We start from the raw sequence: 230686 nt of genomic DNA on the forward strand, positions 1-230686 counted from the left end.
GGTGCGGGAACGCATCACACATGCCCTGATTCCCCCCGCGCTGCTCGCTTCCCTTCCGTCCGAGGACATGCCGGAATTCACCCTCATCGTCGCCGGTGACACCTGTTCCGGCGAGACGGTGTCGGAATGGTCGCCGGGCCGCCGCATGATCAACGCCTACGGGCCCAGTGAGTACACGGTCTGCGTCACGATGAGTGAGCCGCTCTCCGGTTCCTCGAAGCCGCCCATCGGACGTCCGATCACAGAGACCCGCGTCCTCGTCCTGGACGAACTGCTCTGCCGGGTGCCGGTGGGAGTGGCGGGTGAACTGTACGTCGCGGGTGTGGGTCTGGCGCGGGGCTATCTGGGGCGGGCCGGGCACACCGCGGAGCGGTTCGTCGCGGATCCGTTCGGGCCGGCGGGCTCGCGGATGTACCGGACCGGCGATCTGGTGAAGTGGCGTGAGGACGGGAACCTGGAGTTCCTGGGCCGGGCCGACGACCAGGTCAAGGTCCGTGGTTTCCGGATCGAACCGGGAGAGATCGAGACGGTGCTCTCGGCGCACGCCTCGGTGTCCCACTGCGCGGTGACAGTCCGCCAGGACCGTCCCGGGGACAAGCGTCTGGTCGCCTACCTGGTCGCGGAGGACGGGCACGAGGTCCCGGTCGAGGAACTGTGGGAGAGCGCCCGGCGCGCGCTGCCGGACTACATGGTGCCCGCGGCGTTCGTGGTTCTGGAGGCGCTGCCGCTGACCCCGAACGGGAAACTGGACCGCGGGGCCCTGCCCGCCCCCCAGTACGCTTCGCCGCGGGACACCGGGCGCCCCCCTCGCACCGGGCGGGAGCGGATCCTGTGCGACCTGTTCGCCGAAGTCCTCGGTCTCGACCAGGTAGGTGTGGACGACCGCTTCTTCGAACTGGGCGGCGACTCGATCACCTCGATCCAGCTGGTCAGCCGGGCCCGCAAGGCCGGACTCGTCATCAGACCCCGTGAGGTCTTCCAGCACCAGTCGGTGGCCGAACTGGCCCTCGTCGCCACCACCGGCGCCGCCGCGGTCACCCAGCCGCGGACCAGCCCGGTCGGTACCACACCGCCCACCCCGATCATGGAATGGCTGCGCCGCCTGGGCGGAAACATCGACCACTTCCATCAGAGTGTCCTGGTCCAGACCCCCGCCGGCGCCACCCGGCACCATCTGACCACCGTCCTGAGGACCGTCCTCGACCACCACGACGTCCTCCGCGCCCGTCTCGTCGAAGCCTCCGACGGCACCTGGAACCTCCACATCCGCCCTGCCGGCACTCTCGACGCCGGGGCCCTCCTCACCTGCGTCCCCGCCCCCGTCAGCGGCCACCGCGTCCCCGACGAACTGATCACCCAGCACGCCGGGGAAGCCATCGAGCGCCTCGACCCGAGGGCCGGCAGCATGCTCCAGGCGGTCTGGTTCGACGCCGGTCCCGCCCAGCCGGGCCGCCTCCTGCTGACAGCCCACCATCTCGTCGTCGACGCCGTCTCCTGGCGTATCGTGCTGCCGGATCTCGCCGACGCATACCGAAACCTCCTCCAGGGGGAACAGCAGCCACGGCTGGACCCTGTGCCCACCTCCTGGCGCCAGTGGGCCCATCACCTCGCCCACCACGCCACCCTGCCGGCCAGTCAGGCGGAGACCGACCTGTGGACCGCCGTTCTCGCGCCGCCCGACCCCCTGCTCACCTCCCGTGAGCTCAGGCCCACGCAGGACACCGTCACCGGCCGCCACACCACCACCATCGCCCCCGACGTCACCCGGCCCCTCCTGACCTCGGTCCCCGCCGCCTACAACGTCGGAACCACCGACATCCTCGTGACCGCCCACGCCCTCGCCCTGACCGAGTGGCGGCGCCGCCGCGGACACGACCACACGCACGGCGCGCTCATCGACCTCGAAACCCACGGACGTCACGAAACCGGCACCGACGCCGATCTCACCCGCACCGTCGGCTGGTTCACCTCCTGCCACCCCGTCCGCGTCACCACGCAGAACCTGCCCTGGCACCGTCTCCACACCGACCCGGCCGCCATGGCCGCCACCGTCAGGGCGGTCAAGGAACACCTCCGAACCCTCCCCGACCACGGCATCGGCTACGGGCTCCTTCGGTATCTGACCCCGGATCACCCCCTCAGCCACCAGAAGACCCCACAGACCAGCTTCAACTACCTGGGACGCTCCCCGGCCGGAGACAACCCCGCGAGCACCGGCGCGGACACCGAGGGCCTCTTCACCCCGGCACCCGAGAAGCCCGCCCTCCCCACCGTCGACAACGCCATGCCCACGCCCCACACCATCGCAGTGGACGCGGTGGCCCACGACCACACCGACGGCCCCCGCCTCACCACGCACTTCACCTGGCCCGAGAGCCTTCTGGGCCCTTCGGACATCCACGAACTGGCGGACCTGTACGCCGAAGCCCTTCAGGCGATCACCGCCCACGCCAAGGACCTGAAGGCCGGCCACACCCCCTCCGACCTCTCCCTCGTCACCCTCACCCAGCAGGAGATCGACCAACTGGAGGACAGCGCGGGCGGCTTGGAGGACGTCCTCCCACTGTCCCCGCTCCAGGAAGGGCTCCTGTTCCACGCCCTGTACGACCACGACGGTCCCGACGTCTATACCGTGCAGACGGAACTCGGCCTTGAGGGCGTGCTCGATCCCGACCGGCTGCGCGAGGCCGTCCAGGCGCTGCTGCGGCGTTACCCCAACCTGCGCGCGTCCTTCCACCTGCGCACGGCCGACGATCCCGTGCAGGTCGTCCCCCGTCACGTCGAGGTGCCGATCAGCACACACGACCTCACCGGACTCGCCCCGGACGCACAGCGTGCCGCGCTGGACCGGATCGTCTCCGAGGACCGCACCCGACGGTTCGCCCCGGCCGAACCCCCGCTGCTCCGGTTGACCCTGATCCGTCTCGCCGAGCGCCGGCACCATCTGGTGCTGGCCAACCACCACATCCTCGTCGACGGCTGGTCCATGCCACTGGTGATCCGGGACCTGCTCGCGCTCTACGCCTCGGCAGGCGACGAGACCGGCCTGCCGCGTCCCACGCCCTACCGGACCTACCTCGCCTGGCTCAGCCGGCGCGACACCGACGTGGCCCTCACCGCCTGGCGCGACCATCTCGGCGGACTCGCCCAGCCGACCCTGATGGCTCCCGGCCCGCACAAGGACCCCGCGCCGCGGACCGAATCCCGCTACACCACGCTCCCCGCCGACGTCACCGGCATCCTGCGGAACCAGCTGCGGGAGAACGGACTGACGCTCAGCACCGCGGTCCAGGCCGCCTGGAGCGTGCTGCTCACGCGGTACACCGGTCAGGACGACGTCGTCTTCGGTGCCACCGTCTCCGGCCGGCCGGCCGAGATCCCCGGCATCGAGAGCATGGTGGGACTGTTCATCAACACGGTGCCCGTCCGGACCGGCATCGAGCCCGCCGACACCTTCCTCGCGCTCATGCGACGGCTGCGGGAACGACAGGCGGACCTTCTCGACCACCACTACCTCGGGCTCAGCGCCATTCAGGCGCTGACCCCCCACGCGGAACTCTTCGACACGACCGTCGTGTTCGAGAACTACCCCGTCCAGCAAGAACCCGGTGACCACGCGACCACCGACGAGTCCGGCCTCACGGTCGTCACCAGCGACGGCCACGACGACGCCCACTACCCCCTCAACCTGGTGGCGGCCCACAATCCCGCCACCGGCGCCCTCCACCTCCGGCTCGCCTACAACCCGCGCGCCTTCGACGCGGCGACCGCGCAACGGATCAGCGGTCATGTCGTCGCCATCCTGACGGCCATCGCCCGCGACCCCGGCAGCCTGGTCGACCGCACCGCCATCCTGACGCCCGAGGAACGCCACACCCTCACCGATGCCTGGAACGAGGCCGAGGAGACGGACGCAGGGGCGAGTGCCGGCGACCGCGCGGGTGCCGGACCGACGATTCACCAGCGCTTCGCCGAGATCGCCGCGCGCCGTCCCGACGAGCCGGCGTATCTGTCGGCGCACGGCGAGCTGACCTACGGCGAGATCGACAGGCGGGCGAACCGGCTCGCCCATCACCTCCGGAAGCTCGGAGCACGGCCGGAGGTGCCCGTGGCGCTCCTGTTCGAGCGCTCGGCGGATCTCCTCGTCGCCATGCTGGCCACCCTGAAGGCGGGATCCACGTACCTACCGCTGGACAAACGGTCACCGGGACAGCGGCTCACCGAACTGCTCTCCGAGAGCGGCGCCACGCTTCTCCTCACCGGTCCCCTCACCCATGACATCGGCTGGCCGGGCCCCGATCTCGGCCCGGCGGTCCGGCGGGTGGCGGTGGCCGATGTCGCGCTGGACGAGGAGCCCATGTCACCACCGGTCACCGCGGTGCACCCCGATCAGCTGGCCTGCGTGATGTACACCTCCGGATCCACCGGCGCCCCCAAGGGAGCGGCTCTGACCCACCGCAACGTCGTGCGCATGGTCGACGCGGATCCGTACGCACCGCGGGACGACGGCCGCCGCGAGCGCGTCCTGTTCCACTCGCCGCACGCGTGGGACGCGGTCACCTGGGAGCTGTGGCTGACGCTGCTGCGCGAGCGGCAGGTGGTGGAGGCGGCCCCCGGGGATCTCGGCGTGGACGAGCTCGTCGGCTACCTCTCCTCCTGGGGCATCACCAGGATGTGGCTCACGGCGGGCCTGTTCCGCCTGATGGCGGAGGAGCGGCCGCACGCCTTCTCGGCGCTCAAGGAGATCTGCACGGGCGGAGACGTCGTCCCGGCCTCGGCCGTGCGGCGGGTGCTCAAGGCCTGTCCCGGCCTCGTGGTTGTCAACGGCTACGGTCCCACCGAGGCAACGGTCTTCACCACCCAGTACCGGATGCGCGCCACGGACCGGATCCCGGACAACGTACCCATCGGCGGCCCGATGGACGGCATGCGGGCCCATGTGCTGGATTCCCGCCTGCTCCCGGTCCCGGTGGGTCTCGTCGGTGAGCTGTACATCGCCTCCGAACAGCTCGCACGCGGCTACATCCATCAGCCCTCCCGTACGGCGGAACGGTTCGTCGCCGCCCCGTTCGGAGCGCCGGGCTCCCGCATGTACCGCACCGGAGACCTGGTCCGCCGTCGTTCCGACGGAACCCTGGAGTTCGTGGGCCGGACGGACGAGCAGGTGAAGCTGAGGGGTTTCCGCATCGAGCCCGCCGAGATCGAGGCCGCCCTCGGCCATCATGCCGCGGTCGGCCAGTGCGCCGTGGTGGCCCGTGAGGACCGCCCGGGCGACGTCCGCCTGACGGCGTACGTCGTGGCCGTCGACGGCGCGGAAGGCTCCCCCGAAGGCCGGGTGGAGGAGTTGCGGAGCCACCTTCGGGAGAGGCTGCCCGACTACATGATCCCGTCGGCCTTCGTGACCCTCGACACGTTGCCCCTGACCCCGAACGGAAAGCTCGACCGGAACGCGCTGCCGGCTCCCGAGCAGCCCGACGAGACCGGCTTCACCGACGCGCGGAGCAGGCAGGAGGAGACGCTCTGCGCTCTCTTCGCCCAGGTCCTCGGCGTGGAGAAGGTCGGCGTCGACGACAACTTCTTCGAACTCGGAGGGCACTCGCTGCTCGCCGCCCGGCTGGTCAGCCAGGTCCAGAGCACGTTCGGTGTGAAGCTGGCGATCCGAACGCTCTACGCCGCTCCGACCGTCGCCGCCCTCGCCAGGGCACTGGGGGAGGGCGCCGTCGCCCGGCAGTACGCCTTCGAAACCGTGCTGCCACTGCGGGAGACAGGCTCCCGGAACCCGGTCTTCTGTGTGCATGCGGCAGGGGGACTGAGCTGGCGGTACGCCGAGTTCCTGCGCCACCTCCCCACCGACTGCCCGCTCTACGGAATCCAGTCGTCGGGTTTCCTGGAGACCGGTCTGCCGGAGTCCCTCCAGGAGATGGCGGCCGCCTACGTGGACGCGATACGCGAGATACAGCCCGAGGGGCCCTACCGGCTGATCGGCTGGTCCTTCGGCGGACTGGTGGTTCACGAGATGGCCGTCCTCCTGACGGAGCAGGGGCAACAGGTGGACCTGCTGGCCGTTCTCGACTCGTACCCGGCCGTCGACGAACCGGGAGCCGGCACCGGCGTACCGGACCGCACCGATGTGGTGAACGGACTGTTCGAGGTCCTGGGAACGACTCCCCCGGAACTGCCGGACGAGCCGGAGAACACGGAATCGCTCTCCCGGGTGCGCGACGCGCTGTCCGACGACGGCAGTTCGTACGGCCGCGTTCTCGGTGACAAACTGGAGAACTTCATCGCGGTCACACAGAACAACGTCTTGCTCCGGAGGGAGTTCCGTCCCCGGAACTACTCCGGGTCGATGCTCCTGTTCGTCGCCGAACACGACGGAAAACCGGTCGATGAACTCGTCCGTACATGGCATCCCTTCTGCCGTGGTCCGATCCACGTGGAGCAAGTCCCCTGCGAGCACGCGGAAATGATGGATCCCGGCCCCGTCGCGAAGATCGCCGCACGGATCGCCGACGCCTTGGAAATGCGGGACTCGATGAACGCCGAATCCGAAGGCGCACGATGACAAGAAGTCCCCGGGAGGCCGGGAAGCCTCGTCGTCCAGGCGTGCCGGTGAGAAGGCCACATCCTCCTTCAGTCTCGCAACCGGGACGTGACTGAGGGCGCCGCCCCGTCGCCCTCCGCCCGCACTTCACCGGCGCCCGGTCGCCACGGGAATTCCCGGCGCCATTTCCGGACAGTCGGCCATGGCCGGCCGATCGCCCACTCGTCGCGCGGGATTCACCTCGGTTCCGCGACGACGGGCGCGATGGTCTGTCGCCACAAAGAATTGACCAATTTCGTAGCAGAGTGGAAGGTGCCGCAGGCATGAAGCTGGGACTGCAAGACGTCTGGCCGTTGTCGCCGCTGCAAGAAGGACTGCTCTTCCATGCCCTTTACGACCCGCAGAGCCTTGACGTCTACACCGCGCAGGTGAGCGTCAGCCTCCAGGGGAGGCTGGATCCCGAGGTACTGCGGTCGGCCGGGCAGGCTCTGCTCCGTCGGCACCCGAATCTCCGGGCCGCGTTCCGGCACAGCGCGCAGGGACAGCCGGTCCAGCTCATCCCCCGGGAGGTGGTGCTTCCCTGGCGACAGTGCGATCTCTCCGGGATGAGCCCCGCCGAACGTGAGGCGGAAGCCGACCGACTGACGGCAGGGGAACGGGAAGAGCGCTTCGACCCCACTCGGCCGCCGTTGATCCGCTTCACCCTGCTGATCCTGGGGGACCAGGAATTCCGGCTGGTGATCACCCATCACCACATCCTGCTGGACGGCTGGTCCGTCCCCATCCTGCTCCGGGACCTGTTCTCCCTCTACCAGACACCGGGGGACGACTCCGGCCTGCCGCGCGTCACACCGTTCAACACCTACCTGGCCTGGCTCGCGCGCCAGGACCGATCGGTCTCCGAGTCCGCCTGGCGCAAGGACATGGCAGGCCTCACGCAGTCCTGCCATCTGGCGCCGGCACACCGGGCCCGCGCACCGATCGCACCGGCCCAGACCGAGCGCTTCCTGCCCACCGAACTCACCGGCGCGCTACAGCGATACGCCCGCGACGCCGGCGTGACGATGAGCACCGTGGTGCAGGCGGCATGGGCCCTCCTGCTCGGCCGCCTGACCGGACAGGACGACGTGGTCTTCGGGACCACTGTGGCCGGCCGCCCGGCAGATATTCCGGGCATCGAGGGCATGCTCGGACTGTTCATCAACACGGTGCCCGTGCGGATCCGGTTGGCGGCCGGGGAGTCCCTGGCCCACCTCCTGAAACGGGCCCAGGACCGGCACACCCAGATGCTCGACCACATGCACGTCGGGCTCACCGACATTCAGGAGTGGGTGGGCGCCGGCGAACTGTTCGACACACTGGTCGTGTTCGAGAACTACCCGGTGGACCGGGAGAGCATCGTCTCCCCCGCTCCAGGTCTCCGCATCTCCGGGCTCAAGGGCTACGACGGAATCCACTACCCACTGAACCTCGTCGCCGCTCTCACCGGACAGCGTGTCCTGCTGCGACTGAGCTACCGCCCTGATCTGTTCGACGAGGTGTCCGTCGAGCGGATGGCGGGGGGTTTGGTGCGTCTGCTGGAGGCGCTGGTGGAGGATCCCGACCGTCCCGTGGGGCAGATCGACATCCTCTCCCCGGCGGACCGTCACCTGCTACTGACCGAATGGAACGACACCCGCACGGAACCTCCCGCCGGGTTGCTCCCCGACCTGTTCGAGCGGCAGGTGGTGCGGGCTCCGGAGGCCACGGCGGTGGTGTTCGGGGATGTGGAGGTGTCGTACGGAGAGCTGAACGCGCGGGCGAACCGGCTGGCGCGGCTGCTGATGTCGCGTGGGGTGGGGCCGGAGCGGGTGGTGGCGTTGATGCTGCCGCGCTCGGTGGAGATGGTGGTGGGTCTGCTGGCGGTGCTGAAGGCCGGTGGCGCCTATCTGCCGGTGGATCCGGATCTGCCGGCCGACCGGGTGGCGTTCATGCTGGGGGACGCGAAGCCCGCGGTGGTGGTGACCGTCGAGGAGGTCGTGTCCCGGTTGCCGGAGGGGACGGACGCGCTGCTGGTGGACGAGGCCGGTGTGCTGGAGGAACTGGCCGGTCTGTCCGGTGACGACATGGACGACGAGGAGCGGGCCTGCCCGCTGCTGGCGGACCATCCCGCCTACACGATCTACACCTCCGGCTCCACCGGCCGCCCCAAGGGCGTCACTGTCACGTTGGCCAATGTGGGGAATCTGCTGGCCGCCATGCGGAAGCGGGTGTCCTTCACCCAGGAGGACCGGCTCCTCGCGGTCACCACGGTCGGGTTCGACATCGCGGCACTGGAGATCTTCGGTCCGCTGCTCAGCGGCGCCGCTGTCGTTCTCGCCTCGCACCAGGACGTCCGCGGCGGTGGACCCCTGCTGGGCATCATGGAGAAGTGGGGCGTCACCATCATGCAGGCGACGCCCTCCCTCTGGCAGATGCTGATGGGATTCGACACGGAACCGATCCGGGGACTACGTGTTCTGGTCGGTGGCGAACCCCTGCCGGGCAGTCTGTGCGGCGATCTTCAGGATCTCGGGTGCCGGGTGCTGAATGTGTACGGCCCGACGGAGACGACCGTCTGGTCCACCGCGGCGACGATCGAGGGCGAGGTCGTGCGCGGTCCGTCCATCGGTCGTCCGCTGGACAACACGTCGGTGTATGTGCTGGATGGGGCGTTGAGTCTGGTTCCGGTGGGTGTGGCGGGTGAGTTGTATGTGGCGGGTGCGGGTTTGGCGCGTGGTTATCTGAACCGTCGGGGGTTGACCTCGGAGCGGTTCGTGGCGGATCCGTTCGGGGCGTCGGGCACTCGGATGTACCGCACTGGTGATGTGGTGCGGTGGCGGACCGATGGATGTCTGGAATTCGTGGGCCGGGCCGACGACCAGGTGAAGATCCGCGGATTCCGGATCGAGCTCGGTGAGGTGGAAGCCGCAGTCGCCGGGCACCCCTCGGTATCGGCAGTGGTGGTGACGGCCCGCGAAGACCTGCCCGGCGACCGACGCCTCGTGGCGTACGTGGTGACGGCGGACGAGTCCGGTGTCGAGGTGTCGGCGCTGCGTGATCACGTTGCGCGGGTGGTGCCGGACTACATGGTGCCGTCCGTGTTCGTGGTGCTGGAGACGCTGCCACTGACACCGAACGGAAAGATCGACCGCAACGCGCTGCCGGCTCCCCAGATGGATACCGCGGTATCGGGACGGGCAGCACGGACGCCACAGGAGGAGATTCTCTGTGGCCTGTTCGCCGAGGTCACCGGTGTCAGCTCGGTGGGGATCGACGACAACTTCTTCGATCTCGGCGGACATTCACTGTCCGCGACGCGATTGGTGAGCCGTATCCGCCGCGTGCTGGGCGCGGAACTGAGCATACGAGACCTGTTCGAGGCACCGAACGTAGCGGACCTGGGACGCCGGTTGACGGGGGCGGGCGACGCACGGCCGGCGCTGGGTGTGATGGAACGCCCCGAGCGGATTCCGTTGTCGTTCGCGCAGCTCCGGCTCTGGTTCCTCAACCGTTTCGAGGATGCCGCCGCGAGTGCGGCCTACAACATTCCCTTCGTACTGCGGTTGCGCGGGGCCGTCGACGGAGAAGCGTTGCGGGCGGCTTGGAGGGACGTGGTCGGGCGCCATGAGGTGCTGCGGACGGTATTCCCCGAGGACGCCGAAGGCGATCCCTATCAGCGGATCCTGGGCGTGGACGAGGTGTCGGCGGGCGCTTTGAGAGTGGTGGAGGTCGGTCCCGGGGAGCTGGATGAGCGTCTGGCGGCGGAGGCCGCGCGTCCGTTCGATCTGGTGTCGGAACTGCCCTTCCGGGCGTGGCTGTTCACGCTCGGTCCGCAGGAATGTGTGCTGATGCTGGTGATGCACCACATCGCCGCCGACGGATGGTCATCTGTTCCGTTGGCCCGAGATCTGGAGTCCGCGTATACCGCACGCGCGGAAGGCCGGACCCCACGGTGGGACGCGCTGCCGGTGCAGTACGCGGACTACACGCTGTGGCAGCGACAGCTGCTGGGCAACGAGGACGACCAGGACAGCATCTTCTCCCGACAGTTGTCGTTCTGGCGGAAATCGCTGACCGGGATTCCCACACAGTTGGAATTGCCGACAGACCGTCCACGCCCGACAAGCGCCTCTCACCGCGGCGACCAGGTGACATTCAGCCTGCGGGCGGACGTTCACCAAGGCGTGGTCGACCTCGCCCGCAACAGTGGCGCGAGTGTGTTCATGGTCATGCAAGCCGCCGTCGCGGCACTGCTGACCCGACTGGGAGCAGGCGCCGATATCCCCATCGGTACACCGATCGCCGGACGAACAGACGACGGACTGGACAACCTGATCGGATTCTTCGTCAACACACTCGTCCTGCGAACCGACACCTCAGGCGACCCGACCTTCCGGGAACTGGTAACACGCGTCCGGGAAACCGACCTTGAAGCATACGCACACCAGGACCTGCCATTCGAGAGCCTCGTCGAGGCACTCAACCCGGCACGATCAACGGCATCTCATCCCTTGTTCCAAGTCATGCTGGCCTTCCACAACACCACGGGCGGCGGCATACGACTCCCCGGCATCGAGGTGTCTTCACAGTCGGCACTGCCCGGTGTCGCCAAATTCGACCTGGCCTTCAACCTGGCGGAGAAACGCAGCCGGGACAACGGCACTCCCGAAGGCATCGACGGAATAATCGAATACGCCACCGATCTGTTCGACGAAGTGTCCGTCGAACGGATGGCAGGGTATTTGGTGCGTCTACTGGAAGCACTGGCAGCAGACCCCGACCGCCCCGTGGGACAGGTCGACATCCTCTCCCCGGCGGACCGCCACCGAATACTGACCGAATGGAACAACACCGAGACGGAACCTTCCGCCGGGTTGCTCCCCGACCTGTTCGAGCGGCAGGCCGCCCGTACACCCGATGCGGCAGCCCTGACCCACGAGGGAACCACCCTTACCTACGCCGAGCTCAACGCTCGCGCGAACCAGCTCGCCCACCACCTCATCGCACAGGGCGCGGGTCCCGAGAAAACCGTCGCCCTGGCCTTCCCGCGCTCCCTCGACATGGTCGTCGCGGTCCTGGCCACCCTCAAGGCGGGCGCGGCCTACCTCCCTCTGGACCTTGAGCAGCCCGCCGAGCGCACCACGTACCTGAGGGAGGACGCTCACCCCTTCCTCGTACTCGCCCATATCCCCGATGACCTGCTGAGCACCCGGCCCACCAGCAACCCGACGGACGCCGACCGCGTCGCCCCGCTGCTGCCGGACCATCCCGCCTACACGATCTACACCAGCGGCTCCACCGGCCGCCCCAAGGGCGTCGTCGTCACCCACCGCAATGTGTGCCGACTGCTCTCGTCCACGCTCGGCCTCTTCACCTTCGGGCCGGACGACGTGTGGACCCTCTTCCACTCCTATGCCTTCGACTTCTCCGTATGGGAGATCTGGGGAGCACTTCTGCACGGTGGCAGGCTGGTCGTCGTCCCGTACCTGGTCAGTCGCTCGCCCCAGGACTTTCTTGGGCTGCTGGCCCGAGAAGGTGTCACCGTGCTCAACCAGACACCCTCCGCCTTCCACCAGTTGACCGAGGCGATCCGGGAGAACGGCGGGCCGGCGGCCGATCTGTCCCTGCGCACAGTGATCTTCGGCGGCGAGAAGCTCGACCTGCCGAAGCTGAGGGACTGGTACGAGGAGCGGTGGGACCGAGTCCCTGCCTTCGTCAACATGTACGGGATCACCGAGACGACGGTCCACGTCAGCCACATCGCGCTGACCGAGAAGATGGTGACCCCGGACGCCGCCAGCCTCGTCGGAGGGCCGATCCCCGACCTCCGCGCCTATGTGCTGGATGGGTCGTTGAGTCTGGTTCCGGTGGGTGTGGCGGGTGAGTTGTATGTGGCGGGTGCGGGTCTGGCGCGTGGTTATCTGAACCGTCGGGGGTTGACCTCGGAGCGGTTCGTGGCGGATCCGTTCGGCGCGTCGGGCACTCGGATGTACCGCACGGGCGATGTGGTGCGATGGCGGACCGACGGATGTCTGGAATTCGTGGGCCGGGCCGACGACCAGGTGAAGATCCGTGGATTCCGGATCGAGCTCGGCGAAGTGGAAGCCGCAGTCGCCGGGCACCCCTCGGTATCGGCAGTGGTAGTGACAGCCCGCGAGGACCAGCCCGGCGACCGACGCCTCGTGGCCTACGTCGTGCCCGCGGACGGATCCGCCGCCGAGACCTGGGCACTGCGTGATCACGTGACACGAGTGGTGCCGGACTACATGGTGCCCTCGGCATTCGTGGTGCTGGAAGCGCTGCCACTGACACCGAACGGAAAAGTCGACCGCAACGCGCTGCCGGCCCCCCAGATGGAAACCGCGGTATCGGGACGGGCAGCACGGACGCCACAGGAGGAAATCCTCTGCGGCCTGTTCGCCGAGGTCACCGGTGTCAGCTCGGTAGGAATCGACGACAACTTCTTCGACCTCGGCGGACATTCACTCTCCGCGACGCGATTGGTGAGCCGCATCCGCCGCGTGCTGGGCGCGGAGCTGAGCATTCGGGACCTGTTCGAAGCACCGAACGTAGCGGACCTGGGACGCCGGTTGGCGGGGGCGGGCGACGCACGACCGGCGCTGGGTGTGATGGAACGCCCCGAGCGGATTCCGTTGTCGTTCGCGCAGCTCCGGCTCTGGTTCCTCAACCGTTTCGAGGATGCCGCCGCGAGTGCGGCCTACAACGTTCCCTTCGTTCTGCGGTTGCGCGGGGCTGTCGACGCAGAAGCGCTGCGGGCAGCCTGGGGAGACGTGGTCGGGCGCCATGAGGTGCTGCGGACCGTATTCCCCGAGGACGCCGAAGGCGATCCCTATCAGCGGATCCTGAGCGTGGACGGGGTGCCTGCGGGCGCTTTGAGAGTGGTGGAGGTCGGTCCCGGGGAGCTGGATGAGCGCCTGGCGGCGGAAGCTGCGCGTCCGTTCGATCTGGGGTCCGAACTGCCCTTCCGGGCATGGCTGTTCACGCTCGGCCCGCAGGAATGTGTGCTGATGCTGGTGATGCACCACATCGCCGCCGACGGATGGTCATCTGTGCCACTGGCCCGGGATCTGGAGTCCGCGTATACGGCACGGGCGCAGGGGCGCACTCCACGGTGGGACGCGCTGCCGGTGCAGTACGCGGACTACACGCTGTGGCAGCGACAGCTGCTGGGCAACGAGGACGACCAGGACAGCATCTTCTCCCGACAGTTGTCGTTCTGGCGGAAATCGCTGACCGGGATTCCCACACAGTTGGAACTCCCGACAGACCGCCCGCGCCCGACAAGCGCCTCTCACCATGGTGACCAGGTGACATTCAGCCTGCGGGCGGACGTTCACCAAGGCGTGGTCGACCTCGCCCGCAACAGTGGCGCGAGTGTGTTCATGGTCATGCAAGCCGCCGTCGCGGCACTGCTGACCCGACTGGGAGCAGGCGCCGATATCCCCATCGGTACACCGATCGCCGGACGAACAGACGACGGACTGGACAACCTGATCGGATTCTTCGTCAACACACTCGTCCTGCGAACCGACACCTCAGGCGACCCGACCTTCCGGGAACTGGTAACACGCGTCCGCGAAACCGACCTTGAAGCATACGCACACCAGGACCTGCCATTCGAGAGCCTCGTCGAGGCACTCAACCCGGCACGATCAACGGCATCTCATCCCTTGTTCCAAGTCATGCTGGCCTTCCACAACACCACGGGCGACGGCATACGACTCCCCGGCATCGAAGTGTCACCACAGTCCGCGCTGCCCGGTGTCGCCAAATTCGACCTGGCCTTCAACCTGGCGGAGAAACGAAGCCGGGACAAAGGCACTCCCGAAGGCATCGAAGGAACCATCGAATACGCCACCGATCTGTTCGACGAAGCGTCCGTCGAACGGATGGCAGGATGCCTGGTGCGTCTGTTGGAAGCACTCGCACAGGACCCCGACCGCCCCGTGGGACAGATCGACATCCTCTCCCCCACGGACCGCCACCGAATACTGACCGAATGGAACAACACCCACACAGAACCCCCCACCGGGTTGCTCCCCGACCTGATCGCCGCGTCGACGGCCGCGGTCCCGGACGCCGTCGCCGTGGTGGCGGGCGGCGAGCGGCTGTCCTTCGCCGAACTGGATGAGCGGGCGGGCCGGCTGGCGGCCCTGCTCGCCGCGGCCGGTGCGGGTCCGGACGCGGTGGTGGCGCTGGCCGTGCCCCGGTCCGTGGACACGGTGGTCGCACTGCTGGCCGTACTGAAGGCGGGCGCGGTCTACCTGCCGCTCGACCTGGACCTCCCGGTGGAGCGGCTCGCGTACATGCTGGAGGACGCGGCGCCGGTGTGCGTGGTGACCACGCGGGCCGCGGCCGACCGGGTGGTGGGCGTACCGGCGCTGGTGCTGGACGACCCGGAGACCCAGGAGCGGTGGGCACTGGCACAGCCGCTGCCGCAGGTGCCGGTGCATCCGGAGCACGCCGCCTACGTCATCTACACCTCGGGGTCCACGGGCGCGCCGAAGGGCGTGGTCCTGCGGCACGCGGGCCTGACCCGGCTCTTCCAGGACCACGAGCGGGACTTGTACGGGCCGGTCGCGGCGCGGCTTGGCCGGCGGGTGCGCGCGCTGCACACCGCGTCGTTCTCCTTCGACTCCTCCTGGGAGCAGTTGCTGTGGCTGGTGGCCGGGCACGAGCTGCATGTGCTCGACGAATACGGGCGCCGGGATGCCGAGGCCGTCGTCTCCTACGTCCGTGAACACCGGATCGACGCCCTGGACGTCACGCCTTCGTACGGACGGCAGTTGACGGACGCCGGCCTGCTGGCCGGGGCGTGGCGCCCGGCGCTGTTCCTGCTCGGCGGGGAAGCGGTGCCGCCGGGCCTGTGGGCGGAACTGCGGGAGGTACCCGGGGTCGAGGTGGTCAACTACTACGGGCCGACCGAGTTCACGGTGGACGCGCTGGTGGCGCGGGTGGACGACTGTCCGTCCCCGGTGGTGGGCCGGCCGCTGGACAACACGCGGGCGTACGTCCTGGACGCGGGGCTGCGGCCGGTGCCGCCGGGCGTGCCGGGCGAGCTGTACCTGGCCGGTGAGCAGAACGCGCGCGGCTACCTGGGCCGGTTCGCCCTGACCTCGGAGCGGTTCGTGGCGGATCCGTTCGGGGCGTCGGGCACTCGGATGTACCGCACTGGTGATGTGGTGCGGTGGCGGGCGGATGGATGTCTGGAGTTCGTGGGCCGGGCCGACGACCAGGTGAAGATCCGTGGATTCCGGATCGAGCTGGGCGAGGTGGAAGCCGCAGTAGCCGGGCACCCCTCGGTATCGGCAGTGGTGGTGACGGCCCGCGAGGACCAGCCCGGCGATCGACGCCTCGTGGCCTATGTGGTGACGGACGGATCCGCCGCCGAGACCTGGGCACTGCGTGATCACGTTGCACGGGTAGTGCCGGACTACATGGTGCCCTCGGCATTCGTGGTGCTGGAAGCGCTGCCACTGACACCGAACGGAAAAGTCGACCGCAACGCACTGCCGGCCCCCCAGATGGAAACCGCGGTATCGGGACGGGCAGCACGGACGCCACAGGAGGAAATCCTCTGCGGCCTGTTCGCCGAAGTCATCGGAGTCAGCTCGGTAGGAATCGACGACAACTTCTTCGACCTCGGCGGACATTCACTCTCCGCGACGCGGCTGGTGAGCCGCATCCGCCGGGTACTGGGCGCGGAACTGAGCATACGAGACCTGTTCGAAGCACCGAACGTAGCCGACCTGGGACGCCGATTGGCGGGGGCGGGCGACGCACGGCGTCCCCTGCTGCGACGCAGGTCGCGAGGCGAAGACAAGTAGCCGCTCCGTAACTCCGTCAAGAAGCAGAGCGACAACCGTCGACCTCGGATCGCTCGGCCTCACCGGCGACGTCGCGGCGGAGGGCCTGGAAGCCGTCGGCATCCCGTGCAACACGAAGTCCACGCCACAAGGCGAGGGCGAGACGACTTGGAAGTGGAGTGGTGTTGAGATGTCCTTTTCATTGGTGTGCCTCCCCTTCGCGGGGAGCGGCGCGGGGCTGTACCGTCCGTGGGCCCGCCTGGGTGTCCCCGGGGTGCACGTCTTGGCCCCGCAGCTCCCCGGGCGCGAGGAACTGTTCACCGAGACCCCGTACACCGACGTGCGGGAAGCGGCGCGCTATGTGGCGGCGGAGACGGTCCGGCTGACCGCGGAGGACACCCGTCCGGTCGCGCTCTTCGGGCACAGCCTCGGCGCCGTCCTGGCGTACGAGACCGCTCGGGAACTGCTGGCCGGGGGCTTCGACCGGCTGCGGCACGTCTTCGTCAGCGGGGCGGCGGGACCGTGGGAACAGCGGCCGCCGTCCAGCGGACTCGACGACGACGCGCTGGCCGCTCACGTCGAGGAGATCACCGGATTCCGTCCCCCGGCGTTCGACAACCCTGACCTGCGGGCGTTGCTGCTGCCGGTGCTCCGCGCCGACACCGTCATGCACGAGAGCTACCGGCCCGCTCGGGACGAGCCACCGCTGCCGATACCGGTGACCGCACTCCGCGGCGCGGACGACACGCTTGTGGCGCGCGGACAGCTGGACCAATGGCGGGCATCGACCGCGCGGGAGTTCCGTACGGTCGAAATACCCGGCGGGCACATGTATCTGACCGAGCAGGCACTCCCCTTGCTGGAGGCGATCGCCGCGCGGATGGCCGGCGACGGGGACGGAGTGGACGACCGGCCCGTCCATGGCACCGCGGACACGGCGGAGCGGTTGCCGGTGGACGCGGACCGGATGCCGGTGGCCACGGAGCGGTTGCCGATGGACGCGGACCGGTTGCCGGTGGCCGACGACCGGAACGGCACGGTGCGGCCGAACGCCTCGGGAACGCTGCTGGACGCGTTCGACACGTGGGTGAAGCAGTCGCCCGCCACCACCGCGGTGCGCCGCGGTCCGGACATGCTGTCGTACGCGGAGCTGGACGAACGTGCGAACCGGCTGGCCCGGTACCTGACGGGCCTGGGCGTCGGCCGGGAGACCCGAGTCGGCCTGCACCTGCCGCGGGGAACCGACATGATGGTGTCCATCCTCGCGACCTGGAAGGCGGGCGGCGCGTATGTACCGCTCGATCCGGAGTACCCCGAGGACCGACTCGCCTACATGATCGGCGACAGCGGTGCCGTGGTGGTGCTGGGCACGGGCGGAGCGGTACCGCGGACTCCCACGGGTCCGGGGCGTGTCGTCCTGCTGGACCAGGAGGCGGAGGCGATCGCCGCCGAGTCCGCCGAACCGCTGGGAACCCTCCTGGACCCGGGACAACTCGCTTACGTCATCTACACGTCGGGGTCGACGGGGCGGCCGAAGGGCGTGGCCGTCCCGCACCGAGGTGTGGCGAACCTGGCCGAGGTGATGCGCCCGGTGCTGGGCGTCTCGGAAGGCGTCGTCGCACTGCAATTCGCGTCGTTCAGCTTCGACGGGGCGGTGCTGGACTTCGCGGTCACCCTGGCGTCCGGTGGCACGTTGGCGATCGCGTCCAGCGAGGAGCGCGCCGATCCCGCGGTGCTCGCCGGGATGATCCGCTCGACCGGGGTGAGTGTGGCCAGTGTCGTTCCGTCGCTGCTGGGTGTGCTGGACCCGCGCGCGGTCCCCGGTGTCGGCAACTGGGTGCTGGGCGCGGAGCGCCTCAACGCGGCCCTGGCCGGCCGATGGAGCGCGGATGCCCAGGTGTGGAACACCTACGGTCCGACCGAGGCGACCGTGATCACCACCGCCGGGCCGGTCGACCGGGCGATCACGCCGGAGGACCAGCCGCCCTCGATCGGCCGCCCGATCGGCAACACACAGGTGTTCGTGCTGGACGAGCAACTACGGCCCGTCCCGGTCGGTGTCACCGGGGAGATCTACATCGCCGGCCCCGGACTGGCCCGTGGCTACGTCGGTCGTCCCGGACTGACTGCCGAGCGGTTCGTGGCCTGCCCCTCCGGCACGGGCGCCCGAATGTACCGCTCGGGTGACCTCGCCCGCTGGACGACGGACGGCCAACTGCTGTTCGCCGGCCGCGTGGACGAGCAGTTCAAGATCCGCGGGATGCGTGTGGAGCCGGGTGAGGTCGAGGCGGTGATCGCCGCCCACGAGAGCGTGGGCCAGACAGCGGTCGTGGTGCGCGAGGACCGGCCGGGTGACCGGCGACTGGTCGCCTACGTGGTGCCCGGCACCCATCGGACGGTGGACGTCTCGGCCCTGTCCGCGTTCGCCGAAACGCGTCTGCCGAACTACATGGTGCCGACGGTCGTGGTCCTGGAGGCTCTGCCGCTCACCATGAACGGCAAGCTCGACAGGACCGCACTGCCCGCCCCGCGTCCGCGGGTCGCCGAGGGCCGCACCCCGAGCACGCCCGCGGAGGAGACGCTGTGCGCCCTGTTCGCCGAGGTGCTCGGCGTCGAGAGGGTCGGCGCCGACCACTCGTTCTTCCTGCTCGGAGGGGACTCGATCATGGTGATGCGTCTGGTGTCCCGGGCCCAGCAGGCCGGCCTCGTCGTCACCGCCCGCCAGGTTTTCGAGCGACAGAGCCCCGCGGGCCTGGCCGCCGTGGCCGTCCCCTTCCCCGAGGTCACCCGACGTGCCTGCCACCGGTGACGCACGCGTACATTCGTTCAGATGTCTGGAGAGTAGATGTGACGTCCCCCGGAATTATTGGCGTGGGCACTTCGGTTCCGAAAACTTCATACACTCAGCAGGCGCTGTTGGATGAATTCAATATCACCGATCCGCGCGTGCGCTCGGTGTTCCTGAACAGCGCGATCGAACGTCGCGGGCTTACGCTTCCACCGCTGTTGCCGGACGGCACGAGGGGCACCGAGACCCAGGGAGACCTGCTGCGTAAACAGCGTTCCCAGGGTCTGTCCATGGGTCGCGAGGCGATCGAAGCCTGCTTGAAGAACACGAACGCGGAACTGGCCGATGTGCGTTACCTGTGTGTCGTGACGTCCACCGGCCTGCTCACGCCGGGGTTTTCCGCGCTGCTCATCGAGGAATTGGGGATCGACCGGCACTGCTCACGCCTGGACGTGGTGGGAATGGGCTGCAACGCCGGTCTGAACGCGCTGACGGCGGTGGCCCATTGGGCGGCCGCACACCCCGGCGAGCTGGCGGTCATGGTGTGTGTCGAAGTCTGCTCGGCTGCGTATGTGTTCGACGGAACGATGCGGACGTCGGTGGTCAACAGTCTTTTCGGTGACGGATCGGCCGCTGTCGCGGTGCGCGCGCCCGAGCACGCGGATGAGGAGGACCCGGCTACCGGGCCGGCGTTGCTGCGGTTCTCCAGTTGCATCGTCCCAGAAGCGATTGAGGCCATGCGTTACGAGTGGGACGATTCACATGGAAAATACAGCTTCTATCTCGATCCCGAAGTCCCCTATGTGGTGGGATCGCATGCCGAGGTCGCCTTCGAGCGACTCGTCGAGGGAACCGGACTGCGGCGTTCCGACATATCCCACTGGGTAGTGCATGCCGGCGGGAAGAAAGTGGTCGACTCGGTTCGCGTGAACCTTGGTCTGACGCGCAACGATGTGCGTCACACGACAGGTGTGCTCCGAGACCACGGAAACCTGTCGAGCGGTTCTTTCCTTTTCTCGTACGAACGGTTGACCTCTGAAGGTCGCGTCGCTCCGGGTGAGTTCGGCGTATTCATGACCATGGGTCCCGGATCCACCATCGAAATGGCCTTGGCGGGCTGGTAATGAAAGGCAGACCTACTGACATGCATTCCGAATCGGACTTCACTGAAACCCCTGACGGGCTCGGCCTGATGGTGAAGGTCGACGCGGCGCGACCTCTGGGGGAGCTGACGGTCCTGGTGAACTCGGCCTGCGACCGGGCCGAGGGCAACCCGGAGAAGGGCGCGGTGATCCTCGAACTCGGCGCCACGCCGGTGGACCACCGTGAATGGCCGGGCGAGGTGAACATCCGGGCGGTGACCCGATGGGAGCGGGCGGTGCGCCGGCTGGAACGCCTGGACACGCTGAACATCGCCGTGGCGCACGGCAACTGCGGTGGTCCTGCCCTGGAGTTGCTGCTTGCCGCCGACTTCCGCGTCGGAGCTCCCGATCTCCAGCTGACACCGCCGGTCAACGACGGTCACGTCTGGCCCGGCATGCTGCTCTACCGGCTGGTGCAGCACCTCGGACTCGCCCGGGCGCGGCAGGTCTGCATGCGTGGCACCGGAATACCTCTCCGCCAGGCCTGCGAACTGGGCCTCGTCGACGAGGTGTGCGGCGATGTCCCGGCGGCCGTACGCGCGGGGACGGCCCTCCTGGAACGTGTGTCCGGCCGGGAGACCGCGGTCCGTCGTCTGTTGCTGCTGGAAGCCGCGACCACCGAGTACGACGAAGCGCTGGGCGCGCACCTCGCGGCCTGCGACAGGGAATTGCGGAGGCTGTCCCTCGGCCGGGCGGCCCTGGCGTCCGAGCTGACGGGGAAGGCGACAGGATGACCTCCACACACGCACCTGACACGGCGTCGGCTTGGCCGACCCACTCACCGGATTTCCTGGGCGATCTCGGGGGCGACGCGGCCGCTCCGGCCGAGCACGCGGCCACCTGCGAGGCGCTGCTGAGCCGGCTACCGCCCAAGCCGGACCGCGACGCCGCCCGGCAGAGCCCGGCGGACGCGGTCTTCGGGAAGTCTCAACTGCGGCTCTCGTGCGGCTACCTTGAACCTGAGCAGATCGAGGGAGGGGTGCGGCGTCCGGCTGCCCTCCTGACGGAAGGCTGTTCATCATGAGCAATTCAATTACGGGGCGCTGGTTTGTGAATCAGCCATCGGTACCGGACGCGGTCACCCAATTGGTCTGCCTGCCCCACGCCGGCTCGGGTGCGGCGACGTATCGGGACTGGCAGTCGAGGCTCGGCCCCTCGGTCGAGGTGCTCACCCCCCAACTCCCCGGACGGGAGGGGCGGTTCACGGAACCGCCCGCCGCCTCGGCCGAGGAGGTGGTCGAGGCCCTCGTGGAGCCGCTGCTCGCGCGCCTCGACACCCCGGGCGGGTCGCAGGGGCGGGGGCCGGCCGGAAGCCGCTCGCCCAGGCCGTTCGCACTCTTCGGGCACAGCATGGGCGCACTGCTGTCCTACGAGCTCGCCCATGAGCTGGTGCGCAGGGGCCGGCCTCCCGCGCACCTCTTCGTCTCCGGGTACTCGGCCCCCCACTTCCCACGCAGGCCCGGACGCCCCGTGACGCACGAACTTCCCGACACGGAACTGGTCGCGCACATCACCGCCCTGCAAGGCACGAACGGAGCGGTGCTGGAAGACCCGGAGCTGATGGAGCTTCTGCTCCCCGTGATCAGGGCGGACTACAAAATCTGCGAGACCTATCGGTATCGGGAACGCTCTCCGCTTCCCTTCCCGATCACCGCACTCGGCGGCGACAGCGACCCCGAGGTCCCGGAGAACGGTCTGCGAGCCTGGGGCCACCTGACGTCCGAGGAGCTCGTGGTGAAGGTGTTCCCGGGCGGTCACTTCTATCTGCACGCGCGGTTCGACGAGGTCATGGACGCCCTGCGGACCAGATTCACGCGCACGGGCAGGCTGACGGGGAGTACGGGTACGCGCACATGAACGAGGTCGGTGTGACGTCGCCGAGCGTCAGGGAAGACCGGGTACGCCGGTACTACGAGCTTGTGGACGCGGGCGATGTGTCCGGCCTGGTGAAGCTGTTCGACAGGGATGCCGTCTACCACCGGCCCGGGTACCAGCCGCTGGTCGGCCATGCGGGGTTGGAGCGGTTCTACCGGGAGGGACGCGTCATCGAGGAAGGACGGCACAGCGTGTCCCTGCTCGTTCAGCAGGGCGATCACATCGCCGTCCAGGGCAGTTTCGCCGGGCGCCTGCGCGACGGGCGTGCGGTGGAACTGCGGTTCGCGGACTTCTTCGCCTTCTCCGAGGCGAACACCTTCCGCCGCAGGGACACCTTCTTCTTCACCCCGATGGTCTGACGGAGCCCGCGTCCACGGCACCGCCCGGGGCTTCCCGAGGCGGCACCCGTGCCGAACCAAGCCTCAAAAGCAAGAGATCCCGTCCAACTCTGTGAGCTGGACGGGATCTCTTGATCCGTTGACGAGCTGGCTCGTGAACGGCTTGTTGTGGACCTGAGGGGATTTGAACCCCTGACCCCCTCGATGCGAACGAGGTGCGCTACCAGTCTGCGCCACAGGCCCTTGCAACGAGTGAAACCTTAGCACTCCCGCCGCCGTGCTCGGAAATCCGTTGGCGGCTGGTCACCGGGTCACCGGGCCGGGTGGTGGCCGCGGGGAGCGGGGACGGGGTGGGGGGCGGTGGGTCACTCGTTGGCCGCGCGGGGGCGGTCGTCCTCGTCGTACTGGTCGAACAGCGGGGTCCTGCCGCGGTCGCGCGTGCGGTGGTGCGCCGGGGCGCGGGGCGGTGGTGGGGGCTCCGCGGTGGGTTCGGCCGTGGAGGAGCGGGCCGCGCTCCACGTTTCCGGGTCGCCGACCTCGACCCCGCCGGTGGCGCGGGGAGCGACCGGGGCGGTGACGTAAGTGGGGAGCGGGACCGGTACGGGGTCCCAGCTGTCGCCGCTCGCCGGGCCGCGTTCGCGCTGCTGGTCCACCCACTCCGCGTGGTCGGTCTGCTCGACCAGGGCGCGGCGGCCCGCCTCCTGGGGCGAGACGGTGGGGGCGGGGGCGGGCTCGGGGCCGGGCTCGGGCTCCTCGTCCGGCTCGCCCGTGGCGGCCGTCGACGGCTGGTGGCGGCGCGGGCGGTTCTCGCGGAGCCGCTGCGCGGCGGCCTCGGCCCTGCGGCGGTCCATGGTGAACGCGAAGCGGCGTCGCTCCTGACCGCGCAGATGCACGATGTACACGCTCAGCAGTACGGCCGGGAGGGCGGGCGCCCAGAGGAAGCCGAGACCGCCGACCGCCGCGACGATCGTGCCCACTGTGAAGGCGAGGAAGAGAACCACGGTGGTACGGCGCCTGCGGGCGAGGACCTGGAGGCGCCGGGCGCGCCGGGCGCGTTCCGCCGCGGCGCCCGAGGGCCGTGCGCGCCGCTCGGGGGCGCGCCCCTCGGGAGCGGGGGCGGGGGCCGAACGGCCGGACGCGGGGCGCGCGGCGGCCGGGCGGACCGCCGGGGCGGGACGGGGCGCCGGGCGCGCGGCCCCTGACCTGGCCGGTGCGGGGAGGTCCGGGCGGATTTCCAGCCGGGCTTCGGTGCGGGCCGGGGGCGCGGAGAAGGCCCGGACGTCGACGGAGCTGATCGACTCCGTACGGCTGTCCGGTTCACCGTCGGGCCCCGCCTCCTCGGCGGTGCGCACCTGAAGCTCCTTGGCGTAACGGCGCTCCATGGCCGCCCGTCCGGACAGCAGCCGGATGGCGGTGCTGAAGCGTTCCGTCGGGCGTGCCTCATTGAGCTCGTCCTGCCTGCGGAGCCACATCGGCACCAAGTAGGCGGCCCAGGCCCCGACGATGACTGCGTAGATGAGGCCGCTGCTGCTCACGGTTCACACCGTAGAGGGGTTCGCACGAGGGCATCCGCCAATTGAGCCGGTGTGTCGCACGATCTAGCTGATAGCACTGACTTTTTTTGTGATGGTCCACATCGGTTTATGGCTATATGTCAACCAATATCGAACACTTATTTCATTTTATGATCGTTGCCGGTCGCACCTCGTCCGGCCCTGCGCCAGCGCCGGAGCAGCCCGTCGGGCACCTCCTCGGCCGTGAGCACATAGACGAGATGGTCCCGCCATGCCCCGTCGATATGCAGATAGCGCGGCCGCAGCCCTTCCTCGCGAAATCCGAGCTTGTCGACGACCCGGCGGCTGGGGCCGTTCTCCGGCCGGATACAGATCTCGACACGGTGCAATCCGACCATGCGGAAGCAGTGGTCCACCGCGAGGGCGACCGCGGTCGGCATGACCCCGCGCCCCGCGACCTCGCGGTCCACCCAGTAGCCGATATGGCCCGAGCACATCGAGCCCCAGGTGATGCCCGCGACGGTCAGCTGGCCGACGAGCCTGCCCTGATACTCGATGACGAAGGGCAGCATCCGCCCGGCGTTGGCCTCACCGCGCAGATGGCGGACCATCTGACGGTAGGTGGGGCGCTGGGCGATCGGACCGCCCGGGGGCGGCGGCGGGATCGTCGCCTCCCAGGGCCGCAGCCAGTCGCGGTTGCGGCGGTTCACCTCACGCCAGGCGCGCTGGTCGCGCAGCCTTATGGGGCGGAGGGTGATCTCGCCGTCCACCAGCGTCACGGGCCAGGCCGGGTTCATCCGGAGGTACGGGGGTGATCGCCGCCGTGGATCTGGTCCACGGCGTGGACGAGCAGCCGGCCGAGTACGGCGAGACCGTCCCGTACCCCGCCCGTCGAGCCCGGCAGGTTCACGATCAGGGTCCCCCCCGCCACACCCGCCGCACCACGGGAGAGAGCGGCCGCGGGGGCCTTCGCGGCGCCCTCGGCGCGGATCGCCTCCGGGATGCCCGGGATCTCGTAGTCGAGCAGGCGCCGGGTGACGTCCGGGGTGCGGTCCGTCGGGGAGATGCCCGTACCGCCGGTGGTCAGGATGACGTCGTACGCGGCTGCGATGCCCTCGCGCAGGGCCTGGCCGACCGGATCTCCGTCGGGGACGACCTTCGGTCCGTCGACCGCGAAGCCCAGCGCGGTCAGGCCGTCGGCGAGGATCGGGCCGCCCGTGTCGGCGTAGACCCCGGCGGCGGCGCGGTTGGACGCCGTGACGACCAGGGCGCGGTACGTGGATGTGGCGGGGGAAGGCGACAACGGGGGCGGGGACGACGGGGACGGGGAGGCGGATCGCCGCTCGGGCCCGGGGCCGCCGCTTCTCGCGGGCGTACTCACTCCGCACCTCCGTCCGCCTCGGAGACCGCCGCCTCCGGCGGCACCTCCGTGCCCGGGCGGGTCCAGTGGCCCGACTTACCGCCCGTCTTCTCCTCGACCCGTACGTCCGTGATGACCGCGCCCTTGTCGACCGCCTTCACCATGTCGACCACGGTCAGCGCGGCCACCGAGACAGCGGTCAGGGCCTCCATCTCGACGCCCGTGCGATCGGTGGTCTTCACCGTCGCGAGGATCTCGACGGCGTCATCCGCGACCGAGAGATCGAGCGTGACCCCCGAGACGGCGAGCGGATGGCAGAGCGGAATCAGGTCGGGGGTCCGCTTGGCGCCCATGATGCCCGCGATACGGGCGGTGGCGAGGGCGTCCCCCTTGGGCACTCCCCCGCCCCTGAGCAGTTCGACGACGCGCGGCGAGACCAGCACCCGGCCGCTGGCGCGGGCGACGCGCGCCGTGACCTCCTTCGCCGAGACATCGACCATACGAGCCGCGCCCGACTCGTCGATATGCGTCAAGCCGCCTTGCTGAGGGGGTCCGGGGGTCTCCCCCCGGGAAAACACGGTCATTCGCTGTGGCGCTCCCGGTCCGGGCCCGACGGGGCCTGTGTGGGCAGACACGGTACCGCCACCGCGTGGCGATCAGCCGATCAGGACGACGTCGACGTCCGTGCCGGGCTCCACCGAGACAGACTCCTCCGGGATCACGATCAGCGCGTCGGCATGGGCGAGAGCGGCGATGAGATGGGAACCGGCCCCGCCCACGGGGGTGATCGTGCCCTCCTCCGCGTCATACGTACCGCGCAGGAACTGTCGGCGGCCCGCCGGGGACGACAGCGTCTTGCCGGCCGCGAGAGTCGCCCGGACAACGGGGCGGTGCACATCCTCGCGGCCCATCAGAGCACGGATCGCGGGGCGGACGAACAGCTCGAAGGAGACATACGAGGAGACCGGATTGCCCGGGAGGGCGAGCAGCGGCGTGTGTTCCGGGCCGATCGAGCCGAAGCCCTGCGGCTTGCCGGGCTGCATGGCGAGCTTGCGGAAGTCGACACCGCCGCCCGGCTCGTCCTCGTCGCCGACGGTGGAAAGCGCCTCCTTGACGACGTCGTACGCCCCGACGCTGACACCGCCCGTGGTGACGACCATGTCGGCGCGGATCAGCTGGTCCTCGATGGTGGCGCGGAGCGTGTCGGCGTCATCGGTGACGGCGCCGACACGGTACGCGATGGCGCCCGCGTCCCGGGCGGCGGCGGTGAGCGCGAAGCTGTTCGAGTCGTAGATCTGGCCCTCGCCCAGCTCCTCGCCGGGCTGGATCAGCTCGCTGCCGGTGGAGAGCACGACCACGCGCGGGCGGGGCCTGACCCGTACCGAACCGCGGCCGATGGCGGCCAGCAGACCGATCTGCGGCGGCCCCAGGACCGTGCCCGCCTCCAGGGCCAGGTCCCCGGCGTGCACATCGCTGCCGCGCGAGCGGACATGGGCGCGCGCCTCGGCCGAGCGGAACACCCGCACCTCACCGCTCGCGCCCTCACCACCGGCGCCGGCGGGGCGCATCGCGGTGGCCGCGGCGCCGCCCGCGCCGCCATCGGTCCACTCCACCGGGACGACGGCCTCGGCGCCGGGCGGCAGCGGGGCGCCGGTCATGATCCGGGCGGCCTGCCCGGGGCCGACCTCGGGCAACGCGCCGCTGCCCGCCGCGACATCACCGATGACGGTCAGCACGGCCGGGAACTCGTCGGTGGCCCCCGCGACATCGGCCGTACGGACCGCGTATCCGTCCATGGAACTGTTGTCGAACGGCGGCAGAGCCACCGGTACCGTGACGTCCTCCACCAGCACACAGCCCTGGGCGTCGGGCAGTTGCAGCTCGATGGGGTCGAGCGGGTGGACCGCGGCGAGGATGTCCGCGAGATGGTCGTCCACCGACCAGAGCCGCTCGTGGCCGGCGGCCGGTACCGATTCTGCCGTGCTGCTCAAGTGCTACATCTCCTCGCTGACATAACTGCGGAGCCAGGCACGGAAGTCCGGGCCCAGGTCTTCACGTTCGCACGCGAGTCTGACAATGGCACGCAGATAGTCGCCGCGGTCACCTGTGTCATAACGACGGCCCTTGAAAACCACGCCATGGACCGGTCCGCCCACCTTCTCGTCCGCGGACAGTTGCTGGAGCGCGTCGGTGAGCTGGATCTCACCCCCGCGGCCCGGCTCGGTCTGGCGCAGTATCCCGAAGACGGCGGGGTCGAGGACATAACGGCCGATGATCGCGTAATTGCTGGGGGCGTCGGCGGCGTCGGGCTTCTCGACCAGATCGTGCACCTTGACCACATCGGAGTCGCCGGTGGGCTCCACGGCGGCGCAGCCGTAGAGGTGGATCTGCTGAGGGTCGACCTCCATCAGCGCGATGACGCTGCCGCCCTCCCGCTCCTGGATCTCGACCATGCGGGACAGCAGCGGGTCGCGCGGGTCGATCAGATCGTCACCGAGCAGCACCGCGAAGGGCTGGTCACCGACGTGCGGGGCGGCACAGAGCACGGCGTGGCCGAGGCCCTTGGGGTTGCCCTGACGCACGTAGTGCATGGTGGCGAGGTCACTGGACTCCTGGACCTTCGCGAGACGGTCGGCGTCCCCCTTCCGGGTAAGCGCCTCCTCCAGCTCGTAATTCCGGTCGAAGTGGTCCTCCAGCGGACGCTTGTTGCGGCCGGTCACCATGAGGACGTCGGCGAGCCCGGCGGCCACCGCCTCCTCGACCACGTACTGGATCGCGGGTTTGTCCACGACCGGCAGCATCTCTTTGGGAGTGGCCTTCGTGGCGGGGAGGAACCGAGTGCCGAGGCCCGCGGCGGGAATGACAGCCTTGGTGATCCGGGAGGACGAGTGAGTCATGCGCAGTACCCTATCCACGCCGTATGGGCGGAAGATGATACTTCGGTTAACTTTCGTCTCATAAAAGAGCAGACGCGAGGTTTGTGATGTCCGGTGCGTAATGACGAGCGATGACATGACCGAAAAGGCTGCGCTGCGGCGTGAACTCCTTGCCGCGAGAGCGCTTCTGTCCACTGAGGACGTCCGGGAAACCGGGGCGGTTCTCGCGCTGCGTGCGCTCGATCTGCCGGAACTCGCCCGCGCCCGCACCGTGGCCGCCTATGTCTCGGTGGGGCGCGAGCCGGACACGCGCGCGCTGCTCGACGCACTGCGCGCGCGGGGCGTACGGGTCCTGCTGCCGGTGCTGCTGGCGGACAACGACCTCGACTGGGCGCAGTACGAGGGCGGGGACCGTCTGGCGCCCGCGGGGCGGGGGCTGCTGGAGCCGGACGGTACCCGGCTCGGCGTGGACGCGGTGCTGGACGCGGAGGTCGTCCTGCTGCCCGGCCTCGCGGTGGACGGGCGCGGGATGCGGCTGGGGCGGGGCGGCGGCTCGTACGACCGGGTCCTCGGGCGGCTGGCCCGCGCCGGAGCGGAACCCGCGCTGACCGTCCTGCTGTACGAGAACGAGGTGGTCGCGCGGGTCCCTGAGGAACCGCACGACCACCCCGTACGGGCCGTGGTGACGCCGGGGGGCGTCAGGCGCTTCGACGACCGGCGGCGTTAGGGCTACTCGCCGACCGGCGGCGTTAACGCGACTCGGCGACCGGCGGTGTCAGGACGCTACGACGAACGGCAGCGCCAGGGCGCTACGACGAACGGCGGCGCCGGGGCGCTTCTTCGAAGTCCCGTCCATTGGCCCCCGATGCCCGGCTCAGCGCCCCGGCTCACGATGTCGCTCACGATCTGGACGGCTCAAGTGTGAGCCTGTCGCTCGTCGCGCGCTCCACCGAGTTGACCGTGAAGGACCAGTCGAGCAGCTCGCCCTTGGCCCACTTGTCCGTCTGGTCGGTGTAGTGCGGGCTGTACGCGTGCCCCGAGGCACCCGTCAGATTGATCCAGCGGGACTTGTCCCAGTCGCCGACGTTGACGACCATCCGCATCGAAGGCACCCACACGACCTCGTACCCGCCCGCCGCGTTCCAGCCCGTCGCGTTGACCGCGGCCTCGCCACCGCCGAGGTTCCACGGCCCCCGGTTGAGCATCTGCCGCAGAATGCTGGGGCCGCTGGTCCCGAGGGTCTGGTTGTCCAGCTGGAGCTGGTGCAGCCGGCCCCAGCTCCAGCTGGAGACGTCCTTGCCGAGCTTGGCTGTCAGCTCCCAGCGAGCGTCCTCCATGGCGCGCTCAAGCAGCTTGTCGCGGGTCTTGGTGGCGTCGTCCCTGCGGCTGCCCGGTGAGCTCCACCAGGCGTTGTCCTCGTCCTTGATGATGCCGCGCACGACCTCGTACCAGCGGTCGCCGCCGTCCGGCTGGGCGGCGTCGGGCGCGCGCTGGCCGCACTCCCGCACCAACGGGACGTCGTCGTCCGCCGGGCCGGTGCTGTCGGCGGGACGGACGTTCAGGCACTCGCCCTTGACCCGCACCTCCTTGGGAAGCTTGTTCCCGAAGGCGAGCTTGAGGACATTGCGCCAGACCGCGTTGAAGTAGGCGGCGGCGCCCGAGTCGGGCTCCTGGGTGTAGTCCCAGCCTTCGAGGAGCTTCTGCGCCTCGCGTACGGACGGCTCCGCGACATCGATCTTGAGCAGGTAGGGCATCAGCAGCTTCGCGATCTCGCTGGTGTTGTCCATCTGCATGGTCTGCATGTCGTCGGTCGAGATCTTCCCGCCGTCCTTGATCTTCGACTCGATCAGGTCGTTTATCCGCTGGCTGCGGGCGCCGTAGCCCCAGTCCTGGGTCAACGGGTACGGGTACTTCTTCGAGTCGACGACGGCCTGGTTGGCGGTGACGATGTAGCCGCGCGCCGGGTTGTACTCGTACGGCAGTTCATCGAAGGGGATGTACCCCTTCCACTGGTACTTCGGGTCCCAGCCGGGAGCGGGCGTCCGGCCGTCGAACCCGTTCGAACGGATCGGGATGCTGCCCGGCGCCTGATAGCCGATGTTGCCCTTGGTGTCGGCGTAGATGAGGTTCTGCGAGGGCACCTCGAAGTGCTCGGCGGCCTTGCGGAACTGACCGAAGTCCTTGGCCCTGTTGAGCTCGAAGACCGCGTCCATGGACTTGCCGGGCTGGAGCGCGGTCCACTGGAGCGACACGGCGTAGCCGGAGCCGCGGTCCGGGGCGACGTCGCCGACCGGGGCCTTCTCGCCGACCTTCACCAACTCGCTGTCCCGGTCCGAGACCACCGGACCGCGGTCGGTGGAGCGGACAGTGATCGTCTTGCTCTGGCCTCCCGCGACCTTGATCGTCTCCTCGCGGGTCTTGAACCGCTTCTCCTTGTCGCCGTACTGGTAGGAGTCGCCGTTGACCTTCTCCAGGAAGAGATCGGTCACATCGGCGCCGAGGTTGGTGAAGCCCCAGGCGATGTCCTGATTGTGACCGATTATGACGCCGGGCATTCCGGCGAACGTGTAGCCCGCCACGTCGTACTGGCAGGTCTCCGAGACGCTGCGGCAGTGCAGACCCATCTGGTACCAGAGGGAGGGCAGCTGGGGCGCGAGATGCGGGTCGTTGGCGAGGAGCGGCTTGTCCGTTGTCGTGTACTGGCCGGAGACGACCCAGGAGTTGGAGCCGATGCCACTGCCGCTCGGGCCGAGCAGCTCGGGGATCTCGTCGAGCGTGCCGGAGAGCGCTTCGAGCTGGGAGCTGAAGCCGGAGGTGGCGTCGGAGGCGCTGCCCGTGCCGCTGGTGCCGACGTCTGTGCCGGTGCCCGTGCCGGTGCCTGTACCCGTGCCCGTGCCCGTGCCTGTACCCGTACCCGTGCCTGTGCCCGTACCGGGATCTGAGCCCGTGCCTGTACCGCTTCCCGTGGCCTCGCTGGGCTCGGCCTCGGGGTCGTACTTGCCGGTGATCGAGTCGATCCCGCCCTCGCTCACGATCGGCTTGTTCCGGTCGTACGGATACGACGGGTACAGGTCATCGATCTGCTGGTCGCTCAGCCGGCTCGTCAGCAGCGAGCGGTCGATCTCGTCCTGCATATTGCTGCGCAGGTCCCAGGCCATCGCCTTGAGCCAGGCCACCGAGTCGACGGGCGTCCACTTCTCGGGCTTGTAGTCATTGGTGAAGCTCAGCGCGGCGTACTCGACGGAGATGTCCTCGCTGTCACGGCCCTCCAGATACGCGTTGACGCCGGCCGCGTACGCCTGGAGGTTCTTCTTGGTCTCCGCCGAGAGCTTGGTGTCGTACTCGCGCTGTGCCACCCCGTGCCAGTCGAGGGTGCGCAGGAAGGTGTCGGTCTTGAGCTGGCTCTTGCCGAACATCTCAGAGAGCCGGCCGGAGGTCATATGGCGCCGGACGTCCATCTCCCAGAAGCGGTCCTGCGCCTGGACGAAGCCCTGGGCGCGGAACAGGTCCTCGTCGGTGTCCGCGTAGATCTGCGGGATGCCGTAGCTGTCGCGTCTGACGTCCACGCGACCGGAGAGACCTTCGAGTTCGAGGGTCCCCGTCGTCTGGGGGAAGGAGGCACGGACCGTGCTGACGCCCCAGTACGTGCCGTAGCCGACACCGCCGACGAGCGCCAGCACCAGGACGATCACGATCAGACGGGCGCGTCGCCCCTTCTTTTTGGCGGAAGGGGGGGCTGTGTTGGCGGGCATCGCTGTCCTTCGAGGGGCAGGGTGGTCCTGGAATGCTGGAGCAACCATAGGCGCAGCCGTTCATCGTCCCGGACGCGGTGTCATGTAGTGCGACTCGTCGGACGATCGCACAAGTGATCACGCCATGGTTCCCGCCGTACAGCGGCCGAAAGGGAGGCACAGATCACATCGGCTCGTACTGGCGATCGAAAGCGTCAAGAAAACGTTAAAGATTAGGTAAGGTAACGAAGTACCGGCTGCCGGAGGAACGATCCGGCATGCGCGAGGGGAAGGATCGGCCGCTGTCTGTCCACCATCTCAACGAACTCCTGCTGATCGGCTCTCTCGTGCTGCTGATCGCGGTCGCGGCCGTCCGGATCTCCTCCCGGAGCGGGCTCCCCAGCCTGCTGCTGTATCTCGGGATCGGGGTCGTCATAGGGCAGGACGGCCTCTTTCACGTCAAGTTCGACAACGCCGAACTGACACAGGTGATCGGATATGCCGCCCTTGTGGTGATCCTGGCCGAGGGCGGTCTGGGCACCAAGTGGAAAGAAGTCAAACCCGCGTTGCCCGCCGCCGCCATGCTCTCCACCGTGGGGGTCGCGGTGAGCGTCTGGGTGACCGCCTCGGCCGCGCACTATCTGATCGGCCTGGAGTGGCGGCAGGCGCTGATCGTCGGCGCGGTCGTCTCCTCGACGGATGCCGCGGCGGTCTTCTCCGTGCTGCGCAAGGTGCCGTTGCCGTCCCGGGTGACCGGGGCTCTGGAGGCCGAGTCGGGCTTCAATGACGCCCCTGTCGTGATCATGGTGGTCGCGCTCTCGGCGGCGGGCCCGGCCGAGCACTGGTACGTGCTGGTCGCCGAGATCACGCTGGAACTGGCGATCGGCGCGTGCGTCGGACTCGCCGTGGGCTGGGCGGGCGCCTTCGGGCTGCGGCATGTGGCCCTGCCCGCCTCCGGGCTGTACCCGATCGCCGTGATGGCCATCGCCGTCTCGGCGTACGCGATCGGCGCCACGGCACACGGCAGCGGCTTCCTCGCCGTCTATCTCGCCTCGATGATCCTGGGGAACTCCAAGCTGCCGCACGCCCCGGCCAATCGCGGGTTCGCGGAGGGGCTCGGCTGGATCGCGCAGATCGGCATGTTCGTCCTGCTCGGGCTGCTGGTGACCCCGCACGAACTGGGAGACGACTTCCTGCCCGCGGTCGTCGTCGGTCTCGTACTGACTGTGGTGGCCCGGCCCCTGTCCGTGCTGATCAGCCTGCTGCCGTTCCGCATCCCCTGGCAGGAACAGGCGCTGATGTCCTGGGCCGGGCTGCGCGGCGCGGTGCCGATCATCCTGGCGACCATCCCGATGGTGTCGAACATCGAGGGCAGCCTCCGGATCTTCAACATCGTCTTCATCCTGGTCGTCGTCTACACACTGATCCAGGGGCCGACGCTGCCCTGGCTGGCCAAGGCCCTGCGGCTCGGCGACCCGGCCGAGGCCGCCGACCTGGGCATCGAGTCGGCGCCGCTGGAGCGGCTGCGCGGCCATCTCCTCTCCGTGGCGATCCCCGCGCACTCGAAGATGCACGGCGTGGAGATCGGAGAACTGCGCCTGCCGGCCGGCTCCGCGGTGACCCTGGTCGTACGGGACGGCAAGAGCTTCGTACCGCAGCCGGCGACCGTACTGCGCCGCGGCGACGAGCTCCTGGTGGTCGCGACCGATCCGGTACGGGACGCCGCCGAGCGACGGCTTCGGGCGGTCGGACAGGGCGGAAAGCTGGCCGACTGGCTGGGGACGGGCGCGGGGGCGGGGGCCGGAACGAGTGTCTGACCCGGCGCCCGAAACGGTGTCTGGCCCGGCGCCCGAACCGGTGTCTAAACCGGGACCCGGACCGGCGCTGGGGCCCGGACCGGGGCCGAGGTCGGGACCGGGGCCGAGGTCGGGACCGGGGCCGAGGTCGGGACCGGGGCCGAGGTCGGGACCGGGGCCGAGGTCGGGACCGGGGCCGGGGTCGGGGCCGGGGGCACCCTCCGTCCGTAATCGCAGGCGTGCGTTCATGATGTTCGCTCCTTTCCCAGGTGGCGTGGTGTTCGTGCCTGTACGATGAAGGCATATTTGATCGACCAACTCTGCCTGACGCAGTGCTGGCGCGACCGTATGGCGGCCGTGGCGTTCCCCGATGTGGGCCCTGGTATCTACCGCAGTTCCGCGCAAGAGGACAGCGCTCGGCCGCGCCCGTCCATCCGGGAGCGCGCTACCAGGCGGCAGAAAGGCAAGGACCGTGTCCCACAACACGGTCGACACCACCGAGGACGCCGCCCCGGCCGCGACGCCCCGCCCCGGGTACGGGCGGCTGCTGCGCACGCCCGGCGCCTGGACGTTCCTGCTGCCGGGTTTCGCCGCCCGGCAGCCCTTCGCGATGTTGACGATCGGCATCGTGCTCCTGGTCCAGCACACCACCGGCTCGTACGGCAGTGCGGGCGCCGTCGCCGCCATAACCGGTGTCTCCATGGCGTTCTTCGCGCCGCAGGGCGGGAAGCTCGCCGACCGGTTCGGGCAGCGCGCGGTGCTCGTCCCGGGCGTGCTGCTGCATACGGCGTCCGTCACGGCGCTGATCGTGCTCGCGCTCTCCGAAGCCCCGCTGTGGGCGCTGTTCCTCGCCGCTGTCCCGACAGGTGCCTCCGTCCCCCAGATCGGCCCCATGGTCCGGTCACGCTGGGCCGCCGTGCTGGGAGGCAGCCCCTCCGGAAGCCCCTCCGGGAGCCGCTCTGCCTCCAGGGGCCCCTCTCACAGCCCCTCCGATTCAAGCCCTGGATCGGGTTCAGGCTCTGGATCGAGCGCCGGTTCGAGCCCCGGCTCCCGCTCCGGCGGCGCCTCGTCGCTGCTCCCGACGGCCGCCGCGTTCGAGTCCGTGACGGACGAGTTCACCTTTGTCATCGGCCCGGTGCTGGCGACCGCGCTGTGCACCGGTGTCCACCCGGCCGCCGGACTGATCGCCGAGGCCGTGCTGACTCTGGTGGGCGGGCTGCTCTTCGCTGCTCAGCGGCGTACCCAGCCCAAGGTGGTCCGGCGCGGGGAAGGCGGCCCGGCCAGGCCTCGTATCTCTGCGTTCTCCGTGCCTGGGGTGCGGGTTCTCGCCATCTCCTTCCTGGGGATCGGTTCGGTCTTCGGGGGGATGCAGGTCTCGCTGACCGCGTTCACCGAGGAGATCGGCAACCCCGGCGTGAACGGTCTGCTGTACGGCGTCTTCGCGGCGGGCAACATGCTCGCCGGTATCGTCTGCGGCGCTGTGGCCTGGAAGATCGGGCCAGGACCCAGGCTGGTGGTCGGATACGCGGGGCTGACGCTGGCCGCGTCGGCGCTGTGGACGGTGCACTCCGTGCCGTTGCTCGCCGGACTGGGACTGCTGGTCGGTCTCTGCATCGCGCCCGCGCTGATCTCGGGCTACACACTGGTCGAGTCGCTGGTGCCCGCTTCGGCCCGTACCGAGGCGTTCACCTGGCTGACCGGCGCGGTCGCGCTCGGCCAGGCCGCGGCGGTCACCGTCGCCGGACAGCTCGCGGACGCCCATGGCGCGAGCGCCGGTTTCCTGGTGCCGCTGGTGGGCACCGCGCTGGCGCTGGTCACGCTGGTCACGCTGCGTTCGAGGCTGACCCCGACGGCCTCCGGTCGAGTCTCCACGCGTGCGATGAGTCACCGCGTGCCGATGGCAGTGGACTGATCGCGCGGAATACGTCAGTATGGAGCGTCGTTAGCACTCATTGAGTGAGAGTGCCAGGAGGAGCAAGTGCCGACCTATCAGTACCAGTGCACCGAGTGTGGCGAGGGCCTTGAAGCGGTGCAGAAGTTCACCGATGACGCCCTCACCGTGTGCCCGAATTGCCAAGGACGCCTGAAGAAGGTCTTCTCCGCGGTCGGCATCGTCTTCAAGGGCTCCGGGTTCTACCGGAACGACAGTCGTGGCTCGTCGTCGAGCAGCGCGCCTGCTTCGGCGGGCTCCTCGGGCTCTGGTTCGGGTTCCGCGGACACGAAGTCGTCCTCGTCGTCGGAGTCCAAGGCCCCGGCGTCGGCCTCGTCCTCCTCCGGCTCGGGCGGCTCCGGGTCCGGTTCGGGCTCCAGCTCCACCTCGTCGAGCAGCTCCAGCGGCTCCTCTGCCGCCTGACTCCTCCCTTCTCTCTTTTCTTCTTCGTTCTTGGCTTCTGTTTCGTGGGGACCCCGCCGTTTTGAACGGCCGGGGTCTTTCGCGTATGCGTGGGCGAGTACCGCTACTGTGATCGGATGGCGAACGCAGAGATCGGCGTGATCGGTGGCTCGGGTTTCTACTCCTTTCTGGAGGATGTGACCGAGGTCGAGGTGGAGACTCCCTACGGTCCCCCAAGTGACTCCCTCTTCCTCGGCGAGATCGCCGGCCGGCAGGTCGCGTTCCTGCCCCGGCACGGACGCTCCCACGGCCTCGCGCCGCACCGCATCAACTACCGCGCCAATCTGTGGGCACTGCGTTCCGTCGGTGTGAAGCAGGTTCTGGGACCGTGTGCCGTGGGCGGGCTGCGGCCGGAGTTCGGGCCGGGCACGCTGCTCGTGCCCGATCAGTTGGTGGACCGTACGAAGGCGCGCACGCAGACCTACTACGACGGGCTGCCGCTTCCGGACGGAAGCACCTCGAAGGTCGTGCACATCTCACTCGCCGACCCGTACTGCCCTGAGGGACGCAGGACAACACTGGCGGCGGCGCGTGGGCGCGACTGGGAGCCGGTGGACGGCGGGACGCTGGTGGTCATCGAGGGCCCGCGTTTCTCGACGCGGGCGGAATCGCGGTGGCATGCGGCCATGGGCTGGTCGGTGGTCGGGATGACCGGGCACCCCGAGGCCGTACTCGCTCGTGAACTGGGGCTCTGCTACACCTCCATGACTCTGGTGACGGATCTGGACGCGGGCGCGGAGACCGGCGAGGGGGTCTCCCACGAGGAGGTCCTCAAGGTCTTCGCCTCGAATGTCGACCGGCTGCGCACGGTGTTGTTCGACGCGGTGGGCGGATTGCAGGCGAGCGAGACGCGCGACTGTCTGTGCTCACATGCTCTGGACGGGATCGACACCGGGATCGAGCTGCCCTGATCACGATGTGCCCGGCCGCCTCGCGAACCATGCGCGAGAAACCGGGAATTGCGGCGACGCCCGCCTGAACCACTCGCGCGGGTGGGGAAGTTGTCCACAATCGACGACTGATTCACAGCCCGCAGCAGGATCGTGACGGACCGTGCATCGTGAGGAGCGACCGCAGAACTCCTCACGGCAGGTGGTTGCCATGTCCCGTTCCTTCTCGCACGATCCGTCGCTTCCTCGCCTTCCAGTCTCTTCGCCCGCGCCCTCCCCGCTCTCCTCACTCTTTCCTTCTCCTCTCCCCTCACCCTCCGCGCCCGAGCCGTGCGGAGTGCCACCCTTCGATCCGCTGCGGGTGCGCGGCTCGGGCCGACGGCTGCGCAGAGCCCTGTTCAGGCGGCGGCGTGCGACGGCGGCCGGTCTGGCCATGACGGCTGCCGCGCTGGCCACCGCGGGAGCGGGAGGATCCGTCGGTGCGGCGGCGGACGCCGACTCCCGCGCGGAGTCCGGGGCACCCGGCGCCGTGGCAGCGGCGAAACCGTCTCAGGCGTCTCGCGCTCAGCGGGCCGCGAAGATGAAGATGGTGTCCGCGCCGGTCCGTATCGCGGACGGGGCGACGGTCCGGCTGCTGCGCCGAGGAGACCGCGTGGATGTGATCGCGGCGGCGGAGGGAGCGCCGGAGGCGAGGGTGGTGGCCTCGGGCGCCCGGGTGATCGAGGTTCCGAGGGCACGGGAGACCGTCGTGGACACCGGGGACGGCGGGGCGCTCATTGTCCTCTCCGTTCCACGCGCGACCGCCACGGAGCTGGCCGCCGCGGGCGCCACATCCCGGCTGGCGGTGACGCTGTGCTGAGCCGACTCGTGCGGGGTCGGCTCGCCCGGCCTCGGTTGGTGCGAGGTCGGTTGGCGGGCCGGTTGTCGCTGGGCCGACGGGTCCGCACTCGCACTGGCGAGCTGTGGGGTCGCCTGATCGCGTCTGCGGATTGGACAGTGTGGGCACGCGCTGCCGTAGGTTGCGAAGCTGATTGTCACCTCTACCGCACATGCGAAGAAAGGCTCACTCGTGAGCAAGGAGAAGGAAAGCGTGTTGGAAGGCTTCAAGGCCTTCCTGATGCGCGGCAACGTGATCGACCTCGCGGTCGCGGTGGTCATCGGCGCGGCGTTCACGAATGTGGTGAACTCCGTCGTCAAGGGTCTGATCAACCCGGTGGTCGGCGCGTTCGGCACCCAGGATCTGAACAAGTACAGCTCATGCCTGAAGTCGCCGTGCGAGACGAACGGCGCGGGCGAGGTCGTGAGCGGCATTCCGATCATGTGGGGGACGGTGCTGAGCGCGGTCCTCACATTCCTGATCACGGCGGCCGTGGTGTACTTCCTGATGGTCCTGCCGATGTCCAAGTACCTCGCCAGGCGGGCCAGGCAGCAGGCCGCCGAGGAAGAGGTTCAGGAAACCGCGGACGTCAGCGAGCTGGAGGTGCTGAAGGAGATCAGGGACGCTCTGATCGCGCAGCGCGGGCCAGGCACGGCCGTCCCTGGACAGACCACCGCCGGTCAGACCGCCAGCGGCCAGGCCATCCCGGGGACGAACAATCCAGGGCAGGCACATTCGTAGCGGCTGATCGCCGCGCGGCGACGAATTGCCGCACGGCCGGTCAGAGGTGGTGGGGCGGCTTCTCGTCCAGGAAGCGGGCGAGATCGGCCGCGCTGTCACCACCCCCGCCGGGTCGGTCTCCCCAGCCACGGTCCGTGTCGTCCGTCGACTGCTGGTCCAGCGGATCATCGAAGATCAACGCCGGATTGGGGCGGGGCGGCCGGGACGGCTGGGCCGACGGGGACTGCTCCGCTGCCGGAGGCTCGGGGGTGGGGGCGGTGCTCATGGCTCCAGGGTACGGGCGCGCGATCCTCACCGTAACGGCGGCGGACGCGAGCCTCACCGTAACGGCGGCGGACGCGAGGAAGAGCTCGGGCGGTTCTCGCGTCCGGGCTGGGAGCGGCGACCGTGGCGGTGGGGGTGACACTTGCCGGGAGCGCGGACCACCGTGGTACGGATGAGGGTTCATGACAGCCAATGACGCACTGACCGACGTGGCGGGCCTGCGGGTGGGGCATGCCCGAGTGACCGGGGACCGGGCGCTGACCGGCACCACCGTCGTGCTCGCCCCGGAGGGTGGGGTGGTGGCCGCGGTGGACGTACGCGGCGGTGGGCCGGCCACCCGGGAGACCGACGCCCTCGATCCACGCAATATCGTCGAGCGCGTCGAGGCCATCGTGCTGACGGGCGGCAGCGCGTACGGGCTCGACTCGGCGTCCGGGGTGATGGCGTGGCTGGAGGAGCGCGGGCGCGGCATCCGGGTCGGTCCCGACCCGTCCCAGGTGGTGCCGGTCGTGCCGGCGGCCGGGGTCTTCGATCTGGGGCGCGGGGGCGACTGGCGGGTCCGGCCGGACGCGGCGACGGGCCGTGCGGCGGTGGAGGCGGCGGCCGGTACGGCGAGCGGGGCACCGGTCGCGGAGGGCGGTGTGGGCGCCGGGACGGGCGCTCTCGTCGGCCCGGTCAAGGGCGGGATCGGTACGGCGAGCCTGGTCCTGGACTCCGGGATCACCGTGGCCGCCCTGGTCGTGGCCAACGCGGCGGGTTCCGCGATCGATCCGCTGACGGGCGTGCTGTACGGGCGCTACCTCAACGGCCGTGCGGCGTACCCTGCGCCCGAGGTCCACGAGGCGGCCCAGCGGCGGCTGGCCGAGCTGCGCGAGCGGAACGGACCGCCACCGCTCAACACCACGCTCGCCGTCGTCGCGACCGACGCCGAACTGTCCCGGGCACAGGCGCACAAGCTCGCGGGCACGGCGCACGACGGCATCGCGCGCGCCGTCCGTCCCGTGCATCTGCTCAATGACGGGGACACGGTTTTTGCCCTGGCGACGGGTCAACTTCCCCTCGCCGAGCGCGATCCGCTCGCGCTCAATGCGGTACTGGCGGCCGGAGCGGACGTCGTGACCAGGGCAATCGTGTCCGCCGTCGTGGCGGCTGAGAGCGTGGCGGGGCCCGGCGGGACATTCCCGTCGTACCGCGAGCTGTACCGTCTCGACTCACCGGCGTAGTCACCGAGTTGGCGGGGGGCGCGCGGGAACTTCACGTACGCCCCCTTCGTTTTCTCAAACTTAGGACGCGATGTCAGCCCTAGGCACTACGTTATGCAATCACCAAGTGACATGTGGCGACGGCCTGGAGACCCATCTTGAACGATCCCTACGAGACAACCGAGACGCACCTCGAGCGACTCCTGGGTCGGGCACTCAACTCCTTCGACCTGCCGGACGCATTGGTCGAGCAACTGAGCCATGCGCTGGCGCACGCCAGCTCGCTGTGCTCCGCGCACCACAGTGCGGGGCTGCACCGCGAGACGTACCGACACACGTATCTGCTCATCGACGGCAGCGCGCTCAGTCTCTGGGAGCTGGTGCACAACACCGGCCGGGACGAAGCGCGGTCGCACGAGCTGTACGCGGAGGAGTCCGAGGCGCAGCTGGCAGCGGCGCGTCTTTGCCGCCCCGGCAGCCCCGAGGCGCCACGGCTCTCCGACGACGGGGCGGCGGGCCCGGAGGCCGTGCGCGATCCGGACGGGCCGCCCATGGATGATGTCGCGGCGGGTCTGCTCGCGGAGCTGGAGTCCGAGCGCACGGCCGAGATCGACGCACATCTCGCCCTGCTCCGCGGTCTGCGGGCCATGCCGTCGACCCCGGTTCCGCGGCACCGGATGTACTCGCCTGACAACTCCCCGGACCATGCCCGACGGGTGCTGCGCCGGGCGGAGAACGCCGACCGGCCGGGAGAGGAGACCGCGCGGCTGCTGCGGACGGCGTTCGCGCACCACATCACGCAGGTCTTCGGCAGACAGTGCCAGGTCGAGGGCAAGGACGCCGGGTTCATGCTCTACGAGCACGCGTTCCTGCTGATCGACGGCAGCGAGACGAGCCTGTGGGAGGTGGAGCACACGGCGACTCCGGACGGCCGTCATATGTGCGAGGTCTACGAGACGGAACACCTCGCGCGCGAAGCCATGGAGCTCCGCGCGCAGGTGAGATGACATGAGGTGAGGCCGGGGACGGGACCGGGTGGGTCGTACGCCGCCAGGGGTGGGCGACGTACGACCACGAGGAGCCGGCTCAGGCGGCAAGCGGCACCTTGGCGTCCGCTCCGGGGCCCCCGTCACCGGTGATGCCGTCGGCGGCGCTCCCGGCGTCCGCCGTCCGGTCCGGGCGGCCCGTCCCGCGGGCTTGCTTGAGCAGGATGACCAGCCCGGCGCTCACCGCCGTACCCGCCGCGATCGCGACCAGGTAGAGGAACGGATTGCCGATCAGCGGGATCACGAAGATGCCGCCGTGCGGGGCCCGGAGCGTGCACTCGAAGAGCATCGACAGCGCGCCGGTGACCGCACCGCCCGCCATCGCGGACGGGATCACCCGCAGCGGGTCGGCGGCCGCGAAGGGGATCGCGCCCTCGGTGATGAAGGAGGCACCGAGCACCCAGGCGGCCTTGCCGTTCTCCCGTTCGGTACGGGTGAACAGCCTGCCGCGTACGGTCGTGGCCAGCGCCATGGCGAGCGGCGGGACCATGCCGGCGGCCATCACGGCTGCCATGACCTTGAGGCTGCCCTCATTGGGGTTGGCGAGGCCGCCGACCGCGAAGGCGTACGCGACCTTGTTCAGCGGGCCGCCCAGGTCGAAGCACATCATCAGGCCGAGAACGACACCGAGGATGATCGCGTTGGCGCCGGAGAGACCGGACAGCCAGTCGGTCAGCGCCTTTTGGAGCGAGGCGATGGGTTTTCCGACCACCAGGAACATCAGGAAGCCGACGATCGCCGAGGAGATCAGCGGGATCACGACGACCGGCATGATGCCGCGCAGCGGGGCGGGGACCCTCAGCTTCTGGATGGCCATCACCGTGCCACCGGCGATCAGACCGGCGGCCAGGCCGCCCAGGAAGCCCGCGTTGATGGTGAGGGCGATGGAGCCGCCGACGAAGCCGGGCACCAGACCGGGGCGGTCGGCCATCCCGTACGCGATATAGCCCGCGAGGACCGGTACCAGGAAGCTGAACGCCAGGCCGCCGATCTGGAACAGCAGGGCGGCCCAGCTGGTGTGGTCCGTCCAGATGAAGTGCTCGGCGACGGAAGGAGCCTTGTTGATGGTGTAGCCGCCGATAGCGAAGCCGAGGGCGATCAGAAGCCCGCCCGCGGCCACGAAGGGAACCATGTAACTCACGCCGGACATCAGCCACTTACGCAGCTTGGTGCCGTAGCCCTCGCCCGGTTCGCCCGCGTTGTCCACGGGCGAGGCGTGGTCGCTCGCCGTACCGGTGACCTCGCCGCGCTCCGCCTTGCCGCGTACCTCGGCTATCAGTTCGGCGGGCCGGTTGATACCGGCCTTCACGCCGACGTCGACGGTGGGTTTCCCGGCGAACCGCTCCTTCTCCCGTACCGGCACATCGTGCGCGAAGATCACGGCGTCGGCGGCGGCGATGACGGCGGGGTCGAGCCGGTTGAATCCGGCGGACCCCTGCGGCTCGACGGTCATCTCGACACCCGCCTGCTGCCCGGCCTGTTCCAGCGCCTCGGCGGCCATATAGGTGTGGGCGATCCCGGTGGGACAGGAGGTGACGGCGACGATCCGGAAGACGCGGGCGGGGGACTTCTCGGGCTCCTCAGCCGTCGAAGGCTTCCCTGTAACCGAAGGCTTCCCTGCTGCCGAAGGATCGTCCGCTGCCGAAGGGCCGTCCGCTGCCGGGGGCGTGGCCGGGGGCTCCTCCGACGGCGTTGCCGGGGCGGCGGATCCGGCAGGTGTCGCGGGCTCCGGCTCGGGCTCGGGTCGCGGCTCGGACGCGGGTCGCGCGGCGTCCTCGCCACGTATCAGCGATGCCGCCGCGGTCGCGTCCGTCGCCGTACGCAGGGCCGTGGTGAAGTCCTCGTTCATCAGGCGCCGCGCCAGGGCGGAGAGGATCGTCAGATGGGCGTCATCGGCACCGGCCGGGGCCGCGATCAGGAAGATCAGATCAGCGGGACCGTCCGGGGCTCCGAAGTCGATGCCCCGTGCCGAGCGGCCGAAGGCCAGGGTGGGTTCGCTGACATGGGCACTTCGGCAGTGCGGGATACCGATACCGCCGTCGAGGCCGGTCGGCATCTGCGCCTCGCGCGCGGCCACATCGGCAAGGAAGCCGTCCAGGTCGGTGACCCGGCCCAGGGCCACCATCCGTTCGGCCAGCGAGCGGGCCGCGGCTTCCTTCGTCTCGGCGGCCAGGTCGAGGTCGACCAGGTCCGCGGTGATCATGTCGCTCATCGCGGGCTCCTTCGCTTGCTTGTCGCGCGGGTCAGGTGAGTGGCAGAAGAGGTAGGGGGGTGAGAGGTAGGGGGGTACCGGGTGGTGGATGGGGGCGCGGGCGGGGACGGGGACGGGGACGGGATCATGAAGCGGGCTCCGTGAGAGGACGGTCCAGCGGGACGTCCGCGGTCACCGTGACCGCCGACGGGTCCAGGTCCGCGGGCGACGGCATCACGCTGCCCGGCAGCTGCACCGCCGCCGCACCGTGCGCGACGGCGGACGCGAGAGCGTCGGGGCCTTCGCCGCCCGCAGCCAGGAACCCGGCCAGCGAGGCGTCGCCCGCACCGACGTTACTGCGTACCGCGGCGACGGCGGCGGAGCCGAAGTACGTACCCGCCTCCGAGACCAGCAGTTGCCCGTCCGCGCCGAGGCTGGCGAGCACGGATCCGGCGCCGTAGGTTCGCAGCTCCTCCGCGGCCTTGACCGCGTCGCCCACCGTCGCCAAGGGGCGGCCGACGGCCTGGGCCAGCTCTTCGGCGTTCGGCTTGACGACGTCCGGCCGTTCCCGGAGGGCGGCGAGCAGCGAGGGGCCCGAGGTGTCCAGCGCGATCCTGGCTCCGGCGCGATGCGCTCGGGCGACCAACTCGGCGTACCACTCCGGTGCGAGACCGCGCGGCAGACTGCCGCAGCAGGCGATCCAGGCGGCCGCTCCCGCGTGCGTACGGATCGTGGAGAGCAGCGACTCGGACTCGACGGCCGTCAGTTCCGGACCCGGCGCGTTGATCTTCGTCAGCGTGCCGTCCGGCTCGGCGAGCGCGATGTTGGAACGGGTCGCGCCGGCGACCGGCACCGGCGTGACCTCGATGCCCTGCTCCGCGAGCAGTTCGGCGACGAGCGCGCCCGGCGCGCCGCCGAGCGGCAGTACGGCGACCGTACGCCGGCCCGCCGCGGCGACGGCCCGCGAGACATTGACCCCCTTGCCGCCGGGGTCCATGCGCTCGGCCGTGGCGCGCAGCACTTCGCCTCGGCCGAGGGCCGGGACCTCGTACGTACGGTCCAGGCTCGGGTTCGGGGTGACGGTGAGAATCATGCGGCGCTCTCCTGGTCGCACGGCTACTGGTCGCACAGCTACTGGTCGCACGGCTCCTGCTCGCACGGCTAGACGCACAGCACTTCGGTGCCCGCGGCCTCTACCGCCGCGACCTCCGAAGGGCTGAGCCCGCTGTCGGTGATGAGCAGGTCGACATCGGCGAGAGCGCCGAAGCGCGCGAAGTGCTCCTGGCCGTGCTTGGCGGAGTCGGCGAGCAGCACCACCCGACGGGCGGCGCCGACGAGCGCGCGCTTGACCGCGGCTTCCGCGAGGTCCGGGGTGGTGAGACCGCCCTCCGGCGAGAACCCGTTCGTGCCGAGAAAGACGACATCGGCGCGGATCTCGCCGTACGCGCGCAGGGCCCAGGCGTCGACGGCGGCGCGCGTGCGGTGCCGCACCCTGCCCCCGACGAGATGGAGATCGATGCCCGGGTGGTCGGCCAGGCGGGCGGCGACGGGCAGCGCGTGGGTGACGACGGTGAGACCGCACTCCAGTGGCAGCGCCGCCGCGAGCCGCGCCACGGTCGAACCGGCGTCCAGGATCACGCTGCCGTCCTCCGGCAGCTCGGCGAGCGCCGCGTGCGCGATACGGTCCTTCTCGTCGGCGGCGGTGGACTCGCGCTCCGCGAGATCGGGTTCGAAGTCGAGCCGCCCGGCCGGTATGGCCCCACCATGCACACGCCGCACGAGCCCGGCCCGGTCCAGGGCCTTGAGATCACGCCGTACGGTCTCGGCGGTGACCTGGAACTCCTCGGCCAGCGACAGCACATCGACGCGGCCGCCCTCGCGGGCGAGGCGCAGGATCTCCTGCTGTCGCTCCGGTGCGTACATGTGGTTTTACGTCCATTCCGTGCCCGAACCTGTGGTTTCGGCGACACGCTACGCCCAGATTTCCAGAAAGTAAACAGACCCGGGCACGGTACGGACAGAGTCGGGCGTCAGCCGTTCTCGGCGATCGCGCTCTCGCCGTAGTTGACGGCTCCCTCGCCGTCGTCGTTGCCGGCGGCACCGTCGTCGTTGCCGGCGGCACCGTCGTCGTTGCCGACGGCACCGCCGTCGTTCCCAACGGCACCGCCGTCGTTCCCAACGGCACCGCCGTCGTTCCCAACGGCACCACTGTCGTTGCCGACGGCACCCTCGTCGGACCCGTCGCCGACAGACCCGTCCCCAACGGAACCGTCGCCAACAGGCCCGTCGCCGATCTGAGCGCCGACCGCCGCCAGCGCGGTGGTCACGGGCTGGAAGAACGTCTCGCCGCCGACGGTGCAGTCGCCGCTGCCACCTGAGGTCAGACCGATGGCGCTGCCGTCCGCGGTGAAGAGGGGGCCGCCGCTGTCACCGGGCTCCGCGCAGACATCGGTCTGGATCAAGCCGGTGACCGTACCCTCCGCGTAGTTGACGGTGGCGTCGAGGCCGGTGACCGAGCCGTCGCTCAGCCCGGTGGTGCTGCCCATCCGGATCACCGCCTGGCCCACCGTGGCCTCGGCGGCCCCGGTGATCTCCACAAGCTGTCCGTCGCCCGTGTCGACCGCGCTCGGAGCCTGAGTGGTGGCGTCGTCGTAACCGACGAGCGCGAAGTCGCCCTCGCCAGGGAAGATCGCCTGCTGGACGGTGCCCACCGGCGCCCCGCCCGCGGCGTCCGACCACTCGGCGGCGGCGACTCCGCAGTGGCCGGCGGTGAGGAAGCCGGGCGCGCCGTTGCCGTCGATGACGTTGAAGCCGAGCGAGCAGCGCGCGCCGCCGCCGAAGATGGCGTCACCGCCCGCGGCGACGGTCTTGAACTCGCCCGCGGACTTCTTGATACGAGCCGTGTCCGCGCCCAACGACTCGACCGTGGACTCGATCCGGTCCCAGTCGTCGCCGGTGACGGTACGGTCCGCCGTGACCTGGATCCGGTTCGTCCTCGGATCGACGGCCCACGCGGTGCCCGGAATGGTGGCCTGCTGCCGCAATGTCGTCGCGGCGGACTTCAGTTGGGCCGTGCTGTTCTTGACGCTTCGCACCACGGCTCCCGCCCTGGCGACTTCGGCACGCGTATCGCTGTCGTCGCCGACGACATTGACGGTGATCTGCTGCCTGTCCTTGTCGTAGTAGGCACCGGCGAAGGCCGGACCCAGCCGCGCGGCGATCCGCGCGGCCAAGTCCCCCGCGGATAAGGCGCTCAGAGTCCTGGGCGACGGGGCCGGGGCCTGAGTGGGGGCGGATCCGGTCTGCGAGGCATTGGCCTGGGGCAGCAGAATCGCGGCGGCCACCACGGCGGCGGCACCTCCCCCAGCGAAGACGATCTTCCGCTTGGGTATGCGTGTGTGGCTCAACTCGTGACCTCCTGTGGGGAACGGAGTCCGCTCGTCGGCAGCAGACGAAACGCGCTGGGCGCTATGGGCCTTGATACGGAGGGGACCTGAGTTGTGTTCAGCTCGGCAGTACGCGCTTGACGGGCACCCCGGAGACCCGCACCTGACGCCTGTCTGGTGCGGGTCTCCGGATGCGAATGGCCACTACGCCCGAGCACCCTCCACGGCCGACTTCTCCCCAGCCAACTGCTCCGCCCGCGACGACCCCGCGTCCGACGTCTCCCCAGCCAACTGCTCCGCCTTCGACGACTCCGCGTCCGGCTCCTCCTCCTGCCGCTTCGGCCGCGCCGGCAGCGCGAACATCACCACGAAGATCGCCGCGAGCACCGCGACCACCCACCACAGCGCGTGCTGGAATCCGTCCACGAAGGCCGTGCCGACCGCCAAAGGGCCGTCGGCCGGGGCGCCACCGACCCGGTCGTCGATCACGCCGAAGAACACCACCGACACCAGCCCGAGCCCCAGCGCGCTGCCCATCTGCTGCGTGGTGTTGATCAGACCGGACGCCGAACCCGCGTGCTCGCGCGGCACCCCGGACAGCACCGCGTCCGTCAGCGGCGCGACGATCAGACCCATGCCGAGCCCCATCACCGTCAACGGCAGCGCCATCTGCCAGGCGTGGATCTCCGTTCCGTACCGGCCGGCCTCCCAGATGTAGAGCAGCAGCCCCACGGCCATCGTGAGCGCGCCCGCCTGGAGCACCTTCCGGCCGAAGCGCGGCACCAGCTTCTGTACGGACAGCCCCGCCGCCACCGAGACCGCGATCGAGAACGGCACTCCCGTGAGCCCCGCCCGCAGCGGGCTCCAGCCGAGACCTACCTGCATATAGAGCGTCCAGACCAGGAAGAAGATGCCCAGAGCGACCCCGAAGGTCAGCTGCACGGCGATACCCGCGGCGAAACTCTTCACCTTGAACAGCGACAGCTCGACGAGCGGCGAACCATCCTTGCGCGTCTTCCTCTTCTCGTACGCCACGAAGCCCGCGAACACCAGCACGCTGCCCGCCATGCACAGATGGCCCCAGAGCGGCCAGCCCAGCTCGCGCCCGCGTGTGAGCGGGTAGATCAGCATCAGCAGCGCGACGACCACCAGCACCACGCCGACCAGATCGAGCCGGAGGGCCTTGGGTGCCTTGGACTCGATGATGAACTTCCGGCCGAGGAGTACGCCCGCGATCCCGACCGGCAGATTGATCAGGAAGATGGGCCGCCACTCCAGCCCGGCGATGTTCCACTGCGTCAGCAGCGCGCCGAGCAGCGGTCCCGAAACGGCGCCGAGGCCGACGATCGCGCCGAACATCCCGAAGACCTTGCCGCGTTCGTGCGCGGGGAAGGTGACATGGATGATCGCGAGGACCTGCGGGACCATCATCGCCGCCATCGCGCCCTGGAGCAGCCGTGAGCCGGCCAGCATCTCCGGGTTCGCGGCGAAGCCGCAGAGCGCGGAGGCGATCGTGAAGCCGGTGATTCCGATCAGGAAGAGCCGCTTGCGGCCGTATATGTCACCGAGCCGACCGCCGGTGATCAGTCCCGCGGCGAAGGCGAGTGCGTATCCGGCGGTGATCCACTGGATGGCACCGAAGGAGGCGCCCAGGTCCCGTTCGATGCTCGGGATGGCGATATTGACGATGGTGACGTCGACCAGGTCCATGAACGCGGCGGTCATGACGACGGCGAGGGCCAGCCAGCGACGACGGTCGCCGGGCGCGGAGACCGTTCCGCCGACGGCCGAGCCACTGCCAGAAACCCCGGGACCGGACTCGGCATCCGCATCCGCACCGGCACCGGCACCGGCACCGGAAGTGGAAGCCTTGTCCAGAACAGCCACAGACGTTGGGGGAGCGGAAGAAGACGGAGAAGACGGAGAAGAGGCATGAGAAGAGGCGTGCGAAGAGGCGTGCGAAGAACTCATGCCGAGGAAGCTAGAGACCATCTAGGCCAGAACATGTCCTAGAGGGCGCGCACCATGGATCCCATGACCGACACCCCGGCGCGGCTCCTCACGCTCCTCTCCCTCCTCCAGACTCCGCGCGAGTGGCCGGGCAGTGAGCTGGCCGAGCGGCTCAGCGTCAGCCCGCGCACCATCCGCCGCGACATCGACCGGCTGCGCGCCCTCGGCTACCCCGTCGAAGCCACCATGGGCGCGGTGGGCGGCTACCGGCTGGTCGCGGGCGCCGCCATGCCGCCACTGCTCCTGGACGACGAGGAGGCCGTCGCCATCGCCGTCGGGCTGCGCGCCGGGGCGGGCCATGCCATCGAGGGCGTGGAGGAGGCATCCGTAAGAGCACTCGCGAAGCTGGAGCAGGTGCTGCCCTCCCGGCTGCGCCACCGCGTCTCCACGCTTCAAGCCGCGACGATTCCCCTCACCCGGGGCGACGGCGCCACCATCGATCCGCGCACTCTGACGGTGATGGCCTCGGCGGTCACCGCCACCGAGCGGCTGCGGTTCGGCTACCGCTCGGGCGACGGTACGGAGACGAAGCGGCAGGTCGAGCCGTACCGTCTCGTCTCCACCGGCCGACGCTGGTATCTGGTGGCGTACGACCTCGGGCGCGAGGACTGGCGTACGTTCCGGGTCGACCGGGTCAGCGACCCCTTCGCCACCGGCGCGCGGTTCCGCCCGCGTGAGCTGCCCACCGGGGACGCGGCGAAGTTCCTGAGCCGGTCGATGTCCCGGATGCAGCCGCGGATGGAGGTGGACGTGAGCTTCCGGGCGCCCGCGCCGTTCGTGGCGGCGAGGCTCCCGGCCCATCTCGGCGCGCCCGAACCCACCGGCCAGGACTCCTGTCGGCTGCGCACCTCGGTGAAAGACTCGCTGGAGTGGCTGGCGCTGCGACTGGCCCTGGTGGACTGCGAGTTCACGGCGCACCAACCGGAAGAACTGACGGACTACCTGCGGGATCTGGGAGCGAGACTCACACGGGCGGCCGCCCCGGAACCGGAAGCGGCGTCGTAGGAGCCGCTTCCCTCTCCCCGGGATCCTTCACCTTCGCTCCCGTGGCCCCCTTCACCTTCACCCCCGGGGCCCTCTCCACCTTCACCCCCGGGGCCCTCTCCGCCTTCACCAGTGCCCCCAGCACCCCTCGCGGTGCCAGGGCGCACACACCCCGGACAGAGGTGAGCCCCGGCACCTGGGGGGGGTTGGTGCCGGGGCTCGTTCTCGGGGGCCGACGGATCGGCCCGTGCGTACCGCTCGGAGAGCCCGGAAAGCCCGAAGAGCTCGGAGAGACAGTACGAGCAAGGGCGACACTACGGCTACAGCACGCCGACGTCACGCCGCCGCGTCGAATCCAGTGTCACGAGCCATCTTTTTCAACTCCATCAGCGCGTGCTTCTCGATCTGCCGTATCCGCTCGCGAGTCAGACCATGCTGCTTGCCGACCTCGGTGAGCGTCCGCTCGCGGCCGTCCTCGATGCCGTACCGCATCTTGATGATCGAGGCCGTGCGCTGGTCGAGCTTGCCGATCAGATCCTCCAGCTCCTCACTGCGCAGCAGCGTCAGCACGGACTGCTCGGGCGATACCGCGGAGGTGTCCTCCAGCAGATCACCGAACTGCGTGTCTCCCTCATCGTCCACCGACATGTTCAGACTGACCGGGTCACGCGCCCAGTCCAGTACGTCATTGATCCGCGCCGGGTTCGACCCCAGCTCCGCGGCGACCTCCTCGGGCTCCGGATCCCGTCCGTTCTCGCGGTTGAACTCCCGCTGAACGCGCCGGATCCTGCCCAGCTCCTCCACCAGATGGACCGGCAGCCGGATCGTCCGTGACTGGTCCGCTATGGAACGCGTGATGGCCTGCCGGATCCACCACGTCGCATACGTCGAGAACTTGAAGCCCTTGGCGTAGTCGAATTTCTCCACGGCACGCACCAGGCCGGCATTGCCCTCCTGGATCAGGTCCAGCAGGGGCAGACCGCTGCGCGGGTAGCGCCGCGCCACGGCGACCACCAGGCGGAGGTTCGAACGGATGAAGATGTCCTTCGCACGCTCGCCCGCGGCGACCAGCGCCTCAAGCTCTTCGTGCGAAGCGCCACCCGCTTCGCTCTTCACCTCTCCGTCGAGGATCTGCCGGGCGTAGACTCCGGCCTCGATGGTCTGGGACAGCTCGACTTCCTTTGCGGCGTCGAGCAGCGGCGTACGCGCGATCTCGTCGAGGTACATGCCGACCAGGTCGCGGTCGGCGATCTCCCCGCCTACAGCGCGAACACCGCTTGCCGCTTTCGTCCCGCCAGAGGCGGTACGACGGGCGACGGCACGGGTTGCCATGCGAGCTCCCTTACTGAACTGAGTAGGTCGCGACACCCTCCCGGGTGCCCTGCATCCGAAGGAAACAACGACTGGAATCCGGACAGAATTCCCATGCCGTACATGGATTTTGTGATCATGCAGTACCCTGTGCCGCCGCGACGGGTCGGCCGGTGTCGCGGAGAGGTTCAGAAGCGCAGGTCAGGGCGGGGATCGGAGCAAGGTTCGGAGCAAGGTTCGGAGCGAGGTTCGGAGCGAGGTCACGGGCCGGGACCCGGTGGTTCCGTATCCCTGTAACCCCACATTCCTGAAGACGGCGCGGGCCCGTCTTTGGTTGCTCGACCGGTCGCCAGGGGTGCGCTCACCAGGCGTCCGCTCGCCGGGCGAATCGCAGGGGGCGACCCTCAGCCGAACTGCACCGATCTCTTCGCCAACCCCATCCAGAAGCCGTCGATCACGCTCCGGCAGCTCTCCAGCTCACCCTCCGAGGCGCCCAGCGTCACGAAAAGGGGAGCGAAGTGCTCCGTACGGGGGTGGGCGAGGCGGCCGGCCGGGGCCTTGTGCTCGAAATCGAGCAGGGCGTCGACATCCCGCGCCCGCAGCGCCCTCGTACCCCAGTCGTCGAACTCCGCCGACCAGCCGGGCACCCCGCCGTCCGTCTGCCGCAGCGCGGCCAGGTTGTGGGTGAAGAAGCCGCTGCCGACGATCAGTACGCCTTCGTCCCTCAGCGGCGCCAGCTTGCGGCCGATCTCCAGCAGCTTCCGCGGGTCGAGCGTGGGCATGGAGACCTGAAGCACCGGAATGTCGGCCTCCGGGAACATCTCCACCAGCGGCACATACGCTCCATGATCGAGCCCGCGGTCCGGCACGTCCTGCACCGGCGTTCCGGGGGCGCGCAGCAGCTTCCGTACGGAATCGGCCAGCGCGGGCGCCCCCGGCGCCGCGTACCCCACCGTGTAGTAGCGCTCCGGGAACCCCCAGAAGTCGTACACCAGTGGCACGGTCTCGGTCGCGCCGAGCGCGAGCGGGGCCTCTTCCCAGTGCGCGGAGACCATCAGGATCGCCTTGGGGCGGGGCAGCGTCGCGGACCAGGCGGCCAGTTCACCGGGCCAGACCGGATCGTCGGCCAGCGGCGGGGCCCCATGGGAGAGATAGAGGGCGGGCATGCGCTCCGCGATGGCGTTCATTGCTGCTCCCGTGTCTGTCGATCGGCTTGCGCTGTCAATCGATCTACTTGAACCCTCAAGCATTCACTTTCTGGAACCCTAACCGGATCTAGTTTAACTTTCAAGAATGGGTAGAGTGGAATATATGACCACGGCATCCACCGGCAGCGGCGCCGGTACGGGCGGGGAGCCTCGCTGGCTCAGCGACGAGGAGCAGCGCGTCTGGCAGGCGTATCTCCAGGCCACCACGTTGCTGGAGGACCATCTCGACCGCCAGCTCCAGCGCGACGCCGGGATGCCGCACATCTACTACGCCCTGCTCGTGCATCTCGCCCGCGCCCCCCGGCGTCGGATGCGAATGACCCAGCTGGCCAAGGACGCCAAAATCACCAGGTCACGGCTGTCGCACGCGATCGCGCGGCTGGAGCGGCACGGCTGGGTGCGGCGTGAGGACTGTCCCTCCGACAAGCGCGGGCAGAACGCGTTCCTGACGGACCAGGGAAACGATGTCCTGGAGAAGTCGGCGCCGGGCCATGTGGCCGCCGTACGCCAGGCGATCTTCGACCGGCTCAGCCCCGAGCAGGTCGGTCAGCTCGGCGAGATCATGCGCGTGATGGCGGAAGGGCTCCAGCCGGAGGGTACGGGCGCGGATCTGCCCTGGCGCCGCTGACGTACGACGTCTGGCGTACGACGCTCCCGCCTACCACGTCCAACGCACGACGCTCCGGCGTAGGCGTTCTGGAGGGCGCGTTCTAGTGGACGCGTTCTGTTCTGGCGGCGCCCGACGGTCTACGGACACCGAGCTGCCCCGGTGCCACCGCTGGATCGCGGCGGCACCGGGGCAGTTCCAGGCCATTTCCAGGCCATTTCCATCCCTTGGGGCAGCGGCCTTGCCAGCACGCTGCCCCAAGGACAGCCGTCAGTGCATCGCCACCGGCATCTTGATCTCGTCCTCCGCGCCCTCGGCACCCGAGGCGACCGGCGAAGTGCCGGGACGGCCCGTGTTGATGAGGGTCACGGCGATGGTCGCGGAGACCAGCAGGATGCCGACCGCCCACCAGATCGCGCTGGAGAAGCCGGCCACCAGGGCCTGGAGCTCAAGCAGCTGCGCGTTGGTGGCCGTCGCCGCGTGGGAGGCGACGTACGCGGTCGTGGCCGAGGCCGCGATCGTGTTCAGCAGCGCCGTACCGATCGCGCCGCCCACCTGCTGCGAGGTGTTCACCATCGCCGAGGCGACACCCGCGTCACGCGGCTCGATGCCGTGCGTGGCGAGCGCCATGGCCGGCATGAACGCCGTACCCATACCGAGGCCGAGCAGCAGCTCCGCCGGCAGGATCAGACCGGCGTACGAGGAGCCGATCTCCAGCTGGGTCAGCAGCAGCATGCCGACGGACGCGACCAGGAAGCCGGGACCCATCAGGTACCGCGGCGGCACCCGGGTCATCAGCCGGGCGCCGATCTGTGTCGAGCCCGTGATCATGCCCACGATCATCGGCATGAACGCGAAGCCCGTCTTGACCGGCGAGTACCCCTCGACGACCTGGAGGTAGTAGGTCAGGAAGAGGAACAGACCGAACATGCCGATGATGGCAAGGCCCAGCGAGAGGTAGACACCCGCGCGGTTGCGGTTGGTCACCACGCGCAGCGGCAGCAGCGGAGCCTTGACCCTCGACTCGACGGCCACGAACGCCGCCAGCAGGACCGCGGCGGCGACGAAGAGCGAGATCGTCGTCGCGTCGCTCCAGCCGTCGGACTCGGCGCGGGTGAAGCCGTACACCAGCGAGACCAGGCCCAGCGTGGAGAGCACGACACCAGGAATGTCCAGCGCGGAGCGGTTGCGGCCGTCGGCGGGCTCGCGGATCACGAAGTACGCGCCCAGCGCGGCCACGATCGCGAACGGGATGTTGACGAAGAACGTCCAGCGCCAGTCCAGGTACTCGGTGAGGAATCCACCGAGGATCAGACCCACGGCGCCACCGCCACCGGCGATCGCTCCGAAGATGCCGAAGGCCTTGGCCCGCTCCTTGGCATCGGTGAAGGTCACGGCGAGCAGCGACAGAGCGGCGGGAGCGAGCAGCGCGCCGAAGACACCCTGGAGTGCGCGGGCGCCGAGGAGCAGCCCCTCGCTGTTGGCAGCGCCGCCGATGGCGGACGCGGCGGCGAAGCCGATGAGGCCGGTGACGAACGTGCGCTTACGGCCCCACAGGTCGGCGATGCGCCCGCCGAAGAGCAGCAGACCGCCGAAGGCGAGGGCGTAGGCCGTGATGACCCACTGCTTGTTGCCGTCCGATATCCCCAGATCCTGCTGGGCGGAGGGCAGCGCGATATTCACGATCGTCGCGTCGAGCACGACCATGAGCTGCGCGAGGGCGATGAACACCAGCGCTTTCCAGCGGCTGGGGTCGACGGCCGTGGCACCCGGTTCGGGGCGCCGTGTTTCGGCTGTTTTTGACATGGAGCGATCCACCTAAGGGTGCGTAAAGGCGAAAACGTACGTAAGCGCACGCGACGTTGCGTGACTTACGAAGTCATGGGGTCGAAGTCATGTGGTCATGCGAGTCATGCGGTCATGCGAGTCATGCGGTCGACGGAGCCTCTGGTGCGACCGCTGGTGCGCGAGCCACCGGCCGGGGCCTTCGGGCATGGGCCGGCCGACCTCTGAGCTGAGCGGGCCACTGGAGCTGCCGGTACCCCGGGAGCTACTGCCTGATGGAGCGACTGAAGTCGCCGGAGCCGCCTGTGGGCCACGCGGTGGGCTGGTGGGACTGGAATGGACTACTGGGACTGTGGGGGCCTGGCCGCCGGGGTTCGCGGTCCTGGCCGGTGCGTTGGTTCAAGGGCGCGTCACGGAGCGGCGCGGCGCAGATCCTCCAGAGTCACGGCCGAGCCGGCCAGTTCGGACCTGGCGGGTGCTTCCAGGCCATCGAGGAACAGCTGGAGATGCCGGTGGATGAACCGGTCCATACCCAGGCAGCCGGTGCCGGGAAGTGGGCGGGTGAGCTGGGACAGCGCCACCATCAGATCGCCGACGGCGACATCCGTACGCAGCCTCCCAGCCCGACGTGCCCGCTCCATGAGCCCTTCGACAACCGTCTCCAGACGCGCGCGCTGGGCGTCCAGATCGGGACGTTCCCTGTCGAACGTTGCGGACAGCATCGGACAGAGCGCCCCGACTCGTTCGTCCGCCGCGGCATGCACGAAGCGGCGCAGCGCGATGAACGGGTCGGACTCCTCCGCGGCGATACGGTCCGCCTGGTCGGCGACACTCTCCATGACGGAGCGCACAACGGCGTGAACAAGGGCATACCGGTCGGCGAAATGCCGGTAGAGCGTGGCATTGCCGATGCCGGCACGGCGGGCGATCTCGTCGAGCGGGGCGTCGGGCCCGAACTCCACGAACATCTCACGGGCCGCCGCCACGATCCGCTCCCGATTGCGCAGGGCGTCCGCACGCGGACGGGGCGCCCGGCGCACAGGAGTTTCGGCTGCGGTGGCGGTCACGTCGAACCCTTCCCTCGATCGTCGCAAGCGGGGATCGCTTCCCCGCTTTCCAGAGACACCGGTGCAAACGGGGAAGCCATCCCCGGTTATTTCGCTCAAACATGTGAGCCGGGTCACTCTGCTCCATTCGGTGGCGGCAACCCACGATCGGCGCACCCAGCGAGCGCCGACACGCCGACCGACGCAGGGTGATCGAACAGCGCAGTCAGTACGGCCGACTGCCGCGGACGTAAAGGGCGACCGCATGCAGCAGAGGCGTCAGATACGCGGATCCGGCGGCAAGGCCGGAGCCAGAGGTGCCACGGGAGCCACAAACGGCTCGGAAGACACCGCGGACACCGCGGACACGGCGGACACGGCGGACACGGCTGACTCGAACGGGGCCGGACACGGGGCCGGAGCCGAGAACGGCCACGGACCCGAAGCCGAGAACGGGGCCGGGAGCGGAGCCGGAACCGGAGCCGGGAACGGGGCCGGAAACACCGACGGCACGGCCCGCACGCGTACCCGCACCGGCACCCGCACCCGCATCCCCCGCGTTCGTGGCATCGTCGCCCGCGCCAAGGGCCCCCGCCGGGTCACCGCCATCGCCGGACTCACCGCGCTCACCCTCGCCGCCCTGACCGGAGCGAGTTCGCCCCTCCACGCCACCCTCGCCGCATCCGGTGGCCCTGGACTGGCCATGAACTCCCCCCTCGGCCCGTGCCGCATCGCCTCGAACAACGCCGTACAGATGTCGGAGGGCCTGCCCACCCCGCCCGGTTACTCCCGCTCCACGGGCAAGGTCCGCGCTCTCAATCTCATGATCGATTTCTCGGACGCACCGGGCCCGGGGAAGGCGCTCGACCGGCTCTCCGAGTTCTTCCCGAAGACGTCGCAGTGGTACAGAACCAGTTCGTACGGGCGGCTCGACTACCGTCCCGAGGCCCCGCTGCCGGACTGGGTACGGATGCCGCTGCCCTTCGCGGATTACGGGATCGCGCGCGGGTCACCGTACGAGCCGGGCTACCGCAAGCTGGTCGACGACATCGTGGCCGTCACCGACGCGCGGGTGGACTTCAGCGCGTACGACCTGGTCAACATATTGGTCACGCCCAACGCCGGCCCCTCGGCGCTGGACACCGTCCTGTCCGTCACCTTCTCCGGCAACGCGGACGCCCCCCAGGCGGACGGCGCCCCGCTCGCCAACACGTCCTTCGTCTACAGCCGTCAGGACGACGGCTCGGGATCGTACGCGGAGACCGGCTACCGAGTGCTCCCGCACGAGAACGGCCATGTCTTCGGTCTGCCCGATCTCTACACGATGGACGGCGGCGGCTCGGTCGGGCACTGGGACATCATGTCCGAGGACTGGGGCGCCAACAACGATCTGCTGGGCTGGCACAAGTGGAAGCTCGGCTGGCTCGACGACGAACAGATACGCTGCGCGTCCGGTGCGGGCAGCAGCGACCACGTGCTCGGGCCGCTGGCCACCACGGGCGGGCCGAAGCTCGCGTTCGTGCCGATCTCCAAGGAGTCGGGGTACGCGGTGGAGGTACGGACGCGCGAGGGCAACGACGAGGCGGTCTGCGAGCCGGGGGTCCTGATCTACCGCGTGGACTCCGCGGTCGACACGGGTCGCGGCCCGATCACCGTCGCGGACGCCAAACCGAACAGCGGCGGCTGTACGCGCAGACCGAATGTGCACGCGGAGCTGTCGGACGCGCCGTACCGGCCGGGGCAGACCTTCACCGACCCGGACAGCGGCATCAAGATCTCGGTGCTTGAGCAGGAGCCGGACGGAAGTTTCAAGATCAGAGTGAAGCGTTCATGAGGACCCATGGCCCGGACGTGAGCCTGAGGGCGAACCCGAGCCGGAACCAGAGGCCGAATCCGCGCCCGAACCCGAATCTGAGCCCGCGCCCGAACTCAAACCCGAGCCCGAATCTGAGCCTGAGCGGATGTGCTCAGCCACGGGGTCCCGCAGCTCGCGCTTGAGGATCTTGCCGGTCGGGTTACGGGGCAACGGCTCCTCCTGTACGAGCACATGGGCCGGCACCTTGAACGCGGCCAGACGACGCCCAACATGCGCCCGCAGTTCCCCGGCGTCCGTCCCGGCCCCGGGCCTGATCCGCACCACCGCCGCGACCTCCTCGCCCAGCACGGGGTGGGGGACGCCGAGCACGGCGGCGTCGATGACGTCCGGGTGGGCGTGGAGTACGTCCTCGACCTCGACGCAGTACACGTTCTCGCCACCGCGGACGATCATGTCCTTGACCCGGTCCACGACGCTGACACGCCCGTCGTCCCGTACGACCGCGAGGTCACCGGTCCTGAACCAGCCGTCGCGGGAGAACGCCCGCGCGCTCGCCGCCTCGTCCCGCCAGTAACCACGTACGAGCGACTGGCCGCGCAGGCACAGCTCCCCCACCTCCCCCTCGGGCAGGGTCCGGCCGGCCGGATCCGCGATCCGCACTTCGGTGACGGGCGTCGGACGTCCCACGCTCGCCGGGAACCGTCGGTAGTCGGCGCCGAAGTTGGCGAGCACTCCGCCGGAGGTCTCCGTCAGGCCGTAACCGTTACGGGCCTCGACGCGCTCCCCGTAGCGGGCGGTGAGCCGGGCGACCAGATCGGGCGGCGCGGCGGCGCCGCCGGTGGCGAGCATGGTGAGGGATTCCAGGGGGTCGTTCCCTGCCGTCGCCTCCTCCAGGAGTTGGAGGGCGGTCGCGGGGACGCCCGCGTAGTGCGTCACCCGGTGCTCGTGGATCAGCTCCAGGGCCCGCCGTGCGTCCCACTTCCGCATCAGGACGAGCGTGCCGCCGACGGCCATCGCCGAATAGAGGCTGGTGAACGCCGCCACATGGAAGAAAGGGAAGGTCATGAGTGTGATGGGCGCGGGCCCCTGGCCGGGGATCTGCCCGCGTCCGAGGGCGGAGGCGGCGGCCTGGAAGCGCGGGTTCATGGCCGCGCCGGCCTGGGCGAGCTGCGTGGCGACGGCGCCCTTGGGCCGCCCGGTCGTCCCTGACGTGTAGATGATGGTGGCGTCGTCCTCGGGCCGCACCTCGACGTCGGGGGGCGCGGCGGCGGGATCGGGGGCGGGCAGTTCCTCGTACCGCTCCGTGCCCGGGCCGATCACGCCGTCGTCGCCGTCGCGGTCGAGGTGGTGGAAGACGACGATCCGCACCCGCTCACCGTCGCCCTGCCCCTGTCCGGCCGCCCAGCGGCTGACGCGCGGCAGCCGCTCACCGTCCACGAGCAGGACGCGCGGCGCGCAGTCGTCCAGCGCGTGTCGGAACTCGTCCTCGGTCCACCAGGCGTTGAGGGGTACGGCGATCAGCCCCGCCAACTGAGCGGCCCAGAAGGCGATCTGCCACTCGGGGTGGTTGCGCATCGCGATGACGGCGCGGTCGCCGGGGCGCAGCCCGTACGTATCGAGGAACCGGTTGGCGAGGGCGGAGGCGGCGGCGAAGAACTCCCCGTACGTATACGTCCGATCCTCGGCCACCAGGAACGGCTGATCGCCGAAGGCCCAGGCCGGCTCGACGAACTCGCGCAGGGTGCGCGGCCCTTCGGCGTAGACGAGCGAGCCGTTCTCGGCACGTACGACGGCGAACGGCGCCCCGGGCGCGGTGAGGATGTGCGACACGGACACCTCGGGAATCTCTCCAAGCACTTGCTCAAACCGGAGGCGACGCTACTCCACCGGCCGGAGGCAGTCGATCCGGACCGCCCGCGCCCAGAGCGTCCCCGGCGCCACGACGCCCGTCGCCACGCCCGCCGCCACGCCCGCCGCGAGGCCGTCGCCACGCCGCCGCCGGGCGGGCCGCCGTGCCTGGTGCCTGGTGCCTGGTGCCTGCTCAGTCGACCTGTGTCCCACAGGTGATGTTGAGAGCCGTCGCGGTCATGGAGCGGGCGCGGTCGGAGGCGGCGAAAGCGGCCACGTTCCCCACGTCCTCCAGCGAGGCGGCCCGCTTGAGCATCGTGCGCCGCTCGATGTCGTGAACGATGGCCTCGCGTCCGTCGAAGTCCGCGGGGAGCGTCTCCGCGATCCCGGCGGTCTGGAGCGTCAGCGCGCGGATCCCGTACGGCCCCAGCTCACACGCCAGTTGGCGGCGCAGCGATTCGAGCGCCTGGAAGGCCACTTGGAGCCCGCCCAGGCTGAACTCGGGCGTGGGATCGCCGTACCCCCCGAACACCAGGATCACGCCGGAGCGGCGCGGCTTCATATGGCGCGCGGCGGCGCGCGCGGTCAGGAAGTTCGTCCGCAGGGCGGTCACGACGGGCCGTTCGAAGTCCGCGAGCGCCATGTCCGCGAGCGGGGTGCCCTGCACATCGTTGTGCGAGATCAGATTGAACGAGATGTCGATACCACCCGCCCGCTCGACCACGTCATCGGCATGCGCGTCCACGGCCCGCTCGTCGAGCGCGTCCAGTACGGAGGTCTCGACGGCGCCACCCTCGGCCCTGATGCCCGAGGCGACGCTCTCCAGCGGCCCGGGGGTACGGGCGGCGAGAAAGACCCGCGCCCCTTCCCGCGCGAAGGTCCGCGCCACAGCGCCACCGACGGCCCCGCTGCCGCCGTAGACCACAGCGGTCTTGTTCCTGAGCAGCATGTCCGCTCTCCCTCTCACCTCGGGATACGACGGAACGTACGCCCCGCCACATGAAACGACCGCCGCCCCACGCCAAACTCATCGCCGCGCCCCGCCCGCGAGGCGCGCGAGCCGCCACCACCGGGACAGCCGCAGCCCACACCAGCCACCTGCCGGACAACGCCACCCGCTACACTGTCTGCGGCGGCGCGGCCCTCACCGGCCGCACCATGCCTTCGTGCCTTCGTAGCTCAGGGGATAGAGCACCGCTCTCCTAAAGCGGGTGTCGCAGGTTCGAATCCTGCCGGGGGCACAACGCTAAGGGCCAGTTCGGGGCCATGATCCCCTCGAACTGGCCCTTCGCCATGATCACGGCCGTGCCACACACGTGCCACATGGTCCGCTAGAAGTCCGCATCCCCTCGTTCTTTGCGGATCATCGAGCCGAGCCGATCGGCGATCTCGCGGTCACGGCCGTTGACCATGTGCTGATAGATCAGCGCCGCGCGGGGCGTGCTGTGCCCCATCCTGGTCATCAGCTCCCTGGACCGAGCACACCGCCGCCTGGAGGATGGTCGCATGACCACGGCGCCCGCCATCGAACTGCGTACGTTCACCACGCTCGACACCGTCCGGGGCGACCTCCTTGATGTGTACGCCGACGTGCGCGCCCCGCTCCTTCACCTGCCGAACTACGCGGTCACCGCGTTCGGCGAACGCCTGGACCGACACGGCAGCGAGCCAGGGTTCACGGCGGTCCTCGCATATGCAGACGGACATCCGGTCGGCTACGCCTACGGCAACACCATCGAGCACGGCGACCGCTACTGGCAGCGCACCAGCCCGACGCCGGCGGAGAAGTACACCGAGCGCCCGGCCGCGGCCCTGAAAGAGATCGGCGTCCGACCGACTTGGCGGACGACCGGCACCGCCCGCCGCATCCATGAGTCCCTCCTCGCCGCCCGCGACGAACCGTATGTCACGCTCATGGTCAGCCCGGCCGCCGGGGACGGAAAGGTCCACGCGCTCTAGAGGTCTTGGGGGTACGAGGACATCGGACAGAGCCAGCCATCACCGGCCTCGCCTCTCCTCACCGTGATGATCCGGTCCAGCCACTAAAAGCCCGCACCACCACGGCGCGCCTTCTGAGGCCAGCAGCGACACGCTCCCCTTCGGCCGCAGGCTCCCCCAGCAGCAAATTCCGCAGAAAAGGGCAGGTCAGCCTCAGCCTCTCGTCGCCAACCGTCGAGGCGAAGGTCCGGCCCCCTCGCCTGGATGAGCCTCCTTAGTACCCACGTACGGTTGGTACGCCTCAGGAATCGGGACAGGCGTGACGGCACGCGGGACCCTCGGCTGACGCTCGGGCAGCAAAGACGGCGCTCCCGACAAAAGACGAGACCTGGCTGAAGCCCCGCCCAGTTCAAGGTCTCTCACGATTGTCCGCCCCAGCGCCTCTGCAAGTAGCGGGGGGGTCGCGTTACCCACCATCCGCCGACCAGCGCGGAACGGCTGATCGATGTTCCATTCATCAGGGAAGGTCTGCAAGCGCATTTGCTCACGCACAGAAAGGGGCCGATTATCCCAGTGGAACGGACCAGTGCTCGGCCCAGGAGAGGCCGGCAAGGTCCAGGACGGTCGATCCTTGGCCAGCTTCAGCAGAAACGACCAGTACCGGGTTCGCCAGCCGAAGAGTTCCTCACCGTCGCCACGGGCGGTGAGATGGAGATAGTTGCCACCTTCCGGGATGGAGGGCAGTAGCGCTGCCCATTGCCCCGTAGCAACAGGCTTCTCATCCTCTTCAAGATCCCAAAGCACGTCCCAGGCCCGCATCGGGTCGCCTGCATGGGTCGCCTCTGGCAGGTGAACCTCTGCACCGTCCCGGTACGCAATGCCGATAGCCCGGCGTCGATGCTGAGGCACCCCGTAGTCAGCTGCATCAACTACCTTGGCCACCATCCTGTAGGAGGTGCCATGCCGGGCATTGATACCCGCGAGCCCTTCGTCAATGACCTCGGAGGCATTCCCGTTCCCTCTCAAGAACCCCTCAACGTTCTCGACAAGCAATGCCCTAGGGAGGAAACCCTCAACCAAGTCGAGCATCCCGTGCACAGACTTGGCGCGGTCGTCCTCCATGCCGCTGCGGGCAGTCGAAGCCCACTGCGCAGCCTTTGAAAACGGCTGACAAGGCGGCCCCCCCGCAATGAGGTCAAGTTGCCCGCGCTTCATCCCTAGCGCTCGGGGAGTCAGGTACTGGGCAGCAGTGTTGACATCGCCGTTGCCAGGCATGGCCCATCCCGGCCGATTGACTGCGAGCACGGCCCTGGCGTCAGCGGCAACTTCCATGCAAGCGACGGTAGCCAGTCCAGCCCTCTCCAGACCCACGTCAAGGCCACCCGCTCCTGTGAAGAGAGAGAGCACCTTCCCCATGGGCCGGGTTCGCGCTGACGATCGTGCGGCGGTCAACGGAGGCACTCCCCGAAGTAGATCTGCTCAATGTCTTGACGGAGGGAGCTCACCGGAGAAAACCGCGGTTGTCAAGGCAGTCGGGCGGTTGAGCGGGCACAGGCACCGAAGAATATCCGACAGGTGTTCGAAAAGCGACCAATGTCCTACCGATGGGCTAACTTCTTCCTACGCAGATGAGGGGGTTGCCCATGGACTATGACAGTTGGAACAGAGTTCTCACGGAACACTTCTTCCCCCTGCGCGAAGCAGCAGCCCCTGTGTACTTGTCGGTAGACGATGCCCTGCTCACCGAACTGCTGACCAAGCACACCCAGACTGCCACAACGCTCCCGACTGCAGCCGAGAACTTCCAAACTGCCATCAGGAGCCGGGTCTTCGGGCGCGACCCCTTCGAAGGCATCGCCTCCCGTGCTCGCCGCTGGCGCCGACACGGGGCCGCGGGCAACCCGCCCTTCATCGCACTCCTCGCAGCAACAGTGCTCGCAGCCTCCAGGATGAGCCGCTCCGACAACCCTGCAGTCGGCCGGTTTTCGTACTACGGCCCGCTCCGCGAGCTACTCGGACTGTACGAAGGCTCCGGCATGCCGGACGGCTACGACGTGATCGTCCCCACCCTGTGGGGTCACCTGAAGTGGTGGTTGACCGACCATGAACAGGGCCACCGCGGCCTGCCCTCCGCTATTCCCCATCCGACCCAGGTCAACATCGGCTGGTCCCTGTCCCAAGCCGTTCTGGTCGGATCGGACCGCGTGCAAGTCGGGCTGTTCCTGTCAGCGATCGGCGCGCAGCCCGGGGATTCGGTCCCCGAAGCGGAACTCCTCGCCCGGTTCCAGGAGTGGGTACGGCTCAATCGGCCCAGCCCGCGAATCCAGCGCGCTCTGGCATCGCCGGAGTTGCGACCGATCCTGGCGAGCGTCCTACAGCAGGAACTCGCCCACTACGACGGGCTCCCGAGAAGCTCCGCTGGCCTGCCGTATGTGCCCTTGTCTCTCACGACCGATGCCGGCGGTTTCCCCTACGGCATCGCAGCCCGCATCCCGTCCCACCTCCGTCTCAAATCGCTCAGTCTGAACGGCGACATCGTCAGGGTCCCCTCGGGCGCGGAATGGTTACGTCTCACGCCTCCGGACCAGAAGCTCACTCCGGGATCGGCGCTCGAACTGGCCGCCGACACCGCCACACTTATGCTCCCCGCTCGCGACCTCTACGTCCTCCAGGCCAACGACCTGGTCGGGAAGTGGACGTCCGTCAATACAGCGGAAATCGGCGTGCCGCATCGGGTATTGGTGAGAACTGCCTTCGCAGCGCAGGCCGAGGCGGTGATGCTTGCCTGTGGGTCAGACGCCGTACGCCAGCCCCGCAGAGTTCAAGTGCCGGACGGCTGGACGTTGTTCAGGGGCTACACACCGACCCGAACCACGGCGGTCCGAGGCATCGTCGGCCCGCTGGCCCCACTGCACCAGCAGTTGGCCCGTCTGTCCGGCGGCCTCCGCATCGATGGTGGCAAACAGACCTACCTCCTGGGGTACGCACCCGACCTTGTTCTGCCAGCGACTTCCGATGACCATCCGCGCACCGTCACAATCGACGGGGTGCCCTTGCCGCCGGTTTCCCCAGTGTCGACGGACACGATCACGATCCGGCTAGCGGATCGAGTGCACTCCGTCGGCGAGCACGAGATCGAGGTCGAGAATCGCAAGCTCACCTTCACCCTGGTCGAGCGCTACCGAGAGAGGGTTGCCCTGCCACTACTAGCGCTCCCTCCGAGGAGCGACAAGCTGGCTACCATCCCCAGCAGGATCCCGAACGCGGCAAGTCCGTCGGCGCCCGCCCCCTGGCTGCCGCCCGGCCATTTGTCCGGCTCGTTCTTCGGAAGCTATCAACGCGCCCCGCTCCCTTCGACGAGCCTCCTGCGCCTCGGCGGCTCGATCTACGCCCTGGGCAGGAATCGCCTCGCTGCCCAGCTCGCTCCCGAAGCGCCAGCCTGGATCGCCACCATGGACCACGTGCCTCACGCGATCGACATCGAACCGCTACTCGCTGCTCTGCCTTTCCAAGCTCTATGGCTGCTTCAGGTGACCAGTTCCCAGAACGCCAGGGCCTGGCGAGCCCCGATCGTCCAAACCGGCTCGTATGGCGTGCCTTCAGGGACCTGGACAATTCTGAGCCAAGCCGACTGGCGCAGGCTGACCTCGGGAAACATCACCACCACCGCAGTGGCTTGTGCACAAGACTGGACCGACTACACGGCAGGGAAGTGAATGGTGCACGACGAGCTGCTCCTGTGGTGCTCCGAACGCGGCGCCGGGAGCCTCGATGCCTTCCGCGACACGTACACATGGCTAGGGAAGGGCAAGCAGGACAGTTCGACGCTGGACTGGCGCATCGCGCTGTACAACCTGCAGGTTCTCGGCCATGTCGAAGTGGACCGGGAAGCCCGGATCTGGAGTGTGACGCCACCGGTCCTCACCACCTTGCCCGATTCCGGAGGGCACGCGCTCCTGGTGGGGCAAAGGCCGCTCTGGCTCATACAGCGGCTGGAACGGCTGCACGAAGACCCTGACCCTGACATTGCCGCCCTCGCACAGTCCGTCGTACCACTTCCGCCATATCGACAGCCCGACGGCCCGTCGGTGCGGATGGTGTCACTAGCGGACCCTGATGAATGCCGCGCCCTCTGCGAGGTACTCGGCATCGCCTTCGAGGACCGCGCCGCGGATCAACTCGTTCTGCGTCTTCCCCGCTTCCAAGAAATGCTTACCGAGCGTGGCGTACAGCGAGGGCCCGGCGGCATCGAGCCTCAGAAGATGTCCGAGGGGGGCAGCGACATCTGGACAGATGTCGAAGGCCACGGCGAACCACCCCTCCACGGCGCCTATCGGTATCAGCGCTACAACACCCACCGCTATATCTACTGGATCGAAATGAGCGGCTTCATCGCCGACAAGCGCACGGTGATGTACGCGGAACTCGCGCGCGCAGAGCGCTGGGTGCTGCGGTACAGCCCGCTGCGACAGGAACTTTACGCCCCGAAACGCATGCAGCTACCGCATCTCCACGCCCGCGCCGCCGTGCTACGCAGCGGGCTGCTGCCGCAACTAACCGCGCTCGACCCGCAGACAGCGTCAGACCGGCAGCCGATCCTTGGGCACAAGAGATACGTCAGATACGTGAACATCGACGAGGCATTCGCCAGCAAATTGGCCGAATCCCTATACCAGAAACTTCAACTCGTCCCCTAAGTCTGGCTCCCGTGAGGATCTTGATGTCTGGCATCTCCCCGTCGGCCGTCCACGGCCGACTTGCCGAGTACTTTCAGCGGTACTACGACACCGCCTACTCCCTTCGCGACTCTTCGGTGGGCGAGGAACTCAGAGAGCTACTCCGCACTCCCGGGGTCCTCTTTCAGGAGCCTTATCTGGAACTCTTGCCTCAGTACGTGCAGTCAGCCCAGACCCTGGAAGAGCTAACGGCGGAAATTGGGCATCCGGAGTTCGCCGGACTTCTAGGATCCGGTCTGCTCCGGGGAATCCCCAGGCTCTATACCCACCAGGCGGAGGCGCTGAAGGCAAACAACCACGGACGGGACATCGTGGTGACGTCGGGAACCGGTTCCGGAAAGACCGAAGCCTTCCTCGTCCCGGTGCTAGCCAGACTGACCGATGAATCCCGTCAGTGGGCACCGGCAGGGCCCCAGGGTGCCGAGCAGCCCTGGTGGCGCACGTCACAGCACTGGCAAGCTCAGCGCCACGGAAGCGGTCGCCCATCGGCCATGCGCGCCATGTTCCTCTATCCAATGAACGCGCTGGTGGAGGATCAGCTGATCAGGTTGCGACGCAGCCTGGACGCACCGGACGTACGCGACTGGTTCGACAGGCACCGTGACGGCAATCGCTTCCACTTCGGACGCTATACCGGCCGCACCCCGGTTGCCGGCCCGCTGGAGCTAGCTTCCAAGCCGAACTCCTCCAAAATGAAGGAATTGCGCAGGACTCTGGCCTCGATGGAGGACCGAAGCCGCCAACTGGAGCAGCGCATCGCGGACGGCCTTGTGGAGGACGAGGAAGCCCGCTACTTCCTCCAGCGCCCCTTCGGGGCCGAGATGCGTTCTCGCTGGGACATGCAGGTCGCTCCGCCGGACATCCTCATCACCAACTACAGCATGCTCAACATCATGCTCATGCGCCGAGACGAGGATCCGATCTTCGATCGGACCCGTGACTGGCTGGAGAGTTCCAAGGACCACGTCTTCAGCCTGGTCGTGGACGAACTCCACATGTACAGGGGCACTCAGGGAACTGAAGTCGCCTACCTCCTGCGCAAGCTTATCGACCGGCTCGGATTGTCCACCGAATCTGACCAACTGTCCGTGATCGCCACCTCCGCCTCCATGGATCCGGACAACCCGGTGGACCGGAAGTTTCTGAGCGACTTCTTCGGACGGTCAGCCGACCGCTTCTCCGTGCTGGCCGGTGAACGCGTCCGGACCACGGGCAGGACCGATCTCATGTCCTGGGCAGACGCTGTTGGCCAAGGAACGGATGCCTTGCCACCACTTCCTGACCGACACGCGGCGCTCCAGGCCGCGTTCAGAGCAAGCGACGAGGACGACTCCCCCCGAGCGAAGCCGCTGACCGACGTGTCCGCCAAGCTCTTCCCTGGCCTCGCACCCGACAAGGCGCTGGACGCCACTGACGCACTCATCTCGCGCCTCGACGGGGAGGCGGATGCCGGCTCGCGATTCCGGCTCCACCTGTTCTTCCGGAACGTCACCGGCATGTGGGCATGCGCGGATCGCAACTGCTCGGAGGTCCAACCACGCACCGCGGAGTCATCGGCGGAGCGCCTAGTCGGAAAGCTCTACAGTCGGCCCAGGTATGCCTGCGAATGCGGCGCTCGCGTCCTGGAATTGCTGTACTGCGACACGTGCGGAGAGGTCTTTCTCGGCGGATTCAATTCTCCGACCATCGGCCCTGATCCCACCAGGCGGTACCTGGTCTCCACCGCAACCGATCTCGAATCCCTTCCGGACAAAGCGCGCTTCGATCGCACCGCCGATGTGTACAGCATCTTTCTGCCCACTGCTGGAGAACGCTCCGATCTCGACATATCGCCGCACAAACACAAGGGTGGCCGACCGGGGGCGAGGAATCGGACGGAGTACACGTTCACCTTTGTTCCGGCCGTGCTGGATCCCGTGAGCGGCAAGGTTGGCAGCTACCCGGACGAGGAGAACAACGGATATCTGCTGGTGGCACAGAGCCAACCGCAGAACCACCTCGGGAAGGTCCGCGCCTTTCCCACAGTCTGTCCCTGCTGCGGTGAAGACAAGGAGATCTTCAAGAACGTCCGCCAGTTCGAGGACCCGTCACGGTCCCGGTCACCCATCCGCACAATGGGTACAGGTTTCGAGAAGTCCAACCAAGTCCTGACCGATGCCCTCAAGAGGCAGCTGCAGACGAAGATCGTCGTCTTCTCAGACAGCCGACAGGACGCGGCCCGCATCTCAGCGGGCCTGGAGCGGTCGCACTATCAGGATTTGGTCAGGCAGCTCGTGATCGCCGCCCTCGACCATCCGAAGGACCTCGTGGCCCTGGCAGCAGAGTTCTTCAAGGGGAACCAGGCAGGCCAGGCCGCGCTAACCCAGCTCACAGCGACTGGCTCACCCGATTTGGTAGCAGCAGTGGTCGCCTTGGCCCATGACAACCTCACCCCCGAGCACGAACGCGTGCTGGCGGACTACCGTGCCCAGCAGAAGGGCCCGACACTTGTCGAACTCGGCAACGGAGTCAGCGCGCAAGCAGTCACGTACGGCGTGCACCCCGGTGGGCCCTCGTTTTCGCTGAGCGCAAGCACCGAATCCCGGAGCTGGACCAATCTCTACGACTGGACCAGTGGCGTCCCGGTCCAACGGCCCAATGCTTCCCTCACCAACGATCTGAGCGTCCTGAGTTCCGAAATCCACCGGACAGTGCAAGCACAGGTCCAACAGGCAGTCTTCGCGGGAGGCGGCCGCGACCTGGAATCGCTCGGCATCGGCCATGCCTCTCAGGACATCACGTTCAAGAGCCGGTTGCTGGATGACGAGGTCTTCCACCAGGTGTGCCTGTCCACACTGAGGCTGCTGGGTGTGCGCCGCCAGTTTCAGGAGCAGCGACCTGAGCCGCCGGCGAATCTGCACACGGCAGCGAGAAAATACATCAAAGCCGTCGCACAACGTCACGATGTATTCCCGGACGCACTCGTCCAAGAGGTGAAGAATGCACTGGGTCTGAGCGACGCCGAGCCCCGGATCGAAGGCCAGAAGATCAGGATTGTCCTGGCCGGCGAGACAGAATGGCGCTGTGAACGCTGCACCAGAAGGCACCTGCACGGTTCCGCCGGCGTCTGTGCCTTCTGCCTCAGCTCACATCTCGTTGCCGAACCCTTCGACCCGGATTCCGTCGCCCTGGACGACTACTACACCTTCCTGGCCCGCGAGGCCGGGATCCCCTTCAGACTCCACTGCGAAGAGCTGACGGGCCAGACCGACAACGACGACGCACAGGCCCGGCAAGCCCTCTTCCAGTCGGTCTTTCTGAGCGGGAAGGACATCGAGTTGGTCGATGAGGTCGACCTACTCAGTGTCACCACCACGATGGAGGCTGGCGTCGACATCGGCGCGCTCCGCGCGGTGGTAATGGCAAACATGCCACCACAGCGCTTCAACTACCAGCAGCGTGTGGGCCGGGCCGGCCGCCGGCTCGATCACCTGTCCATCGCCCTGACACTGTGCCGTGGCACCAGGACCCATGACGACCACTACTTCCAGCATCCCTATCGGATCACCGGCGATCCCTCGCCGAGCCCATACGTGGATCTCGATCGCCTGGAGATCCTGCTCCGTTGCTACGCCGCAAGCCTGCTGACTCTCGCCTTCCGGTCGGTCGAGGGAACGTCCAACTGGGATCCGGGACGCAATGTCCACGGGCCCTTCGGGACCGTCAGCGAATGGCCATTGGTGCGGGATGACGTCCGCACTTGGTTGGCCGGCAACGACATCGCTAAGAGAAACGCGGGCCAGGTTCTCCTGCAGGGGGCGACTCCTGGCGCGCCTTCGCTGGATGATCTGGTCTCCTGGGCCACTTCCCGCCTCTACTCCGAGATTGAGGAAGTGGTGACGAACGCGCCGGACGGGGGTCCGCTCAGCCAGTCGCTCGCGGAGCACGGAGTGCTCCCCATGTTCGGATTCCCCACCCGGGTTCGCAACCTGCATCATCAGAGGCCGCACGGACCGGAACTCACCGACGTCATCGACCGGGACATCGACATCGCCATCTCGGAGTGGGCGCCCGGCGGTGAAGTGGTCAAGGACAAGGCGTTGCACACAGCAGTCGGCCTCGTGACGTACGAGCCCGCCGACGGGCACTGGTTGCCCGGCAAAGCTCCGGACAGTGATCGTCTCACGGTGGGCATCTGCGCCAAGTGCCTCTCCGTCAATCTCCGCGATTCCGAGCATTCGTGTCCTGTGTGTGGGGCCACTGCAGGAGAAGCCGGTGACTACCGGATGCTGCCGTCGTGTCAGCCGCTCGGCTTTCGCACCAGCTACAAGGCTCAGGATTACGACGGCACCTTCGAATTTACGCCACGCGCGTTCTCCGCGCGCCTCACTCTCGACACGACATCAGCGCTCGTCCCACGCTGCACTAAGGCCGCTGAATTCAGGAGTGGTCAGGGACGCATCGTGGTGGTCAACGCAGGAACTGGCGAGGGATACCAGTTCGGCAAGGTCAAGGGACACGACGGTCTGCTGGACACAAAACTCCTGGCCGATGCCGACCGCGCGAGAGATCTGGGTCTGCCCACACAGCCTTCGGCCAGCAACGAGGAGAAGCTGGCACTGGCCTCAGTGAAACTGACCGACGTTCTTTTGGTCGGCCTCCGCGAGCAACCCGCCGATCTGGCCCTCGACCCAAGACGCATGGCCGCAAGGGCTGCTTGGCTCTCACTCGGTACGGTTTTCAAACTCGCTGCCGTCAGGCTACTGGACATTGACGGAAGAGAACTCTCGGCGGGTCTGTATCCCGACCGAGGAGAAGAAGAAGGCAGTGTCAAGGCACAAGTCTTCCTCTCGGACACCTTGGAAAACGGTGCCGGATATTCGACCTGGCTGGGGAAGCGCCCTACCGACTTCCTGCTCGCTGCGCGTGAGGTCGCGGCCGATCTCACCCGCCACCGCTCCGGCAGCTTGAAGGCCGGGCCATGCGACTCGTCCTGCTACGACTGCCTGCGGGACTACAGCAACAGCGCCTACCACCCGCTGCTCGATTGGCGCCTTGCCACACAAATGGTCGAACTGCTCGATGGGGAGAACCCGGACTTCACTGCTGAGGAGGCCTATGCGTTCGAGCGCGTAGAGCAGTTCGCCAGAAGCTTCTCGCACTGGAAGGCCGATTCCTCCCACAGCCTTCCAGTCCTGAAAGACATCCAGCACGATGATCTCGCTGTCCTCATCACCCATCCTCTTGAGTCCTGGACCGGTCCCGCCCGCTCGAAGCGTGTGGCCCGCGCCCTGGCCTCGCTGGAAGCAGAGGGCTTCGAGGTGTTCGAGGAGTTCGAGAACCCGGTCCTGGGCAGCGAACCACCGCAGCGCGCGGTCGTCGCCGTCGATACGTTTGAACTTCTTCGACGGCCTGGCTGGATCGAGTCGAGACTGCAGAGCCTTTTCGACTGACCGGTCGGGCAGCGGGCAGGGGCACCTTTCTACCCCTGCCCGCTGCCACCGGCTCTCCCCGGGCTCGCGCACCTAGCAGTTCGCTTATGTCGGTTCTGGTGGACACACGTCTGGAGTACGCTGATGCATTTTCTTGTAGTGCCTCGTAGCGCGGGCTTCACCGTGCCGTCCAGCCTTCCGGCACTCGTCCTCCGGCGCGACCTCTGGGATGATTTCGGATTCGAAACTATGTTCGATGTGCACCTGTACCCGTCTCAGACTGAGGCGTCCATCGACTTGGGATCCGTCAAGATCATAAAAAGAGGGCAGCGGGGCGGCGCCACCAAGATCCCCGATAATTTCGTCCAGCTCGATGACAGTTACTGCTCACTCGGGCAGGCATTTTCCTACTACGAAGCACTGCACGGACTTCCAGGTGAATTGCGCGACAGTATTCTGTTTGGGCTCCGCGATATCGTTATCGACCCCTCACTCAGAGAATCGTTCGCCAGCGAGCCGGCGATGGCAGCCTCACTTCTGCGCTACGGGAACGCCGAACTCGCGTTGAGAGACGCCACAGCCCTGTTCGGAGGAGCGCTAGCTCCACGAGACAGTGCGCTCGCGTTCACGTTCAGAACGAGTGTCGGAGGGGATCCCTTCTCCATTCAGTTTGGATTCGCGGACCGCCACCCCCTGCCCGGCCGCGTCAACGTCGTCGTGGGTTACAACGGATGCGGAAAAACGCAGCTCCTTGCCAACCTAGCCAACACCGCGCATGCAGATCTCGCCGACCGATCCGACGAAAGATTCATCCGGCGGTACGGAGAATTCCCCGAAGGAGCCGGTGCGCCACGATTCTCCTCGGTTATAGCCATCTCTTACAGCGCTTTCGACACATTCGACCTTCCGGGGAAGAACCGACAGGAAGAGGATCGGCTGGAAACCAGCGGCGAGGTCTCCGGGTACACCTATTGCGGCCTTCGGAGATACGATCGCAGCCTTGGCCCCGCGCCCCGCACCGGGCCACTCAAAGGTGCCGAGGAGATCCAGGGTGACATCATGTCCGCCCTCGTTAGAGCTAGTACACCCGAGCGTAAACAGAGACTGGCAGCAGCCCTTTCTCCGCTGAGCCGAGAACCCTCGTTCAAACGGGTCGAGTTGTCCGACACCTTCGCCTTCGACAGCGGTTCGTGGCAGGATTCCTTTTCTGGCCTCAGCACCGGACACAAACTCGTGCTCAACATTGTTGTGCAACTTGTGGCCCACCTGGAGCCCGGATCACTGGTTCTCATCGACGAACCCGAATCCCACCTGCACCCTCCGCTCCTGGCTGCCCTGCTCAAGAGCATCAACATTTCCCTGGATCAGTTCAACTCCTACGCCGTGATGGCGACGCACTCCCCAGTCCTCCTCCAGGAAGTCCCCAGACGTTACGTCAGGGTCCTACAGCGATTCGGAGATCTCACACTCGTTGCCACTCCGGAGATCGAAACTTTCGCAGAGAATGTAGGACTGCTCACACGCCACGTATTCAACTTGGACAGCAGCGCGACCGACTATCACTCAACTCTCCGGTCCATGCAGGAGAGTTTGCACCTGGATGAGATCATGGAACTGTTCGACGGGGAGATGAGCGCGCAGTCCATTTCTTACCTGGCGAGCATCAGTCGCGATCGGCCTGGTAGATGATTCGGCTCCCCCGCCCGGACAGAGACCGTCTGGCTGATCTCGATCTCGCTGTGAGCCGGAGACGACCATCTTCTCGACGTGTCCTCATGGGAGTACGCGCGGGAATCATCGGCGCCTACGGCGACTACGAGGACGTTCTGCGAGATATTCGCCGGTTTACGTCGCTTGCCCATGGCTCCGATGTGCTCACCAAGGCCCTTCTGGGAAATTACGCACTTCTGGACAGAGGTCGCCCCCTGGAGGAACTCAGAAACTCGATCTTCCGGACAGCGCTGTCCCGCAACTCTCGGTGCCCGCTATGCGAAAGAGCCCAGGTATGCGCCCTCGATCACTTCCTCCCAAAGAACGAATTCCCGGAATATTCAATCCTGGCCGACAATCTTATCCCTGTTTGCGAAAGATGCAATCGATTAAAGGGGGACGAGTGTGACAGAGTAGACGGATTGCTTATGTTTCACGCATACTTCGACGAATTCCCAGACATCGAGACAGTAGTCGCGGAAATAGACGTCGGAAACACCGTATCGATCGGATACTATTTGCATCGTTCCGATGAAATCGACAACCTCACCTTCGGGAGAGTCGAAAAGCAGTTCAAGATACTTGGCCTTTTCGATTTCTACCAGATGGAGGCCGTATCCGAGCTAACGGACCAAATTGATCTATATGATGAAACATATGCTTCCTTTGGCGATTCAGGGTTGCGATCAACTCTTAGCGCCTTGGCTCGAGGGGCCGAAAGGAAGGGCGTAAATCACTGGAAGGCGGCACTTTATCGTGCCCTATCTAGGAATACAGAATTCTGTAGCGGCGGCTACCGGAAGCTACTCACATCGCCGATGACTTGACGGTGTCAAATCTGGTGGGCCACGTCGCAGATCGAGGTCTCCAGATTCCTACACAATTCGCGGACCTGGCCGGGCCCTGGCACTCATTCGGTCAGGTCTCCGGCACCCGTACTCACATGCGTGAGCGATGCGTGAGTGGACGGTCCGGCACAGCGCATCCCAAGTGGGATCCCGCACGACCCCGCAGAGCGCTGATCAGGCCAAATAAAGCGGGTGTCGCAGGTTCGAATCCTGCCGGGGGCACAACGCGGATGGGAAACGCCATCCCGCCCGCGCGACCGGCCCGCATCGCTTCTTCGGCGATGCGGGCCGTCGCACGGAACGGGGCACGTTCAGCGGCCGCCTCCCTGCCGGTGGCCGGGGGTGTCAGGTCGGAGGCGGTGCCGGATGCCGGGGGGCGCCTCGAAGGGGCCGCGCGGCATCGACCGGATGGGGTCCTGGGAGGACTCGTGGGGCGAGACCGCCCCCGGCCCGTTTAACGGGGCGTCAGCTTGAGCGTCGCCACCTGGGCGGCGGAGTTGAGTACCAGCCCGGCCATCATCCCGAACCGGGAGCGGTAGGCGGCGTCGATCGCGTCGGACAGGGCGGGGTCTGCGGGTTCGATGCTGACCGGCAGCGTCCGGCCGCCGACCTCGATCCGGCCCTCGCCGATCCGCCGGGCCTGCCGGAACCAGGTCGAGCGGGTGCCGCGGAAGGCGCGGATGTAGAGGTCTCCGGAGACGAGGACGAAGCCCAGCTCGACCTGGCCGGTGGGGGTCTCGCCGTCGTGGGCCACGGTCAGGATGAGTTCCTGCGCGTCCGCGGGCCCGGAGAGATCGTCGCTGGTCCAGGACGTCATGGTGGGTGGCTCCTCGGTGCTCGGTTCTCGGTGATGCCCGTGGCCGCCCGCCCCGGTGGGCCCGGGTCAGCCCCGTTGGTCGTCGTGCTGGGGTGTGGGCAGGTCGTCGGGGGTGTGCTGGGGGTCGGCCGCCCACTGGATCAGGAACCGCAGCCGTTCCTCGGTCGGGGTGCCGGGCGGGGCGGTGTAGGCCACCAACTGCTGGTCGGGGTGGGTGTCGACGGAGAACTGGTGCACGTCCAGGGCGAGGTCCCCCACCAGGGGATGCCGGTAGGTCTTGCTCAGTTCGCGGGGCCCGCGCACCTGATGAGTGGCCCACCAGGTACGGAAGTCGGGGTCGCGCACGCTCAGTTCACCCACCAGCGCGCTGACCGCCTGGTCCTTCGGATTGCGTCCTGCCTCCATGCGCAGCACCGCGACACAGTCACGGGCGGCGCGCGGCCAGTCGGCGTACAGGGCGCGGAACTCGTCGTCGAGGAAGGTCAGCCGGATCAGGTTGCGCTCGCCCGGGGGGAGCGTGCCGAAGTCGGTGAGCAGGGCGGCGGCGAGCGGGTTCCAGGCCAGCACGTCCATCCGCCGGCTGAGGACCATCGCCGGGATGTCACGCATGCCGTCGAGCAGCTGGCGCAGTTTCGGCGCCACCTCTGTGCGCACGGATTTGCGGGGCGTCGGCGGCCGGCTGACATCGGCCACCGTGAAGAGGTAGGCCCGTTCGTCGGGGGCCAGCTGAAGGGTGTCCGCGAGGGCTTCCAGTACGGGGCGGGAAACCCTGCGGGTGCGGCCCTGTTCCAGCCGCACCACGTAGTCGAGGCTGACGTGTGCCAGCTGGGCCAGTTCCTCGCGGCGCAGCCCCGGTACCCGGCGCAGCCGGCCGTCGTCGGGGAAGCCCAGCGCGACCGGATCCAGTACGGCACGGCGCGAGCGCAGGAACTCACCCAGTTCATTGCCGCTCGAAGCGGCCCCCTCGTCTCCCATGACTCCAGTCTCCGTGCATTCGTCCATCTGTGCCTGGTACTGCCTTCCCCAGGCACGCGCCGCCGGGCCCGCACGTCCAGGCGTCCGCCCAGCACGATCGCAGGGGCGGATGAATATCGACGCCTTTCAGCGGTCGACCGTACCGAAGGGTTTCTTTTCCGCCGAATCGAGGGCGCCACTCATCAGGGCCTGTATGACGAGTACGAGGACGAGAACGAGTACCTCTCCCCCGCGACCCGTGGTGGCTCATTCCTTCGCATTTCCTGTGCGGACCATCCGTGGAATCACGACGACGTACTGAAGACTTTCGACGTCACCCCATTCACCGTCGCCCCCGCCTGCTGGAGCTGCACCATTCCCGTCAGGTGCGGATAGGGAAAGGCCAGTGTGGGCGTGGTCAGCCGGTCCAGTGTGGCCAGTTCCTCCGGGGTGAAGGTGACGGCGAGGGCCGGCAGGGCGCTGTCCAGGTGGGCGACCGTCCGGGTGCCGATGATCGGCGAGGTGATCAGCGGCTGCTGGAGGACCCAGGCGAGGGCGACGGCGGCGACGGTGGTGTCCTGGCGGGCGGCGATCTCGGCGAGAGTGTCGAGCACCTGGAAGGTGGGTTCCGACAGACGCGCCTGGGTGGCCCGGCTGCCGGCGCGGCCCGAGCCCTCGGGTGCGCCGCCGTCGCGGGTGTAGCGGCCGGAGAGGACACCGGCGGCCAGCGGGCTCCAGGGAGTCACACCGAGCCGCAGCTCGCGCGCCACACCGAGGATCTCGCTCTCGGCGCTGCGGGCCAGCAGCGAGTACTCGGGCTGGAGCGCGACGATCGGCGCCCAGCCGCGCAGCTCGGCGAGGGTGCCCGCGCGGGCGATGGCCCAGCCGGGGACGTCCGAGAAGCCGACGTGGCGGACCTTTCCGGCGCGTACGGCGTCGTCGAGCGCGGACATGGTCTCTTCCAGCGGGGTGTGCGGGTCGTGTCCGTGCAGCCAGTACAGGTCGATGTAGTCGGTGCCGAGCCGCCGCAGCGAGGCCTCCAGCTGCTGGGTGAGGGCCTTGCGGCCCGCGCCGCCGCTGTTGGGGTCGCCGGGGAACAGGTTCCCGGTGAACTTGGTGGAGATCACCAGCCGGTCCCGCAGGCCGGGGCGCCCGGCGAGGAACGCGCCGAGCGATTCCTCGGAGCGGCCGGCCGAGTAGATGTTCGCCGTGTCGATCGCGTTACCGCCGACCTCGACATAGCGGTCCAGGATCTCGAACGCGGTCGCGCGGTCGCAGCCGCGCTCGGGGTCCTCGAACAGCATCGCGCCGAGCGTGAGCGGACTGACCCGCAGTCCGCTGCGGCCGAGGGTGCGATAGGCATCGATGCGCATAATCTTTTCTTCCCTTGCTTGCATACCGGGTCCTACGAGATCAGCCGAGCCGGAGACTTCGGCCGGGAAGAGATTCTTCCCGCGACAGGCGGCGGGCGCCAGAGCAGATCCTGCCTAGGGAAATCAGTACCAGGCTGAGCCCGTCCGCCTTCCCCATACTGGGGCCATGGCGTTCTCAGGCGGAATACCGCTCCCCGCTTTGCCGAATCGCCTTCCGCCTGTCCTCTCCTGAAAAGAGACCTCGCGTGTCGACCGATTCCCCTCACCGAATGACCGGTACCACCGACACACCTGAAATCGCCGGTATACCCGAAACCCCGGAACCGAATGCGCGGGATTCGGGGGTGGATTCGGGGGCGGATCCGCCCGGCGGCTGGTCCCGGCGTACCTTCATCGCGGCGACCGGTACCGCCGCCGGTGCCACCCTGCTGCTCCCGGACCCGGCCGTGGCCGCCGGGCCGGACGGCGAGGGGCGGACCGGACGGGTCACCCTGACCGTGAACGGCGTACGGCACACCGTCACGGTCGACAACCGGACCTCCCTGCTGGATCTGCTGCGGGAGCGCCTGGATCTGACCGGCTCCAAGAAGGGCTGTGACGCGGGTGCCTGCGGGGCGTGCACGGTGCTGGTGGACGGCCGCCGGGTCAACGGCTGTCTGACGCTGGCCGTGCGGCTGGACGGCGCCGAGGTCACCACCGTCGAAGGCCTGGCACGGGGTGAGCGGCTGCATCCGCTCCAGCAGGCGTTCATCGACCAGGACGCGTTCCAGTGCGGCTACTGCACACCGGGACAGATCATGTCCGGCGTCGGCTGTATCAGCGAGGGGCACACGGGGTCGCCGGACGAGATCCGGGAGTGGATGAGCGGCAACATCTGCCGCTGCGGCTGCTATGTGGGCATCGTCAAGGCCGTCGAACAGGCCGCGGCACGCACGGCCGGGCAGGTCACGGCACGTACAGCCACGCAGGCCACGGCACGGACAACCGCGCAGGCCACGGCACACACGGCCGCGCAGGCCGCCGAGAGCAAGGGGAGGTGACGGGCCGGTGCATCCCTTCTCCCTGGTGAAGGCGGACAGTACGCGTGCGGCGGTCGAGGCCGGGCGGCGCGGCGGGCGGTTCATCGCCGGTGGCACCACCCTGGTCGATCTGATGCGGGAGACCGTGGAACGGCCCGGCCGGCTGGTCGACATCGACGGGCTGCCGCTGCGCGGGATCACGACGACGCCCGGCGGCGGGCTGCGGATCGGGGCGCTGGTGCGGATGGCGGAGGCCGCCGCCGACTCCCGGGTGCGGGTGATGTTCCCGGTGGTCTCGCAGGCGCTGGAGCTGAGCGCCTCGGCGCAGCTGCGCAACATGGCGACGATCGGAGGCAACATCATGCAGCGCACCCGCTGCACGTACTTCCGGGACGTGTCGGCCGACTGCAACAAGCGGCGGCCCGGGTCGGGGTGCGCGGCCCGGGGCGGGCTCAACCGGACCCACGCGATCCTCGGCACGTCCGAGCACTGTGTGGCCACGCACGCCTCGGACGTGGCGGTGGCCTTCGCCGCGCTGGAGGCGCGGGTGCGTCTGCTGGGGCCTGACGGGGAGCGTTCGGTGCCGTTCGCCGGTTTCCTGCTGCCGCCCGGCGGCACACCCGACCGCGAACAGGCCATCGGGCGCGGCGAGTTGATCACGGCGGTGGAGATCCCGCCGCTGCCGCGCCGGCTGCGCTCCGGCTATCTCAAGGTGCGCGACCGGCAGTCGTACGAGTTCGCCCTCACCTCCGCCGCGGTCGCGCTGCACCTACGGGGCGGGGTGATCCGGGCGGCGAAGGTGGCCGCGGGCGGTGTGGGCACAGTGCCGTGGAAACTGCCCGCGGTGGAGCGGGAACTGCTCGGCGAGCGGCCCTCGGAGCGGCTGTGGGCCAGGGCCGCCGAGCGGGCGGCGGACGGCGCCCGGCCGCTGGCGCACAACGGGTTCAAGGTGGAGTTGCTGAAACGGACCGTGGAGCGTCAGCTGCGGGTCGTGGGAGGGACGCGATGAGTGAGCAGCCGCAGGTGGTCGTAGGAGCGGGGCGGTCCCGCGTGGACGGCCGGCTGAAGGTGACCGGGCGCGCGGAGTACGCCGCCGACCACTCCGTGGACGGGGTGGTGCACGCGGTCGTCGTGGACAGCACGGTCGGCCTGGGTCGGATCACCGGGATCGACACCCGCGCCGCCCTCGCGCTGCCCGGTGTGCTGACCGTGATCACCCATCACAACGCGCCCCGGCTGCCGTACCAGCGCAATCCAGGCGGCTTCGCGCCGCCGGGGCGTCCGCTGCGGCCGTTCGAGAACGACGAGGTGAGGTTCTTCGGGCAGCCGGTCGCGGTCGCCGTCGCCACCACCCTGGAGGTGGCGCGGCACGCGGCGGGTCTGGTGGAGGTGCGCTACGCCGCCGAGCCGCCGGTGACCGATCTGGCGGCGGCTGCGGGTGAGGAGGCGGTGACATACGCGCGGGGCGACGCGGACCGGGCGCTCGCCGACGCTCCGGTGACCCTGGACGTGACCTACCGGGCATCCCGCAATCATCACAACCCGATGGAGCTGAACGCCACGATCGCCCGCTGGGACGGCGACCGGCTGACGCTGTGGGACAAGTCCCAGTGGGTGACGGGCACCCGGGGTGATCTCGCGGCGGTGTTCGGGATCCCGGCGGAGCAGGTGCGGGTCATCTCCGCGTTCGTCGGCGGCGCCTTCGGCAACGCCATCCGTACCTGGCCGCATGTGGTGATCGCGGCGATGACGGCCCGTGAGGTGCGGCGGCCGGTGAAACTGGTGCTGTCCCGCAAGCAGCTCTACCCCGGGGTCGGCTACCGCCCCGCCCACCACTACCGGCTGCGGCTCGGCAGCGACCGGCGCGGACGGCTGTCGGCGGCGGTGCACGAGATGCGCTCCGAGACCTCCCGCTACGAGCGGCACGTCGAGAGCGTCTCCGGCATGGGGCAGATGTTCTACACCACCCCGCACGTCCGGCAGAACTACCGTGTCATACCGCTCGACGTGAACACCCCCACCGCGATGCGCGGCCCCGGCGCGGCGACCGCCGCGTACGTCATCGAGTCGGCGATGGACGAACTCGCCCATGAACTGGGCCTCGACCCGATCGAACTGCGGCTGCGCAACGAGCCGGACACCGACCCGTCCAGCGGGCTGCCGTTCTCCACCCGGCGGCTGCGCGAGTGCTACGAGAGCGGTGCCCGCGCGTTCGGCTGGGACCGGCGCGACCCGCGCCCGCGCTCGACCCGTGACGGGGACTGGCTGATCGGCAGCGGCATGGCGGCGGGCTGCTACCACGCGCTGCGGGGCCCCTGCCAGTCGCTGGTCAGGATCGACGCGCGGGGGCGGGCTCTGGTGCGGTGCGCGGCGAGCGACATGGGACCCGGCACGTACACCTCGGTCACCCAGATCGCCGCCGACGCGCTCGGACTGACCATGACCGACGTCGAGTTCCGGCTCGGCGACTCGACCCTGCCGACCGCGCCTCCGCAGGGCGGCTCGCAGACCATGGCGAGCGTCGGCTCCTCCGTCCAGGACGGCTGCGACAGACTGCGGCGGCAGGCGATCGCGCTCGCCGTCGAGGATCCACGGTCCCCGCTGCACGGGGCCGCGCCCGAGGAGGTCGTCGCCGACCGGGGCCGGCTGCGGCTGCGTGGCGACCCGTCGCGCGGGGAGTCGTACCGTCGGCTCCTCACCCGCAACGGACGGACCCATCTGGAGACGACGGGCTCCTTCACGCCCGAGGCGCACGGGCAGCACTCGTCGTACGCGTACGCGGCGACCTTCGCCGAGGTCGCCGTCGACGCCCGGCTGGGGCTGGTGCGGGTGCGGCGGATGGTCGGGGTGTACGACACCGGACGGATCATCAACCCCAAGCTGGCCGAGAGCCAGGCGCTGGGCGGCATGGTCGGCGGGATCGGGGCGGCGCTGCTGGAGCACGGCATGTCCGACCCGCGCGACGGCCGTCTCGTCAATGCGAGCCTCGCGGACTATCTGGTGCCGGTCAACGCCGATGTGCCCGATCTGAAGGCCATCTATCTGGACGGCGGCGGCGACTACGACGTGGACCCCATCGGGGTGAAGGGCCTCGGTGAGATCGTGCTGGTCGGGGTGGCCCCGGCGATCGGGAACGCGGTGTTCCACGCCACCGGGCGCCGGGTGCGCGACATCCCCATCACGGCGGAGGCACTGCTGTGACGGCGGGGGCGGCGGGGACGGCGGTGCCCGGCGAACGCGCTCCGCTTCGTACCGCGTCGAGGTAGCCGGCGATGGCGTCTCTGTTACGAGTGAGGCACTGGATGCGTTCGGTCATCCGATCGCGTTCACGCTCCAGCGTGCCGATCATCTCGGGGGTCGCGTCCGAGAAGTAGATGATCCGGGGTTTTTCGAGGCACGGGAGGATCTGCTTGATGATCCGGGTCGGCAGGCCGGCGTCGAGCAGTCCTCTGATCTGGAGGACTCTGTCCACGAGGTAGTCGTCGTAGTCGCGGTAGCCGTTCGGAGAGCGCGCAGCAGTGATCAGGCCCTGTTCCTCGTAATAGCGCAGGAGCCGTCGGGGGGTGCTGGTGCGCTCTGACAGTTCTCCGATACGCATGTGCGTGCCCTCACGCTCGCCCGCTTGACCTTCACATCAATGTGATGGTTTGAGCATAGCGGCCATGCGAACCAACCGCCTGACCAACACCGCGGACGAAACCAGCGACCAGCGGCTCCCCCTCGGGGCCCTGGCCGCGCTGGCCACCGCCGCCTTCATCACCATCCTGACCGAGGCACTGCCCGCGGGGGTGCTGCCCGCGATGAGCACAAGCCTGGGGGTCGGCGAATCCGCGATGGGCCAGTCGGTGACGATCTACGCGATCGGTTCCGCCGTCGCGGCGATCCCGCTGTCGGCGGCCACCTCCGGCTGGCGGCGCAAGCGGCTGCTGCTGACCGCCGTGGCCGGTTTCGCGCTCGCCAATACCGTCACAGCCGTCTCGGGACACTATGCGCTGACGATGGCCGCCCGGTTCGTCGCGGGAGTGGCCGCCGGTCTGGTCTGGGCGATGCTGGCCGGCTACGCACGACGCATGGTGGCCGGCCCGCTCCAGGGCAGGGCGACCGCGATCGTGATGGCGGGCGCGCCGCTCGCCCTCTCGCTCGGGGTGCCCGCGGGAACCCTCCTCGGCCAAGCGCTCGGCTGGCGGATCACGTTCTGGTCCATGACCGTGATCGCCCTCGTCCTGCTCGGGTGGATCAGCCTGACGGTCCCGGACCATCCCGGGCAGCCCAGACGCGACCGAGCCCCCATTGCGCGAACCTTCCGTCTGCCCGGGGTGGCACCGGTCCTGTTCGTCACACTGGCCTTCGTCCTCGCCCACAACATCCTGTACACCTACATCGCCGCGTTCCTCGACGGGCTCGGCATGGCCGACGCCGTCGACCTGGTGCTGTTCGCCTTCGGTCTCGCGTCGGTGGTGAGCATCTGGGTGGTGGGCGCCCACATCGACCGTCACCTGCGCGTCCTCACCATCGCCTGCACCGTCCTGTTCGCCGTGGCGGCCACTGTCCTGGCCGCGCTCACCGACAGCGCCGCCGCCGTCTACGTCGCGGGGACCCTGTGGGGGCTGGGATTCGGCGGCGCGGCCACCCTCCTGCAAACAGCCGTGGCCGACACCGCGGGCACCTCCGCGGACACCGCCCAAGCCATGCTCGTCACCCTGTGGAACGCCGCCATCGCCGCCGGCGCGGTTGTCGGCGGCCTCCTCCTCGACGGTCCGGGCCCCGCGTCCTTCCCCTGGTCCGTGCTCGTCCTCCTCGCTCCGACGCTGGCCACCGTGATCGCCGCCCGTACGCACGGTTTCCCCTCACGGCGCCCGAGCACGGGCACGTGATCGCTCACACACCATCGGCCCCGGGCCGCCGGGCCGTCCTCACGTCCCCGTCGTCGCCTCCGCCGGCGCCTTCCACTCCGCCACCGTCGTCGTCATCGCCGCCACCACCCGACGGCTGCGCCCCTCGTCCTCCCGGATCGTACGGTTGAACTCCACGTGGATGAACGGGACGTTGTCGTCCGCGGCGAGCCTGCCCTGCTTGTTCGTACGTCCCGCCAGCGGGCACTTGGACGACCACGCGCGGCACACCCGGAAGCCGTCGTCCGCCAGCGCCCGCGCCAGGGTGAGGGCCTGGGCGCGGCCGTCGTCGCCCGCGCCCGTGGACACCACCGCGTCGTGCGGCGGCGACGTCGAGTCCGCGAAGCCGTGCACCTGGATGCCGGGGAGCCCGCGGGCGACGAGTTCCGCGCAGACCGCGTGGAAGATCGTGTCGGTACGGTGGGCGACATCCGCGGCGTTCCCCTTGCCCGCGGCGCGGTGGGCACCGGCCACGACCAGCACCCCGCCGGGGGCGCCCCGCAGCACCCCGGCGCCGAGGGATTCGCTGTACGAGTCGGCGACGGGGTGCGGCACCTGCACCGAGAAGCGGACGGGCGCGTCGAGGTCGATGTACACCCGTCCCCAGCCGCGCACGTCCTCGCGGGCCCGGTCGGCGATCTCCGCGTACCGCCGGCCCTTGGCGGTGTCCCGGAGTACGCGCACGCCGAAGTCGACCTCGGCGAGCTTGCGTTCGGCCTCGGCGCGTTCGCCGTCGAGATAGAGTCCGACCCCGGCGGCCACGGTCTCGCGCTCGACGCGGCCGGGCGGCAGGAAACCGGCGTCGGCCACGGTGTCCGCGGCGAATCCCGAGATCCGGTGTTCCAGATCGAGGTCATTGCCGGTGGGGGGCGCGGAGGGTTCGTCGGAGTTCCGGTCCAGGACCGGGGTGACGATCACCACAGCTGCCGCGATCAAGACCCCGACCAGCAGGCTTGCCATGATTGTTATCTTCACGGTCGGAGATCGTGTCATATGACGTTCAAAATACCTATGTGAAGCAACCCACCCCTCTGCCCCGCGGGCGACGCACTGCCACCCGTACGGCCCTTCGCGCCACCGCGACAGCCTCTCTCGCCACCTGTCTCGTCATGGCCGTCGCGGGCTGTTCCGTACTCGGCTCCGACGACGGGGGCGCGGACGCGAAGGGGGGCGGCCCCTCGTTCACCGTCGCCGCCGCCGGTGACGTACTGATCCATCCGCCGCTGACGGAACAGGCGGCGAAGGACTCGAAGGCCAAGGGGGGCAAGACCGGGAGCCTGGACTTCGGGCCGCTGATGGCCGGAGTGAAGCCGGTGATCAGCAAGGCGGATCTGGCGATCTGCCACATGGAGCCGGTGGTCGCCAAGAAGGGCGGGCCCTACGAGGGGTTCCCGAACTTCCAGGTCCCGCCGGAGATCACCACCACGCTCAAGGACCTCGGCTACGACACCTGCTCAACGGCGTCGAACCACTCGATCGACCACGGCGAGGCCGGGGTGCGCCGCACCCTGGACGCGCTCGACGCGGCCGGGCTCAAGCACACGGGCTCGGCCAGGAGCCAGGCGGAGTGGGAGAAACCGCTCATCATGGACGTGAAGGGCGTGAAGGTGGCGCAGATCTCCTTCGCGTTCGGCTTCGTCCGAAACGAAGTTCCCGCGGACAAGCCCTGGCTGGCCAACAAGACGTCCTTCAAGGCGATCAAGGAAGCCGAGCAGCGGGCCCGCAAGGCGGGTGCGGACGTGGTCATCCTCAGCATCCACTGGGGACGCGAGTACCAGTCGGCGCCGAGCACCTCCCAGCTGGAGCTGGCGCGCCGTATCGCGAAGGACACCGGCATCAATCTGGTGATCGGGCATCACGCCCATGTCGTGCAGCCGATGGAGAAGATCGACGGCACCTGGATCGCCTTCGGCCTCGGCAATCAGATGGCCCGGCACGAGGTGCCGAACGGCCAGTCCGAGGAGGGGGCCATCGGCTGGTTCACCTTCACCAAGCGCGGCGGCGAGTGGGACGTGAAGGCGCAGTACCTGCCGACGTTCGTCGATGTGCCGCCGGAGCCGGAGGACCCCGAGGAGCCCGACAAGCTCCCGGCGGGCGCGGTCAGGGACTACCGGCTGCTGGACCCGGCGGTGGCGGTGAAGGAGGGCGCCTCGCCCGACGGTACGAAGTACAGCGAGGAGCAGCTCGCCCGTTACCGGCTGGCTTTCGAACGCACCCAGGGCACGATGCTCAACCGCGGCGCGATCAAGGACGGGCTGACGCCCCTCCACGAGCTGCCGGAGTAGGGCGGGGTACGAGGCGAAGATCCGGGCGGAGGTTCCACGTATCCGGCGTGTTACGTCTGTAATTCAAATCACAGGCACACCAAGCCGGTTTTGGACAACCATTCGACCCTGCGACCAGTCCTCCTTTCGCGGTGAACCGGTCCCGTCCGGACCTCTCACCCCACCCCACACATCGCGTGCGCGCGGGCAGCCGGGGCCCCGGCTGCCCGCATCATCCTGAGAGAGGTACCACCCTATGGCCGTTTCGTCGGCGAAACGGCGGCACAAGGTCCGCAGGCGGGCCGACATGTCGCTCCTGGGCGGCATACGCCCGCCGATCGCGGTCCTCTCGGCCCTCCTGCTCGCGCTGGCCGGGCTCACGGCACTCGGGTTCGGCAAGCCGAACTACGAGCCCCTGCCCACGGCCGTACGCACCTCGCAGCAGCACTTCGCCGAGGACGGCGCCATCGCGTTGCGGGCGTCGCTCGACGAGTCCATCACCGACCTGAACCGGACCGCTTCGCTCTTCAACGCGAGCGACCCGGTCTCCGCCGACACGGTCCTCGACAAGCTGGGCAGCGTCTACCAGAAGTGGCGCGGCTCGGCCATCGTCGAGATCAAGTCCGGCAAGCTGCTCGCCGCGCGCGGTGAGAACGTGCCGCTCCTGGCGGTCGACCGGGAGAAGCTGTCCGACGAGGACGGCCTCGCCCCCCGGATGGTGCGGCTGAAGAACGGCGAGACCCGGCTGCTCACCTTCGCCCTGCTGTCGTGGGAGGGCCGGCCGCAGCAGCTGCTGGTCACCTCCAACAGCCTGAAGGTTCCCGGCATCAGCCTCGGCAAGTTCCGGGCGATCGCCGTGGTCGACTCCGGCGGCACGATCCTCAGCAGCGACGGACTCCGCGGTCCCGAGGACATCCCCTCGAAAACCGTCGAGGACGAGGTCAAGGAGACCAAGAAGCAGCTCGCCGCCTTCGCGAAGCTCGCCGCCGAGAAGTCCGCCGCGAACCCCATCACCACCAAGGAGCCCGGCTCCGGCGGGTTCTTCGGCGTCAGCGGCACCATGACCGGCTCCCGTATCAGCCAGGAGCGTCCGGTCGTCGGTTACGCCTCGCTCGCCGCGCCCGAGGCCGGCGAGTCCACCGACGCGACCAGCCTCGGACTGTCCGTGGTCACCCTGGTGACCGTCCCCGAGAACACCAGCCGGGTGACCGACCCGCTGTTCACCCTGTTGTCGGCCGCCGCGCTGATCGTCATCGGGGCGCTCGCCGTGGCGCTGCTGCTCGGTACGGTCCAGCGGCCGCTGATCCGGCTCTTCCTGGAGAGCCGCCGCCTCACCCGCGGCGATCTCACCCGGCCCGTGACCGTGCCCCGGTTCGGCGAGACGCGCCGGATCGGGGACGCGCTGGAGCGGCTGCGGCTGCAACTGCTCGGCGGTACACCCGCCGAGACCGGCGACGACGCCACCGGCCCCGACGGCGCCAAGCGGCGGCGCGGGCGGCGGGTGGGCACCCGCGCGCTGCTCGCCGGCTGCGGCATCCTGCTGCTCATCTGGTCCGCGCCGATGATGCTGCTCCTCAACCGCGCGGGCGACACCATCGTCGTACCGCAGCAGCTCGTCAACGACCAGCGCGACCGCAGCGACACCCTCGCCGACCGGGTACGCCGCGCCCTCAACGAGGGCCACGCCGACCTGCTGTCCGTCGCCACCCTCATCGGCGACCAGACCTCCCCCACCGACATGGCCACGGTCCTCGATCGCACCATGACCGAGCACCCGCGCTACCGCTCCCTGTACGTGCTCTCCCCCGACGGCACGGTCCTCGCCAAGGCGGGCGAGGACCCACAGCACCCCGGCGGCAAACGCGAGGGCAACGCCCCCATCGCCGTGCTCACCACCGACTCCAAGGAACCGCATATCGCCGGATACGCGGAACTGCCGGGCCGTGACGGCGCCGTCGTGGTCGGCGAGTTCCGCGTCGACTTCCTGAACTCGCTGCTCAAGCGCCCCGGCCTCGGCCAGGTGCGCGTCGTCGACGCCGAGGCCCGCACCCTGGGCTCGAACACCGGCTACCGCGCGTTCCAGAAACTGCCCTCCAGCAGACTCGACTCCCTGGTCGAGGCCACCGGCCAGAAGGTCGGCCTCAGCCCACGCCCCAGCGGAGTCCTCTTCCGCGACGGCGACGGCATCCAGATCGCCGCGGCGGCCCCGTTCGTCGGCGGCGGCGCCGCGAAGTCGCTCGGCTGGACCGTCGTCAGCTGGCAGCCCGCCTCCGCCCTCGACATCCCCGAGTACAGCGCGCAGAACCGCACGGTGCTCGCGGGACTGCTCGGGGTCACGGCAGCCGCCGCCTGTCTGGGCTGGCTGCACATCGTGGTCGTACGTCCGCTGCGCGAGCTGGCCAAACAGGCCGAGACCCTGGCCGACGGCGACCGCCGCACCGTCCTCTACCCGCGCCACCACGACGAGGTCGGGGCCATCGCACGCTCCCTGGAACTGCTGCGCCAGCAGCTCCAGGAGCAGCGCAGGCGCGAAGGCGCGCCGCCGGCCCTCGCCGAAAGGATCTGACCGACCGTGCTCTTCCTCTATTTCGTGCTGCTCGTCTGTAGCACGATCCTGTTGGTCGCCGGACTCGTCGAACAGCGACGGCACTTCACCAACCTGAACCGCATCCCCACCCGGGTACTGGTCAACGGCATCCGCGGCAAGTCGTCCATCACCCGGCTGTGCGCGGGCGCGCTGCGCGGCGGCGACCTGATCACGGTCGCCAAGACCACTGGTACGGCGGCCCGGTTCATCCACCCGGACGCGACCGAGGAACCCGTCTACCGCAAGTTCGGCATCGCCAACGTGGTGGAGCAGATCGGCATCGTGCGCCGGGCCGCCGCGTACAACCCCGACGCGCTGGTGATCGAGTGCATGGCCGTCATGCCCGCGCTCCAGGAGATCAACCAGTCCAAGCTGATCCGGTCCACGATCGGCGTGCTGTGCAACGTACGTGAGGACCATCTCGCCGAGATGGGCCCGACCCTCGACGACGTGGCGCGCTCGCTCTCCCGCTCCATGCCGGAGGACGGCATCTGTGTCACCGCGGAGAAGGACCGGTTCGCGATCCTCCAGGAAGAGGCCGACGCCCGGAACTGCCAGCTGATCTACGCGGATCCGGAGACGGTCTCCGACGAGGAGCTGCGCGGCTTCAGCTGGTTCACGTTCAAGGAGAACGTGGCCATCGCGCTGAAGGTCGCCGAACTGCTCGGGGTGGAGCGCGAGACCGCGCTCCAGGGGATGTACGACGCGCCGCCGGACCCGGGTGTCCTCTCCGTGGAGCGCTACCTCACGCCGGACGCCAAGCGGCTGCGGTTCGCGAACGTCTTCGCGGCGAACGACCCCGAGTCGACGCTGATGAACATCAACCAGCTGCTCGATCTGGGCGCGATCAACCGTCCGCTCCATGTGGTCATCAACTGCCGTCCCGACCGGGTCGAGCGCAATGGCCAGATGGGCGAGATCATCCCCGAGCTCCAGCCGGAGAAGGTCTTCGTCATCGGCCATCCGGCGAAGAGCGCCATCGACGCGATCCCGGCCGACTGGCGCTCGCGCGCGGTCGACCTCGGCGGCGACAAGCGCGATCCCGAGGAGTTCATGCGCGAGCTGCTCGGCATGCTCGGACCCGACTCCTCACTGGTCGCGATCGGCAATATCCACGGCCAGGGTGAGCTGCTGCTCGAACACCTGGCGGAGCTGCCGCCGGACGAGACGCCGGACCCGGAGGACGGGCCCGCGGGACCGCCCGCCGGCGGGACCGCATCGGCATCGGCATCGGCATCGGGACAGGCACAGGCACAGGCACAGGCACAGGCACAGGCGACGGAACCGCACATTCCGGCGCAGGCCCAGTCCCAGGCGCAGCCCCAGGCGCAGACATCGGCCGAGGGTCAGGTGTCGGACACCGTCGCCATCCCGGTCGTCTCCGCCGACGCCGCCCCCGGAGCCGCCCCCGGAGCCGCCCCACGGCAGAACCAGCAACCGCAGCACCCGCGTCACGAAGAGACGATGGCACTGACCCGTTACGCGCCGCGCCTCGACCCGTTCCAGCCCTACCCGGAGGCGTACGAGCAGCGCTACCAACAGCGTCCCGCCGCCGGACCGCCGCGTCAGCGCGGCCTGTTCGAACCCGTCCAGATGCCGGTCCAGACCCCCGAGCAGACGCCGGAGCACACGCCCGAGCAGACGCCGGAGCGGACACGGGACCAGCAGCCGGACCCGTACGACTCCGGCGACGCCGCGCAGCACCACTCCTCGCCCCGCCAGCAGCCGCACCAGCCCGAGTACCCCCAGCTCCCGCACTCCCCGGACCCCTCGCACTCCGTGGCGCCGCAGAACCCAGGAGAACCCCGTTGATCCCCGCAGTCCTCACCCCCGAGATCGCCGCGATCGGCATCGGTCTGGGCCTGATGTTCTCCCTGATCTGCTATCTCACGACCAACCTCTCCCCGGGTGGCATGATCACGCCGGGCTGGCTGGCGCTGACCCTCGTCGAGGACCTCCAGCGCGCCGCCATGGTCGTCGGCGTGACCGTACTGACGTATGTGGCCACGCTGGTCGTGCAGCGCTTCGTGATCCTCTACGGAAAGCGCCTGTTCTCCGCGGTCGTCATGATCGGTGTGCTCCTCCAGGGCACCGTGATGATCGTGCTCTCGCTCGAATTCCCGCTGATGTACGCGAACCAGACCCTCGGCTTCATCGTCCCGGGTCTGATCGCCTACCAGCTCGTACGCCAGCCCAAGGGCGCGACCATCCTCGCCACCGGCACGGTCACGCTCACGGCCTATGTAGTCCTCACCGCCGGCATCCTGCTCGGCGCCCTGCCGTCAGCCTGACCCGCCCATCCACGGGAGCCGATTCGTCATGAGTGCCAAGTCCAAGAAGCGGGGCCGCCCGGTCCTGCATGCCGCGACGGTCCTCGCGCTGCTGGCCGGCAGCGCCTATCTCACCGTCGAACTCCGCAAGGACGAGCAGGCGAAGGCGCCCGCCGTCCAGGCCATCACCGACATCCCCGCGCTGACGTCGGGCAACGGGAGCACGGCCGGCGAGCAGACCTGGGAGCGGCTGAAGAACCCGGAGCGCTCGGTGCTGCGCGGCGGCGACGGCGAGATCCTCGCCACCTTCACCGACAACGCGCGTACGGCGACCCTCACCGGCCCCAGCCGCACCTTCGACGAGCCCACGAACACCAAGTCCCGGGTGGTCACCGAGAACTGGGTGCGGCTGATGCCGGAGGCGTGGACGAAGGGCGCCGAGAAGGAGAAGTGGTTCAAGGACTGGTTCAAGGAGTTCTACGGCAGCGAGGAGGACGACATCTTCGCGTTCGCCTTCCAGTACGTCGAGGGCGCGCCCATCAAGAAGGACGACGAGGGCGTTCCGTACGCGGGCGACGCGTTCTTCGGGCCGATCGACGAGTCGAATCCCACGAACCGCCTGGAGCAGTCCGACTTCTACGACTACCTCGGCATCCCGTACACCTTCCGGGACGGCACCACCATGCAGCCGGAGCAGCCGAAGTACCGCGCGCTGGACTGCTCGGGCTTCATCCGGACGGTGTTCGGCTATCGCGCCCGCTACCCGCTGATGGGGACCGACAAGGTGGGCGACGGGCTGCCGCGCACCGCCAACGGCATGACGCGCTCGGACGTCGGCGTGGACATCTACAAGCTCCAGGGCCCCGCCCCCTGGTACACGCGGCCGGAGTCCACCAGCAAGCTCCAGCCGGGCGACCTGGTGTTCTTCAAGATGGACAAGCGGACCGGGAACCGGATGGACCATGTCGGCCTGTACATGGGCAACGACACCGACGGCCACCAGATCTTCGTCTCCAGCCGCAAAGAGGTCAACGGCCCGACGATCGGCGACCAGGGCGGCACCTCGCGCCTGGACGGGAACGGCTTCTACGCGGGGCTGCTGCGGGCGGCGAAGCGCCTCTGACGTACGGCGAGGGGGCGGGGGCCGGCCGTACGTACGGTCAGCCCCCGCCCCCTCGCCGTCGCCCTCGCCCTCGCCGTCGCCTCAGCGCAGCTCCTCCGGGCAGCCGGTCCCGCGCGGCAGTTGGTACGGCGCGGCCAGCCGGTAGACGCCGGGGCGCGGCGCCAGCAGCTCCGTCCACTCGTCGCCCTCCACGTTCGTCTCGGCCTTCAGCAGACAGCCGTTGGGGTTCGTGTAGACGTTGGGCCCGTCCTCGTCGGCCTTGGACGCCGCCGTCTCCTGCGGGGGCAGCACGCTCTTGCCCTCCTCGTCGACGAGTCCGAGCCACGGGGAGTACGGGATCCGGATCAGCACCCGCCCGGCCGACTTCACATGGATCGTCAGCTCGCCCGCGCCCGCCCGGTCCACCGTCGCGGGCGGATCGGCCAGCGGCATCGGGTCCTTGACGGCGAAGAGCTGCCAGTTGGAGTCGCCCCAGACCTGCTCCAGATAGGGCAGCCCCTTCCGCACGAGCTCGGCCTCCAGGCCCGCGCCCGAGTCGGGCTTGCCCTTGGGCAGCACCACATAGTGCACGGCCCAGCGGTCCAGCCAGCCGCGGTAGCTCTCGGCGGTCAGGGTGTCGTCGTAGAAGAGCGGGTTGCGCTCCATGTCCGCCTGGCGGTTCCAGCCGCGGGCGAGATTGACGTACGGAGCGAGCGCGGAGGCCTCGCGGTGGCTCCTGGCCGGTACGACCTCGACCCGGCCCTTCTCCGCGCCCGTCCGCTGCAACTGGTTGACCAGCGGCGCCAGCGCACGTGTCCAGGACGCGGTGGGCGCCGTACGCACCATGTCGTCGACGCCCTTGAACCCTATCCAGAAGTTGAGCCCGGCGAAGGCGATGACCAGCGCGTACCAGCGGCGGGAGCGCGGCGCCGTGTACGGCAGCGCGGCGAGCAGCACCACACCCGCGATGACCATCGCGAAGCGGGACACGTTGGACCCGATCTGCGAATCGATCACATAGGTCAGCAGCACCCCGACGCCGTAGACCGCCGCCGCGACCCGGACCGTCCGCCACTGACCGGGGACCAGCACGAACACGAGCACGGCGAAGAGGAAGGGCAGCGAGGCCGTCGCCACCGACATCGGCTGCGTCCCGGAGAACGGGAACAGCCAGGAGGACAGCGCCACCACGGCGGCCGGCGCGAGACCGAGCGCGTACGCGCCGGGGCGCCGCTTGTTGAGGAACAGCGCCGCCGCGACAACCCCGAGGAACAGCCCGGCCACCGGGCTCGCCGCGGTCGCGAGACCGGCGAGCGGGGCGGCGGCGACCGCCTTGGCCCAGCGCTTCGTCCGCCAGCGGTACGGCCAGCAGAACACCGCCGCGACGGCGCCGAGCGCGAACATCATGCCGAGGCCGAAGGTCACCCGCCCCGACAGCGCGTTGCAGAAGAACGCGAAGACCCCGGCCAGCGAGCACGCCACGGGGTTACGGACGGCCGGTACCCGGACCAGGATCAGTGACGTGAGGGCCGCGGAGAGGGTCCCGACGATCATCATCGTCGTACGGACGCCGAGAACGGACATCAGATACGGCGAGACCACGCTGTACGAGACCGGATGCATCCCGCCGTACCAGGCGAGGTTGTACGCGGAGTCGGGGTGCTGACCGACGAACTCGGCCCAGGCGTCCTGCGCGGCGATGTCGCCGCCGCTGTTCGCGAGGAAGAGGAACCACACCACATGCACGACGGCGGCGACGGCGGCGGTGAAGAGGACGGGATGACGGGCCACGCGGCCCCGCAGGCGCCCCCGGGGCCCCTCGGGTTCCTCTGGCCCCTCGGGCTCCTCTGGCCCCTCGGGTGGCGCGTCTCCGCGCGGCGCGGGCAGTCGTATTCGTGGCCGGGCGGGCCGGGCGGTGTCCCGCCCGGGTGAGGTGATGCCAACAGGCGGGGTGACGCCGTCGGGCGGGGTGACGCCGTCGGCGTGCGTCGGCTCAGTGGTGGTCACTGCGGCTCTCCACGTCTTTCCGTCTCACCGTTGTCCCACCCGGTGTGCCACCCCCGACATCCGGCAAGACGCCGTCCCCGCGTCCGGCGGTTGCCCGGGCGGCCGGCCGAGCAGATGCCTCATGCAGATGTCCGTTTCGGGACGCTAGCACGTGGCGGCGGCCGGGGAGGACGCCATTTCCGGCGCCTTCCCCGGCCGCCGGGCCCCGCAGGGCCGTCGGACGCGTGGTGGGGCCGGGTCAGCCGACCCGGGTGAGCTTCGCGCCGAAGCCCGGTTCCAGCAGCTCCTCCTGGAGCGCGACCGGCGCGGAGACCTTGCCGGCACCGGAGCCGACGGTGACCTCTCCGACGACCGTGCCGGAGGCGGCGGTGTGCGGCACCGGCTCCTTGCCCTCGGTGAGATGGAGCTTCACCTGAAGGCCGCCCCAGCCGACCGCCTTCAGGTCCTTGGTGGAGACCACGGGGGTCCGGCCGCCGAGGCCGTCGTCCACGTACCCGACGACGTCGCCCTTCTTGACCACCGTGGCGGAGGTGACGCCGTCCTGGGCGGTCTTGATCAGCTTGAGGCTGTTCTGGATCGCCAGCTCCAGTTTGTCCCAGAGCTTCACGGCGTTCTGAGCACCCATCACCATGCCGACGATCCGGCGGTTCTGACCGTCGATGATCGTGTTGGCGGACCACAGCAGATTGCCGCCGGCCGGGGTCGACGAGCCGGTCTTGATCCCGCTCACACCGGGCTCCAGCAGGATCGAGTTGTTGTTGATGATCAGGTTGTCGATGCCCGGGATCTCGACCTGGGGCAGATTCACGATCTCGCGGAAGACATCGTTCTGCATGACCGCCTTGCCCAGCTTCAACTGGTCGGTGGCGGTGGACACGGTGGAGGACTCCAGACCGCTCGGGTCCGTGTACGTCGTGTTCGTCATGCCCAGGTCCTTGGCGGCGGCGTTCATCTTCACGACGAACGCGGACTCCGACTTCGCGTCCCAACGGGCCAGCAGCCGGGCCGCGTTGTTCCCCGAGGGGATCATCAGCAGCTGGAGCATCTGCTTCTGGGTGAACTCCTGCCCTTCCCTTATCGGCGCGGTCGACTCGTCGGGACGGTTGGCCTCTTCGCCCGCCTTCTTGTCGACCTCGATCTTCGGGCCCACCTGCTCGCCCGTGATCGGGTGGTCCTTGAGGATCACGTACGCGGTCATCACCTTCGCCACACTCGCGATCGGCGCGGGCTTCTGCTGCCCGTACGTGCCGATCGTGCCGACGCCCTCGACCTCGACGGCGCCCTGGCCCTCGTCGGGCCACGGCATGTCGAGCTCGCCGCCCTCGAAGGTGAACGTGGGGTCGGCGGAGAGCGCGAGCGTGGGCGCCGGGAGCGGCCGTACGGCCTGTACGACCGCGAAGACGATCAGGGCGAGCACGACCAGAGGCGTGTAGATCTTGACCCGTCGGACGGCCGTACGGACCGGAGTCTCGGGCGGGGCGGGCTTGTTCGTCAGCTCGGCCAGCAGATCGAGCGGGGGCATGGGCGGCATCGGCTGTTGCCGGGTCCGCTCGGCCGCCTCGGGGAGCGGGGTGGGCGCGGACGGGGACTGCGACGGCGACGGGTACGACGACCGGGGCGGAGACACGGGGCCGGGCGGCAGGTCGTCCCGGCGCAGCGGTACGAACGTACTGGTCCGCTCGGCCGCCGACTCGGGCCGCTCACCGGCCCGTTCCTCGGGCTTCCCGGTCGGCTCGGCCTTCTCCTCGGCCTTATCCCCGGTCTTTTCCCCGGCTTTCGCCCCGGCCTTCTCCCGCACCGTGAGCGTGGTGGTGACCTGATCGACGGCTGGCCTCGGAAGCGTCTTGAAGACGGCGGTGGGCTGGTCGACGGGCGTGGAGTCCGCGGAGGGGGCTTCGGTGTCGGCCGGGCCGTCGTCGGCGTTGGCGGCGGCGTCGGTGTCGGTGTCCTCGTCGGAGGTGTCGTTCTTGGAGGTGTCGTTCTTGGAGTCCGGCTCGGGCGTCTTCTTTCCGGCCTCTTCCACATCGTCGGCCGTGTCGACCGTGTTGGCCTTGTCGGCCTTGTTGGCCTGTGCCGCATCGACGTCGGTGTCCGTGTCGGCGGACACCGACTCCTCGGCACCCTTGGCTTCCTCCGAATCCCCCGCCTTCGCGGACTCGGCCTTCGGCGGCTCGGGGGCCGGAGTTATGCGGCGACCGTCCGACACGTGCGCGTCCCCGGCCTCCTCGGACTCTTCGGACTCCTCCGTACGATTCGCGATCGCAACCTTTGTCGACACCGCCGAGCCGGAGTCCCGCTCCGCCCGCCCCGCCTCATCGGCCGCCGTTGTCGCCGGTTCTCGGAAGACCGCGAGCCGCGGGTCCCGCTCCCCCGTGACCGTCTCCCCCGATGACTTCCGCTGATCCGACTTGCCGGGGGACTCGCCCGCCACCATGTCTCCTTCATGTCTCATCCGACGTACCGCACTGTCCGAAGCATCTATCAGTGTCCTGCTCTGAGACCTCGGCCAACGTGCTAGACGAGAACGACATACATAACGGTTCCCGCACAAAGCACCCAGGCACCCTCGACAGACCAATGTGAGAGGGGTCACCCTGTCATTCATCCACGCGGGGAGGCATGGATGGGCAGGAGCCGCAGAACAATTCCGGAGGAGCTTCTGCTGCTCGCTCTGGACCCGGCCACGGGTACCACAGCGCAGCCGCAGTCGCTCGACCTCGGCCTGGCCGGAGCACAGCTAGTAGAGCTGGCTCTGGCAGGACGGATAGCCCCTGACGGGGATCGTATCGCCGTGGTGATGCCACGGCCGACCGGAGATCCGACTCTGGACTCCGCACTGGAGCTGCTGCGCAGACGCGGCAGCCCGGTCCGGGCCGTCCACTGGATCGGCGGGCCCCGCCTGGGGCTGCGCCAGACGTATCTCTCGCATCTGGAGCGGTGCGGCATGGTGCATGCCGTCGAGGGCCAGATGTGCGGAGTGCTGCCGACGACTCGCTACCAGGCGACGGAGACGGCGATCAGCCGGGAGATCAGGTCCCGGCTGGACAGTGCGATCCGCACCGGCGTACCGCCGGACCCGCGGACCGCGGCGCTCGCCGCGCTGGCCCACGCGGTCGGACTCGGCAAGCACCTCTACCCCGGTAACGAGGGGCGTTCGTCGCGCTCCCGCCTCCGGGACCTGATCAGGCATGACCCGATGGGCGGTCTCGTGGCACACGCCGTGATGGACGTCCAGAACGGTGTGGGCGCACAGCCACGCCGTAATCCCGCCCAGGGCGCCCCCAGCGCCCCGGGTGGCGGACGAACCCCGGGGGCCGTGCCGATGCAACCGCATCACGGCGGCATGGCCCGCGTCCCGGCGCACTGAACGACGCGCACATCCGCAGCACCTCAACACCCTCAACACCCGCAGGAACCGCCAACACCGCAGTCCGCCGCACCGACGTCCCCAGAGCCGGTCCGGGAGCCGCACAAAACGCGCGGGGCAGTCAGACCACACCAGTCTGACTGCCCCGCGCGTCGCGTACCGGCCCCCTGATGGCCTTCTGACGGCTCCCTGACGGCTCTCTGACGGCCCCTGGCGGGCCCCTGACGGCCTGTGGGCGATCAGCCGGGGCCCGGGGGTGGGTCGGAGTCCGTTCCGGCGCGGGGGCGCTCGCACCGGCGCGCGGGGAACCGCGCAGACCGGTCCATTCGTCTCTGTGGCCATTTTCCAGCGCAGTCACGGCATTTGGTGGCAGTCTGCTGAGCGGTAGATACGTACAGCTACGCAGCCGGAGGTGCAGTTTCCGTGGCGTCCAACGTCAATCCCACCGTCAGGCGACGCCGATTGGGCCAGGAGTTGCGCCGGCTCCGCGAGCTGAAGGGCATGACGGCCGAGGAGGTGGCGGAGCGCCTGCTGGTCTCCCAGTCGAAGATCAGCCGCCTGGAGAACGGCCGCCGTTCCATCAGCCAGCGCGACGTCCGTGACCTGTGCGGAGTGTACGAGGTCGAGGACCAGCGCATCGTGGACTCGCTGATGCAAATGGCCAAGGACTCCCGTCAGCAGGGCTGGTGGCACGCCTTCGGCGACATCCCGTACAGCGTGTACATCGGTCTGGAGACGGACGCGGCGTCCTTGCGGGTGTACGAACCCCAGGTCGTCCCCGGGCTGCTCCAGACCCGGCCGTACGCGGAGGCGCTCATCAACGGCGCGCTGCCCGAATCCCCGGTGCTCGACGTCGAGAAGCGTGTCGGGGTCCGACTGCGACGGCAGGACCGCATCAGCACGCCCGAGGACCCGCTGCGGCTGTGGGCGGTGGTGGACGAGGCGGCGCTGCGCCGTCGGGTCGGCGACCGGCAGCTGATGCGTGAGCAGTTGGAACACCTCGTCGAGCAGTCACAGCTCCCGCATGTGACGGTGCAGGTGCTGCCCTTCGACATGGGCGCGCATCCCGGAATCACCGGGCATTACGCGATTCTTGAATTCCCGGACGCCTCGGACTCCAGTGTGGTCTACATCGAGGGTGTGACGAGCGATCTCTATCTGGAGAAGGCGAATGATGTGCAGCGCTACAGCGTGATGTACGAGCACTTGCGCGCACAGGCCCTGAACGCCGATCAGACCCGGCAGTTCATCGCGGATATCGCCAAGGACTACGCCCGCTAAGGGCTGTCCCGTAATCCCTGGTGGATCAGCGCGCGGCGTCAGATGCGGTGCATCGCAAGGCGGAGGGGCGCTCGCATACTGGACGTATTCGGGCGCTCCGACAACGCGGCGAGGTGCCGTAGCTGTCGTCGCGCGCCCGCCGGGGATTACGGGACAGCCCTTAGCGGACCCCGAGTCCGAGCGGGCTTTCGAGCCGTATACCGGCTGCCGGATCCGGAGGACGACCACCGGCGGCCGGTCGGTGATTGACCGGTGGCCGATCAGCTACCTCAACGGAGCCCGCCACCAAGGCATTTGCGTGAAATGTCGAATACGCCCACTTCCCCGCCCCGAGCCAGGGGAAGGTACACCTCCGCTAACCGGATGCGGAAGACCCCCAGGGGATAAGCCATCAGGACGAGTGAACGCCCGTCCCGCCCATGGAGTGGGGCTAGTAGCGTCGATCATGCCAGCAGGAAGTTGGCGCTATTTCACCCCCATTGCTGAACCGGAGCGAACATGGCAATTCTTCAGGGCGCTACGGACACGTGGATCAAGTCCTCGTACTCCGGCGGAAACGGCGCGTGCGTAGAGGTCAAGTCCCCCGTCGTCCAGGCCATTGCCGTCCGGGATTCGAAGGACCCCGAAGGGCCCTCGATCTCCTTTGTCCCCACCTCATGGAATGCCTTTGTGCAGGAAATGAACAAGGGCGCTTTCGACCTCGGCTGAGGTCATTGGGCGCCCTGCACCCGCACCACGGAAAGAGCCCTCTCGACCGGTCCGCCGTCCTGGCCGAGGGGGCTCGGCCATGCTCGGCGCCGGCTTCCCCGCCCTCTCCGCTTCTTCTTCCGCTCTTCCACGCCCTCGCATTCCCGGCCGCATGGGACCCGCATCCCGTGCGGTCATTTTCGTTGTGGCCGAAGCCTGACGAAGTGCTCGCTCATCGTGTGGGCGTCGTCACGTTCACGACAACGCCCCAACAGGTCAAGAACAAGTAAAATCGTTCGAAGTTCTGACCTGAGTTCACATTTATGACCGGCGGAACCCTTGACCAGCCGCCGCGCCAGGCGGTTCAATCCCCGAAGTCCCCGCTCCCGCACGGGGAACCGGCGACCGGACGAACCGACGAAGAGCACTCGACGTTCATAAGGCGGACCCCTGGAGGGGGCACATGAACAGCCTCGACTGGATCGTGCTCATCGCATACTTCGGTGTGATGGTCGCGATCGGCCTCTGGTCGCACAAGCGCGTGGACAACGTCAGCGACTTCTTCACCGCCGGCGGCAAGATGCCCTGGTGGCTTTCCGGTATCTCGCACCACATGTCCGGTTACAGCGCGGTGATGTTCACGGGATACGCGGGCATCGCCTATGTCTACGGTGTCACCTCATTCGTGACCTGGTCACTCCCGATCGCCATCGGCATCGGGATCGGCGCCAAGCTCTTCGCGCCCCGGCTCAACCGGCTGCGCTCGCGACTCCATGTCGCGTCGCCGCTCGAATACCTCAAGAACCGCTACGACCTGAAGACACAGCAGGCGCTCGCCTGGTCGGGGCTGCTGCTGAAGATCGTGGACGTGGGCGCCAAGTGGGCGGCCATCGCCACCCTGCTCTCCGTCTTCACCGGGATCTCCCTCAACCAGGGCATCCTCATCACCGGTGTCATCACCGGTATCTACTGCACCGTCGGCGGGCTCTGGGCCGACGCCCTCACGGAGCTGGGGCAGTTCATCATCCAGCTCTTCGCCGGTATCGCGATGCTCGTCGCCGTCATGGGCGAGCTGGGCGGCTTCAGCTCCCTGTGGACGGTCTGGGACAAGCTCCCCGAGGGGCACGCCGAACCGACGGCCGGGCCGTACACCGTGACGTTCCTGCTGGCCTTCCTCTTCATCAAGATGTTCGAGTACAACGGCGGCATGTGGAACCAGGCCCAGCGCTACATGGCGACGGCCAACGCCCGTGAGGCGACCCGCTCGGCCCGGCTCTCCGCCGTCCTCTGGCTCGTCTGGCCGCTGGTCCTCTTCTTCCCGATGTGGTGCGCGCCGCTGCTGGTGGAGGCGCAGAAGCCGGACGCCTCCGACTCGTACGCCCTGATGACCGAACAGCTGCTGCCGCACGGTCTGCTGGGCCTGGTCATCGTCGGCTTCTTCTCGCACACCATGGCCATGTGCTCCTCCGACGCCAACGCCATCGCGGCGGTCTTCACCCGGGACATCGCGCCCGTCGTCTCGAAGGCGGCACGCGGCTGGTCGGAGAGGGCGGGGCTGATGGCGGCGCGGCTGTCGACGATCGCGTTCCTGGCCCTGTCGATGGCGATCGCCACACAGGTCAACTCGCCGACGTTCAAGGACATCATCACCGTCGTGATCAAGTGGGTGGCCGGGCTGATGGGCCCGATCGCGATCCCGTTCATGCTCGGTCTGCTCAAGCCGTTCCGCCGGTCGGGACCGACCGCGGCGCTGGTCAGCTGGGCCCTGGGGCTGCTGGCCTTCTGGCTGGTCAACTATCCCGTCAACTGGAGTGTCGACGGCGGTGTGCCCCTCCAGTACCAGGTATCGGTCCCGCTCGCGGTCTCGCTGGTGCTCTACATCGTGATCGGTTTCCTGAAGCCGGAGGAGTCCGAGGAGCGCGATGTGCTGCTGGCCCGGATCAACGGGGAGGGCGGCGGCGACGGTTCCGAACTGACCGCGGCCTCGCTGCGGGTGCCCGCGCCCGCCGAGCCGGGTGACGCGAAGACGACGGACAGGAAGGGCTCGGACGGCTGAGGAGCCCGGGGGGGCCGCCGTGCGGCGGGCAGGGGCGTACGTACGCGAGTACGTGACGTTTCTGCCCGCCGCACCGTCGCGTCAGGACCTCGCGTCAGGACCTCACGTCAGGCCCTCGCGTCAGCCGCGCGGATAGCGGATGAGCCAGCCCGAGGCCGCGGTGCCCGGGCTGTGCAGCGCCGGGCCCTGGGTCATCTCCATCGCGAAGTCGTCGGCGATCTCCAGCAGGGTCGGCCGGCCCTCCAACTCCGCCAGCCACGCGGGCGGCAGCGCCGTCTCGCCGTGGAGCGCGCCGAGCAGCGCGCCGCAGAGCGTGCCGGTCGCCGCCGACGGGCCGTCGTGGCTGACGGCCAGGCGCAGCCCCTGGCGGATGTCCTCGGCCACCAGAGCGCAGTAGACGGCGACGGCGAGCGCCGACTCCGCGGTACGTCCCTCGCCGAGCGCGGCGATCCGTTCCGGGCCCGGGATCCCCTGCCGTACGGCGCCGAGCGCCTGCTGAAGGGCGTCCGCGACCGGCTGGTGCCCCGGGCGCGGGGTGAGCTGGGCGAGGGCGCGCTGCACGCCCGCGTCCAGCGTCTCGCCGCGTGCCAGGGCGTGCACGATCACCGCGAAGGCGCCCGCCGACAGATACGCCCCCGGGGAGCCGTGCGTCTGTACGGCGCACTCCACGGCGAGCTGGCACACCAACTGCGGCTCCCAGCCCACGAGCAGCCCGAACGGCGCGGACCGTACGACGGCGCCCGAGTCGCGCGCGATGGTGTTCTTGGGCTTGTCCAGTGTGCCCATGATGGTGTCGCCGAGCCCGGTGAGACAGGAGATGGTCGGGTCGCGGCGCGCGTACAGCCACTCCTCCTGGGCGAGCCAGCCGCCGTCCTTACGACGCAGATCCGGCCCCCAGTCCCGCTGGGTCGCCGCCCAGCGCAGATGCGCGCGGTGCACATCGGTCGGCGGATGCCAGGCGCCGGTGTCCCTGCGGACCTGGGCGCGGATCAGCCCGTCGACGGTGAACAGGGTCAGCTGCGTCGCCGCGCCGACCGCGCCGCGGCGGCCGAAGGCGGGCACGAAGTCGTTCACGGCGCCCTCCCCATGGGCGGCCCTGATCTCGTCGAGGGTGAGCGCGGAGACCCCGGTGCCGAGCGCGTCCCCGATGGCACCGCCGAGCAGACAGCCCCGCACCCGGCTGCGGAAATCCTGCTGCTCCGCACGGCCCCAGATGGCTCCGGACGGTGTGCTCACGCGCCACTCCCTCCCCTGTGCCTCCGAGCGATCGCACAAACTGCGCAGCACTGTAATCGACCGGGAACAGCGGGTTGAGGGCGCGCTTCGCGCTGTCTGGCGCGGGGCGGGGCGGTATGGGCGGCGGACGCCCGGCAGGTCGGTTTTGGGCGGCCGGGACGGGTGCGAAGGTTTCGTGACGGTTACGCGGCGCCCGTCGTGCGGTGCTGTCCGGAGGCCGGGGTCATGCGGACGCCGGGCCGTGGCCCGGACTCTCGCCCGGCCGTATGGCGGGCCGCATGGCGGGCCACTCCAGATGGGTGGCGGCGCGCAGCAGCCATTCGACCGGCCCCATCCGGAACCGCCGCATCCACCAGGCGCTCCACCCCACTTGTACGGAGTAGATGGCGACCGCGATGACGAGGACCACCGCGTACGGCACCCGGCCGATGAGCCCGAGGCCGATCCCCGTGAAGATCAGTACGCAGAGCAGCGACTGGCTCAGATAGTTGGTCAGCGCCATCCGTCCCGGCCGGGCGAGCACCTCGGCCAGCCGGGCGCCGCGCGCGGTCCTGAACACGCGCAGGAGCGTGGCGACATACGCGGCGGTGAGGAACGGCGCGCTCACGAGGTGCGCGGCGTTGGCGAAGAGGTTGTCGTGCCCGCCGAGGGTGTAGAACAGCGATCCCGCCAGCCCGACCGGGAAGCCGATGAGCTGGATGAGCCTCAGTTTTCCCTCCTGGGCGGCGGGGTCGGCGAGGACGCGTCGCTTGCCCGCGGCCAGCCCCACCAGGAAGGCCGAGAACGCCAGCGGCCCCTGGAAGAGCAGGATCAGCGGGAACGACGTCCCCAGCGAGGAGATCCGTTCGCCGATGACCGACCCGAGACCGCCGCGCATCGCCTCGGTGCCCGCCCTGCCGTCGGCGAGCATCCTGGCCTGTTCGGCGGCGGTGGGGGTCGCGGAGGCACCGTCGATGACCATCACGAGGACGGCCACGGTCAGGAACAGCAGCGCGATCGTGCCGGTGATGATCCCGGCCACCCATAGCGCGCGGCGCGGCGAGATGCCGCGCACCAGGAAGAGCAGCAGACCGAGCACGGCGTAGGTGACGAGGATGTCGCCGTAGAACAGCAGGACCGCGTTGGCGACACCTATCAGGAACAGCCCCCCGAGCCGACGCAGAAAGCGGGGGCGGAAGGTGAGCCCGCGCGCGGCGGCGGAGTTGATCTGGAGGGTGAAGCTGTAACCGAAGAGAAAGGCGAAGAGGAGATAGAACTTCGACTCGAAGACGAACCGGACGACGTTCTGGGCGACATCGTCGTGCCAGGCGAGCCGGGCCGGATCGGGCACGTCCAGCAGGGTGTAACCGCTGGCGAAGAACGGGATGTTGACCATCAGGATGCCGAAGAGCGCGAAGCCGCGCAGCGCGTCGACATCCGCCAGCCGCGCGGTCGCGGACCTGCCCGGAACGGCGGCGGTGTCGGCGGCCTCGGCGGCGGTGTCGGCGGCCTCGGTGGGGGGATCGGTGGGGGACGGTGGCGTCATACCGTACGACGGTACGGTCGGCCGCCGGGGCGCCGCATCCGACCAAAGTAGATCCCCGGGATCCTTCTGTCTCTCACGGAGCGTGCTCCGCTCCGGCTCACGCCCAGCGGGCGGCGAACGCGTCGCGCGCGGCGATCCCCCGGGCGACGCGGGGGCGGAGGCGGGCGGTGTCGACACCGGGGGCGCGCAGCAGTTCTTCGAGGTGGCCGACCAGGTTCGCGAGGTCGTCCCATTCGGCTTCCATGGCGAGCAGCGCGGCGAGCGAGGCGTCCAGCGCCTCCCAGTCCCCGCGTACGGCCGCGCTCAGCATGGCCACGTAGGCGGGCATCTCGGACGAGGGGTCCGCGGTCTCCGCCAGCCGTCGTGCCAGCTCCCGCCACGCCGGGTCGCCGGCGGCCGCGCCCTCGCTCCCAGTCACCGTCAAGGCCCGCTGGAGGGCGCCGTACAGCGGCACGTCGACGCTGTACCGCTCGGCCGCCGCACGTGCCGCGGCCCACTGCCCGGTCCTGCGCAGCGCCTCGCAGCGATCGGCCAGGTCCTCGATGTCGGCGTCGGCCAACTCGGCCAGCAGACGGAGCGCTTCCTCGGGTCTGCCGAGGTTCAGGCTCACGCTCACCGCCTTGCGCCTGGCATGGTCCGCGGTGGCGTCCAGGGCGACGCACCTTCCCAGATCGGCCAGCGCCTGCTCGGGACGGCCCACGGCCAACCTCGTCCCCGCTCGCCAGTAGTACGCCCACGCGTAGTCCGGATCGATCTCCAGGACCCGGTCCAGATCCGCGAGGGCGTGCCCGTAGCGGCGACGGGCGTGGTGGGACCTGCCGCGCAGCGCGAGCGCCCAGGTGTCGGGCCCTTCGGCCAGCACCTCGGTGAGATCGGCGATGGCCTCTTCGTGCAGTCCGGCGCGCCGCCGCGCCTCTCCCCGCTCCAGCCGGATCCACCGCAGGCGCGGCTCGGCCTCGACGGCACGGTCCAGGTCGGTCAGCCCGCCCGCGGCGTCGTCCAGTTCCTGACGCAGCCGGGCACGGTGCACCAACGCCCAGGCATAGTCGGGGTCCGAGGCGATCGCACGGTCCAGATCGGCGCGCGCCTGCGTCTGCTCGCCCAGCAGATGGCGGACGGCCCCTCGGCCCGCGCGGGCCGAGATATGACCTGCGTCGATGGCCAGGGCCCGGGTCAGCTCCCGTTCCGCCTCCTCGTTCCGGTCGGTGAGCCGGTACGCCTCGCCGCGCTCGGAGGCGATCCAGGCGCTGTCCGGCGCCAGTTCGACCGCTCGGTCGAGATCCGCGAAGGACCGGTCGGACTCCCCGATGTCGCGCAGCACGCGGGCCCGCCGGGCCAGCGCCCACAGATACTCGACGTCCAGCTCCAGGGCGCGGTCGAGATCGGCCAGCGCGGCGGAGTGCCGTCCCAGTCCGTGCTGGGCGACGCCCCGGCAGGCCAGGGCGTACGCGTTGGTCGGGTCGAGCGCGAGGGCACGGTCCAGCAGTTCGACGGCTTCCTCGCGCCTGCCGGCCAGTCGCAGCGTCTCCCCGTACTCGTCGAGGATCCACGGGGTGTCCGGGGCCAGTTCGTCGGCCCGGCGCAGATCGGCCAGGGCCCTCACCGGATCGCCGTTCAACTGATGGGCCTGACCGCGGCCGTAGTGCGTCGTGGGCTCGTCCGGATCGAGCGCGAGCGACCGGTCGTATTCGGCCAGTGCCTGTGCGTACTCGCCCGCGCCCCGCAGTTCCCGCCCCCGTACGGTGTGCGCCGCCGCGCGCCCCCGGGTGTCCAGACCGTTCCCGTCGAGCAGCAGCCCGAGGGCCGCCCGTATCCCCTCTTCCTCGTCGTCGAGCGCGGCCGTCAGCCGCCGCCCCCAGTCACGGGCCACCGCGTCATCGGTGTCCTCGCCGGCCTCGGCCAGCACCTGTGCGGCGCGGCGGGCCGCCGCCTGGCTCTCCCGGCATCCCTCGACCACGTCCCGCAGCGCCTCGGCGAGCGCGGCGCGCGGACCGGCGCACAGCGCGTGGTACGTCTCCTCGAAGCGCTGCGCGCGCCACTGCGCGCTCTCCCACACCTCGTCGGCGCGCAGACCCGCTTCCGTCTCCTCGCGCCAGCGGGCGAAACATCCGGCGAGCGCCGCGTGCCGCTCGCTCCAGCCGCGCGGCGAACGGGTGCGCTGCAAGCGCAGCATGGGGGCGCGGACCACCCCGTGGTACGCGACGCCCGTGTCCTTGCGGGTGACGAAGGGCAGGGCGCGCAGCCAGTCGTAGAGCCCCGCCGCGTCCTCCGGCGCCGCCGCCCGGAAGATGTCCTCGTCCAGCCGGCGGGGCAGGGCACAGGCGAGGGCCGCGGCTCTGCGTACCGGGTCCTGCTCCCATTTGAGGAAGCGTTCGACGGCGGTGGCGCTGGGGTCACCCACGTCGGCGCGGTCGGCCGGCTGGTTCTCGGCGAGGGTGGAGACCAGGACGGGCAGACCGCCGGAGAGCCGCAGCACCTCCTCGACCACGGTTTCGTCCGTGACGTCCTTGGCCGTGAGCAGTTGGCGCGCCTCGTGCTCCGTGAAGGGTTCGAGCCGCTGGTCGGTCATGAAGTCCGCGAAGCCGCCCCAGCGCGCGGCGTCGAACGGGCGCTGCCCCGCGAGGGTGACAATGACCTGGGCGGGCAGCGCGCCGTACCGTTCCGTCGTCATCAGGTCGCGCAGCCACGCGTCCAGAAAGGGCGCGGTGCGTTCGTACGTGTCGAAGAAGAGCGCGATCCAGGGGACGCGTCGGGCGACCTCGGCCAGCTCGGTGACGAGTACGGGGGTGAGCACCCGGTCCGGCGCCAGCACGAGCTGTACGTCCTCCTGGTCGCGGAAGCGCGCGCTCAGCGTGGCCCGCAACCGGTCGGCCCCCGCCGCGAGTTGTGCGGTGTCGAGCGCTCCGGCGAAGGCCCCGACGACCGGCACCATGCCGAGCCCGATGACGCCCGCCGTCACCGCGGCCGTGCTCGCGGCCGACGGCTGGGGCGGCTGCCGCGGTCCCACGGACTGCGGGAACTGCGGGAACTGCTGCGACTGCGGCGACTGCGGCTCCGTCTGATCGACGAGCGCGACCGACGAGGACTCCGCCTCGTGCCGCCGCTGCCGGTAGGTCGCGAGCAGCCGGTCCAACTGCTTCAGTGGCTGCCCTTGTCCGGCGAGCTGTTCGCCGAGCACGGCCATCGCCTCGGGGACACTGCTCACGGACTCGTCGATGTAGCAGGTCAGGGCCCCGCGTTCGCGCGCGGTCTGTTCCAGCTCCCGTACCAGGAACGTCTTTCCCACCCCCGCGTTGCCGTGGATGTGGAAGAGAAAGCGATGCCGGTCGTCGTCCGGCGGGACGTCGAAGTTGGCGCGGAAAGCGCCCAGCTCGTCACGGCGCCCGACGAACCGCGCCCTGCGACGCCGCCTGATCAGCTCGGCCATCGACACCTGTGCTCGCGCCACGCGCCCCTCCACGTCCCCCGACGAAGGGCCCCGTACGACCCGGCCACCCAGTCTGGCAGGAGCGACAGCGGTTCGGCATGGTAAGGGCGTTGACCGCGACAAGCTCGACGCAGGGCGACAAGCTCGACGAGGGAGACGCAGGGCGCCGCCGGGCGCCGCAGGGCGACAAGTACGTCGCTCAGCCGTCCTCGCCGCGTACGGGCAGCAGGGGCAGCAGCTCCGGCAGCTGCCCGTCCGACGCCGCCGCCGTCCGTACCCGCTCCTCCGGGACCTCGCCGTACAGCGTCGTACGCGGCTTCGCCGGACGGCCCGCCGCGTCCGCGATGGCGATGAGGTCCTTGACCGAGCGGTACGAGCCGTAACTGGACCCGGCCATCCGGGAGATGGTCTCCTCCATCAGCGTGCCGCCCAGATCGTTCGCACCGGAACGGAGCATCTCCGCAGCGCCCTCCGTGCCCAGCTTCACCCAGCTCGTCTGGATATTGGTGATGTGGGGGTGCAGGAGGAGCCTGGCCATCGCCATGACCGCCCGGTTGTCGCGGTCCGTCGGGCCGGGGCGTGCGATACCGGCCAGATAGACCGGCGCGTTGGTGTGGATGAAGGGGAGCGTCACGAACTCCGTGAAGCCGCCGGTCTCCTGCTGGATCCGGGCGAGCGTACGGAAGTGGCCGAGCCAGTGGCGCGGCTGGTCGACATGGCCGTACATCATCGTGGAACTGGACCGGATACCCAGTTCATGCGCGGTCTTGACGACCTCGATCCACGTCGCCGTCGGCAGCTTGCCCTTGGTGAGGATCCAGCGCACCTCGTCGTCCAGGATCTCCGCCGCCGTGCCCGGGATCGAGTCGAGCCCGGCCTCCTTCGCGGCCGTCAGCCACTCGCGGATCGACAGGCCGGTGCGCGAGGCGCCGTTGACGACCTCCATCGGGGAGAAGGCGTGGATGTGCATACCGGGGACGCGTTCCTTCACGGCTCGCGCGATGTCGAAGTACGCCGTGCCGGGGAGGTCCGGGTGGATTCCGCCCTGCATGCAGACCTCGGTGGCCCCGACCTCCCACGCCTGCTGCGCGCGGTCGGCGACCTGGTCCAGGGAGAGGGTGTACGCGTCGGCGTCCGTGCGGCGCTGCGCGAAGGCGCAGAAGCGGCAGCCGGTGTAGCAGACATTGGTGAAGTTGATATTGCGCGTGACGATGTACGTGACATCGTCGCCGACCACGTCCGCGCGCAGCTCGTCGGCGATGCGGGTCAGCGCGTCGAGCGCCGGGCCGTCCGCGTGGAGGAGCGCGAGCGCCTGGTCGTCGGTGAGCTTCTCCGGGTCGTCGGCGGCCTGGGCCAGGGCCGACCGTACGTCCGTGTCGATACGGGAGGGCACCATGCCGGGGGCCGCGGCCTCGCGCAGCGCCTCCCAGTCGCCGTACACCTCGTCGAAGTCGTCGCGCCGGTCGGTGGTGCGGCCGTCGGTGTCGATCGTGCGGTGCAGATCCGTACGGCCGGTGGCGGTGAAACCCTCGTCGGGCTCCTGCCAGGGCAGCCCGGCCGGCCGCGTGTCGTCGCGGGCGAGGCCCGTCTCCGGATCGGCCAGCGCCCGTACGTGCGGCATCAGCCGCGGGTCGAGCCAGGGCTCGCCGCGCGCCACGAACTCCGGGTAGATGGTGAGCCGCTCGCGCAGCGCGAAGCCGGACTCGGCGGTACGCGCGGCCAGTTCGTCGATGTGCGGCCAGGGGCGTTCCGGGTTGACATGGTCGGGGGTGAGGGGCGAGACGCCGCCCCAGTCGTCGATGCCCGCGCCGATGAGCAGCGCGTACTCAGCGTCCACGAGATTGGGCGGGGCCTGGATACGGGCGGCGGGGCCGAGAACATGCCGGGTCACGGCGATGGCCGCCGCCAGCTCCTCCAGCTCGGCGTCCGGCATCCCGCGCATCGCGGTGTCCGGCTTGGCCCGGAAGTTCTGGACGATGACTTCCTGGATGCCGTGGTACGCCCGCTGGACGCGCCGGAGCTCGAAGAGGGCGTCGGCGCGCTCCTCGTACGACTCCCCGATCCCGATCAGCACGCCGGTGGTGAACGGGACGTTGGAGCGGCCCGCGTCCTCCAGTACGCGCAGTCGTACGGCGGGCTCCTTGTCGGGCGAGCCGTGGTGCGGGCCGCCGGGCTCGGACCACAGCCGGGTGGCGGTGGTCTCCAGCATCATGCCCATGCTGGGCGCGACGGGCTTGAGCCGCTGGAGATCGGTCCAGGACAGGACGCCCGGGTTGAGATGGGGCAGCAGCCCGGTCTCCTCCAGGACGCGGATCGCCATGGCGCGGACATACGCGAGGGTGTCGTCGTACCCCTCGGCCGCCAGCCACTCCCGGGCCTCGGGCCACCGGTCCTCCGGCTTGTCGCCGAGCGTGAACAGCGCTTCCTTGCAGCCGAGCGCGGCGCCCTGACGCGCGATCTCCAGGACCTCGTCCGGGGAGAGGAACATGCCGTGCCCGGCGCGGCGCAGCTTGCCGGGCACGGTGACGAAGGTGCAGTAGTGGCACTTGTCCCGGCACAGCCGCGTGAGCGGGATGAAAACCTTGCGGGAGTACGTGATGACGCCCGACCGGCCGGCCGCCGCCAGCCCCGCGTCCCGCACCCGCGCGGCGGAGGCGGCGAGATCGGTGAGGTCGTCGCGGCGCGCCTGGAGCAGCACGGCGGCCTCGGCGACATCCAGCGCGACCCCGTCCCGCGCCCGCTTGAGCGCACGCCGCATGGCGTTGGCGGTGGGGGCCACCGTCCCTCCGGTGGGTGCCACCGCACCTCCGGTGGGGGCCACCGCACCTCCGGTGGGGGCCACCGCACCTCCGGTGGGGGCCGGTTGTCCGGGGTGTGCCGGTTGCTCTGGCTGTGCCGGTTGTCCGGGGTGTGCCGGTCGTACGGTCCGCTCTCCGGCGGGTCGGGGGGTCGTCGGTCGTCCTGTTCCGGATTCCTCAGGCACGCGGATCGTCATCCTCCGAGAATACGTTCGGTCGGGCGCCCCACCAGGGGACGGGGGACGCGGGTCATGGGTGGCAGCCCGGGGCGAGGGCCGAACGGGCGGGCCGGGCCACCCAAGGAATGCCTGCATTTTGCCTGCACGGATGCTACATTGCAGTCATGACTGCTCTCACCATCCGGGACGTCCCGGAAAGCGCCCTCGCCATACTGAAAATCCGTGCCGCCCAAGCCGGAAAGTCGCTCCAGGCCTACACACTGGACCTCCTCGTCGCCACGGCCGCCAGCCCCACACTCGCCGAGATCACCGCCCGCGCCGAAGCGGAGGCGAGTACGACGCTGACCATCACGGACGTACGGGAAGCGATCGACGACGCGCGGGCGGCGCGGTGATCGTCGTCGATTGCTCCGCGCTCGTCTTCTTCCTGACCGACGACGGCCCCACCGGGCGCCGGGTACGGAAACGTGTCGTCGAGGAGGACCGCCTCGCCGCACCTCATCTGATCGACTACGAAGTCATGTCCGCCCTGCTCGGCCTGGCCCGCGGTCGGCGCGGAGGAGCGCCCAAACTGAGCGAAAGGCCACTCCGCAAGGCCATGGCGACGTTCCGGGAGCTGCCGATCGACCGGCACGAGACCTTGATCCTCTGGGAGCGTGTCAAAACTCTGTCGGCGAACCAGTCCGCGTACGACGCCCAGTACGTCGCCCTCGCCGAGGCCCTCGGAGTACCACTGATCACGAGCGACGCCAGGATCGAGCGCAGCGGCGCGGCGCGCTGCGAGATCGAGGTCTTCGAGGCGCGGGCCTGATCCCGTTTCGGTCGTGAGAGGCCGCGCGCATGTCCCGGCCGTGTTTCGGCCACCTGCCGACACCCTTCCCTTGCCTCCTGGTTCACGGCTCAATACCAGAGTTCGAACACACGAATCGGGTGGTCGCCGTGACCACTTGTCCCTCTCGGCACCCTGGGAGCCGCCGGCATGTGTAAGGACCACGCAGAGACCCACGACAGCGCGATCGCCCGACGAGGCCTTCTGGTGACGGGAGCCGCCGCCGCGCTTACGTTGAGCACCGTGAGCTTCGCGAGCGCCGCGTCGGCCGCCGAAAACGGCGGCGGACAGACCGGCGACCAGACCAGAACCGTCCGCGGCACGCTGCCGCCCGGCTCCCCCGACTTCGTCCACCTGCCCGTCGAAGTACCGCGCGGCGTCCGCGAGATACACGTCGCCTACACCTACGAGCGCCCCGCCATGCCGGCCGGCACCCAGGGCAACGCCCTCGACATCGGCATCTTCGACGAGCGCGGCACCCGGCTCGGCGGCAAGGGCTTCCGCGGCTGGTCCGGCGGCGCCCGCACCGAGTTCTTCCTGCGCGCCGACGCGGCCACCCCCGGCTACCTCCCGGGCCCGGTGAACGCGGGCACCTGGTACATCGCGCTCGGCCCGTACACCGTCGCCCCGCAGGGCCTGGCGTACGAGGTGACGATCACGCTGCGGTTCGGCGCCCCGGGCGAGACCCCGAAGCCCGTGTACCCGCCGGAGCGCGCCAAGGGGCGTGGCCGGGCCTGGTACCGCGGCGACTGCCACATCCACTCCATCCACTCCGACGGCAGGCGGACGCCCGCCGAGATCGCCGCGCTCGCCAGGAACGCGGGCCTCGACTTCATCAACACCAGCGAGCACAACACGCATTCCGCGCACAGCGCCTGGGACGGCCTGTGGGGTGACGACCTGCTGATCCTCACCGGCGAGGAGATCACCACGCGCAACGGGCACGTCGTGGCGCTGGGCATGGACGGCGGTACGTTCATCGACTGGCGCTACCGCGCCCGCGACAACCGCTTCGGCCACTACGCCCGCGAGGTCCGCCGCGCCGGCGGCCTGGTCGTCCCCGCCCACCCGCACGCCACCTGCATCGGCTGCAACTGGAAGTTCGGCTTCGCCGACGCCGACGCGGTGGAGGTGTGGAACGGCCCCTACACGGTCGACGACGAGGTCTCCCTCGCGGACTGGGACAGCACCCTGGTCTCCGCGGCCCGTTCGGGACAGCCCTGGACCCCCGCGATGGGCAGCAGCGACGCCCACCGCGACCCCGACCCCATCGGCACCCCGCAGACCGTCGTCCTGGCCGACGACCTCACCCGCGACGCCATCCTCGCCGGTATCCGCGCGGGCCACAGCTACATCGCCGAGTCGTCGTCGCTCTCCCTGACCTTCGGCGCGGCGGGCGGCCGTGGCGGCCACGCGGGCATCGGCGACCGGCTGCGCGTCCGCGACGACGAACCGGTGACGGTACGCCTGGAGGTCACCGGCGCCCCCGGATGCACCGCCCACCTCGTCACCGACCAGGGCACCCTGCACACCACCACGCTCCCGGAATCCGGCACCGGCACGGTGGAATGGCGCACCACCGCCACGTACGCCACCTACGTACGCGCGGAGGTACGCCACGCCCCGAAGACCCCGGGCCTGCCGGGCGCACTCGCGGCGTTCACGAACCCGGTGTTCCTCGGCACGACGGAATAGGAGCCGGTCCTTGTGGGACGGCCGACTCGGCTGACGCCGCCTTGGTGGGGGTAGGGGGATCGGCGGGGACGGCCGTCAGCCGGGTGACCGGGCTGGCGAAGGCGCCGACGGTGAAGGGCACCTTAGGCTTCGTAGCTTTCCAGGAAGCCCCGCACGATGGGGGTCTCATGCACGGCGAGCTTATTTTTGAGTCCCGTGAGAAGTCTGGTTCCGCGAGCGGAGGCGACGGTACCGAGGGTCCGTACTGCCTGGTCGGCGGTGTGTACGGCGGCGTCGATGTCTCCGAGCGCGAGATGCGCGTCGGCTTCGCGGGTGAGGCGTAGAGCGGCTGTGCGCGGCGGGGGCTGGTCGTGTGTGCCGGTCTGGTGGGCGTTGGTGATGGCGGCGTGGTGGGTGAGGGCGCGGCGGGGGTCGCGGAGGTCGAGGGCGTTGGTGGCGGCCCAGCCGTGGAGTTCGTCGTGGTTGATCCAGTACACGCATGCGGGTTCATCGTCCGGTGGGCCGGCGCGTTCGTAGGTGTCGAACATGGCGTGTTCGGCCCGCTGGCTGGCCAGGATGTTTCCGGCGCGCGCGTGGGCGCGGGAGGCACGTGCGTGGAGCACGGCGGTCATCCTGGGCGAGTCGGTTCGGGCAGCGTGGCGGTGGGCGGCGTCCACGAGTTGGAGCGCGCCTTCGGGGTCGCCTGTGCTGTAGCGGAGCATGGCCCAGAAGCCGAGGGTGTTGGCGGTGATGACGGGGTCGGCCGCGCTCCCGGCGGAGCGCAGGGCGGCCAGGTAGTGGCGTTGGGCCTGTGCGGGGTGGCCGGAGTCGACGGCGCACCAGCCTGAGATACGTGATGCTTCGGCGGCGGCGGCGAACAGGCGGCGGCCGGTGGTGGCGCTGTAGGAGGTGTTCTGGAGGGTGTGGGTGATCATCCGGCGTTCGGCGCAGGCGAGGGCGTAGGTCTGGCCGGATCCGATCTGATCGTCCAGGTGTCTGAGGGTGGCGAGGCGGTCCTCGATGAGGCGGGGGGTGTGGTCGTTGATCAGGGGGCGCCGGTGGGAGGTGAGAACGGCGGTCGCCGGTGAGGCGGCGGCCCAGTTCGCCAGTAGGGCAGCCAGTGTGCCGCCGGTGATCACGAATTCCCTGCGTTCCATGTCGGCGGACCCTCCTACGAGTTCCAGTGCCTGGACGGTTCCGGATGGTGTCCATGGGGAGGCGAGCAGCGCACGGTCGTCTCTGAGCGCGAGCCGTAACCAGTGCGGCCAGCCCAGCGCGTGGGCCTGGTCGAGGGGGACGCCGAGCATGTCGGCCATGGCGATGGTGGCGCGGCGGTCCGGTCGGCTACGGCCCTTCTTCCAACGGGAGATCTTCTCCGGGCGGCACGCCATGGTCCCGAGGCCGAGACGCTGGTGGTGGGCCGCCAGGCGGCGGGCGAACGTGTTGCCGTCGCAGCGTTCCTGATCGAACACCGACTGGAGGAGGCCCCCGGCCCCGTCGTCCACGGCTGCGGCCACGCGCGGTCCTCCCCCTTTATTGCGGGCGGGCTACGTGATGCGCACCCGCTGTTCCCAGTGTCCTGCCCCTCCCGTGGCGCCGGTCAACGTGCCTGCGCGAGAAGGCAGTCGGAGGCAGTCAGGCGCAACCGGAGGCAGGCGGGAGGCCGTTCCCCCGACCCGTCTCCCCGGCTGACGATGTGTGACGCACGGCAAGCCGTGCCGTTCGCTGAGCCGAGTGCCGTGCGCCCCGCCGGGCGTTTTTCGCGCCCGCTACACCTCAGGAGGGATGAGAGATGGAGATCTCGAAGTCGCAGGCGGCTGCCCAGAGCAGCGCCCAGGAGGGCGAGAAGGACGTCATGGAGGTGATCGAGCCATCCGCGGTCGTTCGGTCCGAGGACGTCGAGCAGGAAGAGTGCTACACGTTCTGACCCGCTGATGGGGGGCGAGGGGGTGCTGTGCAGCCATCGGCGCGGGGCACCCCCTCGTGCTCAGATCCAAAGGAGAGGGTGCGGTTGATCTACGTATACACCGGGCCGACGCTCAGCCCGGACGACCCTGTACTGTCCGATCCCCGGTTCGCCCCACGGCCCCCCATCCGGCACGGTGACCTGTTCGACACCGGTATCGCCGCAGCGGACACCGTGGTCATCATCGACGGCGTCTACCACCACACGCCCGCCGTCCGGCACAAAGAGATCATCTGGGCTCTCGGCAGGGGCGTACGCGTCGTCGGCGCCGCGAGCATCGGCGCGCTGCGCGCGGCTGAGCTGGCTCCGTGCGGAATGGTCGGTGTCGGCGAGATCTACGACGCCTACGCCGCCGGAACGATCGAAGGTGACGATGAAGTCGCCGTCGGGCAGTCGACCAATGCCGACATGCGCTCGGTGACCTGGCCCCTGGTCAATCTCCGCCACGTGCTGAAACTCGCAGCGGCAGCCGGAGTCATCACAGCGGACGCGTCCGCGCAGGTTCTCGGGGAACTGCGGGGTGTCTACTACCCGCACCGGTCACTGACGGCCGTCCTGGTCATCAGCCGACGGCACGGAGCCGAGGAGTTCGCCCGGTGGCTCACCGCGCGCCTGGCTGAGGACCGGCACTTCGGCGATCTCAAACGGGCCGATGCCCTGCGGGCGCTGAAGACCGCACTGTCCCTCGCCGGCACGCCCGCGTCGCCGCCGTCCACGCTGGTTTGGCGGACCCGCCATTTCCGAGCGTGGGCCAACATGTTCGCCGTGCAGACGGTCGAGGGCGTCCACCTGGCGACACGTCACCGGATCACCTATCAGCAGCTGTTCGACCCGCAGTTCAAAGGGCTGTGGTGGGACTACCTCAGCACGGCCGCGGCCGGCGCGGCGGGTCTGCCCCGCTCTCTGGCCTGCGCGGTGATCCGTCCGGAGACAGACCTGACGGACCAGGACACGGTGGCCCGGCTGCTGGCGCGCGAGACATCGGCCGACCGGGCCGCCGTCGCCCGGTACGTCGCGCTCAACGAGGAGACGGCCCGATCGCACCAAGGCTTCTTCCCGGACGCGATCAAGAACAGCGTGGCCCGCCGGATCCTCGCCTCACTCTGGTCCACGCAGACGGATGACGCCCTGGAGGTCGAGTCCTGGGCCCGTGGATTCCAGGGCAACCGCGATGCGGTCGACGCGGTCAAGGTCTTCGTACTGGGGTTTTTACGCGATCAGGAGGTCGGACGGTGAGCCGGATTGTCCTCGACGGCACGGTGCGCACCATGACCCCGGGGGAAACGTGGCGGGCTCTGGAACCGGAGCTGGAACGCCTCGGTATCTCCCGCGTGGCGTGCCTCACCGATCTCGACCACCTCGGTATCCCGGTATGGACGGCGATCCGCCCGCACGCGCATACCCTCGTCACCTCCCAGGGCAAAGGCGCCAGCGACGAGCTCGCCAAGATCTCGGCCGTGCTGGAGAGCGCGGAACTGTGGCACGCAGAGCAGCCCCCGGCGACAACACCGGTACGCGGCTCCTACCGCGCCCTCGAACCGCCCTACCCGATGGCTCTCCTGCCGGTGAAGCTCGATCACGAAAGCCTCAAGGACATCGAACTGCACTGGGTACTGGGGACAGGCCTGATCAGCGGTCAGGACATCCCGGTCCCCGCCGGCCTGGTCCGGCGCCGCACACGGCGCGATGTATCGCAGCCGGACCCCTTCCATGTCACGAGCAACGGTCTGGCCTGTGGAAACACTCTGGAGGAAGCGATCCTGCACGGGCTGTTCGAGGTCGTCGAGCGGGACGTTCTGCACCGCGACTACGCGAGCGGAGGACGCCGCCGCACCCTGGTCGACCTGCGGAGCGTGGACGACCCGTACTGCCGGGATCTGATCAGCCGGTTCCAGGCCGCCGGCATGTTCCTGGAGATCGCACTCGTGGACAGTGACCACCAGATCCCCGTGTGCGCGGCCTACGTCTGGTCGGAGGACTATCCGATCCTCTTCGCCGGATCCGGATGCCACCGCGATCCGCATATCGCGCTCTCCAGAGCCCTCACCGAAGCCGCACAGTCCCGGCTGACCTGCATCGCCGGCACCCGCGACGACCTAGACTCCCACGAGAACGCCTTCGCCGCCCGCCCTCCGTCCCCGGAACCGGCCTGGCCGGGCACCACCGACTGGAACACCCTCGTCACCCACTACGCGGCGGCCGAGCCGGACTTCGCCCGGGAAACGGCGTCAGTGGCCGCCCAGATCGCCTCCGTCACCGGACATGAGCCGATCGCCGTCACCCTGCACCAGTCCGACGCCTACGCCGGAGCGAAGGTCATCAGCCCCGGGCTGGAAATGCGCATCATCCGCTCCATCCCCCGCCCAGGCAACCACCATGGGTGAGAGCCGCCGGAGCCACCGGAGCCACCAGACCCCGACCGAGCAGCAGCTCGCAGCCGTATACGACGCCTTCCACGCGGCCAGAGCCAAGACCACCCTGGTCGCACGGCTCTATGCCGAAGCCATGGGCGACGCTTACCCCCATGAGCTGGAAGCCTCCAGCTCATGCGACTGGCCCCTGCTCGGAACCACGATCAGCCGACTGCGGCTGCAACCCGGCCAACGGCTCGTCGACCTGGGATGCGGCACCGGGGGCGCAGGGCTGTGGCTGGCCCGCGCACTGTCCGTGCACCTGGTCGGCATCGACATCTCACCGACGGCGATCACCCTGGCCACCCGACGAACTCCCGCATTCGTACCGCCCGGACAGGCCAGCTTCCGCGTAGCAACCATAGAGGCCACCGGCCTACCCGACGAGCGGGCCGACGGCATCGTCTGCATCGACGCCCTGGGATTCGCCCCCGACCGGATGGGCGCGCTCAGGGAGATGCGCCGGGTGCTGCGCCCCGGCGGCCGGGCTGTCCTCACCTCCGGTGGCCGCCACGCAAACCCCGCGGCACCGCCCTGGTCGCGGCGAGCCGCGGCGGCCGACCTGGAGCTGGAGTCGGAGGAAGAGCGACCGGACGAACCGGCGATGTGGCGTCGCCTCTACCAGCTGTGGACCGGACACGAAGCGGACCTGCGCCGCGACCTCGGCGACCAGCAGGCCGAAAGCATGCTCACCGAGGCCCGCACACATGCGCCGGCACTCGGAAATCGACGCTCCGTCACCGTTACGCTGAGGCGGCCCAGTATTGAGGACGCAGCCTCAAGCGCCACGGCACGACAGAGCCGTTCCGGGGCATGAAACGAAAGGTAGGTACACCGGCCGATGCCGACTCGTGTGGCCGTCTACGGGGCCGGATCCTGGGGCACCGCTTTCTCCATGATTCTCGCCGACGCCGGGTGTGAAGTGTCGCTGTGGGGGCGGCGTGCCGAACTCGTCGACGCCATCAACAGCACCCGCAGCAATCCCGACTATCTGCCCGGCGTAACCCTCCCGAGCGGGATCACGGCGACGGCCGACGCGGCACAGGCCGCCAAGAACGCTGACTTCGCTGTCCTCAGCGTCACCGCGCAGACCCTGCGGGCCAACCTGACGACCTGGGCCCCCCTCCTCGCGCACGACACCGTCCTCGTCTCCCTGATGAAAGGCGTCGAGCTCAGCACGGCCTCGCTGATGAGCGAAGTCATCGCCGACGTCACAGGCGCCGGGCCAGAGCGGATCGCGGTCGTCACCGGCCCCAACCTCGCAGGCGAGATCATCCGCCGACAGCCCGCCGCCAGCGTCGTGGCATGCGCGGACATGAACGTCGCCGAAAGGCTCCAAGCCGCCTGTCACACCCCGTACTTCCGCCCGTACACCACCACCGACGTCATCGGCTGCGAACTCGGCGGCGCGGTCAAGAACGTCATCGCCCTGGCCGTAGGCATCGCCGACGGCCACGGCCTCGGCAAGAACACTCAGGCCGCACTGATCACCCGGGGCCTGGCCGAAACCACCCGCCTCGCCCAGGCAATGGGCGCCGGCCCGCAGACCCTCGCCGGGCTCGCCGGAATGGGCGACCTCGTCGCCACCTGCTCCTCACCCCTGTCCCGCAACCACACCTTCGGCGCCAACCTCGGCCGCGGCCTCACCCTCGCCGAAACCGCCGCGGTCACCAAGCAGACGGCCGAAGGCGTCACCTCCTGCCGGTCCGTCCTCGACCTCGCACGACGCCACGGCGTCGACATGCCGCTGACCGAGACCGTCGTCGGCATCGTCCACGGCGGCACGCCACTACAGCAGGCCATCAAGGAACTCATGTCACGCTCAGCGAAACCCGAGCTTCACTGAGCCCCACGCGCGGCCTACCGGGACAGCGGTACGAGCACAGGGCCTGCCTGGCTCACCGCGGGGCGCGATCTGGCCGATGCGCAGAACTGGCTGATCACCTTCACCACCGACCACCTCGCACGGGGCTTGATGGTGGACAGGCAGGCTGTCGCGATGCCGAGCGGGGCGTTCACCCGCGCCGTCGAGATCTGGCTCGCGATCGTGGGAACCGCGCATCTGCGGGCCCGCGACCCCGACCTCATCGGCACCCCGCAGACCGTCGTCCTGGCCGACGACCTCACCCGCGACGCCATCCTCGCCGGTATCCGCGCGGGCCACAGCTACATCGCCGAGTCCTCCTCGGTCTCCCTGACCTTCGGCGCGGCGGGCGGCCGAAGGTCCGCCACGCCCCGAAGACCCCGGGCCTCCCGGGCGCGCTCACGGCGTTCACCAACCCGGTGTTCCTCGGAGAGTGACGACAGCCCGAACGGGATGCCCGGCCGACACCCACCAGGAACAGGTGTCGGCCGGGCCCCTGCCGGGGTAAAGGGCTTTACCGGGTCGCGCCGTCGGGCCACAGGACGGTGACGGGTACACCTACGCGTGCCGCGTACGCCACGACATCGGCGGTGCCCCCGAATCCCCGGGCCGGCAGGCCGTCCCAAACGGCGAGTACGACGTCGGAGAGGCCGACAAGGATCTCGCTTCCCGCCTGATGTGCCGCCGAGGTGGATTCGGTCATTCCCGTGTCGTGAATATCGGAGGCACTGGAGAACAACGAGTCGTATTCGGCGTGATGCCAGTCGGGCAGGTCCCGGCGATACCACGCCGCCGGGATGACGACCTCGACGCGCCCACCGGCGTCGAGGACCGCTTGAGCCCACCACGTGTCCGGGCCGTCGGCGATACAGCTGATCGCGACGAGGTCGCGTACGTCGAGCGTGGCGATCTGTTCGGCGAGCATGGCTTTTACTTGCCGCTCGATCGCCTTGGACAGGCCGCGATGTCCGGTGATGCCCACGCGCATGGTGCACCCCTACAGGTAAGCGGCGTGTGGCTACTTCAGAGGACCGCTTGAAGAGGGCGCGGTCCTCTGGATGGCGCGCAGCATGGCGGTGAGGACGGGCCCATCGGCGGTGGGCTGTTGCTCGCTGATCGTCTCGTAGCCCCACGACTCATACAGCGCCCTCACTCTTCCGTTCCCGGCCTGCGGGTTCACAAGAAGGGAGACCTGCTCCTCCGGCCGGTGCGCGAGCAGTTCGTCATGAATCCGCAGGGCGGTGCCAGTGCCTCGCCAGGGCTTACGGAGCATGATCTCCTTCAGCGCCAGGGTGGACGTGGCAGTGCATCCCGCAGGCAGGGCGGTGGTCATACGCCGCCACCAGCGGTCATCAGGCTGGAGTGTGTTCCCGTACGCATACCCCACCGGCTCCCGGCCGTGGTACGCGATGACGGCCTCCCATCCAGGCTCGGAGGCATGCCGGGCCAGCCGCTCGCCATACCGCTCCACTGAGTAGTGTGGCTGGTGAAGCTGATCAGCGCGTACTTCGGCGTAGACCTCGATGAGTTCGTGCCACACGGGCTGCGCCTCGAATGCATGGCGTAGTGCGATGCCATTGACGGTCACGTGTTGTTCCTTCGGAAGTCGTGGGTGTACTGGTCCCAAGCGCGACTTTGCGAACTGGATGGCGCGGCGGTGTGCAGCTTGATACCGAAGTCGCCAAGCATTCTGGCAACGCGTGGGTGACTGGTGAGGACGTCGGTGGGAATGGACATCGCGGTTTCGATGGCGGGTTCCAGATCCGCTTGTCCGAGTTGAGCGTGCGCAAGCCGGGCCGTGGTGATGGCTCGCGTGCGGTGCATGTGCGGCCTGAGCAAGGCCAGACTTCTATGGGCATGGGCTTCGGCCTGCTCGAAGTCACCCAAACTCAGGTACGCGGCAAGAGCGAGACTCTCCAACTCCGCTTGGTCGTAGAAGGCGTTCAGCCATACCGGCCGGTACTCCTTCGGATCGGCGCGGTTAAGCGCCTCTTGGGCATGGGCAAGGCCACGCCGGACGGCGTCGGCGCTGCCGGTGAGCCCGTGGATGGCCGCGTGACGTGCGTGCCCAAGGGAGGCGAAGAGCGGGTCGCGGCGGGCGATGGGCAGGCCGCGTGCCACATCATTGGCCGCCAAGGCATCCGCAGGACGCCCGAGGTGCCGGTAGAGGCTGCCCGCGTGGGACCAGATGCGGAACTGGATCATGCTGTCACCGGACATGGCGGCGAGGCTGGCAGCACGGTCGAAGTGGTTTTGTGCCTCGTCGAAGCGGCGTCCGTCGATGGCGGCCCACATGGCGCTGGAGGTGAAGGAAGCCGCGCAGGCATACAGGGCACCCCGTACCCGCTGGCTTGCGGTGCCGCGCCTTTGCAGAGCCAGGGCTTCGCCGGCGCAGTCGGAAGCTTGGTTCTCGATAGTGAGCTGTCCGCCATACCGATGGTCGCTCACGATGAGTGAGGTGAACTTGCTCAACAGACGCTCCACGTCGCCGGCCCCCACCCGTCGTTGCGCGGTGTAACCATGGGCGGGGATGGCGGAGGCGGCAGCCAGAGGGATTCCGACCGATGCGCTCATGAAGTGGCGGCGAAGCACACGGTCCTCCATTGGTCCCGATGGCGGGGGAGTTTTTTCTCCCCGAGGCGCGAATCCCAGTTCAGTGATCCGACAGTTGAAGACTGTCTCCAACGCCTCCCTCTGCCGCGAATGGGGCCAGCGAGTTTTTCCGGTCAGCCAGTTGCGCACGGTGCGGTCGCTCACGGTCCCGTCATGGCCGAGGGCACGCAGATAGGCGTTCACCGCTTCGGCTAATTCGTTCTGGGTGAAACCTGCTTCATCCATGCGGCTCATGAGCATCTGGTTGCCCTCCACCGTTTCACCGTAGTCAGTCACGCCGCTGGTGCAGAAGCGGACGACTGCGAAATTTCCAGTCGGCACCGACGCGCACTGCTCCGGCTTTTCCTCCCCTCACTGCTTGCCCAGTCGTTCACTGAAGCACAGCCACCACTACAGAGGGTGGCGACGCGATGACGGAAGGCACAGCACCAACGTGTGCGAGCAAGCCCCTCGAACGGCGGCCCGTAGGGCCGAACTTGAGGCCACGGTCCACAGCGGTGGCTGCTGGCGCCTCGTGCCCGAATCCGTCCCCCGGATGTACGACCCGGTGACACGGGCGCTCCTGGAGCGCGTACTCCACGGACTGAGGCGAGAGGCGGAATGACACACAGCAAGGCGCGGAAGGTCCTGGCCCAGCTGACGGAGGAGTTCGGGACGGACGGCCTCCTCGCCATCCCGAAGTGTGATCCCGGAGAGGGAAACACCGACCTCGTACCGGGGTCGGCACTGCGCTGGCCCCCGTGCGAATGCGGGCATTCTCTGTGCCCCGATTACGGCCCCCCGGAGTGAGAGCGCGATCGCACCGGGAGTACCGGCGCCCCCAACCCATGGCGACCGCATCGGGTCAGGGTCGCATCACCGTCTCCGAACGGTACCTACACCCCCGTTCCGGCCGGACTCCCGGCGAAGGAATCGCCGACCGGAACGGGTCGGGCCACAAGGGCCCAGCACTGCACCAATCGGCACGCCCGGACGGACCGGGGGCCGATAAAGCACAGGAGGTCACCATGCGACACCTGATGGAGCCGGTCAAGGTCGGCGGAGAGGACGCCGACAAGGACGACGGCGAGGGCGGCAGCCCCTCCGGCGGCTGCGGCGACGGCGACGGCTGCGGCCGGAAGTAACGGCACATCGTTGAACCGCGCGGCCCCGCACACCGAGCGGGGCCGCCTGCCGAACGTCAAGGAGAGAAGTGGCGCCGCACCACCACGCGTACGTATGGCTCGGTCACGGAGACGTATTGGTCAAGCCGGGCGACGCCCATCGTCGCTCGGGACATCCGGAGTTCCCGTCCGCTCAGGTGATGCCCCTCGAAAGCGCGGACTGGCTGCTCAAATCCGCATCCCGGATCGAAGCGACGTTCACCGAGCCGAAAAAAGCTGGGGAATGGTACGCCGAGCAATTGGAGCAGCACACCGAGACCTTCGCGGGCACGTACGCTCCGACGGCCGACCGCGATGAGATCGCACGGCGCTTGGCGGCCGGTGACGATGTCGTGGGGGGCTGGTGGGTAACCGGCGGCCGATTCCTCTCCGTCAATCTGATTGCGTGCAGTCCGCACCGGGTGCGCCGGGAATATGCCTGTCCGGCGCGATAGCGCAGCTCTTCAGCTCATCGGACTGCCGTCTCCGGGGGGCTGCAGGATTATGAGGAGCGTCCGAGCCGGATTGTCGTTCACCGCAATCCTGCATGTGCCTCCAGCGGCGGATGTAACCCCAGCCCTCGTTACCGGGGCCCACCCTTCCGTCGATGCACTCGTGCAACAGGCCGGCGTGCCCGCAGTGACAGGCGTACTCCTCGCCTGTCGTTCCGCGCGGGGAGATGCAGCAACTCCTCGACACGGCCCACGAGCAGGCACCCGCAGCGGCGCGACAGCGCTTCGCGCTCATGCTGGCGAAGGAGCAGGCCCCGGCGATCTCGACACCACCAGGCGCGCAGGCACTCCGCGTGGCCATCGCGGTAGTCATCCGCGACGGCGATGTCCTGCTGGTATGCCGACGTGATGACGAGGCCGCCGGGACCACCTGGCAGTTCCCGGCCGGGGTCATCAAGCCGGGAGGCAAGGCGGAGACCACCACCGTGCGAGAGACCTTGGACGAAACGGGCGTCCACTGCGTAGTCCGGCAACACCTCGGCAACCGGCTTCACCCCGTGACAGGCGTGCTGTGCGAGTACTTCCTCTGCGAGTACCTGGCGGGCGAGGCCAGCAACACCGACGCGGTCGAGAACATCGACGTCATGTGGGTCCCCAGAAACTCGGTTCCCCGCTTCATCCTCGTCGATACGATCTTCCCACCCATCCTGGCCGTTCTGGAGGAGCAGACGTGACGCAGCCGAACGCAGAGGATCGCCCCGGCATCGCTGCGGCCATCGTCGTCAGCGAAGGGCGCGTGCTCATGGTGCGCCGCAGGGTCAGCGAGGGACAGCTCTCCTGGCAGTTCCCAGCTGGAGAGGTCGAGTCCGGCGAGGCCCGCGAGGACGCCGCCGTGCGGGAGACCCAGGAGGAGACCGGCCTGGAAGTGGCCGCCGTGAAGCTGCTCGGCGAACGGGTCCACCCGAAGACGAGCCGGCTGATGTCCTACACGGCCTGCGAGGTGGTGGGCGGCATCGCGCACATCGCGGACACCGAGGAGCTGGCCGAGCTCGCTTGGGTCACGCGTAGTGAGATCCCTCAGTACGTACCGTACGGACTGTTCGAGCCGGTACAGGACTACCTCGACACGGCCCTGCTTTCCTGAACGGCCCCGGGCCAGGAAGCGTGCGCGCGGGAAAGCGCGGCGTCGTGACTGCGCCGGGTGGCGGGGCTCACCACTGCCGGTGTTCTCGTGGTCCACCTGAGCGGCCCGAGGAGGCGTCGTGACCGCCGTCTGTACAGGACGGTGTCGGCCTGGTGCCACGGGCCGGAGACTGGTGCCAGCGGCGGGCTGATCGGTGACCTCGTGAGTGGCGAGGCGTTCGCGCAGTCGGTTGATGGACGGGGCGGGGGCGAGATTGTAGCCGCTGAAGTAGACGGACCAGTCTTTGCCGTTGGAGCCGTCGGGTGCGGCCAGGCTGTAACCCAAGGCTTCGGCGTTCTCATGTAGAGCACTGTTCGTGACCATCCGTCAGCTCGGTGGCGCCCGGGGACGCGACAGGCGCGCGCTTCCGAGATCAGGGGGTTCTCTACGGCCCGTGATCCGAGCGGAAGACCGTGCCTGATGATCTGGGCGAAGAACCCATCGACTGAATGTTGATGCGCTCGCCGCGTTCGTTGACGTCGCCGGTACGAGCCTCACACCTCAGACAAACGCGGTCTGTTCATGACGGACAAACCGGCACGCGGCGTACCGTCGTTGTCGATGTCCGATACCCCAGCAGCCAGTCCACACGGTGGCCGGGTGGGCTAGGACTTGTCCGGCCGATCATGTTGCTGGTTAGGGTGCGAGCGTGGCCAAGACGAGCGTGAGCAACGAGACCAGCAGCGTGGTCTGCCTGTGGGTTGAGCCGTGGGGAACTGATCACTGGATGGGGCCGGGCGAAGAGTTCACCGTCGTGACCGAGACAGACCCGGAACACTCGCCGTTCAACGTGGTTGTGCATGATCAGGGCATCACGGTGTGGGTGAATTCGGGCAGCGACGCCGAAGTCTTCGACAAGAACGGCGACCTGATCCCGTGTGGGCATCAGCGGCCGGCGGAGGGCGAACACTGAGGTGTGTTGTGCCGTCAGGTTCGGAGCCAGACTGCGATGGCTGCCACGGTTGCGGTGCCAAGGTAGACGTAGCGGCGTTTGTCGTAGCGAGTGGCCACCGCCCGGTGCTGTTTCAGTCGGTTGATCGCGCGTTCGACGGTGTTGCGCTTCTTGTAGCGGTCTTCGTCGAATCCGGGTGGCCGCCCGCCGCGTGATCCCTTGCGCAGGCGGGCGGCCTGGCTGTCGGTCTTCTCCGGGATCGTGTGCCGGATGCCGCGGTGCCGCAGGTAGTCGCGGCACGGCCCATTGCTGTAAGCCTTGTCCGCAGCGACGCTGTCGGGCTTCTTGCGGGGCCTGCCCGGCCCGGGTCTTGAGACGCGGATCTTCTCCAGGACCGGCTCGAACTGCGTGCAGTCCGCCCGCTGACCTGGTGTGACGATCAGGGACAGTGGGCGGCAGCGCCCGTCCGCGCTCAGGTGGAGCTTGGTGGTGAACCCACCGCGCGAGCGCCCCAAGCCCTCACCTCCAGCACCACCTCCACCAGGCGGGCGCCGAGGCTCTGCCACGGTCTCTCGTGCTGGTGTTCTTCTGACTCGTCCCCCTTTGAGGCGGGGACCGGTGGTGGGTCGGTGCGGGCGCCCGCCGCGTGCTGATGCGCCCGCACGATGGTGGAGTCGACTGAGACGTCCCAGTCAATCTCACCCGCCGCATCGGCTGCGGCCTGGACCTGCTGGAGCAGACGCTCCCACGTTCCGTCAGCAGACCACAGACGGTGGCGTTCGTAGACGGTCTTCCACGGCCCGAACCGTTCGGGCAGGTCACGCCAGTGAACACCGGTCCGAACCCGGTGCAGAATCCCGTCGACCACCTGCCGATGATCCCTCCACCTGCCACAACGCCTATTACTGACCGGCAGGAACGGCCGCAGCCGTTCCCACTCGGCATCACTCAGATCACCCCGCCCCATGACCACATCAACGACCTGGGCAGGGAGTAGTCACATGATCGGCCGGACAAGTCCTAGCTGTCCAAGATGTGCCAGCGCCCGGGCGTAACGGGCCGGAACCGTAGCGTTTTGCCCTCGGTGATGAGTGCACTTCCGTTCAGGTTCCGCTTCTGCCGGATCTCGTACCAGTCGCCCTTGTCGACGAAGGTGATCGGGTCGTACTTGCTGGAGTAGGGATGCACCCACCCGTCCTTGGAGTCGAGGTAGTAGCCCTTGTAGTCGCCTCGCGTGATCTGGAGGTAACCGCCCCAGTTCCCATCCTCCTCCCAGCCATCGACGACCTTCACCCGGAGCCGGGACCCGACGTCGGAATCGCCGACGATCAGTGAGCTTCCTGAATTCCGCACCATGTTGATGTGGCTGACGTTCATGTGACCGAGCATGAACTCACCGGTACGCATGCGTCCCATGACCATTCTCCTCTTCGCGATGACCAAGCCCTCTGCTGGTTGCCCGGCGGAACGGTGAACATGCCGTTTCGCCTCCGCGAGCACCCTTTCGAAGGAACCGGTTCTGGTCATGTCATCCCCGCTCGACAGAGCGGCCAGGAGGCGGGCACGGGGCCCAACGCCCGGAAGGACGCCAGCCAGGGCACGCGTCGTCGATAGCCCGATACGCCTCGAACGCGGCATCGTCGGTAGAGGCGCCGTCAACACCGCAACCCCTCGGCACAAGGCTCCGCGTATGATCGCCCGGACAGTCCCTAACCCCGCCACCGTGCGTCGGTGACTCAGGTAGGGAACTCGCCGCGCTTGACGGCGGATACGAACGACGACCACTCACCTGCGGAGAAAGCCAACGCCGGGCCGTGAGGATTCTTGCTGTCACGGACGGGGACGATGCCAATGAGGCCGTCAGCGACCTCCACGCATTCGGCGCCCTCTCCATTGCTGTAGCTGCTTTTGCGCCACGTGGTAAGGGCAGACGCGTCAGGAATCTTCTGCATTCTCATACTCTCCCAGGTATGTGCGCATCAGGGTGAGAGATTCCTTCTCAGGCAACGCTTTCGATCGAGCCTTGTCCAGCATTTGCGTAAGCCTGAGGATTCTCTTCGGTGACTCCACCGACTCCCCGGACGCGAAGCTCTCGACGTAACCGATGGTAGCCCCGTTCCGGAACGTTTGGAGACTCAGACTCCCACCCAGCAGGGGATGCTCCCCCTGAGTGAACGGGAGCACCTGAACCGTGACATGAGGCATCCGCATCACCTCAAACATGGAGGTAATTTGCTCGGCCATGCACCTTGAGCCCCCGACAGGGCGTTTAAGCGACGCTTCATCCATAATTGCCCAGAAAAGTAGTGAATTATCCTTACTGAGGACGCGCTTGCGTCGCATACGCGTCTCGACAAGCTCACTCAACTGCTCCTTCGAATCGTGGGATCCCGTTTCCCGAATGAGCGCGTGAGCGTAGTCCTCGGTTTGCAGCAGACCAGGAATGAGGCTGCTGTTGAATACCTGGATGCGCGTTGCCTGTTCCTCGCTGCTGACGACCGCGCGACCGTAGTCGGGAATCGACGTGTCCTGTGCGAGCTCCAGCAGATCTACGAAGAGGCCGCTCGTACCGAAGTGCGTGTCCAGCGCGATGGCCAGGGCTTCCGACGGGAGTTGGTCTCCCAACTCGACCCTGCCGAGATAGGAGTGCGGATAACCCACCTGCTCGGCGAGGGCACGGAGCGACAGCCCAGAGTCGCCGCGCATCCGTCGCAGCCTCCGGCCCAGCAGCGTGCGCGGGGTGGCCTTGCCGTCTTCGTCGTTGTTCAGCTCCATAGGCAGAACTTCCTTTCAGCTGGCGGGCCGTGAGGCTGCTTGGCAGCCGGGGCAGTCGCCGGGTGCCGGTGCACGGAAGGCGTGGTCGCAGCGGTCGCAGTTCTGGAGGGGGACGACGCGTGGTCGGGCCGGTGCGGTGGGGAGCGGCGGGGGCAGCAGGGTGGTGAGGCGGTGGGCGAGGAGGGCCGCTGGGGAGTGGATCGGCTCTTGCGGGAGCAGGCTGGTCAGGGTGCGTTGCACGGCGGCGGGTTCGATGCCACGTTCCAGCCAGGCCGATACGGCGCCCGCGAGGCGGCGGACATCCCGTTCGGAGAGCATCAGGCGCGGGTCGTGGCGTCGGAGTCCGGCGAGGATTTCGGCAGCGGTGCGGTGGCGGGTGAGGTCGGGGCAGCCGGGCTCGGGAAGGGGCGGGGCTGGTGCCGGAGTCCGGGCCGGGGGACGGGTGTTGGCCAGGGCGGAGGTGGTGGCGGGAGCCGGGGCAGTGGCGGGAGCCGGGGCGGCCGTGGCGGCGGGAGCCGGGGCCGGGGTGGTGGGGGGAGCCGGGGCGGCGCTCGGAGTCGGCGTCGGCTTCCGCGTCGGCATCGGCTTCGGCGTCGTCGGCTGCTGGATCACGGCCCCCGGCATGTCGTACGCCACCGTCCTCGTCACCCAGCGGCCTTGCGGGGTGCGTTCCCTCGTACGGCTGAGGTAGCCGTACGCCTCCAGCTGCCGCAGCCCCTTGGCGATCGCCACCTCGCCCTCCTCGAACCGCGCGGCGAGGCTTTTGATGCCGACGTTCACCCCATCGGGCAGCGACTGGATATACACCCCGAGACCCAGCGCGACCAGCGACATTCCCTCGTGCTGGGCGAGGTGGTTGCCGATCACGGTGAACTTCTCGGTGTGCCGGTGCCGTTGATGGGCGACCCCGGACGGGGGAACGGTCGCCGGAATGCCGGACTGGGCGCGCGAGGGCGCGTTAAGCTGCTGAAGAGCCATCGGGAAGCCGTTTTCTTCCTGGGTGGTCAGGCCCTCGATCGGGATGCCAGTCCCGGCCGGGGGCCGAATTGGTTTTGGAGTACGTCGCTGAGCGTAACCACACCAACACGCCACCTTTGACCACATGTTGCCATCTTCACCCGTGCGAGTGACGAGGACCGCTTGGGGAAGAGGGGGCGGTTGGGATGGGTTCTTACCCGGGTTCTTGAGAGCTTTTTACGTCCCGGGCCGCCGGGTCCTCGTCCACCGGGTCGTGGATACCTCGATCCGGTTTGGCGCGTGCAGATCCCGCCGCGCTACGGCCGTCCGGTCCGCTGTCCGGTCCACTCCGTGAGGGCGTGGCGCAGGCCCGCCGGGTCCGGGTGGTCGGCCGCCCAGGCGATATAGCCGTCGGGCCGGATGAGCAGCGTTCGCGTGGCGCTGTGCGCGAACTCGGCGTACAGCGCCGGGCCGTCGTCCGGCACCGCCGACCGTACGGATGCGCCCCCACGCGGTCCCACCGCCACGAACCGGCCCGCGCGCAGCGCCTCGTACAGCCGTCCGGACGACAGCGCCAGGTCGGGGGCGCGCCTGCCGACCAGCGGGTGGGCGCCGCGCGGGGAGGCGTACGCGATGCCGATGCCGCTGACCACCCGCATCCCCCTGTCGGCGAACGGACGTACTCGGGCCAGCAGTTGAGAGCCGATCGAGCGCAGGGCGCGCAGTGGGGCGGAGCGGGTCAGCGCGGACCGGATGATGAGCCCGCTGGCACGCAGCACCATGGCGCCGACCGGGTGGCGTTCCGCCTCGTACGTGTCGAGCAGCGCGTCGCCCGCGCGTCTGTCGAGCACGGCCGACAGCTTCCAGCTGAGGTTCGCGGCATCCTGAAGGCCGGTGTTCATCCCCATGCCCCCGGCCGGGGAATGGACGTGCGCGGCGTCGCCCGCGAGGAAGACGCGCCCCACGCGGTAGTGCGGCGCCTGCCGTTCGTCGCTGTGGAAGCGCGAGATCCAGCGCGGGCTGTGCATGCCGTAGTCGGAGCCGAGTGCGCGCTGTGCGGCTTCCCGCACCTCATCGAGATCGGCGGGCGCGGTGTCGGGGAGCTGCCGGTCGCGGTTCCAGCCCATGACGCGGTACCAGCCGTCGCCGAACGAGCCGATCAGCGCGAAGAAGTCGCCCTCGGCGTTGGCCATCAGCGGGGCGGGGGGCGTCCTGGTCAGCCGGACGTCGGCCAGCACCATGGAGCGGATGACGGACGGGCCGGTGAAGGGCAGTCCGAGGGAGCGGCGGACGGTACTGGAGACGCCGTCCGTGCCGACGACATAGGAGGCGCGGAGCACCCGGGCCCCCGGCTCGGCCCCGGCCCCGGACCCGGACCCGGGCTCGGGCTCGGCCCCGGACCCCGGCCCGGCCTGCGCCCCGCCCGCCCGCACCTCCACCGCCGCGCCGTCCTCGTCCTGCCGTACGCCCGTCACCTCGCTGTCGTACAGGAAGGTGACACCCGCCTCGCGGGCACGCCGTTCGAGCAGTCGCTCCACCTCGTACTGTCCGACGATCAGGACGTACGGGAAGCGGCTGCGCAACCGGCTCAGATCAATGGACGCCCGCGTGAGCAGCCGCAGTTCCCGCACCGGGAATCCGCGCGCCACCAGCTCGTCGGCGAGCCCGCGCGCGTCCAGTTGCTCCAGGGTGCGGGCGTGGACGGCGAGAGCGCGCGTGAGATTTCCGACGGCTTCCGGGCGGCGTTCGACCAGGGTCACCGAGTGTCCGGCGGCCGCGAGATCCCCCGCGAGCAGCAACCCGGTCGGACCGGCACCCACCACGATCACATCGGTCATAGCCGCTGCCTCCTCGTCGTCCGTACCAGCGATGGTCATCGTCGTTGGTCACCGTCGTTGGTAACCGTCATACCCATACCCACTGGTCAAACGAAGTACGGCGCTCCGCTTCACCCGGGTCGACGGCGGTCCCGACCTGTCGAGGGCTTGTGCAGACCCCCACTCACTGCTGACGCACAGCCATCGACAAGGCAGACTGTCGAGGGCGATACCGGCAGTGGCAGGCAGGGGGAGCTATGGAACGTGACGGCGGGCCGCGCGTACCGGAGCAGCGGGCTCCGGCCGTGCCGGGTGACTTCGGCGAGCTGCGCTTCAGCGTGCTCGGACCGGTACGCGCCTGGCGCGGCGGCGAGCCGGTGCCGCCCGGGTCGCCGCAGCAACGCGCCCTGCTCGCGGCCCTGTTGCTGCGTGACGGCCATACCGCCACGGCCGGTGAACTCATCGACGCGCTCTGGGGCGACGACCCGCCCTCGCAGGCGCTGGCCGCCGTGCGGACCTATGCCTCGCGCCTGCGCAAGATGCTCTCCTCCGGCGTGCTCGTCACCGAGGCCGGCGGCTACGCGGTGCGGAACCGGCCGGATCTGCTGGATCTGAACGTGGCTCAGGAACTGGCCAGGGAAGCGGAGAAGGCCCGCGCAGCCGGGGACCGCAACCAGGCCCGTGAGCTGCTGAACAAGTCGCTGGACCTGTGGGAGGGCGAGACGCTGGCCTCCGTACCCGGCCCGTACGCCGAGACGCAGCGCGCCCGGCTGGAGGAGTGGCGCCTCCAGCTCACCGAGACCCGGCTCGATCTGGACCTGGAGGTCGGCTGCCACGCGGAGGCCGTCTCCGAGATGACCGTCCTGACCGCCGCTCACCCGCTGCGGGAGCGGCTGCGCGAGCTGCTGATGCTCGCGCTCTACCGCAGCGGCCGGCAGGCGGAGGCGCTCGCCGTCTACGCGGACACGCGCCGGCTGCTCGCCGAGGAGCTGGGCGTCGACCCGCGTCCCGAACTCGCCCGGCTCCAGCGGCGCATCCTCCAGGCGGACGCCGAACTGGCCCGCCCCGTCGAGCAGCCCGCGCCGCCCGCGACCTTCACGCGACCCGCGCAGCTCCCGGCGACCGTGCCCGACTTCACCGGTCGCGTCTCCTTCGTACGGGAGCTGGGCAAGCGGCTCTCCACGGTCGAGGGGTCCGTGATGGCGGTCTCGGCGCTCGCGGGGATCGGCGGCGTCGGCAAGACGACCCTGGCCGTGCATGTCGCGCACGCGGCACGGACGTACTTCCCCGACGGTCAGCTGTACGTGGACCTTCAGGGCGCGGGCACCCGGGCCGCCGAGCCGGAGAACGTCCTCGGCTCGTTCCTGCGGGCGCTCGGCACGCCCGACACCGCGATCCCCGACTCCCTCGACGACCGCTCCGCGCTCTACCGCTCGACGCTCGACGGCCGGCGCATCCTGGTCCTGCTGGACAACGCCCGGGACGCCGCGCAGGTCCGCCCGCTGCTGCCGGGTACGGAGGGCTGCGCGGCGCTGGTGACCAGCCGGGTCAGAATGGTCGATCTGGCGGGCGCGCATCTGGTCGACCTCGATGTGATGTCGCCGGAGGAGGCGCTTCAGCTCTTCACCCGGATCGTCGGCGAGGAGCGTGTCACCGCCGAGCGCGAGGCGGCGCTGGATGTCGTCGCGGCGTGCGGTTTCCTCCCCCTGGCCATCCGGATCGCGGCGTCCCGGCTGGCGGCCCGCCGCACCTGGACGGTCTCGGTCCTCGCGGCGAAGCTCGCCGACGAGCGGCGCCGGCTGGACGAACTCCAGGCGGGCGATCTCGCGGTCAAGGCGACCTTCGAACTCGGCTACGGCGCCCTGGACCCGGCCCAGGCCCGCGCCTTCCGCCTGCTCGGCCTGGCCGACGGCCCCGACCTCTCGCTGGCCGCGGCGGCGGCCATACTCGACCTGCCGCTGCACGACGCCGAGGACCTGCTGGAATCACTGGTCGACACCTCGCTGCTGGAATCCGCGGCCCCGGGCCGCTACCGCTACCACGACCTGGTCCGCCTGTACGCGCGTGCGTGCGCGGAACGCGACGAACAGCCGCCCTCGGAACGGGAGGCGGCGCTCTCGCGGCTGCTGGACTTCTACCTGGCGACGGCCGCGAGCGTATTCGCCCTGGAGCGCCCGGGTGACCGTCTGGTGGACCATCTGGAGCCGACGACGTACCCGGGCCTGTCCTTCACCGACCGGCACGACGCGCAGGACTGGCTGTACGCGGAGGCCAACTGCCTGCTGGCGTTCGTACGCCAGTGCGCGGACACACCGACGCTGCGGCGGGCGGTGGACCTTCTGTGGGCGGCGCTGGACCTCGGCGAGTCGGGCGCCAACTCGAAGGACTACGAGGCATCGGCGAGAGTCGTCCTGGAAGCCGCGCGTGTCCGCGGCGACGCGTGGGCCGAGGGGCGCGCCCTGATGACGCTGGCCAACGTGCACAGTGTGGCGGGCCGCTTCGACCAGGCCGAGGAAGAGGCGGCGGCGGCCATGCGGCGCGCCGCCACGACCGGCGACGTGCCCCCCGGTTGCTGGGCGCCCAACGTCCGGGGAATCATCGCGCTCTATCAGCACCGGCACGCCGACGGCGAGCGGCATCTCACCATGGCCATCGACAACTTCCGCGGCGACGGGGACCTTCCCGGCGAAGCGAGCGCGCTGTGCAATCTCTCGCGCATCCGCTTGGCCGCGGGGCGCACGGACAGCGCGATCGCCCTGGCCCGGCAGGGCATCGACATCTACGACGCCCTGGGGCACACGTTCCGCGGCGCGAACGGCCGCTATGCCCTGGGGCTGGCGCTCGCCCAGGGCGGACAGTTGTCCGACGCGGCGGAACGGCTCGACGAAGCCCTCGCCGTCTTCCGGGACAGCCGTCAGAGGCTGTGGGAGGGCATGGCGCTCTTCCGGCTGGCCGAGATCGACATCTCCGCCCGCAAGATGGCGCAGGCGGCGTCGAACGCGGAAATGGCGCTGACCGTACTCCGCGACATCGGAGGCGAGTGGCGCCGCGGCAATGTACTGACCGTGCTCGGCCGCGCGCTCAGCGGCATAGGGCAGACGGGCCGCGCCCAGGTCTGCTGGCAAGAGGCGCTCTCGATATACGAGGCTCTGGGGTCGCCCGAGGCGAGCGAGGTCCGCGCGTTACTGAGGCCCATGGCGGCCGCGTAGGTCCCGCGTCAGGCCGTTCATCGTTCGTTTATCGCGCCACGGCATCGTCTCTCCTGTCGGTCCGCCGAATCGGGGGGCGCACGGATCGGCGAGGGGCCGCGGCGCTAACGTATGCGGCCTTGTGTGCCCGCCCGGCGGTCCCCGGGGGAACCGCCGGGCGGGTACGGCCGATCCGCCACGCAGAGCAGCTAACGGGAGATAGCGATCATGGACGACATCAAGAAGAAGGACACGGCGGTCAAGCCGCAGGACCAGCACGCGACGGGTACGGAAGAAGAAGGCACGGCCACGACTCAGGACCAGCACGCCACGGGTGGCGGCATCGGCACGCTGGACCAGCACGCCACGTCCGAGCCGTTCAAGCCGGGCGCCTGAGCACCTAGGGACCTAACCCTCGCGGGGGAGGTGGCCGCGGCGGCGCGGAGGGGGAGCCGCCGCGGCCGCCGCATGTCCGACGACCTCGCATTCACGCCATTCGATGGGCGTAAACCGCCATATCGACCGAACACGCGTGCCCTAATACTTAGGGTACTGAGGGTCGAGAACGACCGACGAGCCCACTTTCAGGAGTTGAAGTGACGCGTACGAAGAAGTTCTTCGTTGCAGCGGCTGTCGCGCTCGCCGCCGCGGCGGCTACGGCCTCCCCGGCCATGGCGGACGCGCACGCCACCACCATGGGAAGTGGTGTCTCCGTCCAGGACGCGCACGCCACCGGCGGCGACGCCACGACCAGCGACGTTCACGCCACCTGAGGCGCACCGCGCATGGAGAGGGGTCCGGGCGATCTCGCCCGGGCCCCCTTCTCGTGTCGTGGGGCACGCTCTAGCTCTTAATCGTCGGCTCGCACTCGCGTACCCGCGCGACCTGCTTCGGGCTGTCCATCGGGACCCTGACCGTCGTCGTCTCCCCGCCGTCCAGCTCCACCGTCGTGTCGCCGAAGTCGACGACCGAGCCCGCCGCGTCCTCGAAGGTCACGTCGACCTCGTAGGTGTCCGTCGGACCGGGTCCCGCCGACACGCGCACGGTCGCGTAGGTGACGGCCTTCCGCTTGCCCTTCGCCTTGCTGACGCAGCTGACGATCCGCGCCTCGGCGCCCGCCGTCGCCGTGGGCGTCGGGTCGTACGAGCTGCCGGACGAGCCGTAGTCGTCATCGGAGTCGTAGTCCGAGTCGGAGTACGAACCGTTGCTTTTCTTCGAGTTGGAGCAGCCACCCCCGCCGCCGCTCGATCCCTTGCTCTTGCCGCTTCTGCCGCTCTTACCGCCCGTGGAGGACGAGAACCCCGTCAGGGCCAGCACCACCGCGACCAGTACGACCGCGACTTTCAGACGTCGACGTATCACGATCGACACACCCCCCGTATGTACGCACTTTCACCGATGGCTCAGGGTGCGACGCACTCGTGGACCTGTCAAACACGCGCGCCGCGCCCGCAGTTGGGGCGCGGGCGCCCCCGGCGGCGCGGTGGGCGCCCGCCGTCGCGTGGCGAGGGCCGGATACGCGGCGTAGCGTCGCTGACGGAGCACGATCACGCACCGCGAAGGAGGGCCGGCGATGGTCCGTAACATCCTCGGCTCGCTGCTCGCTCTCATCGGAGCGGCCGCCGCCGTCCTCAGTCCCTTCCGTCCCTGGTATGACGGCCGGGAGGGGAGCGACTTCCCCGTCACCGACCTGTTCAACGGCATCTCCGGCAACGGCTCCAGCGTCTTTGTCTCGCTCGCGGGGCCCTTCCTCTTCGCCGCCCTGGTCACGCTGTGCGGCGTGGTGCTGCGCTCGCGCGCGCTGGTGGCGCTGGCCGGTCTTGTCGTGCTCGGTGCCACGGTCCTGTGGATGGTGCGCCAGGGCCAGTCGGCGGACGGCCTCGACGTCACCGCCGGCGGTTCTGGCCTGGGCACCGGCGTCGCGTACGCCGCCGGCGGCGGGATGCTCCTGCTGCTGGCCGCGCTGGTGATGAGCGGCCGCCGGCGCCGCGCCCTGTGGCGGAGTCAGGAGCCCCCGTACGACTACGAGGCCCCGTACCCGCAGCGGTATCAGCCCCCGCAGCCGCACCAGCCCGCCTACGAGCACGCGCCGCACGAACAGCCGTACGAGCACGCGCCGTACGAACACGCGCAGTACCAGCAAGCGCAGTACCAGCGGCCGCAGTACCAGCAGCCGTCCGGGCCCTCGGGGCGATACGACCAGTACGCGTACCAGCCCTACGGATACGAGCCCCAGCCGCCGCCGTCCTCACCCCCGGAGGAGTGGTCGCCGCACGACGGCGACACCCAGTCGCTCCCCCGGGTCACCGACGAGCAGTGGAGCCCGAGCTCCACACCGCCGACCGGACCGCCGCCCGAGGATCCGCCCGACACCCCACGGGCGCGCTGACCGCCGCCTCAGGGCGACCGCCGCCTCAGCGGGACCCGCGGCGCCGCCTCAGCGGGACCCGCGCCCCGTGGCCGTCCCCTTCACCGAGTCCAGCGCGTAGACACAGCGGTCCTTGCTGCACGCGTACACCACGCCCCGCTGGGCCACGGGCGAGCCCGTGATCTCGCCGCCCGTCGCCAGCTTCCAGCGCAGCTGGCCACCGCTCGCGTCCAGCGTGTAGAGGACATGGTCGGCCGAGCCGAAGTGCAGCCGGCCGTCGGCGACGACCGGCGCGCCGATGACCTCGCCGCCCGCCGCGAAGCGCCACTTGGGCGTGCCCGTCACCGCGTCCAGCGTGTACAGCGCGCTGCCGCTGCCGACATGGACATTGCCGTCCGCGACCAGCACCGGTTCGATCGACTGCCGGGATTCCGTCGCGATGCGCCAGCGGTCCTTGCCGGTGGTGGCGTCCAGCGCGTACACCGTGCCGAGATAGTCCGCGAGATAGACACCGCCGCCCGTCACGGCCGGCCCAGGGGCGAAGGCGGGCGGGGAGAGGAAGACCGCGGGCGCCTCGAAGTGCCAGCGCACATGCCCGCTGACCAGATCGATGGAGAGCACGCGCGTACCGGCCGAGACATACAACTGGCCGTCGGCGGCGGGCCGTACCCGCACGGGCACGCCCCCGCAGGAGGCGGCGTCACCGATGGGGTACGACCACAGCTCGGTGCCGGTGCGCGCGTCCAGCGCCAGCAGCCGGGCGTCCTTCCACACGTACACCGTGCCGTCGTGGATCGCGGGCCCGGCCTCCGGTGTCTCGAAGTCCGTCTGGGCCCCGGCGGTCTCCCACAGCTTGTCGCCGTTCGACGCCTCCCACGCCTGGACGCCGCCGCCGCGCGTACCCGTGACGACCGTGCCCCGGTCGACCTTCAGGGAGTACACCCAGGCGTCGGTCTGGAGCCGCCAGCGCTCGGCGCCGTCCGCGGCGTCGAGCGCGTACAGCGTCGGCCCGTCCGAGGCGTGGATCCGGCCACCGGCGACAGCCATCGCCCACGCCACGTCCCTGGTCTTGAACTGGCGGCGTCCGCTGGCCACATCCAGCGCGTGCACCTCGAAGGACGTGACATAGAGCAGATCGCCGTCGACGACCGGTGTGCCCCAGACGTCATTGGACATCCGGAACCGCCAGGGCCGCCAGCGGCCGGGAGCGCCTTCAGGAGGCGCGGCGGGCGCGGGCACCGGTGGTGCGGCGGGGGGCGCGACGCCGGTGAGCGCATCCGTACCGTTCAGCCCGGCGGGCGGCCGGATCCAGCCCGTGGCGGGGCCCGCGTCGGCGCCGCCGACGCCGACGCGCGTGTCCGCGACCCGAGGTCCCGGACCGATCGGCACGGGCGACCCCGCCAGCCTGAGCGGGCCCTCCGGCGGCGCGGAGCGGGGCGCGTGCGGCAGCGCCGGCGGCGACATCGCGGCCGCTTCGTCGGACCGGCCCGCGTGCTGGCTCTCGTTCCCGCCGCCACCGCCCTGTCGCGCCGTGCCGGGCCGCCACGCGGCGTCCCAGTCGGGGGCCGCCTGCGCGGGCACCGGCGGCTCGTGCGCGGGCCTCGGCGGTACGGCGGCGACCGCGCCGGGACCGACCCCCGGCCCCGCACCGGCACCGGCGTGCCGTACGGCGGGTGCGGGCCCCCGGCCGCCGGCCCTGCGGCGCTCGATCATCGCGGTGGCGAGATCCGGCAGCCATGCCGACGCCGTGCCGCTGTCGTCACCGCCCGAGGCGAAGAGATGGGGAGCCAGCTGGGCCTGGAGATCGGCGGGCGAGGGCCGCTGCGAGGCGTCCATCTTCATGCACGCCTCGATGAGCGGCCTCAGCTCCTCCGGCAGCCCCGTCAGGTCCGGGCCCTCGCGCAACAGCATGAAGACCGTCTCGACGGGGTTGGCGCCATGGAACGGCGCGTGTCCGGTGGCGGCGAAGACGAGGGTCGAGCCGAGCGAGAAGACATCGCTGGCCCCTGTCACACTGCGCGAGTCGCGGGCCTGCTCGGGCGACATGTACGCGGGCGTACCCACGGCGACATTGGTCATGGTCAGCCGGGTGTTGGAGACGCCGGAGGCGATACCGAAGTCGATGACCCGCGGCCCGTCCTCCACCACCAGCACATTCGACGGCTTCATGTCGCGGTGCACGAGATTGGCGCCATGGATCGACTGGAGGGCCTCCGCGATCCCCGCCGCCAGCCAGCGCACCGCCTGCGCCGGCATCGGACCGCACTCACTCACTATCTCTTCCAGCGAGGGGGCGGGCACATACGCCGTCGCCAGCCAGGGCACGGCGGCCCGGGGATCGGCGTCCACGACGGCGGCGGTGTAGAACCCGCTGACGGCGCGCGCGGCCTCCACCTCTCGCGTGAAGCGGACCCGGAACAACTGGTCCTCGGCAAGCTCGGTACGTACCGTCTTGATCGCCACCCGGCGGCCGGACGCCGAGCGCGCGAGATAGACCAGCCCCATGCCGCCGGCTCCGAGCCGCCCGAGCACCTCGAAAGGGCCGATGCGCCTCGGGTCGTGCTGCGTCAGCTGCTCCACTTGCCTGCCACCTCCCCGTACGGGCCACAAAGGTACGGCCCCGTGCCCCCTGATTCTTCCTGTCGGAGGCGCCGGTTGCGAACCCGGGGGCGGATCGGGGTGTCTCACCTCGATCCGGACACTCATGTGCTCTCCTGCTCCCCTTCCCGCTCCGGCGCGGGCTCCGCGCCCGATGTCGCCCCCGATGTCGCGCCCGCCGGCTCGCCCGCCGCCGACCCGGCTGTCGCACCCTCAGCCTCCTCGGCCGCCGCCCCCGCCGGGGAGGCCGCCGCCTTCGCCGCCGTCTGCTCCGGCGCGCGCTCCCGCTCACGCTTCGGCTCGGCCAGCACGGCGAAGTACGCGCCCTGGTTGTCCAGCAGCCCCGCCATCCGTCCGTGGTCGATGTCGAACGGTGGTGCGGTGATCCTGCCGCCGAGCCGGACGACCGTCGCCGCCGTCTCGTCGCAGTCGTGGACCGAGAAATAGCTGAGGAAATGGCCGGGCAGCTCCGCCGGGAACGCGTCCGTTATCACGCTGCGTCCGCCGATCGCACTCTCCGTGCCCGGCGCGGAACCGGCCGGGGACCACAGCCGGAAGTCGATGCCGGATCCCGGCAGATCCTTGCCCCGGAAGCCGAAGACCCTCTCGTAGAACGGGTCGACGCGCTCCTTGTCCCTCGTATAGACCTCCGTCCAGCAGAAGGATCCGGGCAGGCCCGTCTTCTCGAAGCCCAGGTCCTCGCCCGCCTGCCAGAACCCGAAGACCGCACCGGCCGGATCCGCCGCCAGCGCCATCACACCGAACCGTCCGACGGCCATCGGCTCCCGCACCAGCTGGCCGCCCGCCTCCCTGATCCTCGCGCTGAGCACGTCGGCGTCCGGGGTGGCGAAATAGATGGTCCATACGGTCGGCATCCGGCCGTCCCGCTTGGCGACAAGGCCCGCGACGCGCCTCCCGCCGCTGAATGCCAGGGTGTAGTGCCCGTCTTCCATGCCCCTGGCCCTGCCGAAGGTCCAGCCGAACAACTCCCCGTAGAAGCGCTTGCCCGCTTCCAGATCGGGGAGTGACACATCCACCCAGCACGGCGTGCCTTCCGCGAATGCGTCCATGTCCCGGACTCCTTCCGTATGGATAAAGAGAACAGTTGCTTCACTATCGCAGCGTGAACTCGCCGCCACCCCGAGTTATCCACCGAAGTTGTCCACAGGCTGTTGATAACACTATTCAAGCCCGCGCCCGCGCCGCCCGCCTCCCGGATCACCCCGCGAGCCCCCACCCACGGCCGGCCCGGCCCCCGGGTCCACTCCCGGTCCACCGCCGACCCGGTCCCGGTCCGGTCCCGGTCCACTCCCGGTCCGCTCCCGGTCCGCTCCCGGTCCGCTCCCGGTCCGCTCCCGGTCCGCGATGGCCGATTCCCCATTTGCACTCGGCCAAATCGCGCTCGGATCACCCCTCGGTAAGCTGACTGCATGACAGGACAAGTGCGCACCGTCGACGGCCGCGTGGCTGGTCGACGCGGGCAGGCGACGCGGCAGAAGCTGCTCGACTGCCTCGGCGAGATGCTCAGCTCCTCGCCGTACCGGGACGTCAAAGTCATCGATGTCGCCCGCAAAGCGGGCACGTCACCCGCGACCTTCTACCAGTATTTCCCGGACGTCGAGGGCGCTGTCCTTGAGATCGCCGAGGAAATGGCCAAGGAGGGCACCGGGTTGACCGAGCTGGTCTCCGGCCGCTCCTGGGCCGGCAAGGCCGGCTGGCAGACGTCCGAGGAACTCGTCGACGGCTTCCTCGACTTCTGGCGCAAACACGACGCCATCCTCCGGGTGGTCGATCTGGGCGCGGCGGAGGGCGACAAGCGATTCAACAAGATCCGCATGAAGATCCTGAACTCCGTGACCGGCTCCCTCACGGATTCCGTGAAGGAGCTTCAGTCCAAGGGCAGGGTCGACAAGGACATCAGTCCGGCGGCGCTGGCCGGCTCGCTGGTCGTGCTGCTCGCCTCGGTCGCCTCGCACCAGAAGGGCTTCCAGAGCTGGGGTGTGAAGCAGGCGGAACTGCGGCCTACGCTCGCCCAGTTGGTCCATCTGAGCGTCACCGGCAAGAAGCCCACGAAGTAACGCTCCGCAGCAGTAACGCTCCCCAGATGTAACCCGCTCCAGAAGTAGCGCGCTCCAACTGAGGCAACCCGCCGAAGCGGGCCGGCGCCCGGGCCTGCGGCCACGGTACGTGCGTACCGCGTGCCCCTCCCCCGTTCTGTCATGCCGGCGGCAGCAGCCGTTTAACCAGCGCTCCGGTCAGCGCACCCGCCTCCTCCGCGGGGAACACCCCAGAAGGCGTCAGCCGCTCCACCCCAGCCGGTCGAACCACTCCGAGTCTCGTACCACTCCACGCCTCGAACCACTCCGAGTCCCGTACCACTCCACGCCTCGAACCACTCCGAGCGCGGTGATATGGGCGGCGGCACGGACGAGGTTGAATGGCCCGCGTGGACGACGACCGGCGGCAAGAGACCTTCCGCGCCCTGCTGCGCGCCCAGCCCGTCTGGGACACCGAACTGCCCGCGTTCGATCCGGCGGGCGCGCCCGACGAGCCACTGCCGCTCTTCCACCGCTGGTTCGCCGAGGCGGTCGCGTCCGGCCAGCCCGAGCCGCACACGATGACGCTGGCGACCGCCGACGAACAGGGCCGGCCCGATGTACGGACCCTGATGCTGCATGACGCGGACGCGCGGGGCTGGCACTTCGCCTCGCACGCGACCAGCCGCAAGGGCCGCCAACTGGCCGCGCGCCCCGAGGCCGCGCTCGGCTTCTACTGGGCGACGCAGGGACGTGCCGTACGCCTGCGAGGTGAGGTACGCACGGCAGGCGCCGAGGAGAGCGGCGCGGATCTGCGGGTCCGTTCGACGGGAGCGCTAGCCTCGGCGCTGGTCGGCCGGCAGAGCGAAGTCCTGTGTTCGGCCGCGGAGTTGGCGGAGGCGAGCGCGGCGGCGTGGGAGCGGGCACGGCGCGAGCCGGACGCGCGGGCGCCGTCCTGGACCGCGTACACGCTCGTGCCGGACGAGGCGGAGTTCTTCCAGGGCGACGCGCGCCGACAGCATGTGCGGCTGCGCTACCGGCGCGAAGGGGGCCTGTGGGTAAGGGAGTTGCTCTGGCCGTGAGGCGGGGCGACGGGACGGCGGGTGTGATCGATTCGCAACTCTTTTCCGCCTTGACCGATACCCAACAAGTGAGGATCCGGTTACGCTCAGCTCTCATGTCCGACGATTCCGGCCGCGCCAACAGCCTTCCCGTGTACGTCATCGGCGCGGGACCCGGTGGGCTCGCCGTCGCCGCCGCACTGCGTGAACAGGGCGTACGGGCCGTCGTACTGGAGAAGTCTGACGCCGTCGGCGCCTCCTGGCGCCGCCACTACGAGCGGCTGCGGCTGCACACCACCCGCCGGATGTCGGCGCTGCCTGGGCTGCCGATCCCACGTTCCTTCGGGCGGTGGGTGCCCCGCGCGCGGCTGGTGCGCTATCTGGAGAAGTACGCGGAGTTCCACGGCCTGGACATCGTCACCCGCGTGGAGGTCACCCGGGTCGAGCCCTCCCCCGACGGGACCGGCTGGCTGCTGCGGGCGACCGGCGGCCGGGAGCTGACCGGCCGCGCCGTCGTCGTGGCCACCGGCTACAACCACACCCCCCGGCTGCCGTCCTGGCCGGGCCGCGCGTCGTACGGCGGCGAGCTGCTGCACGCGGGCGAGTACCGCGACGCCCGGCCGTACGCGGGCAAGGACGTCCTGGTCGTCGGCGTGGGCAATACGGGCGCGGAGATCGCCGTGGATCTCGTCGAGGGCGGCGCGGCGCGGGTGCGCCTGGCCGTCCGTACCGCCCCGCACATCGTGCGCCGCTCCACGCTGGGCTGGCCGGCGCAGGCGACGGCCATACTGGTCCGCCGGGTGCCGGTCCGTCTGGTCGACCGGGCGGCCCGGACGCTGGCCCGGATCTCGCTGCCCGACCTGTCGGCGAAGGGCCTGCCGCGCCCGGATACGGGCCTGTACTCGCGCGTGCGCGAGGGGGCGATCCCCGTACAGGACGTGGGTCTGATCAAGGCGGTACGCACGGGCCGGGTCGAACCGGTGGCGGCGGTCGAGTCCTTCGAGGACGACACGGTCGTGCTGGCGGACGGCTCGCGGATCACCCCCGAGGTGGTCATCGCGGCGACCGGCTACCGCCGGGCCCTGGAGGACCTGCTGGGGCATCTGGACGTACTGGACGAGCGGGGGCGGCCGGTGACCCACGGCGGCCGCACCCCGGAGCGGGCGCGGGGTCTCTACTTCGTCGGCTTCACCAACCCGATCAGCGGCAACCTCCGTGAGATGGCGATCGACGCGCGCAAGATAGCGAAGGTCCTGGCCAAAGGGGCCACGTCCGACCGCGGGTCCGGCCGGTCAGGTCGGTCAGGTCGGTCCAGCCGGTCAGGTCGGTACGGCCGGTACGGCCGGGCGCAACGCTCCCTGCTGCCCCGCTGACCACGCCTCCCCCGCTCGTCCCACACCTCCCGTCGGCCCCGCCGCACCGTCAGACCGTGGCCGTCGCCACCGCCGGCCTGCGCCTGATCACCAGCGCCATCAGCGCCGCCGCCGCGCACAGCGCCCCCGAGGCGTACCAGACCACGTCGTACGAGCCGAAGACGTCCCGCGCCAGACCGCCCGCGAAGGCGACCGCCGCCGCACCGACCTGGTGGGAGGCGAGGACCCAGCCGAAGACGATCGCGCTGTCCTCGCCGTAGTGCTCACGGCACAGGGCGATGGTCGGGGGAACGGTGGCGACCCAGTCCAGGCCGTAAAAGACGATGAAGAAGAGCATCGGCGGATGGACGGAAGGCGCCAGCAGCATGGGCAGGAAGAGCAGCGAGACACCGCGCAGCGCGTAGTAGACCGCCAGCAGCCTGCGCGCCTCGAAGCGGTCGGTGAACCAGCCGGAGGCGATCGTGCCGACCACATCGAAGACGCCTATCACCGCGAGCAGCGAGGCGGCGGCCGTGATCGGCATGCCGTGGTCATGCGCTGCCGGTACGAAGTGGGTCTTCACCAGGCCGTTCGTCGAGGCGCCACAGATCGCGAAGGTCCCGGCGAGCAGCCAGAACGGTCCGGTGCGCGCCGCCGAGAACAGCACCGAGACCGCACGCCGCGCGGCACCGGTCACCGGCGCGGGCTTGGGTACGAACGTCTTCGCGCCGTACGCGGGCAGCCCGACATCCGCCGGATGGTCCCGCAGCAGCAGCCAGACGAACGGGACCACGGCGAGCGCGGCCAGCGCGACCGTGACGGCGGCCGGGCGCCAGCCGTGGTGCTCCACCAGCCAGGAGAGCAGCGGCAGGAACACCAGCTGCCCCGAGGCGCCCGCCGCGGTGAGAATGCCGGTGACCAGACCGCGTCGCGCCACGAACCAGCGGTTGGTCACCGTAGCGGCGAAGGCCAGCGCCATCGAACCGCTGCCGAGACCGACCAGAACGCCCCAGTACAGCACCAGTTGCCAGGCGGCGGTCATCCATACGGTCAGCACGGAACCGGCCGAGATGATGGTGAGCGCGACGGCGACGACCCGGCGGATGCCGAAGCGGTCCATCAGCGCCGCGGCGAACGGCGCGGTCAGTCCGTACAGGGCGAGATTGACCGAGACGGCGAAGCCGATCGTGCCGCGCGACCAGTCGAACTCCGTGTGCAGCGGTTCGATCAGCAGACCGGGCAGCGAGGCGAAGGCCGCCGCGCCGATGATCGTCACGAAGGTGACGACGGCGACGAACCACGCCCGGTGGACGCGCCCCGGCGTGCGGGGCGCGGGGGATTCGGACACCGCGGACTCGGGGGTCTCGGACGGTGTGGAGGTCTCGGGCAGATCGGGCTGTGCGGCGGCGAGGTCGGTTGTCTGGGTCACGTCAGACAGCATCCAGGGGGGCCGCGCCGGGAACGAGTGGCCCGACGGTCAGCATTCATCAGGATCGGGCCATGGATCCGGCCAAGGAGGCGGGCCACGGATCCGGCCAAGCAGGCGGGCCAGGGAGGCGGGCCATGGATCCGGCCATGGAGACGGGCGATGGATCGGGCCACGGATCGGGCCACCCCCTCGTACCGCCCGCCGTCGGGCCCACCGCCCGCCCTCACTCCCCCTCACTCCACACGCTTCAGGCCCCGGATCGCCGGTACCGCCAGCAGCACCGCGCACACCCCCACATTGATCACCGCCCCGGCCACCAGCACTTCCCGTACCCCCACCGCCTCCGCGACCGGCCCGGCCAGCGCCCGCCCCACCGCCAGCATGATCAGCGAGCCCGCCACGTCATACGCGTGCAGCCGGTTGAGCGCCGCGTCGGGGACCTGTGTCTGGACCGTCGTCGACCACATCACCAGCCAGAACGCCAGCGACACACCCCCGACGAAGAAGCCGGCGGCCAGCACCGGCACCGGCACGTCGTACGCCAGGACCAGTACGTTCGCGATCACCCCGAACAGCGCGAGCGCGCCCGCGAACAGGGGCCTGGCCGGTCGCAGCCGCATCGCCAGCAGCCCGCCCGCCACATTGCCCGCGCCCTGGACCGTCATCATCAGACCGAACACCGCCGAGCTGTGCCGCTCGGTGACGACGACCGCCTCCAGCGGTGTGATCGGGCCCAGCACGGTGATGCCGTACACCGACCAGACGGCGATCACCCCCCACAGCCAGGACCGGGCCCGGAACTCGCGCCAGCCGCCCATCAGTTCGGAGAGCATCGACTCACCGGTCACCACCGGCGCGACCGACTCCATCCGGATCAGGAAGAGACAGATCCCGCTGATCCCGAAGGTGGCCGCGTTCACACCGAAGATCAGACCGGGCCCGCCGAAGCCGGCCAGCGCGCCCGCGACCGCCGGACCTGCCATCGTCATCAGCGACTCCGCGACCCGGAGCACCGCGTTGCCGCGCTGCACATCCGGAGCCAGCCTCGGGAGCATGCTGGCCACCCCCGGCTGGAAGACGGCGGCGCCCAGCCCGTTGAGCGCGCTGAGCGCGTACACAAGCCAGAGCGCGGGCGCTCCGGCGGCGAAGGCGAAGGCCAGCACCGCCGTACCCACCAGCCGTGCGCCGTCCGCCAGCACCATCATCCGGCGCGGGGTGAACCGGTCGGCCAGCACCCCGCCGACGATCACGAATCCCGCGAAGCACGCCATCCAGGAGCCGAGCGCGAAGCTGACGGACGAGGCGCCGTACCCGGCGTCGAGCAGACCGGCGGCGAGGGCCACCGGCACCATGCCGTCCCCGAAGCGCGCCACGGTACGGGCGAGGAAGAACAGCCGGAAGTCAGGGTTCCAGAGGGTACGGACGGCCTCTTCCCGGGCTGATCCGGCCGGGGATTCGTGCGAAGGTGCGGTCGGTTCGGGAATGCCCGGAGCCACCGTGCGCTTTTCAGTCACAGACGCGACTGATATCAAGTAAAGGTCTGGACCACCAGAGGTATTCCGGGGAACGGACCGCGAAGTCCGCGGGAGAGGAGAGCACACCATGCAGGACCGCCGCCCGCACCGGGTCGCCGTCCTCGCCCTCGACGGGGCGATCCCCTTCGAACTGGGCATCCCGCAGCGGATCTTCGGCCGCGCACGCGACTCCTCCCACGAGCCGCTCTACGAGATCGTGACCTGCTCGGTCCGGGAACCGGGGCCGGTACGGACCGACGCCGACTTCGCGATCCTCGTCGAGAACGGCCCCGAGACGCTCGCCACCGCCGACACCGTGATCATACCGGCGTCCTACGAACTGGGTCCGGTCTTCGACGAGGGCAGGCTCACCGACGAACTCCACGCCGCCCTCGCCCGGCTGCGGCCGGGCACCCGTATGGTCTCGATCTGCACCGGCAGTTATGTGCTGGCCGCCGCCGGGGTCCTGGACGACCGTCCGGCCACCACCCACTGGTCCTCCGCCGCCCACTTCCAGCGGCTGTTCCCACGGGTCAAGGTGGACGCGGACGTTCTGTTCATCGACGACGGTGATGTGCTGACGTCCGCCGGGGTCGCCGCCGGCATCGATCTCTGTCTGCATATCGTCCGGCGCGATCATGGCACCGCCGTCGCCAACGACGTCGCGCGGCGTACGGTCGTCCCGCCGTACCGGGACGGCGGCCAGGCGCAGTACATCCAACGCCCGGTCCCGGAACCGCAGCTGGCGACCACCGCGACCGCCCGCGACTGGGCCCTCGCGCGCCTTCACCAGCCGATACAACTGCGCGACATGGCGGAACAGGAGTCGATGTCCGTACGGACGTTCACCCGCCGCTTCCGCGAGGAGGCCGGGATCAGCCCCGGGCAGTGGCTGGTGCTGCAACGGGTCGAACGGGCCAGACAACTGCTGGAGTCGACGGACCTGTCGGTCGATCAGGTGGCGCGGGACGCGGGGTTCGGCACGGCGCAGTCGATGCGCCAGCATCTCCAGTCGGCGCTGGGGGTCCCGCCGACGGTCTACCGGCGTACGTTCCGCGCGGGAGCCGGATCGGGCCGCTAGGTCCTGTCCGGTCGATCTTCGCGGGCCCGCGACGCCTGGCACCGCACCTCGCCGCGTTGTCGGAGTCGCCCAAGTACGTCCAGTACATGGGCGATCCTCCGCCTTGCGATGCACGACACCAGACGCCGCGGGCTTATCCGCGAAGATCGACCGGACAGGACCTAGGGCCTCGTCTCCATCCGGCTCACCCCGGTATACGGGCCCCGGGAACCGGCGGATCCGGCGTCACGCGGGCCGCGGGACGGCGCACGGGAGCTCGTACGCGGCAGGGGCGCATGCCTCGGCCGCCACCCCCGGCGCGCTTCTGTCGACCTCGCACCAGATGCGCTTGCCCGCGCCTTCCGGCTGCCAGCCCCACCGGTCGGCGAGACCGTCGACCAGCTCCAGCCCGCGGCCGTTGGTGTCCTCGCCGTCCGCGTGGCGCGGGCGCGGCGGGCAGGCGCTGGTATCGGCGACCTCCACCCGTACCGTCCCCGCCTCGGCCGCTCCCGCCCCGAAGAGCATCCGCAGCACGGCCGGACAGCCGGTGTGCACCACGGCGTTGGTGACGAGCTCCGAGATGAGCAGGATCAGCGTCTCGGCGACCGGCTCGTCGTCCTCTATGCCGGAACCGGCCAGCCTGGAACGGGCCCATCTGCGGGCCCGTCCCACCTCCGCGGGATCCGGCCCGACCTCCAACTGAACCTGAAGCACCTGCACCGCTCACACCATCCGAACCGGCGGACACATCGCCTCGCGCCTCGACAAGGTCCTCAACAGAGTCACAAGAGTCTCAAGAGTCACGGAACGTGATTTTCCCTGCGAGACAGCATGGTTGACGTACAGTCACCGCAACAAGCGCTTCGGGCATATTCCAGCGCGAAGGAGTACGCGTAGTGCATACTGTGCGACGCCCGTCGCGGGGAGTCGAACACGGGCGCACACGGCGCCTTCGTACCGCGCGAGCGGCGCACATTCGCGTTCCCGGAGCCGCCGTACCGGCGGCACCGCGACCGTCGCGCCTCGCAACCTCTCGCACCCCACGGAGCGTACCGGAGGGCGGACACGACTCCGGCCTGTGACGGCCCGCCGCCAGGACACAACCCGGTATCGACCTCGGGCGCCGGGTTCCGGCCACGGACGGTGACGCGTTCAGACCGCTGGGACCAGGGCTTTCCCCTTCCACGAGTGCGGAGTTCACGCGTGGTGAGTGCACCGCACCCGGGGCCGGCGCACCGGCCCCGGACGCTCATCAGGGTTCCGGCGTCACGTAGTACGCCGCGAAGCCCGACAGGATCTCTCCTTCATGGATCCTGCCGTCGTGGTCCACGTCGAGCTCCGCCGCCACCTGCGCCGCCGCCTCCTGCTCGACACCGAGCACCCGTAGCGCGCGCTCGGCCGACGCGCGGGTCACCCCGCCGCCGTCCTCGTCGGCCACGGCGATCGCGGCACGCAGGAACGGGCGGGCGATCTCCGCGAACCGCTCCGGGTTGTCCCGCAGCCGCTTCACCGCGCCGGTGACGAACTCCTGCCTGCTGACTCGCTGGTCGCCGTCCACATCCGCGATCCCGGCCATGCCCTGCCAGAACGCCTCGGCCCCGCTGTAGAGCGCCTGTCCCTTGTCGGAGCGTGCCGTCGTACCGAACTCGGCGAGCAGCGCCGCCGCCGCTCCGCTGAAGTCTTCGCGGTCGATGTACCCGCTGCCGTCCTGATCGAAGGCTGCGAACCGTGAGGCGATCTTGGCCTCGTACTCTGCGCTGTCCATCCCCGGAGCGTACGACGGCCGGGGGGCGCGATGTGCCCCGTTACGCGCGGAGCCGCTATGCGGAGAGCGGCTGGACCGCGTCGTCGACGGCCGCGGGCACGTCCGGGTAGACCTCGAAGAGACGGCGTACGCCCAGCGCGGCCAGCACCCGGTTGACATGCGAACCCGCCTCGGCGCCGCGGGCGGGCAGGATGACATGGAGCCTGCCCCCGCAGGAGTGGAGCAGTCTGCGCGAGGCGATCAGTACGCCGACCCCGCTGGAGTCACAGAAGAACACCTGGGAGAGATCGAGCACGAGCGCGTGGCGCCCGGCGGCCACCGCGTCGTGGACCCGCTGGCGGACCTCGGGTGATGTCACGATATCCAGCTCGCCGGTGATGTGCAGCACAGTCCACCGGCCCTGCTCGGACTCCTCCATCTTGAGCGTCACGCGCCTGGACCTTTCGTCGGGTTCCTGGGCTGATCCGGAAGTTGCGGTTCCTTATCCCGCGACTGCCCCTCAGCGCCATCGCGAAACGTTGTGAAACCTCACTTCGCCCCCCAACGCCCCCGCGCCAGGCCCGCAGGAGCGCCTCGGGGGCGCACTTGGGCAAAGGGGAGTGCGTTGTCGGCGGCGCCCATTACATTCGAAGGAACGATGGCCAATGGTGGCCACCAACAGGCTTCGACATGATGGTGGACAGAGACAGAGGCAGAGGCAGGGACAGGGGCACGGAGACAGGCACGGGCAGGCGCACGGAGGAACAGGGCTGGGGGGCGCATGGCGAAGGACACACCGCCCCGGTGGGACCGCAGGATGCACCAGCGGTTGTCCCGGGGCGAGGCGGCGGCTCTCGGTGAGCTGTACGACCGGTACGCGTCGCTGGTGCACGGCCTGGCCCACCGGGTGCTCGACGACGACGACGCGGCGAACCGGATCACCCGTGAGGTCTTCGGTCATGTCTGGGAGAACCCGGACACATACGACCCGAAACAGGGCTCCATACGTTCATGGGTGGCGAAAGTCACACAGCGGCTGGCCGTGCAGCGGCTCCGACGTACGGAAGCGGAGGCGTACGAGGCGCGCGGCGAGGGTTCGGCGGAGGAGCTGGAGCAGAGGATAAGCCAGGTCTCGGCGGCCGCGCGGGCGGACTACATAGTCAGGTCGATGCCGGCGCCCCTGCGGGACGCGCTGGAGCTGGCGTACTTCCAGCGCAGGGACTACCGCCAGACCGCGGCGGACCTCGGTGTCACGGAGGACGAGGCGCGGCGCCGGCTGCGGCTCGGGCTGCAACTGCTCTCCACGGCCAACACCCAAGCCCGGAGCGGCTCGTCGCCACCGGGAAACGGACGTTCCTTGTGACCGGCCCTCTGGACGGCGGCTCCCCTGAAGGTCGCGAGCCGGACGAGCCAACGGCCTTCCTCCGTATCCCGGCACCGAGGACGGCACCGGACGACGTGACGGAACCGGGCAGAGTGACGGAACCGGACCACCTGACAGAACCGGGCAGCGTGACAGAACCGGACCGCGTGACAGAACCTGACCGCGTGACAGCCGCCGCCGAGCCGCTGTCGCACAAAGTGCTCATGTCGCTGCTCGGGGCCTGGGCGCTGAGCGCCTGCTCCGCCGAGGAGACCGCGCTCGTCGAGGCGCATCTCACCGAATGCGCCCCCTGCGCGGACGAGGCGCTTCGGCTGCGCGACGCCGTGGGTCTGCTGCACGCCGACGGAAACCTCGACCTCGACCCGCTGCTGCGCTCCCGCGTCCTTGAGAACGCCCTCGGCCGCCGGCCCGCCCGTGTCCCGGTGCCCGGCTGGGCCGCCGCCTACGACGCCGAGACCGCGCGGCTCGACGCGCTCCTGCGGGACATCGGCGACGCCGAGTGGCACGCGCCCGTACGGCTCAAGTGGTACGAGGACGAGGGAGCCGTCTCCCGCCGGACGACCGTCGCCGGGGTGATCGGCCATCTGATGACCGTCGACGGCCTGGTCGCCGCCTCCCTCGGTCTCGACGATCCGCTCGGCTCCGACGCGCCCGTCCACCCGACCGAGCGCACGGAGAGCTTCTGGCGGGCCGCGAAGCCGCCGCCGACCCGCATCATCCACGAGCCCTGGCGCGAGCAGAGCCACACCCTCATCAGAACGGTGTCCTTCGCCGGCCGCGGGGTCGCCGAACTCTCCGTGTCGTACGGGTTCTTCGCGCTGCCCCTGCGTGACGCGCTGCTCGACCGCGCCTTCGAGTGCTGGGTGCACGGCGCGGACATCGCGGACGCGGTGGACTACCCGTACAAGCCGCCCAGCGGCGGCCATCTGCGCGAGATGATCGATCTGGCGACCCGGCTGCTGCCCGCCGCGCTCGCCATCCGCCGCCGGAGCGGTCTCGCGGGACCGGCCCGTGAGCTGGTGACGGCGGGGTCGCCCGGCCGCTCGCTGCGACTGGAGATCGAGGGCGCGGGTGGCGGCGACTGGTTCATCGCGCTTGACTCACCGGCGGCGGTGGGCTCGCGCGAGCGCTCCGTGGCGCACGTCGCGCTGGACGGCGTCGAGTTCTGCCAGCTGGTGGCCGGACGGGTCTCGCCGGAGGACGCGGCGGCGGGTCAGGAGGGTGACCGTGAGGCGATCAGGGATGTGCTGTGCGCGGCGGCCACGATGAGCCGTCTCTGAGACCCCACGGTCGGAGCCGACCGCTGTCGGAGCCGACCGCTAGGTCCTGTCCGGTCGGACAGGACCTAGTCGAAGACGACGGTGCGATGCCCGTTGAGCAGGATGCGGTGCTCCGCGTGCCACTTCACCGCGCGCGCCAGCGCCTGGCACTCCACGTCCCGGCCGATCGCGACCAGTTGCGCGGGCGTGACCTGGTGGCCGACCCGCTCGACCTCCTGCTCGATGATCGGGCCCTCGTCGAGATCGGCGGTCACGTAGTGCGCCGTCGCGCCGATCAGCTTCACTCCGCGCGCGTGCGCCTGGTGGTACGGCTTGGCGCCCTTGAAGCTCGGGAGGAAGGAGTGGTGGATATTGATGATCCGGCCGTTCAGCTGCTTGCACAGATCGTCCGAGATGACCTGCATGTAGCGGGCGAGCACCACCAGCTCCACCCGCTCCGCGCGGACCAGCTCCAGCAGCTCGGCCTCGGCCGCCGCCTTGGTGTCCCTGGTCACCGGGATGTGATGGAACGGAATGTCGTACGAGGCGGCCAGATCGGCGAAGTCCGTATGGTTCGAGACGACCGCAGCGATGTCCACCGGCAGCGCGCCGATACTCGCCCGGAAGAGCAGATCGTTCAGGCAGTGGCCGAACTTGCTGACCATGAGGATGATCCGCATCCGCTCGTCCGCCCGGTGGATCGCCCACTCCATCCGGAACGAGTCGCCGATGGCGGCGAAGCTCGCCCGTAGCTTCTCCACGGTCACCGGGGCGTCCGCCGAGAAGTGCACCCGCATGAAGAAGAGACCGGTGTCGTGGTCCCCGAACTGCTGACTGTCCTCGATGTTGCAGCCGGTCATGAAGAGATAGCTCGACACGGCGTGCACGATGCCCTGTTTGTCCGGGCAGGAGAGCGTGAGCACGTACTGGTCGGACGGCGGGGCGACGGGTGGCGGCGTCTCGATGGTCATGACCCCAGAGGATCCCACATCTGTCCCGCGCGCCCCGGATTCGGCCAGTACGTGGACATTGCGCCTGTGCCGTCGGTGACCCGTGGGTGACACCGGGTGAGGTCACCATGTCATGGCGGGGTCAGGCGGACCGCGTCATGATCCGCAGCACATCCAGCGAGGTCGGGAGGACGTCCGGATCGTCCCCGTCGCTCGTCGCCAGCCGTACGTGCGCCTCGCGGGCCGCCCGTACCGCCTCCGGCCAGCCATGGTGCTCCAGATAGGCGGAGACGGGCGCGTCCGCCCCGACCTGGTGCATGATGCGCAGCACCCGGAGCACGGCGAGATCGACGAGGGCGGCCTCGCCCGAGTCGCGGAAGATCGTGCCGACGTATTTCTCGGCGGACCAGTTGTCCAGCCAGGTGTCCTCGACCAGCCGGTAGACGGCGTCGGTGACGTCGCCGTACCCCTCCAGGCCGGCCAGCCAGTACTCCTGGTGGAAGACGGGATCGGAAAGCATGTGCAGCGCCGAGCGCACATTGCTGCGCCAGCGCCACCACGGCATGTCATTGAGCGGCATGCCGCCCATGGTGGGGGAGCGACGGGCACGACGGGAAGAGTTCTCGGAACCTTGCTGCACAGTCCACGACTTTACGTTCCGCACGGGAGCGTTCGTCCGGGCCCCCGCAATTCACCTCCAGGACACCGAACGTTGAACCACGCTCACTCCGGCGTTACTCGGAGGGCGGAAGTGTGCATGAGTATGACCGGTTGGCGACGCTCTTCCTCCCTCCGCCCCTTCCAGTCCGGCGTGGTCCGCGCCTTCTGTATGACGGTGGCCGGGGCGGCGCTCCTGCCCCTCCTGACCGGCTGTGGCGTTCTCCCCGGCGGCTCGGGGGGCTCCAGGGAGCCCGTCACCGTCATGACCTGGGCGCCGGTCGGCACGAATGCCACGAATCTGCCCGGTATGCCCGCCATGGCCAAGGCGTACGCCCGCTGGGTCAACGCCTCCGGCGGCATCGACGGCCACGAACTGCGCGTGCTGACCTGCAACGAGCGCAACGACAGCGCGGGCGCCGCCGAATGCGCGCGCCGGGCGGTGAAGGAGAAGGCCGTCGCCGTCGTCGGCTCGTACAGCCAGCACGGGCGCGAGTTCATGGCGCCACTGGAGGCCGCGTCGATCCCGTACATCGGCGGATACGGCGTCACGGAGGAGGAGTTCACGAGCTTCCTCTCCTACCCCGTCAACGGCGGCCAGGCCGCGCTCCTCGCGGGCAGCGGCCTCCAGTTGGCCCGTAACTGCGAGAAGACCGTGCTGGTACGGCCCGACACGATCTCGGGCGACGATCTGCCCGACCTGCTCAACTCGGGCCTGGCCAGGGGCAAGCGCGGCCCGGTCACCGACATCCGCGCGGCGGAGGACGCCACCGACTACACCAGCCAGGCCGCCCGCGCCCGCGAGAGCGCCGAGGACGAGGGCTGTGTCACCGCGGTGCTCGGCGACCGTACGGAGACCTTCTTCGACTCCTACCGCCGCCTCCCCGAGGACGGCCTCGACATCCGCGTCTCCTCGGTCCTCGGCAGCGTCGGCCAGCCACTGATCAACCGCACGGGCGGCAAGAACGGCCCCTTCGAGGGGGCCTACCTCACCGGCTGGTACCCGGTGACGAGCGACCCGGCGTGGCAGCCGATGCGCGACGTGATCGACAAGTTCGCCTTCAGCGACAACGATATCGACCCGGCCGACCCGGGCGCCCAGACCACCTGGATCGCGTACACCGCCCTCAAGGCGGTGGTCGAGACGATCAACAGCGAGACGATCACCGCGGGCAAGATCGCGGACACCTTGGACCGCGGCGTACGCGTCGACACGGGCGGCCTGACCCCGCCGCTGCGCTGGCGCTACGAGGACATGCTGGGCACACCGGGCTTCCCGCGGATCGTGAACGGGAACGTGACGTTCCAAGTGGTGCGCGACGGCAGGCTGGTGGCGGAGAAGAAGGGCTTCGTGAACGTGGGCCAGACGCTGAACGGCTCGCACTAGGTCCTGTCCGGCCGGGGGGGGCGCCCCCGGGCCCACCCACCTCGGCGGAGTGAGCGCGCCCAAGGGCACCGGGCCATACACTCGCGACCATGATTCGCGCGGTGGTCTTCGACGTCGGTGAATGCCTGGTGGACGAGACCCGGGAGTACGGCACCTGGGCCGATTGGCTGGGGGTCCCCCGTCACACCTTCGCCGCGATGTTCGGCGCCGTGATCGCCCAGGGCCGCGACTACCGCGACGTCTTCCAGGAATTCCGGCCCGGATTCGAACTGTACGAGCAGCGTGAGGCGCGCGCCAGGGCCGGCCGGCCCGAGTACTTCGACGAGAGCGACCTGTACCCCGACGTCCGCCCCGCCCTCGCCCAACTGCGGGCGAGCGGGCAGTGGCTCGGTATCGCGGGCAATCAGACCGTTCGGGCCGGTGGCATCCTCCGCGAGTTGTTCGCGGACGATGTCGACCTGATCGGCACCTCCGACGACTGGGGCGCGAGCAAGCCCGACCCGGAGTTCTTCGTTCGTGTCGCCGACGCCGTGCCCTTCGGGGCGGACGAAATCCTCTACGTCGGTGACCGCCTCGACAATGACATCCGCCCTGCCCTCACGGCGGGTATGCGCACGGCGCTGATCCGACGCGGGCCATGGGCCACCGTCCAGTGGAGGACCGAGGACGCGAAGAGGCTGCCGACCCTGCGGATCGACAGCCTCGTCGAACTTCCCGAGCAGATCGCCAAGCTCAGCGCGCAAGGGCACTGACCGTCGTCGACCAGCTGTACAGCCGGTCGTCGAGCTCCCGGACACAGGGCTCGTACTGCCACGGCGCGAGCGACTTCCGTACCTCACGCACCCGCTCCATTCCGGTGGCGTACCACGTCATGGCCAACTGGTCGAGGGCGCGGATCGCGTACCGGCAGGATTCGCCGGGATTCCCCGCCGCCGCCTCGACGGCGGCCAGGTCTCCGAGGACGACCGTGGCCTGTTTGGCCTCCCCGGGCGGCAACTCGTCCAGCACAGCGAGAAGAGTGGCGCGGGCCTGCGGCACATGGCCGGCCTTGAGCTGGGTGTTGCCTTTGAACGCCGCGAGGCGGGCCGGGCCGAACCAGTCCATCCATTCCGGATTGGGATGACGCGACCCCGCGGCGATGGCGTCCTCGCCATGCCGGATCAGATTGAGCGCCGTCCTGCTGTTTCCGCAGCGCGTTTCACACTCGGCCTCGACCGCGTCCAACCACGCTTCGAACTCTGCCGACGCCGGGCCGCGTCGGGCGTAGGTACGTGCCGCCACCATGCGCTCCAGCGCATCATCGCGCCGCCCCTCCCACCCCGGGATGAACGCGGTGTGCGCGAGGACGGCGGCCCCGAGCAACGGATCATCGGCCTCCCCCGCCGCCTGCAACGCCCGCAGCAGCGTGTCGCTCGCCCGATCCGGTTCACGCAAGTCGAAGAACTCGATGCGGCCGACGAGCAACCATGTCTCGGACAACGCGGCAGCGATCAGCTTTCGCGTCTGCCCCGCGGTCTCGGGAAGCAACGCGCACCCCAGGGAGGCATGCGCGGCCGCCGCCGGATACAGCGTGGTGGGCGCCACCGACCAGTACAAGCGCCGGTGCGAGTGGGTCACCGCCGTGAAATCGGCCGCCACGCTGGCGGGTTGCACAGCCGAGGCCGTCCGCGTCGGGACGGCCGCGAGACCGACGGCGGCCACGGTGGTCGTGATCAGATTCCGGCGCAGCCGATCCGGGCTCGCGCCGGTGGTTTCCCAGGGTGCGACGAATCCCAGGGATTCCATGTCCTGGCCCAGCATGCGCGTGAGCACGCGCTGACAATCCGGCTGCGGCCAGGGGGGATTCGCCGATTCCCAGCGGCGGACCTGCCGCACCCCGATCGCCAGGCCTTGGATTCCCAGCCCCTCGGCGGCCTCCGTCAGGGCATCGGCCAACGCCTGCTGCGAGGTGTAGCCGGCCGCCACTCGGGCGGACTTGAGCCTGATATTGCCTGTGGGTCGGGACACGCTCTACCTCCAGCGTCGGTGAGACGGGACTTGCAGTCTCGCACCAGGCCCGCTTCGTGTCGCCTCATCACCCGAAGGTGCAAAAAAGGTCCTCTAACCGCCGCCGCCAAGTCCTCCAGGAGGCCTCGTCTGGTGTGGCAGGCCCAGCCACGCTGATCGAGCACCGATCGAGCGACACCATGATGACGAGGAGCCATGACCATGGCCGGGACCGGCGCAACACCGTTGCCACGCACCACTCCTGAGCCAGGAACCGTCCCGGAGGGAGAGGGGCGAGCCATCGCCCGGTGGCAGCGAACCATCGACCGCGCCCGGCAGGTCGGCTCCGGGACGCGCACGCGCGACGAGTTGGCCGAGTTGGCCGCGACCCTCCGTGCGCACATCGGTGAACTGCTCCCCGTCGCACGCTCCGGAGCCGACCGGCTCTGGCGCGGGGGCACCGACTGGTACCGGCTGACCGCCCGCCTGGACAGCATCCAGCGCCACGCGGGGGAAGAACTCGGCGACGGGGTTCTGGCGGCACACGTTCAGGTACGGCTGCTCGCGCTCGACTGTCAGTGGCTTCTGGAGCGCCATGCCTCCGACCTCACCGGTGCGGAGTCGGCACGGTGACGGGGTGCGTCAAGGGGGGCCATGACTTCCCGTACGAGGACGAGACCGGCGCCTACTGCCACGAGCACGGGGTGACCCTGCTGTGGCGCGGGGATCCGATCGCGGGGAATGGCCTTCCCGGCGACTGCCCGCCGGGAACCGGGTCGGTGACCGCCGACCCGAACCACGCTGGCGGCCCGGGCGACCCGGACCACCCTGGCGGCCCGGACGGCGTCGGCGGGTGGTGGTGAGGCGCCGTCTCGGAGCGGCCCCCGGCGACCGCCCGCGTGCCGCCCTGGGCTACAGCTGTGTCGGGGCGCGCTCCGTCAGGCCGTACTGCTTCGCGATGCTGTTCCACAGGCCCGACGCCTTCTGCTTCGCCGCCGTGGCCTCGCCGCTCGCCTGGTTTCCCTTGGCCGCTTGCGAGGTGTTGCGTGCGTGGCCGTCCTTGCAGCCCTTCTTGCCCTCGGTCTGCTTGGCCCATGCCGCGTAGTGGTCGTCCGCCGAGGCGGAGGCCTGCCAGGCGTCGGTGAGGGAGGTCGTCAGCTCGGTGTGGTTCGGCAGCTTGTCGAGCGTCAGCGCCTCCAGCTTGGTCACCAGTCCCCTGCGCTGCTCGGCCGCCCCATGCAGGTCGGTGGCCGCCTGGTCCAGGTTGTCGCAGGACTTGATGTCCTCGACCGCGCTGATGACCGTCGAGCGGCTGCTGTTGCTGTCCGCGAGGAGCTTGTCGAGCGCCTCGGCCTGTTGCTTCACCGGGTCCGGGGCGGCCTGGGTGGAGGGTTCCGTGCTGGGCGAACTCGCCGACGCGACCGTCTTGCTGTCGTCTCCCTGGGGCGAGTCGCCGCCGCCGCTCATCAGCGCGCCCGCGCCCAGGCCGAGGGCGGCGCAGCCGACGACGACGGCCGCGATCATGGGCGCGCGGGAGGACTTGCGGCGGCCGGCGCCCCGGGCCTGGGGCGGTCCCTGAGGGGACCCCTGGGGCGACCCCTGCGGTGGCTGGTGCTGGACCGGCGGCTGCGGGTAGCCGTACGACCGGCGCTGCCGCGGTGGGTGCGCGCCACGGCCCGCGTCGAACTGGGGCATCTGCTGCGTCGACTCCGCGCCCTGCCCCGCGCCGGGCCCATCCGTACGGAAGAGGTTGTCGAACTCCGCGGGCGGCTGGCGGTCGCCGGGAGCGCCGGGCCGGATGCCGTACGGGGCGCCGGGAGGCGCGGCCGGGATGTCCTGCGCCGGGACGGGCGCGATGAACTGCGTGGCGTCCGCGTCCGAGCCATGCGGGGGCGGCGCGGCGGACGGCAGATACTGCGTGGCCTCCGCGGCGCTCTCCGGCGGCAGCATGCCGGGGCCCGGCGGGCCCGGCGGGACCGGCGCGATGAACTGCGTGGCGTCCGAGTCCCCCATCGCGGGCACCGGCGGCAGATACTGCGTCGCGTCCGCGCTGCCGGGCACGGGCGGCGGCAACGGCTGCGAGTGGGGCTGCGCCGGGGGAAGCGGCTGTGGCAGCGGCACCGACTGCGCGGGCGGAAGCTGCTGCCCCGGCGCAAGCGGAAGCTGCTGTTCCTGGGGCAGCGGAAGCTGCTGTTCCTGCGGAAGCCGCTGCCCCTGCGGATACTGCTGGTACGGCGCGTACAGCTGTCCCGGAGGCTGCTGTCCCGGGGCCTGCTGACCGGCGGCCAGCTGCCCCTGGGCCGGCGGGAGCGGAGCGCCGTACGACCGGTCGCCCTGCTGCCCCTGCTGCGGCTCGTACGGCTGTCCGTACGACTGCCCGTAGGTCCCTCCATACGACTGCGGTACGGCCCCCGGGGCCGACGGCGCGGCGCCGCCGTACCCGGGCTGCTCCTGGCCGCCGTCCTGGGGGCCCCAGGGCCCTCCCCACGGCTGCCCCCCGGTCGGCACGACCCGGTCCTGGTCCGCGGCCGAGCCGGGAATCCAGGGCCCGCTGCCGTCGCTGGGCAGCACTACGCCTTCGTGCGCGGGGCGAGCGGCGGGGTGCTGCGGCTCATCCCCTTGTCCGCTGTGCGTCACCAGGACTCCTACGTGTGGAACGTGTAGACCTACCGAATCGTCGGCTCACGCTACCGGGTGAATCGCGGCCACTGCCACGCGCGTCGGCCCTGTAACAACTCATCCTCTCAAGACGCTGATTACGGGTCCGAATTCACCCACCCCGCCCCGGACTTGATCACTCTCACGCCAACCCCACGCCCCCCACGCACCTCCCACGGCGCCCACACGGCGTCACCCGCCCAGGGCCCCGCCAGGTCCTGTCCGGTCGGTCCTCGTGCGCCACGAAGACCGACCGGGCAGGACCTGGCGCCATCACGCCGCGTGGATCTCCAGCCGCGCCCCGAACTCCCGCACCGCGGGCTCGTTGGCATACGGCTCCAGCCGCTGCTGGAGATCGTCGAGATACTCCGCGCCCCGGCTGGAGCGCAGCGTGCCCAGCAGCTCCACCGCGCGTGTGCCGGTCCGGCACGCCTCCTCGACCTCCCGCTGCTGGACCTGGGAGGTGGCCAGCAGGACGAGCCCGATCGCCCGCCGTCTGGCCCGGGACTCGGGATGGCCCGCGAGCGAGTCCTCGGCATGCCGGGCCGCCGCCTCCGGCCGGCCCAGATCGCGGTAGCAGTGCGCCAACTCGTCGGCGAGATAGGCGTGATCGAAATGCGTGATCCAGTCCGGGTCGTCGCCCGAGGCGTCGCCCGAGCGCTCCAGTGCGGTGATCGCCCGGCCGACGACCGCCTCGCAGGTGCGGGCGTCGCCCATCAGCGCGTGCCCCCGGGCCTCGGCCGCGTAGAACATGGCCTGCGCCCGCGGCGCCACTTGACCACGCGCCCCTTCCTGCGCCGCCCGCGCCAACTGCGCGATCTCGCGCGGATTCCCGAGCTGCGCCGCCAGATGACTCATCGACGCGGCCAGCACATAGCCGCCGTAGCCGCGGTCCCCGGACGCCTGGGCCAGCCGCAGCGCCTGGATGTAGTAGCGCTGGGCGAGACCCGGCTGACCGGTGTCGATCGCCATATAGCCGGCCAGCTCGGTCAGTCGGGAGACCGCCGCGAAGAGCCGTCGGCCGACCGACTCCCGGTACGAACCGGAGAGCAGGCCCGAGACCACGCTGTTCAGATAGTGGACGACGACCGGACGTACATGGCCGCTGCCGAAACGGTGGTCCAGATCGATGAGGGCCACGGTCATGGCCCGTACCGCCTCGACGTCCGAATCCCCCACCCGCGCACCGGTGTTGCGCGCGACGGCCGGGTCCGCGCCCGTGATCAGCCAGTCCCTGCTCGGCTCGACGAGCGCCGAGGACGCCACTGCCGAGCCGGAGAGGAAGTCACGGCGGCCCACATCGCTGCGCCACAGCTCACAGGCCTGTTCGATCGCGCCCATGACGGTGGGCGAGAACTGAAGGCCGACCCCCGAGGCCAGATTCTTGCCGTTCGCCATCCCGATCTCGTCGATCGTGACCGTACGGCCCAGCTTCCGGCCCAGCGCCTCGGCGATGACGCCCGGGGCCCGGCCACGCGGCTGCTGACCCCGTAACCAGCGCGCCACCGAGGTCTTGTCGTAGCGCAAGTCCAACCCGCGCTCCGCGCCCACCATGTTGACGCGCCGGGCGAGACCGGCGTTGGAACACCCCGCCTCCTGAATGAGCGCCTGGAGCCGTTCGTTCGGCTGGCGCGCGACGAGTGGTCTGGCTGCCAATGGATACCCCCTGTGGCCGCAGTGATCAGCTCACTGAACACTGCCCGTCACATATGCAAAGAATGCACATGTTCGGTGATAACGGAAAAATTCGAGGAATTTAAGAAAGCTTCGGTAAACACGATGGGACTCGCCCGTGTGCCGCCCGCGTTGCCCATATGTTGTCGGACCCCCGAGGGTGGCTACCCCCTTACCGGCCCACCCCTTCCCGCGCGCCCCCGCCCATGCATCCATGCGCCCCGCATGCAGGGCGGATGTTCCCCGGCGTGGCAACGGGCACCCCGTAACCCGTGGTGGCGGCGGTAGTTGTGCTGTTCGTGGAAGAGACCATCGGAGTGACGGGCACCGGGCACATCCCTCAACAGCGGGGCGACCTGCTGCTGGACAGCGCGGTGCGGTACGCGGAAGAGCGGCACTGGGACGTGTTCCCCGGTACCTGGCTGGAGGCGGCGGACGGCCGGGAGACGTGCTCCTGCGAGCGGCCCGACTGCCCTGCGCCGGGGGCGCACGCGACCGGTCCCGACTGGGCGGCCCAGGCGACGGGCAGCGCGGTCGCGGCGCGCAGACTCTGGTCGAAGCAGCCCGGGGCGTCGGTCCTGCTGCCGACGGGACGCACCTTCGACGCGCTGGACGTACCCGAGTCCGCCGGCTTCCTGGCTCTGGCCCGGATGGAGCGTATGGAGCTGACGCTCGGGCCGGTGACCCGCACCCCGGACCGGCGGATGCTGTTCTTCGTACTGCCCGGGGCGGTGCTCAAGGTGGACGATCTCGTACGGAGGCTGGGCTGGACGCCCGAGGCGATCGACCTGGTCACGCGGGGCGAGGGGGAGTACGTGGCGGCCCCGCCGACGCGGGTCGGCGGCAGCGCCGCGGTGCAGTGGGCGCGTCGGCCGACGCACGCCAACCGCTGGCTGCCGGACGTCGAGGAGCTGATGAGCCCGCTCGCGTACGCGTGCGGACGGGAGGCCGCCGCGCGGCGGGCCCGCCGCGCATAGGCGGTGCCGCTCCATCGCGCTCGTACTTAAGGTGGTCCCCGTAGCTTTGCGGGGACATCTGTACGAGACATCGAAAGGCGGTGCGCGATGCCGGACCAGGCACGGGACCAGGCACGGGATCGGACACCGGCCGAGGGGGCCGAGGGGATCTTGGGAGCCGAGGGGGCCTTGGGGGCTGAAGGGTCCTTGGGGGCCGAAGGGGCCGCCCGCGCCGAGCCGGCCGTTCAGGTCGAAGGGCTGTGGAAGCGCTTCGGTGAGCACATCGCCGTCGCCGGCATCGACCTCGAACTGCCCGCGGGCCAGTTCATCGGCCTGGTCGGACCGAACGGCGCGGGCAAGACCACGACCCTGTCCATGGTCACCGGCCTCCTCCGGCCCGACCAGGGGCGGGTACGGGTCGCCGGACACGATGTCTGGCGGGATCCCGTCGAGGTCAAGGCGCGGATCGGGGTCCTGCCGGAGGGACTGAGGCTCTTCGAGCGGCTCTCCGGGCGGGAACTCCTCGGCTACACCGGGCGACTGCGGGGGCTGCCGGGCGAAGAAGTCGACAAACGGGCCACTCAGCTTCTCGATGTATTGGACCTGGCGGGCGCGCAACACAAACTCGTTGTCGACTACTCGACAGGTATGCGAAAGAAAATCGGCCTCGCGGCAGCGCTGCTCCACAATCCCCAGGTGCTTTTCCTGGACGAGCCGTTCGAAGGCGTCGACCCGGTCTCCGCACAGACGATCCGGGGCGTCCTGGAGCGCTATACGGACTCGGGAGCGACCGTCGTCTTCTCCAGCCATGTGATGGAGCTGGTCGAGTCGCTGTGCGACTGGGTCGCCGTGATGGTGGCGGGCCGTATCCGCGCGCAGGGCACCCTCGAAGAGGTACGGGGTGACGCGCCCTCCCTCCAGAACGCCTTCCTGGAGCTGGTGGGCGTGCGGGGAAGCGGCGCCGGGGAGTCGCTGGACTGGCTGGGCGGCGCGCGATGAACATGGCCGAGAACAATCCGGCGCCCGCCCCGGCCGGGACGGTCCCCACGACGCCCGTCCAGCACGGGACCCTCCCGCCCGGGCCGGTTCCGTCGGCGTCCGTCGTACCGGCCGCGTCCGTTCCGCTCACGCCCGTCTTCGTACGGCTGAAGCTCTCCCTCCTGCGCAACGGGCTGCGCCAGTCGTCGGGCCGGGCGGTCGCGTACATCGCGTCGGCGGTCCTCGCGCTGCTCCTCGCCGCGGCGCAGTTCCTCGGCCTCCTCCTGCTGCGCGGAAACGAGCACGCGGGCACGTTGGTCGTGCTGCTGACCGCCCTGCTGGCGCTGGGCTGGGCCGTGATGCCGCTCTTCTTCCCCGGCGGCGACGAGACGCTCGACCCGACCCGGCTGGTGATGCTCCCGCTGCGTCCGCGACCGCTGGTCGGGGCGCTGCTCGCGGCCTCGCTGGTGGGGATCGGACCGCTGTTCACGCTCGGTCTGGCGGTCGGCTCGGCGACGGCGACGGCGCACGGCGCGGTGTCCGCGGCCGTCTCGGTGCCGGCCGTGGCGCTGGTCCTGCTCGTGTGTGTCGCGCTGGCGCGCGCCGTCGCCACGGCCAATATCCGGCTGCTGACCTCGCGCAAGGGCCGCGATCTGGCCGTCCTGAGCGGTCTGGTGATCGCGGTGGGCATCCAGGTCGTCAACTTCGGCGCCCAGCGGCTCGGCGACGCGGGCGGGCTCGCCGCGCTCGATCCGGCGGCGCGGGTCGTACGGTGGCTCCCGCCCGCGTCCGCGATGGGCGCGGTGGAGTCGGTGAGCGACGGCGCGTACGGGCGGGCCGTGGCCCAGCTGCTGCTGACGGTGGCCGCGCTGGCGGCCCTGCTGTACGCGTGGCGACGGTCGCTGGTGAAGCTGATGACCGCCCCGGACGGCTCGACGCTCGCGGCGGCGGAACCGGCCCGCAAGGAGTCCGTGTGGCAGCCGGGGCGGCTGCTGCCCGAGGGGCGTACGGGTACGGTGATGCTGCGCAGTCTGCGCTATGTCTGGCGCGACCCGAAGACCAAGGCGGCCTGGGTGACCTCGCTGGCCATCGGTCTGATCGTGCCGCTGTTCAACGCGCTCCAGGGCACGGGCACGATCTACTTCGCGTGCTTCGCGGCCGGGATGCTCGGCATCCAGATGTACAACCAGTTCGGCCAGGACACCTCGGCCTTCTGGATGGTGGCGCTGACGATCTCCTCGACGCGGGACGCCTATCTCGAACTGCGTGCGCGTGCGCTGGCGCTGCTGGTGATCACCCTGCCGTACTCGGCACTGGTGACCGTGGCCACGGCGGCGCTGCTGGGCAACTGGCATGCCCTGCCCGAGGCGCTCGGGCTGTCCTTCGCGCTGCTCGGCGCGATGCTGGCGACGGGCGCGATCGCCTCGGCGCGCTTTCCGTACTCGATACCGCAGGACAGTGGCTACAAGAACGTCGCTCCTGGCCAGGGCGGGCTCGCCTGGATCTCGATCCTCGGCGGCATGCTCGGCGCGGGGCTGCTGTGCGCGCCGGTGCTGGCGCCGGCGATCTGGATCCATGTCTCCGGCGCGGACGAATGGTCCTGGCTGCTGCTCCCGGCCGGTACGGCGTACGGGGCCCTGGCCGTGGTGGGCGGCCTCCGGCTGGCGGCCCCGCGGACAGCGGCGCGGCTGCCGGAGATCCTCGCGGCGGTCAGCAAGGGGTGACGGCGCCCGAGCCGCCCTCCCCTCCCCCGCCCCGCCCTGACGCGACGCGGCCGTCGCGTCAGGGCGACTCGCTCGCGTCAGGGCGCCCCCTCGCCTCAGGGCGTCAGCACGCCGTCCAGGAACGGTTCGATCGCTGCCCGCCACGCCTCCGGCTGGTCGTAATGGGCGAGATGGCCCGCGTCCGCCACCTCCGCGTACTGGCCACGCGGCAGCACCCGCACCATCTCCTGCGCCTCCGCGCGGCCCAGCTCGCCCTCCGGACCGCGGACCACCAGGGTGGGGCACTGGACCTGCGCCAGTTCCTCCCAGTGCGCGTCATGGACCCAGGTCTCCCGGGACGTCAGCATCTGGCGGCGCGCGAAGACCGGGCGCCAGCCGTCCGCGCACTCCTTCATCACCTCGGCGAAGAACTCACCACGCGCCGGCGTGGGACGCTCCACCCAGGGGTCGTCCTCGCCGAACCACTTCCGTACGTCGGCGAGCGTCGCGAACGGGACGGGCCAGGCCCGGAACCAGTCCGCCCACTCCCGCTGGGAGGCCGCCCCCAGCGCCGAGGCCCGCATGTCACAGATGATCAGGGCCCGGACCAGATCGGGGCGCTTGGCGGCGAGCTGCCAGGCGGTGAGCGCGCCCATCGAGTGGCCGACGAGCGTGACGGGCGCCAGCCCGAGCTGTTCGATCGCGGCCTCGGCGTCGGCCACGTACGCCTCGCGCGTGAACGGCCCCTCGGACGGCTTGTCGCTGCGGCCGTGGCCGCGCTGATCGAGCGCGATCGCACGGTGCCGCTCCGAGAGCCAGCGCGCCGTGGCGGCCCAGTGCGAGGCGCGGCCCATGAGGCCGTGCAGCAGCAAGACGCCGGAGGACCGCTCCGTCTCCTCGCGTCGCTTGGGCGGGTCGGCAAACTCCCAGGCAGCGAGACGTACGCCGTCCGCTCCGGTCACATCGATGCGCCGCACCATGCGTCCCGGCACCCCCTTCGGTCCTGAGTGGTCGAGTCGGATTCCGCTATGGCCCCGTTCCGATGCGTCCAGCCGCGCCAGACTATCGAACTCTCATTCGAAAATATGAATCCCACGCGCAACACCGCTCGTTCGAGTGACCACGCTCCAGGATTGCCGGACGCGGCCCTGGGGAGATCTTCACCGGGAGGCGGGCCGCTCGGGGATGACGGTCCGAGGGGAATGACCCTGGGAGCTCGGGGCTCCGGGTCAGCGCAGGGGAGGACAGGCTCCGGTGCCGAAAGGCGCCGGAGCCGCCCCTTCGCGCAACACCCCGGCTCGTACCACGGCTCCTACCACCGGGCTCGCGCGGAGTGCGCGGAACACGCAACCGCCGCAGGTCATACGCGCCGTACCGCAGACGCGACACACAGTGCACACCCCCGCACAGGCGCATCACCCTGCTCCCTCCCGGCCGCGGGCCGCCCCGGAGCCGCACCCCCGGCCGGCACCTCAGGTCATATGCCTCTGCCACAGACTGGCACGCGAACGCCCAGCCGTCGCCCCCTCCGGCCGGAAAGCGCATACCCTCCGGCCACCGAGCGGCTCCCCTGAGTCACTCCTTTGGCCGGAAGTCTCCGCACACCCCCGTACACACACCTCGGGTACGCACACCCGCACGCACATCCGAGTACACACATCCGCGCGCGATCCACGCCCCCTCACACCGGAGCCCCGCCCGCCGCGGAGCCCCGCCCGCCGCCATGTGCGGTCGGCGGACGGCGCTCCTTCGACGACGGGACCCGGCGCGCCTCAGCGCTTGGCGACGAAGACGTGCGACGCCACCTCGGACTGAAGCTCCGCCGCCTCCCCGCTGCTCCCGACCAATACCCCAACGGGAGACTCCGTCACACTCACCACGGACCCGGGCTGTACGCCCGCGCGCCGCAGCGTGTACATCAGCTGGGCATCGGTCTGGATGGGCTCGCCGATCCGCCGCACCACGACCGTCTTGCCCTCGGCGCCCGGATCCAGCTCGGCGAGGCTCACCAGCCCCGCGTCCAGGAACGGGTCGGCCTCGGTCTTCTCGCCCAGCTCCTCCAGGCCCGGGATCGGGTTGCCGTACGGCGACTCCGTCGGGTGGCGGAGCAGTTCGAGCACGCGCCGCTCCACCGCCTCGCTCATCACATGCTCCCAGCGGCACGCCTCCGCGTGCACCTGCTCCCACTCCAGGCCGATCACATCGACCAGGAGACATTCGGCGAGCCTGTGCTTGCGCATGACGCGCGTCGCCAGCCGGCGTCCTTCCTCGGTCAGCTCCAGATGCCGGTCACCCGCGACCTGCACCAGTCCGTCGCGCTCCATACGGGCCACGGTCTGGCTGACCGTCGGCCCGCTCTGGTCGAGCCGCTCCGCGATCCGGGCGCGCATTGGGACCACACCTTCCTCTTCCAGCTCAAGGATGGTGCGGAGGTACATCTCCGTCGTGTCGATCAGTCCGGACATACATGCCCCTCGATAAATCGTGCGCTGGCCCTGACCCAATTCTGACGCATACCACCGACAACCGTGCCGTGCCGTGGTGAGCGGAAGGTGCGGGATCCCGATGCGGCGGGACAGCCATGTCGAGTCGCCGTATTGACAGAGCAATGGTCCAGACCTCAACGTGATCCGCGGCACAGACATTCCCCGCCCCCGCCCGGTCCCCCGTCCCGCCCCCGTCCCGCCCTGCTCCGACCCCGTCCCGCCGCCAGCGCCGGCACCCGGTCCACCCGTGCTCCACCCCCTGCTCCACCCTCTGCGCCACCCTCCTGTTCCGCCCTTGAAACCCCACCCTGGAAGGGCCTCCTCGATGAGCGAGAGCAACCTGGCCGGTCAGTTCTTCGATGCGGCGATCGGTCTGCTCCAGCGGGTACGCGACGAGGAGTCCGCCGGTATCGCCGCCGCCGGTACCGCCGTCGCCGACACCGTCGCCGCCGGGGGCCGGCTCTTCGCCTTCGGCGCCGGGCACTCCTCGCTCGCCGCGCAGGATGTCGTCTACCGGGCCGGCGGCTTCGCCGTGATGAATCTGCTCACGGTGCCCGGCGTGGTCGGCGTCGATGTCATGCCGGCCACCCTCGGCTCCGCGCTGGAGCGGGTCGACGGGCTGGCGAGCGCCGCGCTCGACTCCAGCCCCGCCCGTGCCGGGGACCTGCTGGTGATCATCTCCCTCTCCGGACGCAACGCGCTGCCCGTCGAGATGGCGATGAACGCGCGGGCGCTGGGGCTGACGGTCATCGGCGTGACGTCCGTGGCGTACGCGACGGAGACCAAGTCCCGGCATCTGACCGGGACCTATCTCAAGGACCACTGCGACATCGTGCTGGACAGCAAGATCGCGGTCGGCGACGCGGAGCTGACGGCCGAGGGCATCGAGGCTCCGTTCGCCCCGGCCTCGACCGTCGTCACCAGCGCCCTGATGCAGGCGATGATGGCCGCGGCGGCCGGGGAATTGGTCGAACGCGGAATCGAACCCCCGCTTCTGCGCTCGGGGAATGTCGACGGCGGGACCGAGTGGAATGGCAGGGTCATGACCGAGTACGGCGACCGCATCTTCTACCGCCACTAGAACGTTCTTACGGTAAAGAGAGGCGTGTGCAGAAAGAAATGCGACACACGCAACAGCGGAAACCGAGAGTGACGTCAGTGTGACATCTGGGGCCCGCGGGGGACATTCCCGCAGGCCCCAGCCTCCCCCCGGGTTCAGGAACCGCAACTTTGCGTCACCACGGGGGCACTTGGCGGAATTTTGATCTTTCACAGAGAAGTAATGTTCAGGCAAAGTAGAGGAGACTCCGGTGCGGCATCATCGGAGTTGACGATGTGTCGGACGCGTCGGCGCGTACTGCCGCGCCCGCACGGCACCACAGAAAGACCGAAGGACGGAAAGGGCGAGCTGTGAGAATCCGACGGGACCGCGAGTCCACCGTCAGACGCGGGACGACGGCTTCCTGACCGGTCGCCCGGACCACCGCACGGCAGCCGCGACGCCGGCCTCCCAACTGCCGCGATCCGGCAGGGCGCGACGCCCCCTCACACCTCACCCCTCACTCCCCCACCCTCGTACCTCAACCCTCACGTTCAACCCGCAGTTCTCGCACATCCGTTTCACCCCCCACTGACCCGACCACACCGCGCCCCGGCGAGCCCGCGGCCGCAGGAGGCAGGCCATCATGAAATCCCTCATCGACAACGCCCGTACCTTCTCCGTGCAGGTGGCTGAACGCCCCGACGAATTCCGAGATCTCGCGGCGGGGCAGACGCCGCAAGCCCTCTTCATCACCTGCTCGGACTCCCGTGTCATCCCCTCCCTCATCACCGGCGCCCGCCCCGGCGAGCTGTTCGAGCTGCGCACAGCGGGCAACATCGTTCCCCGCTACGACGCGGAGCGCCCCGGCGGTGAGACCGCCACCATCGAGTACGCGCTGCGCGTGCTCGACGTCCGTGACCTCGTCGTCTGCGGTCACTCGCACTGCGGCGCCGTGGGCGCCATGGTCCGCGGCGAGGACCTGTCGGCCGTTCCCGCCGTGCGCGGCTGGCTCGGCCTCGGTGCCTCCGAGCTGCCGTCGGCGCATGGCCTCGCCCATGCCGTGCAGCACCACGCGGCGGCCCAGCTCGACACCCTCAGGAGCTACCCCGCCGTGCGCGAACGCCTCGCGGAGGGCCGGCTCTCCCTGCACGCCTGGTACTACGAAGTGGATACGGGCGCGATCAGCGTCCACCGGCCCGAGCTGGGTGGGGAGTTCAGACCGCTGTGACGGCGGCCTCGGCATCGATCTCTCCCCACCTCCTGTCCGCTCGCGGACCGCACAGCTAGGACAACCCGTCATGCTCTCCCTCCCACTTCTGAAGGACCAGCGTGTCCTTCGGCGCGAGATACTCGCGTCCCTCGTCGTCTTCCTCGTCGCCCTGCCGCTCTGTGTGGGGGTGGCGGTCGCCTCCGGTGTCCCCGCCGAACTCGGCCTGGTCACCGGCATCGTCGGCGGACTCGTCGTGGGCTTCCTGCCCGGAAGCTCACTTCAGGTGAGCGGCCCCGCGGCCGGTCTCACGGTCCTCGTATACGAAGCCGTCAAGGAGTTCGGTGTCGGCACACTCGGCGCCATCGTCCTGGTGGCCGGACTGCTGCAACTGGCCCTCGGGGCCTTCGGCTTCGGCCGCTGGTTCCGGGCCATCTCGGTCGCCGTCGTCCAGGGGATGCTGGCCGGCATCGGCCTCGTTCTCGTGCTCGGCCAGGTGTACGCCATGGCCGACACCCCACAGCCGTCCGGCGGGCTCGACAAAATCGCCGGGCTGCCCGGACTCGCCGGCGACATCATCACCGACGGTACGACGCTGACCGCGTTCCTCATCGGAGCCGGGACCATCGCCGTACTGGTCCTCTGGCCCCGCCTCCCGGCCGGCGCCCGGATGATCCCGGGTCCGCTGGCCGCCGTGGCGCTGGCCACCGCCGCGGTCTTCCTGCTGGATCTGTCGGTCGCCAAGGTCGAGGTACAGGGGCTGCTGGAGTCCATACAACCGCCCGGGCTCGACGAGTTCGGGCAGCTCGCGAGCGTGGCCGCCATCGGCACCGTCCTCGCGTTCACCCTGATCGCCTCGGCGGAGAGCCTGTTCAGCGCCGCGGCGGTGGACCGTATGCATGACGGCCCGCGCACGGACTACAACAAGGAACTCATGGCGCAGGGCGTGGGGAACACGGTCTGCGGAGCGCTCGGCGCGCTGCCGATGACCGCGGTGATCGTACGCAGCTCCGCCAACGTCCAGGCAGGCGCGCGGACTTCACTCTCCCGGATCCTGCACGGCCTGTGGCTGCTGCTGTTCGCCGCGCTGCTGCCGGCGGCCATCGGCATCATCCCGCTCGCGGCGCTCGCCGGTGTCCTGGTGCACGCGGGCTGCAAGCTCGTACCGTTCAAGGATCTGCGCCCGCTGTGGCGGGAGCACCGCGGCGAGGTGGTGATCCTCACCATCACGGCGCTGGCGATCCTGGTCACGAACCTCTTCGAGGGCGTGGTCCTCGGGCTGCTGCTCGCGGTCGTCAAGACCGCCTGGGAGATCTCCCACCTCCATGTCGACGTCCATGAACTCACGGGCGGCCGGATGGTGGTGTCGGTCACCGGCAACGCGACCTTCCTGCGGCTGCCGCGCATCATGGAGCAGTTGGAGGCGCTGCCGAAGGACCGTCCCATCGAGCTGGATCTGTCCGGCCTGCGCCATGTCGACCACGCGTGCCGCATCGCTCTGGAGAACTGGGCGCTGCGGCACAACGACGCGGAGACGGAACCGGTCAGGATGCTGCCTCCGGAGACGGCGTCCCTCCGGGAGGGCGGCCCGGCGGCGGGCCCCAGAACGGGCGCGTCCTGACGGTACGTCAGTACGGGAAGTACCGGACGGCACGCGCGGCGGCGCAGGCATGACGACGCCGCCCGTGCCGTCCGTCGCCATGTCCGTGGCGATGCCGTCTCAGGTCACCGTTCCAGGTCACCGTCTCAGGACCCGCAGGACCTCACCTCAGTCGGACAGGACGTCGAAGAGATCCAGGGCCGCCGCCACGCGGATCGTGACATCCTCCGCGTACACCGCGTCCGGTCGTTCGAAGGTGGCCCGGCTCGCTCCCCGCAGAAACGTCACCACCCCCAGCGACCGGCCCCGGCTGCGCAGCACCGTACACAGGGCGTGCACCGAGTCCGGTGGCCACTGCCGCGAGGTCGCCCAGGCCGGGGAGGGGACCGCGCCAGGCGCCGGCGCGGAGGCGGCCGAACCGGCCGACGCGCCAGGGGCGCTCGCGCGTACCGAGCCATTGCGGTCCATCGCCTGAAGCGCCGGATGCCCGGTCACATACCGCACCGGTATCCCGCCCGTCTCGACGGGCATGCCCTGCCCCGACCCGCCACCGGACGGCGTCTCCGCCACCCGCACCAGCCTTACGGGGGCCGCCGACCCGTCCGGCCGCTCCCCCGCCACCAGATCGATCAGCGCGTGATCCGCGAATCCCGCCAGCGCGAAGTCCAGATAGACCGTCGCCGCCTCCAACGGATCCTCGCACTCCGCCGCCGCACGCCCCGCCCGGTACAGCTGGCTGGAACGGAACCGCAGCCGGTCCGCCTCCTGCGCCGCCAGCTTCGACTCCGTCACATCCTGGAACATCCATCCCACGCCCAGCGGCACCGGCTCCTCCGCCAGCGGAGACGCCAGCCGCAGGAATCCGCTGCGCCAGCAGCGCCGCCGCTCCCCGTCCGCCACGGGCACCGACACCCACAGCTCGGCGGGCGACTTCGGCGCTCCTTCCGCGAGCACATGGTGGAGCGCGGCCTCCACCTCCTCGACGCCCCGCACGACGAGCTCGCCCAACGGCCGGCCGAGCAGCGAGCCGCGCCCGGGACCGAACGCGCGCGCCGCGTATCCATTGACGACGGTCGGCCGCAGATCGACGTCCACGAGCACGACACCCCAGGACGCGTCGTCGAAAAGCGCCTCGCTCAGCGCGATGGACCGCTCCAGATCGATCTGCTCATGGACCTCGCTGAAGGCGCTGTAGACCCCGGCGGGCTTGCCGTCGGCCCCGCGCATCCCGGACGACTGGGTCCGTATCAGCACCCGGCCGCCGTCCTTGCGCAGCAGCGCGAACTCGTCCACCTGCCGCCCGGGCGTATCCATCACGGCCATCAGCCGCGCCCGCACCTCGTCCGCGTCGGCGGTACGCGCCGCCCATCCGGCGAAGCCCTGCCGCCCGACGGCCTCCTCGGCGGACCAGCCGAGTATCCGCTCGGCCTCGCGGTTCCAGTGGGTGATCACGCCGTCCGCGTCAAAGGCGCACAGGGCCGCGTCCATACCGTCGAGCAACGCCGCGAGCAGATCGGATCCGGCCTCGTCCCGCTCCGCCCCGCCGCCGCCACCCGCACCGGCTCCGGCACCGCTCTCCGACTCGGGATCGGGATCCGGCTCGTCCGGCCCGCGCGGATCGGTGGTCTCACTCCGAGAAGCACTCATCCTGGCACCCCCTGCAGGGCGTCTCCGCCTGTGCTGACGCACGCCCGATCATTCAACTCGAACGTGACTCAGCACACACAAGGTTCCCCGAAATCGTCGCACCCCAAAAGCCGTCCCGCACACCGGCTACCACACGCCATGGGGAATCGATCAGGGTTTCGATGAGGAACACGCATACGAGCGTACCCGGCATCCTTTGAGCGCATGCCCGTCGTACCAGGCACGACGGGCGGCAGCGCCGGACTCCTTCATAAATTCGCTTGAAGGTCCCCAGGGCCCCTCCTAAGGTGTGACTCACACTGAAAGGAGGTGATTCGGAAGTGATTTCTTTCCGGACTCGTGAGGTGGCTGCGGGCTGACGGCCCGTTGTCGCACTCAGTGCGGAGCCGGTAACCGCCGGCCCAATCCACAGCAGTCACCGCCCCGCGGGCTCGCCGGTACGTCCGGCCGGCTCCTCTTCGGAGGAACCCGAGCCCGCGGGGTACTGCTTTTTCCACGGGCATCCGCGGACGTCCGTCTACGGGCAGAGCCGCTCCACCCGCCAGCCGGCGCCCTCGCCGTCGCCTCCGCGTACGTAGCGCAGCCGGTCGTGGAGCCGGTTCTCATGCCCCTGCCAGAACTCGACGGTCACCGGTGTGACGCGGTAGCCGCCCCACTGCGGGGGCACCGGCACCTGCTCGTCCTCCCGGTAGCGGGATGCCAGCGCGTCGTAGCGCTGAAGCAGTTCCTCGCGGGAGGCGATCGGGCTGGACTGGTCACTGGCCCAGGCACCGAGCTGGGAGCCGTGCGGGCGGGTGCGGAAGTACGCGGCGGTCTCGTCGCGGCCGGTGCGCTCGGCGGTGCCCGTGATGGTGATCTGGCGGGCCAGGGGGTGCCAGGGAAAGAGCAGCGAGACGGACGGGTTCGACTCGATCTCGCCGCTCTTGCGGGACGTGTAGTTCGTGAAGAAGACGAAGCCCCGGTCGTCGTACGCCTTCAGCAGCACCATGCGCGAGGAAGGCCGGCCATCGGGGGTGGCCGTCGCGACGACCATCGCGTTCGGCTCGTGGAAGCCCGCGCTCACCGCGTCCTTGAACCAGCGGGCGAACTGGTCCATCGGCGCGGGCGCGAGGTCCTGCTCCAGGAGCGGGGTGGTGCGGTACTGCTCGCGCATCGCGGCGGGGTCCGCGGGATCGGCGGCATCGGCGGGATCGACGGGATCCGGAGTCTCGTAAGGCACGCGGCCATCCTGCCGCAGGCTCAGTTTTCCCGGCACCGGGTGCCGCTAATCCCCGGGGGCGGAAGTCTGGCAGTGTGCCGGTTATCACGCTTCCCCGCATCGGAGGAACCCGCCAAAATCTTGGGGCGGGCCACTGTGGCCTTCGTACACCAAGAGCTATCGTTCCTGCCTCCCGGACGTACCCGACTCCCGGACGGCTGCCGCAGGGGGCATCCACCGGGGGTGACCGACCCGCCGAAGTCCGCCCCCACCTCAGAGGAGCCGCCTGATGTCCGCTTCCGACACCTCCTTGGACAACTCGTTCGTCCCCGGACTCGAAGGAGTCGTCGCGTTCGAGACGGAGATCGCCGAACCGGACAAGGCGGGCGGCTCGCTCCGCTACCGGGGCGTCGACATCGAGGATCTCGTCGGCCAGGTGTCCTTCGGCAATGTGTGGGGGCTGCTGGTCGACGGGGCGTTCGCGCCCGGTCTGCCGCCCGCCGAGCCGTTCCCCATCCCGATCCACTCCGGTGACATCCGGGTCGACGTCCAGTCCGCGCTGGCGATGCTCGCGCCCGTGTGGGGGCTGAAACCGCTCCTCGACATCGATGAGCGGACGGCGCGTGAGGATCTGGCGCGTGCCGCGGTGATGGCGCTCTCGTACGTCGCCCAGTCGGCCCGCGGTCAGGGGGTGCCGATGGTGCCGCAGAGCGAGATCGACAAGGCCGAGTCCGTCGTCGAACGCTTCATGATCCGCTGGCGCGGAGAGCCCGACCCCCGGCATGTGCGGGCCGTCGACGCCTACTGGACCTCGGCCGCCGAGCACGGAATGAACGCCTCCACATTCACCGCCCGGGTCATCGCGTCCACCGGCGCCGATGTGGCCGCGGCCCTGTCGGGTGCGGTCGGCGCCATGTCGGGGCCGCTGCACGGCGGCGCGCCCTCGCGGGTCCTCGGCATGATCGAGGAGATCGAGCGCACCGGCGACGCGACGGCGTACGTCAAGCACGCCCTGGACAAGGGCGAGCGGCTGATGGGCTTCGGGCACCGGGTCTACCGGGCCGAGGACCCGCGGGCGCGGGTGCTGCGGCGTACGGCTCGGGAGCTGGCCGCGCCGCGGTTCGAGGTGGCGGAGGCGCTGGAGAGGGCCGCGCTGGACGAGCTGCACGCGCGCAGGCCCGACCGGGTGCTCGCGACGAACGTCGAGTTCTGGGCGGCGATCGTGCTGGACTTCGCGGAGGTCCCGGCGCACATGTTCACCTCGATGTTCACCTGTGCCCGTACGGCCGGCTGGTCGGCGCACATCCTGGAGCAGAAGCGCACGGGCCGGCTGGTGCGTCCTTCGGCGCGCTATGTGGGGCCCGGGACGCGGAGCCCGCGTGAGATCGAGGGGTACGACGCGATCGCGCGCTGAGCGCCGGGCGACCGGCGCCGGACGGACTCCGGTCCCCGTCGGACCAACGGACTTCCTGCCCCGTCGGACCATCCGACGGGGCAGGCCGGAGGCCGGTCCCGTCAGCCGGACGGCCGGTCCCGTCAGCCGAGCACGCCGTCCAGGATCCGCGCCCACTGCGCCACGACCCGCTCCCGCCGCCGCGCGTCGTCCGTCAGGAGCGTCGCCAGACCCAGGCCGCGCGCCATGTCGAGCAGCCCCTGCACGGTCTCGCGTACGCCGGGCACGGACTCGTCGGCGCCCAGCAGTTCGACCGCGATCCGATGGGACTCGCGGCCGACCCGGGCCTCCAGTTCGGTGACGCGGGGCCGCAGCTGGTCCTCGTCGGAGGCCGCGACCCACAGGTGCAGCGCCGCGCGGAACAGCGGGCCCGTATAGAGCGCGACGATGCCCTCGACCGCCGCGTGGCGGTGCCCTGGCCCGGCCGGGACCAGGGCGCGCAGCGCGGCGGACCGTTCCTCCGCCACATACTCGACGGCCGCGGTGAACAGGTCCTCCCGGGTCGGGAAGTGGTGCTGCGCCGCCCCGCGCGAGACACCCGCGCGCTCGGCGACGACGGCGACCGTGGATCCCGCCCAGCCGTACTCGGCGAGGCAGGCCACGGCCGCCTCCAGCAGTCCGCGCCGGGTGGCGCGGCTACGGTCCTGTTTCGGCGCGGCCCGGACAGGACCTATCGCACCCACGAGGCGTCCCGCCGTTCGAGGAACGCCGTGATGCCCTCGCGCGCCTCCGCCGTCACGAAGAGCGAGGCGGAGCGCTGGACAAGATCCTCGGCGTATCGCTCGAAGGCGTTCAGCACACCGACCGTGAGCAGCTTCTTGGACTCGGCCAGCCCTTGCGGCGAGGCCCTGCGCAGTCCGTCGAGTACGGGCGCGAGCGCGGCGTCCACATCGTCCGCGGCCTCGGTGATCACCCCGGCGGAAGCGGCGCGCTCGGCGTCGAAGCGCTCGCCGGTGAGGTAGTAGCGGGCCGCCGCGCGCGGTTCCACGCGGGGCAGCAGCGGCAGCGAGATCACGGCCGGGGCGACCCCGATCCGTACCTCCGTGAAGGCGAAGTCGGACGCACGGTCGGCGACGGCGATGTCGCACGCGCCGAGCAGCCCGATGCCACCGGCCCGGACATGGCCGCTGACACGCGCGACGACCGGCTTCGGCAGCTCGACGATCTGCCGCATCAGGGCGATGAAGGTGTACGGGTTGGCCGGTTCCTTCAGATCGGCGCCCGCGCTGAAGGTGGTGCCGGTGTGGGTGAGCAGCACGGCCCGTACGGCCGGGTCCTTGGCGCAGGCCGTGAGGGCGTCACCGAGCGCGTCGACGAGCCGCGCCGACAGGGCGTTGCGGTTCGCCGGTGAGTCCAGGGTCAGTGTGGTGATGCCCCGCTCGTGCGCCGTGGTGACCAGCGCGGGCCCGGACGCCGGTGGCTGCGTCTGCGTCACGTGTTCTTCCTCTCGCGGTCCCGCGCTTCCCGGTCCCTCAGTTCGCGCTCCCTCAGTTCACGTCTGAGGATCTTTCCGGAGGCGGCGCGGGGTACGCCTCCGACGAATTCGACCCGGCGGACCTTCTTGTACGGGGCGACGCGTTCGGCGACGAAGGCCATGACGTCCTCCTCCGTGAGCACGTCCGCACCCGACTGACGGACAATGTATGCCTTGGGCACCTCATTGCCGTCCTCGTCATGGACCCCGATCACCGCCGCGTCCGCGATGCGCTCATGGGTGAGCAGCAGCGCCTCCAGATCGGCGGGGGCGACCTGGAATCCCTTGTACTTGATCAGCTCCTTGACCCGGTCGACGACGAACAGCCAGCCGTCGGCGTCCACCCGGCCCACATCGCCGGTGTGCACCCAGCCCGCGTCGTCGATCAGCTCGGCGGTGGCCTCGGCGCGGCCGAGGTATCCCTTCATGACCTGCGGGCCGCGCATGAGGATCTCGCCCTCCGCGCCCGGGTCGAGGTCCTTGTCCGGGTCGTCCAGCGCGACGACGCGCAGCTCCGTACTGGGCAGGAGCTTGCCGACGGCGCCAGGCGGCGGGTTCTCGGCGGTCAGCGGCACCACATGCGTGCCGGGTGACAGCTCCGTCATGCCGTACGCCTGCCGTACGGGCGGGAGCCCGAGCCGGGCAGAACAGGCGGCGGCGAGCCGGGCGTCCAGCGGGGCCGCGGCGCTCAGGACGTAGTCGAGCGAGGACAGGTCGTACCGCGCGACGGCAGGGTGCTTGGCCAGCGCGAGGACTATGGGCGGGGCGACGTACAGGCCGTTGATGCGGTGCTTCTCGATGGCCGCGAGGAACTGGTCGAGATCGAAGCGGGGCAGGACGACGACCGTCGCGCCGTGCCGCAGCGGCGCGTTCATCAGGGCGGTCAGCCCGTAGATGTGGAAGAACGGCAGAACGGCGAGGATACGGTCGCCCGGCCTCATGGGCATGACCGGTTCGAGCTGCGCGAGATTGGTGGCGATCGAGCGGTGCGTCAGCATGACGCCCTTGGGGACGCCGGTGGTGCCGGAGGAGTACGGCAGGGCCGCGATGTCCTCGACCGGGTCGATGGCGATCTCGGGTTCGGGGGCCGTCGACCGCGCCAGGTCCAGGATCGAGCGGTGCCCCTCCGCCCGGTCGCAGACGAAGATCTCCTCGATGCCGCCGACGAGTTCGGCCGATCTGCGGGCCGCGTCGAGCAGCGGCGAGACGGTGACGATCCAGCGGGCGGCGGAGTCGCGCAGCTGGGTGGCGAGTTCTTCGGGCGTGGCGAGGGGGTGGACGGTGGTGACGGAGGCGCCGGCGCGCGTGGCCGCGTAGAAGACGGCGGGGTACGCCACGGTGTTCGGGCTGTGCAGGGCGAGGACGTCTCCCTTGCGCACCCCGGCGTCGGTGAACGCGGCGGCGATCCGGCGGTGGCGGGCGTCGAGCTCGGCGTACGTCATGCTCGTGCCGCTCACGCCGTCGACGAGGGCGACGGTGTCGCCGAATGTGGCCGCCCGGCCGAGCACGGCCTCGTGGATGGGCAGTTCGACGGCCGGGACATCCGCGTACTCGCTGTGGAACACCATGACGACCCTTCGACGCGGTGGACGTGCGGCGTGCTGGCCTACTGGACGTGCGGATGTACGGACGCGCCGACGCTCCGACGCGCTGGACATACCGGGAGAGACAGAATCCCCTGTGTCAGTAGGACTTGGGGAGACCCAGGGACTGATGGGATACGTAGTTCAGGATCATTTCCCGGCTGACGGGCGCGATCCGGGCCACCCGGGCGGCCGTGATGAGGGACGCCAGCCCGTATTCACGGGTGAGCCCGTTGCCACCGAGGGTGTGTACGGCCTGGTCGACGGCCCTGACGCAGGCTTCTCCCGCGGCGTACTTGGCCATGTTGGCGGCCTCGCCCGCGCCGGTGTCGTCGCCCGCGTCGTAGAGGTGGGCGGCCTTGCGCATCATGAGACGCGCGAGTTCGAGTTCGATATGGGCCTGGGCGAGCGGGTGCGCGATGGCCTGGTGGGCGCCGATGGGCTCCTTCCACACCTGACGGGTCCTCGCGTACTCGACGGCCCGGTCCAGCGCGTAGCGGCCCATGCCGAGGGCGAACGCGGCGGTCATGATCCGCTCGGGGTTGAGCCCGGCGAAGAGCTGGAGCAGCCCGGCGTCCTCGTCGCCGACGAGCGCGTCGGCGGGCAGCCGTACGTCATCGAGGACCAGTTCGAACTGCTTCTCCACGGCGTGGAGTTCCATCTCGATCGGGGAGCGGTGGAAGCCCTCGGTGTCGCGGGGGACGATGAACAGGCAGGGCTTGAGGCTGCCGGTCCGCGCGTCCTCGGTACGGCCGACGACGAGGGTCGCGTCGGCGATGTCGACACCGGAGATGAAGACCTTGCGGCCGTTCAGCACCCAGTCGTCGCCGTCCCTGCGCGCCGTGGTCGTGATCCGGTGCGAGTTGGAGCCGGCGTCGGGTTCGGTGATGCCGAAGGCCATGGTGAGGGAGCCGTCCGCGAGACCGGGCAGCCACCGCCGCTTCTGTTCGTCCGTACCGAAGCGGGAGATCACGGTGCCGCAGATGGCGGGCGAGACGACCATCAGCAGCAGCGGGCAGCCGGCGGCCCCCAACTCTTCCAGCACCAGGGAGAGTTCGGTGATCCCGCCGCCTCCCCCGCCATACTCCTCGGGGAGGTTCACGCCGAGGTAGCCGAGCTTGCCGGCCTCGCGCCACAGGGTCTCGCGGTCGTATCCGCGTCCGTGGCGGCGGCCGAGGGCGGCGACGGCGGCGCGCAGCGCGGTGTGCTCTTCGCTCTCGATGATGCCGCTGCCGCTCGGACTGTGGCTGCTGTGGCTGCTGTGGCTGCTGTGGCTCATGGTGATGATTCCTCCTGTACGTCGGTATCGGTGACGACAGCGAGCAGGGCGCCGACCTCGACCTGACGGCCGGGGACGGCGTGGAGCGCGGTGAGCGTGCCGGAGGCGGGAGCGGTGACGCGGTGCTCCATCTTCATGGCCTCCAGCCAGATGAGCGGCTGCCCGGCGGTGACCCGGGCGCCTTCGGCCAGCCCGGGGGCCAGTCGTACGACGGTCCCGGGCATCGGCGCGAGCAGCGATCCGGGCGGGGTGCGGTGGCCGGTCTCCTCGAACCGCGGCCGGGCGATCAGCCGGTACGCGCCGGTGGCGCTGTCCACATGGACCTCGTCGCCGTACGCGCGGACGTCGAAGTGCCGTACGACACCGCCGACGTCGAGGCTGACGCGGTGCGGCGCGACGGCGATGACCTGTACGTCGTCGCCTTCGTCGGCCTCCACGACAAAACCGTCCCGGGTGGCCCGGTAGCGCACCTCGTGGTCCCCGTATGTCTTGCGCTGCGCGGGCGCGCCCACATTGCGCCAGCCGCCGAGCCGCGCGGGCAGCGCCTCGCCGGTGGTACGGGTACGGGTCGCCGCGTCGGCGAGCGCGGCGGCGACGGCGGCGTGCCGCTCGCCGGGGACGGGGGTGGTGAGCACGTCGAGATGCCGTTCGTAGAAGCCGGTGTCGAACCGGGCTTCGGTGACGTCGGGGTGGGCGAGCGACCGTACGAGCAGGTCCCGGTTGGTGCCAGGGCCGTGCACCCGGGCGCGGCGCAGCGCGTGGCGGAGCCCGCGCAGCGCCTCGGCGCGCGTGGGCGCCCAGACGATGACCTTCGCGAGCATGGCGTCGTAGTGCGTCCCGATGGTGTCGCCGTGCGTGTAGCCGGTGTCGACGCGCAGGCGTGGGGCGGAGAGGGCCGTCGGAGCAAGCCCCGGCGCCCGGTCCGGCGCCCGGCCCGCCACCTGTCCGGGCACCTCCAGCGCGTGCAGCCGCCCCGTCTGAGGGGCCCACCGCGCCGCCGGGTCCTCCGCGTAGAGCCGCGCCTCCACCGCGTGCCCCTGGGCGGCCGGCGGTCGCGTGGGCAGCGCGGCGCCCTCCGCGACGGCGAGTTGCAGGGCCACCAGATCCAGCCCGAACACCTCTTCCGTCACCGGGTGTTCGACCTGGAGGCGGGTGTTCATCTCCAGGAAGTACGGCCGCCCCTCGGGCGAGATCAGGAACTCGACCGTGCCCGCGCCCCGGTAGTCGACCGCGCGGGCCGCGGCCACGGCCGCCTCGCGCAGTACCGCACCCAGTCCGTCCGGGAGACCGGGTGCCGGACACTCCTCGATCACCTTCTGGTGTCTGCGTTGCAGGGAGCAGTCCCGGGTGCCCAGCGCCCACACCGTGCCGTGCGCGTCCGCCAGGATCTGCACCTCCACATGTCTGCCGCGCTCCACATAGGGCTCGGCGAAGACCTCCCCGTCCCCGAACGCGGCTGCGGCCTCCGCCGACGCGGCCGTCAACTCTCCGTCCAGCGAGGAGAGTTCACGCACGATCCGGATCCCTCGGCCACCACCGCCCGCCGCCGCCTTCAGCAGCAGCGGCAGGTCGGCCGCGGTGACGGCGGCCGGATCCACCGGCGCCATCAGCGGTACGCCCGCCGCCGCCATCAGCTCCTTCGCCCGGGTCTTGGACGCCATCGCCTCGATCGCGCCCGGCGGCGGTCCGACCCAGACGAGGCCCGCGTCCAGCACCGCCCGCGCGAACTCCGCGTTCTCGGAGAGGAACCCGTACCCCGGATGCACCGCGTCGGCGCCCGCCGCGAGCGCCGCCTTCACGATCAGATCGCCGCGCAGATAGGTGTCGGCCGGCGCGGCCCCCGGCAGTCGTACGGCCGCGTCCGCCTCCCGTACGTGCAGCGCGCCCGCGTCGGCGTCCGAGTGGACCGCGACGGTGGCGATCCCCCGCTCCCGGCAGGTCCGGAAGACCCGGCAGGCGATCTCGCCCCGGTTGGCGACGAGCAAGGACTCGATCATCTGGGACCTCACATCCGGAAGACGCCGAAGCCGCCCCGCACACCCTCGACCGGGGCGGTGTGGACGGCGGACAGGCACAGGCCGAGGACGGTACGGGTGTCGCGCGGGTCGATGACCCCGTCGTCGTACAGCCGCCCGGAGAGGAACATCGGCAGCGACTCGGACTCGATCTGCCGCTCCACCATCGCGCGCAGCGCCGCGTCGCCCTCCTCGTCGTACGGCTGCCCCTTCGCCGCCGCCGAGGCCCGCGCCACGATCGACAGAACCCCGGCGAGCTGCTGCGGGCCCATCACCGCGGACTTGGCGCCGGGCCAGGCGAAGAGGAAGCGGGGGTCGTACGCGCGCCCGCACATGCCGTAGTGCCCGGCGCCGTACGACGCCCCCATCAGCACGGACAGATGGGGGACGCGGGAGTTCGAGACCGCGTTGATCATCATCGCGCCGTGCTTGATGATGCCGCCCTGCTCGTACTCCCTGCCGACCATGTAGCCCGTGGTGTTGTGCAGGAAGACGAGGGGGATGTCGCGCTGATTGGCGAGCTGGATGAACTGCGCGGCCTTCTGCGACTCGGCGGAGAACAGCACGCCCCGCGCGTTGGCGAGCACCCCCACCGGATAGCCGTGCAGCCGCGCCCAGCCGGTCACCAGGCTCGGCCCGTACAGCGGTTTGAACTCGTCGAAGTCCGAGCCGTCCACGATCCTCGCGATGACCTCGCGCGGATCGAAGGGGATCTTCAGATCGCCGGGGACGATACCGAGCAGTTCGTCCTCGTCGTACTTCGGCGGCTCGGCAGGGCCGGGATCGGGGTGCGCCTTGCGCCAGTTGAGCCGGGCGACGATCCGCCGCGCGTGCCTGATCGCGTCCTGTTCGTCCAGCGCGTAGTGGTCCGCGAGCCCGGACGTACGGGCGTGCATCTCGGCGCCGCCGAGCGATTCGTCGTCGCTCTCCTCGCCGGTGGCCATCTTCACCAGGGGCGGGCCGCCGAGGAAGACCTTCGACCGTTCCTTGATCATGACGGTGTGGTCGGACATCCCGGGAACATACGCGCCGCCCGCCGTGGAGTTGCCGAAGACGACCGCGACGGTGGGGATACCGGCGGCGGAGAGCCGGGTGAGGTCACGGAAGAGCGCGCCGCCGGGGATGAAGATCTCCTTCTGGGAGGGGAGATCGGCGCCACCGGACTCGACCAGGCTGATGACGGGCAGCCGGTTGGCGAAGGCGATCTCGTTGGCACGCAGGGCCTTCTTCAGCGTCCAGGGGTTGGAGGCACCGCCGCGTACGGTCGGATCGTTGGCGGTGATCAGACACTCGACGCCCTCGACCACACCGATGCCGGTGACCATGGACGCGCCGACGGGATGGTCGCTGCCCCAGGCGGCGAGCGGGGACAGTTCGAGGAAGGGGGTGTCGGGGTCGAGCAGCAGCTCGATCCGCTCGCGCGCGAGCAGCTTGCCGCGCCCCCGGTGCCTGGCGATGTACTTCTCCCCGCCGCCCGCCAGGGCCTTGGCGTGTTCGGCGGCCAGTTCGTCGAGCTTGCCGAGCATGGCGGCGCGGTGGGCGCCGTAGTCGGCGGACGCGGTGTCGAGGGCCGAGGGGAGCATGGTCACAGCAGGACCTCCGGGATATCGGCGTACCGGGCGCGCAGCCACTCACCGAGCGCCTTCGCCTGGGGATCGAACCGGGCCTGCGCGGCGACACCCTCGCCGAGCAGCCCCTCGACGGTGAAGTTGACGGCGCGCAGCCGGGGCAGGAGATGCCGGACGACGGTCAACTCCCGGCTCTCCGGGATCAGTTCCCGGAATCTGTCGGTCGTCAGCTGATGGGCGAGCCAGCGCCAGCCGTCCTCGCTCCTCGCCCAGACACCGACGTTGGCGTCGCCGCCCTTGTCGCCGCTGCGGGCGCCCACGACGAGCCCGAGGGGCGCGCGGCGGGTGGGCAGGCCGGCGGGCAGGGGCTCCGGCAGCGGGGGCGCGTCGACCGGCTCAAGTGCCTTGGTACGTAAGGGAGCGGGCACCGTCAGGCGCCGCCCGTCGGGGAGCACGGCCGTGTGGGCGACCTCGGACGCGTCCACGTACGCCGACTCGAAGACCCCGTACGGCACACCGTTGCCCGGCGGGGCGGTCACATGGAACCCGGGGTAGCTGCCGAGCGCCAGCTCGATCGCCGCCCCGCTGACCGCCCGGCCCACCACCTCCGGATCGCTGTCGCGTACGACGAGGCGCAGCAGGGCGCTGGCGGTCTCCTCGGTGTCGGCGTCCGGCCGGTCCGTACGGGCCAGCTCCCAGCGGACCTCGGCGGGGCGCCGCCCGGCGAGAGCGTCCTCCATCTGGCCGTGCACCAGCCGGGCCTTGGCGTCGATGTCGAGACCGGTGAGGACGAAGACGATCTCGTTGCGCAGCCCCCCGAGCCGGTTGAGGCCGACCTTGAGGGCCGGGGGCGGTGGCTCGCCCCGTACGCCGGAGATCCTGACGCGGTCGGGCCCGTCCTGGTCCAGCCGTACGGTGTCGAGGCGCGCGGTGACATCCGGCCCGGCGTACCGGGCGCCGCCGGTCTCGTACAGCAGTTGCGCGGTGACCGTACCGATGTCGACCATCCCGCCCGTGCCGTCGTGCTTGGTGATGACCGCCGAGCCGTCGGCGTGGATCTCGGCGAGCGGGAAGCCGGGCCGGCGCATGTCGTGCCCGCGTGTGTCGTGCCCACGTGTGTCGTGCCCACGTGTGTCGTGCCCACGTGTGTCGCGTCCGCCTGTGTCGTGCCGCGCGAAGAAGGAGTAGTTCCCGCCGGTCGCCTGCGTACCGCACTCCAGCACATGCCCGGCGACGACCGCGCCCGCGAGGGCGTCGAGACAACCGGGGCGGTCGGGGTGGCCGGGGGCGTCGAGGTCCCAGCCGAAGTGCGCGGCGGCGGGCCCGGTCACCAGCGCCGCGTCCGTCACGCGTCCGGTGACCACGACATCGGCACCGGCCCGCAGACAGGCGGCGATTCCGGCGCCGCCGAGGTAGGCGTTGGCGGTGAGGACGCCGTCGCCCCAGCCGCCCCGGGCAAGGAGATCGTCCCCCTCGACATGGGCGACCCGTACGGGCACGCCCACCCGCGCGGCCAGCGCGCGTACGGCGGCGGCGAGTCCGGCCGGGTTCAGTCCGCCCGCGTTGGTGACGATCCTGACGCCTCGCTCATGGGCGAGTCCAAGGCCCTCCTCCAACTGCCGCAGGAACGTCTTCGCATAGCCCGCGTCCGGGTTCTTCCGCCGGTCCCTGCCGAGGATGAGCATGGTCAGCTCGGCGAGATAGTCGCCGGTGAGGACATCGAGCGGGCCGCCCGTGAGCATCTCGCGCAGCGCGTCGAAGCGGTCGCCGTAGAAGCCGGAGGCGTTCCCGATCCGCAGCACGCCGGGCGGGGAAGCGGGGGTGGAATCGGCTGTCATCAGGCCCCCTTGGGCGCCCGGCCGGGGCCCGCCGGTCCGGCGAAGGCCTGCGCGATGTCCAGCCAGGCGTCGGCGTCGGGGCCCTCGGCCCGTACGGCGAGATCCGCGCGATGTGCCCGCTGGGTCACCAGCAGACAGAAGTCGAGCGCGGGCCCGGTCACGCGCTGGGCGGCGCCCTCGGGGCCATATGTCCACAACTCGCCGCCTGGGCCGGTCAGTTCGACGCGGAACGGGTCTGCGGGCGGCTGCTCGCCCCGTACGACGTAGGCGTAGTCACGGGCCCGTACGCCGATCCACGCCACATGGCGCAGCCGCGCGGTCGGCTCGCGGCGTACGCCGAGCGCGTCCGCGATGTCCTGGCCGTGCGCCCAGGTCTCCATCAGCCGTGCGGTCGCCATCGAGGTGGCGCCCATCGGCGGCCCGTACCAGGGAAAGCGTGCGCCGGACGGCGCCCCGCGCAGGGCCCGGTGCAGCCGCGCGCGGCCGTCGCGCCATCGGGCGAGCAGTTCGGCGGGCGGGAGTACGGCGCCGGCCGCCGCGCCCTCGTCGACGAAGGTGCCGGGTGCGGCGCGTGCCTTGGCGGACTCCGAGGCGAAGGCCCCCGGGTCCGTGAGGGCGACCAGGGCGGCGGAGTCGGTCCAGGTCAGATGGGCGATCTGCTGGGCGATGGACCAACCGGGTGACGGGGTCGCGAGAAGCCATCTCCCGGGCTCCAGCGGGGCGACCAGCCGGTCGAGTTCCTCGCTCTCGCGGTGCAGATCACCGAACACTTCGGCAGAGCCGGAGTCGGACACGAATGCGCTCCCCTCGGGGCACGACGGTGTGCGTGCCCCGGAGCATGGCAGCGCCCGGAGAAACAATCAAGCGTGCTTGCTTTGCTGTTACCGGACTTCGTCCCGGGCCGAAGTGCGGGCGGGCTTCGGGTTCCCGCGCCCGATCTGGGTCCGTACGGCGCCCATGCTCGCGACGATGACCAGCGCGATCGCCAGCGCGTCGGTGGCAGAGAGAGCCTGGTGCAGAACGAGGAATCCGGCGGTCGCCGCTATGGCCGGTTCCAGACTCATCAGCACGGCGAAGGTGGGGGCGGGCAGCCGCCGCAGAGCGAGCAGTTCGAGGGTGTACGGGAGGACGGAGGACATCAGCGCGACCGCGAGGGCGAGCCCGAGCGTGGAGGGCACCAGCAGTTTCGAGCCGGACTCCGCGATGCCGAGCGGCAGGGCGAGCAACGCGCCGACCGCCATCGCCAGCGCCAGCCCGTCGGCCTGCGGAAAGCGCCGGCCGGTGCGCGCGCTGAAGACTATGTAGGTGGCCCACATGGCGCCCGCCCCGAGCGCGAATGCCGCGCCCAACGGGTCGAGCCGGTCGAAGCCACCGCCGCTGAGCAGCAGCACGCCGCCGAGCGCGAGCCCCGCCCACAGGAGGTTGACCAGCCGCCGCGAGACGATCACGGAGAGCGCGAGCGGCCCGATGACTTCCAGGGTGACGGCCGCGCCGAGCGGGATACGGTCGGCCGCCTGGTAGAAGAGGCAGTTCATCGCGGCCATGGCGGCGCCGAAGGCGATCACCGTGCCCCAGTCGGCGCGCGAGTGGCCGCGCAGGGCGGGCCGGCAGACCGCGAGCAGCACGATCGCGGCGAGGGCGAGCCGCAGCGAGACGATACCGAGGGCGCCGGTCCTGGGCATCAGCAGGACGGCGATCGCGGCACCGAACTGTACGGAGAGCCCACCCGCGACGACCAGGGCGACGGGCCCGAGGTTCCGCCCGCCCCCGACGGCCTTGCCGGGCCCGGTGGAGTCGCCGGGGCGCGCGTCCCGGACGGCGCCGCCGGCCTGGACTGCGCCGCCGGCCTGGACTGCGCCGGTGGCCTCGACGGCGCCGGTGACTTCCGGCAGTGAGACAGCGGCACCAGCGTCAGTGGCGGCAGCGGTACGCGGCTCTTCCACCGGATCCCTCCCTAAGTTCGCTTCAATGGACTCGCAGTCCAAGATACTGCACTTATCCGACCGTCTCGCACTGTCACGCTACGACCCCCGCCCATACCCCGTGAAATACTTATTGGGCTGCCGTTATGCTCCGGACGCATGAGCATCGAGCTACGCCATCTCCGCTGCTTCCTCGCCATCGCCGAGGAGTCCAGCGTGACCAGGGCGGCGGCCCGGCTGCATCTCACCCAGCCCGCCGTCTCCCGCACCCTCGCCGCGCTGGAGAAGCATCTCGGCGTACGGCTCGCGGAGCGCTCCACCCACCATCTCTCTCTCACCGCCGAGGGGCGCGCCTTCCGCGACCGGGCGGCCTCCGCCGTCGCCGCGTTCGACGATGCCCTCGACGCCGAGCGGCTGCGCCGCAGGCCGCTGCGGCTCGGCCACGCCTGGTCGGCCTTCGGCCCGTACACCACGCCGCTGCTGCGCCGCTGGGAGCGGGAGCGGCCGGAGACCCCGCTCGAACTGCTGCGGATCGACGACCGTACGGCCGGGCTGACCCGGGGCGAGGTCGACGCGGCGCTGGTGCGCGGCCCGGTGGCGACACCCGGTCTGGTCACGGAACCGCTGTTCACCGAGGCCCGGATGGCGGCGGTCCCGGCCGACGGACCGCTGGCCGCGCGCACCTCCCTGACGCTGGCGGATCTGGTGCCCCATCCGCTGATCGTCAACCGGGTCTCGGGCACGACGACTCCGGCGCTGTGGCCGCCGGGGGCGGGCCCGGCGGCCACCGTCACGGTCACCAACACCGACGACTGGCTGACGACCATCGCCGCGGCGCGCGGCGTCGGCGTCACGAGTGCCTCGACGGCCGCCGTGCACCCCCACCCCGGGGTCGCCTACCGGCCCTTGCCCGATGCCCCGCCGCTCCAGGTCTTCCTGGTCTGGCGTGAGGGCGCCATGCATCCGGCGATCCCCCATCTCGCGGCCCTCGCGCACGAACTGGCGTCGGGCGCCTGACCGCGCGCCCCACCGCACCCGGCCGACCCCGGATCTCGCCACACCCGGACCTGGCCACATCCGACCGCGCCCCACTTCGCCCCACCTCGCCCCGTTCACCCGCATGCCCGCCACCGCGCGCCCCCCTCCACAGGGGACGAACACACTGATGTCGACTCGCCCTCACCCGTCTCGAAAGAGGAGAGAGACATGCCCATGCCATCCACCCCCGGGCGGCGGATACGTTCGCGGCCCCGCCCGAGGAGAGGTCCGCGTTCCGGCCCTCGGATACGTTCGCACCACGCGTGCGCCCTCGCCGCGATGTTCACCGCGACGGCCCTCGTCAACGCCATCCCCGCCGCCGACGCCGCCGCTGCCGCCAACCACTCCGCGAGCCGCGGCGTCACCGCCGCCAAACCGACGATCGTGCTGGTGCACGGCGCCTTCGCCGACGCGTCGAGCTGGGGCGAGGTCGTCCCGAACCTGCAAAACGACGGCTACCTCGTCATGGCACCCGCCAATCCGCTGCGGGGCCTGCACGGCGACGCGGCGTACATAGCCAGCTTCCTCAGAAGCATCAAGGGCCCGATCGTTCTGGTCGCCCACTCCTACGCCGGCGCGGTGATCAGTGGCGCCGCCATCGGCAATCCGCACGTCAAGGCGCTTGTCTACATCAACGCGCTGATGCCCGACAGGGGCGAGGTCCTCTCGGTCCTCTCGGACAAGTTCCCGGGCAGCGAACTCGGCACGGCCACCAACTCCGTACCGTTCACCCGGCCCGACGGATCCACCGGCACGGATCTCTACATCAAGCCCGAGCGGTTCAGGCCGGTGTTCGCCGCCTCGCTGCCCGAGGCCACCACCGCGGTACTGGCCGCCACACAACGCCCCATCGCCGCCCAGGCGTTCGCCGACACGGCCGGCCCCGCCGCCTGGAAGACCATCCCCTCCTGGGCCCTCGTCTCCACCCAGGACAAGACCATCTCTCCCGAGCTGGAGCGTTTCGAGGCCAAGCGGGCCCGCTCCCATACGGTCGAGATCAACGCCCCGCACCTCGCCATGCTGGCCGATCCCAGGGCCGTCACCGATCTGATCCTCGACGCCGCCCGGTCCCGGGCGGCGGGCGGAGAGTCCGACGAGACCCTGGCCTCCACGGGCCCCAACCCGTCGGTCGTCGCCGGAGTCGCGGGCGCGGCCGTCATCGCGGGGGCGAGCCTGGTCTCCGCGACGCGCAGGCGACGGCCCACGTCGAGCTGACGCGTGAGTGCGCGAGCACAGCGGCCGGCCGAGGCTCATCACACGGCACGGCACGGCGGAGGCCGGCCGAGGTGCCCAGGCGGTCCAGAGCGCGGACACCACCGTCACCGCGCCTCCCGTCACCGCCCCTCGGCCGGCCTCCGCGTCGATCCCCCCGGCTCCCCTTCCGATTCCGATTCCCGCCTCAACGCCTCCGCGAGCACCTCCGCCAGGTGCCGCGCCCGGTGGCCGCCCAGCTGCGCCAGCTGGGTACGGCACGAGAAGCCGTCCGCCAGGATCTCCGCCCCCTTTCCGGCCGCCCGCACCGACGGCAGCAGCTGGTCCTCCGCGCAGGCCACCGAAACGTCGTAATGGCCGCGTTCGAACCCGAAGTTGCCCGCCAGACCGCAGCAGCCGCCGCTCAGCTCACCGTGCAGGCCCGCGCGTTCACGCAGCCGCCGGTCCGCCTCGTCACCCAGCACCGCGTGCTGGTGACAGTGCGTCTGACCGGTGACCGGACGGTCCAGACGGGGTGGCCGCCACCCCGGCGCGCATTCCTCCAAGGCCTGGGCGAAGGTCCGTACGGACGCGGCCAGCCGCGCCGCGCGCGGGTCGTCGCCGAGCAGTTCCGGCAGGTCCGTGGTGAGCGCGCCCGCGCAGCTCGGTTCCAGGACGACGACCGGCAGACCCGCGTCGAGCAGCGGTTCCATCATGTCCAGCGCCCGGCGCATGACCGTACGCGCCCGGTCGAGCTGGCCCGTCGAGACATAGGTCAGCCCGCAGCAGATCCGGCCTGTCCGCGGCGGCGCCACGACACCGATCCCGGCCGCCTCGAACACCCGTACCGCCGCCCGGCCCACCGACGGCGTCAGATACTCGGTGAAGGTGTCCGGCCACAACACCGCGGAACGGCCGCGCGCGAAGACCTCCGTACGGGCCTTCAGATGCCGCCCCAGCCACCGTCCGAAGGGCTCGGGCGCCAGCCGCGGAATCGTACGCTCCGGGGCGATGCCCCCCAGCCGCTTGGCGAGCGACGCCAGCGGGGGCACCCGCGCCGCCGCGTTCAGCACCCGCGCGAACGGCGCCGTCAGCCGCAGCCAGCGCGGTAGCATGCCCATGGCGTAGTGCGCGGCGGGCCGCATCCGGCCCGCGTAGTGGTGGTGCAGGAACTCCGCCTTGTATGTGGCCATGTCCACGCCCACCGGGCAGTCGCTGCGGCAGCCCTTGCAGGACAGACAGAGGTCCAGCGCGTCCCGTACCTCCGTCGAGCGCCAGCCGTCCGTCACCACCTCGCCCGCGAGCATTTCGTGGAGCAGCCGGGCGCGCCCGCGTGTGGAGTGCTGTTCCTCGCCCGTCGCGCGGAACGACGGACACATCACCCCCGGCCCCGAACTCGCCCCTGACCCGGCCCCCGCTCCTGCCCCCGCTCCCGGACCCGCTCCCGGACTCGGAGCCGGAGCCGGAGCGGGACCCGGAGCCGGAGCGGGCCCGCCCACCCGGCACTTGGCGACCCCCACGCACCTGCGTACGGCCGCCGAGAAGTCCCCTCCGCCCGGCCCGTCGTGCGGATAGCCGAACGTGACCTCGACACGCTCGCGGGGCAGCACCGCGAAGCGCAGATTCTCGTCGAGGCGGGCCGGGCGGGCCAGCACGCCAGGGTTCATCCCGCCCGCCGGGTCCCACAGGTCCTTGAACCGGCCGAAGAGTCCGACCAGTTCGTCCCCGTACATCTTCGGCAGCAGCTCCGAGCGCGCCAGTCCGTCGCCGTGCTCGCCCGAGAGCGAGCCGCCATGAGCGACGACCAGCGACGCCACCTCCTCCGAGAACCGCCGGAAGCGCCGTACGCCGTCGTCGGTCAGCAGATCGAAGTCGATACGGACATGGATACAGCCGTCGCCGAAGTGCCCGTAGGGCGTGCCGCGCAGGCCGTGTTCCGCGAGCAGCGCGCGGAAGTCCCGCAGATACGCGCCGAGCCGGGCGGGCGGCACCGCGCAGTCCTCCCAGCCGGGCCACGCCTCCGTGTCGTCGGGCATCCGGGTCGCGGTCCCGGCCGCGTCCTCCCGTACGCGCCACAGCGCCCGCTGTCCTGCCGGGTCGGCCACGACCGTCCCGTCCAGCGCGTCGGCCGCCCGGAGGATCGCGGTGGCGGCGGCCCGCGCCTCGTCGGGCGTCGCGCCGCCCGTCTCCACGAACAGCCAGGCCCCGCCGCGCGGCAGTCCGTGCCCGCCGTCGCCCCGTACCCGCACCAGGTCCTCGGACATGCCCTCAACGGTCAGCGGACCGTACGGGAGCAGCCCGGCCGCGGCTTCGGCGGCGGCGCTCTCGTCCGGGTAGCCGAGGACGGCCAGGGCGCGGGCCGGGGGCGACTCGACGAGCCGTACCGTCGCTTCGGTGACAACTCCGAGCGTGCCCTCGCTGCCGCAGAAGGCGCGGGCCAGATCGGTGCCGGCCTCGGGCAGCAGCGCGTCCAGCGCGTATCCGGAGATCCGCCGGGGCAGCCCGGCGGGAAAGCCCGTACGCAGCGGCGCGAGATGGGACTCGACCAGCTCGCGCACCCCGGCCGGGGCGCCGTCCCAGCCCTTGGCGAGGCGGGATGTGGCGCCGCCGTAGGTGATCACCGACAGCTCGTGGACATTGTCGGCCGTCGTGCCCCAGGCCACCGAGTGCGCTCCGCACGAGTTGTTGCCGATCATCCCGCCGAGCGTGCACCGGCTGTGCGTGGACGGATCGGGTCCGAAGGTCAGCCCGTACGGCCGCACGGCCTCGCGCAGCGCGTCCAGGACCACGCCTGGCTGGACGACCGCCGTGCGCGCCTCCGGATCCACGGACACGATCGACCGCAGATGGCGGGTGAGGTCGAGCACCACACCCAGGCCCGTGGCGTTTCCGGCGATGGAGGTCCCGGCGCCGCGCGGCACCACCGGCACCCCGTGGGCACGGCAGACCGCGAGCGCCGCCGCCACATCCGCCGCGTCGCGCGGGGCGACGACCCCGACCGGCACCCGCCGGTAGTTGGACGCGTCCATGGTGGTCAGCGCTCTGGCCGCCGCGCCGAAATCGACCTCTCCGCGCACGGCGGCCGTCAGCGCCGCGGCCACTTCCGTGGCCGGTGCCGCGTCCGTTGCCGCGTCCATTGCCGACGCCCCGTCCGCTGCCCCTGCCGTCGCTTCTCGTGCGTTGCGGGTATCCCGCGTATCGCGCTCAGCCATGAATCCAGCATGCCCCCGCCGTACTCACCGTCCCGGTTCTTCCTGATTCGCCGCTCCCGGAACAGCGAAGAAAGGAAACATGAAGCTCCCAAATTGATCGTCAATTCTCATATAGTGGCCACCGTTTGAGCAATATCCAACAGCGCCCGCGCCCCTCACCCCGCACGGCCCGGGCGGCCGACCGCCTTCCCGATCCCCACATCCTGGAGCAGGTGCGCGTTGGACTCCGCAACCTCCGAACGGTCCACAGGCCCGTCAACGGACCGGCAGGCCCTGCCCAGCACCGCCGACAACGGTCTGAAGATCGTCATCGTCGGCGGCTTCGCCGTCGGCAAGACGACCATGGTCCGTTCCGTCAGCGAGATCCGTCCCCTCAACACCGAGGAGGCGATGACACGCACGGGCCAGGACATCAGCGGACTCGCCGGGCTCGACGGCCTCCAGCGGAAGAACACGACCACCGTCGCCTTCGACTTCGGCCGGATCTCCCTGGACGCGCGCTCGGTGCTCTATCTCTTCGGCGCCCCCGGGCAGGAACGTTTCTGGTATCTCTGGGACCGGCTCTTCACCGGCACGCTCGGCGCCGTCGTACTCGTCGACACCCGCCGTCTCTCCGACTCCTGGTACGCGATCGACCGGCTGGAGCACCACGGCATTCCCTTCATCGTGGCCTGCAACGACTTCGGCGGGCCGGTCCACACCGAGGAGGAGATCCGCGCGGCGCTCGTCCTGGCACCGGACGTGCCGCTGGTGGAGTGCGACGCGCGGGACCGCTCGTCCAGCAAGTACGTACTGATCACGCTCATCGAGTACCTCCACGCCCTGTCCGAGAAGAGAGCGGCGGCCACGGGGGCGACTCCCTGACGCCCGTCGTACTCCCTACGGGTGAAGCTCTGACGGTGGGGCGGGGGTGGCGGGGACACGAGCCCGGCCGTTGTGCTCCCTGTGCTCCCCCCTTTCCCACCGCCCGGGCGGGCGTCTCACCGCGTCTCACCGCGTCTCACCGTGTCTCACCGGACGGACACGGTTATCGGGCGTGCTGGGCGAGCGACTACGCTCCGGCCCGTGGCCGATATCGAGATTCCCGCTGACATCAAGCCCGCCGACGGCCGTTTCGGCGCAGGCCCCTCCAAGGTGCGGACGGAGGCGGTGGACGCGCTGGCCGCCACCGGTACGTCGCTCCTCGGCACATCCCACCGCCAGGCCCCGGTCAAGAACCTGGTCGGCGCGGTGCGCGAGGGCGTACGGAGCCTCTTCGAGCTCCCCGAGGGCTACGAGGTGATCCTGGGCAACGGCGGCTCCACCGCCTTCTGGGACATCGCGACGCACGGTCTGATCGAGAACAAATCACAGCACCTCTCCTTCGGTGAGTTCTCCTCCAAGTTCGCCAAGGCCGCGAAGCTCGCGCCGTGGCTGGCCGACCCGACCGTCATCTCCGCCGACCCCGGCTCGCACCCGGACCCGAAAGCCGAGACGGGCGTCGACGTCTACGCGTTCACCCACAACGAGACCTCCACGGGTGTCGCGGCCCCGATCAAGCGCGTCGCGGGCGCCGACGAGGGTTCACTCGTCCTGGTCGACGCGACCTCCGGCGCGGGCGGCCTGCCGGTCGACATCACCGAGACGGACGTCTACTACTTCGCCCCGCAGAAGTCCTTCGCCTCCGACGGCGGCCTGTGGATCGGTGTCTTCTCGCCGGCCGCGCTGGAGCGCGCCGCTCGCGTCCACGCCTCCGGACGTCATGTCCCCGAGTTCTTCTCGCTGCCGACGGCGATCGACAACTCGCTGAAGAACCAGACGTACAACACCCCCGCGCTGGCCACGCTCTTCCTTCTCAACGAGCAGCTCACCTGGCTCAACTCCCAGGGCGGCCTGGACTGGTCGGTCCGCCGCACCGCCACCTCCGCCCGGGCGCTCTACGGATGGGCCGACGCGTCCAAGTACGCGACCCCGTTCGTGGTCGACCCGGCGAAGCGCTCGCAGGTCATCGGCACGATCGACTTCGCGGACGAGATCGACGCGGCGGCCGTGGCCAAGACGCTGCGCGCCAACGGCATCGTCGACACCGAGCCCTACCGCAAGCTGGGCCGCAACCAGCTGCGCGTGGCGATGTTCCCGGCGATCGACCCGGCGGACATCACAGCACTGACCGAGTGCGTCGACTACGTGATCGAACGCCTCTGACCGTCCGGATTCCACGGGCCCGCAGGATTCCGCAGGTTCCCACAGGATTCGAAGGGATCCCGCAGGGTTCGAAGTGATCCCATGGACCTCGGTGGTTCGGCTGGCTGCTTCCCGGGCCCCGGCGCACTCACACCGCGCCGGGGTCCGTCGCATGCGCCCCCGTAGCTCGCCCTCCGCTACTCGCTCATCTGCTACTCGCTCATCTGCTCAGCCGCTGAAACCTCCGTACCGCCAGCGGAACGAACACCGCCGTCAGCGCCAGCGGCCAGGCCACCGACAGCAGCAAGGCGTGGTCCTCCGGCCAGGTGCCGCCGCTCGCCACCGGATTGCCGAACAGTTCGCGCGTCGCCGTCACCGTCGAGGACACCGGGTTCCACGCGGCCACGGTGCCCAGCCAGTCCGGCATCAGCGAGGGCGCCACAAAGACGCTGGAGATCATCGTGAGCGGGAAGGCGACCACGAAGAGGTTCCCGGCCGCTTCCGGGCCGGGCAGCAGCAGGCCCAGCCATACCCCCACCCATATCAGCGAGAAGCGCAGTAGCAGCAGCAGTCCGAAGGCTCCGAGGGCGCCCAGGAACCCGCTGTCCCACCGCCAGCCGATCACGAACGCCGTCACGGCCAGGATCAGCAGCTCCGCGACCGCCGTGAGCAGATCGCCGACCCCTCGGCCCGTGACCACCGCCGACGGGGCCATCGGCATCGACCGGAACCGGTCGATGACCCCCTTGACGCTGTCGGTGACCACCGCCGTCGCCGTGTTCATAAAGCCGAAGGCCATCGTCATCGCGAACATCCCGGGCATCAGGAACTCCCGGTAGTCGCCGCCCCCCGGCACCATCATGGCGCTGCCGAAGACATACCCGTACAGCAGCACGGAGACGATCGGGAAGCCCAACTGCCAGACGATATAGACCGGTTGACGCTGATAGTGCGTAAGCCCCCGCCGTACGACATTCCAGCAGTCGGACACCGCCCAGTACGCCCGGCCATGACCGCTTCCGTAGTCGCTCCCGGTCTCCAGATCCAGCACGGCACTCATGCCGCCACCCCCTCCTTCATGTCCCCGGACATGCCCCCGCCCGGACCCCCGTCCTGGCCCCTGTTCGGACCCCCCTCCTGGCCCCTGTCCTGGCCGGCGGCGATATCGGCGTCGACGCCCGTACGGCGCCCGGTCAGCCGGAGGAACACATCGTCGAGGCTCGGCCTGCGCAGCCCGATGTCCTCCACCGCCGTCCCCCGGTCCTGGAGCGTGCGCGCCACCTCGGTCAGCGCGGCCACCCGGTCGCTCACCGCCGCGTGCACCCGGCGGGCCGCCTCGTCCGTCTCCACCACCGCGTCGGCCACCCGGGCCACCGCCTCGACCGCCACCGGTATGTCCGCACGCTCCGCCACCACGACCTCGATCCGGTCGCCGCCCACGGTGTTCTTCAGCTCGGCCGGGCTGTCGTCCGCGATCGCCCGCCCCTGGTCGATGACCGTGATGCGCGACGCGAGCTTGTCCGCCTCGTCCAGATACTGCGTGGTGAGCAATACGGTCGTGCCGCCCGCCACCAGGGCCCGGACCGCGTCCCAGACCTCACCGCGCCCGCGCGGATCGAGACCGGTCGTCGGCTCGTCGAGGAAGAGGACCTGTGGGGCGAGGATCATCGACGCGGCCAGATCCAGGCGCCGCCTCATCCCCCCGCTGTACTCACCGACGCCCTTGTCGCCCGCCTCCACCAGATCGAACTGCTCCAACAACTCACCCGCGCGCAGCGCGGCCCGCCGTGAGCCGAGATGGAAGAGGCGGCCGAACATCTCCAGGTTCTGCCGGCCGGTCAGGATCTCGTCGACCGCCGCGTACTGCCCGGCGAGACCGATCCTGCTCCGCACCCCCCGGGGATCGCGCGCCACATCGACGCCCGCCACCTCCGCCCGCCCGCCGTCGAACCGCAGCAGGGTCGCCAGCACCCGGACCGCGGTGGTCTTGCCCGCGCCATTGGGCCCGAGCAGCCCATGCACGGTGCCTCTGCGCACGGCGAGGTCGAAGCCGTCGAGTGCGTACGTCCCTCCCCTCTCCCCCTCCTTGCCCCTCTTCCCCCTCTTCCTGCTGGTCCCCTTCTTCTCGCTGGTCCCCTTCTCCCCGTACCTCTTCTGGATCGCCTCCGCCAGCACGGCGTGTTCGTTCACAGCCCCTCCCAGGCAAGCCATCGATCAACTGAGTACAGCGTACCCACATGAGAGTACACCGTACCCATTTTCTTTCCAGGGGATTACGCTGAGCCCATGACATCGACGGAATCGACCGGCAGCGGCAACGTCACGCGCAGTCTCGAACTCCTCTGGGGATCGGGCGAACGCCCCAGCCGCGGCCCCAAACCCGGCCTCACGCTCGACCGGATAGTCACGACCGCCGTCGCGCTCGCGGACGCCGAGGGCCTGGACGCCGTCTCGATGCGCAGGCTCTCCACCGAGCTGGGTACGGGCACCATGTCGCTCTACCGGTACGTGCCCGGCAAGAGCGAGCTGATCGATCTGATGCTGAACCAGGTACAGGGCGAGACGGCCATGCCGGCCGAAAGCCCCGGCTTCGCGTCAGGCTGGCGGTCCGCCACCGAGGAGATGGCGCGCGCCGCGCTCGCGCTCCACCAGCGCCATCCCTGGCTGCTCTCCGTGAACCAGGCCAGGCCGGTCCTCGGCCCGAACTCGGTCGGCGGGCTGGAGAAGACGCTCTCCGCCATCAAGGGAATGGGACTGAGCGACCCGGAGCTGGTCTCGGTGATCATCATGATCGAGAGCTATGTGACCGGGATCGCCCGTACACAAGTCCACGCCATCGAGGCGGAGAAGAAGTCGGGCATCACCGACGAGGAGTTCTGGCGGATTCAGGAGCCCGTTCTGTCGAACGCCATGAACAGTGGGGTGTATCCGGTCATGGCCTCGCTGTCCGTGGAGGCGTTCGGCCCCGAATTCAACCACTTCGAGTTCGGGCTCCAGCGCATCCTCGACGGCTTGGAGGCGCTGGTCGAACGACGTGCGACGGAGGCGGAAGCGGAAGCGGAAGCGGAAGCGGAGCGGGAACGGGAGACGACGTAGCAGGAAACGACGGGACGGAAGACGACGGGACGCGGTACGACGCCAGGACGCGGTACGCAGGGATGAAAGATGCCGGGTGACGGGACGCGGCCGGTGGTCCGCCTCAGTCCTTCCGGCGCAGTCGCTTGAAGGCGAAGACCAGCGCCGCCCCACCGATGACGATGATCGCGCCGAGAGTGGCGTTCCCTTGGTTCTCGCCGGCGCCCGCGCCCTCGGCCGTACCCCCGTTCGCGGCCCCGCCCGACGAGGAATTCCCGCTTCCGGAGGAGGAGTTGCCCTCGGAGGAGGCGCCGCCGTCGGTGCCCCTGTCCAGGTCCACCCGCACGACCCCGCTCTTCTCGCCCTCGGTGCCGAACATCAGCGCCTTGCCGTCCGCCGTGTAGGTCACCGACTCGGCCTGCCGCTGGAACGGCGCGCTGATCCGGCTCTCCTTGCCCAGCCGGCCGTTCTGCCACGCGTAGGCACGCGCGCTGAAGTACGAACGCAGCACCAGTTCCTTGCCGTCCGGCGAGAACGCCCCGTCCGTCACCCAGGGCACGTCATCGATCCGCCGGAAGGTGTTCGTCCCGGACGAGGTCAGCTCCGCGGGGCCCTCGTACAGACCGCCGCCGTCCTCGTTCTTCGAGGCGATATAGACCCGCCCGGTCTTGGGGTCGACCATCATCGACTCGGCGTCGCGCGGCCCGTCGGCGTACTTCACGGTGAACTGTGTGGCCCGTACCGTCGCGTCCTTGAGCTGCTTGGGCTCGGGGAAGCGGTAGATCCACACGTGATCCCAGGTGCCGTTCAGATTGTCGCCGATATCGCCGACATACACATTCCCATCGGGCCCCATGGAGATGGCCTCTACATCCCGGGGTTTGCCGATGCCTTCGAGGGTGAGCGTCGCGACCGTCTCACCGGTCCTGGAGTCCACGGCATAGATCTGGGGCCCATAGCCGCTGTCGTTGTGTGTCCAGTAGACGCCGGGATGGGTTCGGCTGGCGGCCAGACCGCTGGACTCGATGATCCTCGGGTCCTTGATCGTGAAGCTCTGGTCCGGCGCCCCCTCGTCGGCCGCCACGGCGGGAGTGACGGCGGGCGCGAACACCACCGCGGAGGCTGTCATCAGCAGGACGGCGGCGATGGCACCGGAAACGCGCGGGCCGAGGTGGCGCGGAAGCGAACGCATGCGTCAAGACTGCCATCCCCGCCCGCGCCGGCCTGCCGGTATGGCCAGTCCGGGTAGCCGGTCCGGATGGCCGGTCCGGATGGCCGGTCCGGATGGCCGGTCCGCTCTCAAGCGAGTGCGGGATCCGCCCCGAACCGCGGGTCGATCGGTGCCCGGGTGAGTCGGTTCGCCAGGGTCGACAGCGTGTACGCGCCGATACCGAGGACGACTTCCAGGGCGTTGCGCTCGGTGTATCCATGCGCGAGAAAGGTGTCAAGCGTCTCGTCATCGACGCTGCCGGCGGTGGCGAGGACGGCGAGGGTGAACTGCCTTACGGCTTCGAGGCGTTCGTCCGGCAGCGGCCGCTCCGGGCGTTCCGGCCGCTCCGGGCGCTGCTCCCGCAGCGCATCGATCAGCTCGTCAGGGGCGCCGAGCGCCCTGAGCTTCCCGGTGTGCACGACAACACAGAGATGGCATGCGTTGCGTACGGCGACGGTCATGACAATGACCTCACGCGCGAGTGGATCGAGCGTCGTGGCGTCGAAGAGCCCCGTGAGCTTCTGGAAACCGTCGAGCAACTGCGGCGAGGTGGCGAGACGGGCGACGGCGGACGGCAGAAAACCCAGGTGGTGCGTGGTGGCCTCGATGGCACGACGGGAGGCGGCGGGCGCGGATTCGAGGGTGTGGTCAATGAAGCGGGAGGACACGGGAAGGGCGCTCCTCGATAGGATGGACAACATGGTTGACGATAAAAAGGTAAACCAGGTTGTCTGGTTTAGCAATGGCTGAGCGCGTGCACGACGGAGGCAGGGACGATGGCCGGGACACGCCCGGCTTTGAGTTGCCCCTGCTGCTCTTCGCCGGATTCCGGTCCCTGATCGACCAGTTGCATGCCGAACTGGCCCGTCAGGGCCACCCGGACGTACGGCCGGTCCATGGCTTCGCCATGCAGGCCATCGGCCGTGACGGCGCCACGGCGGTCACGATCGGCCGCCGCCTGGGCGTCTCCAAGCAGGCTGCGGGCAAGACGGTCGACCGCCTGGAGTCCTTGGGCTACGCGGTACGCACCGATGACCCGGCGGACGCCCGCCGCAAACTGGTCCGCCTCACTCCACATGGCCTCGACGCCCTCGCCCGCTCGGCCGCGATCTTCGACCGCCTACGCGACGAGTGGGCCGAAACGCTGGGCCGGGACCGCGTCCGAGCCATGGAGTCGGACCTCCGCGCGGTAACCCCACCCCAGGCATTCCGCCTGGACGCGGCGGGGTGGTTGGGGGGATAGAGGTGATAGGGGGTCAGGGCCGAGGGGTAGCCGTACCCGTACCCGTACCCGTACCCGAGCCCGAGCGCGAGCCCGCATCCGGGCCCGCATTCGAGTCCGTACCCGAGCCCGCGACCAAAGGCGCCCGGTCCGCGATCCGTTGCCGCATGGGGCGGCGGTCCAGCGCCTCCAGCGCCTCGCCGATCAGCCGGCTCAGCGGGTACGGCAGCTCCGCCTCGAACTCCGCCGCCGCGGCCGAGGTCGCCTCCCACTCGGCGTTCAGCGCCGGTAGCAGCTCCTCCGCCCGGGGTGTCAGCCGTACCATGCGCCGCCGCGCGTCATCGCCCGGAGCCAGGACGACCAGGCCGTCCTTGGCCATCTGCGCGACCGTCTGACTCGCCGCGGAGTGCGTCACTCCGGTCGCCTGCGCCAGTTCGCGGATGGAGCACGGTCCCGGCGCGGCGGCCAGGACGCGGGCGACGGGGGTATAGCGGGGGCGGAAGCCGTCCATGCCGAAATCCGTGTAGACAGCCTCGACACCGGCGTCGAGACGGTCGAGGAGATGCCGTAGCCGGGTCCCGAGCAGTTCGGGACCCGGCGAGCCGGATGGAAGGCGCGAACCCCGCGCGTCATACGGACCGGGGCTGTCTGACGTCATAAAAGAAAATGTAACAGGGCTGTCGCATCTGTAGGGTCGGCGCCGACATCGACAAACGATCCGCGCCCCGCGCGCCACACCCAGGGAGCCCGCCCCATGCCCCGAGCCGAGAACCAGCCCCCGGCAGAGAACCAGCCCCCGGCCACGAGCCCGCCCCCGGTCACAAGCCCGCCCCAGCCCCCGTCACCCGACCCGCTCTACCCGCCCATCGAGCCCTACGACCAAGGCATGCTCGACGTCGGCGACGGCAACCTCGTCCACTGGGAGGTCTGCGGCAATCCCCGAGGCAAGCCCGCGCTCGTCGTCCACGGCGGTCCCGGATCAGGAGCCGGCCCGCGCTCCCGGCGGTTCTTCGACCCCACGCGCTACCGCACCGTCCTGTTCGACCAGCGCAACTGCGGACGCAGCACCCCGCACGCGAGCGACCCGGCCGCCGACATGCGCCACAACACGACCGACCATCTCATCGCCGACATGGAACGGTTGCGGGTCCATCTGGGCATCGACCGCTGGCTCCTGTTCGGCGGCTCCTGGGGCTCGACACTGATCCTGGCGTACGCCGAGCGGCACCCCGAACGCGTCTCCGAGATCGTCATCGCCGGGGTCACCACAACCCGGCGGTCGGAGATCGACTGGCTGTACGGGGGCGTCGGACAGATCTTCCCCGAGGAGTACGACCGCTTCCGCGCGGGCGTCCCCGAGGCCGAGCGCGGCGCGCGCACCGGCGATCTCGTCGCCGCCTACGCCCGGCTGACGGAGCATCCCGACCCCGCCGTACGGGAACGGGCCACGACCGACTGGTGCGCCTGGGAGGACGCCGTGCTCTCCATGGAGCCGCATGGCTCGGCCCACCCGTTCGGCGAGCGGGAGGCCGCCGCGCGGCGCGCCGTCGTACGGATCTGCGCGCACTACTTCTCGCACGGCGCCTGGCTCGACGAGGGCGCGCTGCTGCGCGACGCGGGACGGCTGGCGGGAATCCCCGGCGTGCTGGTGCACGGCCGCTTCGATCTGAGCGCGCCCCTCGGTACGGCCTGGGAGCTGGCCCGCGCCTGGCCGGACGCGCGGCTGATCGTCATCAAGGACGCGGGGCACAAGGGCAGCACCGAAGAACGCCGCGAAGTACGGGCGGCGATCGACGCGTTCGCGGGCTGAGACGGCCGGAGAGGCCGGAGACACGAGGACACGAGGACACGAGGACACGAGGACACACGACCACAAGGCCCAGCAGGGGTTGCTTCGAGCGCGCTCGAACGCGTTGGCTGTGGACTCATGAAGTACACGCAGCTCGGACGCACCGGACTCAAGGTAAGCCGACTCGTCCTCGGGACGATGAACTTCGGCCCGCTCACCAATGAGGCCGACGGCCACACGATCATGGACGCCGCTCTCGACGCGGGCATCAATTTCTTCGATACCGCCAATGTCTACGGCTGGGGTGAGAACAAGGGCCGTACCGAGGAGATCCTCGGCACCTGGTTCGCCAAGGGCGGCGACCGCCGCGACAAGGTCGTCCTCGCCACCAAGGTCTACGCGAACATGGCCGCCGAGGACCCCGCGTGGCCCAACCACGACAAGCTCTCCGCCTTCAATATCCGCCGGGCGGTCGACGCCAGCCTCAAGCGGCTCCAGACCGATCACATCGATCTCTACCAGTTCCACCACATCGACCGCGACACCCCGGTCGAGGAGATCTGGCAGGCCATCGACACGCTGATCCAGCAGGGCAAGATCCTTTACGCGGGGTCGTCCAACTTCCCCGGCTGGAAGATCGCCCAGACCAACGAAACCGCCCGCCGGCTCGGTTCGTACGGTCTGGTCAGTGAGCAGTGCCTGTACAACCTCGCCGAGCGCCGCGCCGAGATGGAGGTCATCCCGGCCGCGCAGGAGTACGGCCTCGGGGTCATCCCCTGGTCGCCGCTGGGCAGCGGGCTGCTGGGCGGCGCGATCCGCAAGGAGCGCGAGGGCGGCGGCGCCCGCACGGCCACCGGCCGTTCGGGCGCCGGGCTCGCCGATACGAAGATCCGGGCGCAGATCCAGTCGTACGAGGACCTGCTCGACAAGCACGGCATCGACCCCGGCGAGACGGCACTGGCCTGGCTGCTGACCCGGCCCGGGGTGACGGGCCCGATCGTCGGCCCGCGGACGCTGGAGCAGCTGGAGTCGGCCCTGCGGGCGGTCGAGCTCGAACTGTCGGAGGAGGTCCTGTCCTCGCTGGACGAGATCTTCCCGGGCACGGGCCCGTCGCCGGAGGCCTTCGCCTGGTAGTACGCGGGCGACCGGTCCGTACCGGCGACGGATGACGACCGGATGACGCCAGATAACGCCCGATGACGCCCGATGACGTCGGAGCGTGACTGACGGCGGCCGGGGCCGGTGACTAACCGACCGCGGCCGCCACAGCGATGATCGCGAACATCAGCACAAGCACGCCCGCCATGATGCGGTTCCGGGTTTTGGGGTCCACACGTCGAGGTTAACGGCCGGGGGTGACAGCGCCGACGCCCGGGTTACCCGGACACCCTCGGCCGGGACCGGCCAAGGGGACAGCGCACGACCGCCTCGTACCGCGGCTGCTCCCCCGGCACCCCGCTCACCGGCAGCCGACTGCGTACGAGGACCAGCTCGGCCACCTCCCAGGGCGTGCCCTCGAAGGCGACGAGGGCGTCCGCGTACAACGCCAGATCCACATCCGTACGACCGGCCGCACCCGTACGACCAAGCGCACCCGTACGACCAGCCGCATCCGTACGCCCGCCACGGCTGCGCGCGAGCGTCAGATGCGCCTGGTAGCGGCGGTGCTCCTCCATCGGCACCCCGGCCCGCCGCGCCGCGGCGGCGGAGCGCTCCGCGAGACGGCGCAACTCGCCGATCTCCCCGGCGGCCCCGGCCCACAGGGCCCGCCCGCCGAAGTGCCCGCCTCCCTGGATACGGAGCGCGAACGGCTCCGTACGCCGCGCGGCCCGCTCCAGCCGCTCGGTCAGCCCGGGCAGCAGCCCGTCCTCGACCTCCCCCATGAAGGCCAGCGTGAAGTGCCAGCCGTCGCGGCCGGTCCACCGCAGCCCGTCGGCGCCGGGCAGTCCCCGCAGCCGGTCCACGGCACGGGCCAGTTCCTCGACGGCTTCGGCGGGCGGCAGCACGGCGGCGAACAGTCTCATGGTCATGAACCTCCCCGGCTCATGAACCTCCCCTGCTTCATGAGGCCGAGTCTCCCAGCCGTCCGATGCCGTACGTAACCCCGTCACCGTGCGTATCGTTGTACTGCGCGGCTGCCGCAGTCTCGCGGCAGCGGGGAGGAGCGCCAGGATGACCGCCGTCGTAGAGACCGTCAGGATCGCCATGGCCGAGGAGAGCAACGGGCTGACTCTGGACAAGATGTTCGAGTTGCTCGAAGAGATGCCCGTCCCCGAGGGATACAAGGTCGAGATCGACGGTGGGGCCATTTACATGTCGCCACAACGGGACACCCATTGGGAGATCATCCGCCGCTTTCTGTGAGGCCTGGAAGACACGTTCGGCAGGTCCGCGAAGCTGAAGTCCGACGTGCGGTTCGACTTTCCCGGACACTTGAACGGATTCTGCCCCGATGTCGTCAAGCTGGCCGCTGACGCGAAGCAGGATGCTCGTGGCCGATGGGACTTCGCAGACGTGGAGTTCATCGCCGAGGTGATCTCGAAGGACACGGCCGCCAACGATTACGGCCCGAAGAAGGCCGTATATGCCGCGACAGGCATCCCCGTCTACGTCATCGCCGATCCGTACACCGGCAGGTGTCATGTCTACACGGATCCGAAGGAGGGCGAGTACACGGGCGAACTGACCGCCACCTTCGGCATGGAAATCGACCTCACCATCGCCGGCTCAGCCCTGACGTTGCGCACTGACGACTTCCCCCGCCGCTGACACCACGTCCCGTGGTGGTCCGCACCGCACGCACGTTCGCCGGTACGGACCACCGTCGCCTCACGCGGCCGTCGCCAGCTGCCCCTTCTTCGGCACGAACGCCACATGCGGGCGTCCGCCGCGCAGGCCCACCTTCAGCCGTACCCCCGCCACCCGGGCCAGGATCAGGCCGATCGCCGCCGCCGCGAGCAGCGAGACCAGGCCGCCCGTGGCGAAGCCGACGCGGGCGCCGTACGTATCGGTGACCCAGCCGAGAAGCGGGCCGCCGATGGGGGTGCCGCCGACGAAGACCATCATGTAGAGGCTCATCACCCGGCCCCGCATCTCCGGGTCGGACGCCATCTGCACGCTCGTATTGGCACTGATGTTGGTCGTCATGCCGAGCATGCCGATGGGCACGAGCACCAGCGAGAACAGCCAGACCCACGGCGAGAAGGACACCGCGATCTCCAGCACGCCGAAGGCCATGGCCGCGAGAAGGAGCACCCGCAGCCGGCTGGAGCCCCGGCGGGCGGCGAGCAGGGCGCCCGCCAGGGAGCCGGCCGCCATCAGGATGTTGAAGAAGGCGTACAGGCCGGCGCCGCCGTCATAGACCCCGTGCGCGAACGCCGTCAGCCAGATCGGGAAGTTGAAGCCGAAGGTGCCGATGAAGCCGATCAGGACGATCGGCCAGATCAGCTCCGGACGACCCCGCACATAGCGCAGCCCCTCCCTGAGCTGGCCCTTTCCGCGCGGTACGCGGACGGACTTGTGCAGTTCGTGCTGGCGCATCAGCAGCAGCCCGACGAGCGGGGCGATGAACGACAGGCCGTTGAGCATGAAGGCCCATCCGCTGCCGACCGTGGTGATCAGGACACCGGCCACGGCGGGGCCGATGAGCCTGGCGGACTGGAAGTTGGCCGAGTTGAGGCTGACCGCGTTACGCAGCCGGTCGGGGCCGACCATCTCGGAGACGAACGACTGGCGGGTCGGGTTGTCGACGACCGTCACCATGCCGAGCAGGAAGGCGATCAGATAGACGTGCCAGACCTGGACTTGTCCGGAGAGCGTCAGAACGGCGAGCGAGAGGCCGCACAGGCCCATCGCGGCCTGAGTGAAGAGCAGGAGCAGTCGCTTCGGGTAGCGGTCGGCGATGACGCCGCCGTAGAGGCCGAAGAGCAGCATCGGCAGAAACTGGAGGGCCGTCGTGATGCCGACGGCGGCCGATGAGCCGGTGAGGCTGAGGACCAGCCAGTCCTGGGTGATCCGGGACATCCACGTACCGATGTTGGAGACGACGGCGCCGGTCGCGAACAGCCGGTAGTTGCGGATCTTCAGCGACGAGAACATCCCGCCGTCGGTCCTGCGCTCGACGGCCGTGCCGTCGGGTATCTCACTCTCGGAGTCGCCGATACCGCTGTCGGATACGCGGCCGCCGGATATACGGCCGTCGGATGGACAGCCATCGGACATAGGTCCATTGGATATACGGCTGTCCCGAGTCGCACTCTCCGAAGTCGTGTTCTTCGAAGTCGTGTTCTTCGAGGGCGTGTTCTCCGAGGTAGCCCTGTCCGAGGTGTCCGAGGTGTCCGAGGTGTCCGAGGCGTCCGAGGTATCCGGGGTGGCTCGGTCCGAGGTGGTGAGGTCGTGGGTGGATTTCGGTGCGGGGGCGGAGTCTGCTCCGGATCCCGTACTCAAAGTGGGTTCGCCTCCTCAAGGCGCGCGAATTACAAGTGGGCGAGCTTCTCCAGTACGGGGGCGGCAGCGCGCAGCTTCGCCCACTCGTCATCGTCCAGGCCCTCGGCGAGGGACGCCAGCCAGACATTGCGCTTGCGACGGCTCTCTTCGAGCATCGCCTCGGCCCGCTCTGTCTGGCTGACCACCTTCTGCCGACGGTCGTCGGGGTGCGGCTCCAGCCTGACGAGACCCTTCGCTTCGAGCAGTGCCACGATGCGGGTCATCGACGGCGGCTGGACATGCTCCTTGCGCGCCAGCTCGCCGGGGGTGGCGGAACCACAGCGCGCGAGGGTGCCCAGTACCGACATCTCGGTGGGGCTCAGCGACTCGTCGACACGTTGGTGCTTCAGACGCCGGCCCAGCCGCATGACGGCGGAGCGAAGAGAGTTCACGGCGGCTTCGTTCTCGTCGCCGTGGGATAGGTCAGGCATGTTTGTTAGCGTAACTCATTACCCAGTCTAAATACCACCCGGCATGCACGCGCCCGGGCGGGGCTCCCAGAAGCGGATGGGCGAGCGTTAAGATCATGACGCCAATCACCCAAACGAGTGAGAGCACTGCGGAAAGTGACGCACGAGGGTGCGTATGGGCCCGACCCTGGTGCGTATGGGATCGACAGTGCTCAGCCTGCGGATCGACGGTGAGCTGCTCGACCGGCTCCGGCGGCATGCCGCCAAACGCGGAATGAGCGTCCAGGACTATGTGGTGGGGACGCTCATTCGCGACGACTTCGACGAACGCTTCAAGACGGCCGTCGAAGAGACGGAGAAGTTCTACGGGGTGAACGAGTACGGAGTGACATGAGGCGGCCCCCGCCACCGCCCCTGTCGCCGCCCGCGCGGAGCCCCGTGCCGAACTCCGTGCCGAGCCCCGCACCAGGCCCGACGCGGCGCCCGGGCCCCGGCGCCGCGTCCGTCCCGCGCCCAGGTCCGGGCGTCAGACAGGGCCTACGTCAGCCCCAGCGCCGGCATCGCGTAGTAGAAGACGAAGACAGCCGATACGACATACATCGCCACCGGCACCTCGCGGCCCCGCCCGGCCGCCAGCCGCAGCACGCTGAAGCTGATGAAGCCGATGCCGATGCCGTTGGTGATCGAGTACGTGAACGGCATCATCACCATCGCCAGGAAGGCCGGAACGGCGATGGTGTAGTCGCCCCAGTCGATGTCCCGTACGGAACCGGCCAGGATCAGGAAGCCGACCGCCACCAGAGCGGGCGTCGCGGCCTGGGACGGGACCATCGTCGCCAGCGGCGTGAGGAACAGCGCCACGGCGAAGAGCAGACCCGAGACGATGGACGCCAGCCCGGTCCTCGCGCCCTCGCCGACACCGGCCGTGGACTCCACGAAGCAGGTGTTCGCCGAGGCCGAGGACGCGCCGCCGGCCGCGACCGCGATGCCGTCGACGAAGAGGACCTTGTTGATACCGGGCAGGTTCCCCTGCTTGTCCATCAGCTTGGCCTCGTCACCGACGCCCAGGATCGTGCCCATCGCGTCGAAGAAGGACGACAGCAGCACGGTGAAGACGAACAGCACACCGGTCAGGACGCCGGCCTTCTCGAAGCCGCCGAACAGGCTGAAGTCCCCGATCAGACCGAAATCCGGGGTGGAGACCGGGTTCCCCGGCCACTTCGGGGTCGTCAGACCCCAGCTGGGCACCTTCACGACCGCGTCGATGATCATCGCCACGACCGTCATCGCCACGATGGAGATCAGGATCGCGCCCGGCACCTTACGGATGATCAGCGCGAGCGTGAGCAGCACCCCGATGGCGAAGACCAGCACCGGCCAGCCGTGCAGATGTCCGTTGGAGCCGAGCTGGAGCGGCACGGTGGTCCGGGCGATGTCCGGGATACGCGAGACGAAGCCGGAGTCGACCAGCCCGATCAGCATGATGAAGAGGCCGATACCGATCGCGATGCCCTTGCGCAGCCCCAGCGGCACGGCGCTCATCACGCGCTCCCGCAGACCGGTCGCGACCAGCAGCATCACCACGAGACCGGCGAGAACGACCATGCCCATCGCGTCGGGCCAGCTCATTTTGGGGGCGAGCTGGAGGGCGACGACGGTATTGATGCCGAGGCCGGCCGCCAGGGCGATCGGCACATTGCCGATGACCCCCATCAGCAGCGTGGAGAAGGCCGCGGTCAGCACGGTCGCGGTGACCAGCTGGCCGTTGTCGAGCTGATGCCCGTACATGTCCTTCGCGCTACCGAGAATGATCGGGTTCAGCACGATGATGTACGCCATCGCGAAGAAGGTGGCGAAGCCGCCGCGTATCTCACGACCGACCGTGGAGCCGCGCTCCGAGATCTTGAAGAACCGGTCCAGCCCGCCGGACGGCTGCCCGGGGGTCGGCGGCTGGGCATCGGAACCGACCGGAGCGGTGGCCGAGGGGGGCATGCGGAACCTCAGTCATCATGCGAAGGAGACAGGCAAGGACAGGAGTAGGACAGAAGCAGGCAGGTAAGGGCGGACTGGCGAGCGAAATCCAGCCCGACTTGGACATTCAAACGAACAAAACAAGTCAGCCAGAAACCGTTTCAGTATGAATACATGAGTCGAAGATCGCTATCTCCGCGCGTAGAGTCCGCTCAAACCCCCTGTGGGCCCCGCATAGACTGACGGGCATGACCGGTTCTTGGACGGGAACTCCCCGGCGTGCGGCGCCCGAGCCCCTGGAGGGGCCGGTCGTCGGCACCATCACGGGCGGCACGATCATCTGGTTCGCCCTCTTCCTTCTCCAGCTCCCGTTCTACGGCTGGTTCAGCGATCACGGGCACACCTGGTGGATCTGGACCTGTCTCGCCGGCGGCGGGCTCGGGCTCATCGGGATCTGGTACGTACGGGGACGGGACGCGGCGATCAAGCGTGCGGCGGCCGCGGCGGCGAACCAGTCGAACGACTCGGACGGCACACCCTGACACCCGCCCCGGCCCCGACCCAGCCCCGACCCGCCCCGGCCAAAGTCGCATCCAGCCGCCCTCGGCGTACTGCCCAGGGACGATCCGCCTCGTCCCCGGGTCGGATCTTCTCCCCGGTCGGCGGGTGAACGCGCCCCACCGGCCGTACCGTCGGAACCATGACGCAGCGGGCGAAGATCGACACCGACGGCCCCGAGCCCGATGACCCCGAGCCGCACGGCCGCGGATCTCACGGCCCGGTCATCGACACGGGCGCCGGACTCGACCCCGTACACCCCATGAGGCCGCCCAGGCCCAGCGACCGCCACAGCGGCCTGACCGCCGCCGAGGTGGCGCGGCATGTCGCCCGCGGCGAGGTCAACGACGTCCCGGTCCGCAGCAGCCGCTCCCTCTCCGAGATCATCCGCGCCAATGTCTTCACCCGCTTCAACGCGATCATCGGCGTTCTCTGGGTGATCATGTTCTTCGTCGCGCCGATCCAGGACACCCTCTTCGGCTTCGTGATCATCGCCAACACCGGTATCGGCATCATCCAGGAGTGGCGCGCCAAGCGGACCCTCGACGGGCTCGCGGTCATCGGCGAGGCGAAGCCGACCGTACGGCGTGACGGCGTCGCCGCCGAGATCTCCACCAGTGAGATCGTCCTCGGGGACCTCATCGAGCTCGGCCCCGGTGACAAGGTCGTCGTCGACGGCGAGATGGTCGAGGCCGACAACATCGAGGTGGACGAGTCGCTGCTGACCGGCGAGGCGGATCCGGTCCTGAAACGCCCCGGCGACCAGGTGATGTCCGGCAGCTTCGTGGTCGTGGGCGGCGGCGCGTTCCGGGCGACCAAGGTCGGACGCGACGCCTATGCCGCGCAGCTCGCGGAGGAGGCGTCCCGCTTCACGCTGGTCGACTCCGAGCTGCGCAACGGCATCAGCACGATCCTCAAGTACGTCACGTGGATGATGATCCCGACCGCCCTCGGCCTCATCATCAGCCAGCTCGTCGTCCAACAGAACGACTTCAAGAACTCCATCGCCAGGACCGTCGGCGGCATCGTCCCGATGATCCCCGAAGGGCTCGTCCTGCTGACCTCCGTCGCCTTCGCGATCGGGGTCATCCGGCTCGGCCGCAAGCAGTGCCTGGTGCAGGAGCTGCCCGCGATCGAGGGGCTGGCCCGTGTCGATGTCGTCTGTCTCGACAAGACGGGCACGCTCACCGAGGGCGGCATGGACGTCCGCGAGCTGCGCCCGCTGAACGGCGCGGACGTGACGTACGTACGGCGGGTCCTGGGTGCGATCGGGCGGTCCGACCCGCGCCCCAACGCCAGCCTCCAGGCGATCATCGACGCCTACCGCGACGAGAGCGGGCAGTGGCCCGTCACGAAGGCGCTGCCCTTCTCCTCCGCGCGCAAGTACAGCGGTGCCGCCTTCGGTGAGTCCGACGGGCAGGCCGACGGGCGGACCGACGGGGAGGCCGCCCGCTGGCTGCTCGGCGCGCCCGATGTGCTGCTGGCCTCGGGCGATCCCGCACTCGCCGAGATCGACCACCTCAACCGGCAGGGTCTGCGCGTCCTGCTGCTCGCCCGTGTCGACGGCGAGCTCGACGCGCCCGACGCCGCGTCCGGGGCCCGCGCGACCGCGCTCGTCGTCCTGGAACAGCGGCTGCGGCCCGACGCCGCCGACACCCTCGCGTACTTCGCGGAACAGGACGTCGCCGCCAAGGTCATCTCCGGCGACAACGCGGTCTCGGTCGGCGCGGTGGCCGGAAAGCTCGGCCTGCCGGGCGCGGAGCACACGGTCGACGCGCGGCATCTGCCCGCCGAGCGGGCGAAGATGGCCGAGGCGCTCGACTCGGGCGCGGTCTTCGGCCGGGTCACGCCCCAGCAGAAACGCGACATGGTCGGCGCGCTCCAGTCACGCGGGCATACGGTCGCGATGACCGGGGACGGCGTCAACGACGTCCTGGCGCTGAAGGACGCGGACATCGGCGTCTCGATGGGCTCGGGCTCGGAGGCGACCCGCGCCGTCGCCCAGATCGTGCTGCTGAACAACAGCTTCTCGACGCTGCCGTCGGTGGTCGCGGAGGGCCGCCGGGTCATCGGCAACATCACGCGCGTGGCGACGCTCTTCCTGACGAAGACGGTCTACTCGGTGCTGCTGGCGGTCCTGGTGGCCTGCTTCCAGGTGGAGTACCCGTTCCTGCCGCGCCATCTGACGCTGCTCTCCACGCTGACGATCGGCATCCCGGCGTTCTTCCTGGCGCTGGCCCCCAACACCGAGCGCGCGCGGCCGAACTTCGTGCGCAGGGTGATGCGGTACGCGATCCCCTCGGGCATCATCGCGGCGGTCGCGACCTTCGTCACGTATCTGCTGGCCCGGAGCTACTACTCCGGCCCCGACGCCCTGAACGCGGAGACCAGCGCGGCGACGCTCACGCTGTTCCTGGTCTCCATGTGGGTCCTCGCGATCGTCGCGCGCCCCTACACCTGGTGGCGGATCGGCCTGGTGGTGGCGATGGGGGCCGGGTTCCTGGTGGTGCTGGCCGTGCCGTGGCTCCAGCACTTCTTCGCGCTGAAGCTGGTGGGTACGACGATGCCGTGGACGGCGGTCGCCATCGCGGTGGTGGCGTCGGCGGCGCTGGAGTTCTGCTGGCGGTGGGTGGGCCGCAGATTCCCCGCGTAGTGCCGGGCGGAAACGCCCCTGACGGAACGACGAAGGGCCCGGCCGCCGGGCCCTTCGTCGTTTCCGCCGCTACGACCCACGTTTCCGCCGCTACGGCTACGGCTCCCGCTTCTGCGCCGACCCGTCCCGCCCCGCCCCGCCCCGTCAGGCGGGCTGTCAGTCGAACCAGCGGTCCCTGGCCAGCTCCGCCGTCCGCGACGGATCCTCCAGCAGCGCCGCCACCTCGAACCGCCGCGGCCACTGGCCCGCCGCCCAGGCGAGCCCCGCCGCCACACCCTCCAGCGTCGCCGCGTGCACCACTCCGTCCGGCGTACGGCGCCAGTCCAGCTCGACACCGCCCGCGAGAAGTTCCTCGTGCTCCACATAGGTGTCGGGGGTGCCCCCGCCGAGGAGTACCCGGACCGAGTCCGGGACCGTGTGCTCCTCGCCCTCCGTGGTCACCTCCGCCGCGTCGGCCACCACCTCGCTCAGCCGTCGCACCTGAAGCAGTTCGGCCAGCTCGGTCACCCGGGTCGGTGACACCGGCAGCAGCGGCAGCCCGCCCGCCAGCGGCAGCAGATCGGGCGCGTCCGCGATCACCGCGTCCGCCGCGTCGGCCACGCGCACCTCGCCGTCGACGACCGCCCGCAGCTCGTCCGGAAGGGTCACCTGCTCGGGATCGAGATCCGCGAGCGCCGTGTAGAGCCCGTGCAGCTGCTCCGGGCTCACCTCCCGCTCCGGGTCGGCCAGCCTCCCCAGCAGCTCCGCCGCGCCGCCCGGCTCGTCCAGCAGCGCGGCGACCGAGGTCCGCACCCCCAGCGCCCGCAGCACCTGCGCGTCGTCGAAGCCCGTCGCGTCCACGGAGTCGTACAACCCCGCCAGCAGCGGGTCACCGCTCGCGGCCCGCAGTCCGGCCGGGCGGCGCCCGTCGAGTACGGGATGGTCGCGCAGCCACCACGCGGTGTACGAACGCACCGTCTCCGTCGTACCGTCCGGCAGCAGCACCCGTACGGACTGCGTCAGCGCGTCCCGCAGCGGCGGCCTGGCCAGCAACGCCAGCGCGCGCGGCCACGCGTCGTCGTCGACCAGATCCAGGTCCCGTACGGCCACGATCTCGGTCGCCACCGGCGGTACGGGCGTCTCCGGCAGCCGGTCCAGTACGTCCTCGCACCACACATCGACCGCGTCCAGCAGCCCCGCGTCGTCCGGTTCGGCGAAGTCCCCTTCGCGGGGCTCCAGTTCATCGGGGTCCAGCACCACATCCGTGGCCCGCACCAGCGCGAAGTCCGCCAGGACGCCGCACGCGGCGAGTGGCTGCTCGCCCCAGCGCTCGGCCAACTCCCCGTCACAGTAGGCGAGTTCGTCTTCGCGCAGCACTGACGCGAACGAGCTGCCGGGCAGCACCAGTTCACCGGCCGGCGCCAGCTCACCGTCCTCGTCGGTCAGCGCCAGCGCGCCGAGCCATGGCTCGTCCCCCACCTCCAGACCGGCGTCGCGTACGAGACCGAGCACGATCTCGGCCAGTTCCTCCGCGTCGGGCGTGTCGACGTCCTCGTCCCAGACCTCGCCCGCGTCCAGCGAAGCGGCGACCGCCGCGCGTACCTGCGGGGTGGTCAGTACGGCCCGAGGCGTGGCGGGCAGCGCGCCCAGCTTCTCCAGCAGCGGATGCGTGGCCTCGGGGTGCGCCACCTTCAGCCCGAGCCGCGCCAGATCGGCCGACCCCGCGGCGTCGGGCAGCGGCAGCAGAATGTGCCGCGGTCCGATCGTCGTACGCCCATTGGCGAGCGGCACCGGCAGCCCGGACAGCCGCTCGGGGTCGACGCCCGCGAGCGACTCGTACAGCCGCCACCACCAGCCGGGCGGTCGCTCGGCGCCCGCGATCCGCTCGATGGCCTCCCCGAGCGGCAGCCGCCCGACGCCGAGCGTGCGCAGTTCCACCCGCCGCTCCAACCCGGCGGGCAGCAGCGTCGGCAACACCTCCGCCAGCACACTCACGGTGTCGGCGCCCGCGCCCTCCACGACCTCCGCCTCGAACGACCGCAGCGCGGTCAGCTCCTCGCTCGGAGCCGCCGGAGCGAGGAAGGCCACCCGGGGCAGCCGCTCCAGGATCGCGGCCCGCAGCAGGCCGTCCAGCTCGCCCTTGCCGAGCGGACCCGGCACCAGATCGATGGTGCCGGTCGACACCGGCTCCCAGCCACCGAGCAGTTCCGCGTACGCGTCGGCCGCCTTCCCGACCAGGAAGTCGGTGAGCGGTCCCGGCGCGGGATGGCGCCGTGTGGTGTCCAGCGGCAGCGAGGCGATCAGCAGCGCGGGCACGCCGAGCGGCTCGTCCGTGGGCGTCGGCGCGTGCACGACGGGCGCGGTACGGGGCCGGGCCGGGGCGCCCTCGCCGTCCACGGGCACGGCCCAGGTGACCGACCAGTGGGGCCGCAGCCGCTCCTCCACGGGCCGCCCTTCGAGCAGCGCGGGCGGCGTCGCACCGTGATGTGCGACGACCCGCCAGCGGTGCGTGGCGCCGTCCGCGCTGTCGTCGACGTCGATGTACGGGCCGTCCTGCGAGCGGCGCAACACCCGTACCCCGTCAGGGGTTTCGATCGCGACCTCGGCGAGACCCGCGAGCGTCAGCAGCAGCGCGTCGTCGACCTCGGCGAGGAGCCGCGCCACCAGATCGGCGGCGGTGCCGTCCCGCAGCGGCAGGATCACGACCGTGTCGTACCCCTCGGGAGCCGTGCCCTCCGCCGGCAGCGGCAGCCGCAGCAGCGGTACGTGTCCGTCACGGCGCCGCAGCTCGTCCCCGAGGCCGGGGCTCGCGTCGGCGGCCCGCCCGGCCAGCTCGCGGGCCTCCGTGAGGGACCAACGCACCCCGCCGTGCCGCCCGATGACGGCGGGCTCGTCACTGACGGCGAGTACGGCGGCGAACCCGACGCCGAACCGTCCCACGGCACTCTCGTGCCCCTCGCGCTTGGCCGAGGCGCGCAGCGTGCTGAGCGACTCGACACCGGTCGCGTCGAGCGGCGCGCCCGTATTGGCGGCGACGAGTACGGCGGGGCCTTCGGCTCCGCCGGGGCGCAGGGTCAGCCTGAGCCGGCCCGGCACGCCGGCGCGGGCGGCGGCGTCGGCGGCGTTCTGGGCCAGCTCGATGACGAGCCGGTCGCGGTAGCCGCCGAGCGCGAGGTCTTCCTCGGCATTGGCGTCCTCCCGGAACCGCGCGGGGCTGGCGCCCCAGGAATCGAGCACTCCACGCCGCAGCCGAGCCGTCCCGAACGGGTCGGCCCCTTCGGTGGTCCTGACGCTCACGCTGTGACTCCGCTCTTTCGCTGTCGCGTACGTGCGGGCCCGAAGGTACCGCGAGGCGCCGTCGGGCGGGGTGCGGGGTACGGCGCGGTGCGCCTCCGGCGGGGGGTGCGGGTGCGTGCGTCGTGGTGCCGGTGGTCGCACGTGCCCTCGCGCACAGCCGGGCCAATCCGTGACGGGCGGTGAAGGGGGGCGCGCAGGGATCGTGTCCGGGACGTAGAGCGTGATGTGTGGCGCACGAACGCCCGAACCATCGACTGGCCAGAACGCGCCGTAAATCATGCAGTCCAGGACGCGAACCCGGAGCGCACCCCGGCAACAACCCGCACCCGGAAACCGCCCCCAGCCCAAACGGAGCGCGGCCCGAGCCGAAACGGACCCGGACAACGACCCCCGACCGGAAGGCTACGAGTGGCCCAGGTCCTCCGACTCGTCCTCCGCCGTGATCACCGACCCGCTGTCCGACGACGGCCTCAGCGGGAACGCGTCCGTCGCCATCGAGTCCAGTACCGGCGCCGCCCGCCGCGGCGGCTTCGGCATCACCGCCGCCTCGGAGTGCCCCCCGCACCCGTACGCCAGCGAGACGACCCGCCCGTCCGCCGGCGAGAACTCGTTCGCGCAGACGCCGAAGGCCTGTCGCAGGGAGCCCGCCAAGGGCAGCAGGAAGCCGCAGGTCACGCATGGCGCGGGCGCCGCCTGTGCCATCGGGGTCTTCGCGCCGAACGCCTCGTCCCAGCGGTCCGCCGCCGCGTGCAGCCCGTACCGCGACAGCACCCGTGCCCGGCGCATGCCGAGTTCTTCGGCGACCGACGCGATCGAGCCACGCTCGGGCGGGGGCGACGTGTCCGTCGCGCGGTCCGCCGCGCGGTCCGCCGCGCGGTCCGCCGCGCGGTCCGCCGCGCGGTCCGCCGCGCGCTCCGCCGGTTCCGGAGTCGCGTCCTCCGCCTCGACGAGGTCCGCGAGGTTCTGCGGGGTCACCACATCCGGCAGCGCCGAGTTCGGCGGCGGTGCGTCCGCGCCGGAGTAGCCGGGCTCAAGCCGCAGATCCTCCGCCTCGGTGGGCAGCAGATCGCCGGGGCCCAGGTCGCCGGGGCGCAGCCGTTCGCTCCAGGGCACCCACTCGGGGGCCAGCAGGGCGTCGGGGCCCGGCAGCAGCACCGTTTCGTCCAGCGTGACGACCTTCGCGCGGGACGCCCGCGCCACCGTCACCGCCCAGCGCCAGCCCCGGTAGCCGGGCTCCTTGCACTCGAAGAAGTGCGTGACGACCCGGTCCCCGTCCGCCACCACCGAGACATGTTCCCCGACAACACCGGGCGCGGCGGCCTCCTCGGCAGCCGCCCTGGCGAGGTCTACCGCCTCGGCGCACAGGCGGTCGGGGGTTCGGCTTCGCGTCGTCGCAGCACTCACAGGTCTCGCTTCTCTCCTACGCCGTCTCACGGGTGCGCCGGCCGAATCGCGATGTACGAGCCGAGGGCGGAGCGGACCAGAGGGCCGCATCGACGTCCACGCCCGATCACTCCTCGGGCACACCTACCGTTATCCATTCTGCGGGATGACGAAGAGGCGCGCGGCCGAGAACAACCGCCGGTGGCGCGCTACGCACGCTACCCCCTCTCTCGCCCCCCGCCCACCTGCACGCCGCCTTTCCCGGACTTCCGCGCACACCGCAACCAGGCCGTGACCCGGGAGAACCCCATGGTGAGAGGCCGACAATGTGTTCGGATCCACCCGGGAGAGATTCCGGGCGCGCCCATCGCTCCGGCACCGGTTCTCCCTCACTCGGGGACCGGCCGGTGAACTCTCCCCGGCGCTCCGGCGACCGGCGTCGGCTCGTCCTTCATGGCACCGTCACGGCCCCGTCACGCCCGGAATCGGTTCGCACCAGGAGGCCTTGGGGCACTATGACGAGGTGGCAGCCGTGAGGTCGTCCGATACGCATACGGCCGGCCCGGTCCGGAGGACCGGGCGGGCCATCGGTCATGCCCTGCGGCTGCCTCTGACGGCCGGGGCGAGGGGTATCCGCAAGGCGACCCACGCGCACGGCGCGGGGGAGTCGGGGCTCGGCAAGCTGATCGAGCTGCACGCCGTGAACGGCGCGGGCGATGTCATGATCACCGTCGCTCTCGCGTCCACGGTCTTCTTCTCCGTGCCGACGGACGAGGCGCGGGGCCGCGTCGCGCTCTATCTCGCCGTCACCATGGCGCCCTTCACCCTGCTCGCCCCCGTCATCGGCCCGCTCCTCGACCGTCTGCCGCACGGCCGCCGCGCCGCCATGGCCTGCGCCATGTTCACCCGTGCCGCGCTCGCGATCCTCATGTCGACCGCCGTCATCACGGGCGGTCTGGAGCTGTATCCGGCCGCGCTCGGGGTGCTCGTGGCGTCGAAGGCGTACGGGGTGGTCCGCAGCGCGGTCGTCCCCCGGCTGCTGCCGCCCCGGTTCTCACTGGTGCGGGCCAATTCCCGGGTCACGCTGGCCGGGCTGCTGGCCACCGGTGTGGCCGCGCCGATCGGCGCGGGGCTGCATCTGATCGGTCCGAAGTGGCCGCTGTACGGCGCGTGCCTGATCTTTCTCGTCGGCACGTTCCTGGCGTTCACGCTGCCGGGCACGGTGGACTCGGCCAAGGGCGAGCGCAGGGCGCGGCTGGTCACGGTCGTCCATGGGGAGAAGCGGAAGCCCTCGCTGCGTACGGTCGGCCCGGCGGTGCTGCACGGCCTCCAGGCGAACGCGTCCCATCGCGCCCTCTCCGGCTTTCTGACCTTCTTCCTCGCCTTCCTGCTGCGCGAGCATCCGCTCTTCGGGCACAGCGCCGTCGTCTCCCTGGGCATCGTGGGCGTGGCCGCCGGGGCGGGCAACGCGCTGGGGACGGCGGTCGGCGCCTGGTTGAAGGCCCGCGGACCTGAACTGATCATCGCCACCGTCCTGGCCATCGCCCTCACCGCGGCGATCGTCGCGGCGCTGTTCTTCGGCGGCCTGATGATCGGGGTGCTGTGCGCGGTGGCCGGATTCACCCAGGCCCTGTCGAAGCTCTCGCTGGACGCGGTGATCCAGCGGGATGTCCCGGAACAGGTGCGGACCTCCGCCTTCGCCCGCTCCGAGACACTGCTCCAGATGTCCTGGGTGGTGGGCGGCGCGATCGGTATCGCGCTGCCGCTCAACGGCGTGCTGGGGATGTCGGTCGCCGCGGCGATCGTCGGGATCGGCGCGATCACCGCCGCACGCGGACTGCTGACCGCGGCACGGCGCGGCACGGCGCACGCGCGCATCGCGTGACACCGGCCCCGGCCGCGCCGGTGGACGGCTCGCCGTACCCCCTCGCGGCGTGGGCTCGGGCGACCGATAGCCTTCGCCCCATGACCGTTGCGTTCTTCTCTGGTAGGTCCCGCCGGGCCGGCGCCGCCCTCGGCGCGGTGTCCGCCGGGCTCCTCGTCCTCGCCGCCTGTGAAAAGCCGACGCCGCTCGCGACCGTGACGGTCGGTGACACCTCGGTCAACACCGAGGCGGCCTGCTACAACGACGGCGAGGCGATCAAAGCCGCCGACATCCAGCCCTGCCTGAACAAGAAGGCGGACAAGGTCGTCGAGATCGCGATGGACGACAAGGTCCACTTCGGGGTCGACCCGACGATCGCCGAGCACGGCTGGACGCTCTTCATCAACGGCCAGCAGGCCGAGCAGGAGCCGTACAAGAAGACCTACCGGACCATCCCCGGCAACGCCTTCTTCGCCACCCAGACCGGCGAGACCACGAGCGACACACAGGTCAGCATCGTGGAGACCAACGGCAAGACACTGACCGGCATCTGGCACTTCGAGTTCAAGAAGAAGTCCTGACCGAACCGGGTGATCCGGCGGCCGGCACGGCCCCGGGGACCGGGCACCACTGGAGGCTCCCGCCATGCGTGTACTTGTCGTCACGGCGGTGGCCGCGGAGGCGGACGCCGTCGCCGCGGGCCTCGGCCGGTTCGCGGGCGCCGGTGTCCGGGAGCTGACGGGTGGGTACGAGATGACGACCCACGCGCAGTTCACGCCGAGGCCGGGGTCCGTGCGGATACCGGTGGTGGAGGTCCTGGCGGGCGGCGCGGGACCGGCCGCGGCGGCGGTCGCCACGGCGACGGCGCTGGCGGCCTCCCCGTACGACCCGCCGTACGATCTCGTCATCTCCGCCGGCATCGGCGGCGGCTTCGCGCCCCACGCCCCGCTCGGCTCGCTCGTCGTCGCGGACACGATCATCGCCGCGGATCTGGGCGCCGAGACCCCCGACGGCTATCTGCCGGTCGAGGAGCTGGGTTTCGGCCGTAGCGTCCACCGGCCGCCGGCCGCGCTGACCGCCCGGCTGTCGAAGGTCCTGGACGCCGATCCGCGGGTCGGCTCGGTGCTCGCGCCCGTCCTCACCGTCACCACCGCGACCGGCACGGCCGCCCGTACCGCCGAGCTGACCGCGCGTCATCCGCGCGCCGCCGCCGAGGCGATGGAGGGCTTCGGCGTCGCGGAGGCCGCCGCCGCCCACTCCGTACCGTGCGCCGAGATCCGCGCGATCTCCAACACCGTCGGCCCGCGCGACCGCGCCGGCTGGCGGATCGGCGAGGCGCTGGACGCGCTGCGGTACGCGTTCACGCTGCTCACCCCCGTATTCGAGGAGCCGTCATGACCCCGCAGCCGCTACAGATCGCCTACTCGCCCTGCCCCAACGACACCTTCGTCTTCGAGGCCTGGGCACACGGCAGGGTCACCGGCGCGCCCGACATCGACGTCACGTTCGCGGACATCGACATCACCAACGGCATGGCGGAGCGTGGGGAGTTCGACGTACTGAAGGTCTCGTACGCCGTGCTGCCGTGGGTCCTGGACGAGTACACCCTGCTGCCCTGCGGCGGCGCGCTCGGCCGGGGCTGCGGCCCCCTGGTGCTGACGAAGGAGCCGGGCGCCGATCTGACCGGCGGGACCGTCGCCGTACCGAGCGAGCGCTCCACGGCCTATCTGCTCTTCCGGCTGTGGGCGGCGGATGTGCTCCCCGGCGGGGTCGGCAAGGTCGTCGTGCTGCCCTTCCACGAGATCATGCCCGCGGTACGCGACGGCAAGGTGGACGCCGGACTCGTCATCCACGAGGCGCGCTTCACCTATCAGAACTACGGGCTGCACCGCCTCGCCGACATGGGCGAGCACTGGGAGTCCACGACCGGGCTGCCTATCCCGCTCGGCGCGATCATCGCGAAGCGTTCGCTGGGCACCGAGGTGCTTCAGCTGCTGGCCGGGTCGATCCGCAGGTCGGTACGGATGGCCTGGGACGATCCGGAGACCGCACGGCCGTACGTACTGGCGCACTCCCAGGAGATGGACCCGGCGGTGGCGGACCAGCACATCGGGCTGTACGTCAATGAGTTCACCGCGGATCTGGGCGAGGACGGCTACGCGGCGGTCCGCGGGCTGCTCACCCGCGCCGCGGCCGAGGGGCTCGTACCGCCCCTCGGCCAGAACGCGCTGCGTTTCGTCTGAGCTGTCCGGCCGGCTCACCCGCCCCGGTCACACGTCCAGTTGGTCGGCCACCGCGCGCAGCAGGCCGGCGATCTTCGCGCCCTGCGCCTTGTCGGGGTAGCGCCCGCGCTCCAGCATCGGCGTGATGTTCTCCAGCAGCGTCGTCAGGTCCTGGACGATCGAGGCCAGTTCGTCGGGCTTGCGGCGCTGGGCCGCCGCGACCGAGGGCGTCGGGTCGAGGACCGTCACCGAGAGCGCCTGGTCCCCGCGCTGTCCCGCCACCACACCGAACTCCACGCGCTGGCCTGGCTTGAGCGCGTCGACTCCGGCGGGGAGGACCGACGAGTGCACGAAGACGTCGCCGCCGTCGTCGCGGGAGAGAAAGCCGAAGCCCTTCTCGCTGTTGAACCACTTGACCTTGCCGGTAGGCACGTCTGTCCTCGTCCTCGTACTCGTTGGGGCGCCGGAGGATGTCGACACCCCCTGGCGCGCGCAAAAACGGCTCTGGATAGCACTACAGCGGGTCCATCGACCCGCCACCACCAAGGCTAATGGTCCACAGGCTGGTGACAAGACGTCGCCGGACGGTTCCTGTCCGCTGCTTTCCGCAGGGAACTACCCTGGTGACGTGACTGCTACTCCTGAACCCCGTGCGACGGAAGAGGCCGGACCCGGCGACGGGCTCGTCCGTATCGGCGCGATCGTCTTCATCGTCGGCGCGCTCGCCACCCTGATCACCGTCGCACCGCTGTTCCTCGGCACCGAGCCCTTTCCGTCCATCGCCTACGCCGTCTGCATGCTGATGGGAGTGGGCTTCGTGATCGCCGCCGCGGGGGTGCTGCGCTCGATCGCCGCTCAGCGCCGCCGGGCCAAGCCCGCCGCGTAGCCCTTCAGCCAGGTGGGGAAGGCGGTCAGGTCGGGCAGGATCACCTCGGCTCCCGCGCCGCGCAGCGCCTCCTCGTCGCACGGCCCGGTGGGTACGGCGACGGACAGCGCCTCCGCCGTGTGCGCCCCGCGCACATCACCGATGTGGTCGCCGACGAACACCGACGCGTCGTACTCCCGCAGCGCCTCGCCCTTGGCCTCGGCCCACAGCCAGCCGATCACCGCGTCCGGCTCGATCCGGAGGTGGGTGAGGTGGAGCGCGGCGTTCGGCTGGTGCTTGGCCGTGACGACGATCGCGCGCCCGCCCAGCTCCTGGACGGCGGCGACGGCTTCCCGGGCGCCGGGCATCGCCCGCGTCGGCGGGATCGCGTATGTGGGATAGATCTCCCGGTAGCGGTCGGCCACTTCGGCGACCCGCTCCTCGGGGAACCAGTGCGCCAGCTCCTGTTCGAGCGGCGGCCCGAGCCGGGTGACCGCGAGATCGGCGTCGATCGGGACCCCGGTCTCCGCGGAGAGCGCCTGGTAGACCGCCCGGATCCCGGGCCGTGAGTCGATCAGGGTCATATCGAGGTCGAAGCCGACGGTGAGCGGTCGCCGAGCCGTGAGGGAAGCCATGCGGCCATTGTGCCCAGGCTCCGGGCCGCGGGCAGGCGCGTCGGGCCCCGGCGGATGGCCGGAACCGGGTGCTTAGACTTAGCCAAACCTAACCAGCGCTCGTCCGCCCGCGCCCGCCCCCGTCCGCCCGCCGCACCGTCCGATAGGTTCCGATGCCAGCCGCCGCCCCGCCGATCCACAGCACCAGACACGCCCTGGTCGCCCGCCGTATCGGCTGGACGGCGGCGGCCGTCGTGGCCCTGCTGCTCTCGGTCCTGCTGAGTCTCGCGGTCGGGGCCCGTGCCGTCGCTCCCTCCGCCGTCATCGACGCGCTGCTGCACGGTGGTGGTGGCGACGACGCCGAGGTCGTCCGCCAACTGCGCGTGCCGCGCACGCTGATCGGGCTGATGGTCGGCGCCGCGCTCGCGCTGGCCGGCACCGCGCTCCAGGGCATCACCCGCAACCCGATCGCCGACCCCGGCATCCTCGGCATCAGCCAGGGCTCCTCGGTGGGTGTCGTCCTGGCCATCGCCTTCGCCGGGGTGCACACGCTCTCCGGCTATGTCTGGTACGCGTTCGCGGGCGCGGCGGTGGCGTCGGTGGCGGTGTACGCGATCGCGTCGAGCGGACGTGGTGGCGCGACCCCGGTCAAGCTCGCGCTCGGCGGTGCGGCGATCAACGCGCTGCTGGTGTCCGTGACGACGGGCGTGCTGACGACGAGCGCGGCGACGCTGGACGAGTTCCGCTTCTGGCAGGTGGGCTCGATCGCGGGCCGGGACGCCGAGATCGCCGGTCAGATCTGGCCGTTCCTGCTGCTCGGCACCGTACTGGTGATATCCGTGGCCCGTGGCCTGGACGCCCTGGCCCTCGGCGAGGACGTGGCGAAGGGCCTGGGCCAGAATGTCGCGGCCGTCCGGATCGTCGGCGGCCTCGGCGCGACCGTACTGATCGGAGCGGCGGTCGCGGCGGCGGGACCGATCGCCTTCATAGGGCTCGCCGTTCCGCATATCGCCCGCGCGATCGTCGGCTCGGACCATCGCTGGGTGCTCCCCATGGCGGCCCTGACCGGGCCCGTGATGCTGCTGGTCTCCGATGTCGTCGGGCGCGTCGTGTTTCCGCCGGGCGAGGTCCCGGCGGGCGTGATGACGGCCCTGATCGGGGTGCCGTTCCTGGTCGCTCTCGTACGCCGGAAGGCGGTGCCGGCATGACGACGGCCCTCAAGGAGGCCCCGGAGAGCGTCGCCGGGGCGGGCGGAATACGGCCTGCGGGCTATGCACGGGTACGGATCGGACGCGCCTCGTTCCTGCTGCACCGGCGGGCGGCGGCCGTGGCGCTCGCGCTCGCCGTCGCGCTGGCCGTCGTGTGTGTGGCGTATCTGAGCGTCGGTGAGAGCTTCGTACCACCGTCCGAGGTCCTGAAGGTGCTCCTCGGCCGGCCCTCGTCGAACGAACTCGTGGTCGGCACACTGCGGCTGCCGCGCATGGTGGTCGGGCTGCTGGTCGGGCTCGCGTTCGGGGTCGCGGGCGCGCTGATCCAGACGGTCGCCCGCAATCCGCTCGCCAGCCCCGACATCATCGGCGTCAGCCAGGGCGCGAGCGCGCTCACGGTCGGGGCGATGACCTTCGGCGTCACCTCGTACACCGTCCTCCCGTATCTGTCCGTGGCCGGCGGCATCGTCGCGGCGGCGCTGGTGTACGTGTTCGCCTGGCGCGGCGGGCTGCACGCCACGCGCTTCGTGCTCATCGGCATCGGCTTCGCGATCGCCCTGCGCTCCATCACCACGCTCTTCCTGACCAAGGGCGACTATCTGGTCGCGCAGCAGGCCCAGGTCTGGATGACCGGCTCGCTCAACGGCCGGGGCTGGGACTTCGCCGCGCCGCTCGGCTGGCTGCTGCTCGCGCTGGTGCCCGCGGTGCTGTGGGCGGCGTACGCGCAGCGCACGGTCTCGATGGACGACGACACCGCCACGGCGCTGGGCGTCCGGCTCGGCCGTCTGCGGCTCGGGCTCGCCCTGCTCGGTGTGGTGCTGGCGTCGGTCGCGACGGGCGCGGCGGGTCCGGTGGACTTCGTGGCGCTGCTCGCGCCGCAGATCGCCCGCCGTATGACCCGCACCGCGCAGATCCCGCTGCTGTGTTCGGCGCTGATGGGGGCGGTGATCGTCGTCCTCGCCGATCTGCTGGCCCGCAGGCTGCTGTCGCCGACCGAACTCCCGGTGGGGGTACTGACGGCGGCGGTCGGCGCCCCGTATCTGATCTGGCTGATCGTCCGCGGCCGTACCGCAGGAGGCAAGGCATGAGCAGGCTGACCGCCCGCGAGCTGACGCTCGCGTACGAGGACCGCACGGTCGTCCACGAGCTGGACCTGGCCGTCCCCGACGGGCGGGTGTCGGTCATCGTCGGCCCGAACGCCTGCGGGAAGTCGACGACGCTGCGCGCGCTCGGCCGGCTGCTGAAGCCGCGCGGCGGTGCCGTACTGCTGGACGGTACGGAGCTGGCGCGGATCCCGACCCGGAGGATCGCGCGGTCGATCGGCCTGCTCCCGCAGTCGCCGGCCGCCCCGGAGGCCATCACGGTCGCCGACCTCGTCTCGCGCGGCCGTCAGCCGCACCAGAGCTGGTGGCGGCAGTGGTCGGACGAGGACGAGCGCGCGGTCACGGACGCGATGGAGCGTACGGATGTGGCGGCGCTCGCCGACCGGTCGGTGGACGAACTGTCGGGCGGTCAGCGCCAGCGGGTGTGGATCGCGATGGCGCTCGCGCAGGAGACCGATCTGCTGCTGCTCGACGAGCCGACGACCTTCCTGGACATCGCGCACCAGGTGGAGGTGCTCGATCTGGTCCGCCGCCTCAACCACGACCAGGGCCGTACGGTCGTGATCGTGCTCCATGACCTCAACCAGGCGGCGCGGTACGCGGATCACCTGATCGCGATGAAGGCCGGGCGGATCGTGGCGGAGGGCCGCCCGGCGGAGGTGGTGACGGCGGAGCTGGTACGGGAGGTCTTCGGCCTGGAGTCGGTCGTGGTCCCGGACCCGGTGACGGGGTCGCCGCTGGTGGTGCCGGGCGCGCCGTACCGGCCGGACCCGGCGCGCGCCTCGTAGGCCTCTCGGCGTCCCGCGAACCTCTCGCCCTCCGGCGAACCTCCCGGCCTCCCGCGCGACCCGACAGGACCGGGCACGGATTGCCGGGTCCCGCGGGGTGACCTCTTCCTACCGTGGCTGATCAGTAAGGAAAGGAGGTCCGGTGATGCTGGAACGGCTCAACCAGGCCATGGAGCACATCGAGCGGAACCTCGGTCAGCGAATCGAGATGACCGAACTCGCGCGGATCGCGGTGACGTCGGAGTACCACTTCCGGCGGCTGTTCTCCGCGCTGGCGGGCATGCCGCTCTCCGAGTACATCCGGCGCAGACGGCTCACCGTCGCGGGCGCCGAAGTGCTCGGCGGGGAGCGGACGCTGCTCGATGTCGCGGTGCGCTACGGCTACAGCTCGGGCGAGGCGTTCGCGCGCGCGTTCCGCGCCGTCCATGGCGTCGGTCCCGGCGAGGCCCGGCGGACCGGCGCGGCGCTGCGCTCCCAGCCACGGATGTCCTTTCGCCTCATCGTCGAAGGGAGTACCGACATGCGGTACCGAGTGGTCCAGAAGCCGGAGTTCAGGGTGGTGGGCCCGAAGACACGGGTCCCGCTCGTCCACGAGGGCATGAACCCGGCGATCGTCTCGTTCATCCGGGGGCTCGGCCGGGACACGCTCCGGCGGCTGGAGGAGCTGGGGGAGCTTTCCGGCCAGGAGCCGCGCGGGATCGTCGCCGTCACCGACGACCTCGCCGAGAGCCGCGCCGAGGGCACCGAACTCGACTATCTGCACGGCGTGGTGACCGAGGCCGCCGCGCCCGAGGGGATGGCGACGCTGACGGTCCCGGCGGGGACGTGGGCGGTCTTCGAGAGCTCGGGCGAGTTCCCGCGGGCGCTCCAGTACTTGTGGCGGGACGTCTATACGCAGTGGTTCCCGTCCAACCCGTACCGGAGCGTGCCGGGCCCCGAGATCCTCCGTACCCGGCTGTCGCAGGACGGGACGCGGGCGGACGCGGAGTTGTGGATCCGGGTGGAGCGCGAGGAGGAGTGAGGGGGTGGGGCCCGTACGGGGTTCCCGGACGCTGTTGGTCCAACAGCGTCCGGTTCTCGGTACGGGCCCCGCCCAGTGCTGTGGCCGGGGCTCAGCCGGACCGCTCGCGCCGCGCCCGCCAGACCAGATACAGCGCGGAGGTCACCGCCGCCGTACGGAGCACCACCGGCCAGGTGCCCGACAGCGCGTCGGCCATCCCGTCCTGCGGGATCGCCTCGCCCCAGCGGCCGTCCAGCCGGCCCCAGAGCCAGACCGCACCCCCGGCGGCCGAGATCCCGGGAAGGCCGAGGACCGCCCATTTGGCTTCGGCGCGGGAGAGGGTGCGGGAGACGTACGCGAGAAGCCAGCCGCCGCCCAGGGCCGGCCAGTAACCGAACACCGCTCCGGCGACCAGCAGCGCGGCGGCGAGCAGCAGGAAGGGGTGGGAGAATCCGCCAGCCCGCTTCCCCGCGCCCGCGGCCTTACCCGCGCGGCGTGACAGCCGCGGCCGCCACCGGCGACGGCCGGCGTCCTCCGCCGCCTCTTCGGCCGCGTCCCGCGTCCCGTCCCCGTCTTCGTCCTCGTCCGCCGCGCCCTGCGCCGCCTTGTCGGGCTTCTCCTTGGGCTCCTTCGGCGGTGGCTTGAGTATGTCGGGGATCTCGACCCCGCCCACGAACCCGGGCACCTGTTCCGCCGAGCCCATCGGGCCCGGTTCGATCCGCCACCAGTCGGGCCCCTGGCCACCGGACGGGCCCAGTTCGTCCATCCCCGCCAGGTGCGGCGGTGACGCGGCGGGCAGCGCGGGGGCGGGCGACTCCGACGCCTGCTCCGGGATGACCGGTCTCCTGGCTCCCTTCAGCCGCCGGGTCCGCTGCTCCGGCAGCGCGGTCCGCGGTTCCGGCGCACGGGCGGGGGTGTCGTCGCCCGTGGCGCCCTCGGAAGCGGCCCGTACCACCGCGTCCGGTGTCCCCAGCCGCCCCAGAATGCGGCGTACGGCGGCCGGACTGTCCCCGCCGGCCTTCCCGCGCTGCTTGTCGATCTCGTCGCGCAGCGACGACACCAGCCGCATCCGGTCCCCGGAGGGCAGATGCCGCTGCTGAGCCTCGTCCCCCACCCGGCTCAGATAGTCATAGACCAGCTGATCGCTCTCGATCCCCACACAGTCCTCCGCACAGGCACGCCCGGCAGCCGCCATCACGACGGACAGCCCTGGGCGATCGTGTCGAAGTCACCCCCCGTACGTCCACCCCGTACGTCCGCCTGTACACCCGCCCGTTCATCCGCCCGTTCATCCGCCCGTTCATCCGCCCGTTCATCCGCCCGTTCATCCAGTACGAAGAAGGCGCGGCGGCGCCCCCATGGCCCGGGGGCGCGGGCGGAGCGCCCTTCAGGGGCTAACGTGGAACGGATGGGGACCCGCGAAGCCTGACCAGGAGGCGCACGTGCCAGAAGGAACCGGCGGTACGCCACCGCGTACGCTCGCGGAGGCCCTGCGCGCCCAGGGTGACGGATCGCTCGTCGCGCTCCTGCGTGCCCGCCCCGATCTGCTCAGCCCCGTACCCAGCGACCTCTCGCAGCTCGCGACGCGCGCGGGCACCCGTGCCTCCGTCGTACGGGCGCTGGAACGGCTCGACCGGTTCACGCTCCAGACCGCGGAGGCCCTGGCCGTCGCCGCGGAGCCCGCGCCGTACGACACGCTGCGCGCGCTGCTGACCGGCGACGAGGGCGACCCGGAGATCGAGGCCGCCCTGCCCCGCGCGGTGGCGACGCTGCGCGACCGGGCGCTGATCTGGGGCGCGGACGACCGGCTGCGGCTGGTGCGCACCGCCCGCGAACTGCTCGCTCCCTCTCCCGCCCACCCCTCGCCGACCGGGCTCGGGCCGACGGTCGCCGAGGCCACCGCGGGCATGTCACCGGGCCGGCTCCAGGAGATCCTGACCGCCGCCGGGCTGCCCTCCACCCACGATCCGGTCTCGGCGGTGGCCTCGCTCACCGCGCTGTTCACCGACCGGACGCGGATGGCGGCGCTGCTCGACACCGCCCCCGTCGACGCCCTGTCGGTGCTGGACAGGCTGGTGTGGGGACCGCCGTACGGCGAGGTCACTTCCAGCCCCACCCCGCCCGTGCAGTGGCTGCGCGATCGCGGGCTGCTGCTGCCCGCGACCACCCGTACGGTCGCCCTGCCGCGCGAGGCGGCGCTGCATCTGCGGGCCGGGCGCGCGCACCGTACTCCGGAGCCCGTGGCACCCGCCGTCGCGCCGCGCGCCTCGGACGCGAGCACCGGCGCCCGTCCACAGGTTGTGGACAACACGGCGGCCGGACAGGCGTACACGACGCTCGCCACCATCGAGGAACTGGCCAAGGACTGGAACGAGGGCGGCCCGAACGTCCTGCGGGCAGGCGGTCTGTCCGTACGCGACCTGAAGCGCACCGCCACCGCCCTGGACGTCGCCGAGCCCGTCGCCGCCTTCTGGGTCGAACTCGCCTACGCGGCAGGGCTGTTGGCGGCCGACGGCGAAGCCGACGAACGGTACGCGCCGACGCCCGCCTACGACGACTGGCAGGAACTGCCCGCCCCGGAACGGTGGGCCCGGCTCGCCACGGCCTGGCTGACGGCCACCCGCACGCCCGGTCTGGTCGGCAGCCAGGACTCCAAGGGCCGTACGCTCGCCGCGCTCGGCCCCGATCTGGACCGCGGCGCCGCGCCGGAGGTACGGCGCCGGATCCTCGGCCTGCTCGCCACCCTCCCCGAGGGCACGGCCCCCGACCCCGAGTCGCTGCTCGCCAGGCTGCGCTGGGAACGCCCCCTGCGCGGCGCGTCAGGCGCCGGACGCGCCGACGATCTGCGCACGCGGCTGGCGGCCTGGACCCTCAACGAGGCGGAGATGCTGGGCATCACGGGCCGGGGAGCGCTCTCGTCGCACGCCCGGGCCCTCCTGGCACCGGACGGCGAACACACCGACGAGGACACCCTCACGCCCGGTGAACTGGCCGCGGCGGGCCGGCGGGCCGCCCGCGCCCTGGCACCGCTCCTCCCCGAACCCCTCGACCATGTCCTCCTCCAGGCCGACCTCACCGCCGTGGCGCCCGGCCCCCTCCTGCGCCCCCTCGCCGAACTGCTCGCCATCGCCGCCGATGTCGAGTCGAAGGGCGGGGCGACCGTCTACCGCTTCACGCCCGGCTCCGTACGCCGCGCCCTGGACGCCGGACAGTCGGCCTCCGACCTGCACGACTTCCTCAGGAACCACAGCCGTACGCCCGTCCCCCAGCCGCTCGCGTACCTCATCGACGACGTGGCCCGTAAGCACGGCCACCTCCGCGTCGGCGCGGCCTCCGCGTACGTACGCTGCGACGACGAGGCCGTACTCGACGAGATCCTGGCGGACAAGCGCTCCCAGGGCCTGCGGCTGCGCCGCCTCGCCCCGACCGTGCTGGCCGCCCACGCGGACGCGGTCACCCTGCTCGACGGGCTGCGCGTCATGGGCTTCGCACCGGCCGCCGAGTCGGCCGAGGGCGACGTGATGATCACCCGCGCGCACGCCCACCGCACCCCGCCCAGAACGGCCCCCGCCCCGGTCCCGGACGGACCTCCCACCCCTGACACGGCGCTGCTCAGCGCGGCGGTGAGAGCGATCCGCGCGGGCGATCTGGCCGCCACAGTCGTCCACAAACCGGTCCCGGAACCCTCCGGCTCCGGCTCCGCCGCCCTGGCCTCCGCCGCGGCCGCCGCCAGAAACGGCGCACTCCCCCGCACCACCTCCGCCGAAACCCTCGCCACGGTCCAGGCCGCCGCCATGACCGGCTCGGCGGTCTGGATCGGCTACGTCAACGCGGACGGCGCGGCCAGCCAACGCGTCATCGCCCCGGTACGGGTGGAGGGCGGCTACGTCACGGGCTACGACCACACGGCGGACGAGGTCCGCACCTACCCCTTGCACCGCATCACGGGAGTGGCGGAACTGGCCGACGACCCGGCCTAGGAAGGGGATCACCGGGCACCGGCAGCGCGACACGGCGCCCGGCGCCCCCTCAGCGTCGCCGGAGCCTGCCAAGCCTCGCGCGCCACCCCTGGGAAGCGGCACGCTTTGGCGCCGACTTCCGCCCGGCGCCGGACGCACCCGCACCCGCACCGGCCCTCGCGCCCGGCGCGCCCGCCGCGCCGCCCGCGCCCAACGCGTGGAAGCGCCGTCCGATCACCCTCCCCACCAGCGCATACGCGATCACCGCCCCGCTCGTGTTCAGAATCACGTCGTCCACATCGAACGCCCGCCCCCGTACCACCGCACCCTGCGCCAGCTCCACCAGCACCATCACCACCACAGTCAGCGCCACCACCCGCACCATCCGCAGCCTGGGCGGCACGAGCACCGGAAGGATCAGCCCGAAAGGCGCCCCCATCAGCAGATTGCCGCCGATCTGCTTGCACGCGGCGAGGAAGGTGTAGTCCTGCGCGTACTGCCTCAACGAGTGCCCCGGGCTGAGATTGGCCCCCGCGATCTCCTCGGATGCCGGGGACGGTGTCAGCGTCAGTTCGGCCAGCACCGCGGCGAACCCGGTCAGGGCGACCAACGCCACCGTCATGATGAGAACACGCAACACGGCGCGCCCCCACGGGATACCGGTACCCCCTGGAACAGCCTTCGCCGGCTTGGGTCTT

175 protein-coding genes, 2 tRNA genes and 6 pseudogenes (1 of these 183 only partly in view) are annotated in these 230686 nt (G+C 70.1%); 98 read left to right on the top strand and 85 right to left on the bottom strand.

The features are described 5' to 3' along the window. The 8 genes from ABTZ59_RS03015 to ABTZ59_RS03050 form a co-directional block, all read left to right on the top strand. A protein-coding gene (locus ABTZ59_RS03015) for a non-ribosomal peptide synthetase (RefSeq protein WP_351389337.1) crosses the window boundary here: on the top strand, positions 1-6565 show its 3' portion. It extends 2084 nt beyond the left edge of the window; only the last 6565 of its 8649 coding nucleotides appear in the window; its start codon lies beyond the left edge, outside the window; its stop codon occupies positions 6563-6565. 302 nt (positions 6566-6867) lie between these two features. Continuing rightward, positions 6868-16413 carry a non-ribosomal peptide synthetase gene (locus ABTZ59_RS03020; protein WP_351389341.1) on the top strand — a complete coding sequence of 3182 codons (9546 nt, stop codon included), beginning with the start codon at positions 6868-6870 and terminating at the stop codon, positions 16411-16413. Between the two features lie 169 nt (positions 16414-16582). Continuing rightward, complete coding sequence (locus ABTZ59_RS03025; RefSeq protein WP_351389345.1) at positions 16583-19201, top strand: amino acid adenylation domain-containing protein; 2619 nt, start codon at positions 16583-16585, stop codon at positions 19199-19201. After that, the gene (dpgA, locus tag ABTZ59_RS03030; protein WP_351389349.1) at positions 19198-20304 is read left to right on the top strand and encodes a 3,5-dihydroxyphenylacetyl-CoA synthase DpgA; all 1107 of its coding nucleotides are present in this window, start codon (positions 19198-19200) and stop codon (positions 20302-20304) included. Before ABTZ59_RS03025 ends, dpgA begins: the two co-directional genes overlap by 4 nt. A 20-nt stretch (positions 20305-20324) precedes the next feature. Further along, positions 20325-21056 carry an enoyl-CoA-hydratase DpgB gene (gene dpgB, locus ABTZ59_RS03035; RefSeq protein WP_351389354.1) on the top strand — a complete coding sequence of 244 codons (732 nt, stop codon included), beginning with the start codon at positions 20325-20327 and terminating at the stop codon, positions 21054-21056. Beyond that, positions 21053-21346 (top strand): hypothetical protein, encoded by a 294-nt coding sequence (locus ABTZ59_RS03040; protein ID WP_351389357.1) that lies wholly within the window; start codon positions 21053-21055, stop codon positions 21344-21346. The genes dpgB and ABTZ59_RS03040 overlap by 4 nt, the downstream gene beginning before the upstream one ends. Then, the gene (locus ABTZ59_RS03045; protein ID WP_351389360.1) at positions 21343-22179 is read left to right on the top strand and encodes a thioesterase II family protein; all 837 of its coding nucleotides are present in this window, start codon (positions 21343-21345) and stop codon (positions 22177-22179) included. Before ABTZ59_RS03040 ends, ABTZ59_RS03045 begins: the two co-directional genes overlap by 4 nt. Then, positions 22176-22556 (top strand): nuclear transport factor 2 family protein, encoded by a 381-nt coding sequence (locus tag ABTZ59_RS03050; protein ID WP_351389364.1) that lies wholly within the window; start codon positions 22176-22178, stop codon positions 22554-22556. The genes ABTZ59_RS03045 and ABTZ59_RS03050 overlap by 4 nt, the downstream gene beginning before the upstream one ends. 148 nt (positions 22557-22704) lie before the next feature. Here the strand turns inward: ABTZ59_RS03050 and ABTZ59_RS03055 are convergent. The 7 genes from ABTZ59_RS03055 to galU form a co-directional block, all read right to left on the bottom strand. Next, a tRNA-Ala gene (locus tag ABTZ59_RS03055) sits at positions 22705-22778 on the bottom strand. A gap of 122 nt (positions 22779-22900) precedes the next feature. Continuing rightward, positions 22901-24070 (bottom strand): divisome protein SepX/GlpR, encoded by a 1170-nt coding sequence (gene sepX, locus ABTZ59_RS03060; protein WP_351389369.1) that lies wholly within the window; start codon positions 24068-24070, stop codon positions 22901-22903. 137 nt (positions 24071-24207) lie between these two features. Then, positions 24208-24846 carry a GNAT family N-acetyltransferase gene (locus tag ABTZ59_RS03065; protein ID WP_351389373.1) on the bottom strand — a complete coding sequence of 213 codons (639 nt, stop codon included), beginning with the start codon at positions 24844-24846 and terminating at the stop codon, positions 24208-24210. After that, positions 24843-25352 (bottom strand): MogA/MoaB family molybdenum cofactor biosynthesis protein, encoded by a 510-nt coding sequence (locus ABTZ59_RS03070; protein WP_351390100.1) that lies wholly within the window; start codon positions 25350-25352, stop codon positions 24843-24845. The genes ABTZ59_RS03065 and ABTZ59_RS03070 overlap by 4 nt, the downstream gene beginning before the upstream one ends. A gap of 74 nt (positions 25353-25426) precedes the next feature. Beyond that, positions 25427-25993: a cyclic pyranopterin monophosphate synthase MoaC gene (moaC, locus tag ABTZ59_RS03075; protein WP_351389378.1), complete on the bottom strand. Its 567-nt coding sequence runs from the start codon at positions 25991-25993 to the stop codon at positions 25427-25429. Positions 25994-26065: 72 nt separating this feature from the next. Beyond that, complete coding sequence (gene glp / locus ABTZ59_RS03080; RefSeq protein WP_249952022.1) at positions 26066-27400, bottom strand: molybdotransferase-like divisome protein Glp; 1335 nt, start codon at positions 27398-27400, stop codon at positions 26066-26068. Between the two features lie 3 nt (positions 27401-27403). Next, positions 27404-28306: a UTP--glucose-1-phosphate uridylyltransferase GalU gene (galU, locus tag ABTZ59_RS03085; protein ID WP_351389383.1), complete on the bottom strand. Its 903-nt coding sequence runs from the start codon at positions 28304-28306 to the stop codon at positions 27404-27406. A 115-nt stretch (positions 28307-28421) separates the two neighbouring features. On the opposite strand from galU, the gene ABTZ59_RS03090 reads away from it, so the two are divergent. After that, positions 28422-29012 (top strand): 5-formyltetrahydrofolate cyclo-ligase, encoded by a 591-nt coding sequence (locus tag ABTZ59_RS03090; RefSeq protein WP_351389386.1) that lies wholly within the window; start codon positions 28422-28424, stop codon positions 29010-29012. Positions 29013-29184: 172 nt separating this feature from the next. Here ABTZ59_RS03090 and ABTZ59_RS03095 read toward each other — a convergent pair whose 3' ends face one another. Beyond that, on the bottom strand, positions 29185-32037 hold the full coding sequence (locus ABTZ59_RS03095) for a penicillin acylase family protein (protein ID WP_351389389.1): 2853 nt from the start codon (positions 32035-32037) through the stop codon (positions 29185-29187). Positions 32038-32294: 257 nt separating this feature from the next. On the opposite strand from ABTZ59_RS03095, the gene ABTZ59_RS03100 reads away from it, so the two are divergent. The 6 genes from ABTZ59_RS03100 to mscL all read left to right on the top strand — a co-directional run bounded on the left by ABTZ59_RS03100 (position 32295) and on the right by mscL (position 38712). Continuing rightward, the gene (locus ABTZ59_RS03100; RefSeq protein WP_351389392.1) at positions 32295-33833 is read left to right on the top strand and encodes a potassium/proton antiporter; all 1539 of its coding nucleotides are present in this window, start codon (positions 32295-32297) and stop codon (positions 33831-33833) included. 451 nt (positions 33834-34284) lie between these two features. After that, the gene (locus tag ABTZ59_RS03105; RefSeq protein WP_351389395.1) at positions 34285-35724 is read left to right on the top strand and encodes an MFS transporter; all 1440 of its coding nucleotides are present in this window, start codon (positions 34285-34287) and stop codon (positions 35722-35724) included. A 66-nt stretch (positions 35725-35790) separates the two neighbouring features. Continuing rightward, entirely contained in the window at positions 35791-36165 is a 375-nt protein-coding gene (locus ABTZ59_RS03110; protein ID WP_351389398.1) for an FmdB family zinc ribbon protein, read from the top strand. A gap of 116 nt (positions 36166-36281) precedes the next feature. Next, the gene (locus ABTZ59_RS03115; protein ID WP_249952029.1) at positions 36282-37115 is read left to right on the top strand and encodes an S-methyl-5'-thioadenosine phosphorylase; all 834 of its coding nucleotides are present in this window, start codon (positions 36282-36284) and stop codon (positions 37113-37115) included. 190 nt (positions 37116-37305) lie between these two features. Further along, a complete protein-coding gene (locus tag ABTZ59_RS03120) occupies positions 37306-37953 on the top strand; it encodes a hypothetical protein (protein ID WP_351389403.1) in 648 nt (215 codons plus the stop codon). A 210-nt stretch (positions 37954-38163) separates the two neighbouring features. Continuing rightward, complete coding sequence (mscL, locus tag ABTZ59_RS03125) at positions 38164-38712, top strand: large conductance mechanosensitive channel protein MscL (protein ID WP_351389406.1); 549 nt, start codon at positions 38164-38166, stop codon at positions 38710-38712. 40 nt (positions 38713-38752) lie between these two features. On the opposite strand, the gene ABTZ59_RS03130 is transcribed toward mscL, so the two are convergent. Beyond that, complete coding sequence (locus tag ABTZ59_RS03130) at positions 38753-38977, bottom strand: hypothetical protein (RefSeq protein WP_249952032.1); 225 nt, start codon at positions 38975-38977, stop codon at positions 38753-38755. Positions 38978-39158: 181 nt separating this feature from the next. On the opposite strand from ABTZ59_RS03130, the gene ABTZ59_RS03135 reads away from it, so the two are divergent. Together ABTZ59_RS03135 and ABTZ59_RS03140 are read left to right on the top strand one after the other, a co-directional pair. Further along, entirely contained in the window at positions 39159-40199 is a 1041-nt protein-coding gene (locus tag ABTZ59_RS03135) for a P1 family peptidase (RefSeq protein ID WP_351389409.1), read from the top strand. A gap of 137 nt (positions 40200-40336) precedes the next feature. Continuing rightward, a complete protein-coding gene (locus ABTZ59_RS03140; RefSeq protein ID WP_351389413.1) occupies positions 40337-41185 on the top strand; it encodes a DUF6227 family protein in 849 nt (282 codons plus the stop codon). Between the two features lie 79 nt (positions 41186-41264). Here ABTZ59_RS03140 and ABTZ59_RS03145 read toward each other — a convergent pair whose 3' ends face one another. From ABTZ59_RS03145 to ABTZ59_RS03165, 5 genes are all read right to left on the bottom strand, one after another. Then, entirely contained in the window at positions 41265-43436 is a 2172-nt protein-coding gene (locus ABTZ59_RS03145; protein ID WP_351389416.1) for a PTS fructose transporter subunit IIABC, read from the bottom strand. Between the two features lie 124 nt (positions 43437-43560). Next, positions 43561-44508 (bottom strand): 1-phosphofructokinase, encoded by a 948-nt coding sequence (gene pfkB / locus ABTZ59_RS03150; RefSeq protein ID WP_351389418.1) that lies wholly within the window; start codon positions 44506-44508, stop codon positions 43561-43563. A gap of 68 nt (positions 44509-44576) precedes the next feature. Further along, positions 44577-45338: a DeoR/GlpR family DNA-binding transcription regulator gene (locus tag ABTZ59_RS03155; protein ID WP_351389421.1), complete on the bottom strand. Its 762-nt coding sequence runs from the start codon at positions 45336-45338 to the stop codon at positions 44577-44579. A gap of 107 nt (positions 45339-45445) precedes the next feature. Next, positions 45446-46822 carry a S1 family peptidase gene (locus tag ABTZ59_RS03160; protein ID WP_351389424.1) on the bottom strand — a complete coding sequence of 459 codons (1377 nt, stop codon included), beginning with the start codon at positions 46820-46822 and terminating at the stop codon, positions 45446-45448. A 183-nt stretch (positions 46823-47005) separates the two neighbouring features. After that, positions 47006-48526 (bottom strand): MFS transporter, encoded by a 1521-nt coding sequence (locus tag ABTZ59_RS03165; protein ID WP_503001992.1) that lies wholly within the window; start codon positions 48524-48526, stop codon positions 47006-47008. A gap of 309 nt (positions 48527-48835) precedes the next feature. On the opposite strand from ABTZ59_RS03165, the gene ABTZ59_RS03170 reads away from it, so the two are divergent. Beyond that, complete coding sequence (locus ABTZ59_RS03170; RefSeq protein WP_351389434.1) at positions 48836-49816, top strand: helix-turn-helix transcriptional regulator; 981 nt, start codon at positions 48836-48838, stop codon at positions 49814-49816. Between the two features lie 315 nt (positions 49817-50131). Here ABTZ59_RS03170 and ABTZ59_RS03175 read toward each other — a convergent pair whose 3' ends face one another. Both ABTZ59_RS03175 and ABTZ59_RS03180 read right to left on the bottom strand, forming a co-directional pair. Then, positions 50132-51127 (bottom strand): sigma-70 family RNA polymerase sigma factor, encoded by a 996-nt coding sequence (locus ABTZ59_RS03175; RefSeq protein ID WP_249952040.1) that lies wholly within the window; start codon positions 51125-51127, stop codon positions 50132-50134. 383 nt (positions 51128-51510) lie between these two features. Next, positions 51511-52293 (bottom strand): dioxygenase family protein, encoded by a 783-nt coding sequence (locus tag ABTZ59_RS03180; RefSeq protein ID WP_351389441.1) that lies wholly within the window; start codon positions 52291-52293, stop codon positions 51511-51513. Positions 52294-52408: 115 nt separating this feature from the next. Between ABTZ59_RS03180 and ABTZ59_RS03185 the strand changes: the two genes are divergently transcribed. Beyond that, positions 52409-52942, top strand: coding sequence for a MarR family winged helix-turn-helix transcriptional regulator (locus ABTZ59_RS03185; protein ID WP_351390103.1), 534 nt, complete (start codon positions 52409-52411; stop codon positions 52940-52942). Between the two features lie 249 nt (positions 52943-53191). Here the strand turns inward: ABTZ59_RS03185 and ABTZ59_RS03190 are convergent, their stop codons facing one another. Beyond that, complete coding sequence (locus ABTZ59_RS03190) at positions 53192-54727, bottom strand: MFS transporter (RefSeq protein WP_351389443.1); 1536 nt, start codon at positions 54725-54727, stop codon at positions 53192-53194. Between the two features lie 389 nt (positions 54728-55116). Beyond that, positions 55117-55773 carry a TetR/AcrR family transcriptional regulator gene (locus ABTZ59_RS03195; protein WP_351389449.1) on the bottom strand — a complete coding sequence of 219 codons (657 nt, stop codon included), beginning with the start codon at positions 55771-55773 and terminating at the stop codon, positions 55117-55119. Between the two features lie 244 nt (positions 55774-56017). Here ABTZ59_RS03195 and ABTZ59_RS03200 point away from each other — a divergent pair, with 244 nt between their 5' ends. Beyond that, on the top strand, positions 56018-57586 hold the full coding sequence (locus ABTZ59_RS03200) for a M6 family metalloprotease domain-containing protein (protein ID WP_351389452.1): 1569 nt from the start codon (positions 56018-56020) through the stop codon (positions 57584-57586). On the opposite strand, the gene ABTZ59_RS03205 is transcribed toward ABTZ59_RS03200, so the two are convergent. Next, complete coding sequence (locus tag ABTZ59_RS03205) at positions 57581-59404, bottom strand: class I adenylate-forming enzyme family protein (protein ID WP_351389456.1); 1824 nt, start codon at positions 59402-59404, stop codon at positions 57581-57583. The genes ABTZ59_RS03200 and ABTZ59_RS03205 overlap by 6 nt on opposite strands. 205 nt (positions 59405-59609) lie before the next feature. After that, a complete protein-coding gene (locus ABTZ59_RS03210; protein ID WP_351389459.1) occupies positions 59610-60365 on the bottom strand; it encodes an SDR family NAD(P)-dependent oxidoreductase in 756 nt (251 codons plus the stop codon). Between the two features lie 219 nt (positions 60366-60584). Here ABTZ59_RS03210 and ABTZ59_RS03215 point away from each other — a divergent pair. Then, a tRNA-Arg gene (locus tag ABTZ59_RS03215) sits at positions 60585-60657 on the top strand. 90 nt (positions 60658-60747) lie between these two features. Here the strand turns inward: ABTZ59_RS03215 and ABTZ59_RS03220 are convergent. Further along, positions 60748-60897 (bottom strand): annotated as a pseudogene (locus tag ABTZ59_RS03220) (tyrosine-type recombinase/integrase); the annotation flags it as partial. Positions 60898-60922: 25 nt separating this feature from the next. Between ABTZ59_RS03220 and ABTZ59_RS03225 the strand changes: the two are divergent. Then, positions 60923-61462, top strand: a pseudogene (locus ABTZ59_RS03225) (GNAT family N-acetyltransferase). A gap of 105 nt (positions 61463-61567) precedes the next feature. On the opposite strand, the gene ABTZ59_RS03230 reads toward ABTZ59_RS03225, so the two are convergent. After that, complete coding sequence (locus ABTZ59_RS03230) at positions 61568-62770, bottom strand: DNA cytosine methyltransferase (protein ID WP_351389465.1); 1203 nt, start codon at positions 62768-62770, stop codon at positions 61568-61570. Positions 62771-62997: 227 nt separating this feature from the next. On the opposite strand from ABTZ59_RS03230, the gene ABTZ59_RS03235 reads away from it, so the two are divergent. The 5 genes from ABTZ59_RS03235 to ABTZ59_RS03255 all read left to right on the top strand — a co-directional run bounded on the left by ABTZ59_RS03235 (position 62998) and on the right by ABTZ59_RS03255 (position 74038). Continuing rightward, the gene (locus tag ABTZ59_RS03235) at positions 62998-65070 is read left to right on the top strand and encodes a hypothetical protein (RefSeq protein ID WP_351389468.1); all 2073 of its coding nucleotides are present in this window, start codon (positions 62998-63000) and stop codon (positions 65068-65070) included. After that, entirely contained in the window at positions 65071-66051 is a 981-nt protein-coding gene (locus tag ABTZ59_RS03240) for a hypothetical protein (protein ID WP_351389471.1), read from the top strand. It begins immediately after the preceding gene. 23 nt (positions 66052-66074) lie between these two features. Then, the gene (locus ABTZ59_RS03245) at positions 66075-71522 is read left to right on the top strand and encodes a DEAD/DEAH box helicase (protein WP_351389476.1); all 5448 of its coding nucleotides are present in this window, start codon (positions 66075-66077) and stop codon (positions 71520-71522) included. Between the two features lie 123 nt (positions 71523-71645). After that, complete coding sequence (locus tag ABTZ59_RS03250; protein WP_351389479.1) at positions 71646-73190, top strand: AAA family ATPase; 1545 nt, start codon at positions 71646-71648, stop codon at positions 73188-73190. A gap of 86 nt (positions 73191-73276) precedes the next feature. Further along, complete coding sequence (locus tag ABTZ59_RS03255) at positions 73277-74038, top strand: HNH endonuclease (protein ID WP_351389482.1); 762 nt, start codon at positions 73277-73279, stop codon at positions 74036-74038. A 475-nt stretch (positions 74039-74513) separates the two neighbouring features. Here the strand turns inward: ABTZ59_RS03255 and ABTZ59_RS03260 are convergent, their stop codons facing one another. The 3 genes from ABTZ59_RS03260 to ABTZ59_RS03270 all read right to left on the bottom strand — a co-directional run bounded on the left by ABTZ59_RS03260 (position 74514) and on the right by ABTZ59_RS03270 (position 77203). Further along, positions 74514-74876, bottom strand: a complete 363-nt coding sequence (locus ABTZ59_RS03260; RefSeq protein ID WP_351389485.1) for a DUF2255 family protein — start codon at positions 74874-74876, stop codon at positions 74514-74516. A 66-nt stretch (positions 74877-74942) separates the two neighbouring features. Continuing rightward, entirely contained in the window at positions 74943-75851 is a 909-nt protein-coding gene (locus ABTZ59_RS03265; RefSeq protein WP_351389488.1) for a helix-turn-helix transcriptional regulator, read from the bottom strand. A gap of 284 nt (positions 75852-76135) precedes the next feature. Then, positions 76136-77203 carry an aldo/keto reductase gene (locus ABTZ59_RS03270; protein WP_351389491.1) on the bottom strand — a complete coding sequence of 356 codons (1068 nt, stop codon included), beginning with the start codon at positions 77201-77203 and terminating at the stop codon, positions 76136-76138. A gap of 425 nt (positions 77204-77628) precedes the next feature. On the opposite strand from ABTZ59_RS03270, the gene ABTZ59_RS03275 reads away from it, so the two are divergent. Genes ABTZ59_RS03275 through ABTZ59_RS03285 form a run of 3 tightly spaced genes read left to right on the top strand, consistent with a single transcriptional unit; the run spans position 77629 to position 81423 of the window. Next, complete coding sequence (locus tag ABTZ59_RS03275; RefSeq protein ID WP_351390107.1) at positions 77629-78243, top strand: (2Fe-2S)-binding protein; 615 nt, start codon at positions 77629-77631, stop codon at positions 78241-78243. A 7-nt stretch (positions 78244-78250) separates the two neighbouring features. After that, a complete protein-coding gene (locus ABTZ59_RS03280) occupies positions 78251-79231 on the top strand; it encodes an FAD binding domain-containing protein (RefSeq protein ID WP_351389493.1) in 981 nt (326 codons plus the stop codon). Continuing rightward, positions 79228-81423 (top strand): xanthine dehydrogenase family protein molybdopterin-binding subunit, encoded by a 2196-nt coding sequence (locus ABTZ59_RS03285; RefSeq protein ID WP_351389496.1) that lies wholly within the window; start codon positions 79228-79230, stop codon positions 81421-81423. The genes ABTZ59_RS03280 and ABTZ59_RS03285 overlap by 4 nt, the downstream gene beginning before the upstream one ends. Here the strand turns inward: ABTZ59_RS03285 and ABTZ59_RS03290 are convergent. Further along, positions 81401-81820: a MerR family transcriptional regulator gene (locus ABTZ59_RS03290; protein ID WP_351389498.1), complete on the bottom strand. Its 420-nt coding sequence runs from the start codon at positions 81818-81820 to the stop codon at positions 81401-81403. The two genes, ABTZ59_RS03285 and ABTZ59_RS03290, sit on opposite strands and share 23 nt — an antisense overlap. A gap of 64 nt (positions 81821-81884) precedes the next feature. Here ABTZ59_RS03290 and ABTZ59_RS03295 point away from each other — a divergent pair, with 64 nt between their 5' ends. Next, on the top strand, positions 81885-83096 hold the full coding sequence (locus ABTZ59_RS03295; RefSeq protein ID WP_351389502.1) for an MFS transporter: 1212 nt from the start codon (positions 81885-81887) through the stop codon (positions 83094-83096). A 39-nt stretch (positions 83097-83135) separates the two neighbouring features. On the opposite strand, the gene ABTZ59_RS03300 is transcribed toward ABTZ59_RS03295, so the two are convergent. After that, positions 83136-84074 (bottom strand): tudor domain-containing protein, encoded by a 939-nt coding sequence (locus tag ABTZ59_RS03300; RefSeq protein WP_351389506.1) that lies wholly within the window; start codon positions 84072-84074, stop codon positions 83136-83138. Between the two features lie 149 nt (positions 84075-84223). Here ABTZ59_RS03300 and ABTZ59_RS03305 point away from each other — a divergent pair, with 149 nt between their 5' ends. From ABTZ59_RS03305 to ABTZ59_RS03325, 5 genes are all read left to right on the top strand, one after another. Continuing rightward, positions 84224-85399, top strand: coding sequence for a CapA family protein (locus ABTZ59_RS03305; protein ID WP_503001995.1), 1176 nt, complete (start codon positions 84224-84226; stop codon positions 85397-85399). Between the two features lie 235 nt (positions 85400-85634). Beyond that, positions 85635-87944, top strand: coding sequence for a HAMP domain-containing protein (locus tag ABTZ59_RS03310; RefSeq protein ID WP_351389512.1), 2310 nt, complete (start codon positions 85635-85637; stop codon positions 87942-87944). 6 nt (positions 87945-87950) lie between these two features. Next, a complete protein-coding gene (gene pgsB, locus ABTZ59_RS03315) occupies positions 87951-89777 on the top strand; it encodes a poly-gamma-glutamate synthase PgsB (RefSeq protein ID WP_351389514.1) in 1827 nt (608 codons plus the stop codon). Further along, the gene (locus ABTZ59_RS03320) at positions 89774-90256 is read left to right on the top strand and encodes a poly-gamma-glutamate biosynthesis protein PgsC/CapC (RefSeq protein ID WP_249952056.1); all 483 of its coding nucleotides are present in this window, start codon (positions 89774-89776) and stop codon (positions 90254-90256) included. The genes pgsB and ABTZ59_RS03320 overlap by 4 nt, the downstream gene beginning before the upstream one ends. Positions 90257-90284: 28 nt before the next feature. Beyond that, positions 90285-91358 (top strand): C40 family peptidase, encoded by a 1074-nt coding sequence (locus ABTZ59_RS03325; protein WP_351389518.1) that lies wholly within the window; start codon positions 90285-90287, stop codon positions 91356-91358. 81 nt (positions 91359-91439) lie between these two features. On the opposite strand, the gene ABTZ59_RS03330 is transcribed toward ABTZ59_RS03325, so the two are convergent. Both ABTZ59_RS03330 and ABTZ59_RS03335 read right to left on the bottom strand, forming a co-directional pair. Next, positions 91440-93344, bottom strand: coding sequence for a DUF8823 domain-containing protein (locus tag ABTZ59_RS03330; RefSeq protein ID WP_503001899.1), 1905 nt, complete (start codon positions 93342-93344; stop codon positions 91440-91442). A 238-nt stretch (positions 93345-93582) separates the two neighbouring features. After that, positions 93583-95796 (bottom strand): D-alanyl-D-alanine carboxypeptidase family protein, encoded by a 2214-nt coding sequence (locus tag ABTZ59_RS03335; protein WP_351389520.1) that lies wholly within the window; start codon positions 95794-95796, stop codon positions 93583-93585. A 171-nt stretch (positions 95797-95967) separates the two neighbouring features. Between ABTZ59_RS03335 and ABTZ59_RS03340 the strand changes: the two genes are divergently transcribed. The 4 genes from ABTZ59_RS03340 (at position 95968) to ABTZ59_RS03355 (ending at position 100735) form a co-directional block, all read left to right on the top strand. Further along, positions 95968-96711, top strand: a complete 744-nt coding sequence (locus ABTZ59_RS03340; RefSeq protein ID WP_249952059.1) for a GOLPH3/VPS74 family protein — start codon at positions 95968-95970, stop codon at positions 96709-96711. Positions 96712-97134: 423 nt separating this feature from the next. Beyond that, entirely contained in the window at positions 97135-97992 is an 858-nt protein-coding gene (locus ABTZ59_RS03345; RefSeq protein WP_351389524.1) for a helix-turn-helix domain-containing protein, read from the top strand. A 498-nt stretch (positions 97993-98490) separates the two neighbouring features. Further along, entirely contained in the window at positions 98491-98700 is a 210-nt protein-coding gene (locus tag ABTZ59_RS03350) for a DUF397 domain-containing protein (RefSeq protein ID WP_249952061.1), read from the top strand. Between the two features lie 442 nt (positions 98701-99142). Next, complete coding sequence (locus ABTZ59_RS03355) at positions 99143-100735, top strand: sodium:solute symporter family protein (protein WP_351389529.1); 1593 nt, start codon at positions 99143-99145, stop codon at positions 100733-100735. A 120-nt stretch (positions 100736-100855) separates the two neighbouring features. Here ABTZ59_RS03355 and ABTZ59_RS03360 read toward each other — a convergent pair whose 3' ends face one another. The 4 genes from ABTZ59_RS03360 to ABTZ59_RS03375 form a co-directional block, all read right to left on the bottom strand. Further along, positions 100856-101971 carry an ADP-ribosylglycohydrolase family protein gene (locus tag ABTZ59_RS03360; protein ID WP_351389533.1) on the bottom strand — a complete coding sequence of 372 codons (1116 nt, stop codon included), beginning with the start codon at positions 101969-101971 and terminating at the stop codon, positions 100856-100858. A gap of 223 nt (positions 101972-102194) precedes the next feature. After that, the gene (locus ABTZ59_RS03365) at positions 102195-103496 is read right to left on the bottom strand and encodes a DUF418 domain-containing protein (RefSeq protein ID WP_351389536.1); all 1302 of its coding nucleotides are present in this window, start codon (positions 103494-103496) and stop codon (positions 102195-102197) included. 97 nt (positions 103497-103593) lie between these two features. Continuing rightward, the gene (locus tag ABTZ59_RS03370) at positions 103594-106944 is read right to left on the bottom strand and encodes a tetratricopeptide repeat protein (RefSeq protein ID WP_351389541.1); all 3351 of its coding nucleotides are present in this window, start codon (positions 106942-106944) and stop codon (positions 103594-103596) included. Between the two features lie 178 nt (positions 106945-107122). Continuing rightward, positions 107123-109723 (bottom strand): bifunctional FO biosynthesis protein CofGH, encoded by a 2601-nt coding sequence (locus tag ABTZ59_RS03375; protein ID WP_351389544.1) that lies wholly within the window; start codon positions 109721-109723, stop codon positions 107123-107125. Positions 109724-110064: 341 nt separating this feature from the next. Here ABTZ59_RS03375 and ABTZ59_RS03380 point away from each other — a divergent pair, with 341 nt between their 5' ends. From ABTZ59_RS03380 to ABTZ59_RS03390, 3 genes are all read left to right on the top strand, one after another. Further along, positions 110065-110295: a FitA-like ribbon-helix-helix domain-containing protein gene (locus ABTZ59_RS03380; protein WP_351389547.1), complete on the top strand. Its 231-nt coding sequence runs from the start codon at positions 110065-110067 to the stop codon at positions 110293-110295. Beyond that, positions 110292-110711, top strand: coding sequence for a type II toxin-antitoxin system VapC family toxin (locus ABTZ59_RS03385; RefSeq protein ID WP_351389551.1), 420 nt, complete (start codon positions 110292-110294; stop codon positions 110709-110711). The genes ABTZ59_RS03380 and ABTZ59_RS03385 overlap by 4 nt, the downstream gene beginning before the upstream one ends. A 168-nt stretch (positions 110712-110879) precedes the next feature. Next, the gene (locus tag ABTZ59_RS03390) at positions 110880-112424 is read left to right on the top strand and encodes a CehA/McbA family metallohydrolase (protein ID WP_351389558.1); all 1545 of its coding nucleotides are present in this window, start codon (positions 110880-110882) and stop codon (positions 112422-112424) included. Positions 112425-112546: 122 nt separating this feature from the next. Here the strand turns inward: ABTZ59_RS03390 and ABTZ59_RS03395 are convergent, their stop codons facing one another. Beyond that, positions 112547-113920, bottom strand: a complete 1374-nt coding sequence (locus tag ABTZ59_RS03395) for an NsdA family TPR-like regulatory protein (RefSeq protein WP_351389561.1) — start codon at positions 113918-113920, stop codon at positions 112547-112549. Between the two features lie 275 nt (positions 113921-114195). On the opposite strand from ABTZ59_RS03395, the gene ABTZ59_RS03400 reads away from it, so the two are divergent. The 6 genes and pseudogenes from ABTZ59_RS03400 to ABTZ59_RS03425 all read left to right on the top strand — a co-directional run. Beyond that, positions 114196-114330 carry a hypothetical protein gene (locus tag ABTZ59_RS03400; RefSeq protein ID WP_351389563.1) on the top strand — a complete coding sequence of 45 codons (135 nt, stop codon included), beginning with the start codon at positions 114196-114198 and terminating at the stop codon, positions 114328-114330. A gap of 78 nt (positions 114331-114408) precedes the next feature. Beyond that, positions 114409-115605 (top strand): TfuA-like protein, encoded by a 1197-nt coding sequence (locus ABTZ59_RS03405; protein ID WP_351389566.1) that lies wholly within the window; start codon positions 114409-114411, stop codon positions 115603-115605. Then, positions 115602-116753 (top strand): YcaO-like family protein, encoded by a 1152-nt coding sequence (locus ABTZ59_RS03410; RefSeq protein WP_351389570.1) that lies wholly within the window; start codon positions 115602-115604, stop codon positions 116751-116753. Before ABTZ59_RS03405 ends, ABTZ59_RS03410 begins: the two co-directional genes overlap by 4 nt. Beyond that, entirely contained in the window at positions 116746-117597 is an 852-nt protein-coding gene (locus ABTZ59_RS03415) for a class I SAM-dependent methyltransferase (RefSeq protein ID WP_351389575.1), read from the top strand. Before ABTZ59_RS03410 ends, ABTZ59_RS03415 begins: the two co-directional genes overlap by 8 nt. 24 nt (positions 117598-117621) lie before the next feature. After that, the gene (locus tag ABTZ59_RS03420) at positions 117622-118626 is read left to right on the top strand and encodes an NAD(P)H-dependent glycerol-3-phosphate dehydrogenase (RefSeq protein WP_351389580.1); all 1005 of its coding nucleotides are present in this window, start codon (positions 117622-117624) and stop codon (positions 118624-118626) included. Positions 118627-118851: 225 nt separating this feature from the next. Then, a pseudogene (locus tag ABTZ59_RS03425) lies at positions 118852-119001 on the top strand (CehA/McbA family metallohydrolase); the annotation flags it as partial. Positions 119002-119158: 157 nt separating this feature from the next. On the opposite strand, the gene ABTZ59_RS03430 reads toward ABTZ59_RS03425, so the two are convergent. Genes ABTZ59_RS03430 through ABTZ59_RS03440 form a run of 3 tightly spaced genes read right to left on the bottom strand, consistent with a single transcriptional unit; the run spans position 119159 to position 121533 of the window. Continuing rightward, positions 119159-119632 (bottom strand): hypothetical protein, encoded by a 474-nt coding sequence (locus tag ABTZ59_RS03430; protein WP_351389582.1) that lies wholly within the window; start codon positions 119630-119632, stop codon positions 119159-119161. A gap of 30 nt (positions 119633-119662) precedes the next feature. Continuing rightward, complete coding sequence (locus ABTZ59_RS03435) at positions 119663-120232, bottom strand: GNAT family N-acetyltransferase (protein WP_351389585.1); 570 nt, start codon at positions 120230-120232, stop codon at positions 119663-119665. After that, positions 120229-121533: an NsdA family TPR-like regulatory protein gene (locus ABTZ59_RS03440; RefSeq protein ID WP_351389588.1), complete on the bottom strand. Its 1305-nt coding sequence runs from the start codon at positions 121531-121533 to the stop codon at positions 120229-120231. Before ABTZ59_RS03440 ends, ABTZ59_RS03435 begins: the two co-directional genes overlap by 4 nt. Before the next feature lie 916 nt (positions 121534-122449). Between ABTZ59_RS03440 and ABTZ59_RS03445 the strand changes: the two genes are divergently transcribed. From ABTZ59_RS03445 to ABTZ59_RS03460, 4 genes and pseudogenes are all read left to right on the top strand, one after another. Next, on the top strand, positions 122450-122854 hold the full coding sequence (locus ABTZ59_RS03445) for a hypothetical protein (RefSeq protein ID WP_351389590.1): 405 nt from the start codon (positions 122450-122452) through the stop codon (positions 122852-122854). Between the two features lie 206 nt (positions 122855-123060). Continuing rightward, a pseudogene (locus ABTZ59_RS03450) lies at positions 123061-123585 on the top strand (NUDIX hydrolase); the annotation flags it as partial. Then, on the top strand, positions 123582-123995 hold the full coding sequence (locus ABTZ59_RS03455; RefSeq protein WP_351389593.1) for an NUDIX hydrolase: 414 nt from the start codon (positions 123582-123584) through the stop codon (positions 123993-123995). The pseudogene ABTZ59_RS03450 and the gene ABTZ59_RS03455, both read left to right, overlap by 4 nt. A gap of 688 nt (positions 123996-124683) precedes the next feature. Beyond that, on the top strand, positions 124684-124947 hold the full coding sequence (locus ABTZ59_RS03460) for a hypothetical protein (RefSeq protein WP_351389595.1): 264 nt from the start codon (positions 124684-124686) through the stop codon (positions 124945-124947). 14 nt (positions 124948-124961) lie between these two features. Here the strand turns inward: ABTZ59_RS03460 and ABTZ59_RS03465 are convergent. The 6 genes from ABTZ59_RS03465 to ABTZ59_RS03490 form a co-directional block, all read right to left on the bottom strand. Next, a protein-coding gene (locus ABTZ59_RS03465; RefSeq protein ID WP_503001911.1) for an IS5 family transposase occupies positions 124962-125893 on the bottom strand; the annotation gives its coding sequence in 2 pieces (ribosomal slippage) (positions 124962-125555 and positions 125558-125893; 930 coding nt in all). 53 nt (positions 125894-125946) lie between these two features. After that, positions 125947-126342, bottom strand: coding sequence for a hypothetical protein (locus ABTZ59_RS03470; protein WP_351389598.1), 396 nt, complete (start codon positions 126340-126342; stop codon positions 125947-125949). A 320-nt stretch (positions 126343-126662) separates the two neighbouring features. Further along, the gene (locus ABTZ59_RS03475) at positions 126663-126878 is read right to left on the bottom strand and encodes a DUF397 domain-containing protein (protein WP_503001914.1); all 216 of its coding nucleotides are present in this window, start codon (positions 126876-126878) and stop codon (positions 126663-126665) included. Next, complete coding sequence (locus ABTZ59_RS03480; protein WP_351389604.1) at positions 126862-127701, bottom strand: helix-turn-helix domain-containing protein; 840 nt, start codon at positions 127699-127701, stop codon at positions 126862-126864. Before ABTZ59_RS03480 ends, ABTZ59_RS03475 begins: the two co-directional genes overlap by 17 nt. Before the next feature lie 15 nt (positions 127702-127716). Further along, positions 127717-128679 (bottom strand): hypothetical protein, encoded by a 963-nt coding sequence (locus ABTZ59_RS03485; protein WP_351389607.1) that lies wholly within the window; start codon positions 128677-128679, stop codon positions 127717-127719. A gap of 296 nt (positions 128680-128975) precedes the next feature. After that, a complete protein-coding gene (locus ABTZ59_RS03490; protein ID WP_351389611.1) occupies positions 128976-130535 on the bottom strand; it encodes an FAD-dependent oxidoreductase in 1560 nt (519 codons plus the stop codon). Between the two features lie 197 nt (positions 130536-130732). Here ABTZ59_RS03490 and afsR point away from each other — a divergent pair, with 197 nt between their 5' ends. The 3 genes from afsR (at position 130733) to ABTZ59_RS03505 (ending at position 134436) form a co-directional block, all read left to right on the top strand. Further along, positions 130733-133684, top strand: coding sequence for an SARP-family global regulator AfsR (gene afsR / locus ABTZ59_RS03495; RefSeq protein ID WP_351389615.1), 2952 nt, complete (start codon positions 130733-130735; stop codon positions 133682-133684). Positions 133685-133891: 207 nt separating this feature from the next. After that, positions 133892-134059 (top strand): sigma-like protein, encoded by a 168-nt coding sequence (locus ABTZ59_RS03500; protein WP_351389618.1) that lies wholly within the window; start codon positions 133892-133894, stop codon positions 134057-134059. A 200-nt stretch (positions 134060-134259) separates the two neighbouring features. After that, positions 134260-134436, top strand: coding sequence for a hypothetical protein (locus ABTZ59_RS03505; RefSeq protein WP_249952073.1), 177 nt, complete (start codon positions 134260-134262; stop codon positions 134434-134436). Between the two features lie 70 nt (positions 134437-134506). Here the strand turns inward: ABTZ59_RS03505 and ABTZ59_RS03510 are convergent, their stop codons facing one another. Continuing rightward, positions 134507-135025 (bottom strand): hypothetical protein, encoded by a 519-nt coding sequence (locus ABTZ59_RS03510; protein ID WP_351389622.1) that lies wholly within the window; start codon positions 135023-135025, stop codon positions 134507-134509. Between the two features lie 211 nt (positions 135026-135236). Between ABTZ59_RS03510 and ABTZ59_RS03515 the strand changes: the two genes are divergently transcribed. After that, positions 135237-136052 (top strand): hypothetical protein, encoded by an 816-nt coding sequence (locus tag ABTZ59_RS03515; RefSeq protein WP_351389625.1) that lies wholly within the window; start codon positions 135237-135239, stop codon positions 136050-136052. A 48-nt stretch (positions 136053-136100) separates the two neighbouring features. Here the strand turns inward: ABTZ59_RS03515 and afsK are convergent, their stop codons facing one another. Both afsK and kbpA read right to left on the bottom strand, forming a co-directional pair. Next, the gene (gene afsK / locus ABTZ59_RS03520; RefSeq protein ID WP_351389628.1) at positions 136101-138611 is read right to left on the bottom strand and encodes a protein serine/threonine kinase AfsK; all 2511 of its coding nucleotides are present in this window, start codon (positions 138609-138611) and stop codon (positions 136101-136103) included. A gap of 122 nt (positions 138612-138733) precedes the next feature. Further along, positions 138734-139699, bottom strand: coding sequence for an AfsK-binding protein KbpA (kbpA, locus tag ABTZ59_RS03525; RefSeq protein WP_503001919.1), 966 nt, complete (start codon positions 139697-139699; stop codon positions 138734-138736). A gap of 360 nt (positions 139700-140059) precedes the next feature. On the opposite strand from kbpA, the gene ABTZ59_RS03530 reads away from it, so the two are divergent. From ABTZ59_RS03530 to ABTZ59_RS03540, 3 genes are all read left to right on the top strand, one after another. Then, positions 140060-140707, top strand: a complete 648-nt coding sequence (locus ABTZ59_RS03530) for a TetR family transcriptional regulator (protein WP_351389631.1) — start codon at positions 140060-140062, stop codon at positions 140705-140707. Positions 140708-141066: 359 nt separating this feature from the next. Then, complete coding sequence (locus ABTZ59_RS03535; protein ID WP_351389634.1) at positions 141067-141747, top strand: pyridoxine/pyridoxamine 5'-phosphate oxidase; 681 nt, start codon at positions 141067-141069, stop codon at positions 141745-141747. A 95-nt stretch (positions 141748-141842) separates the two neighbouring features. Then, a complete protein-coding gene (locus tag ABTZ59_RS03540; protein WP_351389637.1) occupies positions 141843-143099 on the top strand; it encodes a flavin-containing monooxygenase in 1257 nt (418 codons plus the stop codon). Between the two features lie 49 nt (positions 143100-143148). Here the strand turns inward: ABTZ59_RS03540 and ABTZ59_RS03545 are convergent, their stop codons facing one another. Then, positions 143149-144519, bottom strand: a complete 1371-nt coding sequence (locus tag ABTZ59_RS03545) for an MFS transporter (RefSeq protein WP_351389641.1) — start codon at positions 144517-144519, stop codon at positions 143149-143151. Positions 144520-144740: 221 nt separating this feature from the next. Then, positions 144741-146021, bottom strand: a complete 1281-nt coding sequence (locus ABTZ59_RS03550; RefSeq protein WP_351389646.1) for an MFS transporter — start codon at positions 146019-146021, stop codon at positions 144741-144743. Positions 146022-146109: 88 nt separating this feature from the next. On the opposite strand from ABTZ59_RS03550, the gene ABTZ59_RS03555 reads away from it, so the two are divergent. Beyond that, positions 146110-147102 carry a GlxA family transcriptional regulator gene (locus ABTZ59_RS03555; protein WP_351389649.1) on the top strand — a complete coding sequence of 331 codons (993 nt, stop codon included), beginning with the start codon at positions 146110-146112 and terminating at the stop codon, positions 147100-147102. Positions 147103-147327: 225 nt separating this feature from the next. Here ABTZ59_RS03555 and ABTZ59_RS03560 read toward each other — a convergent pair whose 3' ends face one another. The 3 genes from ABTZ59_RS03560 to ABTZ59_RS03570 form a co-directional block, all read right to left on the bottom strand. After that, positions 147328-147801 (bottom strand): ATP-binding protein, encoded by a 474-nt coding sequence (locus ABTZ59_RS03560; RefSeq protein ID WP_249952084.1) that lies wholly within the window; start codon positions 147799-147801, stop codon positions 147328-147330. A gap of 532 nt (positions 147802-148333) precedes the next feature. Then, the gene (locus ABTZ59_RS03565; RefSeq protein WP_249952085.1) at positions 148334-148846 is read right to left on the bottom strand and encodes an EF-hand domain-containing protein; all 513 of its coding nucleotides are present in this window, start codon (positions 148844-148846) and stop codon (positions 148334-148336) included. Between the two features lie 55 nt (positions 148847-148901). Continuing rightward, the gene (locus ABTZ59_RS03570) at positions 148902-149276 is read right to left on the bottom strand and encodes an STAS domain-containing protein (protein WP_351389656.1); all 375 of its coding nucleotides are present in this window, start codon (positions 149274-149276) and stop codon (positions 148902-148904) included. 330 nt (positions 149277-149606) lie between these two features. Between ABTZ59_RS03570 and ABTZ59_RS03575 the strand changes: the two genes are divergently transcribed. Together ABTZ59_RS03575 and ABTZ59_RS03580 are read left to right on the top strand one after the other, a co-directional pair. After that, positions 149607-150188, top strand: coding sequence for an RNA polymerase sigma factor (locus ABTZ59_RS03575; RefSeq protein WP_351389659.1), 582 nt, complete (start codon positions 149607-149609; stop codon positions 150186-150188). Then, positions 150185-151489, top strand: coding sequence for a maleylpyruvate isomerase N-terminal domain-containing protein (locus ABTZ59_RS03580; RefSeq protein WP_503001925.1), 1305 nt, complete (start codon positions 150185-150187; stop codon positions 151487-151489). Before ABTZ59_RS03575 ends, ABTZ59_RS03580 begins: the two co-directional genes overlap by 4 nt. A gap of 65 nt (positions 151490-151554) precedes the next feature. Here the strand turns inward: ABTZ59_RS03580 and purU are convergent, their stop codons facing one another. After that, entirely contained in the window at positions 151555-152439 is an 885-nt protein-coding gene (purU, locus tag ABTZ59_RS03585; protein WP_249952089.1) for a formyltetrahydrofolate deformylase, read from the bottom strand. Positions 152440-152560: 121 nt separating this feature from the next. Further along, the gene (locus tag ABTZ59_RS03590; RefSeq protein WP_249952090.1) at positions 152561-153007 is read right to left on the bottom strand and encodes an SCO4402 family protein; all 447 of its coding nucleotides are present in this window, start codon (positions 153005-153007) and stop codon (positions 152561-152563) included. A gap of 174 nt (positions 153008-153181) precedes the next feature. On the opposite strand from ABTZ59_RS03590, the gene ABTZ59_RS03595 reads away from it, so the two are divergent. Together ABTZ59_RS03595 and ABTZ59_RS03600 are read left to right on the top strand one after the other, a co-directional pair. Then, on the top strand, positions 153182-154462 hold the full coding sequence (locus ABTZ59_RS03595) for an ABC transporter substrate-binding protein (protein WP_351390116.1): 1281 nt from the start codon (positions 153182-153184) through the stop codon (positions 154460-154462). An 89-nt stretch (positions 154463-154551) separates the two neighbouring features. Then, positions 154552-155214, top strand: coding sequence for an HAD family hydrolase (locus tag ABTZ59_RS03600; RefSeq protein WP_351389665.1), 663 nt, complete (start codon positions 154552-154554; stop codon positions 155212-155214). On the opposite strand, the gene ABTZ59_RS03605 is transcribed toward ABTZ59_RS03600, so the two are convergent. Further along, positions 155195-156469, bottom strand: a complete 1275-nt coding sequence (locus ABTZ59_RS03605) for an NsdA family TPR-like regulatory protein (protein ID WP_351389667.1) — start codon at positions 156467-156469, stop codon at positions 155195-155197. The two genes, ABTZ59_RS03600 and ABTZ59_RS03605, sit on opposite strands and share 20 nt — an antisense overlap. A 201-nt stretch (positions 156470-156670) precedes the next feature. Between ABTZ59_RS03605 and ABTZ59_RS03610 the strand changes: the two genes are divergently transcribed. Beyond that, a complete protein-coding gene (locus ABTZ59_RS03610; RefSeq protein WP_351389676.1) occupies positions 156671-157081 on the top strand; it encodes a DUF6415 family natural product biosynthesis protein in 411 nt (136 codons plus the stop codon). After that, positions 157078-157311, top strand: a complete 234-nt coding sequence (locus tag ABTZ59_RS03615) for a hypothetical protein (protein WP_351389679.1) — start codon at positions 157078-157080, stop codon at positions 157309-157311. The genes ABTZ59_RS03610 and ABTZ59_RS03615 overlap by 4 nt, the downstream gene beginning before the upstream one ends. 49 nt (positions 157312-157360) lie before the next feature. On the opposite strand, the gene ABTZ59_RS03620 is transcribed toward ABTZ59_RS03615, so the two are convergent. After that, entirely contained in the window at positions 157361-158509 is a 1149-nt protein-coding gene (locus ABTZ59_RS03620; RefSeq protein WP_503001930.1) for a hypothetical protein, read from the bottom strand. 21 nt (positions 158510-158530) lie between these two features. On the opposite strand from ABTZ59_RS03620, the gene ABTZ59_RS37330 reads away from it, so the two are divergent. Continuing rightward, complete coding sequence (locus tag ABTZ59_RS37330; RefSeq protein ID WP_503001932.1) at positions 158531-159112, top strand: hypothetical protein; 582 nt, start codon at positions 158531-158533, stop codon at positions 159110-159112. A 267-nt stretch (positions 159113-159379) separates the two neighbouring features. Here ABTZ59_RS37330 and ABTZ59_RS03625 read toward each other — a convergent pair whose 3' ends face one another. Further along, positions 159380-160762, bottom strand: a complete 1383-nt coding sequence (locus ABTZ59_RS03625) for an NsdA family TPR-like regulatory protein (RefSeq protein ID WP_351389685.1) — start codon at positions 160760-160762, stop codon at positions 159380-159382. Positions 160763-161070: 308 nt separating this feature from the next. Here ABTZ59_RS03625 and ABTZ59_RS03630 point away from each other — a divergent pair, with 308 nt between their 5' ends. The 3 genes from ABTZ59_RS03630 to ABTZ59_RS03640 all read left to right on the top strand — a co-directional run bounded on the left by ABTZ59_RS03630 (position 161071) and on the right by ABTZ59_RS03640 (position 164438). Continuing rightward, the gene (locus ABTZ59_RS03630) at positions 161071-161757 is read left to right on the top strand and encodes a bifunctional DNA primase/polymerase (RefSeq protein ID WP_351390119.1); all 687 of its coding nucleotides are present in this window, start codon (positions 161071-161073) and stop codon (positions 161755-161757) included. 87 nt (positions 161758-161844) lie between these two features. Further along, complete coding sequence (locus ABTZ59_RS03635; protein ID WP_351389689.1) at positions 161845-162735, top strand: ABC transporter ATP-binding protein; 891 nt, start codon at positions 161845-161847, stop codon at positions 162733-162735. 2 nt (positions 162736-162737) lie between these two features. Continuing rightward, a complete protein-coding gene (locus ABTZ59_RS03640) occupies positions 162738-164438 on the top strand; it encodes a transporter (RefSeq protein ID WP_503001935.1) in 1701 nt (566 codons plus the stop codon). A 95-nt stretch (positions 164439-164533) separates the two neighbouring features. Here ABTZ59_RS03640 and ABTZ59_RS03645 read toward each other — a convergent pair whose 3' ends face one another. Continuing rightward, a complete protein-coding gene (locus tag ABTZ59_RS03645) occupies positions 164534-165397 on the bottom strand; it encodes an alpha/beta fold hydrolase (protein WP_351389696.1) in 864 nt (287 codons plus the stop codon). Positions 165398-166189: 792 nt separating this feature from the next. After that, positions 166190-166882: an iron-dependent transcriptional repressor DtxR gene (locus ABTZ59_RS03650; RefSeq protein WP_351389699.1), complete on the bottom strand. Its 693-nt coding sequence runs from the start codon at positions 166880-166882 to the stop codon at positions 166190-166192. Between the two features lie 346 nt (positions 166883-167228). On the opposite strand from ABTZ59_RS03650, the gene ABTZ59_RS03655 reads away from it, so the two are divergent. The 3 genes from ABTZ59_RS03655 to ABTZ59_RS03665 all read left to right on the top strand — a co-directional run bounded on the left by ABTZ59_RS03655 (position 167229) and on the right by ABTZ59_RS03665 (position 170773). Continuing rightward, complete coding sequence (locus tag ABTZ59_RS03655; RefSeq protein ID WP_351389702.1) at positions 167229-167984, top strand: SIS domain-containing protein; 756 nt, start codon at positions 167229-167231, stop codon at positions 167982-167984. Positions 167985-168588: 604 nt separating this feature from the next. Next, on the top strand, positions 168589-169173 hold the full coding sequence (locus tag ABTZ59_RS03660) for a carbonic anhydrase (RefSeq protein WP_351389707.1): 585 nt from the start codon (positions 168589-168591) through the stop codon (positions 169171-169173). Between the two features lie 70 nt (positions 169174-169243). Further along, complete coding sequence (locus tag ABTZ59_RS03665; protein WP_351389711.1) at positions 169244-170773, top strand: SulP family inorganic anion transporter; 1530 nt, start codon at positions 169244-169246, stop codon at positions 170771-170773. A 147-nt stretch (positions 170774-170920) separates the two neighbouring features. On the opposite strand, the gene ABTZ59_RS03670 is transcribed toward ABTZ59_RS03665, so the two are convergent. Together ABTZ59_RS03670 and pdxH are read right to left on the bottom strand one after the other, a co-directional pair. Beyond that, entirely contained in the window at positions 170921-172399 is a 1479-nt protein-coding gene (locus tag ABTZ59_RS03670; protein ID WP_351389714.1) for a PAS domain-containing protein, read from the bottom strand. A gap of 517 nt (positions 172400-172916) precedes the next feature. Then, positions 172917-173552: a pyridoxamine 5'-phosphate oxidase gene (pdxH, locus tag ABTZ59_RS03675; RefSeq protein ID WP_351390122.1), complete on the bottom strand. Its 636-nt coding sequence runs from the start codon at positions 173550-173552 to the stop codon at positions 172917-172919. 334 nt (positions 173553-173886) lie between these two features. On the opposite strand from pdxH, the gene ABTZ59_RS03680 reads away from it, so the two are divergent. Further along, complete coding sequence (locus ABTZ59_RS03680; protein WP_351389717.1) at positions 173887-175011, top strand: citrate synthase 2; 1125 nt, start codon at positions 173887-173889, stop codon at positions 175009-175011. 122 nt (positions 175012-175133) lie between these two features. On the opposite strand, the gene ABTZ59_RS03685 is transcribed toward ABTZ59_RS03680, so the two are convergent. The 9 genes from ABTZ59_RS03685 to ABTZ59_RS03725 all read right to left on the bottom strand — a co-directional run bounded on the left by ABTZ59_RS03685 (position 175134) and on the right by ABTZ59_RS03725 (position 186750). Further along, complete coding sequence (locus ABTZ59_RS03685) at positions 175134-175733, bottom strand: TetR/AcrR family transcriptional regulator (RefSeq protein WP_351389720.1); 600 nt, start codon at positions 175731-175733, stop codon at positions 175134-175136. After that, complete coding sequence (locus ABTZ59_RS03690) at positions 175721-176485, bottom strand: enoyl-CoA hydratase family protein (protein WP_351389724.1); 765 nt, start codon at positions 176483-176485, stop codon at positions 175721-175723. The genes ABTZ59_RS03685 and ABTZ59_RS03690 overlap by 13 nt, the downstream gene beginning before the upstream one ends. Next, positions 176482-178092: an AMP-binding protein gene (locus ABTZ59_RS03695; RefSeq protein ID WP_351389727.1), complete on the bottom strand. Its 1611-nt coding sequence runs from the start codon at positions 178090-178092 to the stop codon at positions 176482-176484. The genes ABTZ59_RS03690 and ABTZ59_RS03695 overlap by 4 nt, the downstream gene beginning before the upstream one ends. A 115-nt stretch (positions 178093-178207) precedes the next feature. Beyond that, complete coding sequence (locus tag ABTZ59_RS03700) at positions 178208-179386, bottom strand: acyl-CoA dehydrogenase family protein (protein ID WP_351389731.1); 1179 nt, start codon at positions 179384-179386, stop codon at positions 178208-178210. Then, entirely contained in the window at positions 179383-181383 is a 2001-nt protein-coding gene (locus tag ABTZ59_RS03705) for an acetyl/propionyl/methylcrotonyl-CoA carboxylase subunit alpha (protein WP_351389736.1), read from the bottom strand. The genes ABTZ59_RS03700 and ABTZ59_RS03705 overlap by 4 nt, the downstream gene beginning before the upstream one ends. Positions 181384-181391: 8 nt before the next feature. Then, positions 181392-182990, bottom strand: a complete 1599-nt coding sequence (locus ABTZ59_RS03710) for an acyl-CoA carboxylase subunit beta (RefSeq protein WP_351389738.1) — start codon at positions 182988-182990, stop codon at positions 181392-181394. Next, positions 182987-184807, bottom strand: a complete 1821-nt coding sequence (locus ABTZ59_RS03715) for an acyclic terpene utilization AtuA family protein (RefSeq protein ID WP_351389740.1) — start codon at positions 184805-184807, stop codon at positions 182987-182989. The genes ABTZ59_RS03710 and ABTZ59_RS03715 overlap by 4 nt, the downstream gene beginning before the upstream one ends. Further along, positions 184807-185601, bottom strand: a complete 795-nt coding sequence (locus ABTZ59_RS03720; protein ID WP_351389744.1) for a TIGR03084 family metal-binding protein — start codon at positions 185599-185601, stop codon at positions 184807-184809. The genes ABTZ59_RS03715 and ABTZ59_RS03720 overlap by 1 nt, the downstream gene beginning before the upstream one ends. Before the next feature lie 87 nt (positions 185602-185688). After that, positions 185689-186750, bottom strand: a complete 1062-nt coding sequence (locus ABTZ59_RS03725) for an EamA family transporter (protein ID WP_351389747.1) — start codon at positions 186748-186750, stop codon at positions 185689-185691. Positions 186751-186888: 138 nt separating this feature from the next. On the opposite strand from ABTZ59_RS03725, the gene ABTZ59_RS03730 reads away from it, so the two are divergent. Together ABTZ59_RS03730 and ABTZ59_RS03735 are read left to right on the top strand one after the other, a co-directional pair. Next, positions 186889-187746, top strand: coding sequence for a LysR family transcriptional regulator (locus ABTZ59_RS03730; RefSeq protein ID WP_351389752.1), 858 nt, complete (start codon positions 186889-186891; stop codon positions 187744-187746). Positions 187747-188046: 300 nt separating this feature from the next. Then, positions 188047-188982: an alpha/beta fold hydrolase gene (locus ABTZ59_RS03735; protein WP_351389755.1), complete on the top strand. Its 936-nt coding sequence runs from the start codon at positions 188047-188049 to the stop codon at positions 188980-188982. A 119-nt stretch (positions 188983-189101) separates the two neighbouring features. Here the strand turns inward: ABTZ59_RS03735 and ABTZ59_RS03740 are convergent, their stop codons facing one another. Next, entirely contained in the window at positions 189102-192095 is a 2994-nt protein-coding gene (locus ABTZ59_RS03740; RefSeq protein ID WP_351389760.1) for an FAD-binding and (Fe-S)-binding domain-containing protein, read from the bottom strand. Between the two features lie 233 nt (positions 192096-192328). Here ABTZ59_RS03740 and ABTZ59_RS03745 point away from each other — a divergent pair. The 3 genes and pseudogenes from ABTZ59_RS03745 to serC form a co-directional block, all read left to right on the top strand. Then, a pseudogene (locus ABTZ59_RS03745) lies at positions 192329-192406 on the top strand (DUF742 domain-containing protein); the annotation flags it as partial. Beyond that, positions 192390-193034, top strand: a complete 645-nt coding sequence (locus tag ABTZ59_RS03750) for a GTP-binding protein (protein WP_351389763.1) — start codon at positions 192390-192392, stop codon at positions 193032-193034. The pseudogene ABTZ59_RS03745 and the gene ABTZ59_RS03750, both read left to right, overlap by 17 nt. 201 nt (positions 193035-193235) lie before the next feature. Beyond that, positions 193236-194354: a phosphoserine transaminase gene (serC, locus tag ABTZ59_RS03755; protein WP_351389768.1), complete on the top strand. Its 1119-nt coding sequence runs from the start codon at positions 193236-193238 to the stop codon at positions 194352-194354. Between the two features lie 199 nt (positions 194355-194553). Here serC and ABTZ59_RS03760 read toward each other — a convergent pair whose 3' ends face one another. Both ABTZ59_RS03760 and ABTZ59_RS03765 read right to left on the bottom strand, forming a co-directional pair. Continuing rightward, on the bottom strand, positions 194554-195393 hold the full coding sequence (locus ABTZ59_RS03760) for an ABC transporter permease (protein ID WP_351389771.1): 840 nt from the start codon (positions 195391-195393) through the stop codon (positions 194554-194556). Continuing rightward, a complete protein-coding gene (locus ABTZ59_RS03765; protein WP_351389775.1) occupies positions 195390-196544 on the bottom strand; it encodes an ATP-binding cassette domain-containing protein in 1155 nt (384 codons plus the stop codon). The genes ABTZ59_RS03760 and ABTZ59_RS03765 overlap by 4 nt, the downstream gene beginning before the upstream one ends. A gap of 75 nt (positions 196545-196619) precedes the next feature. On the opposite strand from ABTZ59_RS03765, the gene ABTZ59_RS03770 reads away from it, so the two are divergent. Then, positions 196620-197429: a TetR/AcrR family transcriptional regulator gene (locus tag ABTZ59_RS03770; RefSeq protein ID WP_351389779.1), complete on the top strand. Its 810-nt coding sequence runs from the start codon at positions 196620-196622 to the stop codon at positions 197427-197429. A gap of 103 nt (positions 197430-197532) precedes the next feature. Here ABTZ59_RS03770 and ABTZ59_RS03775 read toward each other — a convergent pair whose 3' ends face one another. Further along, entirely contained in the window at positions 197533-198600 is a 1068-nt protein-coding gene (locus ABTZ59_RS03775) for a WD40 repeat domain-containing protein (RefSeq protein WP_351389781.1), read from the bottom strand. A gap of 107 nt (positions 198601-198707) precedes the next feature. Continuing rightward, on the bottom strand, positions 198708-199319 hold the full coding sequence (locus tag ABTZ59_RS03780) for a carboxymuconolactone decarboxylase family protein (protein ID WP_351389784.1): 612 nt from the start codon (positions 199317-199319) through the stop codon (positions 198708-198710). Between the two features lie 41 nt (positions 199320-199360). Here ABTZ59_RS03780 and ABTZ59_RS03785 point away from each other — a divergent pair, with 41 nt between their 5' ends. Beyond that, a complete protein-coding gene (locus tag ABTZ59_RS03785; RefSeq protein ID WP_351389788.1) occupies positions 199361-199861 on the top strand; it encodes a MarR family winged helix-turn-helix transcriptional regulator in 501 nt (166 codons plus the stop codon). Between the two features lie 13 nt (positions 199862-199874). On the opposite strand, the gene ABTZ59_RS03790 is transcribed toward ABTZ59_RS03785, so the two are convergent. Further along, positions 199875-200498, bottom strand: a complete 624-nt coding sequence (locus ABTZ59_RS03790) for a MarR family winged helix-turn-helix transcriptional regulator (protein WP_351389792.1) — start codon at positions 200496-200498, stop codon at positions 199875-199877. A gap of 96 nt (positions 200499-200594) precedes the next feature. Here ABTZ59_RS03790 and pip point away from each other — a divergent pair, with 96 nt between their 5' ends. Continuing rightward, on the top strand, positions 200595-201650 hold the full coding sequence (pip, locus tag ABTZ59_RS03795) for a prolyl aminopeptidase (protein ID WP_351389795.1): 1056 nt from the start codon (positions 200595-200597) through the stop codon (positions 201648-201650). Positions 201651-201767: 117 nt separating this feature from the next. After that, the gene (locus tag ABTZ59_RS03800) at positions 201768-202763 is read left to right on the top strand and encodes an aldo/keto reductase (RefSeq protein ID WP_351389800.1); all 996 of its coding nucleotides are present in this window, start codon (positions 201768-201770) and stop codon (positions 202761-202763) included. A gap of 242 nt (positions 202764-203005) precedes the next feature. On the opposite strand, the gene thpR is transcribed toward ABTZ59_RS03800, so the two are convergent. Continuing rightward, a complete protein-coding gene (thpR, locus tag ABTZ59_RS03805; RefSeq protein WP_351390127.1) occupies positions 203006-203653 on the bottom strand; it encodes an RNA 2',3'-cyclic phosphodiesterase in 648 nt (215 codons plus the stop codon). 148 nt (positions 203654-203801) lie between these two features. Here thpR and ABTZ59_RS03810 point away from each other — a divergent pair. Then, positions 203802-204398 (top strand): annotated as a pseudogene (locus ABTZ59_RS03810) (Uma2 family endonuclease). Between the two features lie 60 nt (positions 204399-204458). On the opposite strand, the gene ABTZ59_RS03815 reads toward ABTZ59_RS03810, so the two are convergent. Together ABTZ59_RS03815 and ABTZ59_RS03820 are read right to left on the bottom strand one after the other, a co-directional pair. Further along, complete coding sequence (locus ABTZ59_RS03815; protein WP_351390130.1) at positions 204459-205727, bottom strand: MFS transporter; 1269 nt, start codon at positions 205725-205727, stop codon at positions 204459-204461. Between the two features lie 377 nt (positions 205728-206104). After that, complete coding sequence (locus ABTZ59_RS03820) at positions 206105-206545, bottom strand: MarR family winged helix-turn-helix transcriptional regulator (protein ID WP_249952129.1); 441 nt, start codon at positions 206543-206545, stop codon at positions 206105-206107. 175 nt (positions 206546-206720) lie between these two features. Between ABTZ59_RS03820 and ABTZ59_RS03825 the strand changes: the two genes are divergently transcribed. Beyond that, complete coding sequence (locus ABTZ59_RS03825) at positions 206721-206918, top strand: ribbon-helix-helix protein, CopG family (protein ID WP_351389804.1); 198 nt, start codon at positions 206721-206723, stop codon at positions 206916-206918. Between the two features lie 143 nt (positions 206919-207061). Here ABTZ59_RS03825 and ABTZ59_RS03830 read toward each other — a convergent pair whose 3' ends face one another. Further along, on the bottom strand, positions 207062-208516 hold the full coding sequence (locus ABTZ59_RS03830) for an NCS2 family permease (RefSeq protein ID WP_351389807.1): 1455 nt from the start codon (positions 208514-208516) through the stop codon (positions 207062-207064). Between the two features lie 227 nt (positions 208517-208743). Here ABTZ59_RS03830 and ABTZ59_RS03835 point away from each other — a divergent pair, with 227 nt between their 5' ends. Both ABTZ59_RS03835 and ABTZ59_RS03840 read left to right on the top strand, forming a co-directional pair. Beyond that, the gene (locus tag ABTZ59_RS03835; RefSeq protein WP_351389810.1) at positions 208744-209037 is read left to right on the top strand and encodes a DUF2530 domain-containing protein; all 294 of its coding nucleotides are present in this window, start codon (positions 208744-208746) and stop codon (positions 209035-209037) included. A gap of 158 nt (positions 209038-209195) precedes the next feature. Further along, the gene (locus ABTZ59_RS03840) at positions 209196-211706 is read left to right on the top strand and encodes an HAD-IC family P-type ATPase (RefSeq protein ID WP_351389813.1); all 2511 of its coding nucleotides are present in this window, start codon (positions 209196-209198) and stop codon (positions 211704-211706) included. 156 nt (positions 211707-211862) lie between these two features. Here ABTZ59_RS03840 and ABTZ59_RS03845 read toward each other — a convergent pair whose 3' ends face one another. Both ABTZ59_RS03845 and ABTZ59_RS03850 read right to left on the bottom strand, forming a co-directional pair. Then, positions 211863-214982: a sacsin N-terminal ATP-binding-like domain-containing protein gene (locus ABTZ59_RS03845; protein WP_351389816.1), complete on the bottom strand. Its 3120-nt coding sequence runs from the start codon at positions 214980-214982 to the stop codon at positions 211863-211865. Positions 214983-215384: 402 nt separating this feature from the next. Then, the gene (locus tag ABTZ59_RS03850) at positions 215385-216386 is read right to left on the bottom strand and encodes a DUF3027 domain-containing protein (protein WP_351389819.1); all 1002 of its coding nucleotides are present in this window, start codon (positions 216384-216386) and stop codon (positions 215385-215387) included. A 502-nt stretch (positions 216387-216888) separates the two neighbouring features. On the opposite strand from ABTZ59_RS03850, the gene ABTZ59_RS03855 reads away from it, so the two are divergent. From ABTZ59_RS03855 to ABTZ59_RS03870, 4 genes are all read left to right on the top strand, one after another. Further along, complete coding sequence (locus ABTZ59_RS03855) at positions 216889-218250, top strand: MFS transporter (protein ID WP_351389822.1); 1362 nt, start codon at positions 216889-216891, stop codon at positions 218248-218250. Positions 218251-218330: 80 nt separating this feature from the next. Further along, positions 218331-218810, top strand: coding sequence for a DUF2771 domain-containing protein (locus tag ABTZ59_RS03860; protein WP_351389825.1), 480 nt, complete (start codon positions 218331-218333; stop codon positions 218808-218810). Between the two features lie 64 nt (positions 218811-218874). Continuing rightward, positions 218875-219627 (top strand): futalosine hydrolase, encoded by a 753-nt coding sequence (locus tag ABTZ59_RS03865; protein WP_351389829.1) that lies wholly within the window; start codon positions 218875-218877, stop codon positions 219625-219627. Further along, entirely contained in the window at positions 219624-220472 is an 849-nt protein-coding gene (locus tag ABTZ59_RS03870; protein WP_351389832.1) for a 1,4-dihydroxy-6-naphtoate synthase, read from the top strand. Before ABTZ59_RS03865 ends, ABTZ59_RS03870 begins: the two co-directional genes overlap by 4 nt. Before the next feature lie 27 nt (positions 220473-220499). Here the strand turns inward: ABTZ59_RS03870 and ABTZ59_RS03875 are convergent, their stop codons facing one another. After that, complete coding sequence (locus ABTZ59_RS03875; RefSeq protein ID WP_308354918.1) at positions 220500-220883, bottom strand: cold-shock protein; 384 nt, start codon at positions 220881-220883, stop codon at positions 220500-220502. A 196-nt stretch (positions 220884-221079) separates the two neighbouring features. Here ABTZ59_RS03875 and ABTZ59_RS03880 point away from each other — a divergent pair, with 196 nt between their 5' ends. Further along, a complete protein-coding gene (locus ABTZ59_RS03880) occupies positions 221080-221337 on the top strand; it encodes a hypothetical protein (RefSeq protein ID WP_351389840.1) in 258 nt (85 codons plus the stop codon). On the opposite strand, the gene ABTZ59_RS03885 is transcribed toward ABTZ59_RS03880, so the two are convergent. After that, a complete protein-coding gene (locus tag ABTZ59_RS03885; RefSeq protein ID WP_351389843.1) occupies positions 221307-221951 on the bottom strand; it encodes an HAD family hydrolase in 645 nt (214 codons plus the stop codon). The genes ABTZ59_RS03880 and ABTZ59_RS03885 overlap by 31 nt on opposite strands. 152 nt (positions 221952-222103) lie before the next feature. Between ABTZ59_RS03885 and ABTZ59_RS03890 the strand changes: the two genes are divergently transcribed. From ABTZ59_RS03890 to ABTZ59_RS03905, 4 genes are all read left to right on the top strand, one after another. Next, positions 222104-223138, top strand: coding sequence for a FecCD family ABC transporter permease (locus ABTZ59_RS03890; protein WP_351389847.1), 1035 nt, complete (start codon positions 222104-222106; stop codon positions 223136-223138). Continuing rightward, positions 223135-224226, top strand: coding sequence for a FecCD family ABC transporter permease (locus tag ABTZ59_RS03895; protein ID WP_351389849.1), 1092 nt, complete (start codon positions 223135-223137; stop codon positions 224224-224226). Before ABTZ59_RS03890 ends, ABTZ59_RS03895 begins: the two co-directional genes overlap by 4 nt. Next, entirely contained in the window at positions 224223-225029 is an 807-nt protein-coding gene (locus ABTZ59_RS03900; RefSeq protein ID WP_351389855.1) for an ABC transporter ATP-binding protein, read from the top strand. Before ABTZ59_RS03895 ends, ABTZ59_RS03900 begins: the two co-directional genes overlap by 4 nt. 145 nt (positions 225030-225174) lie before the next feature. Continuing rightward, positions 225175-226050 (top strand): AraC family transcriptional regulator, encoded by an 876-nt coding sequence (locus ABTZ59_RS03905; RefSeq protein ID WP_351389858.1) that lies wholly within the window; start codon positions 225175-225177, stop codon positions 226048-226050. A 91-nt stretch (positions 226051-226141) separates the two neighbouring features. On the opposite strand, the gene ABTZ59_RS03910 is transcribed toward ABTZ59_RS03905, so the two are convergent. Next, positions 226142-227188, bottom strand: a complete 1047-nt coding sequence (locus ABTZ59_RS03910; RefSeq protein WP_351389861.1) for a hypothetical protein — start codon at positions 227186-227188, stop codon at positions 226142-226144. A 199-nt stretch (positions 227189-227387) separates the two neighbouring features. Between ABTZ59_RS03910 and ABTZ59_RS03915 the strand changes: the two genes are divergently transcribed. Beyond that, positions 227388-230009 carry a helicase-associated domain-containing protein gene (locus ABTZ59_RS03915; RefSeq protein WP_503001955.1) on the top strand — a complete coding sequence of 874 codons (2622 nt, stop codon included), beginning with the start codon at positions 227388-227390 and terminating at the stop codon, positions 230007-230009. A gap of 49 nt (positions 230010-230058) precedes the next feature. On the opposite strand, the gene ABTZ59_RS03920 is transcribed toward ABTZ59_RS03915, so the two are convergent. Further along, positions 230059-230628: a VanZ family protein gene (locus ABTZ59_RS03920; RefSeq protein ID WP_351389869.1), complete on the bottom strand. Its 570-nt coding sequence runs from the start codon at positions 230626-230628 to the stop codon at positions 230059-230061. Positions 230629-230686: the final 58 nt, after the last annotated feature.

The organism is Streptomyces sp. NPDC094034 (genome assembly GCF_040303865.1).
In the GTDB taxonomy this organism is placed as follows: domain Bacteria; phylum Actinomycetota; class Actinomycetes; order Streptomycetales; family Streptomycetaceae; genus Streptomyces.

Coding starts and splice junctions, on each gene's coding strand:
- ABTZ59_RS03260 (WP_351389485.1), bottom strand. CDS start 74,876: ATGACGTCCTGGACCAGCGACGATCTCTCCGGGCCCGCGGACGCGCAG.
- ABTZ59_RS03785 (WP_351389788.1), top strand. CDS start 199,361: ATGGCTGAGCGCGTGCACGACGGAGGCAGGGACGATGGCCGGGACACG.
- ABTZ59_RS03485 (WP_351389607.1), bottom strand. CDS start 128,679: ATGGCTCTTCAGCAGCTTAACGCGCCCTCGCGCGCCCAGTCCGGCATT.
- ABTZ59_RS03130 (WP_249952032.1), bottom strand. CDS start 38,977: ATGAGCACCGCCCCCACCCCCGAGCCTCCGGCAGCGGAGCAGTCCCCG.
- ABTZ59_RS03270 (WP_351389491.1), bottom strand. CDS start 77,203: ATGCGCATCGATGCCTATCGCACCCTCGGCCGCAGCGGACTGCGGGTC.
- ABTZ59_RS03135 (WP_351389409.1), top strand. CDS start 39,159: ATGACAGCCAATGACGCACTGACCGACGTGGCGGGCCTGCGGGTGGGG.
- ABTZ59_RS03780 (WP_351389784.1), bottom strand. CDS start 199,319: ATGTTGTCCATCCTATCGAGGAGCGCCCTTCCCGTGTCCTCCCGCTTC.
- ABTZ59_RS03210 (WP_351389459.1), bottom strand. CDS start 60,365: ATGCTGCTCAGGAACAAGACCGCTGTGGTCTACGGCGGCAGCGGGGCC.
- ABTZ59_RS03265 (WP_351389488.1), bottom strand. CDS start 75,851: ATGGGAGACGAGGGGGCCGCTTCGAGCGGCAATGAACTGGGTGAGTTC.
- ABTZ59_RS03715 (WP_351389740.1), bottom strand. CDS start 184,807: ATGACAGCCGATTCCACCCCCGCTTCCCCGCCCGGCGTGCTGCGGATC.
- purU (WP_249952089.1), bottom strand. CDS start 152,439: ATGACCATCGAGACGCCGCCACCCGTCGCCCCGCCGTCCGACCAGTAC.
- ABTZ59_RS03705 (WP_351389736.1), bottom strand. CDS start 181,383: ATGATCGAGTCCTTGCTCGTCGCCAACCGGGGCGAGATCGCCTGCCGG.
- ABTZ59_RS03565 (WP_249952085.1), bottom strand. CDS start 148,846: ATGGACAGCGCAGAGTACGAGGCCAAGATCGCCTCACGGTTCGCAGCC.
- ABTZ59_RS03090 (WP_351389386.1), top strand. CDS start 28,422: ATGACCGAAAAGGCTGCGCTGCGGCGTGAACTCCTTGCCGCGAGAGCG.
- ABTZ59_RS03545 (WP_351389641.1), bottom strand. CDS start 144,519: ATGCTGTCTGACGTGACCCAGACAACCGACCTCGCCGCCGCACAGCCC.
- ABTZ59_RS03895 (WP_351389849.1), top strand. CDS start 223,135: ATGACGACGGCCCTCAAGGAGGCCCCGGAGAGCGTCGCCGGGGCGGGC.
- ABTZ59_RS03635 (WP_351389689.1), top strand. CDS start 161,845: ATGCCGGACCAGGCACGGGACCAGGCACGGGATCGGACACCGGCCGAG.
- ABTZ59_RS03300 (WP_351389506.1), bottom strand. CDS start 84,074: ATGGCAAGCCTGCTGGTCGGGGTCTTGATCGCGGCAGCTGTGGTGATC.
- pfkB (WP_351389418.1), bottom strand. CDS start 44,508: ATGATTCTCACCGTCACCCCGAACCCGAGCCTGGACCGTACGTACGAG.
- ABTZ59_RS03660 (WP_351389707.1), top strand. CDS start 168,589: ATGAAATCCCTCATCGACAACGCCCGTACCTTCTCCGTGCAGGTGGCT.
- ABTZ59_RS03600 (WP_351389665.1), top strand. CDS start 154,552: ATGATTCGCGCGGTGGTCTTCGACGTCGGTGAATGCCTGGTGGACGAG.
- ABTZ59_RS03865 (WP_351389829.1), top strand. CDS start 218,875: ATGCGTGTACTTGTCGTCACGGCGGTGGCCGCGGAGGCGGACGCCGTC.
- ABTZ59_RS03155 (WP_351389421.1), bottom strand. CDS start 45,338: ATGTACGCACCGGAGCGACAGCAGGAGATCCTGCGCCTCGCCCGCGAG.
- ABTZ59_RS03470 (WP_351389598.1), bottom strand. CDS start 126,342: ATGGGACGCATGCGTACCGGTGAGTTCATGCTCGGTCACATGAACGTC.
- ABTZ59_RS03815 (WP_351390130.1), bottom strand. CDS start 205,727: ATGTTCTCGTCGCTGAAGATCCGCAACTACCGGCTGTTCGCGACCGGC.
- ABTZ59_RS03905 (WP_351389858.1), top strand. CDS start 225,175: ATGCTGGAACGGCTCAACCAGGCCATGGAGCACATCGAGCGGAACCTC.
- ABTZ59_RS03915 (WP_503001955.1), top strand. CDS start 227,388: ATGGCCCGGGGGCGCGGGCGGAGCGCCCTTCAGGGGCTAACGTGGAAC.
- ABTZ59_RS03200 (WP_351389452.1), top strand. CDS start 56,018: ATGCAGCAGAGGCGTCAGATACGCGGATCCGGCGGCAAGGCCGGAGCC.
- ABTZ59_RS03095 (WP_351389389.1), bottom strand. CDS start 32,037: ATGCCCGCCAACACAGCCCCCCCTTCCGCCAAAAAGAAGGGGCGACGC.
- thpR (WP_351390127.1), bottom strand. CDS start 203,653: ATGAGACTGTTCGCCGCCGTGCTGCCGCCCGCCGAAGCCGTCGAGGAA.
- ABTZ59_RS03670 (WP_351389714.1), bottom strand. CDS start 172,399: ATGAGTGCTTCTCGGAGTGAGACCACCGATCCGCGCGGGCCGGACGAG.
- ABTZ59_RS03145 (WP_351389416.1), bottom strand. CDS start 43,436: ATGAGCGACATGATCACCGCGGACCTGGTCGACCTCGACCTGGCCGCC.
- ABTZ59_RS03650 (WP_351389699.1), bottom strand. CDS start 166,882: ATGTCCGGACTGATCGACACGACGGAGATGTACCTCCGCACCATCCTT.
- ABTZ59_RS03170 (WP_351389434.1), top strand. CDS start 48,836: ATGACCGACACCCCGGCGCGGCTCCTCACGCTCCTCTCCCTCCTCCAG.
- ABTZ59_RS03900 (WP_351389855.1), top strand. CDS start 224,223: ATGAGCAGGCTGACCGCCCGCGAGCTGACGCTCGCGTACGAGGACCGC.
- ABTZ59_RS03025 (WP_351389345.1), top strand. CDS start 16,583: ATGTCCTTTTCATTGGTGTGCCTCCCCTTCGCGGGGAGCGGCGCGGGG.
- ABTZ59_RS03040 (WP_351389357.1), top strand. CDS start 21,053: ATGACCTCCACACACGCACCTGACACGGCGTCGGCTTGGCCGACCCAC.
- ABTZ59_RS03860 (WP_351389825.1), top strand. CDS start 218,331: ATGACCGTTGCGTTCTTCTCTGGTAGGTCCCGCCGGGCCGGCGCCGCC.
- galU (WP_351389383.1), bottom strand. CDS start 28,306: ATGACTCACTCGTCCTCCCGGATCACCAAGGCTGTCATTCCCGCCGCG.
- ABTZ59_RS03190 (WP_351389443.1), bottom strand. CDS start 54,727: ATGTCAAAAACAGCCGAAACACGGCGCCCCGAACCGGGTGCCACGGCC.
- ABTZ59_RS03355 (WP_351389529.1), top strand. CDS start 99,143: ATGAACAGCCTCGACTGGATCGTGCTCATCGCATACTTCGGTGTGATG.
- ABTZ59_RS03475 (WP_503001914.1), bottom strand. CDS start 126,878: ATGCAGAAGATTCCTGACGCGTCTGCCCTTACCACGTGGCGCAAAAGC.
- ABTZ59_RS03765 (WP_351389775.1), bottom strand. CDS start 196,544: ATGGCTTGCCTGGGAGGGGCTGTGAACGAACACGCCGTGCTGGCGGAG.
- ABTZ59_RS03490 (WP_351389611.1), bottom strand. CDS start 130,535: ATGACCATCGCTGGTACGGACGACGAGGAGGCAGCGGCTATGACCGAT.
- moaC (WP_351389378.1), bottom strand. CDS start 25,993: ATGACCGTGTTTTCCCGGGGGGAGACCCCCGGACCCCCTCAGCAAGGC.
- ABTZ59_RS03790 (WP_351389792.1), bottom strand. CDS start 200,498: ATGACGTCAGACAGCCCCGGTCCGTATGACGCGCGGGGTTCGCGCCTT.
- ABTZ59_RS03645 (WP_351389696.1), bottom strand. CDS start 165,397: ATGGTGCGGCGCATCGATGTGACCGGAGCGGACGGCGTACGTCTCGCT.
- ABTZ59_RS03480 (WP_351389604.1), bottom strand. CDS start 127,701: ATGGAGCTGAACAACGACGAAGACGGCAAGGCCACCCCGCGCACGCTG.
- ABTZ59_RS03235 (WP_351389468.1), top strand. CDS start 62,998: ATGGACTATGACAGTTGGAACAGAGTTCTCACGGAACACTTCTTCCCC.
- ABTZ59_RS03540 (WP_351389637.1), top strand. CDS start 141,843: ATGTCCGACGATTCCGGCCGCGCCAACAGCCTTCCCGTGTACGTCATC.
- ABTZ59_RS03610 (WP_351389676.1), top strand. CDS start 156,671: ATGGCCGGGACCGGCGCAACACCGTTGCCACGCACCACTCCTGAGCCA.
- ABTZ59_RS03250 (WP_351389479.1), top strand. CDS start 71,646: ATGCATTTTCTTGTAGTGCCTCGTAGCGCGGGCTTCACCGTGCCGTCC.
- ABTZ59_RS03180 (WP_351389441.1), bottom strand. CDS start 52,293: ATGAACGCCATCGCGGAGCGCATGCCCGCCCTCTATCTCTCCCATGGG.
- ABTZ59_RS03595 (WP_351390116.1), top strand. CDS start 153,182: ATGACCGGTTGGCGACGCTCTTCCTCCCTCCGCCCCTTCCAGTCCGGC.
- ABTZ59_RS03775 (WP_351389781.1), bottom strand. CDS start 198,600: ATGCGTTCGCTTCCGCGCCACCTCGGCCCGCGCGTTTCCGGTGCCATC.
- ABTZ59_RS03290 (WP_351389498.1), bottom strand. CDS start 81,820: ATGCGTATCGGAGAACTGTCAGAGCGCACCAGCACCCCCCGACGGCTC.
- pdxH (WP_351390122.1), bottom strand. CDS start 173,552: ATGCGCGAGCAGTACCGCACCACCCCGCTCCTGGAGCAGGACCTCGCG.
- ABTZ59_RS03175 (WP_249952040.1), bottom strand. CDS start 51,127: ATGGCAACCCGTGCCGTCGCCCGTCGTACCGCCTCTGGCGGGACGAAA.
- ABTZ59_RS03335 (WP_351389520.1), bottom strand. CDS start 95,796: ATGAGACATGAAGGAGACATGGTGGCGGGCGAGTCCCCCGGCAAGTCG.
- ABTZ59_RS03340 (WP_249952059.1), top strand. CDS start 95,968: ATGGGCAGGAGCCGCAGAACAATTCCGGAGGAGCTTCTGCTGCTCGCT.
- afsR (WP_351389615.1), top strand. CDS start 130,733: ATGGAACGTGACGGCGGGCCGCGCGTACCGGAGCAGCGGGCTCCGGCC.
- ABTZ59_RS03870 (WP_351389832.1), top strand. CDS start 219,624: ATGACCCCGCAGCCGCTACAGATCGCCTACTCGCCCTGCCCCAACGAC.
- ABTZ59_RS03890 (WP_351389847.1), top strand. CDS start 222,104: ATGCCAGCCGCCGCCCCGCCGATCCACAGCACCAGACACGCCCTGGTC.
- ABTZ59_RS03305 (WP_503001995.1), top strand. CDS start 84,224: ATGGCCGTCGCGGGCTGTTCCGTACTCGGCTCCGACGACGGGGGCGCG.
- ABTZ59_RS03840 (WP_351389813.1), top strand. CDS start 209,196: ATGACGCAGCGGGCGAAGATCGACACCGACGGCCCCGAGCCCGATGAC.
- ABTZ59_RS03285 (WP_351389496.1), top strand. CDS start 79,228: ATGAGTGAGCAGCCGCAGGTGGTCGTAGGAGCGGGGCGGTCCCGCGTG.
- ABTZ59_RS03835 (WP_351389810.1), top strand. CDS start 208,744: ATGACCGGTTCTTGGACGGGAACTCCCCGGCGTGCGGCGCCCGAGCCC.
- ABTZ59_RS03365 (WP_351389536.1), bottom strand. CDS start 103,496: ATGACGCCACCGTCCCCCACCGATCCCCCCACCGAGGCCGCCGACACC.
- ABTZ59_RS03555 (WP_351389649.1), top strand. CDS start 146,110: ATGCAGGACCGCCGCCCGCACCGGGTCGCCGTCCTCGCCCTCGACGGG.
- ABTZ59_RS03390 (WP_351389558.1), top strand. CDS start 110,880: ATGTGTAAGGACCACGCAGAGACCCACGACAGCGCGATCGCCCGACGA.
- ABTZ59_RS03680 (WP_351389717.1), top strand. CDS start 173,887: ATGTCCGCTTCCGACACCTCCTTGGACAACTCGTTCGTCCCCGGACTC.
- ABTZ59_RS03050 (WP_351389364.1), top strand. CDS start 22,176: ATGAACGAGGTCGGTGTGACGTCGCCGAGCGTCAGGGAAGACCGGGTA.
- ABTZ59_RS03665 (WP_351389711.1), top strand. CDS start 169,244: ATGCTCTCCCTCCCACTTCTGAAGGACCAGCGTGTCCTTCGGCGCGAG.
- ABTZ59_RS03730 (WP_351389752.1), top strand. CDS start 186,889: ATGAGCATCGAGCTACGCCATCTCCGCTGCTTCCTCGCCATCGCCGAG.
- ABTZ59_RS03295 (WP_351389502.1), top strand. CDS start 81,885: ATGCGAACCAACCGCCTGACCAACACCGCGGACGAAACCAGCGACCAG.
- ABTZ59_RS03695 (WP_351389727.1), bottom strand. CDS start 178,092: ATGGTGTTCCACAGCGAGTACGCGGATGTCCCGGCCGTCGAACTGCCC.
- ABTZ59_RS03575 (WP_351389659.1), top strand. CDS start 149,607: ATGGCGAAGGACACACCGCCCCGGTGGGACCGCAGGATGCACCAGCGG.
- ABTZ59_RS03740 (WP_351389760.1), bottom strand. CDS start 192,095: ATGGACGCGGCAACGGACGCGGCACCGGCCACGGAAGTGGCCGCGGCG.
- ABTZ59_RS03115 (WP_249952029.1), top strand. CDS start 36,282: ATGGCGAACGCAGAGATCGGCGTGATCGGTGGCTCGGGTTTCTACTCC.
- ABTZ59_RS03770 (WP_351389779.1), top strand. CDS start 196,620: ATGACATCGACGGAATCGACCGGCAGCGGCAACGTCACGCGCAGTCTC.
- ABTZ59_RS03400 (WP_351389563.1), top strand. CDS start 114,196: ATGGAGATCTCGAAGTCGCAGGCGGCTGCCCAGAGCAGCGCCCAGGAG.
- dpgB (WP_351389354.1), top strand. CDS start 20,325: ATGCATTCCGAATCGGACTTCACTGAAACCCCTGACGGGCTCGGCCTG.
- ABTZ59_RS03830 (WP_351389807.1), bottom strand. CDS start 208,516: ATGCCCCCCTCGGCCACCGCTCCGGTCGGTTCCGATGCCCAGCCGCCG.
- ABTZ59_RS03325 (WP_351389518.1), top strand. CDS start 90,285: ATGAGTGCCAAGTCCAAGAAGCGGGGCCGCCCGGTCCTGCATGCCGCG.
- ABTZ59_RS03760 (WP_351389771.1), bottom strand. CDS start 195,393: ATGAGTGCCGTGCTGGATCTGGAGACCGGGAGCGACTACGGAAGCGGT.
- ABTZ59_RS03535 (WP_351389634.1), top strand. CDS start 141,067: ATGGCCCGCGTGGACGACGACCGGCGGCAAGAGACCTTCCGCGCCCTG.
- ABTZ59_RS03640 (WP_503001935.1), top strand. CDS start 162,738: ATGGCCGAGAACAATCCGGCGCCCGCCCCGGCCGGGACGGTCCCCACG.
- ABTZ59_RS03735 (WP_351389755.1), top strand. CDS start 188,047: ATGTTCACCGCGACGGCCCTCGTCAACGCCATCCCCGCCGCCGACGCC.
- ABTZ59_RS03045 (WP_351389360.1), top strand. CDS start 21,343: ATGAGCAATTCAATTACGGGGCGCTGGTTTGTGAATCAGCCATCGGTA.
- ABTZ59_RS03885 (WP_351389843.1), bottom strand. CDS start 221,951: ATGGCTTCCCTCACGGCTCGGCGACCGCTCACCGTCGGCTTCGACCTC.
- ABTZ59_RS03100 (WP_351389392.1), top strand. CDS start 32,295: ATGCGCGAGGGGAAGGATCGGCCGCTGTCTGTCCACCATCTCAACGAA.
- ABTZ59_RS03380 (WP_351389547.1), top strand. CDS start 110,065: ATGACTGCTCTCACCATCCGGGACGTCCCGGAAAGCGCCCTCGCCATA.
- ABTZ59_RS03800 (WP_351389800.1), top strand. CDS start 201,768: ATGAAGTACACGCAGCTCGGACGCACCGGACTCAAGGTAAGCCGACTC.
- ABTZ59_RS03825 (WP_351389804.1), top strand. CDS start 206,721: ATGGGATCGACAGTGCTCAGCCTGCGGATCGACGGTGAGCTGCTCGAC.
- ABTZ59_RS03245 (WP_351389476.1), top strand. CDS start 66,075: ATGTCTGGCATCTCCCCGTCGGCCGTCCACGGCCGACTTGCCGAGTAC.
- ABTZ59_RS03700 (WP_351389731.1), bottom strand. CDS start 179,386: ATGAGCCACAGCAGCCACAGCAGCCACAGCAGCCACAGTCCGAGCGGC.
- ABTZ59_RS03350 (WP_249952061.1), top strand. CDS start 98,491: ATGGCAATTCTTCAGGGCGCTACGGACACGTGGATCAAGTCCTCGTAC.
- ABTZ59_RS03255 (WP_351389482.1), top strand. CDS start 73,277: ATGGGAGTACGCGCGGGAATCATCGGCGCCTACGGCGACTACGAGGAC.
- ABTZ59_RS03415 (WP_351389575.1), top strand. CDS start 116,746: ATGGGTGAGAGCCGCCGGAGCCACCGGAGCCACCAGACCCCGACCGAG.
- ABTZ59_RS03120 (WP_351389403.1), top strand. CDS start 37,306: ATGTCCCGTTCCTTCTCGCACGATCCGTCGCTTCCTCGCCTTCCAGTC.
- ABTZ59_RS03500 (WP_351389618.1), top strand. CDS start 133,892: ATGGACGACATCAAGAAGAAGGACACGGCGGTCAAGCCGCAGGACCAG.
- ABTZ59_RS03065 (WP_351389373.1), bottom strand. CDS start 24,846: ATGAACCCGGCCTGGCCCGTGACGCTGGTGGACGGCGAGATCACCCTC.
- ABTZ59_RS03820 (WP_249952129.1), bottom strand. CDS start 206,545: ATGCCTGACCTATCCCACGGCGACGAGAACGAAGCCGCCGTGAACTCT.
- ABTZ59_RS03310 (WP_351389512.1), top strand. CDS start 85,635: ATGGCCGTTTCGTCGGCGAAACGGCGGCACAAGGTCCGCAGGCGGGCC.
- kbpA (WP_503001919.1), bottom strand. CDS start 139,699: ATGGACGCATTCGCGGAAGGCACGCCGTGCTGGGTGGATGTGTCACTC.
- ABTZ59_RS03655 (WP_351389702.1), top strand. CDS start 167,229: ATGAGCGAGAGCAACCTGGCCGGTCAGTTCTTCGATGCGGCGATCGGT.
- ABTZ59_RS03430 (WP_351389582.1), bottom strand. CDS start 119,632: ATGCGCGTGGGCATCACCGGACATCGCGGCCTGTCCAAGGCGATCGAG.
- ABTZ59_RS03020 (WP_351389341.1), top strand. CDS start 6,868: ATGAAGCTGGGACTGCAAGACGTCTGGCCGTTGTCGCCGCTGCAAGAA.
- ABTZ59_RS03165 (WP_503001992.1), bottom strand. CDS start 48,526: ATGACCGCCGCGTTCATGGACCTGGTCGACGTCACCATCGTCAATATC.
- ABTZ59_RS03420 (WP_351389580.1), top strand. CDS start 117,622: ATGCCGACTCGTGTGGCCGTCTACGGGGCCGGATCCTGGGGCACCGCT.
- ABTZ59_RS03240 (WP_351389471.1), top strand. CDS start 65,071: ATGGTGCACGACGAGCTGCTCCTGTGGTGCTCCGAACGCGGCGCCGGG.
- ABTZ59_RS03530 (WP_351389631.1), top strand. CDS start 140,060: ATGACAGGACAAGTGCGCACCGTCGACGGCCGCGTGGCTGGTCGACGC.
- pip (WP_351389795.1), top strand. CDS start 200,595: ATGCCCCGAGCCGAGAACCAGCCCCCGGCAGAGAACCAGCCCCCGGCC.
- ABTZ59_RS03590 (WP_249952090.1), bottom strand. CDS start 153,007: ATGGGCGGCATGCCGCTCAATGACATGCCGTGGTGGCGCTGGCGCAGC.
- ABTZ59_RS03515 (WP_351389625.1), top strand. CDS start 135,237: ATGGTCCGTAACATCCTCGGCTCGCTGCTCGCTCTCATCGGAGCGGCC.
- ABTZ59_RS03230 (WP_351389465.1), bottom strand. CDS start 62,770: ATGGGGAAGGTGCTCTCTCTCTTCACAGGAGCGGGTGGCCTTGACGTG.